Source organism: Streptomyces sp. NPDC001663 (assembly GCF_042893105.1).
In the GTDB taxonomy this organism is placed as follows: domain Bacteria; phylum Actinomycetota; class Actinomycetes; order Streptomycetales; family Streptomycetaceae; genus Streptomyces.
In genome coordinates, this window is the sequence record NZ_JBIAUR010000002.1 from 1 (window position 1) to 226,822 (window position 226,822).

211 protein-coding genes, 1 rRNA gene and 1 riboswitch (1 of these 213 cut by a window edge) are annotated in these 226,822 nt (G+C 69.4%); of the genes, 126 read left to right on the forward strand and 86 right to left on the reverse strand.

Annotated elements, in window-relative coordinates:
* From rrf to ACFY1L_RS06270, 5 genes are all read left to right on the forward strand, one after another.
* Nucleotides 1-95 (forward strand): 5S ribosomal RNA (gene rrf / locus ACFY1L_RS06250); the annotation flags it as partial.
* A 59-nt stretch (nt 96-154) separates the two neighbouring features.
* Complete coding sequence (locus ACFY1L_RS06255; protein WP_388819035.1) at nt 155-805, forward strand: HAD family hydrolase; 651 nt, start codon at nt 155-157, stop codon at nt 803-805.
* Nucleotides 806-874: 69 nt separating this feature from the next.
* Nucleotides 875-1,597: a VC0807 family protein gene (locus tag ACFY1L_RS06260; protein ID WP_388819038.1), complete on the forward strand. Its 723-nt coding sequence runs from the start codon at nt 875-877 to the stop codon at nt 1,595-1,597.
* 84 nt (nt 1,598-1,681) lie between these two features.
* A complete protein-coding gene (locus ACFY1L_RS06265) occupies nt 1,682-2,902 on the forward strand; it encodes an MFS transporter (protein WP_388819041.1) in 1,221 nt (406 codons plus the stop codon).
* Complete coding sequence (locus ACFY1L_RS06270; protein WP_388819044.1) at nt 2,853-4,025, forward strand: acetoin utilization protein AcuC; 1,173 nt, start codon at nt 2,853-2,855, stop codon at nt 4,023-4,025. The genes ACFY1L_RS06265 and ACFY1L_RS06270 overlap by 50 nt, the downstream gene beginning before the upstream one ends.
* Nucleotides 4,026-4,059: 34 nt before the next feature.
* Here ACFY1L_RS06270 and ACFY1L_RS06275 read toward each other — a convergent pair whose 3' ends face one another.
* Nucleotides 4,060-4,500 (reverse strand): hypothetical protein, encoded by a 441-nt coding sequence (locus ACFY1L_RS06275; RefSeq protein WP_388819047.1) that lies wholly within the window; start codon nt 4,498-4,500, stop codon nt 4,060-4,062.
* 207 nt (nt 4,501-4,707) lie between these two features.
* Here ACFY1L_RS06275 and ACFY1L_RS06280 point away from each other — a divergent pair, with 207 nt between their 5' ends.
* The 5 genes from ACFY1L_RS06280 (at nt 4,708) to ACFY1L_RS06300 (ending at nt 8,524) form a co-directional block, all read left to right on the forward strand.
* Complete coding sequence (locus ACFY1L_RS06280) at nt 4,708-5,523, forward strand: phosphatase (RefSeq protein ID WP_388819050.1); 816 nt, start codon at nt 4,708-4,710, stop codon at nt 5,521-5,523.
* A 129-nt stretch (nt 5,524-5,652) separates the two neighbouring features.
* The gene (locus ACFY1L_RS06285; RefSeq protein WP_016437488.1) at nt 5,653-5,862 is read left to right on the forward strand and encodes a helix-turn-helix domain-containing protein; all 210 of its coding nucleotides are present in this window, start codon (nt 5,653-5,655) and stop codon (nt 5,860-5,862) included.
* Between the two features lie 153 nt (nt 5,863-6,015).
* Nucleotides 6,016-6,114 carry a 30S ribosomal protein bS22 gene (locus ACFY1L_RS06290; RefSeq protein ID WP_003948845.1) on the forward strand — a complete coding sequence of 33 codons (99 nt, stop codon included), beginning with the start codon at nt 6,016-6,018 and terminating at the stop codon, nt 6,112-6,114.
* A gap of 281 nt (nt 6,115-6,395) precedes the next feature.
* Nucleotides 6,396-7,457, forward strand: coding sequence for an NAD-dependent epimerase/dehydratase family protein (locus ACFY1L_RS06295; RefSeq protein ID WP_388819053.1), 1,062 nt, complete (start codon nt 6,396-6,398; stop codon nt 7,455-7,457).
* Between the two features lie 14 nt (nt 7,458-7,471).
* Nucleotides 7,472-8,524, forward strand: coding sequence for a lysophospholipid acyltransferase family protein (locus ACFY1L_RS06300; protein WP_388819056.1), 1,053 nt, complete (start codon nt 7,472-7,474; stop codon nt 8,522-8,524).
* Between the two features lie 73 nt (nt 8,525-8,597).
* Here ACFY1L_RS06300 and ACFY1L_RS06305 read toward each other — a convergent pair whose 3' ends face one another.
* The 3 genes from ACFY1L_RS06305 to ACFY1L_RS06315 form a co-directional block, all read right to left on the reverse strand.
* The gene (locus ACFY1L_RS06305; RefSeq protein ID WP_388819059.1) at nt 8,598-9,821 is read right to left on the reverse strand and encodes a DUF5667 domain-containing protein; all 1,224 of its coding nucleotides are present in this window, start codon (nt 9,819-9,821) and stop codon (nt 8,598-8,600) included.
* A 273-nt stretch (nt 9,822-10,094) separates the two neighbouring features.
* Complete coding sequence (locus ACFY1L_RS06310; protein ID WP_388819061.1) at nt 10,095-10,868, reverse strand: ECF subfamily RNA polymerase sigma factor, BldN family; 774 nt, start codon at nt 10,866-10,868, stop codon at nt 10,095-10,097.
* A 381-nt stretch (nt 10,869-11,249) separates the two neighbouring features.
* Nucleotides 11,250-12,188, reverse strand: a complete 939-nt coding sequence (locus tag ACFY1L_RS06315) for an HAD-IB family hydrolase (protein ID WP_361278267.1) — start codon at nt 12,186-12,188, stop codon at nt 11,250-11,252.
* Between the two features lie 95 nt (nt 12,189-12,283).
* On the opposite strand from ACFY1L_RS06315, the gene ACFY1L_RS06320 reads away from it, so the two are divergent.
* The 5 genes from ACFY1L_RS06320 to ACFY1L_RS06340 all read left to right on the forward strand — a co-directional run bounded on the left by ACFY1L_RS06320 (nt 12,284) and on the right by ACFY1L_RS06340 (nt 17,954).
* Entirely contained in the window at nt 12,284-12,565 is a 282-nt protein-coding gene (locus ACFY1L_RS06320; RefSeq protein ID WP_388819064.1) for a glutaredoxin family protein, read from the forward strand.
* A gap of 247 nt (nt 12,566-12,812) precedes the next feature.
* Nucleotides 12,813-13,577 (forward strand): redox-sensing transcriptional repressor Rex, encoded by a 765-nt coding sequence (locus ACFY1L_RS06325; protein ID WP_361278271.1) that lies wholly within the window; start codon nt 12,813-12,815, stop codon nt 13,575-13,577.
* The gene (locus tag ACFY1L_RS06330) at nt 13,574-15,298 is read left to right on the forward strand and encodes a glutamyl-tRNA reductase (protein WP_388819067.1); all 1,725 of its coding nucleotides are present in this window, start codon (nt 13,574-13,576) and stop codon (nt 15,296-15,298) included. The genes ACFY1L_RS06325 and ACFY1L_RS06330 overlap by 4 nt, the downstream gene beginning before the upstream one ends.
* Complete coding sequence (gene hemC, locus ACFY1L_RS06335) at nt 15,295-16,254, forward strand: hydroxymethylbilane synthase (RefSeq protein WP_388819069.1); 960 nt, start codon at nt 15,295-15,297, stop codon at nt 16,252-16,254. Before ACFY1L_RS06330 ends, hemC begins: the two co-directional genes overlap by 4 nt.
* The gene (locus ACFY1L_RS06340) at nt 16,251-17,954 is read left to right on the forward strand and encodes a uroporphyrinogen-III synthase (protein WP_388819072.1); all 1,704 of its coding nucleotides are present in this window, start codon (nt 16,251-16,253) and stop codon (nt 17,952-17,954) included. Before hemC ends, ACFY1L_RS06340 begins: the two co-directional genes overlap by 4 nt.
* 32 nt (nt 17,955-17,986) lie before the next feature.
* Here ACFY1L_RS06340 and ACFY1L_RS06345 read toward each other — a convergent pair whose 3' ends face one another.
* A complete protein-coding gene (locus ACFY1L_RS06345; protein ID WP_388819075.1) occupies nt 17,987-19,378 on the reverse strand; it encodes an FAD-binding oxidoreductase in 1,392 nt (463 codons plus the stop codon).
* A 207-nt stretch (nt 19,379-19,585) separates the two neighbouring features.
* Here ACFY1L_RS06345 and hemB point away from each other — a divergent pair, with 207 nt between their 5' ends.
* Together hemB and ACFY1L_RS06355 are read left to right on the forward strand one after the other, a co-directional pair.
* On the forward strand, nt 19,586-20,578 hold the full coding sequence (gene hemB / locus ACFY1L_RS06350) for a porphobilinogen synthase (protein WP_388819078.1): 993 nt from the start codon (nt 19,586-19,588) through the stop codon (nt 20,576-20,578).
* Between the two features lie 744 nt (nt 20,579-21,322).
* Nucleotides 21,323-22,225 (forward strand): SAM-dependent methyltransferase, encoded by a 903-nt coding sequence (locus ACFY1L_RS06355; RefSeq protein ID WP_388819081.1) that lies wholly within the window; start codon nt 21,323-21,325, stop codon nt 22,223-22,225.
* Nucleotides 22,226-22,416: 191 nt separating this feature from the next.
* On the opposite strand, the gene ACFY1L_RS06360 is transcribed toward ACFY1L_RS06355, so the two are convergent.
* Nucleotides 22,417-23,187 carry a DUF4253 domain-containing protein gene (locus ACFY1L_RS06360; RefSeq protein ID WP_388819083.1) on the reverse strand — a complete coding sequence of 257 codons (771 nt, stop codon included), beginning with the start codon at nt 23,185-23,187 and terminating at the stop codon, nt 22,417-22,419.
* A gap of 207 nt (nt 23,188-23,394) precedes the next feature.
* Here ACFY1L_RS06360 and ACFY1L_RS06365 point away from each other — a divergent pair, with 207 nt between their 5' ends.
* Nucleotides 23,395-24,369 carry an ArsR/SmtB family transcription factor gene (locus ACFY1L_RS06365; protein WP_388819086.1) on the forward strand — a complete coding sequence of 325 codons (975 nt, stop codon included), beginning with the start codon at nt 23,395-23,397 and terminating at the stop codon, nt 24,367-24,369.
* A gap of 161 nt (nt 24,370-24,530) precedes the next feature.
* Nucleotides 24,531-25,085, forward strand: coding sequence for a hypothetical protein (locus ACFY1L_RS06370; protein ID WP_388819088.1), 555 nt, complete (start codon nt 24,531-24,533; stop codon nt 25,083-25,085).
* Between the two features lie 46 nt (nt 25,086-25,131).
* Here the strand turns inward: ACFY1L_RS06370 and ACFY1L_RS06375 are convergent, their stop codons facing one another.
* On the reverse strand, nt 25,132-25,734 hold the full coding sequence (locus tag ACFY1L_RS06375; RefSeq protein WP_388819091.1) for a TetR/AcrR family transcriptional regulator: 603 nt from the start codon (nt 25,732-25,734) through the stop codon (nt 25,132-25,134).
* 75 nt (nt 25,735-25,809) lie between these two features.
* On the opposite strand from ACFY1L_RS06375, the gene ACFY1L_RS06380 reads away from it, so the two are divergent.
* Nucleotides 25,810-26,637 carry a class I SAM-dependent methyltransferase gene (locus ACFY1L_RS06380; RefSeq protein WP_388819094.1) on the forward strand — a complete coding sequence of 276 codons (828 nt, stop codon included), beginning with the start codon at nt 25,810-25,812 and terminating at the stop codon, nt 26,635-26,637.
* 215 nt (nt 26,638-26,852) lie between these two features.
* Here ACFY1L_RS06380 and argS read toward each other — a convergent pair whose 3' ends face one another.
* Nucleotides 26,853-28,619, reverse strand: a complete 1,767-nt coding sequence (gene argS, locus ACFY1L_RS06385) for an arginine--tRNA ligase (RefSeq protein WP_388819097.1) — start codon at nt 28,617-28,619, stop codon at nt 26,853-26,855.
* A gap of 146 nt (nt 28,620-28,765) precedes the next feature.
* Here argS and lysS point away from each other — a divergent pair, with 146 nt between their 5' ends.
* Complete coding sequence (gene lysS, locus ACFY1L_RS06390) at nt 28,766-30,511, forward strand: lysine--tRNA ligase (RefSeq protein WP_388819100.1); 1,746 nt, start codon at nt 28,766-28,768, stop codon at nt 30,509-30,511.
* A gap of 44 nt (nt 30,512-30,555) precedes the next feature.
* Here lysS and ACFY1L_RS06395 read toward each other — a convergent pair whose 3' ends face one another.
* The 3 genes from ACFY1L_RS06395 to ACFY1L_RS06405 all read right to left on the reverse strand — a co-directional run bounded on the left by ACFY1L_RS06395 (nt 30,556) and on the right by ACFY1L_RS06405 (nt 33,885).
* Nucleotides 30,556-31,827 carry a DUF2637 domain-containing protein gene (locus ACFY1L_RS06395; protein ID WP_388819103.1) on the reverse strand — a complete coding sequence of 424 codons (1,272 nt, stop codon included), beginning with the start codon at nt 31,825-31,827 and terminating at the stop codon, nt 30,556-30,558.
* 156 nt (nt 31,828-31,983) lie between these two features.
* Nucleotides 31,984-32,895: a DUF3558 family protein gene (locus ACFY1L_RS06400; protein WP_388819106.1), complete on the reverse strand. Its 912-nt coding sequence runs from the start codon at nt 32,893-32,895 to the stop codon at nt 31,984-31,986.
* Nucleotides 32,896-33,030: 135 nt separating this feature from the next.
* The gene (locus tag ACFY1L_RS06405; RefSeq protein ID WP_388819108.1) at nt 33,031-33,885 is read right to left on the reverse strand and encodes a DUF3558 domain-containing protein; all 855 of its coding nucleotides are present in this window, start codon (nt 33,883-33,885) and stop codon (nt 33,031-33,033) included.
* A 207-nt stretch (nt 33,886-34,092) separates the two neighbouring features.
* Here ACFY1L_RS06405 and ACFY1L_RS06410 point away from each other — a divergent pair, with 207 nt between their 5' ends.
* Complete coding sequence (locus ACFY1L_RS06410) at nt 34,093-35,286, forward strand: RtcB family protein (RefSeq protein ID WP_388821098.1); 1,194 nt, start codon at nt 34,093-34,095, stop codon at nt 35,284-35,286.
* A 47-nt stretch (nt 35,287-35,333) separates the two neighbouring features.
* Here the strand turns inward: ACFY1L_RS06410 and ACFY1L_RS06415 are convergent, their stop codons facing one another.
* From ACFY1L_RS06415 to ACFY1L_RS06425, 3 genes are read right to left on the reverse strand one after another with little or no spacing between them, the layout of a single operon-like run.
* Nucleotides 35,334-36,596: a tyrosine-protein phosphatase gene (locus ACFY1L_RS06415; protein WP_388819111.1), complete on the reverse strand. Its 1,263-nt coding sequence runs from the start codon at nt 36,594-36,596 to the stop codon at nt 35,334-35,336.
* 37 nt (nt 36,597-36,633) lie between these two features.
* Entirely contained in the window at nt 36,634-36,792 is a 159-nt protein-coding gene (locus ACFY1L_RS06420; RefSeq protein WP_388819113.1) for a hypothetical protein, read from the reverse strand.
* Nucleotides 36,792-37,565, reverse strand: coding sequence for an SDR family NAD(P)-dependent oxidoreductase (locus tag ACFY1L_RS06425; protein WP_388819116.1), 774 nt, complete (start codon nt 37,563-37,565; stop codon nt 36,792-36,794). Before ACFY1L_RS06425 ends, ACFY1L_RS06420 begins: the two co-directional genes overlap by 1 nt.
* Nucleotides 37,566-37,744: 179 nt before the next feature.
* On the opposite strand from ACFY1L_RS06425, the gene ACFY1L_RS06430 reads away from it, so the two are divergent.
* Nucleotides 37,745-38,182 (forward strand): ester cyclase, encoded by a 438-nt coding sequence (locus ACFY1L_RS06430; RefSeq protein WP_388819118.1) that lies wholly within the window; start codon nt 37,745-37,747, stop codon nt 38,180-38,182.
* 7 nt (nt 38,183-38,189) lie between these two features.
* Here the strand turns inward: ACFY1L_RS06430 and ACFY1L_RS06435 are convergent, their stop codons facing one another.
* Complete coding sequence (locus ACFY1L_RS06435) at nt 38,190-38,525, reverse strand: YnfA family protein (RefSeq protein WP_388819121.1); 336 nt, start codon at nt 38,523-38,525, stop codon at nt 38,190-38,192.
* Between the two features lie 151 nt (nt 38,526-38,676).
* On the opposite strand from ACFY1L_RS06435, the gene ACFY1L_RS06440 reads away from it, so the two are divergent.
* Both ACFY1L_RS06440 and ACFY1L_RS06445 read left to right on the forward strand, forming a co-directional pair.
* The gene (locus ACFY1L_RS06440; RefSeq protein ID WP_388819124.1) at nt 38,677-39,147 is read left to right on the forward strand and encodes a hypothetical protein; all 471 of its coding nucleotides are present in this window, start codon (nt 38,677-38,679) and stop codon (nt 39,145-39,147) included.
* Between the two features lie 99 nt (nt 39,148-39,246).
* The gene (locus tag ACFY1L_RS06445) at nt 39,247-39,720 is read left to right on the forward strand and encodes a MarR family winged helix-turn-helix transcriptional regulator (protein WP_388819126.1); all 474 of its coding nucleotides are present in this window, start codon (nt 39,247-39,249) and stop codon (nt 39,718-39,720) included.
* A gap of 4 nt (nt 39,721-39,724) precedes the next feature.
* Here the strand turns inward: ACFY1L_RS06445 and ACFY1L_RS06450 are convergent, their stop codons facing one another.
* Nucleotides 39,725-40,126, reverse strand: coding sequence for a winged helix-turn-helix transcriptional regulator (locus tag ACFY1L_RS06450; protein ID WP_388819129.1), 402 nt, complete (start codon nt 40,124-40,126; stop codon nt 39,725-39,727).
* A gap of 121 nt (nt 40,127-40,247) precedes the next feature.
* On the opposite strand from ACFY1L_RS06450, the gene ACFY1L_RS06455 reads away from it, so the two are divergent.
* Nucleotides 40,248-41,138, forward strand: coding sequence for an NADP-dependent oxidoreductase (locus ACFY1L_RS06455; protein ID WP_388819132.1), 891 nt, complete (start codon nt 40,248-40,250; stop codon nt 41,136-41,138).
* Here the strand turns inward: ACFY1L_RS06455 and ACFY1L_RS06460 are convergent.
* Both ACFY1L_RS06460 and ACFY1L_RS06465 read right to left on the reverse strand, forming a co-directional pair.
* Nucleotides 41,135-42,544 carry an MFS transporter gene (locus ACFY1L_RS06460; protein ID WP_388819135.1) on the reverse strand — a complete coding sequence of 470 codons (1,410 nt, stop codon included), beginning with the start codon at nt 42,542-42,544 and terminating at the stop codon, nt 41,135-41,137. The genes ACFY1L_RS06455 and ACFY1L_RS06460 overlap by 4 nt on opposite strands.
* Nucleotides 42,545-42,626: 82 nt before the next feature.
* On the reverse strand, nt 42,627-43,454 hold the full coding sequence (locus ACFY1L_RS06465; protein WP_388819138.1) for a DUF6597 domain-containing transcriptional factor: 828 nt from the start codon (nt 43,452-43,454) through the stop codon (nt 42,627-42,629).
* Nucleotides 43,455-43,558: 104 nt separating this feature from the next.
* Between ACFY1L_RS06465 and ACFY1L_RS06470 the strand changes: the two genes are divergently transcribed.
* From ACFY1L_RS06470 to ACFY1L_RS06485, 4 genes are all read left to right on the forward strand, one after another.
* Complete coding sequence (locus ACFY1L_RS06470; protein WP_388819141.1) at nt 43,559-44,647, forward strand: LLM class flavin-dependent oxidoreductase; 1,089 nt, start codon at nt 43,559-43,561, stop codon at nt 44,645-44,647.
* On the forward strand, nt 44,644-45,225 hold the full coding sequence (locus ACFY1L_RS06475; RefSeq protein WP_388819144.1) for an FMN reductase: 582 nt from the start codon (nt 44,644-44,646) through the stop codon (nt 45,223-45,225). The genes ACFY1L_RS06470 and ACFY1L_RS06475 overlap by 4 nt, the downstream gene beginning before the upstream one ends.
* Nucleotides 45,226-45,353: 128 nt before the next feature.
* Nucleotides 45,354-46,061: a response regulator transcription factor gene (locus ACFY1L_RS06480; RefSeq protein WP_361265672.1), complete on the forward strand. Its 708-nt coding sequence runs from the start codon at nt 45,354-45,356 to the stop codon at nt 46,059-46,061.
* Nucleotides 46,062-47,495 (forward strand): ATP-binding protein, encoded by a 1,434-nt coding sequence (locus ACFY1L_RS06485; protein ID WP_388819147.1) that lies wholly within the window; start codon nt 46,062-46,064, stop codon nt 47,493-47,495.
* Nucleotides 47,496-47,585: 90 nt separating this feature from the next.
* Here ACFY1L_RS06485 and ACFY1L_RS06490 read toward each other — a convergent pair whose 3' ends face one another.
* The 5 genes from ACFY1L_RS06490 to ACFY1L_RS06510 form a co-directional block, all read right to left on the reverse strand.
* The gene (locus tag ACFY1L_RS06490; protein WP_388819150.1) at nt 47,586-48,248 is read right to left on the reverse strand and encodes a hypothetical protein; all 663 of its coding nucleotides are present in this window, start codon (nt 48,246-48,248) and stop codon (nt 47,586-47,588) included.
* Nucleotides 48,248-48,568 carry a hypothetical protein gene (locus ACFY1L_RS06495; protein ID WP_388819152.1) on the reverse strand — a complete coding sequence of 107 codons (321 nt, stop codon included), beginning with the start codon at nt 48,566-48,568 and terminating at the stop codon, nt 48,248-48,250. The genes ACFY1L_RS06490 and ACFY1L_RS06495 overlap by 1 nt, the downstream gene beginning before the upstream one ends.
* The gene (locus ACFY1L_RS06500) at nt 48,555-53,684 is read right to left on the reverse strand and encodes a caspase family protein (RefSeq protein WP_388819155.1); all 5,130 of its coding nucleotides are present in this window, start codon (nt 53,682-53,684) and stop codon (nt 48,555-48,557) included. Before ACFY1L_RS06500 ends, ACFY1L_RS06495 begins: the two co-directional genes overlap by 14 nt.
* Nucleotides 53,685-53,833: 149 nt before the next feature.
* Nucleotides 53,834-54,694, reverse strand: coding sequence for a PaaX family transcriptional regulator C-terminal domain-containing protein (locus ACFY1L_RS06505; RefSeq protein ID WP_388819158.1), 861 nt, complete (start codon nt 54,692-54,694; stop codon nt 53,834-53,836).
* A gap of 65 nt (nt 54,695-54,759) precedes the next feature.
* A complete protein-coding gene (locus tag ACFY1L_RS06510) occupies nt 54,760-55,578 on the reverse strand; it encodes an SAM-dependent methyltransferase (protein WP_388819161.1) in 819 nt (272 codons plus the stop codon).
* A gap of 218 nt (nt 55,579-55,796) precedes the next feature.
* Here ACFY1L_RS06510 and ACFY1L_RS06515 point away from each other — a divergent pair, with 218 nt between their 5' ends.
* From ACFY1L_RS06515 to ACFY1L_RS06530, 4 genes are all read left to right on the forward strand, one after another.
* Complete coding sequence (locus ACFY1L_RS06515) at nt 55,797-59,882, forward strand: helix-turn-helix domain-containing protein (RefSeq protein ID WP_388819163.1); 4,086 nt, start codon at nt 55,797-55,799, stop codon at nt 59,880-59,882.
* A gap of 184 nt (nt 59,883-60,066) precedes the next feature.
* Nucleotides 60,067-60,711, forward strand: coding sequence for a hypothetical protein (locus tag ACFY1L_RS06520; RefSeq protein WP_388819165.1), 645 nt, complete (start codon nt 60,067-60,069; stop codon nt 60,709-60,711).
* 26 nt (nt 60,712-60,737) lie between these two features.
* Nucleotides 60,738-61,583, forward strand: a complete 846-nt coding sequence (locus tag ACFY1L_RS06525) for a glycine betaine ABC transporter substrate-binding protein (protein WP_388819168.1) — start codon at nt 60,738-60,740, stop codon at nt 61,581-61,583.
* 33 nt (nt 61,584-61,616) lie between these two features.
* Nucleotides 61,617-61,976: a hypothetical protein gene (locus ACFY1L_RS06530; protein ID WP_388819171.1), complete on the forward strand. Its 360-nt coding sequence runs from the start codon at nt 61,617-61,619 to the stop codon at nt 61,974-61,976.
* Nucleotides 61,977-62,063: 87 nt separating this feature from the next.
* Here ACFY1L_RS06530 and ACFY1L_RS06535 read toward each other — a convergent pair whose 3' ends face one another.
* Nucleotides 62,064-62,669: a DUF1349 domain-containing protein gene (locus tag ACFY1L_RS06535; protein ID WP_388819174.1), complete on the reverse strand. Its 606-nt coding sequence runs from the start codon at nt 62,667-62,669 to the stop codon at nt 62,064-62,066.
* A 189-nt stretch (nt 62,670-62,858) separates the two neighbouring features.
* On the opposite strand from ACFY1L_RS06535, the gene ACFY1L_RS06540 reads away from it, so the two are divergent.
* The 3 genes from ACFY1L_RS06540 (at nt 62,859) to ACFY1L_RS06550 (ending at nt 65,111) form a co-directional block, all read left to right on the forward strand.
* Entirely contained in the window at nt 62,859-63,212 is a 354-nt protein-coding gene (locus ACFY1L_RS06540) for an SCO4225 family membrane protein (protein WP_388819177.1), read from the forward strand.
* Nucleotides 63,213-63,247: 35 nt separating this feature from the next.
* Nucleotides 63,248-63,613: an SCO4225 family membrane protein gene (locus ACFY1L_RS06545; protein ID WP_388819180.1), complete on the forward strand. Its 366-nt coding sequence runs from the start codon at nt 63,248-63,250 to the stop codon at nt 63,611-63,613.
* 79 nt (nt 63,614-63,692) lie between these two features.
* The gene (locus tag ACFY1L_RS06550) at nt 63,693-65,111 is read left to right on the forward strand and encodes an ATP-binding protein (protein ID WP_388819183.1); all 1,419 of its coding nucleotides are present in this window, start codon (nt 63,693-63,695) and stop codon (nt 65,109-65,111) included.
* Between the two features lie 66 nt (nt 65,112-65,177).
* Here the strand turns inward: ACFY1L_RS06550 and ACFY1L_RS06555 are convergent, their stop codons facing one another.
* A complete protein-coding gene (locus ACFY1L_RS06555) occupies nt 65,178-65,615 on the reverse strand; it encodes a hypothetical protein (RefSeq protein WP_003974483.1) in 438 nt (145 codons plus the stop codon).
* Between the two features lie 542 nt (nt 65,616-66,157).
* Between ACFY1L_RS06555 and hemL the strand changes: the two genes are divergently transcribed.
* The 8 genes from hemL to ACFY1L_RS06595 all read left to right on the forward strand — a co-directional run bounded on the left by hemL (nt 66,158) and on the right by ACFY1L_RS06595 (nt 74,356).
* On the forward strand, nt 66,158-67,474 hold the full coding sequence (gene hemL, locus ACFY1L_RS06560) for a glutamate-1-semialdehyde 2,1-aminomutase (RefSeq protein ID WP_388819186.1): 1,317 nt from the start codon (nt 66,158-66,160) through the stop codon (nt 67,472-67,474).
* Between the two features lie 47 nt (nt 67,475-67,521).
* Nucleotides 67,522-68,169: a histidine phosphatase family protein gene (locus tag ACFY1L_RS06565; protein ID WP_388821102.1), complete on the forward strand. Its 648-nt coding sequence runs from the start codon at nt 67,522-67,524 to the stop codon at nt 68,167-68,169.
* Nucleotides 68,170-68,348: 179 nt separating this feature from the next.
* The gene (locus ACFY1L_RS06570) at nt 68,349-69,638 is read left to right on the forward strand and encodes a hypothetical protein (protein ID WP_388819189.1); all 1,290 of its coding nucleotides are present in this window, start codon (nt 68,349-68,351) and stop codon (nt 69,636-69,638) included.
* A gap of 77 nt (nt 69,639-69,715) precedes the next feature.
* Nucleotides 69,716-70,339, forward strand: coding sequence for a TlpA family protein disulfide reductase (locus ACFY1L_RS06575; RefSeq protein ID WP_388819192.1), 624 nt, complete (start codon nt 69,716-69,718; stop codon nt 70,337-70,339).
* Between the two features lies 1 nt (nt 70,340).
* Complete coding sequence (locus ACFY1L_RS06580; RefSeq protein ID WP_388819195.1) at nt 70,341-71,111, forward strand: cytochrome c biogenesis CcdA family protein; 771 nt, start codon at nt 70,341-70,343, stop codon at nt 71,109-71,111.
* A 3-nt stretch (nt 71,112-71,114) separates the two neighbouring features.
* Nucleotides 71,115-72,827 carry a cytochrome c biogenesis protein ResB gene (locus tag ACFY1L_RS06585; RefSeq protein ID WP_388819198.1) on the forward strand — a complete coding sequence of 571 codons (1,713 nt, stop codon included), beginning with the start codon at nt 71,115-71,117 and terminating at the stop codon, nt 72,825-72,827.
* A complete protein-coding gene (ccsB, locus tag ACFY1L_RS06590) occupies nt 72,824-73,921 on the forward strand; it encodes a c-type cytochrome biogenesis protein CcsB (RefSeq protein WP_388819201.1) in 1,098 nt (365 codons plus the stop codon). Before ACFY1L_RS06585 ends, ccsB begins: the two co-directional genes overlap by 4 nt.
* Before the next feature lie 42 nt (nt 73,922-73,963).
* Nucleotides 73,964-74,356, forward strand: a complete 393-nt coding sequence (locus ACFY1L_RS06595; RefSeq protein ID WP_388819203.1) for an SRPBCC family protein — start codon at nt 73,964-73,966, stop codon at nt 74,354-74,356.
* Here the strand turns inward: ACFY1L_RS06595 and ACFY1L_RS06600 are convergent.
* Entirely contained in the window at nt 74,343-75,317 is a 975-nt protein-coding gene (locus ACFY1L_RS06600; RefSeq protein WP_388819206.1) for an isopenicillin N synthase family dioxygenase, read from the reverse strand. The genes ACFY1L_RS06595 and ACFY1L_RS06600 overlap by 14 nt on opposite strands.
* On the reverse strand, nt 75,310-75,768 hold the full coding sequence (locus tag ACFY1L_RS06605; protein WP_388819209.1) for a nucleoside deaminase: 459 nt from the start codon (nt 75,766-75,768) through the stop codon (nt 75,310-75,312). The genes ACFY1L_RS06600 and ACFY1L_RS06605 overlap by 8 nt, the downstream gene beginning before the upstream one ends.
* Before the next feature lie 99 nt (nt 75,769-75,867).
* On the opposite strand from ACFY1L_RS06605, the gene ACFY1L_RS06610 reads away from it, so the two are divergent.
* Complete coding sequence (locus ACFY1L_RS06610; RefSeq protein ID WP_388819212.1) at nt 75,868-77,133, forward strand: PucR family transcriptional regulator; 1,266 nt, start codon at nt 75,868-75,870, stop codon at nt 77,131-77,133.
* On the opposite strand, the gene ACFY1L_RS06615 is transcribed toward ACFY1L_RS06610, so the two are convergent.
* The 3 genes from ACFY1L_RS06615 to ACFY1L_RS06625 all read right to left on the reverse strand — a co-directional run bounded on the left by ACFY1L_RS06615 (nt 77,103) and on the right by ACFY1L_RS06625 (nt 79,227).
* Nucleotides 77,103-78,035 carry a transglutaminase-like domain-containing protein gene (locus ACFY1L_RS06615; RefSeq protein WP_388819215.1) on the reverse strand — a complete coding sequence of 311 codons (933 nt, stop codon included), beginning with the start codon at nt 78,033-78,035 and terminating at the stop codon, nt 77,103-77,105. The two genes, ACFY1L_RS06610 and ACFY1L_RS06615, sit on opposite strands and share 31 nt — an antisense overlap.
* A gap of 107 nt (nt 78,036-78,142) precedes the next feature.
* Nucleotides 78,143-78,493 (reverse strand): DUF6234 family protein, encoded by a 351-nt coding sequence (locus ACFY1L_RS06620; protein ID WP_388819218.1) that lies wholly within the window; start codon nt 78,491-78,493, stop codon nt 78,143-78,145.
* A gap of 62 nt (nt 78,494-78,555) precedes the next feature.
* Nucleotides 78,556-79,227 carry a hypothetical protein gene (locus ACFY1L_RS06625; protein ID WP_388819221.1) on the reverse strand — a complete coding sequence of 224 codons (672 nt, stop codon included), beginning with the start codon at nt 79,225-79,227 and terminating at the stop codon, nt 78,556-78,558.
* Between the two features lie 139 nt (nt 79,228-79,366).
* On the opposite strand from ACFY1L_RS06625, the gene ACFY1L_RS06630 reads away from it, so the two are divergent.
* From ACFY1L_RS06630 to ACFY1L_RS06640, 3 genes are read left to right on the forward strand one after another with little or no spacing between them, the layout of a single operon-like run.
* On the forward strand, nt 79,367-81,190 hold the full coding sequence (locus ACFY1L_RS06630) for a protein kinase (protein ID WP_388819224.1): 1,824 nt from the start codon (nt 79,367-79,369) through the stop codon (nt 81,188-81,190).
* Nucleotides 81,191-81,238: 48 nt separating this feature from the next.
* A complete protein-coding gene (locus ACFY1L_RS06635; RefSeq protein WP_388819226.1) occupies nt 81,239-81,742 on the forward strand; it encodes a sigma factor-like helix-turn-helix DNA-binding protein in 504 nt (167 codons plus the stop codon).
* The gene (locus ACFY1L_RS06640) at nt 81,739-82,404 is read left to right on the forward strand and encodes a hypothetical protein (RefSeq protein WP_388819229.1); all 666 of its coding nucleotides are present in this window, start codon (nt 81,739-81,741) and stop codon (nt 82,402-82,404) included. Before ACFY1L_RS06635 ends, ACFY1L_RS06640 begins: the two co-directional genes overlap by 4 nt.
* Before the next feature lie 45 nt (nt 82,405-82,449).
* Here ACFY1L_RS06640 and ACFY1L_RS06645 read toward each other — a convergent pair whose 3' ends face one another.
* Nucleotides 82,450-83,424 carry a zinc-binding alcohol dehydrogenase family protein gene (locus tag ACFY1L_RS06645; RefSeq protein WP_388819232.1) on the reverse strand — a complete coding sequence of 325 codons (975 nt, stop codon included), beginning with the start codon at nt 83,422-83,424 and terminating at the stop codon, nt 82,450-82,452.
* A 108-nt stretch (nt 83,425-83,532) separates the two neighbouring features.
* Here ACFY1L_RS06645 and ACFY1L_RS06650 point away from each other — a divergent pair, with 108 nt between their 5' ends.
* Together ACFY1L_RS06650 and ACFY1L_RS06655 are read left to right on the forward strand one after the other, a co-directional pair.
* Nucleotides 83,533-83,874 carry an ArsR/SmtB family transcription factor gene (locus ACFY1L_RS06650; protein ID WP_388819235.1) on the forward strand — a complete coding sequence of 114 codons (342 nt, stop codon included), beginning with the start codon at nt 83,533-83,535 and terminating at the stop codon, nt 83,872-83,874.
* Nucleotides 83,875-83,928: 54 nt separating this feature from the next.
* Nucleotides 83,929-84,555, forward strand: a complete 627-nt coding sequence (locus tag ACFY1L_RS06655; protein ID WP_388819238.1) for a hypothetical protein — start codon at nt 83,929-83,931, stop codon at nt 84,553-84,555.
* A 182-nt stretch (nt 84,556-84,737) separates the two neighbouring features.
* On the opposite strand, the gene ACFY1L_RS06660 is transcribed toward ACFY1L_RS06655, so the two are convergent.
* Nucleotides 84,738-86,126: a purine-cytosine permease family protein gene (locus ACFY1L_RS06660; protein ID WP_388819241.1), complete on the reverse strand. Its 1,389-nt coding sequence runs from the start codon at nt 86,124-86,126 to the stop codon at nt 84,738-84,740.
* Between the two features lie 179 nt (nt 86,127-86,305).
* Between ACFY1L_RS06660 and ACFY1L_RS06665 the strand changes: the two genes are divergently transcribed.
* The gene (locus ACFY1L_RS06665; protein ID WP_388819244.1) at nt 86,306-87,247 is read left to right on the forward strand and encodes a DMT family transporter; all 942 of its coding nucleotides are present in this window, start codon (nt 86,306-86,308) and stop codon (nt 87,245-87,247) included.
* Here the strand turns inward: ACFY1L_RS06665 and ACFY1L_RS06670 are convergent.
* Nucleotides 87,195-88,100, reverse strand: a complete 906-nt coding sequence (locus tag ACFY1L_RS06670) for a LysR family transcriptional regulator (RefSeq protein ID WP_388819247.1) — start codon at nt 88,098-88,100, stop codon at nt 87,195-87,197. The genes ACFY1L_RS06665 and ACFY1L_RS06670 overlap by 53 nt on opposite strands.
* Nucleotides 88,100-88,492, reverse strand: coding sequence for a PLD nuclease N-terminal domain-containing protein (locus ACFY1L_RS06675; RefSeq protein WP_388819250.1), 393 nt, complete (start codon nt 88,490-88,492; stop codon nt 88,100-88,102). Before ACFY1L_RS06675 ends, ACFY1L_RS06670 begins: the two co-directional genes overlap by 1 nt.
* Nucleotides 88,493-88,579: 87 nt before the next feature.
* Between ACFY1L_RS06675 and ACFY1L_RS06680 the strand changes: the two genes are divergently transcribed.
* A complete protein-coding gene (locus tag ACFY1L_RS06680) occupies nt 88,580-90,037 on the forward strand; it encodes a menaquinone biosynthesis decarboxylase (RefSeq protein WP_388819253.1) in 1,458 nt (485 codons plus the stop codon).
* The gene (gene mqnP, locus ACFY1L_RS06685; protein ID WP_388819256.1) at nt 90,034-90,936 is read left to right on the forward strand and encodes a menaquinone biosynthesis prenyltransferase MqnP; all 903 of its coding nucleotides are present in this window, start codon (nt 90,034-90,036) and stop codon (nt 90,934-90,936) included. The genes ACFY1L_RS06680 and mqnP overlap by 4 nt, the downstream gene beginning before the upstream one ends.
* Here mqnP and ACFY1L_RS06690 read toward each other — a convergent pair.
* A complete protein-coding gene (locus ACFY1L_RS06690; RefSeq protein ID WP_388819259.1) occupies nt 90,926-91,531 on the reverse strand; it encodes a rhomboid family intramembrane serine protease in 606 nt (201 codons plus the stop codon). The two genes, mqnP and ACFY1L_RS06690, sit on opposite strands and share 11 nt — an antisense overlap.
* Before the next feature lie 93 nt (nt 91,532-91,624).
* Here ACFY1L_RS06690 and ACFY1L_RS06695 point away from each other — a divergent pair, with 93 nt between their 5' ends.
* The 6 genes from ACFY1L_RS06695 to ACFY1L_RS06720 all read left to right on the forward strand — a co-directional run bounded on the left by ACFY1L_RS06695 (nt 91,625) and on the right by ACFY1L_RS06720 (nt 95,783).
* Nucleotides 91,625-92,308: a UbiX family flavin prenyltransferase gene (locus tag ACFY1L_RS06695; RefSeq protein WP_388819261.1), complete on the forward strand. Its 684-nt coding sequence runs from the start codon at nt 91,625-91,627 to the stop codon at nt 92,306-92,308.
* Between the two features lie 64 nt (nt 92,309-92,372).
* Nucleotides 92,373-92,828 (forward strand): Lrp/AsnC family transcriptional regulator, encoded by a 456-nt coding sequence (locus ACFY1L_RS06700; RefSeq protein WP_361265538.1) that lies wholly within the window; start codon nt 92,373-92,375, stop codon nt 92,826-92,828.
* 49 nt (nt 92,829-92,877) lie between these two features.
* A complete protein-coding gene (gene mqnE, locus ACFY1L_RS06705) occupies nt 92,878-94,041 on the forward strand; it encodes an aminofutalosine synthase MqnE (protein WP_388819265.1) in 1,164 nt (387 codons plus the stop codon).
* 87 nt (nt 94,042-94,128) lie between these two features.
* Nucleotides 94,129-94,653: a GNAT family N-acetyltransferase gene (locus ACFY1L_RS06710; protein ID WP_388819268.1), complete on the forward strand. Its 525-nt coding sequence runs from the start codon at nt 94,129-94,131 to the stop codon at nt 94,651-94,653.
* A gap of 100 nt (nt 94,654-94,753) precedes the next feature.
* Complete coding sequence (locus ACFY1L_RS06715) at nt 94,754-95,065, forward strand: DUF4229 domain-containing protein (protein ID WP_388819271.1); 312 nt, start codon at nt 94,754-94,756, stop codon at nt 95,063-95,065.
* A 49-nt stretch (nt 95,066-95,114) separates the two neighbouring features.
* Nucleotides 95,115-95,783: a TetR/AcrR family transcriptional regulator gene (locus tag ACFY1L_RS06720; RefSeq protein WP_388819274.1), complete on the forward strand. Its 669-nt coding sequence runs from the start codon at nt 95,115-95,117 to the stop codon at nt 95,781-95,783.
* 760 nt (nt 95,784-96,543) lie between these two features.
* Here ACFY1L_RS06720 and ACFY1L_RS06725 read toward each other — a convergent pair.
* The gene (locus ACFY1L_RS06725) at nt 96,544-97,836 is read right to left on the reverse strand and encodes a DUF6716 putative glycosyltransferase (RefSeq protein WP_388819277.1); all 1,293 of its coding nucleotides are present in this window, start codon (nt 97,834-97,836) and stop codon (nt 96,544-96,546) included.
* Between the two features lie 319 nt (nt 97,837-98,155).
* On the opposite strand from ACFY1L_RS06725, the gene ACFY1L_RS06730 reads away from it, so the two are divergent.
* The gene (locus ACFY1L_RS06730) at nt 98,156-98,509 is read left to right on the forward strand and encodes a hypothetical protein (protein ID WP_388819280.1); all 354 of its coding nucleotides are present in this window, start codon (nt 98,156-98,158) and stop codon (nt 98,507-98,509) included.
* Here the strand turns inward: ACFY1L_RS06730 and ACFY1L_RS06735 are convergent.
* Nucleotides 98,496-99,341: a MaoC family dehydratase gene (locus ACFY1L_RS06735; protein WP_388819282.1), complete on the reverse strand. Its 846-nt coding sequence runs from the start codon at nt 99,339-99,341 to the stop codon at nt 98,496-98,498. The genes ACFY1L_RS06730 and ACFY1L_RS06735 overlap by 14 nt on opposite strands.
* A complete protein-coding gene (locus ACFY1L_RS06740; protein WP_388819285.1) occupies nt 99,341-100,642 on the reverse strand; it encodes a 3-oxoacyl-ACP reductase in 1,302 nt (433 codons plus the stop codon). The genes ACFY1L_RS06735 and ACFY1L_RS06740 overlap by 1 nt, the downstream gene beginning before the upstream one ends.
* A gap of 268 nt (nt 100,643-100,910) precedes the next feature.
* Between ACFY1L_RS06740 and ACFY1L_RS06745 the strand changes: the two genes are divergently transcribed.
* Both ACFY1L_RS06745 and ACFY1L_RS06750 read left to right on the forward strand, forming a co-directional pair.
* Nucleotides 100,911-102,866, forward strand: coding sequence for an AMP-dependent synthetase/ligase (locus ACFY1L_RS06745; protein ID WP_388819288.1), 1,956 nt, complete (start codon nt 100,911-100,913; stop codon nt 102,864-102,866).
* Nucleotides 102,867-103,075: 209 nt separating this feature from the next.
* Nucleotides 103,076-104,992, forward strand: a complete 1,917-nt coding sequence (locus tag ACFY1L_RS06750; protein ID WP_388819291.1) for an AMP-dependent synthetase/ligase — start codon at nt 103,076-103,078, stop codon at nt 104,990-104,992.
* Between the two features lie 35 nt (nt 104,993-105,027).
* Here ACFY1L_RS06750 and ACFY1L_RS06755 read toward each other — a convergent pair whose 3' ends face one another.
* From ACFY1L_RS06755 to ACFY1L_RS06775, 5 genes are all read right to left on the reverse strand, one after another.
* Nucleotides 105,028-105,498, reverse strand: a complete 471-nt coding sequence (locus tag ACFY1L_RS06755) for a diadenosine tetraphosphate hydrolase (protein ID WP_388819294.1) — start codon at nt 105,496-105,498, stop codon at nt 105,028-105,030.
* Complete coding sequence (locus ACFY1L_RS06760) at nt 105,495-106,256, reverse strand: PIG-L deacetylase family protein (RefSeq protein ID WP_388819297.1); 762 nt, start codon at nt 106,254-106,256, stop codon at nt 105,495-105,497. Before ACFY1L_RS06760 ends, ACFY1L_RS06755 begins: the two co-directional genes overlap by 4 nt.
* 2 nt (nt 106,257-106,258) lie before the next feature.
* A complete protein-coding gene (locus tag ACFY1L_RS06765; protein WP_388819300.1) occupies nt 106,259-106,906 on the reverse strand; it encodes a class I SAM-dependent DNA methyltransferase in 648 nt (215 codons plus the stop codon).
* A gap of 874 nt (nt 106,907-107,780) precedes the next feature.
* Nucleotides 107,781-108,077 (reverse strand): AzlD domain-containing protein, encoded by a 297-nt coding sequence (locus tag ACFY1L_RS06770; protein WP_388821105.1) that lies wholly within the window; start codon nt 108,075-108,077, stop codon nt 107,781-107,783.
* A 14-nt stretch (nt 108,078-108,091) separates the two neighbouring features.
* The gene (locus tag ACFY1L_RS06775; RefSeq protein ID WP_388819303.1) at nt 108,092-108,811 is read right to left on the reverse strand and encodes an AzlC family ABC transporter permease; all 720 of its coding nucleotides are present in this window, start codon (nt 108,809-108,811) and stop codon (nt 108,092-108,094) included.
* A gap of 68 nt (nt 108,812-108,879) precedes the next feature.
* Here ACFY1L_RS06775 and ACFY1L_RS06780 point away from each other — a divergent pair, with 68 nt between their 5' ends.
* Complete coding sequence (locus ACFY1L_RS06780) at nt 108,880-109,452, forward strand: helix-turn-helix domain-containing protein (protein ID WP_388819305.1); 573 nt, start codon at nt 108,880-108,882, stop codon at nt 109,450-109,452.
* Nucleotides 109,453-109,551: 99 nt separating this feature from the next.
* Here the strand turns inward: ACFY1L_RS06780 and ACFY1L_RS06785 are convergent, their stop codons facing one another.
* Nucleotides 109,552-109,755 (reverse strand): cold-shock protein, encoded by a 204-nt coding sequence (locus ACFY1L_RS06785; protein ID WP_003992177.1) that lies wholly within the window; start codon nt 109,753-109,755, stop codon nt 109,552-109,554.
* A gap of 284 nt (nt 109,756-110,039) precedes the next feature.
* Here ACFY1L_RS06785 and ACFY1L_RS06790 point away from each other — a divergent pair, with 284 nt between their 5' ends.
* A complete protein-coding gene (locus ACFY1L_RS06790; protein ID WP_388819308.1) occupies nt 110,040-110,888 on the forward strand; it encodes a menaquinone biosynthetic enzyme MqnA/MqnD family protein in 849 nt (282 codons plus the stop codon).
* A 66-nt stretch (nt 110,889-110,954) separates the two neighbouring features.
* The gene (locus ACFY1L_RS06795) at nt 110,955-112,715 is read left to right on the forward strand and encodes a serine/threonine-protein kinase (protein ID WP_388819311.1); all 1,761 of its coding nucleotides are present in this window, start codon (nt 110,955-110,957) and stop codon (nt 112,713-112,715) included.
* On the opposite strand, the gene ACFY1L_RS06800 is transcribed toward ACFY1L_RS06795, so the two are convergent.
* Nucleotides 112,687-113,289 (reverse strand): hypothetical protein, encoded by a 603-nt coding sequence (locus tag ACFY1L_RS06800; RefSeq protein ID WP_388819314.1) that lies wholly within the window; start codon nt 113,287-113,289, stop codon nt 112,687-112,689. The genes ACFY1L_RS06795 and ACFY1L_RS06800 overlap by 29 nt on opposite strands.
* Nucleotides 113,290-113,381: 92 nt before the next feature.
* On the opposite strand from ACFY1L_RS06800, the gene ACFY1L_RS06805 reads away from it, so the two are divergent.
* Complete coding sequence (locus ACFY1L_RS06805; protein WP_388819317.1) at nt 113,382-115,712, forward strand: serine/threonine-protein kinase; 2,331 nt, start codon at nt 113,382-113,384, stop codon at nt 115,710-115,712.
* A 56-nt stretch (nt 115,713-115,768) separates the two neighbouring features.
* Here ACFY1L_RS06805 and ACFY1L_RS06810 read toward each other — a convergent pair whose 3' ends face one another.
* Nucleotides 115,769-120,367, reverse strand: coding sequence for an FtsK/SpoIIIE domain-containing protein (locus ACFY1L_RS06810; RefSeq protein WP_388819320.1), 4,599 nt, complete (start codon nt 120,365-120,367; stop codon nt 115,769-115,771).
* Between the two features lie 292 nt (nt 120,368-120,659).
* Between ACFY1L_RS06810 and ACFY1L_RS06815 the strand changes: the two genes are divergently transcribed.
* Nucleotides 120,660-120,959, forward strand: a complete 300-nt coding sequence (locus tag ACFY1L_RS06815) for a WXG100 family type VII secretion target (protein ID WP_361265477.1) — start codon at nt 120,660-120,662, stop codon at nt 120,957-120,959.
* A 536-nt stretch (nt 120,960-121,495) separates the two neighbouring features.
* Here the strand turns inward: ACFY1L_RS06815 and ACFY1L_RS06820 are convergent.
* From ACFY1L_RS06820 to ACFY1L_RS06875, 12 genes are all read right to left on the reverse strand, one after another.
* Nucleotides 121,496-122,791: a hypothetical protein gene (locus ACFY1L_RS06820; RefSeq protein ID WP_388819323.1), complete on the reverse strand. Its 1,296-nt coding sequence runs from the start codon at nt 122,789-122,791 to the stop codon at nt 121,496-121,498.
* Nucleotides 122,792-122,816: 25 nt separating this feature from the next.
* Nucleotides 122,817-123,467, reverse strand: a complete 651-nt coding sequence (locus ACFY1L_RS06825) for a hypothetical protein (protein ID WP_388819325.1) — start codon at nt 123,465-123,467, stop codon at nt 122,817-122,819.
* Nucleotides 123,464-124,627 carry a hypothetical protein gene (locus ACFY1L_RS06830; RefSeq protein WP_388819328.1) on the reverse strand — a complete coding sequence of 388 codons (1,164 nt, stop codon included), beginning with the start codon at nt 124,625-124,627 and terminating at the stop codon, nt 123,464-123,466. The genes ACFY1L_RS06825 and ACFY1L_RS06830 overlap by 4 nt, the downstream gene beginning before the upstream one ends.
* Complete coding sequence (locus tag ACFY1L_RS06835; protein WP_388819331.1) at nt 124,624-124,923, reverse strand: hypothetical protein; 300 nt, start codon at nt 124,921-124,923, stop codon at nt 124,624-124,626. The genes ACFY1L_RS06830 and ACFY1L_RS06835 overlap by 4 nt, the downstream gene beginning before the upstream one ends.
* Before the next feature lie 464 nt (nt 124,924-125,387).
* Nucleotides 125,388-126,284, reverse strand: a complete 897-nt coding sequence (locus ACFY1L_RS06840) for a hypothetical protein (protein ID WP_388819334.1) — start codon at nt 126,282-126,284, stop codon at nt 125,388-125,390.
* A gap of 36 nt (nt 126,285-126,320) precedes the next feature.
* Complete coding sequence (locus tag ACFY1L_RS06845; RefSeq protein ID WP_388819336.1) at nt 126,321-126,989, reverse strand: hypothetical protein; 669 nt, start codon at nt 126,987-126,989, stop codon at nt 126,321-126,323.
* A gap of 9 nt (nt 126,990-126,998) precedes the next feature.
* On the reverse strand, nt 126,999-128,147 hold the full coding sequence (locus ACFY1L_RS06850; RefSeq protein WP_388819339.1) for a WXG100 family type VII secretion target: 1,149 nt from the start codon (nt 128,145-128,147) through the stop codon (nt 126,999-127,001).
* Nucleotides 128,148-128,205: 58 nt separating this feature from the next.
* Nucleotides 128,206-128,508 carry a hypothetical protein gene (locus ACFY1L_RS06855; protein ID WP_388819342.1) on the reverse strand — a complete coding sequence of 101 codons (303 nt, stop codon included), beginning with the start codon at nt 128,506-128,508 and terminating at the stop codon, nt 128,206-128,208.
* Between the two features lie 632 nt (nt 128,509-129,140).
* Complete coding sequence (locus tag ACFY1L_RS06860; RefSeq protein WP_388819345.1) at nt 129,141-130,199, reverse strand: hypothetical protein; 1,059 nt, start codon at nt 130,197-130,199, stop codon at nt 129,141-129,143.
* Nucleotides 130,187-130,840, reverse strand: coding sequence for a hypothetical protein (locus ACFY1L_RS06865; protein ID WP_388819348.1), 654 nt, complete (start codon nt 130,838-130,840; stop codon nt 130,187-130,189). Before ACFY1L_RS06865 ends, ACFY1L_RS06860 begins: the two co-directional genes overlap by 13 nt.
* Before the next feature lie 225 nt (nt 130,841-131,065).
* On the reverse strand, nt 131,066-131,407 hold the full coding sequence (locus ACFY1L_RS06870; RefSeq protein ID WP_388819351.1) for a hypothetical protein: 342 nt from the start codon (nt 131,405-131,407) through the stop codon (nt 131,066-131,068).
* Nucleotides 131,404-131,706 (reverse strand): hypothetical protein, encoded by a 303-nt coding sequence (locus ACFY1L_RS06875; protein ID WP_388819354.1) that lies wholly within the window; start codon nt 131,704-131,706, stop codon nt 131,404-131,406. The genes ACFY1L_RS06870 and ACFY1L_RS06875 overlap by 4 nt, the downstream gene beginning before the upstream one ends.
* Nucleotides 131,707-131,869: 163 nt before the next feature.
* Here ACFY1L_RS06875 and ACFY1L_RS06880 point away from each other — a divergent pair, with 163 nt between their 5' ends.
* Nucleotides 131,870-132,157, forward strand: coding sequence for a winged helix-turn-helix domain-containing protein (locus ACFY1L_RS06880; protein ID WP_388819357.1), 288 nt, complete (start codon nt 131,870-131,872; stop codon nt 132,155-132,157).
* Between the two features lie 201 nt (nt 132,158-132,358).
* Here ACFY1L_RS06880 and ACFY1L_RS06885 read toward each other — a convergent pair whose 3' ends face one another.
* Both ACFY1L_RS06885 and ACFY1L_RS06890 read right to left on the reverse strand, forming a co-directional pair.
* Nucleotides 132,359-132,667 (reverse strand): helix-turn-helix domain-containing protein, encoded by a 309-nt coding sequence (locus ACFY1L_RS06885; protein ID WP_388819359.1) that lies wholly within the window; start codon nt 132,665-132,667, stop codon nt 132,359-132,361.
* Nucleotides 132,664-133,041: a type II toxin-antitoxin system RelE/ParE family toxin gene (locus tag ACFY1L_RS06890; protein ID WP_388819362.1), complete on the reverse strand. Its 378-nt coding sequence runs from the start codon at nt 133,039-133,041 to the stop codon at nt 132,664-132,666. Before ACFY1L_RS06890 ends, ACFY1L_RS06885 begins: the two co-directional genes overlap by 4 nt.
* Before the next feature lie 424 nt (nt 133,042-133,465).
* Between ACFY1L_RS06890 and ACFY1L_RS06895 the strand changes: the two genes are divergently transcribed.
* From ACFY1L_RS06895 to ACFY1L_RS06940, 10 genes are all read left to right on the forward strand, one after another.
* Entirely contained in the window at nt 133,466-133,777 is a 312-nt protein-coding gene (locus tag ACFY1L_RS06895) for a hypothetical protein (protein ID WP_388819365.1), read from the forward strand.
* 11 nt (nt 133,778-133,788) lie between these two features.
* Nucleotides 133,789-138,216, forward strand: a complete 4,428-nt coding sequence (locus ACFY1L_RS06900) for an RHS repeat-associated core domain-containing protein (RefSeq protein WP_388819368.1) — start codon at nt 133,789-133,791, stop codon at nt 138,214-138,216.
* Between the two features lie 13 nt (nt 138,217-138,229).
* Nucleotides 138,230-138,781, forward strand: a complete 552-nt coding sequence (locus tag ACFY1L_RS06905; protein ID WP_388819371.1) for a hypothetical protein — start codon at nt 138,230-138,232, stop codon at nt 138,779-138,781.
* A gap of 144 nt (nt 138,782-138,925) precedes the next feature.
* On the forward strand, nt 138,926-139,156 hold the full coding sequence (locus ACFY1L_RS06910; RefSeq protein ID WP_388819373.1) for a hypothetical protein: 231 nt from the start codon (nt 138,926-138,928) through the stop codon (nt 139,154-139,156).
* Nucleotides 139,157-139,473: 317 nt separating this feature from the next.
* Nucleotides 139,474-139,788, forward strand: coding sequence for a hypothetical protein (locus ACFY1L_RS06915; RefSeq protein ID WP_388819376.1), 315 nt, complete (start codon nt 139,474-139,476; stop codon nt 139,786-139,788).
* Entirely contained in the window at nt 139,785-141,185 is a 1,401-nt protein-coding gene (locus ACFY1L_RS06920) for a hypothetical protein (RefSeq protein ID WP_388819379.1), read from the forward strand. The genes ACFY1L_RS06915 and ACFY1L_RS06920 overlap by 4 nt, the downstream gene beginning before the upstream one ends.
* Before the next feature lie 47 nt (nt 141,186-141,232).
* Nucleotides 141,233-142,024, forward strand: coding sequence for a hypothetical protein (locus ACFY1L_RS06925; RefSeq protein WP_388819382.1), 792 nt, complete (start codon nt 141,233-141,235; stop codon nt 142,022-142,024).
* Complete coding sequence (locus ACFY1L_RS06930; RefSeq protein ID WP_388819385.1) at nt 142,021-142,824, forward strand: hypothetical protein; 804 nt, start codon at nt 142,021-142,023, stop codon at nt 142,822-142,824. The genes ACFY1L_RS06925 and ACFY1L_RS06930 overlap by 4 nt, the downstream gene beginning before the upstream one ends.
* Nucleotides 142,821-143,495 (forward strand): hypothetical protein, encoded by a 675-nt coding sequence (locus ACFY1L_RS06935; protein WP_388819388.1) that lies wholly within the window; start codon nt 142,821-142,823, stop codon nt 143,493-143,495. Before ACFY1L_RS06930 ends, ACFY1L_RS06935 begins: the two co-directional genes overlap by 4 nt.
* Nucleotides 143,495-144,085, forward strand: coding sequence for a hypothetical protein (locus ACFY1L_RS06940; protein ID WP_388819391.1), 591 nt, complete (start codon nt 143,495-143,497; stop codon nt 144,083-144,085). Before ACFY1L_RS06935 ends, ACFY1L_RS06940 begins: the two co-directional genes overlap by 1 nt.
* Before the next feature lie 21 nt (nt 144,086-144,106).
* Here the strand turns inward: ACFY1L_RS06940 and ACFY1L_RS06945 are convergent, their stop codons facing one another.
* Nucleotides 144,107-144,595: a hypothetical protein gene (locus tag ACFY1L_RS06945; RefSeq protein ID WP_388819394.1), complete on the reverse strand. Its 489-nt coding sequence runs from the start codon at nt 144,593-144,595 to the stop codon at nt 144,107-144,109.
* Between the two features lie 513 nt (nt 144,596-145,108).
* On the opposite strand from ACFY1L_RS06945, the gene ACFY1L_RS06950 reads away from it, so the two are divergent.
* The 9 genes from ACFY1L_RS06950 (at nt 145,109) to ACFY1L_RS06990 (ending at nt 151,684) form a co-directional block, all read left to right on the forward strand.
* Complete coding sequence (locus ACFY1L_RS06950) at nt 145,109-145,834, forward strand: hypothetical protein (protein WP_388819397.1); 726 nt, start codon at nt 145,109-145,111, stop codon at nt 145,832-145,834.
* 19 nt (nt 145,835-145,853) lie between these two features.
* Nucleotides 145,854-146,711 (forward strand): hypothetical protein, encoded by an 858-nt coding sequence (locus ACFY1L_RS06955; RefSeq protein ID WP_388819399.1) that lies wholly within the window; start codon nt 145,854-145,856, stop codon nt 146,709-146,711.
* A complete protein-coding gene (locus ACFY1L_RS06960) occupies nt 146,708-148,015 on the forward strand; it encodes a CpaF family protein (RefSeq protein ID WP_388819402.1) in 1,308 nt (435 codons plus the stop codon). The genes ACFY1L_RS06955 and ACFY1L_RS06960 overlap by 4 nt, the downstream gene beginning before the upstream one ends.
* A gap of 34 nt (nt 148,016-148,049) precedes the next feature.
* Complete coding sequence (locus ACFY1L_RS06965; protein ID WP_388821108.1) at nt 148,050-148,988, forward strand: type II secretion system F family protein; 939 nt, start codon at nt 148,050-148,052, stop codon at nt 148,986-148,988.
* Nucleotides 148,985-149,908, forward strand: coding sequence for a type II secretion system F family protein (locus tag ACFY1L_RS06970; protein WP_388819405.1), 924 nt, complete (start codon nt 148,985-148,987; stop codon nt 149,906-149,908). The genes ACFY1L_RS06965 and ACFY1L_RS06970 overlap by 4 nt, the downstream gene beginning before the upstream one ends.
* An 82-nt stretch (nt 149,909-149,990) precedes the next feature.
* A complete protein-coding gene (locus tag ACFY1L_RS06975; protein ID WP_388819408.1) occupies nt 149,991-150,242 on the forward strand; it encodes a hypothetical protein in 252 nt (83 codons plus the stop codon).
* Nucleotides 150,243-150,275: 33 nt separating this feature from the next.
* Nucleotides 150,276-150,737, forward strand: a complete 462-nt coding sequence (locus ACFY1L_RS06980) for a TadE/TadG family type IV pilus assembly protein (RefSeq protein WP_388819411.1) — start codon at nt 150,276-150,278, stop codon at nt 150,735-150,737.
* Nucleotides 150,738-150,791: 54 nt separating this feature from the next.
* Nucleotides 150,792-151,226: a TadE/TadG family type IV pilus assembly protein gene (locus ACFY1L_RS06985; protein WP_388819414.1), complete on the forward strand. Its 435-nt coding sequence runs from the start codon at nt 150,792-150,794 to the stop codon at nt 151,224-151,226.
* The gene (locus tag ACFY1L_RS06990; protein ID WP_388819417.1) at nt 151,226-151,684 is read left to right on the forward strand and encodes a TadE/TadG family type IV pilus assembly protein; all 459 of its coding nucleotides are present in this window, start codon (nt 151,226-151,228) and stop codon (nt 151,682-151,684) included. The genes ACFY1L_RS06985 and ACFY1L_RS06990 overlap by 1 nt, the downstream gene beginning before the upstream one ends.
* A gap of 101 nt (nt 151,685-151,785) precedes the next feature.
* On the opposite strand, the gene ACFY1L_RS06995 is transcribed toward ACFY1L_RS06990, so the two are convergent.
* Both ACFY1L_RS06995 and ACFY1L_RS07000 read right to left on the reverse strand, forming a co-directional pair.
* Complete coding sequence (locus tag ACFY1L_RS06995; protein WP_388819420.1) at nt 151,786-152,946, reverse strand: hypothetical protein; 1,161 nt, start codon at nt 152,944-152,946, stop codon at nt 151,786-151,788.
* The gene (locus ACFY1L_RS07000) at nt 152,904-153,605 is read right to left on the reverse strand and encodes an RNA polymerase sigma factor (RefSeq protein ID WP_388819423.1); all 702 of its coding nucleotides are present in this window, start codon (nt 153,603-153,605) and stop codon (nt 152,904-152,906) included. Before ACFY1L_RS07000 ends, ACFY1L_RS06995 begins: the two co-directional genes overlap by 43 nt.
* Nucleotides 153,606-153,814: 209 nt before the next feature.
* On the opposite strand from ACFY1L_RS07000, the gene ACFY1L_RS07005 reads away from it, so the two are divergent.
* Nucleotides 153,815-154,228: an SsgA family sporulation/cell division regulator gene (locus ACFY1L_RS07005; protein ID WP_388819426.1), complete on the forward strand. Its 414-nt coding sequence runs from the start codon at nt 153,815-153,817 to the stop codon at nt 154,226-154,228.
* An 18-nt stretch (nt 154,229-154,246) separates the two neighbouring features.
* Here ACFY1L_RS07005 and ACFY1L_RS07010 read toward each other — a convergent pair whose 3' ends face one another.
* On the reverse strand, nt 154,247-154,597 hold the full coding sequence (locus tag ACFY1L_RS07010; protein ID WP_388819429.1) for a hypothetical protein: 351 nt from the start codon (nt 154,595-154,597) through the stop codon (nt 154,247-154,249).
* A gap of 138 nt (nt 154,598-154,735) precedes the next feature.
* Between ACFY1L_RS07010 and ACFY1L_RS07015 the strand changes: the two genes are divergently transcribed.
* The 5 genes from ACFY1L_RS07015 (at nt 154,736) to ACFY1L_RS07035 (ending at nt 163,221) form a co-directional block, all read left to right on the forward strand.
* A complete protein-coding gene (locus tag ACFY1L_RS07015; protein WP_388819432.1) occupies nt 154,736-155,383 on the forward strand; it encodes a hypothetical protein in 648 nt (215 codons plus the stop codon).
* 312 nt (nt 155,384-155,695) lie between these two features.
* Nucleotides 155,696-160,387, forward strand: coding sequence for a DUF6531 domain-containing protein (locus tag ACFY1L_RS07020; RefSeq protein ID WP_388819435.1), 4,692 nt, complete (start codon nt 155,696-155,698; stop codon nt 160,385-160,387).
* Nucleotides 160,388-160,545: 158 nt separating this feature from the next.
* Nucleotides 160,546-161,367: a hypothetical protein gene (locus tag ACFY1L_RS07025; protein WP_388819438.1), complete on the forward strand. Its 822-nt coding sequence runs from the start codon at nt 160,546-160,548 to the stop codon at nt 161,365-161,367.
* 128 nt (nt 161,368-161,495) lie between these two features.
* Entirely contained in the window at nt 161,496-161,987 is a 492-nt protein-coding gene (locus ACFY1L_RS07030; RefSeq protein ID WP_388819441.1) for an Imm26 family immunity protein, read from the forward strand.
* Nucleotides 161,988-162,579: 592 nt separating this feature from the next.
* Nucleotides 162,580-163,221, forward strand: coding sequence for a hypothetical protein (locus tag ACFY1L_RS07035; RefSeq protein ID WP_388819444.1), 642 nt, complete (start codon nt 162,580-162,582; stop codon nt 163,219-163,221).
* A gap of 28 nt (nt 163,222-163,249) precedes the next feature.
* Here ACFY1L_RS07035 and ACFY1L_RS07040 read toward each other — a convergent pair whose 3' ends face one another.
* Complete coding sequence (locus ACFY1L_RS07040) at nt 163,250-163,459, reverse strand: DUF397 domain-containing protein (protein WP_388819447.1); 210 nt, start codon at nt 163,457-163,459, stop codon at nt 163,250-163,252.
* Nucleotides 163,460-163,467: 8 nt separating this feature from the next.
* On the reverse strand, nt 163,468-164,319 hold the full coding sequence (locus ACFY1L_RS07045; protein WP_388819449.1) for a helix-turn-helix domain-containing protein: 852 nt from the start codon (nt 164,317-164,319) through the stop codon (nt 163,468-163,470).
* A 239-nt stretch (nt 164,320-164,558) separates the two neighbouring features.
* Here ACFY1L_RS07045 and ACFY1L_RS07050 point away from each other — a divergent pair, with 239 nt between their 5' ends.
* Nucleotides 164,559-164,969, forward strand: a complete 411-nt coding sequence (locus tag ACFY1L_RS07050; RefSeq protein WP_388819451.1) for an ATP-binding protein — start codon at nt 164,559-164,561, stop codon at nt 164,967-164,969.
* Between the two features lie 276 nt (nt 164,970-165,245).
* Here ACFY1L_RS07050 and ACFY1L_RS07055 read toward each other — a convergent pair whose 3' ends face one another.
* The 3 genes from ACFY1L_RS07055 to ACFY1L_RS07065 all read right to left on the reverse strand — a co-directional run bounded on the left by ACFY1L_RS07055 (nt 165,246) and on the right by ACFY1L_RS07065 (nt 168,068).
* Nucleotides 165,246-166,274: a hypothetical protein gene (locus ACFY1L_RS07055; RefSeq protein ID WP_388819454.1), complete on the reverse strand. Its 1,029-nt coding sequence runs from the start codon at nt 166,272-166,274 to the stop codon at nt 165,246-165,248.
* A 79-nt stretch (nt 166,275-166,353) separates the two neighbouring features.
* Nucleotides 166,354-167,421 (reverse strand): hypothetical protein, encoded by a 1,068-nt coding sequence (locus tag ACFY1L_RS07060; RefSeq protein WP_388819457.1) that lies wholly within the window; start codon nt 167,419-167,421, stop codon nt 166,354-166,356.
* Nucleotides 167,418-168,068 carry a hypothetical protein gene (locus ACFY1L_RS07065; RefSeq protein ID WP_388819460.1) on the reverse strand — a complete coding sequence of 217 codons (651 nt, stop codon included), beginning with the start codon at nt 168,066-168,068 and terminating at the stop codon, nt 167,418-167,420. The genes ACFY1L_RS07060 and ACFY1L_RS07065 overlap by 4 nt, the downstream gene beginning before the upstream one ends.
* Before the next feature lie 385 nt (nt 168,069-168,453).
* Between ACFY1L_RS07065 and ACFY1L_RS07070 the strand changes: the two genes are divergently transcribed.
* The 4 genes from ACFY1L_RS07070 (at nt 168,454) to ACFY1L_RS07085 (ending at nt 173,951) form a co-directional block, all read left to right on the forward strand.
* Nucleotides 168,454-171,444 carry a BTAD domain-containing putative transcriptional regulator gene (locus ACFY1L_RS07070; RefSeq protein ID WP_388819463.1) on the forward strand — a complete coding sequence of 997 codons (2,991 nt, stop codon included), beginning with the start codon at nt 168,454-168,456 and terminating at the stop codon, nt 171,442-171,444.
* A 10-nt stretch (nt 171,445-171,454) separates the two neighbouring features.
* The gene (locus ACFY1L_RS07075) at nt 171,455-172,222 is read left to right on the forward strand and encodes a prepilin peptidase (protein ID WP_388819466.1); all 768 of its coding nucleotides are present in this window, start codon (nt 171,455-171,457) and stop codon (nt 172,220-172,222) included.
* Nucleotides 172,223-172,294: 72 nt separating this feature from the next.
* The gene (mqnC, locus tag ACFY1L_RS07080; protein WP_388819468.1) at nt 172,295-173,494 is read left to right on the forward strand and encodes a cyclic dehypoxanthinyl futalosine synthase; all 1,200 of its coding nucleotides are present in this window, start codon (nt 172,295-172,297) and stop codon (nt 173,492-173,494) included.
* 7 nt (nt 173,495-173,501) lie between these two features.
* Nucleotides 173,502-173,951 carry a hypothetical protein gene (locus tag ACFY1L_RS07085; RefSeq protein WP_388819471.1) on the forward strand — a complete coding sequence of 150 codons (450 nt, stop codon included), beginning with the start codon at nt 173,502-173,504 and terminating at the stop codon, nt 173,949-173,951.
* A 3-nt stretch (nt 173,952-173,954) separates the two neighbouring features.
* Here the strand turns inward: ACFY1L_RS07085 and ACFY1L_RS07090 are convergent, their stop codons facing one another.
* Nucleotides 173,955-174,983 carry a chitinase gene (locus ACFY1L_RS07090; RefSeq protein ID WP_388819474.1) on the reverse strand — a complete coding sequence of 343 codons (1,029 nt, stop codon included), beginning with the start codon at nt 174,981-174,983 and terminating at the stop codon, nt 173,955-173,957.
* A 316-nt stretch (nt 174,984-175,299) separates the two neighbouring features.
* Here ACFY1L_RS07090 and ACFY1L_RS07095 point away from each other — a divergent pair, with 316 nt between their 5' ends.
* From ACFY1L_RS07095 to ACFY1L_RS07110, 4 genes are read left to right on the forward strand one after another with little or no spacing between them, the layout of a single operon-like run.
* Entirely contained in the window at nt 175,300-175,695 is a 396-nt protein-coding gene (locus ACFY1L_RS07095) for a hypothetical protein (RefSeq protein WP_388819477.1), read from the forward strand.
* Between the two features lie 17 nt (nt 175,696-175,712).
* On the forward strand, nt 175,713-178,070 hold the full coding sequence (locus tag ACFY1L_RS07100; RefSeq protein WP_388819480.1) for a bifunctional polysaccharide deacetylase/glycosyltransferase family 2 protein: 2,358 nt from the start codon (nt 175,713-175,715) through the stop codon (nt 178,068-178,070).
* Between the two features lies 1 nt (nt 178,071).
* Nucleotides 178,072-179,202, forward strand: a complete 1,131-nt coding sequence (locus ACFY1L_RS07105) for an acyltransferase (RefSeq protein ID WP_351330849.1) — start codon at nt 178,072-178,074, stop codon at nt 179,200-179,202.
* Nucleotides 179,203-179,237: 35 nt separating this feature from the next.
* Nucleotides 179,238-179,933, forward strand: a complete 696-nt coding sequence (locus ACFY1L_RS07110) for a demethylmenaquinone methyltransferase (protein ID WP_388819483.1) — start codon at nt 179,238-179,240, stop codon at nt 179,931-179,933.
* Nucleotides 179,934-179,965: 32 nt separating this feature from the next.
* Here the strand turns inward: ACFY1L_RS07110 and ACFY1L_RS07115 are convergent, their stop codons facing one another.
* The gene (locus ACFY1L_RS07115) at nt 179,966-180,280 is read right to left on the reverse strand and encodes a PASTA domain-containing protein (RefSeq protein WP_388819486.1); all 315 of its coding nucleotides are present in this window, start codon (nt 180,278-180,280) and stop codon (nt 179,966-179,968) included.
* A 110-nt stretch (nt 180,281-180,390) separates the two neighbouring features.
* Nucleotides 180,391-180,915, reverse strand: a complete 525-nt coding sequence (locus ACFY1L_RS07120) for a GNAT family N-acetyltransferase (RefSeq protein ID WP_388819489.1) — start codon at nt 180,913-180,915, stop codon at nt 180,391-180,393.
* Nucleotides 180,916-181,012: 97 nt separating this feature from the next.
* Here ACFY1L_RS07120 and ACFY1L_RS07125 point away from each other — a divergent pair, with 97 nt between their 5' ends.
* Nucleotides 181,013-182,332: a geranylgeranyl reductase family protein gene (locus tag ACFY1L_RS07125; RefSeq protein ID WP_388819492.1), complete on the forward strand. Its 1,320-nt coding sequence runs from the start codon at nt 181,013-181,015 to the stop codon at nt 182,330-182,332.
* Nucleotides 182,333-182,636: 304 nt separating this feature from the next.
* On the opposite strand, the gene def is transcribed toward ACFY1L_RS07125, so the two are convergent.
* Nucleotides 182,637-183,263: a peptide deformylase gene (def, locus tag ACFY1L_RS07130; protein WP_388819495.1), complete on the reverse strand. Its 627-nt coding sequence runs from the start codon at nt 183,261-183,263 to the stop codon at nt 182,637-182,639.
* Nucleotides 183,264-183,351: 88 nt separating this feature from the next.
* Here def and ACFY1L_RS07135 point away from each other — a divergent pair, with 88 nt between their 5' ends.
* The gene (locus tag ACFY1L_RS07135) at nt 183,352-185,163 is read left to right on the forward strand and encodes an FAD-dependent oxidoreductase (protein WP_388819498.1); all 1,812 of its coding nucleotides are present in this window, start codon (nt 183,352-183,354) and stop codon (nt 185,161-185,163) included.
* Between the two features lie 75 nt (nt 185,164-185,238).
* Here ACFY1L_RS07135 and ACFY1L_RS07140 read toward each other — a convergent pair whose 3' ends face one another.
* Nucleotides 185,239-186,042, reverse strand: coding sequence for a C40 family peptidase (locus ACFY1L_RS07140; protein ID WP_388819501.1), 804 nt, complete (start codon nt 186,040-186,042; stop codon nt 185,239-185,241).
* Between the two features lie 767 nt (nt 186,043-186,809).
* Here ACFY1L_RS07140 and ACFY1L_RS07145 point away from each other — a divergent pair.
* The 15 genes from ACFY1L_RS07145 (at nt 186,810) to recQ (ending at nt 204,951) form a co-directional block, all read left to right on the forward strand.
* Nucleotides 186,810-187,169 (forward strand): NADH-quinone oxidoreductase subunit A, encoded by a 360-nt coding sequence (locus ACFY1L_RS07145; protein ID WP_003992243.1) that lies wholly within the window; start codon nt 186,810-186,812, stop codon nt 187,167-187,169.
* 13 nt (nt 187,170-187,182) lie between these two features.
* Entirely contained in the window at nt 187,183-187,737 is a 555-nt protein-coding gene (locus tag ACFY1L_RS07150; RefSeq protein ID WP_010041554.1) for an NADH-quinone oxidoreductase subunit B family protein, read from the forward strand.
* Nucleotides 187,734-188,489, forward strand: a complete 756-nt coding sequence (locus ACFY1L_RS07155; RefSeq protein ID WP_388819504.1) for an NADH-quinone oxidoreductase subunit C — start codon at nt 187,734-187,736, stop codon at nt 188,487-188,489. The genes ACFY1L_RS07150 and ACFY1L_RS07155 overlap by 4 nt, the downstream gene beginning before the upstream one ends.
* Nucleotides 188,486-189,826, forward strand: coding sequence for an NADH-quinone oxidoreductase subunit D (locus tag ACFY1L_RS07160; protein WP_388819507.1), 1,341 nt, complete (start codon nt 188,486-188,488; stop codon nt 189,824-189,826). The genes ACFY1L_RS07155 and ACFY1L_RS07160 overlap by 4 nt, the downstream gene beginning before the upstream one ends.
* Entirely contained in the window at nt 189,823-190,698 is an 876-nt protein-coding gene (nuoE, locus tag ACFY1L_RS07165) for an NADH-quinone oxidoreductase subunit NuoE (RefSeq protein WP_388819510.1), read from the forward strand. The genes ACFY1L_RS07160 and nuoE overlap by 4 nt, the downstream gene beginning before the upstream one ends.
* On the forward strand, nt 190,698-192,044 hold the full coding sequence (gene nuoF / locus ACFY1L_RS07170) for an NADH-quinone oxidoreductase subunit NuoF (RefSeq protein WP_361265301.1): 1,347 nt from the start codon (nt 190,698-190,700) through the stop codon (nt 192,042-192,044). Before nuoE ends, nuoF begins: the two co-directional genes overlap by 1 nt.
* Entirely contained in the window at nt 192,041-194,545 is a 2,505-nt protein-coding gene (locus tag ACFY1L_RS07175) for an NADH-quinone oxidoreductase subunit G (RefSeq protein WP_388819513.1), read from the forward strand. The genes nuoF and ACFY1L_RS07175 overlap by 4 nt, the downstream gene beginning before the upstream one ends.
* Complete coding sequence (gene nuoH / locus ACFY1L_RS07180; RefSeq protein WP_388819516.1) at nt 194,542-195,906, forward strand: NADH-quinone oxidoreductase subunit NuoH; 1,365 nt, start codon at nt 194,542-194,544, stop codon at nt 195,904-195,906. The genes ACFY1L_RS07175 and nuoH overlap by 4 nt, the downstream gene beginning before the upstream one ends.
* Nucleotides 195,899-196,501: an NADH-quinone oxidoreductase subunit NuoI gene (gene nuoI / locus ACFY1L_RS07185; protein WP_388819519.1), complete on the forward strand. Its 603-nt coding sequence runs from the start codon at nt 195,899-195,901 to the stop codon at nt 196,499-196,501. The genes nuoH and nuoI overlap by 8 nt, the downstream gene beginning before the upstream one ends.
* Nucleotides 196,498-197,334, forward strand: coding sequence for an NADH-quinone oxidoreductase subunit J (locus ACFY1L_RS07190; RefSeq protein WP_388819522.1), 837 nt, complete (start codon nt 196,498-196,500; stop codon nt 197,332-197,334). Before nuoI ends, ACFY1L_RS07190 begins: the two co-directional genes overlap by 4 nt.
* Nucleotides 197,331-197,630, forward strand: a complete 300-nt coding sequence (gene nuoK, locus ACFY1L_RS07195) for an NADH-quinone oxidoreductase subunit NuoK (RefSeq protein WP_242779136.1) — start codon at nt 197,331-197,333, stop codon at nt 197,628-197,630. Before ACFY1L_RS07190 ends, nuoK begins: the two co-directional genes overlap by 4 nt.
* A gap of 14 nt (nt 197,631-197,644) precedes the next feature.
* The gene (gene nuoL / locus ACFY1L_RS07200) at nt 197,645-199,540 is read left to right on the forward strand and encodes an NADH-quinone oxidoreductase subunit L (protein ID WP_388819525.1); all 1,896 of its coding nucleotides are present in this window, start codon (nt 197,645-197,647) and stop codon (nt 199,538-199,540) included.
* A gap of 5 nt (nt 199,541-199,545) precedes the next feature.
* Nucleotides 199,546-201,117, forward strand: coding sequence for an NADH-quinone oxidoreductase subunit M (locus ACFY1L_RS07205; protein ID WP_388819528.1), 1,572 nt, complete (start codon nt 199,546-199,548; stop codon nt 201,115-201,117).
* Nucleotides 201,114-202,772: an NADH-quinone oxidoreductase subunit NuoN gene (gene nuoN, locus ACFY1L_RS07210; protein WP_388819531.1), complete on the forward strand. Its 1,659-nt coding sequence runs from the start codon at nt 201,114-201,116 to the stop codon at nt 202,770-202,772. Before ACFY1L_RS07205 ends, nuoN begins: the two co-directional genes overlap by 4 nt.
* A 169-nt stretch (nt 202,773-202,941) precedes the next feature.
* Nucleotides 202,942-204,951, forward strand: coding sequence for a DNA helicase RecQ (gene recQ / locus ACFY1L_RS07215; protein WP_388819533.1), 2,010 nt, complete (start codon nt 202,942-202,944; stop codon nt 204,949-204,951).
* 146 nt (nt 204,952-205,097) lie between these two features.
* Here recQ and ACFY1L_RS07220 read toward each other — a convergent pair whose 3' ends face one another.
* From ACFY1L_RS07220 to fahA, 8 genes are all read right to left on the reverse strand, one after another.
* Entirely contained in the window at nt 205,098-207,983 is a 2,886-nt protein-coding gene (locus ACFY1L_RS07220; RefSeq protein WP_388819536.1) for a fumarate reductase/succinate dehydrogenase flavoprotein subunit, read from the reverse strand.
* Nucleotides 207,984-207,994: 11 nt separating this feature from the next.
* Nucleotides 207,995-208,795 carry an ABC transporter ATP-binding protein gene (locus ACFY1L_RS07225; RefSeq protein ID WP_388819539.1) on the reverse strand — a complete coding sequence of 267 codons (801 nt, stop codon included), beginning with the start codon at nt 208,793-208,795 and terminating at the stop codon, nt 207,995-207,997.
* Nucleotides 208,779-209,702: an ABC transporter permease gene (locus ACFY1L_RS07230; protein WP_388819542.1), complete on the reverse strand. Its 924-nt coding sequence runs from the start codon at nt 209,700-209,702 to the stop codon at nt 208,779-208,781. The genes ACFY1L_RS07225 and ACFY1L_RS07230 overlap by 17 nt, the downstream gene beginning before the upstream one ends.
* Nucleotides 209,699-211,042: an ABC transporter substrate-binding protein gene (locus tag ACFY1L_RS07235; RefSeq protein ID WP_388819545.1), complete on the reverse strand. Its 1,344-nt coding sequence runs from the start codon at nt 211,040-211,042 to the stop codon at nt 209,699-209,701. The genes ACFY1L_RS07230 and ACFY1L_RS07235 overlap by 4 nt, the downstream gene beginning before the upstream one ends.
* Before the next feature lie 16 nt (nt 211,043-211,058).
* Nucleotides 211,059-211,286 carry a ferredoxin family protein gene (locus ACFY1L_RS07240; RefSeq protein ID WP_030347217.1) on the reverse strand — a complete coding sequence of 76 codons (228 nt, stop codon included), beginning with the start codon at nt 211,284-211,286 and terminating at the stop codon, nt 211,059-211,061.
* A gap of 43 nt (nt 211,287-211,329) precedes the next feature.
* A complete protein-coding gene (locus tag ACFY1L_RS07245; RefSeq protein WP_388819548.1) occupies nt 211,330-212,118 on the reverse strand; it encodes a GntR family transcriptional regulator in 789 nt (262 codons plus the stop codon).
* A gap of 132 nt (nt 212,119-212,250) precedes the next feature.
* Nucleotides 212,251-213,192, reverse strand: a complete 942-nt coding sequence (locus tag ACFY1L_RS07250) for a M56 family metallopeptidase (protein WP_388819551.1) — start codon at nt 213,190-213,192, stop codon at nt 212,251-212,253.
* A gap of 263 nt (nt 213,193-213,455) precedes the next feature.
* Nucleotides 213,456-214,682 (reverse strand): fumarylacetoacetase, encoded by a 1,227-nt coding sequence (gene fahA / locus ACFY1L_RS07255; RefSeq protein ID WP_388819554.1) that lies wholly within the window; start codon nt 214,680-214,682, stop codon nt 213,456-213,458.
* Between the two features lie 231 nt (nt 214,683-214,913).
* Here fahA and ACFY1L_RS07260 point away from each other — a divergent pair, with 231 nt between their 5' ends.
* Entirely contained in the window at nt 214,914-216,176 is a 1,263-nt protein-coding gene (locus tag ACFY1L_RS07260; RefSeq protein ID WP_388819557.1) for an ATP-grasp domain-containing protein, read from the forward strand.
* 65 nt (nt 216,177-216,241) lie between these two features.
* Nucleotides 216,242-217,444, forward strand: a complete 1,203-nt coding sequence (locus ACFY1L_RS07265) for an NAD(P)-binding domain-containing protein (RefSeq protein ID WP_388819560.1) — start codon at nt 216,242-216,244, stop codon at nt 217,442-217,444.
* A gap of 3 nt (nt 217,445-217,447) precedes the next feature.
* Here the strand turns inward: ACFY1L_RS07265 and ACFY1L_RS07270 are convergent, their stop codons facing one another.
* A complete protein-coding gene (locus ACFY1L_RS07270; protein WP_388819563.1) occupies nt 217,448-217,768 on the reverse strand; it encodes a hypothetical protein in 321 nt (106 codons plus the stop codon).
* A 406-nt stretch (nt 217,769-218,174) separates the two neighbouring features.
* Here ACFY1L_RS07270 and ACFY1L_RS07275 point away from each other — a divergent pair, with 406 nt between their 5' ends.
* The gene (locus ACFY1L_RS07275) at nt 218,175-218,981 is read left to right on the forward strand and encodes an HAD family hydrolase (RefSeq protein ID WP_388819566.1); all 807 of its coding nucleotides are present in this window, start codon (nt 218,175-218,177) and stop codon (nt 218,979-218,981) included.
* A 10-nt stretch (nt 218,982-218,991) separates the two neighbouring features.
* Here ACFY1L_RS07275 and ACFY1L_RS07280 read toward each other — a convergent pair whose 3' ends face one another.
* The 3 genes from ACFY1L_RS07280 to ACFY1L_RS07290 all read right to left on the reverse strand — a co-directional run bounded on the left by ACFY1L_RS07280 (nt 218,992) and on the right by ACFY1L_RS07290 (nt 223,733).
* Complete coding sequence (locus ACFY1L_RS07280; RefSeq protein ID WP_388819569.1) at nt 218,992-219,720, reverse strand: transglycosylase SLT domain-containing protein; 729 nt, start codon at nt 219,718-219,720, stop codon at nt 218,992-218,994.
* 5 nt (nt 219,721-219,725) lie between these two features.
* A riboswitch (cyclic di-AMP (ydaO/yuaA leader) is annotated at nt 219,726-219,905 on the reverse strand.
* Nucleotides 219,906-220,189: 284 nt separating this feature from the next.
* Entirely contained in the window at nt 220,190-222,211 is a 2,022-nt protein-coding gene (locus ACFY1L_RS07285; RefSeq protein WP_388819572.1) for a CocE/NonD family hydrolase, read from the reverse strand.
* Nucleotides 222,212-222,230: 19 nt separating this feature from the next.
* Nucleotides 222,231-223,733, reverse strand: a complete 1,503-nt coding sequence (locus tag ACFY1L_RS07290; RefSeq protein WP_388819575.1) for a peptide MFS transporter — start codon at nt 223,731-223,733, stop codon at nt 222,231-222,233.
* Nucleotides 223,734-223,964: 231 nt separating this feature from the next.
* On the opposite strand from ACFY1L_RS07290, the gene ACFY1L_RS07295 reads away from it, so the two are divergent.
* The 3 genes from ACFY1L_RS07295 to ACFY1L_RS07305 all read left to right on the forward strand — a co-directional run.
* Nucleotides 223,965-224,975, forward strand: a complete 1,011-nt coding sequence (locus tag ACFY1L_RS07295; protein WP_388819578.1) for a polyprenyl synthetase family protein — start codon at nt 223,965-223,967, stop codon at nt 224,973-224,975.
* A 258-nt stretch (nt 224,976-225,233) separates the two neighbouring features.
* Nucleotides 225,234-226,244, forward strand: coding sequence for a CHRD domain-containing protein (locus tag ACFY1L_RS07300; protein ID WP_388819581.1), 1,011 nt, complete (start codon nt 225,234-225,236; stop codon nt 226,242-226,244).
* Nucleotides 226,245-226,508: 264 nt separating this feature from the next.
* A protein-coding gene (locus tag ACFY1L_RS07305; RefSeq protein WP_388819584.1) for an outer membrane lipoprotein carrier protein LolA crosses the window boundary here: on the forward strand, nt 226,509-226,822 show its beginning. It continues 913 nt past the right edge of the window; 314 of the gene's 1,227 nt are visible here — the first part of the coding sequence; the start codon lies at nt 226,509-226,511; its stop codon lies off the right edge, out of view.

The window sequence follows — 226,822 nt, forward strand, 5'->3', positions numbered from 1 at the left end:
AAACGCCCGGTTACATTCCGAACCCGGAAGCTAAGCCTTACAGCGCCGATGGTACTGCAGGGGGGACCCTGTGGGAGAGTAGGACGCCGCCGAACAAATTGTGAGAAAACCCCGCACCATTCGGTGCGGGGTTTTCTGCGTTTAGGGTGGTGTCATGCCAACGCGCTACGACCTTGTCATCTTCGACAACGACGGCGTCCTCGTCGACAGTGAGCCCATCTCCAACCGGCTCCTGGCCGCCTATCTCACCGAGCTGGGGCATCCGACGTCGTACGAGGACTCCCTGCGGGACTACATGGGTTCCGCCATGCACCGCATACATGATCTGGTCGAGGAGCGGAGCGGGCAGCGGTTGCCGGCGGACTTCGACGACGTATTCCACTCGCGCGTGTTCGCCGCGTTCGAGCGGGAGTTGAAGCCGGTGGCCGGCGCCGCGGACGTGCTCGAGGAGCTGGCGGCCGACGGGGTTCCGTACTGTGTGGCGTCCTCCGGGAGTCATGAGCGGATCCGGGTGGGGCATCGGACGACCGGGCTGGATCGGTGGTTCGACGACTCGCGCATCTTCAGTGCCGAGGACGTGGGGCGGGGGAAGCCCGCGCCGGATCTCTTTCTGTACGCGGCCGAGCGGATGGGGGTCGCGCCGGAGCGGTGTTTGGTGGTGGAGGACTCGCCGTTGGGGGTGCAGGCGGCTGTTGCGGCCGGGATGGACGTGTACGGGTTCACGGCCATGACGCCTGCCGAGCGGCTCACCGGAGCCACTCAACTCTTCTCCGGCATGGGGGAGTTGTCAGGGCTGCTGCACTGACATTTGTCACGCCGAGCTCCGGACGATCGTTTCTACTGGCGCTCAGGTGCCGGACGCCAAGCTATGAGCATGACGACGAACGCGGTTCCTCAGGGTCAGTCCAGCAGCCAGAGCCTCCTCACCAACCTCAAGCCGCTGCTCGTGGATGTGGCGGTGCCCCTCGGGTCGTACTACCTGCTCAAGGACGGCTTCGGGATGAGCACCTTCGCGGCGCTCGCCTGGAGCAGTGTGGTGCCGGCGCTGCGGACCGTGTGGAGCGCGGTCAAGGAGCGGCAGACCAACGGGCTCGCCGCCCTCATCCTCGTCGTGAACGTCGTCGGGCTGGTGCTGAGCTTCGTCTCCGGCGACCCGCGGCTGATGCTCGCCAAGGACGGCGCGGTCAGCAGCACCGTCGGCATCGGGATCCTGGTCTCCGTGGCGCTGGGCAAGCCGATGATGACCGCGGGGCTCAAGCCCTTCCTGGTGAAGGGGAACGTCGCCAAGGAGGCCGCCTGGGAGCGGCTGGCGGCCGGGACCGCGGCCGGGTCGGTGGCCTTCCGGCGGCACGAGCGGGCGTACTCCGTGGTCTGGGGTGTGGCGCTGCTCGCGGAGTGCGTCGCGCGGGTCGTGGGGGCGTACACGATCCCGGTGGACACGATGGTCTGGCTCGGCACCGTCTTCCTGATCAGCGCGATCGTCATCGGCATGGTCGTGGGTGGTGGTCTTGCCGCCGAGCCGATGGAGAGGCTGCTCTCCGAGGAGGCGAAGGGTGCCGCCGAGGGCGCCGAGCCTGCGGTCGCTCTCGCCAAGTGATCCGAGTGACAAAGGTAAAGCTGAAGGAAATTCATCTTTGGCCGGATCTACCCACAGGTAGTCAGGGGCCCTACGCTCGCCGCCATGACAGATGTGCTGCGGCGCGGTAGGGCCTCTTTGGCGTTCAGCTTCTTCGCTCAGGGCGCCACCTTCGCCCTGCTGGTGACCCGCATTCCGGCCATCCAGGACCGGTACGGGGTCTCCGACGCGTTGCTGCCCGTGTTCCTGGCCGCCGTACCCATACTCGCCGGCGTCGGCAGTGTGACGACCGAGCAGCTGGTGAAGCGGATATCTCCGAGTCTGTTGCTGCGTTGTCTGCAGCCGGTGGTGATGCTGGCGCTGGTCGGGGTCGGGTCGGGGGACCAGCTGGTCGAGCTGGGGATCGCGCTGGCCGCCTTCGGGCTTGCCGTGGGCGGGCTCGACGCGTCGATGAACATGCTCGGGGTGAGCCTGCAGCGGGCATACGGGCGCAGCATCATGCTCAGTTTCCACGCGGCGTTCAGCCTGGGCGGGATCGTGGGGGCCTCGCTGGCCTGGGCGGGGGCGCACTGGCATCTCGCGCTGTGGGTGTCGTATCTGCCGGTCGTGGCTGTGTTGTTGCCGGCCGCGCTGGTGGCGAGCTTCTGGTACGTCGACGGGAAGGCCTCCGCGGCCGTACAGGACGAGCCGGTGAAGGGGGAGGGGCAGGCCGTCGTCTTCAAGCTGCTGCTGCCGCTGTGTCTGGTGATGACCTTCGCGTACATCGGGGACTCGACCGTCTCCAACTGGAGCGCCAAGTACCTGAAGGACGTGCTCGGGAGCTCCGAGCAGCTGTCGACGGTGCCGTACAACGTCTACATGGTGACCACGCTGCTGGGGCGGTCGCTGGGGGACTCCGGTGTACGGCGGTTCGGGGCCGTGGCGGTCGTGCGGATCGGGGCGGTGGTGGCGGCGCTGGGGTTCGCGGTGGTGGCCGTGGCGCCGGGGGCGTGGGTCGGGATGCTCGGGTTCACGCTGCTGGGGCTGGGACTGTGCGTGCTGGTGCCGCAGACCTTCGCGGCGGCCGGGCGGCTGTTCCCGAATGCCTCCGATGCGGCCGTCGCGCGGCTCAACGTGTTCAACTACGTCGGCTTTCTGATCGGCTCGCCCTTGGTGGGTGCGCTGGGGGACGCGTGGAGCTATCGCTGGGCCATGCTCGTGCCGATGGTGTTGGTGCTGGTGACCCTGGTCTACGCCCGGTCGTTCGCTCCTCAACCGGACCGATACGGTGGCGGGCATGAGCGGCCGCGCACAGCTGATGTGGGACGAGGCAGTAACGGGCTATGACTTCGGTCCGGACCATCCGATGGATCCGGTCCGGCTCGCCCTGACCAGGCGTCTTGTAGATGCCTTCGGGCTGGACAAGGACGTCGACGTGGTGGCGGCGAAGCCCGCCGGGGAGTCGACGCTGCGGCTCGTCCACCGGGAGGATTACATCGAGGCGGTGAAGGCGGCCTCGGTCGATCCGGAGGCGGCCGATCAGGCCTACGGGCTCGGGACGATGGACGATCCCGCATTCGCCGGGATGCACGAGGTCTCCGCGATGATCGCCGGGCAGTCGGTGGGGGCCGCGGAGGCGGTGTGGCGCGGGGAGGCGCTGCATGCCGTGAACTTCGCGGGCGGGCTGCACCATGCGATGCCCGGGGGTGCCTCGGGGTTCTGCATCTACAACGACGCCTCGCTTGCGATCGCGCGGCTGCTGGAGCTGGGGGCCGAGCGCGTCGCGTACATCGATGTGGACGTGCACCACGGGGACGGGGTGCAGGCGGCGTTCTGGGAGGATCCGCGGGTTCTGACGATCTCGCTGCACGAGCACCCGCGGACGCTGTTTCCGCAGACCGGGTGGCCCGAGGAGACGGGGGCGGACTCGGCGGAGGGGGCGGCGGTGAACGCCGCGCTGCCTGCCGGGACCGGGGATGCGGGGTGGCTGCGGGCCTTCCATGCCGTCGTACCGGAACTGATCGCCGATTTCCGGCCGCAGGTGCTGGTGACGCAGCACGGGGCCGACACGCACTTCGAGGACCCGCTCGCGCACCTGGCGGTGTCGCTGGACGCGCAGCGGGCCGTGCAGGTCGCCTGCCATGAGCTGGCGCACGAGTACGCCGACGGGAAGTGGGTCGCGCTCGGCGGGGGCGGATACGCGGTGGTCGAGGTCGTGCCGCGGTCGTGGACGCATCTCGTGGCGATCGCGGCGGGGCGGGAGATCGCGCCGGAGGCGATGATCCCGGAGGACTGGCGGCAGGAAGTGTTCGCGCGGACGCGGCAGTTGGCGCCGGCGCGGATGACGGACGGGCGGTGGCCCGTGTCGTACGCCGAGTGGGAGGCGGGGTACGACCCGGCGGACCGGCTGGACCAGGCGGTGCTGGCCACTCGGCGGGCGGTGTTTCCGTTGCGGGGGCTGTTGGCGTGACGCCGGGGCCACGCCGACAGGCCGTCGCGTCGGATCAGGTGCAGAGGCCGTTGTCCGAGTTGTAGTAGATGTCGATCGAGCCGCTCCAGGTCAGGCACTGACCGTCGTCGGGGGCGTCCTTGTACACCGGGCCCGCGTAGCTGGTGTAGGAGCCGGAGTCCCTGGCCTCCCCGCTGCTGTACGGCCAGGTGTCCAGCGTGACCTCCATGAAGACGCGGGTGCCCGGGGTGGTGCGCACCGTGACCGCGCAGACCTTGCCGGCGTCCTTGTTGAAGGTCACGAACGTGGTGGCGGGGATGGTGGACTGGGAGCTGTGGATCGGCGTGGCCCGGATGACGTCGTAGCCCTTGCCGCAGGCGCCGTTGTAGGCGGTGGGCGTGGCGGCCGAGGCCGGCGTGGTCGCGGCGAGCGTGCCGCCCAGGGCGAGGACGGCGAGGGCGCCGGCGGTGGCTGCCTTGCGACGGATCGGCTTCATGGTGTTCCCCCTGTTGATGTCTTGGTCAATGCGCTGTGAACGGTTGGTCGTTGCCGTCCACGCAGGGTGAGACCCGGGTGGCCCCCTGACAGTTGTGGGGCTTTGTGTCGCCGTTCTGTCACCGGTGTCACGAGGGCCGTTACGCCAACTGTGCGGTGTTTGCCCGTTCGCATGGCTGCGCTCAGTCCCCTCGGCCACCATCGAGACGTGTTGAGCACCGGAGCCCTGCGCGCCCATCTGCTGGCTGCCCGTCTCGCCGGGCCGGTGGCCACGTCGCGGGAGGAGAGCCTCCGTAGCTACCGGCTCTTCGCCGCTCGGGATCCTCGCGTTCTGATCGGTCTTGATCCCGAATGGACATGGCGCCAGCGGGATTTGATCGAGTTGATGGCGGACAAGTGCGGGGTTTCGGCCGATCCGCAGCATGTCTCCGGCCATGATGTGATCGATCCGGAGCGAACTTTGAGCGCTCTGGATGCCTTCGCCGAGCGTCTCGCCGCTGCGGCCCAGCGCAGCGCCCCCGTGCTCCTCGGCACCGGCCATCCGCACCGCCTGCTCGGCTTCTACGCCGCCTTGGCGGACGCGTTGTCGGCGGCTGGATGTACCGTCCTCACACCGGCGCATGGTCACTGTGTCGACATAACGACCCGGTTCGGTCTACGCACGTACAACCTTGACTACGTACAAGGAGTCGCGCTGGTGCGGGAACCCGGCGCCTCTCGCCCCGGTTGTGCGACCGGCGCACACACGCACTCGCCGCTCCCGGTTCGTACCGCGCTGGCCGCGGCGGCCGAGGCCGGCGGGCCGCTTCCCGAGCTGGTGGTCGGGGACCACGGCTGGGTCTGCGGGGCAGGTCAGCTGGGGTTCGAGGCCATTGGTCTTGCCGATACGGACGACCCCGCGCTCTTCGTGGGGGAGGCGGAGGGGTCCGTGTCCGTCGTAGTTCCACTTGATGACGCTGTGCGGTCTGATTACTACCGGCCGCTTACCCGCTACGTACTCAATCGAGCGTGTCTGTCACAGTAGGCCGCCGATGGGTGCACCTCTTCCCCACTCGCATCACCCGCCCCTACATTGGGGAGTGAGCACGCAGCGACGAAGAGTCACCGGAAGGGGAAGCCGGTGGCCGTCGAGTGCGGAAGGTTCAGGTGTGTCATGGCTGCAGAGCAGAGGCCTCTGAGCGAGGTTCAGTTCCTTACCGTGGCGGAGGTCGCCTCGGTGATGCGAGTGTCGAAGATGACCGTGTACCGGTTGGTGCACAGCGGTCATCTGCCCGCGATCAGGGTGGGGCGGTCCTTCCGCGTCCCCGAGAACGCGGTTCACGAGTACCTTCGCGAGAGCTATGTGGGGGTGGAAACCGCCTGACGGCGTCCCGGGGGGATCCTCAGGGCACTTCGGGATCTCCCCCGGCTCTGCCTCGATTACGAGCTCAGCGCTCGGACGGGTAGGCTGGCCCCTCGTAGGTCGTATGGGCCCCGGCGCCCAGCACCGAGTGATGAGAAGTGAGCGAGGGTAGTCGTGGGCTCTGTTATCAAGAAGCGGCGCAAGCGGATGGCGAAGAAGAAGCACCGCAAGCTGCTCAAGCGCACGCGCGTTCAGCGTCGCAACAAGAAGTAAGCGGCGCCGTAAGAGCGTGTTCTGTGGCCCCCCACCGCAATTGGTGGGGGGCCACACGCGTCTGCGGTTCACAGAAGCTCCCAGAAGCGCACGGGACCTCGCACAAGCCCTGAGCCTACGCACGTCTTTCACATGGCTTGGTCTGTTCGTAGGCCTGTGGATGTCGTCACTTCGTGCATTGGGTGGTCATCACAGCGCAACATCGACCCGCTAAGTTGGCCACACACGGGGAACGCGGCACGCTACGAATACCGGAATGGGCTGGAAGGAAGGCGCAGATCTTGGGCAAGGTCGTGCTCGTGACCGGAGTGGCCCGCAGGTTGGGGGGCCGGTTCGTACGACGGATCCAGCGTGACCCGCAGGTGGACCGGGTTGTCGCCGTGGACGCGGTCCCACCCGAGCATCATCTCGGTGGTGCCGACTTCATCCAGGCGGACATCCGGCAGCCCACCATTGCGCGTGTGCTCGCCGAGACGGGTGCGGACACCGTCGTACACATGGATGTGAGCGCGACCGGGCTGGGCAGTGGCAGCCGGACCGCGATCAAGGAGACCAATGTCATCGGCACCATGCAGCTGCTCGGTGCCTGCCAGAAGTCGCCGGCCGTGAAGCGGCTTGTGATCAAGTCCAGTACGAACGTGTACGGGTCGGCGCCCCGTGATCCCGCGGTGTTCACGGAGACGACCCCGCCCAAGTCCCTGCCCAGCGGCGGCTTCGCCAAGGACACGGTCGAGGTCGAGGGGTACGTGCGCGGCTTCGCGCGGCGGCGGCCGGATGTCGCCGTGTGCGTGCTGCGGTTCGCCAACATCCTGGGGCCCACGGCGGACACGCCGCTCGCCTCCTACTTCTCGCTGCCGGTCCTGCCGACCGTTTTCGGCTACGACCCGCGGCTGCAGTTCGTCCACGAGGACGACGTGATCGAGGTGCTGCGCATCGCCTCGCACGAACCGCAGCGGGGCACGCTCAACAGCGGCACCTTCAACATCGCCGGCGACGGCGTCCTGCTGCTGTCGCAGTGTTCGCGGCGGCTCGGCAAGCCCACCGTGCCCCTGCTGCTGCCGGCCGTCACCTGGGCAGGCTCGCTGGTCCGTACGCTGGGAGTGACCGATTTCTCGCCCGAGCAGATCCGGCTGCTGACGCACGGCCGGGTCGTGGCGACGGACCAGATGCGGGAGACGCTCGGATTCCGGCCGAAGTACACGACGGCGGAGACCTTCGCGGAGTTCGCGCGCAGCCGTGGACCCGGGCTCCTTCCGCCGGAGGCCCTTGCGGGGGCCGTCGACCGGATCGCCGCGCTGCCCCTACCGGGCAGCGGCCACCCCCCGACGCAGAGCGCCAACTGAGGAGCGCATCAACGATGGCGGATGCCAAGGTCATTCCGTTCGACGACGACCGGTCCCGCGGGAGCGCCGTACAGCGGCCGTCGCGGCGCCGGGGCGTGGGGAGCCGACGCAAGGCCACGGAACCCGCGCTGGTCGGCGACGTCCAGCCCCTGCCCAGCCGGGCGCCCGCGCAGGATGATGTTCCCGTGACGCATGAGGAACAGCCGCCCCAGCGGCCGCAGGACGGCGGCGGCCTGGAGCGGCGTGTGGCGAGCGGCCTGAACTTCCTGCGCCGCCGCCTCACCGGTGACTACGAGGTCGACGACTTCGGCTACGACGAGGAGCTGACCGACCAGGTCCTGATGTCCTTGCTGCGGCCGGTGTACGAGAAGTACTTCCGGGTCGAGGTGAAGGGCGTCGAGAACATCCCGTCCGAGGGCGGCGCGCTGATCGTCGCCAACCACTCCGGCACGCTGCCGCTGGACGGCCTGATGATGCAGGTCGCCGTCCACGACAACCATCCGGCCGGCCGGCATCTGCGGCTGCTCGCCGCCGACCTGGTCTTCATGCTGCCGGTGGTCAACGAGCTCGCCCGCAAGCTCGGGCACACCCTGGCCTGCGCGGAGGACGCCGAACGGCTGCTGGCGCAGGGCGAGGTGGTCGGGGTCATGCCGGAGGGCTTCAAGGGCATCGGCAAGCCCTTCAGCGAGCGCTACAAGCTGCAGCGCTTCGGCCGCGGCGGCTTCGTCTCCACCGCCCTGCGCAAGGGCACGCCGATCATCCCGTGCTCGATCGTCGGGGCCGAGGAGATCTTCCCGATGATCGGCAACGCGAAGACATTGGCCCGCGTCCTGGGCTTCCCGTACTTCCCGCTGACGCCGACGTTTCCGTGGCTGGGTCCGCTCGGTGCGATCCCTCTCCCGACCAAGTGGACGATCCAGTTCGGCGAGCCGATCCTGACGGACGGCTATCCGCCGGAGGCGGCCGAGGACCCGATGCTGATGTTCAACCTGACGGACCAGGTCAGGGAGCAGATCCAGCACACGTTGTACAAGTTGTTGGTGCAGCGGAGGTCGGTGTTCTTCTGACCGTTCTTACAGGCTTTTCTGTACGACGACGGGGGCGTCCCTCCTGAGAAGGGCGCCCCCGTCGTCGTACGGACTACTGGCCTGTGTCCTCGCCGTTGATGCCGAGGCCCGGCAGCAGGCCCGGGAGGAGTGGCGGGATCGTCACCTGCGGTTCGGTGGACGGTGTCTTGCTCGCCGACGGGGAGGCGCTGTCGGTGTCCTTGGGCGGGTCGAGCAGGCCGCCGGTGCTGCCGCCGATGAGGCCGCCGCCGGTGGACTCGGCCGACTTGCTCGGGCTGCTGGAATGGTTGCCGACGGAGGAGCCGTCGCCGGTGCTGGGGGCCGCCGAGCCCCGGCCGGAGCCGGACGTGTTCGTGGACGCCGTACCCGAGCCGTGTCGCTTGCTGTCCCCGCCGCCCTTGGCCGGGGGCTGCGGGAGCAGGGACTGCAGCGGGGCGACCTCTTCGTCTATGGCGGCGAACACCGACGTCACCTGCTGGCTGACGTCCACGAGTTGGACGGGGAGCCGGTCGCGCAGGGCGCCCCAGGCATCGCGGTGGGCGAGCGAGAAGGTGGACAGGGCCTGGATGGGGCCGAGGGACTTGGGGTCGCGCTCGTACGCCTCGTGCAGCAGGCGGTGGCCCTCGGAGGCGTCGTGGGTCATGCCGGACAGGGTGCGGCGGATCTCACCGAGGGACTCGTGGTCGAGGTGGCCGCTGCGGCCGCGCTCCATGAGGCGGCGGGCCTCGCTCAGGCGGGTGGAGGCCTGGTCGAGGTAGGCGACGCCACGCTCGTCGTCCCCGTCGGACATGTAGTTGAGCTTGAAGTCCTCGATGCCGCGCTTGAGGCCGTAGAGCGAGTCGCCCGGCAGCGCGTCCGAGCTGGCTGCTGCGACTCCGCCGAAGGCCCCCGCGGCGACACCGACGCTGAGACCGCCCGCGGCAAGGCCCTTGGTGAGCCGGGAACGGGGTCGCAGCTTGCCCAGCGGGCTCGCCCGGTGCGCGCCCCGGGAGCGCTGCCCCGGTACCGACGGGTCCGCCGCCTCGCCGCCGGCGCCCTCCTGCAGCATGGCCTCGAACGCGGCCACCAGCTGGGCGCGCTGAACGACCTTGACCTCGGGGTCCAGCTCCGGTCTGGGCAGTTCGTCGAGACGGTCCGCGAGGGCCAACAGGCGGCCCTGCTCGGTCTGTTCCGCAGCAGCCGGGGCCGCCGGGGCCGGTCCTTCGGACTGCTCGGCCGCCGTGTCCCGGTCGGACTGCTCCTCCAGGGCCTGGGCGAAGGCGTTCGCCCGCCGGTGTGCCGATACGTTCGCGATCACTGGCGGCACCTCCTCTCGTGATGACGGTCGGCTCCCCAGGGGGTCCTGAGGGTTGCACACCCTGACCACAACCACACGATCGAGTGATCGGAGTCGGCCAGGGAGTGACCACAGGGAGCCTGCATCCCGCACAACGAGCGGCGCGGCACTTGGGTTACGGACGACGGATGGTCGGATCGGGAAGTCAACGGACTTTCACAGACAGCGAGTTGGACGTCACTGAGTGTGTCGGTCGGCCAATCGCCGGGTCCGCTGCCGGGTCCGTGTGTTCCGTCAGCGCGCGTCGTCCGGGAGGAGGCGGGCGAGGGTGCGTACGGCTCGGTACTGGAGAGTCTTGATGGCGCCCTCGTTCTTGCCCATCACGCGGGCGGTCTCGGCGACCGAGAGGCCTTGGAGGAAGCGGAGTGTCACGCACTCCTGCTGCTGGGGGTTGAGGCGTCGCACGGCGTCGAGCAGCGCGGCGTTGGAGAGGGACTCCAGGACGGAGTCCTCGGGGGAGCGCTCGACCTCGTTGGCGTCGAGCATCTCGCCGGTGGTCACCTCGAGGCGGAAGCGGCTCGACTTGAAGTGGTCGGCCACGAGGTTGCGGGCGATGGTGACGAGCCAGGCGCCGAAGTCGCGGCCCTGCCAGGTGAAGGTGCCGATGCGGCGCAGCGCGCGCAGGAACGTCTCACTGGTGAGGTCCTCGGCGGTGGCCTTTCCGCCCACCCGGTAATAGATGTAGCGGTACACGGTGTCGCTGTACTGGTCGTAGAGCCGGCCGAAGGCGTCCGCCTCGCCGGCCTGGGCGCGTTCGACGAGGTCCATCATCCGGGCGCTGTCGCTGTCCGCGGCCGGGCGGCGGGTGGTGGTGGCACCGCCCGCACGGCCGCGTCTCCCGGCGACGGCGCTGCCGTCGGCGAGCGCGTAGCACGGGCCGACGGGGGTGGTGGCTGCGGCGAAGGCAGGGACGGCGTACGCGGTGGGGACGAAGCCGCGCAACAGGTTGTGGACCGTTGCGCGCAGCGTAGCCAGGCCCGAGGCGTCAACCCCGACGTGTGGGTACACGGGACTCCCAGAGGCAGAGCTTCCATCACGTGCAGTGCGGGACCGTTCACCCGTCGTAGCGACGGAGGGGTACCGGTTTGCGTCTGAGGAGAATAACGCTTCGTGCAGGCGCTGCTACACCCAGTTGCTCAAATCATCGATTACGTCGCTTCTGTAACCGATTGACGCACGATCAAGTGCCGTAGCGTGACCGGTTGTTGATCGATTGAGTTCGGGTTACGGCTGAGAACGGGGCGTGTTGTGGCCGTGTGCAGCCAATGCGACTGGACAGGGCGGGTGTGCGGTCCGCTCGTACGGATTGGCGTGTTTGCGGCGGAGGGGTCCGAGAACGAAAGAGGGGCGTCGCGGTGCGACGCCCCTGTTCGAGTGGGTTGTGAGGTCCTAACGGCGCCTGCGGTGCAGGGCGATGGCCGCAGCCGTGCCGCCGGCCACCGCGCCGACGCCGGCCGCCGCCGGGATGCCGACCTTGGCGGCCTTGCGGCCCGTGCGGTAGTCGCGCAGGCGCCAGTCCAGGGTGCGGGCGTGTTTGCGGAGCTTGGTGTCCGGGTTGATGGCGTAGGGGTGGCCGACGAGCGAGAGCATCGGGATGTCGTTGTGGGAGTCGCTGTAGGCGGCGCAGCGGGAGAGGTCCAGGCCCTCCGCGGCGGCCAACGCCCGTACCGCTTCGGCCTTTGCCGGGCCGTGGAGCGGTTCGCCCACCAACTTGCCCGTGTAGACGCCGTCGACGGACTCGGCGACCGTGCCGAGGGCGCCGGTGAGGCCGAGGCGCCGGGCGATCACCGTGGCGATCTCGACCGGTGCCGCTGTGACCAACCAGACCTTCTGGCCTGCGTCCAGGTGCGCCTGGGCGAGGGCGCGGGTGCCCGGCCAGATGCGCTCGGCCATGTACTCGTCGTAGATCTCCTCGCCGATCGACTGGAGTTCGGCGACGCGGTGGCCCTTCACGATGGACAGGGCCGAGTCGCGGGCCTCCTGCATGTGTTCCGGGTCCTCGACGCCGGCGAGGCGGAACCATGCCTGCTGCCAGGCGAACTTGGCGAGGTCGCGGGTCTCGAAGAACTTCCGCTTGTACAGACCCCGCCCGAAGTGGAAGAGGGCAGCACCTTGCATCACGGTGTTGTCGAGGTCGAAGAAGGCAGCAGCCTTGTCGTCGCCGAGTACCGGGAACTCCGGTTCCTCTTCTGTGCCGTCCTGGGCGTCGTGGACGTCCTGGACTTCCTGCGAGGACTTGCGCGCAGCCTCCGCCGAGGCCTCGCCTGCCAACACGCTCCGCGCCGTGGCGGAGCGCCTACGGGGAGTGAGCCATCCGAGAGCGGCCATGCCCGTGAGCATAGCCAGTTTGTTCGGTGCCTCCAGACGCGAGAGGTTTGAACGCTGTGAACTCTCCGCGACTGTGTCGTTAAACAAGCGCGACAATGGCCGACATGGCTCCCATCTTCCGGCGTAAACCCGCCCCCAGCGAGCGGTTGGTCACTCTCATCGGCAAGCCCGACTGTCATCTGTGCGAGGACGCGCAGCTGGTCGTCGAGAAGGTCTGCGGGGAACTCGGCGTGCCCTGGGAGAAGAAGGACATCACCCAGGACCGGGAACTCCACGACGAGTACTGGGAGCAGATCCCCGTGGTACTCGTCGACGGCAGGCAGCACACCTTCTGGCGGGTGGACGAGGGCCGCCTCCGCAAAGAACTGACCGAGTAGTACAAGGCCGTACCGAACGTCGCTTAGGATCGGTGACGGTCTGGTCTGGGGGGCGGGATTCACGAGGAGTGTGTCGGTTTTGCCCCCTGGGATGCGCCTGGGACGCGTGTGCGTGACCCCGGTCACGTTGGCCGGGCAAATCGGACACCATCTTTGTGCACGCGTTCACAAAGACATAGCCTGCTGTCGACGGGGCGGTCTGGGTACGTGTGACCGCCTGCAGCCCCGCTCTACCCGCAGGAGCACCGTGGCAACTGGCCGAACTCACCGACCGGCGACCCGAAGCCGAGGGATTCCCGAGGCCACCGTCGCCAGGCTTCCGCTGTACCTCCGAGCCCTGACCGCACTGTCGGAGCGCTCGGTACCCACGGTCTCCTCGGAGGAGCTCGCGGCCGCGGCGGGGGTCAACTCCGCCAAGCTGCGCAAGGACTTCTCGTACCTGGGTTCGTACGGCACGCGCGGTGTCGGCTACGACGTCGAGTATCTCGTCTACCAGATCTCCCGTGAGCTGGGCCTGACCCAGGACTGGCCGGTTGTCATCGTCGGTATCGGAAACCTCGGTGCCGCCCTGGCCAACTACGGCGGGTTCGCCTCGCGTGGTTTCCGGGTCGCGGCCCTCATCGACGCCGATCCCGCAATGGCCGGAAAGCCCGTGGCCGGGATCCCCGTGCAGCACTCCGACGATCTGGAAAAGATCATCGAGGACAACGGGGTGTCCATCGGCGTCATCGCCACCCCCGCCGGTGCCGCCCAGCCGGTCTGCGACCGGCTCGTGGCCGCCGGGGTCACCTCCATCCTGAACTTCGCGCCGACCGTGCTGTCCGTCCCGGACGGCGTCGACGTACGCAAGGTGGATCTCTCCATCGAGCTGCAGATCCTCGCCTTCCACGAGCAGCGCAAGGCCGGTGAGGAGGCCGCGTCGACCGACGGCACCGCCCCGGTCGCCGCCACCCGCAAGGAGTCCGCCGAGCAGGGACCAGACGGGGACGTACCCGCCGTGATGCCGGCATGAGTCTCCTCGTCGTCGGGCTGAGCCACCGCAGCGCCCCGGTCAGCGTCCTGGAGCGGGCCGCGCTGAACGCGGACGCCCAGATCAAGCTGCTGCAGGACACGGTCGCCGCTGAGCCCGCCACCGAGGCCGCGGTGCTCGCGACCTGCAACCGCATCGAGCTGTACGCCGACGTCGACAAGTTCCACGCCGGTGTCGCCGAGCTGTCCACGCTGCTCGCCCAGCACAGCGGGGTGGGCCTCGAGGAGCTCACGCCCTATCTGTACGTCCACTACGAGGACCGGGCGGTTCACCACCTGTTCTCGGTGGCCTGCGGGCTCGACTCCATGGTCGTCGGCGAGGGGCAGATCCTCGGCCAGATCAAGGACTCCCTCGCCAAGGCGCAGGACCTGCACACGGCCGGGCGGCTGCTGAACGACCTGTTCCAGCAGGCGCTGCGGGTCGGCAAGCGCGCCCACTCCGAGACCGGCATCGACCGCGCCGGGCAGTCCCTGGTCACCTTCGGCCTGGAGCAGCTGTCCGCCGGGGCCGACGTCCTGGACTGGGCCCGCGGCAAGAAGGCGCTGGTCATCGGCGCCGGTTCGATGTCCTCGCTGGCCGCGGCGACGCTCGCGCGGGCCGGGGTCCGCGAGATAGTGATCGCCAACCGCACCGCCGACCGCGCCGAACGCCTCGCACAGATCCTCACCGAGGGCGACGACACGGACGTGCTGGCCCGCGCGGTACCGATGGATTCGGTGCCGGCCGAGCTGACACGTGCCGACGTCGCGGTGTCCTGTACCGGGGCGACGGGCCTGGTCCTGACGGCGGAGACGATCGCGGGCGCGGTCGAGGGCCGCACCGGCGCGGTCGTCGCGGAACTCGACGGCAGTGGTCGTACGGCGGACAAGGCGGAGGTACGCCCCGGAGCGCTGCCGCCCACCAGCGTCGGCAACGACGAGAACTGTCCGCTCGACCTGTCCGCCGTGCAGCAGGGCTTCTCCGTGATGGGCGAGGCCGCCGTCGCCGGGATGGATGCGGCGACGCTGGAGCAGCACGCCGCCTGGGTGGACAACGGCACCGTCGACCGCCGTGAGGCCGCCCGCCGGGCGCCCGAGGCCGATGCCGAGCTGATCACCGCGCTCGCCGCGACCGTGGCCGCCGGCGGCCGGATCCCCGAGCGCCGCAAGCCCGAACCGGTCGCCGAGCCGCCGCGTCCGGCGCCCGTGCTCTTCCTTCTCGACCTCGCGATGCCCCGTGACATCGACGCGGCCGTGCACCGGCTGGCCGGAGTCAGGCTCGTCGACATCGAGTCGCTCGCCGAGGCCTCCGCCGGCGCGCCGATGGCGGCCGACGTCGACCAGGTCCGCCGTATCGTCTCCGACGAGGTCGCGGCCTTCGGGGCGGCGCTTCGGGCCGCGCACATCACGCCGACCGTCGTGGCCCTGCGCACCATGGCCGCCGACGTGGTCGCCACCGAGATCGCGCGGCTCGAGGGGCGGCTGCCCGGGCTCGACGACAAGCACCGCGGCGAGATCACACAGACCGTCAAGCGCGTGGTCGACAAGCTGCTGCACGCGCCGACCGTACGGGTCAAGCAGCTCGCCGCCGAGCCCGGCGGCGCCGGGTACGCGGACGCGCTGCGCACCCTGTTCGACCTCGACCAGGAGGCGGTCGCCGCCGTCTCCCGGGCCGATCGCGCCGACGACGAACCTGAGAACAGCAAGAACCGAGGGCCCGCATGAGTAGCAAGGCATTGAGACTGGGGACGAGGCGAAGCAGACTCGCCACGGCCCAGTCCGGGCAGGTGGCGGACGCCGTGAGCCGGGTGACCGGACGGCCGGTCGAGCTCGTCGAGATCACCACGTACGGCGACACGTCGCGTGAGCACCTCGCGCAGATCGGCGGCACGGGAGTGTTCGTCACGGCGCTGCGCGACGCGCTGCTGAGGGGCGAGGTCGACTTCGCGGTTCATTCGCTCAAGGACCTGCCCACCGCGCAGCCCGAGGAGCTGGCGCTCGCCGCCGTCCCGCTGCGCGAGGACCCGCGCGACGTGATCGTCGCCCGGGACGCGCTGAAGTTCACCGACCTGCCCCGCGGGGCGAGGATCGGCACCGGCTCGCCGCGCCGCATGGCGCAGCTGAACGCATACGCGCGCAGCCACGGGCTGGACATCGAGACCGTGCCGATCCGGGGCAACGTAGACACCCGGATCGGGTACGTGCACGACGGCGAGCTGGACGCCGTCGTCCTGGCCGCCGCCGGCCTCAGCCGGATCGGCCGCATCGACGAGGTCACCGACTTCCTGTCGATAGACACGGTTCTGCCCGCCCCCGGCCAGGGGGCACTGGCGATCGAGTGTGCCGCGGACAACGCGGAACTGATCGCAGCGCTCGGTGAGCTCGACGACCCGTTCACGCGGGTCGCCGTGACCGCCGAGCGGTCACTGCTCGCCGCCCTGGAGGCCGGCTGCAGCGCCCCTGTGGGCGCGCTGGCCGACCTGCTGGCCGACGGGCAGATTGTCAAGGAAATGCGCCTGCGCGGCGTCGTCGGCACGACCGACGGCGCGCGCATGGTGCAGCTGTCCACCACCGGTCCCGTGCCCGAGACAAACGACCAGGCGATGGCGCTCGGTCGCGAACTCGCTGCCGAGATGCTTGCCCAGGGCGCGGCCGGTCTGATGGGGGAGCGAGCACATTGAGCCCCACCACCCTACCCACCGGCCTCGATCACGGGCACGTCACCTTCCTGGGTGCCGGACCCGGGGATCCGGGACTGCTGACTCTGCGCGCCGTCGAGGCGCTGGCGAACGCGGACGTCCTCGTCGCCGAGCACGACGTGCTCGACGTGGTGCGTCAGCACGCCAGGCAAGGCGTGGCCGAAGTGCACACGGACACGGGTCCTTCGTCGGACCCGCTTCCGGGCACGGGCACGCCTCAGCTGGCGGTTGTTGACGGTTCGTCAACAACCGCTGGGGTCCCCGCGGTACGGGATGCCGCACATCTTGTCATGGAGGCCGCGCGGGGCGGCAGGCGGGTCGTGCGTGCGGTGTCCGGAGACCCCGGGCTCGACGCGTACGCCGCCGAGGAGATGCTTGCCTGCGCCGCCGCGGGCGTGCCCTTCGAGGTGGTGCCGGGCGTCGCCGCGGCCGTCGGCGTGCCCGCGTACGCCGGTGTTCCGCTACGGGACGCGCAGGGCGCGGACGTGCGGTTCGTGGACGCCCGTACCGCCTCCGACCGGTGCTGGACCGAGGTCGGCGCCTCCGACGGGACGGTGGTCGTGTCGACGACGCTCGACTCCGTCGGCGCCGCCGCCGGTGAGCTGGTGTCGGCCGGACGCAAGCCCGATACGCCGATGACCGTCACGGTGGCTGGTACGACCACTCGTCAGCGGACCTGGACGGCCACGCTGGGGACGATCGCCCAGACGCTGAAGCAGGCCAAGGTGCTGCCCTCGCCGGAGGGCGGGCGGCCGGTGATAGCCGTGGTCGGTGAGCGTTCCGCCGCCGCCCAGCGCGACCAGCTGTCGTGGTTCGAGTCCAAGCCGCTGTTCGGCTGGAAGGTCCTCGTGCCGCGTACGAAGGAGCAGGCGGCTTCGCTCTCCGACCAGCTGCGGTCCTACGGGGCCGTGCCGCACGAGGTGCCGACCATCGCCGTCGAGCCGCCGCGGACGCCCCAGCAGATGGAGCGGGCCGTGAAGGGGCTGGTGACCGGGCGGTACGAGTGGATCGCGTTCACGTCGGTCAACGCCGTGAAGGCGGTTCGGGAGAAGTTCGAGGAGTACGGGCTCGATGCGCGGGCCTTCGCGGGGATCAAGGTCGCCGCGGTGGGGGAGCAGACCGCCAAGGCGCTGGTTGCGTTTGGTGTGAAGCCGGATCTGGTGCCGTCGGGGGAGCAGTCGGCTGCCGGGCTGCTTGAGGACTGGCCGCCGTACGACCCCGTCTTTGATCCCATTGACCGGGTGTTCCTGCCGCGTGCGGACATCGCCACGGAGACTCTTGTCGCCGGGCTCATCGAGTTGGGCTGGGAGGTCGACGACGTCACGGCCTACCGGACCGTGCGGGCCTCGCCGCCGCCGGCGGAGACCCGGGAGGCGATCAAGGGGGGTGGCTTCGATGCCGTTCTCTTCACCTCGTCGTCGACTGTGCGGAACCTGGTCGGGATTGCCGGGAAGCCGCACAACGTGACGGTGATCGCTTGTATTGGGCCGGCCACCGCGAAGACCGCCGAGGAGCATGGGCTGCGGGTGGATGTGATGGCTCCGGAGCCGTCGGTTCACAAGCTGGCGGAGGCTCTTGCCGACTTCGGGCTGCGGCGCCGGGCTGCCGCGCTCGAGGCGGGCGACGCGGTGACTCGGCCGAGTGAGCGGCGGCCGGGGGCTCGGCGGCGTCGTACGACCTGAGGTGGGTGGGGGTGCGCGTCCCTGGGGCGCGCTCACGCCGGCTGTGGGGTCACCGTGTGCCCGTAGCGCAGCAGGTTGCTCGGGTCGTACGTCTCCTTCGTGTGCGTGAGGCGGTCGTAGACCTCTTCGGTCCACGCGCGGGCGCGGTCCTTCTCGTCGCCCGGTGTGCCGTGGAGGTTGACCATCGTGTGGCCCGTGCCGTACGGGGCCATGGCGGTGTGCAGGGCTGTCGTGGCCGTTTCCACGGCCGCCGCGACCTCCGGGCCGGGCAGGACGCCGACCGTTTCCAGGATGTAGCTGGCGTCGCGGCCGCAGATGGCGTCCTCGATGTCGGCGGGGCGGGAGAGTTCGCCGCCCATGTGGCGGATTTCGATCAGCAGCAGCGGGAGGTCCGGGACCGCCGGGCCCGCCTGGGCCAGGAACGTCGTCAGGGCGTCCGGGGGCAGGGCCCTCAGCAGGCTGCAGGCTTCGCGGGCGGGTAGCGGGTCCTGTGGGTCCATGTAGATGCGGTCCATGGCCGCGTACGGCATCTCCTCCACCGTGTCGATCGTGATCGGTGCGGCCTCGCGAATGGGCGTCAGCAGGTTCTCGCCCTCCTGTACGTCGCCGGTCCAGGCGAGGGCGATGCGGGCCCAGAAGCCGCCGCGCAGGGGCTCGGGGATCTCCGGGATCGGGGGGAGGCGCAGCAGCGTGTAGGCGCTGCACATCTGGGTGGGGAGGGTGGTCGTCCAGTCGACCCAGGTGCGCAGGACCGCCTCCGCGTGTTCGCCGGCGTAGTAGATGCCGCCGCCCAGGACGGTGGGGAGTTCCAGCAGGTCGAAGGTCAGCTCGGTGACCACTCCCACGTTGCCCTTTCCGCCGCGCAGGGCCCAGAACAGGTCGGGTTCGGAGTCGGGGTCCGCGGTGCGCAGGGTGCCGTCGCAGGTGACGACCTGGAGGGAGCGGACGCGGTCGGCCGCGTAGCCGTATGCCCGGCCCAGTACGGGGAGTCCGCCACCGAGGGTGTAGCCGACGACGCCGGCGTCCGTGGACGAGCCGTTGAGTGTGGCCAGGCCGTGCGGGGCGGCCACGTCCAGGACATGGCGCCACTTCGCGCCGGCCGCGACGGTCGCGGTGCGTTCGGTGGGGTCGATGCGTACGTCCGTCATGCGGGTGGTGCTGATCAGGAGGCCGCCGTCGATGGGGAAGTTGGCGCCGTGGCCGGTGGCCTGGACGGCGACGGGGGTGCCGGTGGCCGCGGCCCAGCGCATCGCGGTCACGATGTCGTCGGTGCCGGTTGCGCCGACGACGATGTCGGGGTTGTGGCGGGCGGACAGGTTGAAGCCGGTTACCTCGGCGACGTAGGCGTCGTCGCCGGGGCGCAGGACGGGGCCGTGGATCTCGGACAGGGCGAACAGGTCGGGGGTGTGGTGGATGGCTGTCATCGCGTCCTCCGCGGTGCGTGACGGAGGGACGGCGGCGGGGCGGGAGCGGCCGTCGGGGTCCTTGTTCTGTGCGGTTGTGTTCTGTGCGGTGTTTGCAGGGCGGTTCTTTCAGGATGGACCTGGGGTGTGGGGGGCGCATGTGGGGGCCTTTTCGCGCCGACGTCCCGTCGGCAAAGGTGCCACCGGGGCGGGCGTAGCGTAGGTGGCATGACGAAGTACGGATCCTTTCCCGGCACCCGGCCGCGGCGGCTGCGGACCACCCCCGTCATGCGGCGCATGGTCGCCGAGACCCGGCTGCACCCGGCGGACTTCATCCTTCCGGCGTTCGTGCGCGAGGGTGTCAGCGAGCCTGTGCCGATCGGGGCGATGCCCGGCGTCGTGCAGCACACGCGTGACAGCCTGAAGAAGGCGGCCGCGGAGGCGGTGGCGGCCGGGGTCTCCGGGATCATGCTGTTCGGTGTGCCGGAGGAGTCGAAGAAGGACGCGCTGGGGACGCCGGGGACCGATCCGGACGGGATTCTGCAGGTCGCTCTCCGTGATGTGCGGGCCGAGGTGGGGGACGAGTTGCTCGTCATGTCCGACCTGTGCCTCGACGAGACCACGGATCATGGGCACTGTGGGGTGCTGGACTCGCAGGGGCGTGTCGACAACGACGCCACGCTTGAGCGGTATGCGGAGATGGCGCAGGTTCAGGCCGATGCCGGGGCCCATGTGGTGGGGCCCAGCGGGATGATGGACGGGCAGATCGGGGTCGTTCGCGATGCGCTCGATCAGATCGGGCGGGAGGATGTTGCGATCCTTGCCTACACCGCGAAGTACGCGTCCGCGTTCTATGGGCCGTTTCGGGAGGCTGTCGGGTCGTCCTTGCAGGGGGACCGGAAGACGTATCAGCAGGATCCGGCGAATGTTCGGGAGTCGCTGCGGGAGTTGGCGCTGGATCTTGAAGAGGGCGCCGATCTGGTGATGGTGAAGCCTGCGGGGCCGTATCTGGACATTCTGGCTCGGGTTGCGGATGCGGTGGATGTGCCGGTCGCTGCGTATCAGATCTCCGGGGAGTACTCGATGATCGAGGCTGCGGCGGAGAAGGGGTGGATCGATCGGGAGCGGGCGATCCTGGAGACGTTGACCGGGATCAAGCGGGCGGGGGCGCAGAACATCCTGACGTACTGGGCTGTGGAGGCTGCGCAGATGTTGGGCTGAGGGGTGCCTGCGGCGCATCTGCGGGTTCGGTGGGGGTGCGTGTAGCGCCTGCCCGTGCGTCTGGGGTCGGGGCCGCGCCGGGGGGTGTCCGTCCTCGGTCGGGCGGTTGCTGTCTTGTGTGGCTGTGGCCGGCGGTGGACGCCCGCCGCTGCGGGCGGACACCCCCCGGCACGTCCCCTTTCCGCCGTGGGCGGGTGCCGGTGTCCGTTCACCTTTCCGCCGTGGGTGAGTGCGGGTGCTCGTCCGCCTTTCCGCCGCGGGTGAGTGTGCGGAGTCGGCAACCGGGCTCCGTCTCAACGGGCGTTCGGTGATGGTGCCGGTGCTGAGTGTGTGGTGGGGGTGGTCATCGAGGACGGGCCCTCGTCCCGGAGGCCCTCGCCGTCCCTGCATGCCGTGAGGATCAGTGCGGCGATTGCGGCCGTTGCGGCGAGGAGGAGCCGGGAACGGGGGCGGGTGGGGGGCTTGGACGCGGACATGGGGTGGCCCTCTCGATGGTGAACTGGGGGTCGGGGCACAGCCTGGTCGGTGAGTCGGTTGGGTCGCCATACTTCGCGCGCCATTCGGGACGCCGGGGTGGTGGGATGGGCTCTGGCCTGCGGGGATGTTGTGTCCCGGGGGTTGGATTCGGGACGTCCGGTGGGGTGTGGAGCCGCTTGGGCACCATCAAGTTCCGTCGGGAGTTAGGTTGTTGGCGACTGGTTCGTTGTCTTTTGAATGACGCCTCGACTCTCCAGGGAGACGCCCATGCCCGGTGACGCCCTCAGCCAGGATCCCGCCGAGCTGAGAAGGAGGATCGACACCACCAAGGCGCACCCTGCGCGCGTCTACGACGTCTTCCTCGGCGGCAAGGACAACTACCCCGTCGACCGTGCCGCGGCCGCCGCCGCGCTCGCCGCCAATCCGCGCGGCTATCTCGACGTGCGGCACAACCGGGACTTCCTGCGCCGGGCGGTCGGGACGCTGGCCCGGGAGGACGGCATTCGGCAGTTCCTCGACATCGGTACGGGGCTGCCCACCGCGGAGAACGTCCATCAGATCGCCCAGCGGATCATTCCCGACTCGCGGGTGGTGTACGTCGACAACGATCCCGTGGTGCTGGCGCATGCGCGGGCTCTGCTCACCAGTGGGCCCGAAGGTCGTACCGACTACATCGACGCCGACTTCAAGAATCCGGCCCACATTCTCGAACAGGCCGCCAAGACGCTGGACTTCGACCAGCCCGTCGCGCTCTGCCTCGTCGCGATCCTGCACTTCGTCGAGGACGAGGAGGCGTATCCGATCGTGCGTGAGCTCGTCGATTCGCTGCCGGCCGGCAGTCGGCTGGTGCTCAGTCATCTGACCGAGGATCTCAATCCCGAGAACATTCGCGCAGTTCAACGGACTTATACCGAGCGGGGGTTCACCTTCGTGCTGCGGTCCCGGGCGGAGGTCGAGCGCTTCTTCGCCGAGAGTGCGCTGGAGTTGGCGGAGCCCGGTGTGGTGCCCGCGCATCACTGGCGTGCCGACAATGCCGCTCCTGTTCCGGAGCAGCCGGAGGCCTCCTATCTGGCGGCGCTCGACGACATCGAGAAGGTGCGGTACGCCGACATCAACGACGTGACCGACGCCGACATCAATGTCTATGCGGGCGTGGGCAACAAGGCCTGAGGGGACCGGACCCGTAACGCGGGCGGGCAGGGGGCGTTATCGAGGGCGGTAGAAACGTCACATTTCGTTCCTGGAGGTCTCAAATGCTCGGCATCCTCGTCAGCGGCCTGCTCTTTTCTGTCGGTGCCCTGCTGCACGGGCTTCTCGGCGTTCTCTGACGACGGTCCGGGCCGCACGTCAGCTCCCGCTGGTCAGTCCCACCAGAAGTGCCACGCCGGTTGGTTGAGGAGTTGGTTCTCGGCGTACGTGGTGAGTGTCGTGTCGCTGCCCTGGAGGATGTTGTCCGGGCAGAACGCGAAGTGCTCGGCGGCCACGGCCTCCGCCTCGGCGAGGGTCTTGGGCGGGGCGGCGACGGAAACCAGCAGGTCGGCGTAGCCGAGGGCGATCACTCGTATGCCGAAGCGGTCCTCCCAGGAGCGGAGTACCGCCGACAGGCGGGCGGTGTCGTTCTCATGGTTCGCCGGGCCGAACCAGCCGATCGCCGTGGGGATGTCGGCGCTACGGCGGGCCGGGACGAGGGCGAGGTGCGGGTCCCTGAGCGGGCGGCCACCGGCGAGGAGGGACTCCACCACGTCGGCGGCGGTGGCGTCCGGGTCGGCGGTGTCGGGCAGGGCGTCGGCCAGGCCGGGCCATTCGTCGTCCTCCGCCGCGTACGACTCCCAGAACTCGGCCAGCACTTCCTCTGCGTCGTGGTCCCCGGGGTACGACATCTCCCCGGGCATCAACTCCCACTTCTCGGGCTCGCCGAGGCCGCCGCCCACGTCCACGACGAGCGGGAGCAGGCCGACCGTCCGCGCGGCGGTCTGCAGCGCCGACCAGGCGCCGGGAGCGGGCTGCTCGTCCGCCAGCCACAGCAGCGGTTCGTGCCAGGGGCCGTCGTCGGTCTCGTCGATCAGCCGGCCGGGCGGGAGGTCGAGCCCGAGGGACGCCAGCCTCGGCAGCGGGTTGGGAAGAGTCGCCATGTCAGTGACTGTAGGGGCAGCCACTGACAACGGACGTATCCCGGCGGGCCGGTACCGCGCCGACTCTTGCACCGGCCTGCCGGGATCCCGCCTCCCCCCGGGCGACCGGACCGGTTCCCCCCTTATGGCAGCCCGGACGCCTCCCCCATAATCCGTGGGTCGAGCGGGGACCGCGATGGTTTCGGTTCTGGCCGAAACGTGGGGGATGTGGGTGAGCGGATGCTGCGGCTGAGCTTCACGGCGGAGGACCTGCTCGCAGTGACCTTCGCTCCGGAACCCGCGCCCCTGATGGAGCTGGGCCTGGCCGTCGCCGTCCTCCAACGGCAGCCCCCGAGCCCGGCGTTGAGCCGCTGGCGGCACACGGCCCGCAGGGCGTTTCCGGCCGAGGCCCGTCCCCTGCTCCAGCTGATCCCGCCCACGGCCAGGGGCCCCTTGTTCCTCGACCCGCTCAGCCGTGGCCTCGAGGCCGGCCTCGACACCGTCCTGTCGACCCCGCCCGCCCGGGTCCGCGCCGAGCTGGACGGCCGTATCCCCGAGGTGCTGCGGCCCACACCCTGGCTGCGGCGGATCGCCGGCAAGGAACGGGAGGCGTGGGAGGAGCTGGAACGAGCCCTGCGTGCCGCGTACGGCGGTCTGCTGTCGGCCTGCTGGCCCGACATCCAGTCCGCCTTCGACGCCGAACGGGCCTGGCGCACCCGCTTGTTGGCGCAGCACGGCATCCGCACCGCCCTGGCCGGCCTCGGCCCCGGCGGACGCTGGGAGGGGACGACGCTCGTCTTCGACGATCCGGCCGACCGGGAGGTGTCGCTGACGGGACACGGAGTGATCCTCCTGCCGTCCACCCTCTGGACCGGGCGCCCGCTGGTGGCCCATCACGACGACGCGCCGAGCATCCTGATCTACGAGGGTGCGGCGTCGCTGCCGCTGCTCGGCGAGCGCACGTCCGGTCGCCCGAGTCCGCTGGCGGCCCTGCTCGGCCGTACCCGGGCCGCCGCGCTGGAACTCCTCACCCGGGAGCACACCACCAGCGAGGTGGCGCGCGAGCTCGACATCAGCAGGTCCTCGGCGTCCGAACACACCAAGGCGCTGCGCGACGCCCGGCTGATCACGACGAGCCGGGACGGCAAGGCGGTCTGGCACATCTGCACCCCCCTCGGCCTCGAACTGCTCGCGGCGACCTGAGCCGCCGTATCCCCATCGACGCAACAGCGGTTCATCCAGGGCGGGTTGCGGCGAAAGGAGGTCGCCGTGAGGTATCCCGACGGCCGGCCGGGGCGACGGGATCACCTCGCCGCGGTGCAGGCGGTCCGGCGTTTGCGTTGCCGCTACGGTGTTGAACAGTCGTGTTCGTCGGCGACGACGACCTGTCGGTGCAGCCGCACGAGACGGAGTTCCACGTCCACCCCTGCTTCCGGGCGGCGCTCGGTGCGACGAGCGCGATCGACCTGCGGCGCTACGAGCCCTACGACGCCTTCCAGGTGGGCTCCCGCGTTCCGCAGGGCATCACATACAGCTCCGCCCAGCTGGGGAACACCTTCTTCAACCGGGACGACCGGCTGGTGACGGAACTCCGGCGCTCCTGCCACTCCGTCCTCGCGCAGACCGGCCGCGCGGTGAGCCTTGCCCAGGACGCCCGGGACGAGATCAACCAGCGCATCAACCGCGTCCTCGACGACGTCAACGGCATGGGCACCGCGGCCGTCTTCGACGCGGACGACCAACTCCTCAACGCGGCTCACTACTTCGACGGCCTGTCCGCCCAACTCCTCGCCAGCGGGCTGGACTCGGGGACGGGCGGAGCCGGGGGCGTCGCGCGCCGCCTGGAGGACGAGGCCCGGCGACTGCGCCGGGTGGCGGGCGGGTCGTACGGCAGCGACGGCAGCTCGGCGGGCCGCTGAAGCGCGGTCGTGAGCCCGGGACGCCCGGGCGTCCCGTGGGCAGGTCCTAGCCGATCTCCTCTCCCCGCAGTGCCCCAGCCACCACCGCCGTCACGACCCGCCGTACCGCCTCCGCATCCGGCGACCGCGCCTCCCGGTCCGCGTACAGCAGATGTGCCGCGCCCAGGAGGGTGGGGGCGAGGACGCCCACGTCTGTGTCGGGCTTCAGGCGGCCCAGGTCGCGCTCCGCCGTGAGGTAGGACGCCAGCATCGCCGCCGCCTCCCCCATGAGCGGGATGCCCGTCGAGCCCGCCGCGCGCAGGCGGGCTCGAAGCTCGTCCCGGGAGATGACCAGGCTTACGACTGCGGTCGCGACCGGGTCGAACAGGTCCGTCAGCGCGGCCGTGAGGTTGCCGGTGAGCGTGCCGGTTCCGGCCGATGCGCGCAGTGCGGCGGAGCGGTCCTCGAGCCGGTGGATACGGGCCAGCACCAGCTCCGCCAGGAACGCGTCGAAGTCCGCGAAGTGCCGGTGCAGGACGCCCTTCGCGCAGCCCGCCTCCGTCGTCACCGCCCTGCTGGTCAGTGCGTTCGGGCCGTCCCGGAGCAGGATGCGCTCGGCGGCGTCGAAGAGTTGTCGGCGCGGGTCGCGCATGGCCACACCTGTTGGCATGCCGGGTGTCTCTCCTCGCAGTGAGTGGGCGCTTGCCCATTGACCGGTGGGCGGGTGCCCACCCATAGTGGGCGCATGCCCACTTTACCGTCTCAGCCGCAGTCACCGGATGTCGGGAACGAACCCCACCGGCGCCGGGACATCGCCGAGTCCTTCGGCGCGGATCCCGAGCGCTACGACCGGGCCCGCCCCCGGTACCCCGCCGCCCTGATGCAGCGCATCGTCGCCGACATTCCGGGCACGGACGTCCTCGACGTCGGCTGCGGCACGGGGATCGTCGCCCGGCAGCTCCGGGCGGCCGGGTGCCGGGTGCTCGGGGTCGAGCCCGACGCACGTATGGCCGAAGTGGCCCGGAAGCTCGACGTGGACGTGGAAGTGGCGACGATCGAGCAATGGGAGCCCGGCGGGCGGGAGTTCGACGCCGTCGTCGCAGGGACCGCCTGGCACTGGGTCGACCCCGTCGTGGGCGCGGCGAAGGCGGCGCGTGTGCTTCGGCCCGGCGGCTTGCTGGTCCCCTTCTGGAACGTGGCCCAGCTGCCGTCCGAGCTCGGGGAAGCCTTCGCCGACGTCATCGAGCGCGAAGTCACCGGCCTGCCCTTCGACTTCCGCGGGGCCCTGACGCGGCCCGCCCTGCAGACGTACCGGTCGGGGTTCGACAAGGCCGCCGACGGCATGCGGGCCGCCCGTGCCTTCGGCGAACCCGAACAGTGGCGCTACGACTGGGAGTTCACGTACACCCGCGACGCCTGGCTGGACGTCATGCCCACCCAGGGCGCCTTCACCAGGCTCCCCGCCGACCGGCTCGCGCGGTTGCTGGAGGGGGTCGGGGCCGCCATCGACGCACACGGCGGCCGCTTCACCATGCCGTACGCGACCGTGGCGGTCAGTGCGCGACGAAGCTGAAGCACTCCTCCTCGCCGGCCGACTCGGCCTCGGTCGGCCGGAAGCAAGTTCATCGGGGAGACGATGAGCGTGCACCGCTGGCGGTGAAGGTCGCCACGCCGACGCCTGAGGAGGATCTCTGGATGGACGAGGCCCTACGCATGGTCAATCGCTTCCAAAACCGCTTCACCGCGGAACTGGAGGAGGACCACATCGCGTAGGGCCTCACGGGCCGGTCAGAGCCGCTGCGGCGTCCTGATGCCCAGCAGGGCCATGCCCTTGTGCAGGGTGCGGGCCGTCAGGTCGACCAGGAACAGACGGTTCTCCATCTGCTCCTGCGTATCGGCCTTGAGGACCGGGCACTGGTCGTAGAACGCCGTCAGGTGCGACGCCAGCTGGTACAGATACGCGGCCAGCTTGTGCGGTGCGTACTCCGCAGCCGCCTCGTACACCGTGTCGCCGAACGCGTCCATGTGCAGCCCCAGCGCCCGCTCCGCCGGGGCGAGTTCGAGCTCCGGGTGCGCCAGCGGAGACGACCCCTCGGCCTTGCGCAGGATCGACCTGATACGGGCGTACGCGTACTGGAGGTAGACCGACGTGTCGCCGTTCAGCGACACCATCTGGTCCAGGTCGAACTTGTAGTCGCGGTTCGGCGACGTCGACAGGTCCGCGTACTTCACGGCGCCGATCCCGACGTACCGGCCGTTCTCGACGATCTCCTCCTCGGTCAGGCCCACCTTCTCGGCCTTCTCACGCACGACCGCCGTCGCCCGCTCGACCGCCTCGTCCAGCAGGTCCTCCAGCCGTACGGTCTCGCCCTCACGCGTCTTGAACGGCTTGCCGTCCGCGCCCAGCACCGTCCCGTAGCCCATGTTGTGCGCGGTGACGCCGTCGCTCAGCCAGCCCGCCCGCCGGGCCGTCTCGAAGACCATCTTGAAGTGCAGCGACTGGCGGACGTCCACGACGTACAGCAGCGTCGTCGCGTTCAGGTCGAGGACGCGGTTGCGGATCGCGGTCAGGTCGGAGGCCGCGTAGCCGAAGCCGCCGTCGGCCTTCTGCACGATCAGCGGGACCGGCTGGTCGTCCTTGCCGCGGATCTCGTCGAAGAACACCACGAGCGCACCCTCGGAGCGCACCGCGACGCCCATCTCCTCCAGGAGGCGGGCGGTCTCGGGCATGCCCTCGTTGTACGCGGACTCGCCGACGATCTCCTCGTCGCGGATCTCCATGTCCAGCTTCTCGAAGACCGAGTAGAAGTAGACCTTCGACTCGTCCACGAACTGCTGCCAGAGTTCCAGGGTCTCCTTGTCGCCGGACTGCAGGGCGACGACCCGCTTCCGGGCGCGCTCCTTGAACTCCTCGTCCGCGTCGAAGACCGCGCGCGAGGCCTTGTACACCCGGTTCAGGTTAGACATGGCCTGCTCGCCGTCGACGTCCGTCGCCGGAGCCAGCTCGCCGGGGTGCTCGAACAGGTACTGGATGAGCATGCCGAACTGGGTGCCCCAGTCGCCGATGTGGTGTCGGCCGATCGTCTTCTCGCCGGTGAAGTCGAGCATGCCGCGCAGTGCGTCGCCGATCACCGCCGAGCGCAGGTGGCCGACGTGCATCTCCTTGGCCACGTTCGGCTGGGCGTAGTCGACGACCGTGATGCCGGGAGCCGGGTTGAGGGGCACACCGAGACGACCCGTGTCGTCCGCGTACCGCGCCGCCAGGTTCTCGGTGATCGCCTTGTCGGAGATCGTGACGTTCAGGAAGCCCGGACCGGAGACCTCGACGTCCTTGATCACGTCACCGGTGACGACCTGCGAGACCACCTGCGTCGCGAGCTCCCGCGGGTTGGCCTTGGCCTTCTTGGCGAGCGCCAGGATGCCGTTCGCCTGAAAGTCCGCCCGGTCGCTACGTCGCAGCAGCGGGTCCGCGCCGGCCGCCTCCGGCAGGGTGGCCGAGAGGGCGGACGCGAGGTGCTGCTGGACGGAGTCGCTGAGGGACGTGACCGAGGCCATAGGAAGGGGTGCCGTTCTCCTCGTGGGGATCGATAGACCCAACCAGTATCCCATGGGGGGTAAAGCCGTTTTCCCGGGCGCGTGGCGGTCTGGGAGAATGAGCTGTCAGCCGTTGACCGTACAGGCTGCCCCGGAGAAAGAAGGACGTGCCGATCGTGGCTCAGAGCACCGAGACCGCCGACTGGGTCTCCCGTTTCGCGGATGACGTCATCGAGGAGTCGGAGCGTCGGGCCCCCGGCAAACCTGTCGTCGTCGCGTCCGGCCTCTCCCCCTCCGGCCCGATCCACCTCGGCAACCTCCGCGAGGTCATGACCCCGCACCTCGTCGCCGACGAGATCCGCCGCCGCGGCCACCAGGTCCGGCACCTGATCTCCTGGGACGACTACGACCGCTACCGCAAGGTGCCGGCCGGCATCGCCGGGGTCGACGAGACCTGGGCCGAGCACATCGGCAAGCCGCTGACCTCCGTGCCCGCCCCCAAGGGGTCCACGCACCCCAACTGGTCCGAGCACTTCAAGGCCGCCATGACCGAGTCGCTCGCCGAGCTCGGCGTCGAGTTCGACGGCATCAGCCAGACCGCCCAGTACACCTCCGGCGTGTACCGCGAGCAGATCCTGCACGCCATCGCCCACCGCGCCGACATCGACGCGATCCTCGACCAGTACCGCACCAAGAAGGCCCCGGCGAAGCAGAAGCAGGGCCAGAAGCCGGTCGACGAGGCCGAGCTGGAGGCCGCCGAGGGCTCGGGCGCGGCCGGCGAGGACGACGGCAGCAGCGGCTCCGCCGGGTACTTCCCGTACAAGCCCTACTGCGGCAACTGCGAGAAGGACCTCACGACGGTCACCTCCTACGACGACGAGACCACCGAGCTGACGTACGCCTGCACGTCGTGCGGCTTCTCCGAGACCGTCCGGCTCAACGAGTTCAACCGCGGCAAGCTCGTCTGGAAGGTCGACTGGCCGATGCGGTGGGCCTACGAGGGCGTGATCTTCGAGCCGAGCGGTGTCGACCACTCGTCCCCGGGCTCTTCCTTCCAGGTCGGCGGACAGATCGTCGGGATCTTCGGCGGCAAGCAGCCCATCGGCCCCATGTACGCCTTCGTCGGCATCAGCGGCATGGCCAAGATGTCGTCCTCCCGGGGCGGCGTCCCCACCCCCGCGGACGCCCTGAAGATCATGGAGCCGCAGCTCCTGCGCTGGCTCTACGCCCGCCGCCGCCCCAACCAGTCCTTCAAGATCGCCTTCGACCAGGAGATCCAGCGCCTCTACGACGAGTGGGACAAGCTCGACGCCAAGGTCACGGACGGCTCCGCCCTCCCGGCCGACGTCGCCGCGCACTCGCGCGCCGTACGCACCGCCGGCGGCGAACTGCCCAAGACGCCCCGCCCGCTGCCGTACCGGACACTCGCCTCGGTCGCGGACATCACGGCCGGGCACGCGGACCAGGCACTGCGGATCCTCAGCGAACTCGACCCCGCGGACCCGCTCGGCTCCCTCGACGAGGCACGGCCGCGCTACGACAAGGCCGAAGCCTGGATCAACACGCACGTCCCCGCCGACCAGCGGACCATCGTGCGCGACGAACCCGACACAGACCTGCTGAAGTCCCTCGACGAGGCCTCCCAGCGGTCACTGCGGCTGCTGCTCGACGGCCTCGAGTCGCACTGGTCGCTCGACGGGCTCACACACCTCGTGTACGGCGTGCCCAAGGTCCAGGCCGGGTTCCCGGCCGACGCCACGCCCAAGGAGCTGCCGGCCGAGATCAAGACCGCCCAGCGGACCTTCTTCGCGCTGCTCTACCACCTGCTGGTCGGCCGCGACACCGGTCCGCGACTGCCCACGCTGCTGCTGGCAGTGGGGCAGGAGCGAGTACGAGCCCTGCTCGGGGAGTGACGTCATGAGAAAGCGCCCGGTGCCGCACGGCACCGGGCGCTTTCTCATGCGATGTGCTCTTCTTCCAGCTCCTTGTAGTGGCGGTTGCTGAAGCGATCGACCATGCGCTTGGCTTCCGCACCCTCGAGACGGTGACCGAACTCCGCCTCGATGTTGTCGATGAGCTGGTTCGGCGTCGGGTAGCTGCCGTTTATCGACTGCTTGAAGACCTGGTAGTAGGACTCGTCGTCCGGCTCCGGAGCACCGCCGCCCTCACCGAGCTCACGCGTGCGGCCCGGGCTGACCGGGATCTGGAAGCTGCCCGTCTCCTCCGAAGACGACTCCTCCTGGAACTGCTGCTCCCGGAACGGCTCCTCCGGGAACTGCTCCTGCTGGTACTGCTCCTGGTACTGCTCGGCCTGCTGCTGCTCCGCGAACCACTGCGCGTACTGCTCCGGGTCGTACGCGGGGTCGTAGTCGCCCTGGTACTGGACCTGCTGCGGGACGTTGAACCAAGGGCTCTGATCCGGTCCCTGCTGGTACTGCTCCTCCACAGGCGCCGGCTGCTGCTGCGGAACGTGCGCCGCCTCGACAGCCCGCGGAGGCGCAGACGCCTCGACCCGAGGCGCCGGCGGAAGCAGCGCCGGCTCGATGCCCGCCGCCGCCAGACCCGACGGAGCCGTCTCCGCCAGCGGCACCCCGTACCGCGCCAGCCGCAGCGGCATCAACGACTCCACCGGAGCCTTACGACGCCACGCACGCCCGAACCGCGAACGCAGCCGCGCCTGGTACACCAGACGCTCCTGCTCCAGCTTGATGACCTGCTCGTAGGAGCGCAGCTCCCAAAGCTTCATCCGGCGCCAGAGAAGGAACGTCGGCACCGGGGAGAGCAGCCAGCGCGTGAGGCGCACGCCCTCCATGTGCTTGTCCGCCGTGATGTCGGCGATACGGCCGATCGCATGCCGGGCCGCCTCGACGGACACCACGAACAGCACCGGAATCACCGCGTGCATACCCACACCCAGCGGATCCGGCCAGGCCGCCGCACCGTTGAACGCGATCGTCGCCGCCGTCAGCAGCCAGGCCGTCTGCCGCAGCAGCGGGAACGGTATGCGGATCCAGGTGAGGAGAAGGTCCAGCGCGAGCAGCACACATATGCCCGCGTCGATGCCGATCGGGAACACATAGGAGAAGTTCCCGAAGCCCTTCTTGATGGCCAACTCGCGGACCGCCGCATACGAACCGGCGAAGCCGATGCCGGCGATGATCACGGCGCCGGTCACGACCACGCCGATGAGAATCCGGTGCATCCGAGTCAGCTGCAGTGGCGCGGCCACCCGTACTCCCCTCCCATTGCGTGCTGTTGCGCGCAACAGAGTGGCACATGTGTGCGCCCCACTAGGTAACGGAACGGGTGGAGCCCGGTCCCCGCAGGGGGCCGGGCTCCGTCAAAAAGCGGTGCTGAGCTGCGAGTTGGCGTCCAGATGTGACAGTCAGCTCTTCTTCGACGCTGAGGAGGACGGAGACGCCGAAGACGACTTCGAGGCCTTCGACGGAGACGCCGACGGAGACTTCGACGCCGACTTCGAAGGCGAGGGCTTCGCCGTGCCCGAATCCGAGCCCGAACCCGTGCTCCCGCTGCCGTCACCGTTCGCCGCCGCCACCGAGGCGACCGCCTCCTTCGCCGCGTTCTCCGCGACCTTCGCCAGCGTGTCCGCGCTCGGCGTCTTCTCACCGGCCAGGCCCGCGCCGTTGTAGTCCAGCGTGATGACGACGTTCTCGACGCGCGTCACGACCGTCTGCTGCTTGAAGGAACCCTCCTTCTTCTTCAGGTCGTAACGCACCAGCGTCGCCTCGTCGCCCGTCCCGGCAACCGGCTCCGACTTCGTGTTCTTCGCGCCCTGAACCGCCTGGGCGTCCTTGACCTGCTTCTCGTAGTACGCGTGCGCCAACTGGTCGCCCTCGCCGCGCGTCGCGTCCGACTCGAAACGCAGCAGAGAGACATTCAGCCAGCGGAACTGCGAGCCCTTCACACCGTTGTTGTCCAGGCTGCTCCACGAGCAACTCGCCCGCGTCGCCGCGTCGCCCGACTTGCCCTCCTTGCCGGACTTCGCACCCTTGGGCACGAGCGAGGCCAGCGTCTTCTTCGACAACACCCCACACGAATCCGGCAACTTCTTGTACGCCGCCGCCTGCACCGTCGGCGACGCGCTCGCACCGGACGCGGACGACGAAGAGTCGCTGCCCGAACCCTTGCTGCCTCCGTCACCGGAGTCGGAGTCCGAGGAGCAACCGGCGGCCAGCACCATCACGGGCACTGCGACCGCGCAGACAAGGAAGCGCCCTGAGCGCTTCACTCGCCGGTCTCGCTGGGTCCGCTGGTCTCGCTCTGCTGCTCGCTGCATGGTTCCTTCACTCATGACGCTGTGGTTCCTGCGGTCGGCGGGTCGGGTCCGAGGGGCCACGGTACGCGGTGAGGAAACTGTGTGCTTCTGCTTCGCGAGCTTTGCGGACGGACGCGAGGGGGGACCGAACGGCCGCTAACCGGCCAGCGTGTCCGCCAGCGAGGCGGCCAGTTTCCGGGCCCTGTCCTGCATTTCCTTGCTGTCCGGCACGGCCCCGACCGTGGCCGGCTGCTCCTCGTACTCGATGGTCACGATGACGTTGGACGTGCGGAACGCCACAGTCACCGTCCGCTGCTGAACCGTCGAACCGGACCCGCTCAGCGCGTCGTCCAGGAAGGCCTCGTCGCCGAGATCGGAGAGGGTGCGGGGCAGCAGGCTGGACGGAGTGGCGGACGGAGAAGCGGAATCCGAGGCGGACTCGGAGGAGTCGGCGGCCGGGGAGGCAGAGGAAGAAGCCGAGGCCGAAGAACTGGGATCGGTGCTGCTGGAACCGGAATCGGAACTGGAATCACCGTCGGAACTGGAACCGGAAGTGGCCGGCTCGGGCAGGTCGGCCGCCGCTTCCTTCGTCCCGAACACCTCCTCCGCCTCGCTGTCGTCGCTCACGGAGTTGTGGTACGACACGACACGTTCGAAGTCGACGTAAAGACGATCCGTGGCATCCGTCGAGTCGACCTTCCAGCGGCAGCCGACCTTGCGGTCCGTGTCGAACGTCAGCGTCGCCTCGCCCTCGTACGCCTTGTCCCGCTGCTCCTCGTCGGTGATCTGCGCGATGCCGGGCAGAAGCGAGTCGAGGGTGTCCTGGTCGACCGCGCTGCACGGCTCCGGAAGCGTGCGGTACTTGCCCGGCTGGGCGGCCGGGCTGGCCGTTCCGGCGTCACCGGGGTTGGAGTTGTCCGTGCTGCTGTCGTCGCTCGAGCCGCCGGTGCAGCCGGCCAGCAGCACGGCGAGGAGCGCCGCGACACCGGATACGTACGCCTTCCGCTGCACGGTCGGGCTCCTCTCGACGGTGGGGTCTGGCGATCGGTCCACCAGTGTCCCCGCTGGTTATTCGCTTGCCGCACGGGGGCGCCCCCGGCAGACAATGTGTATCGCACGCACTGCCGTGGACGCCGGTCCGTTGTCCCTTTCCTTCGACCTTGGCGCCGGTTTTGCGTTTCCATACTTCTGTTGTTGTTTCGGGGGAAAGAGGACGATATGTCGTACGTAGAGATGCCGGGGGCGAAGGTACCGATCCGGATGTGGACCGACCCGACGACGGTCGAGGACGTCGCCCTGCAGCAGCTCCGCAACGTCGCGACCCTGCCCTGGATCAAGGGCCTCGCGGTCATGCCGGACGTGCACTACGGGAAGGGTGCGACGGTCGGGTCCGTCATCGCGATGCAGGGGGCCGTGTGCCCTGCGGCGGTGGGGGTGGACATCGGCTGCGGGATGTCGGCGGTGAAGACGTCGCTCACGGCGAACGATCTGCCGGGGGATCTGTCGCGGCTTCGGTCGAAGATCGAGCAGGCGATTCCGGTGGGGCGGGGGATGCATGACAGTCCCGTTGAGCCGGGGCGGTTCCATGGGCTTGCCACCGGGGGGTGGGATGACTTCTGGGGGCGGTTCGACGGGGTTGCGGATGCGGTGAAGTTCCGGCGGGAGCGGGCGGCTTTGCAGATGGGGACCCTCGGCTCGGGGAATCATTTCACGGAGCTCTGCATAGATACGCATGGCGCGGTGTGGCTCATGCTCCACTCCGGTTCTCGGAACATTGGTAAGGAACTGGCTGAGCATCACATCGGCGTGGCCCAGAAGCTTCCGCACAACCAGGGGCTCGTGGACCGTGACCTTGCGGTGTTCGTGGCGGACACTCCTCAGATGGGGGCTTACCGCAACGACCTGTACTGGGCGCAGGAGTACGCGAAGTACAACCGCACCATCATGATGGCGCTCTTCAAGGACGTGATCCGCAAGGAGTTCAAGAAGGCGAAGCCGACCTTCGAGCCGGAGATCTCGTGCCACCACAACTACGTGAGCGAGGAACGCTACGAGGGCATGGACCTGCTTGTGACCCGCAAGGGCGCGATCCGGGCCGGCTCCGGTGAGTACGGGATCATCCCGGGCTCCATGGGCACGGGTTCGTACATCGTGAAGGGTCTCGGGAACGAGAAGTCCTTCAACTCGGCCTCGCACGGCGCCGGTCGGCGCATGAGCCGAAACGCTGCGAAGCGGCGCTTCTCGACGAAGGACCTGGAAGAGCAGACGCGGGGCGTGGAGTGCCGTAAGGACTCCGGCGTCGTGGACGAGATTCCGGGCGCGTACAAGCCGATCGAGCAGGTCATCGATCAGCAGCGGGACCTCGTGGAGGTCGTGGCGAAGCTGAAGCAGGTCGTCTGTGTGAAGGGCTAGAGACGGTGATGGGCGCGAGGATTGCCGCGCCCATCACTAGTTGTGGGTTACGCGAGCCGCTTTTCCAGCAGTGTCACCGCGTACGGGCTGCCCGTGCCGTCCTGCTTGGCCGACTGTTCGCCGACCACCTTGTAGCCCGCCGCCTCGTAGTACGCGCGGAGTTGGGGGTTGGAGGACAGGCAGTCCAGGCGGGCGTACGGGCGGCCCGTCGCGGTGATTCGGGACTCCGCCTCCGCCAGCATCTTGCGGCCTGTGCCCGGCGGTGCCGTGTGCGGTGTTGTCATCAGGCGGTGGATGTAGCCCGCGTCCGCGGGGCGGGGGCCCCAGGCCGCCTCGTCCTCCCACCAGATTTCCCAGGCGCCCGTCAGGTGGGGGCCCGTGTGGGCCAGCCAGACCTCGCCCTGCTGCATGCGGGTGCGGAAGTGGGTCTCGTCCTTCTCGCCCGGCTTCCATTGGTCGATTCCGCGGGCCAGTTGCCAGAGGGCTGCCGAGTCGCGGAGGCGGACCAGGGTTGCGGCGTCCGACGGTGTTGCCCTGCGGTAGGTCAGGGGCGGGAAGGTGGTGGGGTTGGGTTCCAGGAGGGCCGTGCGGAGGGTTGTCGCCAGCGCTTCCGCGTCCAGGGACAGTTCCTGCGTCACGTAGTTCTCGATCGACCCGTAGCGCTTCTTCATGGACGCGAGGAACGTGCGCATCACCGACGCCGGCGCCCGTCCGAAGCCCAGCCATGTCGGCTCGCGGCCCTCGCGCGCCGTCCAGGCCGCCACCATCGCCTCTGTCGCCAGTTCCGTGAGGCTGTAGTCCTCGATGACGGTGGGCTCCGGGATGCCCAGCAACTCCAGGATCAGCGCCGCCAGTTGGCCCGTACGGTCCTTGCCCGACGCGCAGTGGAAGACCAGGGGCTGCCCCGACTCCGCCGCGTCCGCCACCAGTTCCAGTGCGCGGCGGATTTCCTTCGTGCCGTCCTCCGCCACCTCCATGTAGCGCTCCGCGAGGTACGGGCCCGGGTCGACCTCGGGAGGCAACGCCGGCTGGTTGTACGGGCGGTGCTCGATGCTGAGGTGGTGGTAGCCGAAGGACGTGTCGTCCGGGATGCGGCCCCGCTTCTCGATCTCCCAGGGGTGGCGGAGGTCGATCACCGTGCGGATGCCCAGGGACAGGAAGCGGTCCCAGTCCGGAGTGCCTTCGCGCAGCTTGCCCAGCGAGTCCGCGCGGTACAGGCGTCCGGGGCGGATCCGCCGGCCGTCCGGGGTCGTGTAGCCGCCCAGGTCACGGAAGTTGTGCAGCGCGTCGAAAGGTATGTGTCTGTCCACAGGCTGTGACCTTACGTCTACTCGGCGTGCGGCACGGCTACTTGGCGTGGAGCACGGCGTAGATCATCACGAACGCGACGATGTGGATGCCGAAGAGGAAGTACGCGAGGTAGTACCAGACGTAGCGTTCGCGTTTCTTCTCCAGCGACAGGCGTCGCTGCTCGGCTTCGGCCTGTCGCTCGGCGTCGTCCGTCATCACAGTTCCCGGTGGACCTTCGTGTTGGACGCCTGGGCACGCGGGCGCAGGACCAGGAGGTCGACGTTGACGTGGTGGGGGCGGGTGACCGCCCAGGTGATGGTGTCCGCGACGTCGTCGGCCGTGAGGGGTTCGGCGACGCCCTCGTAGACCTTGGTCGCCCTCTCCTCGTCGCCGCCGAAGCGGGTGAGCGCGAACTCGTCGGTCTTGACCATGCCGGGCGCGATCTCGATGACGCGGACCGGCTGGCCGACGATCTCCAGGCGGAGGGTTTCGGCGAGGACGTGGGAGCCGTGCTTGGCGGCTACGTAGCCCGCGCCGCCCTCGTAGGTGCCGTGGCCGGCGGTGGAGGAGACGACCACGACTGTTCCGTCGCCGCTCGCGACGAGCTTCGGGAGCAGGGCCTGGGTGACGTTCAGGGTGCCGAGGACGTTCGTCTCGTACATCGTGCGCCAGTCGGCGGGGTCGCCGGTCGCGACCGGGTCGGCGCCGAGCGCGCCGCCCGCGTTGTTGACGAGGACGCCGATCGTCTTGAAGGCGGTGGCGAACTCGTCGACCGCCGTGCGGTCCGTCACGTCCAGCTGGTAGGCCGTCGCCGAGTGGCCGGCCGAGTTGATCTCCTCCGCGAGCGCCTCGATGCGGTCCTTGCGGCGGGCGGTGAGGACGACCCGGTAGCCGGCCGCTGCGAGCTGCCGGGCCGTGGCGGCGCCGATTCCGCTGCTCGCACCGGTGACGACGGCGATGCGGGAGGCGGCGGACGGTGCGGTGGCCATGTGGGGCTCCTCGAGGCGGTCGGTACGGCGGCTGGCTGCTGCCCAGGGTAGGTGACGTCGGTCGGCGGGCGGTGCGCCCTTTCAATGCGCGGACACCATGCGCGAACACTCGATGCGCGGACGACTTCGCCGGGTGGGACGATGAGAAGGGTGATCCTCCGGTCCTGTGGAGGTGGATCATGGGGCAGGCACGAGAGGTCATGGACCGGCTCACCGAGGCGGTCACGACGCACGCGGATCCGAAGACGATCGGCGAGCTCTACGCACCGGATGCGGTCGCGTTCACCCCTGACGAAGGGGAGATCCGAGGGCGCGACAACATCGCCGAGTACTGGCGGCAGATGACGGACGCGATTCCGGACGGGTCGTTCGAGACGGTGCACTCGTACGAGATCGGGAACACGGCCATAGACGAGGGGTTCTTCAGCGGCCGGAACACCGGGCCGCTCCAGCTGCCCTCCGGGGACACGCTGCCTGCGACACAGAAGGAGGTCAGGATCCGCGGGGTGGATCTCGCCACCGTCGGGGAGGACGGGCGGATCGTCGACTACCGGCTCTACTTCGACGAGATGGAGTTCCTGACGCAGCTGGGGCTGCTGCCCGACGAGCCGTCCTGAGAACGGTTCAGCCGCCGCGCGGCGCCCACATGATCACCGCCATGCCGACCAGGCAGATCAGCGCGCCGGTCACGTCCCAGCGGTCCGGGCGGTAGCCGTCCGCGACCACGCCCCACAGGATCGACCCGGCGACGAAGATCCCGCCGTACGCGGCGAGGATGCGGCCGAAGTGGGCGTCCGGCTGGAAGGTGGCGACGAAGCCGTAGGCGCCGAGGGCGAGGACGCCGCCGGCGATCCACAGCCAGCCGCGGTGTTCGCGCACTCCCTGCCAGACCAGCCAGGCGCCGCCGATCTCGAAGAGGGCGGCGACGACGAAGAGGGCGGCGGAGCGTGCGACGAGCATGCCCGCAGCTTGGCATGCCCGCTGTCAGCTGCGTGCTTGCTGTCACCTGATGGACGGCGCCTGCCGCGTGCTGCGCGTGGGATACATCCGTACGACCATGCGGCGACACCGTGCGACCACATGGCGGCCATGCGGAGCGAGGAGCGGCGGTATGCGGAGGATGCGGGTTCTTGCGGCGGGGGGCGCCGCTCTGGCGGCGGTGGCGGCAGCGGCTCTGCCTGCCGGTGCCGTCGACGGCGCCGAGGCGGATCTGGCCTATCACGGTGCCGTGTCCATGGCCGGCGGCCAGGTCTTCGTGCGGTTCACGCCGCGCAACCACGGGCCGTCGGACGTGCCGGACGTGACGGTGCGGCTGCGCTGGTCGGTGCCGCTCGCGGACGGGCAGGTGCTGCCGCCGGGGTGCGCGCGGTCGGGGCCGCGGGTGCTGCTGTGCCGGGTGGGGCCGCTGGCCGCGGGCGAGGTGGGTGCGCAGGTCGCGGTGCGGGTGCGGCTGCAGGGGAGGCCCTCCGAGCTGCGGCTCGAGGTGGACACGGTGTGGGCCGGGGGTGCCGTCGACCGGAACCGGCAGAACGACGAGCAGCGGGTACTCGTGCTGGGTACCGGGGACGAGTACTACTTCTGACGGGGCCCGCTTCGGGTTGGCGGGGGTGCGGCTGCTGCGTCGTACGATCTCTGCACCGCGCAGACGGAGCAGGCGAAGAGGAGCGGAGGAGCAAAGGGCATGGCCGGGAACGCGCGTGAGCGTCTGATGGACGAGCTGTCCGCCGTCTCGCGCCGCTACATGGCCTCGTACGCCCTCTTCAACCAGGCCGTCGCCGATCACCTGGGCCTGCACCCCACCGATCTGCAGTGTCTGAACCTGCTGACGCTGGAGGGCGGTCCGGTGACGACCGGCCGGATCGCCGCGTTGACGGGGCTGACCACCGGCTCGGCGACGCGGCTGGTGGACCGGCTGGAGAAGGCGGGCTATGTCGTACGGGAGCGGGACGCGGCCGACCGGCGGAAGGTGCTGGTGGCGACGGTGCCGGACCGGATCGCCGAGTTCGGGCGGATGTGGGAGCGGCTGGGCGGCGGCTGGTCCGCCCTGTTCGAGGAGCTGGACGACGCCGAACTCGCCGTGGTGATCGGGCACATGAGGCGCACGGTGGAGTTCAGCGGGCAACAGGTCGCACGGCTGCGGGCCGGCGAGGTCTGAGCGGTCAGGCGCTCTCCGCGTCGTAGCGCTCGCGGGCCTCGTGCACCTCGTCGAAGTGGGTCTCGGCCCACCTCTTCACCGCGGTCATCAACTGGGCGAGGCTGCTGCCGAGTTCGGTGAGTTCGTAGTCGACGCGGACCGGTACGGACGGGGTGACCGTGCGGGTGAGGATGCCGTCGCGTTCCAGTGAACGCAGTGTCTGCGTCAGCATCTTGGGGCTCACGCCCGCGATCTTGCGGCTGAGGTCGCTGTAGCGCAGGGGGCCGGAGGCGAGGGCCGCGAGGACGAGGCTGACCCACTTGTCGCTGAGCCGGTCGAGGAGCTGGTTGGTGGGGCACGCGCGGAGAAACGCGTCGTACTCCACGCGGGCCTGCTCGCGCTTCTGGGCCGCTGTCATGGTCGCCATGGCTCTCCCCTCGGTGAGGTAGGCACCTCGAGGTAACTACTTCCTCCTGGATAGTAACTCTTCCTAGGGTTGTTGCAGCAGAGCGAACCGTTCGAAGAGTCTCATTACGGGAGAAATGACCATGCGTGCTGCAGTGGTGAGGACGTTCGGCGGCCCCGAGGCCGTGGAGGTCGTGGACGTGGACGTGCCCGAGCCGGCCGCGCGGCAGGTGCGGATCAAGGTCGCGGCGGCCGCGCTGAACCCGGTGGACGCGGGAGTGCGGCAGGGCGTCTTCGGTGGCGGCGGCAAACAGATCGGGCTCGGCTGGGACGTCGCCGGGACCGTGGACGCGACGGGCGTGGCCACCGCCTGGAGCGTCGGCGACGAGGTGGTGGCGCTGGACTACGGCATGGTGAAGCCGCTGGGCACGCACGCCGAGTACGTCGTCGTCGACACGGACGCGGTGGCGAAGGCGCCGGCCACGGTCGACGCCGTGCAGGCGGCGACGCTGCCGCTGAACGCCCTGGCCGCCGTACAGGCCCTGGATCTGCTGGAGTTGGGGGAGGGGCAGTCGCTGCTGATCACCGGTGCGGCGGGCGCGGTCGGTGGATTCGCCGTCCAACTCGCCGCGCGCCGGGGGATTTCGGTGACCGCGCTGGCGAGGAAGGGCGACGAGGAGTTTCTGCGGTCGCTGGGGGCCGCGCACTTCGCGTCCGGTGCCGTCGGGGCGGGCGGCGTCGACGCCGTGCTGGACGCGGCGGTGCTGGGGGAGGCGGCCCTGGAGTGGGTGCGGGACGGCGGTGTCTACGTCGGTGTCATCCCGCAGGCGGCTCCGGCCCCGGTGCGCGGGGTGCGGACCGGCGCGGTCGAAGTGAGCGCGGACGGGGCGCAGTTGGCCGAGCTGGCGGCGCTGGTCGACGAGGGGGTGCTGACGCTGCGGGTGGCGGAGACGTACGCCCTCGAGGAGGCACCGAAGGCGCACGCCCGCCTGGCGGAGGGCGGGGTGCGCGGCCGGTTGGTGCTGGTGCCCTAGTGGTGCTGCTCCGCCGGTGCCTTGCGCGGCAGCAGTCGTACGAGGGGCAGGCACAGGGCGACGGCCGCGGCGACCACGGCGAGGCTCGCGAGCAGGGCGTGGGTCTCGCCGCCGTCGACCGCCTTGAAGTACACGGTGGTTACGGCCGCCGCTCCGATCGCGTTGGCGAGTTGCTGCACCGCGTTGAGCGAGCCGCTGGCGCTGCCGGCCTCCTCGGGGGCGATGTCGCCGATGGTGACGTCGTAGACGGTGCCGAAGCAGGTGCCCATGCCGAGGCCGACGAGGAGGAGGGGCGGGACGAGCGCCCACCCGGACGAGTCGGAGAGCAGTGCCAGGCAGCCGCAGCCGGTGAGGATCAACAGCAGTCCGGCGACGACCAGTCGGCGGCCGTAGGTGTGGATCAGCCGGTAGCAGGCGATGGACGCGACGACGATCCCCGCGGACAGCGGGATCAGGCCGAGTGCGGTGCCGGCGGGGGAGTGGCCGAGGCCGCGCTGGAGGTGGAGGGAGACGACGTAGAGGAGGCCGGCGACCGCGGCGAAGGCGAGGACGCCGAGGATCAGGCCCGAGGTGAAGCCTCGGTTGTGCAGGAGGCTCGGGCGGATCAGGGGCTCGGGGGCGGTGCGCTGGCGGTGGCAGAAGGCGGCGAACAGGGCAAGGCCGAGGAGGAGTTGGGCGAGCGGGCGGGTACCCCAGCCGCCGTCCGAGCCGTCGATCAGGCCGCCGAGGAGGCCGAGCAGCGCGCCCGCGAGGAGCGCTGATCCCGGGCCGTCGACCGAGAGGGACGGGTCGCCCGTGTCCCGCGGGAGCAGTCGAGCGGCGGCCAGGAGTGCGGCGCCGCCCAGGAGCAGGTTGATCAGGAACATGGGGCGCCAGCCGAGGCCGGCGAGGTCGGCGTCGACGAGGAATCCGGCGAGGATCGGACCGCCGACGGCGGACAGGCCCATGACGGGCCCGAACAGGCTGAACGCCTTACCGATCTCCTCGCGCGGCCAGGTCGCCCCGAGGATGCCGAAGCCCTGCGGGATGACGAGCGCACCGAAGGCGCCCTGCACGAGCCGGGCGACGACCAGCACCGCCGGGTCCGGGGCGAGCCCGCAGGCCAGGGAGGCGGCGACGAAACCGGCGAGGCCGAGCAGGAACAGCCGCCGGCGCCCGTACTTGTCGCCGAGCCGGCCGCCGGGCACCAGAAGCACGCCGAGCGCGAGGGCGTAGGAGGCGCCGAGCCACTGCACGAGGCTCGGGCCGCCGCCGAGGTCCTTCGTGATGGTCGGCGCGGCGATGTTGGTGATCGTCGCGTCGAGCAGGTCGAGAACGTCGGCGGCCAGGACGACGGCGAGCACGGCCCAGCGGGCGCGGGCGGTCAGGACGGGTTTTTCTCTTGCGTTACGAAGAATCTGCGTCACGCAGATAAATATCGGGAGTGCCGTCCCGGCCGTCAAGGGGATATCGCCGAGGGCCGCTTCTAACTGCGCGAGCGGATGGACATCACGGCCTTCCGCTCCGTGAAGCCGGACTGGCGGCGGCCGCGTACGCCGTCGGCGGCACCCCCACCGTCGCCGTGAAGTCCCGCACCAGATGGGCCTGGTCGGCATAGCCGAGGTCGGCCGCGAGGGCCGCCCAGTCGACGTCCCGGTCGGTCTCCGCGCGCTCCAGGGCCTCGTGGATGCGGTAGCGCAGGATGACCCACTTGGGGCCGACGCCGACATACCCGGCGAACAGGCGCTGCAGCACTCGTACGGACATCCCCTCGGTGCGGGCGAAGTCGCCGGCGCGGCGGATCGTGCGGTCGGTGCGGATGCGGTCGACCAGGGCCGTCGCGAGGTCGGCCTGGGGGTCGGGGTGGGGGTCGAGGGAGAGCAGGAAGCCGTCCAGGGCGGAGATCCGGTCGGCCTCGTCGTCCGGGGTGAGGACGGCCGCGAGGTCCGCCGTCGGGAAGTCCTCTGGGGAGGGGACCCGCCGGCCCGTCCACTCGCTCACCGCCCGCCCGGGTGCGAAGGGGCGGAAGGCGCCGGGCCGGAACTTGATGCCGCACACCCGTCCCCGCCCCTCCAGTTTCTGGGTGAACAGGCCCTGCTGGACGCCCGCGACCTCGACGAACGGTTCCTGGCCCTCGAAGTGCTGGAAGACGATGTGGACCGCGGGATGCGGGACCACGTGCGAGACGTACGGCTCGGCGAGGTCCCAGTCGATCAGCCAGTAGTGCTCCACGTACCGGCGCAGCTGCTCGGCGGGCTCGGGGCGGCGGAAGTCCACGCGCGCGAGGAAGTCCGCGGCGCCGACGATGCCTCGGGTGTCACGGCGTGGGGCGGCCATGAGGGGAGCGTACGGTCCGGCACCGACAGTCGGCGGAATACGTGGGTCGCGGAGGTCGTTCACCGCTATAGTTGAACGGTCAACAACTTGGAGGTTGAGCGACCATGCAGTTCGGGATCTTCAGCGTCGGCGACGTCACGCCGGACCCGACGACGGGCCGTACGCCGACGGAGCGCGAGCGCATCAAGGCCATGGTCGCCATCGCGCTGAAGGCCGAGGAGGTCGGCCTCGACGTCTTCGCGACCGGCGAGCACCACAACCCGCCCTTCGTGCCATCGTCCCCGACCACGATGCTCGGCTATGTCGCCGCGCAGACGGAGAAGCTGGTCCTGTCCACCTCCACGACGCTCATCACCACCAATGACCCGGTGAAGATCGCCGAGGACTTCGCGATGCTCCAGCACCTGGCCGACGGCCGGGTGGACCTGATGATGGGCCGCGGCAACACCGGCCCGGTGTATCCGTGGTTCGGCCAGGACATCCGCCAGGGCATCAACCTGGCGATCGAGAACTACGCGCTGCTGCGTCGCCTGTGGCGCGAGGACGTCGTGGACTGGGAGGGGAAGTTCCGGTCGCCGCTGCAGGGCTTCACGTCCACGCCGCGGCCGCTGGACGGGGTCCCGCCGTTCGTCTGGCACGGCTCGATCCGCTCGCCGGAGATCGCCGAGCAGGCGGCGTACTACGGCGACGGCTTCTTCCACAACAACATCTTCTGGCCGGCCGACCACACCAAGCGGATGGTCGAGCTCTACCGGACGCGGTACGCGCACTACGGGCACGGGACGCCGGAGCAGGCGATCGTCGGGCTCGGCGGCCAGATCTTCATGCGGAAGAACTCCCAGGACGCCGTGCGGGAGTTCCGCCCGTACTTCGACGTCGCGCCGGTGTACGGCCACGGGCCCTCCCTCGAGGACTTCACGGACCAGACGCCGCTCACCGTCGGCTCCCCGCAGCAGGTGATCGAGAAGACCCTGTCCTTCCGGGAGTACGCCGGTGACTACCAGCGTCAGCTCTTCCTGGTGGACCATGCCGGGCTGCCGCTGAAGACCGTGCTGGAGCAGATCGACATGCTGGGCGAGGAGGTCGTGCCGGTGCTGCGCGAGGAGTTCGCCAAGGGCCGTCCGGCGGACGTGCCGGAGGCGCCGACGCACGCGTCGCTGCTGGCCGCGGTGGAGAAGGAGGTCGTGGCATGAGGCTCGTCGTCGTGTCGGCGGGGCTGAGCGTGCCGTCGTCCACGCGGTTGCTGGGGGACCGGCTGGCCGCGGCCGTGGGCCGGCAGACCCCGGTGGAGGTGCAGGTCGTGGAGCTGCGCGAGCTCGCGGTCGAGATAGCGCACAACTTCACGAACGGGTTCCCGGGGCGGAATCTGTCGGCCGCGCTCGAGGCGGTGACGGAGGCGGACGGGCTGGTGGTCGTCACGCCGGTGTTCTCCGCCTCGTACAGCGGGCTGTTCAAGTCCTTCTTCGACGTGGTCGAGCCGGACGCCCTGGCGGGCAAGCCGGTGCTGATCGCGGCGACCGGCGGCACGGCCCGGCACTCGCTCGTCCTGGAGCACGCGCTGCGTCCGCTGTTCGCGTACCTGAAGGCCGTGGTCGTCCCGACGGGGGTCTACGCCGCCTCGGAGGACTGGGGCGCGGAGGGTTTGGACGGACGGATCGAACGGGCAGGTGGGGAGCTCGCGGGGCTGATGGCGGGGCTCACCACGAAGAGGGCGGAGCCCGGGTTGGTGCCTTTCGAGCAGCAGCTCGCCGCTCTTCGACCCACAGGGTGAGAGGACGGTAGGGGCGCCGCCTTGGTTGCGCCCCAGGGGTGAGAGGCCAGTAAGAAGGGCGCCCGGTGAGCTGCTCATCACGTCGTACGACACCTGGACCTTGGCAGACTGGAGCCGTGTCCCAAACTGTGCTGCTCGCCGAAGACGACCGCGCCATCCGTCACGCCCTGGAGCGCGCCCTGACCCTGGAGGGCTACCAGGTCACCGCGGTCGCCGACGGCGTCGAGGCGCTGGCGCAGGCCCACCGGACCCCACCGGACGTGCTCCTGCTGGACGTGATGATGCCCGGCATCGACGGCCTCCAGGTCTGCCGGGTGCTGCGTGCCGAGGGCGACCGGACCCCGATCCTCATGCTCACCGCCCTCGTCGAGACCGCGGACCGTATCGCCGGCCTGGACGCCGGCGCCGACGACTACGTGGTCAAGCCGTTCGACGTCGAGGAGGTCTTCGCACGGCTGCGTGCGCTGCTGCGCCGTACCAGCGCGGACGGCGCGCCCGTGGCCGACGTACCGAAGGAGCCCCCGGCCTCCGCCGACCGGCAGATCCAGGCCGCCGGACTGCGCATGGACGTGCAGGCCCGGCGGGCCTGGCGCGGGGAGCGCGAGCTGGAGCTGACGCGGACCGAGTTCGAGCTGCTGGAACTGCTCGTGCGCAACGCCGGGATCGTCCTCGACCACTCCACCATCTACGACCGCATCTGGGGCTACGACTTCGGGCCCGGCTCCAAGAACCTCGCCGTGTACGTCGGCTATCTGCGCCGCAAGCTCGACGAGCCGGGCGCACCGGCGCTGATCCACACGGTGCGCGGTGTGGGTTACGTGCTGCGGGAGGACTGAATGGGCCGGCTCAGGCGGCTGCTGGCGAGACGGCGGCCCGGGCTGGTCTCCCTGCGCACCACGTTCGCCGTGTCCTTCGCGGCCGTCACCGCCGCCGTCACCGTCCTGGTCGGCGTCCTGTCGTACAGCGCCGCCGCGCGGCTGGTGCGGGTCGACCAGGAATCCGTGTTCGACCAGGTCGTGCAGGACCTGCGCGACGAGGTGCGTCAGCACCGGATGACGACGGACGACTTCTCGTCCTCGGCGCCGGGCCACGACATCGTGCGGCCCGCCCGGACCGATGTGCAGGTGCTGGGGGCGGACGGCAAGGTCGTCGACACCGGCAGCCCGGGACTGCCCGTCACCGCCGCCGACCGGTCGATCGCGGCCGCCCGGACCGCCGGGAAGATGGTCGAGCACAAGGACGTCGACGTCGCCGCGGACGTGTACCGCATCGCCACCGTCTCCCTCGGTGACCGGCGGGGCGCGGTGCAGGTCGCGCAGGAGTTCAGCGACACCGAGGACCTGCTGCGGGCGCTGCAGCAGCGGACGCTGATCCTGATGGGCGCGGTGGTGACCGCCGCGGGCCTGTTCGGCTGGTGGCTGGCGCGGCGCATCACCCGTCGGCTGATCATCCTGACCTCGGCCGCGGAGGACGTCGCGCGCACCCGGCGGCTCGGCATCGAGGTGCCCGTCACCGGTTACGACGAGGTGGGCCGCCTCGGACGCGCCTTCGACCGCATGCTGGGCCGTCTCGCCCAGTCCGAGGAGGACCAGCGCCGTCTGGTCCAGGACGCCGGGCACGAGCTCCGCACGCCGCTCACCTCCCTCCGTACGAACATCTCGCTCCTTCGCCGCATCGACGAACTGCCCCCTTCGACCCGGGACGAGCTGGTCGCGGACCTCACCCAGGAGGCGCGCGAACTCACCGATCTGGTCAACGAGTTGGTGGACCTTGCGGCCGGGCAGTCCGACACCGAGCCGCCGCAGCGGGTCGACCTCGCGGACATCGCCGAGGACGTGGCCGGGCTCGCCCGGCGCCGCTCCGGACGTCACATCACCGTCCGCGCGAGCGGCGACACGACGACCGACGGGCGCCCCGGAATGCTTCAGCGCGCGATCTCCAACCTTGTCGAGAACGCGGCCAAGTTCGACCGCGACGGCACGGGCCCCATCGAGATCTCCGTCTCCGGGCCCGCCCGGTCCGGCACGGTCCGCGTCGAGGTCCTCGACCGCGGCCCGGGTATCGCCGACTGCGACCTGATCCGCATCTTCGACCGCTTCTACCGCGCGGCGGACGCCCGTTCCCTGCCGGGCTCCGGCCTCGGCCTGTCGATCGTCCGCGAGGTGGCCATGGCCCACGGCGGCGCCCCGTTCGCACTCCAGCGGGACGGGGGCGGCTCGGTGATCGGCTTCACGGTGGGCGGGGTGCCGGGGGGCGGGACCGAGGGGTGAGGGATTCGGTGCCGAGCCGCGCGGTGCGGCTGATCGAGCAGACCTCGACATGTTTCGGTGACGAGGACGTCCGCGCGCCGGGTTCCTGGATCAGCAGGCGTCCTTGGGGCTGACGCTCACGGCCTGGGGGCCCCAACTGAGCCTCCGCAGCGTGTCCTTCGAGGCGTCCCCGGAAGCCGCGGCGCCGGTGGATTTCACCTTCACCGTGATGCCGGTGCTGTCCACCTCGACCAGTTCGCCGCAGACCTTCCCGTCGCGGGTGTGTACGGTGACGGGCGCGGCCGGCTGTTCGTCCGCCGGAGCCAGCCAGGTCGCCATCACACCCGTGGCAGTGGCCAGCACGCCTGCCACCGCGAGCCAGCGGGCGAGGTTGACCATCCTTCCGATGCGCTTGCACTCCGCCGCTTCCCACTGCAGCAGCTGGGCCCCGTCGACGTCCAGCAACTTGTTTCTACGGCCGGGCCGCCCGTGCGCGGCCGATGCTGCGGCGAAGGCGGAGACCAGCAGGGCCACCAGCCCCAGCGACATCATCACCACGACGAAGTTCCGGTACCCCGAAGTCAGATCGGCCACGTTCTCGCGACCCTTGAGGACGAGTACCGCTGCCAGCAGCGCGGTGGCCGTGGCCAGGAAGTTGCGCCAGCCCTCGGCCTGGTGGCGGGCGATCTCCAGCTGGGACTGGAGCATGTCGTGCAGCCGCTGCCGCGCCTGGAGCCGCAGCGCGCGGCCCGTCGGGCGCGGAGAGGCAGCCATCAGGACGCCTTACGGACGGGAACGGTCACCGGCCACCATGCACCGCAGCCGGGCAGTTCGTCGGCATTCTGAGGGTGGGTGATCGGACACTCGCAGTCCATCCTGCGCTCCCGCGCCGTTGCGTCCTCCTTCTTTCCCCACGGCCAGGCTTTCGGGATGGTGCCGGGGGCGATGTCGATGAGCGGCAGCTCGGTCCAGCCCTGGCAGACGGGACAGGTGCCGGTGAACACGAGGAAGCCGGCGTCGTCCCGGTGCCAGTCGAGGTCGTTCGGCGGATCGACCTTGTGCTCCTTGTACGGCACGTCGTCATGACCCGGCATGTGTGTCCCCCTCCTGCGGCAGCTGGAACCCGAACAGCGGCGCATAGTAGGCGAGTCGCCCGCGCACGTCGTCGGGTGTCAGCTCGGTTTCCTCCGCGGCCAGCTGGATGTGATCGTCCGTCACCGTGCCGGACAGCGCGGGCTCCCGGCCTGTGAGCCGTTGCGTGAGGATGATGACGTCGCGCCAGTCGGGCTCGTGGTCGTCGGCGGGTTCGGGGCACTCGAAGGTGACGCCGCATGCGGCGTAGGGGGCGAGAGCGCGGAAGGTTGCGCGCAGGCCGCGGTCCAGGCGGGCGGCGGTGATGGTGAGGGCCAGGGGGGTTACGGTGCCCTGTCTCAGGGGTTCGAACAGAAACAGCTTCCGAATGGCCCGGTGGACCTCCTCGGTCTCCTGCCGCTGCTGATCGCCGGCCTCGCTCGCAGGCACCGCTATGGCGTCCGGGACCTTGGGGGCACCAAGGGGCTCATAGGCGCGTAGCTGGGACATGGCCTCGACGAGGTCGACCCCGCATTCGTCCGCGTACGTGATGATCTCTCTGTGGGTGATCGCGGCCTTCCAGGTGACGTTGTCAGAGGTGCACAGCGCCTTGCACTCCGCCCTCTCCGGTTGCAGGTCGCGTGTCTCAGGGGGAACGTCGGCGACACTGATGCCGTACGGTGCGGCTTCCTCTTGCACCTCCTCGGCCATGACACCGATCTTGTTGAAGTTTTCTGCGCTCATCACTACGAGCAACGCGGTACTCACGTGGTCGGTCTCGGTGTCGATGGTGTAGCGCCAGGCTTCACCTCCGGACCGTTCGGAGGAGACGTATCCGAAAGGCACGGACAGGTGGAGGAGACGCCGCTCGCTCTCCCGCGCGGTCCGAACAGCGTCGGCTGCGCTCGCATGGACGACTCCGGCTTCGGCCAGGGCTCGGACGGCCTCATCCTCCGCTTCCAGGGACTCGGACTCGGCTGTGAGGTTCAGAGCCTGGAGAACCGTCCAGTTGCCGACAGGCTGCGCTGGTCTTGTGTCGTACGTACTCAGGGAGGCCCACCACGAGGGCGCCTTGACGGACAGGAGCGCCTCGGGAGCAGACCACCCCAACTCCAGACGCTGGGCGAGATCCCCCAGGTCCTGGACGGTTGTTCCTACGTCCGGGTCCCCACGTTCGGCCGAGAGGCGGACCAACCCGAGGACGCCGAAGTACTTGTTGAACCTCTCGGGCGCGCTCCATGAATCCGTGAGGCCCAGAGCACGCGCTTCCTCGATGGAGATGTGGGCTGACTCGAGGGCGCCCGCGACGCGGTATCCGAATCGTGCGTAACGGCGTGCAGTCGATGCGGTATCAGCCGGCTCCGTATTCGAGTGCACCGCCATGTAGGCGGCGACCATCGGTGTGACCACGGCCGGCAGTCCGTCGAGCCCCGGCGTGCGACTTCCGCTCAGCACCACCCCCTCGGCCTGATCAGGGATGTGCTCATCGAGGTCGCCCGGATCCGGGGGATCCGGTATCCGCGCGTCGAGGCGTCTGAGCTGCCGGACGAGCCGTGTAGCTTCCCCGATTGTCTTGCGCTCGCGGCCGGCTTCCAGGAGCAAGGGGGCGTGAACCGGAGGTTCGGTGCCTTGTGCACGTGTCTGCAGGGTGAGTGCACGGTCGTATCCCGCGTACAGACGGGTCTGCATCGCAGGGCAGTCCACGTCGTCCAGCCCTCGGATGTCGTCCGTCTCGGGAACGTGAATACCTGCGACGGCGTATCTCCGCAGCGTACGCACTGTCGACCGCAGACTGTGCATGCTGCCCTCGGCTGCTTGCAGGGCCGCTGCCAGCGGATTCCAGATCCAGAAGTCCGGCAGATCGCGGAACAACAATGTGTCGACAGCCGTTGGTTCAGGGAACCCTTTCGGCCAGCCGATGACGGGGCTGCTTTCCCGGTCGAAGATAGCGCCCACGTCCACCAGCTGTGAACGCCACAGGTAGAAGAGCCCGAGTCCGGTGCCTGCCGTGTCGTGGTCGCTCTTCATGATGTCGTGGCGACTCAGTGTGTCGAAAGGAAGGCAACCGAGTCGGGCGAGTGAGGAGGAGTACCGCGCGAAGCGCCAGTCGTTCCCACCGACGTCGAAATAGTGGCCGTCGCCATACCACTTGTTCACGGAGACTCTGATATCGGTGGCCAGTAGGCGTCCGACAACCAGTTCCGCCAGGATGACGTCATCCTTTGCCAGTTCCCACAGCCATTCGATTGGAATCGGCTTCCACTGTGTCAACTTCTCGGCGGCCGCAACCAATTCATCGAGGACCTGGTCGACCGCGTAGTCCTGCAGGCGATTGCGGTCGGCGCTGAGGACGGGCCGGTGCCGGTGGCGCAGGTTGATGACATAGCCGTGCGGGCGGGGCTCTGCGCCCACGAAGATCCCGTCCACGAGGCGAGCACCTCGCCCCTGCACCCACCAAATGTCCTGTCCGGTCTCCTCCTCCTGCACCGCAAGTGTGGCATCAGGCCGCAACACACCCGGACTCCACTGGTCCTTCATGTCCTTGCCGTTGATCTTCTCCTCGGCGCGGAGCGTCACCGGGCTCAGCCAGACCTGCTCCCGCAACGCCTCGATCAACGACGGAATCTCCCCTAGGCAGAACTCGGGCCGCAGATAGAGCCGTACACAAGTCCCGACCCTCTCCGTCCCGTCGCCGCGGATGTGCATGAGTCCCGAATCCGCCACTACGTCGACTCGGTGCCCGGGACCGCCGTCCCCCTGCCCGTTCGGACCGGCCGGCCGAGTCGTCACCCTGATCTTCTCGGCGAGCATGAAATAGCTGAACGCGCCGATGCCGAAACGGCTGTTGAGTTCCGGGATCACGCCCACCCGGCGCCAGCGACGGATCTCGCGGACGCTCCTGGGCGACTGCTCGTAGCGGCGACCGGCCCGGGAAAAGAGGTCACGGAGTTCCTCCACCGTCATGCCGATTCCATCGTCCACGCACTCGATGTAGAGGCCCTCGGCGTCCTGACCGAGGGTGAAGGAAACGGCGTAGTCCGCCAGGTCCTTCACGTCCGACTCGTCGATCTCGCCCGTGAGCGCGGCGTACCTCTGGCGGGCATGGCGTCGGCGGCACGCGTCGAGGGCGTTCTGGTAGAGCTCACGCACGGCCAGCATGCGGTCGCCGTACAACTGCGTGCCCATGATGAGGGGCTTGATCCCGTCTTCCGCGAGTTGGAAGCGCGGTGGCGGTGCCTCGTACCGGGCCGTGCCGGCGGGCTCCAGGGCGTCCGTGTTGATGTGCTTCGGGAGCGCCGCGAACAGGTCTGCGTCGGACAGGTCGTTGGAGAGCCCGCGCGCGGCGTCGGCGGCGGCGTCGGTCTGGCGTTCCAGGGCGACGTGCAGGGCGGCGTTGCCGCAGTCGGCCTGCAGGGTCCAGTCGGACGGGGCTGCACGGTTCTCGCGGACGGGGCGGAAGTCGCTGTCGCGGATCTGCTGGATCAGGTCACCCGGCTTCACCTGGTGGTGATCCGCACCGAGGTGGTCCACGACGATGCCGTCCAGCGTGCGAGGGTCGATCGCGAGGAGCTCCGCGATGTGCAGCAGCCCCGCCAGCTCCCTCGGCCGCCACCACATCCTGCGGCTCATGCTGAGGATCTTCGGCAGCTTGGTGTTCCAGACCTCGCCGTTCGGGGCGGTCTCCGCGGGGCGCGTGCGCATCTGCATGACCACCTGCATGAGAGCCGAGCGCAGTCGCTCGCGGCTGGTCGGCGTGGTCTGTTCGTCCGGCTGGACGGCGTACTCGGCAACGTCCGTCAGCAGTTCGACCACGGACTTCAGGCTGTCCAGCGCGCCGGTGGACCGGCCCGACCCGGTGGCCGAGTACCAGAGCTGGTCCCAGTCGGCCAGCAGGCGATGACGCAACCACTGTTCGGCCGCCGCCACGACGTCGGGAGCGGCTCCCTCGTCCCGGAGCCTTCGCCGCTTGGTCTCGATGTGTCGATAGGCGTTGCGGACGTCCGCCATGTCCTCGGCGAGATGGTGTCTGATCTCGTCGCCCGGTTCGCGAGAGGGGAGCTCCTCCCCGGCGTCCGGCCCTTGCGGCGGGTGCAGTTCGGCAAGCGCACGCAGCCCGCATGCTACCGCCGCCTCCCGGACGAAGGGCGTCCCCAGCAGGGTGACGGCTTCCAGCGGGCTCAGCCGACCGTCGGGGGCGGCCGGGACCAGGCGGTCGAGCTGTTTGAGGACCCGCTCGGGGAACTGCGGGTCCTCCCAGGAATCCGGGGTGTTCCTGCGTTCGGCGGCCCGGCGGATGGCGAGCACTTTGTCGATCACATGGCTGAGGAGATCCCTCAGCCTCCCGGTGTCCGCCTCACCGTCGGGGACCATCTTCCACAGGCGGGACGCGTGCATGGCCCGGGTCCATTCCTGTACTCCGGGCCCGGTCCGGCAGATCTCCCGCCCGGCGTGCTCGGCGGGCGCCTGGCCGATGGAGCCGCTGAGCCAGCGGATGTCCACCCGGTGGCGGGTGATGCAGCCGTTGTCGCCGGCAATCTGCTCGGTGCGGCGGCGCGCGTGGTCGAGGACCTCGCCGACCGTGCGCGGGGGCGAGTCGTTCGCGAGCGCCTCGGCGAGCGCACGGCCCAGGAAGCTGCCCTCGTTCGTGCCCATGGCCTGCTCGCCGGCGGCGCACGACTGCAGGAGGACGACGTTCTCGCGGAGGCGGGACGACGACGGAGCCGCCGGCGGGGGCAGGAACTCCTCACCCGCGTCGTCACGGCACGCGTCGACGCACACCATCACGGTGGCCCGCGTCGTCAGCTTCTCCAGCAACTCGTCTGGTACGACGGCGATGAGGCTCTGCCGGCCCGCGGTGCGGGCGGCGTCGCTCGGCACCATGTAGTCGATGCCGTCGATGTTCACGCCGTGACCGGAGAAGTAGACCAGGGCGAAGTCGTCGTCCTCGCACCGGCCGAAGAAGGTGTTGAGCTGCGTGTAGAAGCTGGTGCGTCCGGTCTTGTCCACGGTGTCCAGCACGGTGACGTCGGGCTCGTCGTAGCCCGAGCCGAGCAGCGCCTCCTTGATCCGTGCCGTGTCCTTGCGGACGAAGTCCAGCTCTTTCGGCGACGCGATCAGAAGCGCTCGTAACGTGCCCATCGTGGAAGAGTCCCCCAGTCTCCCATCCTGGCAAGTGAGTTGATCACTGGTCAGTGTGCGGTGTTCCGTCGGTAGAGCGGCATTATGACAGAGGGGCACTCTGGGGTGACCTGGTGATACGTCGGTTTGTCCGCAGCCGTGACACGCGCTCAGGTGTTCAGGCGCGTCGTCTCCAGCAGCTCCCTGGCCATCCGCTCGGCCGGCGCCTCCGTCTGTTCGGCGACCCGGCGGAAGGTCTCCTGGGCCGGGCGGGCCGGCCAGGCGGGCGGCAGGTGGCGGGCGGGGAGGCGGGGGTCCGTGCGGATGGTCCAGAGCCATTCGCTGACCAGGCGCAGACGGGTGCCGATGGGGTCCTCGCCGGAACCGGTGCCGAGGTGGGCGGTCCAGCGCTTGTCGAAGGTGACGTAGCGGGCGGCGATGGACTCCAGGTCCCAGGTGTCGCTGACCATCCGCTCGATGTCGGTCACCTCGGCCGCCCGGGCGTGGAAGATCTTCACGTGGGCCGAAAGACCGAGCTCCGAGACCGGGCCCGAGACGTCCACGTCCCCCGGCGCGATCCACAGCCCGCTGTACAGCGCGCCGAAGCCGGACCAGGTGAGGCGTGAACGCAGGTCGTGGCGCTGCCGCTTCCACGAGTCGGGCAGGGAGAACCCCAGCAGGGTCCAGGAGCCGTCCCAGTCGTCGTTGACCGCGCCCTGCTTCCAGATGCGGGTACGGCCGTCCTGGAGGACACGGGTGGCCTGCTGGGTGAGACTGAAGTACATCCTGCGGCCCTCGCGCTGGCGCCGCAGCAGGCCGCGGTTGACCATGCGGGTGAGCGTGGAGCGTACGGCCTGTTCACCGACCTCGACGCGACCGAGCACGTCGATGATGCTGCCCGAGTAGACGCACAGATCCCCCTCCTCCAGCACGTGGTTGCCGAAGAAGGCGAGCATGAGCGACTGGGGGCGCGGCGCCGGGCCGTCCGCAAGGTCGCCGTCCGCGGTGTCCAGGATGTCTTCGTCCTCCACGGGGGCAAGAGTACGTGTCTTCGCTGAGCGCCCTTCGGGCTCCGCGGACCGCCCGCCCCGGCCGCTCACCCGTCCTTGCGAGCCACCCCGCCGTAGATCCCGATGGGCGGTGCGTCCCGCTTCGGGGGCTCTTCCGGGCGCCAGTCCGGGACCTGGACCAGGCCCGGGTCCAGGACGGTGAAGTCGCCGAAGAAGTCCGCGACTTGGGCGTGGGAGCGGAGGTTCATGGTGGCGGTGGCCGCCTTGTAGACGGCCGCAGCGTCCTCGCGGCGGTCCTCGTGGATGTCGCCCGTGGCGTGCGACAGGACGAGGTAGGAGCCGGCGGGCAGTGCCTCGCGAAGGGTGGCGACGATGCCGGCCGGGTCCTGCGCGTCGGGGACGAAGTGCACGACCGCCACCAGCAGCAGCGCCAGCGGCCGGTCGAAGTCGATGACCCGGCGGATGTCGGGGTGGTCGAGGACGGCCAGAGGGTCGCGCAGGTCGGCCAGGACGACCGAGGTGTCGCCGTCGTCCACCAGGGCCCTGGAGTGGGCGCTGACGATCGGGTCGTTGTCGACGTACGCGACACGGGTGCCGGGGGCGACGGCCCGCGCGACCTGGTGGACGTTGGGCTCGGTGGGCAGGCCGGTGCCGATGTCGAGGATCTGGCGGATGCCGCCCTCCGCGACGACGTGCCGGACGGCGCGGTGCATGAAGCGCCGGTTGGCGCGGACGCCCTCCCGCACCTCCGGAGCCGCCTTGATGAACTGCTCGGCCGCCGCCCGGTCGACCTCGTAGTTGTCCTTGCCGCCGAGGAAGTAGTCGTACATCCGGGCCGGGTGCGGCCTGGTGGTGTCGATCGTCAGGGGCCGGGAGTCGGCGTCTTCGCCGCGGGGAGAGGTCATGCGGACATCATCCGGCCTGCGACGACGCCGCAAACCCGGCTTCGCGTACGTGACTTCGCCCACGGCGCTTCCTGCATGGCCGGTTTGCATCTGCTTCACATTCCGGCCCTTTGAACTCTCAAGATGTCCTGACATACTCGCCGCTCGGCATGTGATCGTCCCGGCCTTTTGTGAGAGCGAATGCCTGTGAACGTGAGAAGCCATTTGCGGGAGCATCCGTGACCAGCCGGCAGCGGGGACGCCCCGAGCGGCCGCTCGATCCCGACGCGGGACCCGTGCAGCGCTTCGCCCACGAGCTGCGGTCACTGCGTGCGCAGGCCGGCTCCCCGTCGTACCGGACGATGTCCGAACGGGCCCGTGTCTCGGTGGCCGCCCTGTCCCGCGCGGCCTCCGGCGAGCGGCTGCCGTCGGTCACCGTCGTGCGGGCGTACGCGCAGGCCTGCGGGGCCGATCCGGACGCATGGGAGAGCCGGCTGACGGCGGCGGCCGACGAGGTCGCCTCCTGCGACACGGCCGAGGGGGAGTCGCCGTACCAGGGCCTGGCGCGGTTCGAACCGGGCGACCAGGAGCTGTTCTTCGGCCGGGACCAACTGGCCGAGGACGCGGTGCAGTTGATGAAGGAGCACCTGTTCGCGGTGCTCGTCGGCGCGTCCGGCAGCGGCAAGTCCTCGCTCCTGCGGGCCGGCGTGCTGCCCCGTCTGGAGAAGGTCGTGGAGGAGGCGGGCTGCGCGGCGGAGCTCCGGCTGATCACTCCCGGCGCGCGGCCCGTCGCCACGCACGGCCGGCTGCTGGCACCGGGGCCGGACGAGCCGCACCGGATCGTCGTGGTCGACCAGTTCGAGGAGATCTTCACGCTCTGCCGGGACCGGGCCGAACGCTGGCTGTTCGTCGACCAGTTGCTCGCTGCCAAGGACTCCGGCGGGCGGCTGCGCGTGGTCGTCGCGGTGGGTGCCGGCTTCCACGGCCGGTGCGCCGAACACCCGGGCCTGGCCGAGGCGTTGCGGCACACGAGCCTGACGGTCGGTCCGATGACCCGCGAGGAACTGCGCGACGCCGTCGTCAAACCGGCCACGGCGGCGGGCCTGAGGGTCGAGCGGGAGCTCACCGCCCGCATCGTCGAGGAGGTCCACGACCAGCCCGGCGCGCTGCCGATGCTCTCGCACGCCCTGCGCGAGACCTGGCGCCGCAGGCGCAGCGGAGTGCTGACGCTGGCCGCGTACGAGGAGGCGGGCGGCGTCCACGGAGCGATCGCCGCGGCGGCCGAGGAGGTCTACGGCGGACTCTCCCCCGACCAGACCGGCACCGCCCGGGGGCTTCTGCTGGCCCTCATCGCCCCCGGCGACGGCACCGCCGACTCCCGCCGTCCGGTCCGACGGGCCGATCTGCGCGAGTGGCCGGACCCCGAGGTACCCGTCGTCCTCGAACGGCTCGCCCGCGCCCGGCTCATCACCGTGGACGAGGAGAACGTCGAGCTCGCCCACGAGGCGCTGATCACCGGCTGGCCCCGGCTGCAGTGCTGGATCGAGGAGAACCGCGAGCGGCTGCGCATGCACCGCCACCTCACCGAGGCCGCCCGCAACTGGCAGGAGCACGGCCGCGACCCCGGCACCCTCTATCGGGGCATCCATCTCGCCCTGGCCGACGTCCTGTTCACCCGCGAGCGGCACGACGACGACCTCACCGCACGGGAGCGGGCCTTCCTCTGCGCCTCCCGGGTGGCCCACCGCATGGAGCGCTGGACGGCCGCCCGTATGCAGCGCCGCATACGAAGACTCGTCCTCGCCCTCACCTGTGTCATGGCCGGCGCCCTGGTCGCCGGCCAGATCGCCTGGCACGAGAGCGACGTGGCCGAGGGGGAGCGCAGCCTGGCCGGGGCCCGGCAGGCCGCCGACTTCGCCGACCGGGAGCGGGTGACCGACCCCCGCACCAGGACCCTGCTCAGCATCGCCGCCTGGCGGCTCGCCCAACTGCCCGAGAGCCGCGCGGCCCTCTTCGACGCCCTCGCCGAACCCGAGCGCGACGCCTTCACCGACCCGGACCAGAACGACAGCACCCGCGACTTCCTCACCGACTCCGGGCGCACCCTGCTCAGCGTGGGCGGCGGCAGCTGGTCGGCCTGGGACGTGGCCACCCACGGCCGCACCGGCTCCGGACGGCTGCCGGACCTTCCGGTGACCGCGGTCAGCCTCGACGGACGGACCCTCGCGCTGGCCGGCACCGCCGCCGACTCCCACGCCGGGCGACGGTTGTGGCGGCTGCCGGCAGTGACGGAGGGCCCCGCGGAGACGCAGGACCCTTCAGGCCTGGAGGATCCCGTCGGGTATCGACAGGACCCCGTCGGCCACCGAACGGCGGCCGAGTCGAACCTCGGTGTCGACGCCTACGTCGTCAACGGCCCCGACACGACGGCGCAGTTGCGCGCGTTCACGGACGACCCCGTGGTGCTGGAACGATCCGCCGCCGATGCCGTCATCCCGAGCGCGGACGCGCAGCTGGCGGCCGTCTGCGCGCAGGACCGGCCGCTCACGCTGCGGGACCTGGTCCACCACCGCACCGTGCCGGGCGCCTGGCAGGACTCGCCGGCGGTGGACTGCTCGTCCGCCTCCCTCGTCTTCGACCGGGCCGGGACACGGCTCGCGGCGGTCTCCGACACCGGGATACGCGTCTGGGACACGGCCTCGGGCCGGCAGCTCGCGCACCTCGCCCAACCGGGCGCCTCCCACCTGGCGTTCACCCCGGACGGGCGGTTCCTGGCGGCCGCCGGGCAGGACGGGACGACGGTCTGGCGCATATCGGCGGCCACGGCACCGGTGTTCCGCCACGCCCTGACCGACGGGCCCGTCACCGCCCTCGCCTGGGACCCCGCCGCCCCGACCCTGCGCTGTCTGACCGGCGGCACGGTCCACTCCCTCGACCTCACGGTGCCCCTCACCTCCCCGTGGCTCGACCGGCCGCTGGACCACGAGACCCTCGGCCCGGACGGCCGTCTGCTGGCCACCGCCGAACGACACGGCGACCGCTACCGCTTCCACCTGCGCGACACCCGGACCGGCCGTGTCGTCGCCGAACTGCCCGCCCTCGAGGCACCCGGACGCCCCCGTACCGCGCCCCTCATGACGTTCAGCCCCGACGGCCGGGCCTTCGCCTACGGCATCGGCGACCCGGACACGCCCGGCGCCCGGTTCGTCGTATGGAATGCCATAACTCACCGCATACAGGCGGCGGTTCACCCGAGCGGCTCGTCCGCCGTCCGCTCGATAGCGCTCGCCCCGCGCGGCCGGGAACTGCTGCTCTCCCGGGCGACCGCCACCGGCTCGCCCACCGGCGAGGTGTGGAACACCGCCCGCGGCACGCGGACCGACCGCCCCGAGGCCCTGGCCGCCACCCTGAAGTCCGCCCTGGCCTCCGGTTTCGCGGGCCCGGCCACCGCCCTGCCCTACGGCCTGGACACCGACGTACCCCTCGGTCCGGACGGCGACGAGAACGTCCTCGCCCTCAGCCCCGACGGCGTCCACCTGGCCACCGGCGGCGACTTCGGCAGCGTCACGGTGTGGCACGGCCGTGGGGAACGCCACCGGGAGGCGGTCATCCCGGCCGCCGCCGGAGTCTCCGCCGCCCGGGTCACCGCGCTCGCCTTCAGCCCCGACGGCCGCACCCTCGCGGTGGGTTACGGCTCCGGTGCGCTCCGCCTGTGGGACACCGACACCCGGCAGCCGCTCGGCGGCAGCCTCGACACGCCGGGCGACGCGATCCGTTCACTCGCCTTCGGCGCACACGGCGACTCCGTCTACGCCAGCAGCGCGCACGTCCCCGTCCAGCGGTACGCCGTCGGTCCCGCCCAGGTCGTCACCCGGCTCTGCGCGCGTGCCGGACGGAACCTGACCGCCAACGAATGGCGGACCTACCTGCCCGATGTGCCCTACCGGCGGTTGTGCGACGTCTCCGGCACGGCCGATCCGGTCGCGGAAGCCGGTCCCGCACCGGCCGCGACTCAGCACCCGACCGCGGCTCCGGCGCCGGAGGGCGCCGCCTCGTCCGCGCACGCCGACCGGAAGCCCGCGTCCCGTAAGCACGCGTCTCAGAGGTCCGGCACGCATGTGCACGGCACCGGGAAGCACACCCCCGTGAAGTCCCCCGAAGCGCGCCGCAGCCACGTCCCCCTCGGCCGCCAAGGCGCAGCCGCACGCCACATCGCGGAAAGCCGCCCGTGCCGAGTCGGACGGACCGCGGCCCCCGATCAATGGGACGTGAACGGGCGGTCACAGTCCGATTTCCGCCCACTGTTGGGTTGTTTACGCCTCTGACCTGCATTGATAGACAAATCCGGAACGCCAAGAGTGGGGGTCAACCGGTCCGCTGCACTCCCCGGTCAGTGAACCCGGCGGGCAGTCGACGGCAACCCCGTCGGCTGCCCGGAAACCAGCTGTACCCCCCACACCGACGTTCGCTGCCGTCGGTATCCGTCCTCTCCCCTCACTGGAGTGATCGATGGCATTCGCGCGCCGCAAGCCCGCCTCTCCCAAGCGCACCCTCCGCACCGCCGGGGCCGTCGCGGCCCTGACCCTGGGCGCCTCGCTGATGGCGGCCCCGCAGGCCTCCGCCGCGGACAGCCCGACCACCAAGGAGCTTCTGGACGCCTGCAGTTGGGCGGACCTGTGCGAGTTCCACGCGACGAACTACTGGACGTACACCGGCCCGAACCACCAGGTCGGCACCACCGCGTACAACTGCGCGAGCCAGACCAACCAGCACCGCATCGACTGGTCGGACACGACCGGCTCGACCAACACCTTCGGCATCTCGATCAGCGCCAGCTACGAGTTCTTCAAGGTGTTCACGGTCGGCGTCGAGACCAGTTACAGCCACAGCTGGGAGGCCTCGCACACGGACACCGAGAGCAACACGGTGAACGTCCCGGCCGGCTACAAGGGCTGGATCGAGCGCGGTACGGCCAAGCAGCAGGCGACGGGCTGGTACGAGATCCACTTCGGCAAGCGCTATTACGGCCACTACATCTGGTACGTCAACAACTACCAGTCGTCCGGCTTCAACTCCGACAGCCCCAACAAGGGCTACGTCAACTTCAAGGACGCGAAGATGACCTCCGGCGAGCGTTCCGCGCACTGCAACTGAGACCGGACGACAGCATGTGGTGCTCCGTGACTCCGGGAATCCGCCCCCGGCTCCGCCTCGCCGCGGCCGCCGTCTGCTCCCTGGTCCTGCTGACCGGGTGCGCGGCGGGCGCGCAGAACAAGCCCAACACCTCCTACGCGGACGGCGAGGGACCGACGGTGATCGGCACCGACACCTCCGCGGAGAGCCGGGTGGTGGCGGCCCTGTACGGCGAACTCCTCACCGGGGCCGGGCAGAAGGTGGAGACGGCGAAGACCCGCTACTCGTCCCCCGCCGCCACCGCCAAGGCCGTGGTGGCGGGAAAGCTCGGGCTGGCTCCCGCCTACGAGAGCACCCTGCTGCGCACGTTCCCGGACGGCGACACCCTGCCCGGGAACATGTCGGCGACGCTGAGCATGGCACTGCCGATGGGCATCACCGCCCTGCCCCCGGCCGCCGCCCAGCGTGGCGTCGTCCTCGCGGTCACCCCGGCCACGGCCCGGCGCCACGACCTGCACAGCCTCTCCGACCTCCGCAGGACCGGCAGCCGCCTCACCCTCGGCGGCTCCGCGTCCTCGGCCCCCGACGCCCCCACCCCCTCCTCACTGAAGAAGGCGTACGGCGTCACTCTCACCACCGCCGGCACCTCGGCCACCGCCGACGTACTGGCCCTGCGCAGCACGGACCCGTCCATCACCAAGGACCAGCTGGTCGTGCTGACCGACCCCGAGGGCGTCATCCCGCCCGAGCACGTCTTCCCGCTCATCCAGGCCCCCTACGCCGGCCGGGCCGCGAGAGAAGCCCTGGCCCGAGTCAACTCGGCGCTCACCACGGACCAGTTGGCCGCCGAGGCGGCGCGGACCTGGCTGAAGTCCAAGGGGCTGCTCAGCTGATCCCCCTCACTTGAACAGGACGGTGGTAGTGAAATGCGTGACCTCAGAAGGAAGTTCGCCGTAGCGGCGCTCACCGCGGGTGCAGTCTTCGGCGGTCTGGTCTTCCCCGCGACGGCCAGCGCGGATCCGGTCTCCGCCGTACAGATCACGGTCTGCAACGACTCGGACGGGGCCCTGCAGTTCTGGGTCAAGGGCTACAACCAGCACAACGACTGGGACGACTCCCCGGTCTGGAGGGCCAACCCCCACACCTGCGCCACGGGCTGGAACTACTGGTGGAAGCAGAACTCCTCGGTCGAGCTCCACTACAAGATCGGCAACGGGGGGTGGACCTGGAAGCAGCAGTACGTCCCCAGGACCAACGACCAGACGACGACGTTCCACGTGTCGTAGGACCTCGGCCGGACACAGCCCCGGGGCGGGACTCGAATGGGTCCCGCCCCGGGCGTGCTCACGCCACGGGCCTCACCGGCGCCATGCTCAGGTGAGTTCCTTCGGCTCGTGCAATGCCGTGTCGGCGGGGCCCTGGGCAAAGCGGGTGAAGCGGACCCGCAGTCCCTCCCGCTCGGGCGAACAGCAGAAGGGGCCGGCCGTTGCCGGGGCCTCCGGCGGCAGTGGCGCCAGCCGGACCATGCGCCAGGGGCCGTCCTCGCAGCGGGCGCGGATGGTCACCGCGTCTGCGGCGCGGCTGGCCCGCACCGTCACCGGACGCCCGTGCCACTCGGGCACCGGCGCCACCGACCAGTCCGAAACCCCGCGGGTGACGACCGCGCCCAGCTGCGGGAGACCGTCCGACATCTCGATGCCCGCCTTGATCCATGTCCCGGCGTCGACGCGGACCATCAGGCCGGCCTGGTCGTACAACGTGTCGAAGTCCGCGAGGAAGGTCACTTCGATCGCGCCGTCCTGAGGGAAGTCGTGGAGCAGCGCGTGCCCGTCGTCGCGGACGAAGCCGTAACTGGTGGTTCGCCAGAAGTCACTGCAACCACGCGCGGTGACCAGGAGATCGGTCCCGTCGGTCTCGGTGTGCAGGGGCTGGTTGAGCCAGGCGGCCTCGTGCCAGGGGACCACGCGTTGCTGGTGCATGTGCCGTCCTTGTCTGCGGGTTCGGAGGATGCTCAGCAACATACGCCGGGCCAATTGCCCTTGATCCCGCGGGAGATGGGGTTCCCGGGTTGAAATCCCCGCGGAGATGAGCACCCGTACTCATGCCTGACCCCGCGCCCCGGTCCACCGTGGAGAACACCCCCACGGACCCGACCGAAGGGACCCGCGATGCCGATGCCGAAAGCCTCCCGCCCGCGCCGCCTCCCGCGGCTGCGGCGGCTGCTCGCGCTCGCCACGGACAACTGGCCCGCCCGGGGTTATCTGGCGGCCTTCGCCGCCTCCGTCCCGGTCGCGTTCGTCCTCCCGGACAGCGTCTGGGCCATGACTCCCATGCTGTTCACGGAGCCTCTCTCCTTCCTGGGGGTGGCCCTCCCCGTCGGCCCCGGCAGCGTGGACGGCAGCGGCCCGGCCGCGGTGCTCGCCTCCACCGCCACGGGCGGCTGGCTGCTCCTGTGCGTCCTCGTGAACGCCGCAGCGATCGGCGCCCTGGCGCACCACGTCCGCGACGTCCGGCACGCGTGAAGCCCTCGTACTGCTCCCAAGAGAAAGGAACGGACATGGCGCGTTCCGCCCGCCCCCGACTGCACAGGATCCGGGCCCTGCTGGCGCCCGCGGTGGACAACTGGCCCGCGCGCAGCTACCTCGCGGTGGTCGCCGCATCGCTGGGGTTCTTCCTGTACGCCGTGTATCTGTCGCCGGACCCGGGCTTCGCCGGCATCTGGCCGATCATGGCCACGGCACCGCTCAGCATGTTCGTGACCGTGCCCTTGATGCTGGTGTCACCGGACGGGGACTCCCCGCTGGCCTGGCTGAGCCCGCTGATCTTCACCGCCGGGGCGGCCCTGTCCGGCCTGGTCAACGCAGCACTGATCGGCCTCCTCGCCCGCAGGCTCACGGATCGGGAGCCGCGTCCGGCGACCTGAGGGCGCCACTGAAAGTTACTAACCTTGATGTTTGTAACATTGAGGTTAGTCTCTTCATGGCGAACGGAAGGGCGATGGCGTGGGCGACTTCGTAGGCAGGACCCGAGAGCTTGAGACGTTGGATCGCGAGCTCGGGAAGGTGGCGTCAGGCGTCGGCGGGGAGCGGCCCGGCCGGTGTGTGATGTTGCGGGGACGCAGGCGAGTGGGGAAGTCGCGCCTGGTCGAGCAGTTCGCCGAGCGGTCCGGCGCACCCTTCCTCTTCTACGCCGCCGCGGGAGCGTCTCCCCGGGCCGATCTCGAGCGACTCGGACAGGACGCGCAGGTGTCGAACCTTCTGTCGGCCGGCCTGCTGGCATCGGCCCGCCCCGCGAGCTGGGACGCGGCCTTCGACGTGCTGGCGGCAGCCCTTCCCCACGACCGGGCGAGCGTGGTGGTCATGGACGAGGTGCCCTACTTGATGGACGCGGAGGGTGCCTTCGAGGGCACGTTGCAGCGGGCGTGGGACAGGGTGCTGGAGACCAAGCCGGTCCTGCTGATCCTCATCGGCTCCGACCTGTCGATGATGGAGGCGCTGAACGGCTACGGCCGCCCCTTCCATCAGCGCGGACGCGAGATGGTCCTCGGCCCCCTCAACCCCGCCGAGGTCGGTGGAATGCTGGGTCTGGACGCGGCCGAGGCGTTCGACGCGGCGCTCATCACCGGCGGGCTGCCTCTGATCTGTGCGGAATGGCCGCACGGTGCCGGGATGTGGGACTTCCTGTCCGCGGCGCTGACCGACCCGCTGTCTGCCCTGCTGGTCTCGGCGGAGCGGTCGCTCGCCGCCGAATTCCCACAGCAGGTGCAGGCGCGCATGGTGCTCTCGGCGATCGGAAGCGGAGAGCGGACCTTCACCAATATCGCCCGTGCCGCCGGCGGAATCGGGGCCACCCCGCTCCAGCGCTCGCTGGCGACCCTCGTGGACAAGAGAGTGGTCGCGGCCGAACTCCCCGTCTCCACGCGCCCGTCCAAAGACCGCCGCTACCGCGTCTCGGACCCCTACCTCCGCTTCTGGCTCAGATTCCTCGGCCCGGCGATGCAGGAGATCGAGCGAGGCCGGGGTGACCTGACGCTGCACCGGGTCCACGAGAACTGGACCAGCTGGCGCGGCAGGGCCGTCGAACCCCTCGTCCGCGAAGCACTGGCCCGCCTCCTGCCCGATGACCAGCTCGCTGCCGCGCCTGCCATCGGCGCCTACTGGACCCGCACCAACGACGTGGAGATCGACATCGTGGGAGCCGACCGCGCGCCCATCGCCAAGGAACTGCTGTTCGTCGGCTCGGTGAAGTGGCTGGAGAACGCCCCCTTCGACCGCCACGACCTTGCGGCCCTCCTGCGGCACCGCGCCGTGCTCACGCCCGACCCCGTCCCGTTGGTCGCGATCTCCCGCAGCGGCACGAACTGCACGGGGCTGGACGCCGAGTACGACCCGGCGGACCTCCTCGACGCATGGCCTCTCTGAGCCCGACCGGACCTACGACAAAGGGCGGGGCCCCAAGACCCCGCCCGCTGTTCGACAGACCCCGCCTCAGGGCCAGACAAGGCAATACGGCTGATGCCCCGCCTCATGAAGGCGGTGGCTGAAGTCCTGCCACTCGTGCAGCAGCTGGTACACGTTGAACGCATCCCGCGGTCCACCCCGGTCCGGCACCGTCGACCAGATGAACGCCGCCGCGCCGACCGCCTCCTCGCCTATGCCGCGCAGGGGGTCGACCACCGTCATCGGGAGCTTGACCACCGCGTAGTCGGGGTGCAGGACGACCAGTTCCAGGGGCGGGACCTTGTGGAGGGGGACGCCCTCTATGCCCGTCAGGACCATCGCCGCCATCGTCTCCGGCTTGATCTTGGTGAACATGCCGTTCATGCCGAGCTCGTCGCCGCCGAGTTCCTCGGGGCGCATCGAGATCGGGACGCGGGCCGCGGTCGCGCCGTCCGGCGCGCCGAAGTACTTGTACGTCACCCCCACCCGACCACCATTCCTGCTCCCCGCCCGGAGCTGCTCGACCCGGCGGTCGATCCGCCGGTCGATCTGCTCGGGCTCACCCGGTACACCCTGTGTCTGACGTGCCTCGGCAGCTTCCTCCGCCTCGCGTCGGTGCCTTCCCCGCCGGGCACGCCGAGGACCGAGGTCATCAGTCCCCTCGCCCAGTCCGCCACCGCGATGCATATCTCCACCCGACTGCTTTTCTAGGACGCGCAGGCCCCGCTGCGCAACCCGATCATCGTGTCAGTGACCTCCCCCACGGCCGCCCGCCGAAACGTGCGTTGAAACACCTGTCCGCAGGATCTTCGCAGTCCCTGAACAAGGCCCCGCAGACCTTGTCGTACATCTATACGTACGCCGAAGTCGTTTGAGCTGTGTGTATCAGGTCCCAGTTTCGCAGATCGAACCGGGCCGCGACTGTCCCCGCGGTCAGCAGCGGTGCCCGCTGCCGTGCGGTTCTGCTGGCCTACCCTGAGGAGGTCACAGCCAACCGGAGTCCGAGAAGGTCGGAGAAGTCGCTGGTCATGAGCGAACTGCCATATCCATACGAAGCACCCGTGTCGCAGGCGCTGTTCGACCGTGCGGCCGCCGTCACGCCCGGTGGCGTGAACTCACCGGTGCGCGCCTTCCGCGCCGTGGGCGGTACGCCCCGGTTCATGGTGTCCGGTCGTGGTCCGTACCTGACGGATGCCGATGGGCGGGAGTACGTCGATCTCGTCTGTTCGTGGGGTCCGATGATCCTCGGTCACTCGCACCCCGACGTCATCGCCGCCGTCCAGGACGCCGTCTCGCGAGGTACCTCCTTCGGTACGCCCGGTGAGGGCGAGGTCGCGCTCGCGGAGGAGATCGTCGGGCGGGTCGAGCCCGTGCAGCAGGTGCGGCTGGTCAGCAGCGGGACCGAGGCCACGATGAGCGCCATCCGGCTGGCCCGTGGGTTCACCCGGCGCTCCAAGGTGATCAAGTTCGCCGGGTGTTATCACGGTCACGTCGACTCGCTGCTGGCCGCGGCGGGCAGCGGCGTGGCCACGTTCGCCCTTCCCGACACCCCGGGTGTCACGGGTGCCCAGGCCGGCGACACCATCGTCCTGCCTTACAACGACCTCGAAGCCGTCAACGAGGCCTTCCACCGGCATCCCGGCGAGATCGCCTGTGTGATCACCGAGGCCTCGCCCGGCAACATGGGCGTCGTCCCGCCCCGGCCCGGCTTCAACCAGGGGCTGAAGGACGCCTGCTCCAAGAACGGCGCCCTGTTCATCTCCGACGAGGTCATGACCGGCTTCCGCACCAGCCGCGCCGGGTGGTACGGCATCGACGGCGTGCGGCCCGACCTCATGACCTTCGGCAAGGTCATGGGCGGTGGCTTCCCCGCCGCCGCCTTCGGCGGGCGCGCCGACGTCATGGCCCACCTCGCTCCCGCCGGGCCCGTCTACCAGGCCGGCACCCTCTCCGGGAACCCGATCGCCACCGCGGCCGGCCTCGCCCAGCTGCGCCTCCTCGACGACGCCGCCTACGACAAGGTCAACGCCGTGTCGGAGAGCATCCAGGGGCTCGTGACCGAGGCCCTGAGCAAGGAAGGCGTCGCGCACCGGCTGCAGAACGCCTCCAACATGTTCTCCGTCTTCTTCACGGACCGTGAGGTCCGCGACTACGAGGACGCCAAGAAGCAGGAGTCCTTCCGCTTCACGGCCTTCTTCCACTCGATGCTGGCGCAGGGCGTCTACCTCCCGCCCTCGTCCTTCGAGTCCTGGTTCGTGTCCACGGCCCACGACGAGCAGGCCGTACAGCGCATCGCCGACGCCCTCCCGGCGGCGGCCCGAGCAGCGGCGGAGGCAACCGCGTGAGCGAGAGCACCAACACGGCAGGCAGCGACGTCACCGTCATCCACCTCATGCGGCACGGAGAGGTCGCCAACCCGGACGGGATCCTCTACGGCCGCCTCGCCGGCTACCACCTGTCCGAGCTCGGCCGGCAGATGGCCGACCGGGTCGCCGAGCACCTCGCCCCGCGCGACATCACGTACGTCTGCTCCTCCCCGCTGGAGCGGGCGCAGGAGACGGCGACCCCCATCGCCAAGGCGCACGGGCTCGACCTCGCGAGCGACGAGCGGCTCATCGAGGCCGACAACATCTTCCAGGGGAAGACCTTCGGGGTGGGTGACGGAGCGCTGCGCAAGCCGGCGAACTGGAAGCACCTCATCAACCCGTTCAAGCCGTCCTGGGGCGAGCCGTACGTGGACATCGTCGTACGGATGATGCAGGCGCTGGACGCGGCGAAGGAGCAGGCGCGGGGGCACGAGGCCGTGCTCGTCAGCCACCAACTGCCCATCTGGATCGTGCGGTCGTACGCAGAGAAGCGGCGGCTGTGGCACGACCCGCGCAAGCGGCAGTGCACGCTCGCCTCGCTGACGACCTTCACGTACCAGGGCGACAAGCTCGTGTCCGTCGGCTACAGCGAGCCGGCCCGCGACCTCGTCCCGGCCCATCTGCTCGCGGGCGCCAAGCCGGTGAAGGGGAAGGACAAGGCCTTCGGCGCCTGAGGAATCCTCCAAGGGGGGCGCGAGACGCCCCTTTTGAGAGGCAAGAAATCCCCTTTGGGTTCCCATGACTCGCTTGTGACATTTGTTGCGAGATCCATGTGATCGAGAGGAACCTCCTGCTTCGTCATGTCCTCTGACTGGGTGACCGCCAGAGCACATGACGAATCGGGGTTGTTGGAATGCGCACTCGCAGCGCTCTCACTCGCAGGGGAATGCTCGGTCTCGGCGCGGGTGCCGCGGCCGCCGTCGGAATCTCGGGCTGCGGCACCCTCAAGCCGTCAGACGGGTCGACCCATGACTCGGGTTCCAAGGGGGGCGGATCCGGCAGCAAGAAGCACTCCGCGCGACCTCTCGGTGACGGCTCGACCTCCTACACCGGCAAGCAGCCCCACCAGCCCGCCAAGCCCGAGCCGTTGGAGCCGGGGCAGACCCCGCCGCAGTTCGTGATCTTCTCCTGGGACGGCGCCGGCGAGGTCGGCAACGGCCTCTTCCCGCGCTTCCTCGACCTCGCCAAGCAGCACGGCGCGTCCATGACCTTCTTCCTCTCCGGGCTCTACCTGCTGCCCGAGTCGAAGAAGCGGCTCTACAACCCGCCGAACAACCCGCGCGGCGCCTCCGACATCGGCTACCTCACCGACGAGCACGTCAAGGCCACGCTCACCAACGTCCACCGCGCCTGGCTCGAAGGGCACGAGATAGGCACCCACTTCAACGGCCACTTCTGCTCCGGCTACGGCACCGTCGGCAACTGGACGCCCGCGCAGTGGCGCAGCGAGATCCAGCAGGCCAAGGCCTTCGTGAAGGAGTGGCGGACCAACACCGGCTGGACCGACATGCCGTCCCTGCCCTTCGACTACGACAAGGAACTCGTCGGCGGCCGCACCCCCTGTCTGCTCGGCCAGAACAACCTGCTGCCCACCGCCAAGAGCCTCGGCTGGCGCTACGACGCCTCCTCGCCCGGCGGCCGCCAGGTCTGGCCCGACAAGAAGCAGGGCATCTGGGACCTGCCGCTGCAGCAGATACCGTTCCCCGGGCGCAGCTTCGAGGTCCTGTCGATGGACTACAACATGCTCGCCAACCAGTCGATCAACTCGACCCAGGCCCCCGCCTACAACTACCCGGGCTGGCGCACCCAGTCCGCACAGGCCTACATATCCGGCTTCAAGCGGGCATACGAGTCGAACCGGGCGCCCTTCTTCATAGGCAACCACTTCGAGCACTGGAACGGCGGCATCTACATGGACGCCGTGGAGCAGGCGTTCAAGCACATCGCGCAGGAGAAGGAGAAGGGCGCGGACGTACGGCTCGTCTCCTTCCGGCAGTTCGTCGACTGGATGGACGTACAGAAGCCGGAGGTGGTCGCCAAGCTGCGCACGCTCGAGGTCGGACAACAGCCGGTCGGTGGCTGGAAGGAGTTCCTGAAGGAGACTCCGTCGAGCTCTTCCTCGCCCACCGGGCAGGCCGCCTGAAATGCGGGTTTCGGGTGGCAAGGCTCCCGTAAGGGGGGTGCGCAAGATCCCCAGAACGGGCATGCGAAACTTTTCACATGAGTGCCGCCAGCCGCGCCCCCCTGCGCTCGAACCGCGCACGTCGACGTGCCGCCCTGACCACCGCCGGTGCCGCGGTCGCCGCGCTGCTGATGTCCGCCTGCTCGTCCGGAGGGACCTCCGGCGGAGGCGGTGACACCAACTTCGTCATGGGCAAGGACGGCATCTCCACCGCCAAGAAGGGGGAGCGGGCCCAGGCGCCCGACCTTTCCGGCAGGACCGTCGACGGCAAGCAGCTCGACGTCGCCGACTACAAGGGCAAGGTCGTCGTCCTGAACGTTTGGGGTTCCTGGTGCGCGCCCTGCCGCGCCGAGGCGCCCAACCTGGAGAAGGTCTACTCGGACCTCAAGTCCAAGGGCGTGCAGTTCGTCGGCATCAACACCCGCGACACCAGCACCCAGAACGCGGTCGCCTTCGAGAAGTCGTACGGCGTCACCTTCCCCAGCCTGTACGACCCCACGGGCAAGCTGATGCTCCGCTTCAAGAAGGGCACGCTCAACCCGCAGGCGGTTCCCTCCACGCTCGTCCTCGACCAGGAGGGCAGGATCGCCGCCCGCTCGCTGGCCGCGCTCAGCGAGGACAAGCTGCGCAAGATGATCTCTCCGGTCCTCGCGGAGAAGTGACGTGACCTCAGTCACCACGCTCGCCGCGACGGGCTACAACGACACGGTGCTCAACGGCGCCCTGCTGCTCGCCCTGCCCATCGCGCTGCTCGGCGGACTCGTCTCCTTCTTCTCGCCCTGCGTCCTGCCGCTCGTCCCCGGCTATCTGTCCTACGTCACCGGGGTCGCCGGCACCGACCTCGCCGAGGCCAAGCGCGGGCGGATGGTCGCGGGCGCCTCCCTCTTCGTGCTCGGCTTCACCGCCGTGTTCGTCTCCAGCGGGGCCCTGTTCGGCTTCTTCGGCGACACGCTCCAGGACAACAAGAGCATCCTGTCCAAGGCGCTGGGCGTGCTCATGATCCTCATGGGCGTCTTCTTCATGGGTCTGATGCCCTGGATGACCCAGCGCGAGTTCCGCTTCCACCGGAAGCCCGCCACCGGACTGGTCGGCGCCCCGTTTCTCGGCGCGCTGTTCGGCATCGGCTGGACCCCGTGCATCGGCCCGACCCTCGGCTCCGTACTGACCCTGTCCGCCCAGCAGTCGAGCGCGGGCCGCGGGGCCATACTGACCGTCGCCTACTGCCTCGGCCTCGGCGTACCCTTCGTGCTCGCCGCGGTCGCCTTCCGCAAGGCGCTCGGCGCCTTCGGCTGGGTCAAGCGCCACTACGTCTGGGTGATGCGGATCGGCGGCACGATGATGATCGTGACCGGTCTGCTGCTGCTGACCGGTGCGTGGGACCGCATCGTGCAGGACATGCAGTCCTGGTCCGCCGGCTTCACTGTGGGGATCTGATCGATGAGCAAGACCACCAGCACCGACACGCCCCCCGAGCGGGCCGACGAGGACCTCGGAGCCGCCGGCTCCCAGCTCTCCACGGCGCCCAAGGAGGACCTGCCGAACCTGCCCTCGCTGGGCGTCATCGGCTGGGCCCGCTGGTTCTGGCGGCAGCTCACCTCCATGCGGGTCGCGCTGCTGCTGCTCCTGCTGCTTTCGCTCGGTGCGATCCCCGGCTCGCTGATCCCGCAGTCCGGCATCGACGAGACGAAGGTCGCCGACTTCCGCAAGGCCCACACCTTCCTCGCGCCGGTCTACGACAAGCTGGGCCTCTTCCACGTCTACAGCTCGGTGTGGTTCTCCGCGATCTACATCCTGCTGTTCGTCTCCCTCATCGGCTGCATCATCCCGCGCACCTGGCAGTTCATCGGTCAGCTGCGCGGCCGCCCGCCGGGCGCCCCCAAGCGGCTGAACCGGCTGCCCGCCTACACGACCTGGCGCACCGAGACCGAGCCCGAGCAGGTCCGCGAGGCCGCGCTCGCCCTCCTCAAGAAGCGCCGCTTCCGCGCCCACCTCGCCGGTGACGCCGTCGCCGCCGAGAAGGGCTATCTGCGTGAGGTCGGCAACCTCGCCTTCCACATCGCCCTGATCGTGATGCTGATCGCCTTCGCCTGGGGCCAGCTCTTCAAGTCCGAGGGCAACAAGCTGATCGTCGAGGGGGACGGCTTCTCCAACACCCTCAGCCAGTACGACGACTTCAAGTCCGGCAACCTCTTCAGCAGCGACGACCTGGTGCCGTTCAGCTTCCACCTGAACAAGTTCACCGGCACCTACGAGATGAGCGGCCCCAACAAGGGCACCCCGCGCACCTACCAGGCGGGCCTCACCTACAGCCAGGGCGCCTACGGCAAGGGCCGCAAGACCCTCGTCAAGGTCAACGAGCCGCTGGAGATCGGCGACTCGAAGGTCTACCTCACCGCCCACGGCTACGCCCCCGTCATCACCGTCCGAGACGGCAGGGGCAATGTCGTCTACCGCGATGCCGTACCCCTCCTCCCGCTCGACTCCAACGTCACCTCCACCGGCGTGGTCAAGGTCCTCGACGGCTACAAGAACGCCAAGGGTGTCGGCGAGCAGATCGGCATCTCGGCGTTCCTCCTGCCGACCTACACCAAGGGCAGCGAGACGGCCTCCACCTTCCCGGCGCTGCTCAACCCGGTGCTGAACCTGACGCCGTACCACGGCGACCTCGGTGTCAACTCCGGTATCCCGCAGAGCGTGTACCAGCTGGACAAGTCGCACATGAAGGAGTTCAAGGACTCCAAGGGCGCCCAGCTCAGGGACAACCTCAAGCCCGGCCAGACCATGAAGCTCCCGAACGGCGCGGGCACCATCACCTACGAGACCACCAAGCAGTGGGCGAACTTCCAGGTCGTCCAGCAGCCCGGCACCGACTGGGCGCTCGCCGGCTCTCTCACCGCCATCTTCGGCCTCGCCGGCTCCCTGTTCATCCAGCGCCGCCGCGTCTGGGCGCGCGCGGTGGCCGGCCCCGACGGCGTCACCGTCGTCGAGATGGCCGGACTCGGCCGCAGCGAGTCCGCCAAGGTGCCCGAGGAACTCGGCGACCTCGCCGGAATCCTCTACGACCGGGCGCCGGGCGCGCCCGACCCCGACGAAGACGACAACACCACCCCCGACCCCCAAGTCGTACCTGCCGAAGGGGCTGAGAAGTGACTCTCGCCGCCGGAACCGAGTTGGCCACCGCGACCAACGAACACCTCGCGAACATCAGCAACACGCTGATCTACTCCGCGATGGCCGTCTACACCCTGGCCTTCTTCGCGTACATCGCCGAATGGATCTTCGGCAGTCGCAGCAGGATCGGCCGCACCGCCGCCGCGCTCACCGGCACCGGGGAGGGCAAGAAGGCCCCCGCCGTCACCGTGAAAAAGGCCGGCGCCACCGCCGTGCTCGAGCGGCCGAAGGTCGTGGTGCGGGCCGCGGCCGGTGCGCGTGACGTGCCCGACGGGCCCGGGGCGCACGGCGGGGACGAGAAGGGCGATCTCTACGGCCGTATCGCCGTGTCCCTCACCGTCGTCGCCTTTCTCGTCGAGCTCGGCGGGGTGCTCGCCCGCGCGGCCTCGGTGGAGCGGGCGCCGTGGGGCAACATGTACGAGTTCAACATCACCTTCTCCACCGTCGCCGTCGGTGTGTACCTCACGCTGCTCGCGCTGAAGAAGAACGTCCGCTGGCTCGGCCTGTTCCTGATCACGACGGTCCTCCTCGATCTCGGCATCGCCGTCACTGTCTTGTACACCGCCAGTGACCAGTTGGTTCCCGCCCTCCACTCGTACTGGCTGTACATCCACGTCTCGACCGCCATCCTGTGCGGTGCGGTCTTCTACGTGGGCGCCGTCGGCACGATCCTGTACCTGTTCAAGGACTCGTACGAGAGCAAGCTGGCGAGCGGCGGCAAGCCGGGCCAGTTCGCCACCTCGTTCCTGGAGCGGCTGCCCTCCTCGTCGACCCTCGACAAGTTCTCCTACCGGGTCAACGCGGCCGTCTTCCCGCTGTGGACGTTCACGATCATCGCGGGCGCGATCTGGGCCGAGTCGGCCTGGGGCCGCTACTGGGGCTGGGACCCGAAGGAGACCTGGGCGTTCATCACGTGGGTCGCGTACGCCTGCTACCTGCACGCCCGCGCCACGGCCGGCTGGAAGGGCCGCAAGGCCGCCTACCTGGCCCTCCTCGCCTTCGGCTGCTGGCTGTTCAACTACTACGGCGTCAACATCTTCGTCAGCGGCAAGCACTCGTACGCGGGCGTGTAGCCGCCACGTGCACAACCGCCTCCCGCGGGTCAGGCTGGTGTCATGACCGGTTCGATAGAACAGGGCGCCGGCCGGACCCACGGGAGCACGCACATCCTGCACTTCCTGGTGCGGATCCCCCGACCCATGGAGCAGGTCTGGGAGGCGGTCGCCACGCCGGAGGGGCTCGCGGAGTGGCTCACCGCCGCCGATGTCCTCGAACCCCGGCTCGGCGGCGCGGTCACCCTGCGTGACCTGGGCAGCGGCCGGGTCACCGCCTGGGACGTGGACCGGGTCGCCGAGTACACGCTGGACGACGGCGGCCGCGTCAGGTTCCACCTCGAGCGGGACGGGGAGGGCGGTACGACGCTCCGCTTCACCCGTGAGTTCCGGGGCGAGGAGGAGTCCGAGCCGCACTGGCGGTCCCGCTTCGAGCGGCTGATCAGTCGACGGTGATCGAGTCCAGCTTCGCCCGCAGGTACACGTGCGAATCGACGGGCTCGTACGCCACCCGCCCCACCGGCGCCGGCACGGACTCCACCAGCGTGCCCGGGGTGCACTCGCCGAAGTAGACGAGCGACATCAGCTCCTCGGCGGGCGCGTCGGCCGGGGGCGGGAGCACCCGGTGGCGGCCCGAGCGCCAGCGGTCGCCGGTCCAACGGGCCATCAGATCACCGATGTTGATCGTGAACGCGTCCGGGTCGAAGGGCGCGTCCTCCCAGCCGCCCTCGTCCGTGTAGACCTGCAGTCCGCCCTTGCCCGCCTGCCGGTCGAGGATCGTCACCGTCCCGAAGTCGGTGTGCGGGCCGATGCGGAACTGGCCCGGCTGCGGCTCCCCGATGACCTCGGTGCCCGGGTACCAGTTGATGTTGAAGCCGTACGTCGGGTGGTCCATGTGCCGGGAGAAGAAGTCCGGTTCGAGCCCGAGGGCATCGCCGAGCAGGGAGAGCAGCTGCTTCTCCAGCTCGCCCATTCGCTCCAGGTACTCCTCGCACAGCGTCTCCAGCTCCGGCACCTCGGCCGGCCACACGTTGGGGGCGTACCACTCCGCGTTGATCACCGGGTCCTCGAAGGGGTCGTGCGTCGCGAAGGTCAGCGACTCCTTCAGGTCCGGCGGGGTCTCGGTCCCCTCCGAGTAGCCGTTGGCCTCCGCGCCCGGCCCGAGCCAGCCGCGGCCGCCGACCTTCGCCTCGTACGGCTGCTTGACGTCGACGGGAAGCCGGAAGAAGGTCCGCGCGGCCTCACGGATCGCGGAACGCAGCCCCGGATCCACACCGTGGCCGGTGACCAGCAGGAATCCGGCGGTCTGCAGGGCCTCGTCGACGGTACGGGCGATGGCGGCGCGGGCCTGCTCGTCGCCCTCCGCCCAGGGCCGCAGATCGATGGTCGGGATACGGGGGTTACGCGGGTCACTCACCGATGTCCTCATTCCACAGGGCCGGATTGTTCTTGATGAAGTCGCGCATCAGCCCGATGCACTCGGGGTCGTCCAGCAGCACGATCTGCACGCCGTGCTCGGCCAGCCAGTCGTGGCCGCCGTGGAAGGTCGCCGCCTCGCCGACCACGACCCGGGAGATGCCGAACTGGCGGACCAGGCCGGAGCAGTACCAGCAGGGCGAGAGGGTGGTGACCATGGTCGTGCCGCGATACGAGCGCTGCCGTCCCGCCGCGCGGAACGCGGCCGTCTCCGCGTGCATCGAGGGGTCGTCGTCCTGGACGCGCCGGTTGTGGCCGCGGCCGAGGAGGGTGCCGTCGGCGCCGTAGAGCGCGGCGCCGATCGGGATGCCGCCCTCCGCGAGCCCGGCGCGGGCCTCCTCGACGGCGGTGGCGAGCCAGGTGTGTGCCGTCGCCTGATCCATGGGGTCCATGTCTTCACTCTCCTGTGGCCGAAACACGAGGGCAACGTGCGGAAAGTACTCTCCGGGCATCCCGCCGCCGGACGAACTGTCCACGCCCTGGAGGTGCCCGTGGCCGCACTCACCCTCCGCGAGGTCCTGGACCTCGATCCCGTACGGGCCTCCGAGCCCGTGCTGCTCGCCGGCGAGGGCGCCCTGGACCGTCCGGTGCGCTGGGTGCACTCCAGCGAGGTGTACGAGGGCGCCAACTTCCTGGACGGCGGGGAACTGCTGCTCACCAACGGGTTCGGCCTGACCGACGCCGACGAGGAGACCCGGCGCCGGTACGTGCGCGAACTGGCCGCGCGGGGTGCCGCCGGCCTGGCGGTCGAGGTGGGGCGGTCCCTGCCGCACATGCCCGCCGAGGTCGTCGACGAGGCCCGCCGGCTGGGGCTGCCGCTGCTGGCCATGCACCGGGTCGTGCCCTTCGTACGGATCACCGAGGCGGCCAACCGCGCGATCGTGGCGCGGGGGCTGTCCGGGCGGTCGGTCGTACGGCCGTGGGGCGACGACCACACGGCCGCGCTGCTGGCGGACCTGGCCGACCGGGCGGCGCTGAACCAGCCCGAGGTCGAGGCGCGCTCGGCCCTCGCCGGGTTCCATCCCGGGCCGGGGGCGCGGCTGATCGGGGTGTCGGTGCACGGGACGCGCGAGACGGGTGCCGTCGACCGGGCCGTACGGCTGCTGGGCGGGGCGGGGGTGCTGCGGGCCGCGTTCCCGGGGGATGTGCTGGCACTGATCACCCTGCCCGGCAGGGGTTCCGGCGCGGGTGACCCGATACGCGCCGTCCAGGAAGCCTTCCGTGCCGCCGCCGACCCCGGGCTCACCGTCGCCGTCGGGCATGCCGTGGACGCCGGGAGCGGGTGGCTGCGGTGGAGCGACACGTTGCGGGCGGCCCGTACGACGCTGGAGCTGGCGCTGACCGTGCCGGCGGCCGAACCGTCCGTCCCCGACGGCCCGTTGGTGACCTCCGCCCGCGCGCTCGCCCTGGAACGGGAGCTGACCCGCGGCGGCGTCGACACCAACCGCGACCGCCTCGCCCGGCTGGTGCAGCACACCCTGGGCCCGCTGCTGGCCTGGGAGGCGGCCCACCCCAGCGATCTCGTCCGCACCCTCGAGGTCCATCTGCGCCACGGCTGCTCCCCGACCCGCACCGCGGCCCTGCTGCACATCGGCCGGCAGTCGCTCTACCAGCGGCTGGAGCGCATCGAGTCGCTGCTCGGCCTGGAGATCGACGACCCCGACCTGCTGGGGGAGCTGCTGGCGGCGGCCTGTGCGCACCGGGTGGTGCGGGGGATGGGCACGGCTCAGGTACGGGGGCTGCGGACCGTCGCCTGAGCCGGGCGGAGGGTGACCCGGCTGGGGCCGTTGAAGGGGGCGTAGCACGTCACCGTCTGCGGAGTGCGCAGGACGTCGTCCTCGGCGAACAGCTTCCGCGCGGCTTCGACGGACACCTCACCGCAGGTCACGGGGGCGACGCGGTCGTAGAAGGCACGCGACGGCTCCGGCAGCGGCTCCCCGGGCTTGCCCTCGTCCTCGCCCCATACGTCCCACAGCAGCGTCTCCACCTTGTTCAGCGCCGCGAGGTCGAGCCGGATGTTGCCGGCCACGAACCGCTCGCCCCAGAACGGCCCTTCCTGAGGCGGGTGCAGCCCGAACGTCGTGGGGTCCGCCCCGCCGTCCCGGATGTCCCGCCAGGCCCGGCCCGCGACGAGGAAACGGTCGCGGGGTACGTCCATCGGGTCGAAGTCCGCGTTCCAATTGGCGGTGATGCGCGGGTCGGCGAGCTGGGCGTCCGCGAACAGCCAGCCGCGCTCCTCGTCCCAGTACTCGGTGACGACGTGGTCGTGGTGGAAGCCGTTCGAGGCGAAGTAGTCGGCGAAGCCGGAGCGGATGCGGGCCGGGATGCCGAAGTGGCGCAGGAACGAGCAGTGCAGGAGCGCGAAGTCCCGGCAGGTGCCGACGAAGCGGTCGCCGACTTCGCGCCGTCGGGAGAGCGGGGCGTCGTTCCGCTCGACGAGGATCCGCAGGATGTCGTCGATGTAGCGGGTCTCGGCGTCGTGGTGGAGGCGGTCGGTGGGGTGGGTGTGCCCGAAGAGCTCGCCCTCCACTCGGTGGATCAGCAAGTCGCGGACGATACGGGCGAGTCGGGCCGGATCGCGCGGTAAGTCGGTGTAGAGAAAGGCGAGTTCGCCGGGGTCGGAGAACACGCTCTGCGAGGCGTGGAAGTCGAGGGACACGGCGGGCCTCCCGGGCAGGCTTCATCGACCGCACGTTCGAATACGGGTCGGCGGCCCCAACCGTGTCAAAATTCGCCGGGATTTGTCCAGGTGCCGAGCAGTGCCGCTCAGTGGGCGTGCTGTGAGTCGGCGAGCAGGACGGCCAGGATCGCCGCGGCGAGGAGCTGCAGAGTCGCCGTCCACCGGGCGCGGGACAGCAACGCGAGCCCGGCGAGCGCAAGTACGGCGAGGAGGAAGTGCTGCGTCATGGCGAGCTCCGCACGCTGCGCCGCATCGATCCGCGTCTGCTCGCCCTGCGCGGCCCACACCTCCATGCCGTAGCCGAACGCCAACCACAGGAACAGCACGGTCTCGCCGATGAACAGCCCGATGCCGGCGGCGATGTCCGAGCCGCGGGACGTCCGGCTCGACCAGGGCCGGCTGCGCGGGGAGGCGGGTGCGGAGGGCGCGTGGGACATGGGCCCACCCTGCCCGGCAGGTCGCCGGGTGCGCATGAGTACACCTACTCAGCCGGACACGGTTACGCGCGCTGCCACACCGTCACCGCGAGGTCGATGTGGTCGGCGTCCGGGACGCCGGTCACCTCGACGTAGGCGACCCGCATGTTCTCCGTGCCGACGCAGGCCCGGTCGCCCTTCTGCACGTCCAGTGTCTGCTGCCCGAGGGCGGTGTTGAGCAGTGCGGCGCACTGCGCTCGGGTGGGCGGGCCGGAGTTGTCCCAGCGGGCGAGGGCGTAGGCGCCGTAGAGCTCGGCGGGGCCCTTGACGGCCAGGTCGCCCACGGGCGCGCGGCCGGGCGGGACGTCGTCCAGGAACCAGCCCCGCACCCCGGCGGTGCCGTCCAGCACCAGGGTCCCCTGCCAGCGTGTTCGGCTCTCCACGGAGACGGAAGGGGTGGGGGTCCGGGACGGGGTGGGGGTGGGCGTCGGCGGGGGAGTGGGCGACGGCTCGGGCGGGTCCGTGTGCGGCGTGGTCGTCGTGGGGGCGGGGACCGCGGTGTCCGGGGTGGACGGCGTGTCGGAGTACGCCGGGGACGGGCCCGCGGCGGTGCTTCCGCCCGGCGGGCGGTTCAGCGCGACTACCAACGTCACCGTCGCCGTGATCAGGGCCGCCGTCAGCGTGCCGACGAGCCCGATCAGTGCCGCCCTCACCCCGGTGTCCTGGCTTCGGAACCAGCGGAGAAACCTCAGCATGACGTCCCTCTCGTCCCCGATGGACCGTCAACTGTACGGTCATGCCGGGTGGTTGACGATCAGGGCGCACGTGGACGAGGGCCTGGTGCTTGGATAGAGGTGCTATCCAAAAATTCCTTCCGCCGCTAACCTTTCGGGAGTGACGATCAACGGGGGCACCGGGGGCAACCGGGACGGGCTGGACCTGCGGGGCAGCGGCGCCGAGCCGCTGGAGGACGGGGATCCGCGGTCGATCGGTGGGATTCCGCTGGTCGGACGGCTCGGGGCCGGCGGTATGGGGCGCGTCTACCTCGGGGTGCACGAGCGGCGGTACGTCGCCGTCAAGCAACTGCTGCCCTCCGTGGTCGGCGAGGACAAGGACTTCCTGCGCCGCTTCGGGCACGAGCTGGACAACCTCTCCCGGCTGCCCGCAGGGGCCACCGCACCGCTGCTCGCCAGTGACCGCACGGCACGGCCGCCGTGGCTGGCCACCGCCTACGTTCCCGGGCTCACCCTGCGCGAGGCCGTCGAGCTGAACGAGGGCCCCCTGCCGGTCGACGCGCTGTGGCTGCTGCTCCGGGAGGCGGCCTCCGGGCTTGCGGACGTGCATGCGCTGGACATGGTCCACCGGGACCTCAAGCCGTCCAACGTCATGCTGACCCTCGACGGCTTCACCCTCATCGACTTCGGTGTCGCCCGCGCCGCCGACCAGAGCCAGCTCACCCGGACCGGCATGGTCGTGGGTACGCCCGCCTACATGTCTCCCGAACAGGCCTCGGGGACTGGGCAGTTGAGCGGTGCCGTGGACGTGTTCGCGCTCGGGTCGGTGCTGGCGTACGCGGCGTCCGGCCGGCCGCCCTTCGGCGACGAGTCCGGGCACGGCGTGCTGTACCGCATCGTCCACGAAGAGCCCGACCTGCAGCCCGTACGAGACCTCGATCCGCGGCTCGCTCAGGTCGTCGCCGCCTGTCTCGACAAGGACCCCGAGGGCCGGCCGACCGCCGCGGAACTCCTCGAACAGGCCGCGGAGCACGGGCCGTTCGCCGACCGGCCGTGGCCGGAGGCGGTCACCGAACTGCTTGCCGAGCGGGCCGCGTTCGCCGCTGACGAGGCCCGGATCGACGAGGTGCCCGAGCCCGCACCCACCCTTCCCGCGGCCGGGGCGGAACCGGCTCCCGGGCCCGAACCGCAGCCTGAACGCAAGCCCGAGGCCCGACCGGAGCCGCGCGGACGGCGTCGCACCCGCATTCTGTTCGGCGTCGTCCCCGTGGTGGTCGTGGTGACGGGTGCGACCCTCGCCATCCAGTACCTGCCGTACACGTCCTCACCCGACAACGAGGCACGGGCCACGCCGTCCGTCTCCGTCACGGCGTCCACCGACGGCACGCCGTCCGCGTCGGGCAGCCCGTCGAAGTCGGCGTCCCCGCACAAGTCCCCGACGGCCAAGGAGAGCAAGGGCAAGGGGGCGGGGGGATCCGAGGCCGGTGGCACGGGCAGCACGGGAACGGGCGAGCGGGGCGACTCGGGCGGCAGCGACAGCAGCGACTCCAACTCCGGCTCCGGATCCGGCGGTTCGGGCGGTTCCCGCGGCACGTCCGGCGGCTCCTCGACCACAGCCCCCGCATCCACCGGCTACTACGGGATCAAGAACGCCTCCGACGGCCAGTGCCTGGTCATGGCCGACTACGGTGGTCCGCTCCTCGGGGCGTGTTCGGACGGCCCGGCGTCCTCATGGGCCTACAAGAGCGCGTCGGGCAGCACGTTCCATGTGGTCAACGAGCACACCGGCCAGTGTCTGAGCGTGAGCGCCTACAACGTCGTGGCGGCCGACTGCGACCAGAGCACCCAGCAGACCTGGCGCACGGGCTCCGGCAGCACCCTGCAGAACATGTACAACAGCCGGTGCCTCGACGAGTCCTCCGGCTGGCCGGTCACCTCGACCTGTGTGTCCGGGACGACGTCGCAGCGCTGGACGAGGGTGTAGAGCGGGCGGACAGGTAAGCGGATCCCCGCCCCTCGGCGTATAGGGGGTGTGAAGGAGCTGGAGTTCGCGGAGTTCTACCGCAGCAGCCGGGACATGTGCCTGAGGGCCGTGCTCGCCGGCGTCGGCGAGCGGCAGCTGGCCGAGGATCTGGTCGCCGAGGCGTTCACCCGGGCGTGGGTCGCCTGGCCGAAGGTCGCCCGGCATCCCGCGCCCCGGGCCTGGGTCGTGCGTACGGCGCTCAACACCCGCATCTCGTGGTGGCGCCGGCGCCGACGCGAGGTCGCCCTGGCCGACGGGCACGACGTCGTCGTACCGCCGGTCACCGACCCCGGCCTGGACCCGGCGCTGCTCGCACTGCTGCGTCAACTGCCGCGCCGCCAGCGGGAGGTGATCGCCTTCCGGGTCTTCCTCGACCTCGACACCGAGGCCACGGCGAAGGCCCTGGGCATCGCACCGGGCACGGTCACCGCCCACCTCGCACGGGCCGTCGCGACCCTGCGCGGCCATCTCGTCATCGCCGAAGCCAAGGACACCCCGGAGGCCGGAACATGACCGCCGAACACGACACCGCCGTACTGGATCTGCTGCGGGCATCGCTCGCCGACGTCACCCTCGACACGCCCCTCGAACAGATCGTCGCCGACGGACGTGCCCGGCGGCGCAGGCGGCGCATCGCCCTCACCGCCGGTGCCACCGCCGTCGCGGCCGGACTCGCCCTGGGCGTGCCGACGTACGGCCACCCTTCGACGGCGCCGCCGGCCTCCGACGAGCTCGCGACCGGCACGGGTACCGTCCACGTCCGTACCGCCGCCTACACGATCGACAGTCTCAAGAGCGGGGCGCTGCGGGTGAGTTGGGACAAGCGGGCCTACTTCGACGACCACGCGGGGCTGGCGAAGGCCCTGCGGGAGGCCGGGTTCCCCGTGCTGATGAAGGTCGGCGAGTTCTGCAAGGGGCCCAGCGACGACCAGAAGCTGGACGAGCACGGGCAAGGCGCCGGTGTGGACCAGGTCATGAAGGGGCACCGCGTCGCGGACGACAAGGTCACCTTCGACTTCCTCCCGGACGCGATGCCGGCCGACACGGAGCTGTTCATCGGCTATCTGACGCAGAACCAGCTGTCGGTCACCGGCGGCCGTCCCGGCTCCGTGGAGCGGCTGGTTCCCACGGACCAACAGCTCATCTGCAGCACCGAGTTGCCCGACTTCGGCTGACGAGCCGAGGAGGAGGGGGAGGGGGCGCGGACGGGCCCCGGCCGGCTAGCTGTTCACCCGCAGCAGCAGCTTGCCCGTGCTCGTCCGCGTCCCCATCAGCCGGTGCGCCTCCGCCGCCTCCTCCAGTCCGAACTCGGCGGTGACCGGCAGGGACACGGTGCCGTCCACGGCCTTCGCGAAGGCGCGTTCGGCGAGGGAGCGCAGTTCGCCCGGCGCCGTCTTCGCCAGGGTCAGGATCGAGAAGCCGCCGACCGACACCCCCGACGGGTACAGCTCCGGCTGCCCCACGGTCCACGCCGGCGCCGAGCTCGCGTTGCCGAAGGAGACCAGGCGGCCGAAGACCGCGAGCGCGGCCAGGCTGCCGCGGAACGTCTCGCCGCCGACGGGATCGAGCGCGAGGTCCACGCCGCGGCCGCCGGTCGCCTCGAGCACCGCCTCGGTGAACTCGCCGACGAACACTCCGTCGTAGCCGTACTCCCGTGCGTACTCCGCCTTCGCCGCACTCGACACCACGCCGTACACCGCACCGGCGCCTGCCGCCTTCGCCAGCTGGCCGACCACGGTGCCCACGCCGCCCGCCGCGCCCTGCACCAGCACCGTCTCCCCGGGCTGCAGCCGCCCCACCGCGTGCACCAGGGCGTACGCCGTCGGCAGCACGGTCGGCAGGGTCGCCGCCGTACGCAGACCGACGCCGGCCGGGACCGGGAACACGGTCGCGGCGTTCGCGAGCACGACGTCCGCGTAGGCGCCGCCCTCCGTCAGCGCCGTCACCTCCTGGCCGACGGACAGGCCGGTGACGCCCTCGCCGACCGCGCGGATCCGCCCGGACGCCTCCAGCCCGGGCACGAACGGCAGCTTCGGCACCCGGTAGCCCTCGCCGCGCGCCTTGAGGTCCGCGAAGTTCACCCCTGTGTACGCCACGTCGAGGCTGACCTGACCGGGGCCCGGTTCGGGCACGTCGGCCTCCACGACCTTCAGTACCTCGGGACCGCCGTACTCCTGGAACTCGACCGCGCGCATGACACGACACCCCTCTTGAGTGTTCGATGGGAAGCGAACAGTCGCGAGTGTATGGTTTTCATCGAACAGTCGGCAAGCCAACACTCTGCAGGCGTCGAAGGAGTCCGCGTGGCGCAGCGCACCACCACCTCTCATCGGGCCGCCCCCGAGCACACCCACCCCGACGAGGTCTCCGTCCAGACGGCGCTGGCCGCGCTCGCCGATCCCGTACGGATCAGTCTGGTCAGGGAGCTGGCGGGGTCCGCCGAGTGGTCGCGCAGCTGCGGCAGCTTCGACGTGCCGGTCGGCAAGGCGGCCCTCAGCCATCACTTCGCCGTGCTGCGGGGCGCGGGACTGGTGGAGCAGCGGGACGAGGGACCCAAACGGGTCAACCGGCTGCGGAGGGCGGAGTTCGAGGCCCGCTTCCCGGGACTGCTGGACCTGGTCCTGCGCGACGACCCGGCCGCCTGAACGCCCGAGCCCCCTCCTGCGTCACAGTGCTGACGCCAACGGACGGAGGGGGACATGCGCAATCGCACCTGGGTCGCGTCGGCCGGAGCGACCGTCGCCCTGGTGGTGGCCACGGGCCTGTATGTGCAGGCGCTGGAGACCGGGCACACCGACGGCGGTCTGAGGGCGGATCCCGGCCGGGTCAGGTCGGCGCCCACGGACCGTACCTGCGTCGGCACCCGCCCCGTCGACAGCCTCCCCGACCGGGACGACGGCACCCCGCTGATGCGTGTCGTCGTACACATCGACGAGCTGGCTCAGAAGAAGTACTCCGACGTCTACACGGGCCTCTCGGTCGCCGAGGACGACTCGGCCGCCGACGTCTGGCGGATGCCCTCCGCCGCCCTCGACGACGAGGTCTGCGGATCCGCCGTCAAGGGCGTGACCGTGCGGCTGCACGACACCGACGTGAACGGAAAGACGCTCGCCGCGCTGTCCGACCGCATCGGCGACGACATGAAGCGCTGGGACGGCACCTTCCAGATGCGGGAAGTCGGCGTGGACGAGCACGGGTTCGTCCACGTCGGGGTCGACGACCCCGGCAAGGCCGAACCGATCCTCAAGAAGGCCTACGGGGAGCACAACGGCAGGTACATCAGGGTCGAGTACGCCGATCAGGCCGAACTGCTCGACGCCGGCTGATCCTTCCGCCGACGCCGCAGCCGCTCCAGATCCTCCGCCGCCTCCGGCACCCGGGCAGCCGAAGTCCCCATACGGTGCACGGCCGCGAGCCCGCACAGGTCACCGGACCGGCGGGCTCGCGACATTCACAAGTTCAACTCTTTTTAATTATGCGCCAGTTGGCGAAAACCGGACGGCTCCCGCTACTTCTGGCGCCTGCGCAGCACCGTGTACAGCCCCGCGCTCACCACGAACCCGATCAGCGGCGTGATGTCGCCGAACGACGGCCAGTGCTTCGGTACGTAGCCGACGTAGTCCTCCTGGTTGGAGAAGAGCGGGACGGACACCGCGACACCGATCAACAGGGCCGCCAGGCCGGGCCAGTTGGCGAAGGTGCGGTCGCCCAGGCGGGCCGACAGCTCCTCGTCCGTGGCCGTACGACCCTGGAGCCACCGCTCCACCAGGACCACGCCGAGCCAAGGGGCCACCCAGTACGCGATCACCAGCAGGAACGCCTCGTACGCCGACCCCGCGTCGTCGAGCGAGGCCCACGCCGCCGCCGTACCGGCGATCCCGGACACCACGACCAGCACGCTGCGGCTCAGATAGGTGGGGAGCTTCAGGCCGAAGGATGCGATGGAGATCGCGCCCGAGTAGATGTTGAGGGCGTTGGCGGAGATGGCGCCGAGGATGATGGCGAGGAGCACCAAGTCGCCCAGCCAACCGGGGAGATGACCGGTGAAGGCCGCCGTCGGGGTGGCGTTCTTCGGGGCCACGATGGTCGCCGAGGCCGCGCCGATGACCGCCACGATCGCGACGGACACGAACAGGCCGACGGCCGGGTAGACGACGGTCTTGAGCTTGTTCGCGGTGCGCGGCAGGTAGCGGGAGTAGTCCGTCGCGTACGGGTTCCAGCCGGCCGCGTAACCCCAGGCCGCGCTGAACGCGAGCAGGAACCCGCCGATGCCGCCGCCCGTGCCGCCTCCGCCGAGGTTCGCGTCCTTGAAGGTCCACACGCCCGCCAGCAGGAAGATCACCGCGAGGGCCGGGAAGGCGTACTTCTCGAAGGTGTGCACGAAGTTGTGGCCGATGAAGCCGATCACGATCTCGGCGACCACGACGAGCAACAGAGAGGGCAGCGGCCGTAGACCCGTCAGCGTGTTCAGGGCGAAGGCCGCGCTCACGCTGTTCACCGCGAACCAACCCACGCCCGCGATCAGGCCGTTGGCCGCGGACGGCAGGATGTTGCCGAAGTAGCCGAAGGAGAACCGGCCGATCACCATCTGCGGGACGCCGAAGCGCGGGCCGTCCAGGGAGAGGAAGCCCTGGGTGATCGCGCCGACCGCGGTGCCGAGCACGATGGCGGCGGTCGCCTCCCAGAAGCTCAGCCCGAAGAACAGGACCGAGATCACGCCGATGAAGACGGTCGCGAACTCGATGTTCGGAGAGGCCCAGGTCCACAGCAGCTGGAGCGGGGAGCCATGGCGTTCGGCGTCGGGGATGGGCTCGGAGCCCGCCGTCTCGACGGCGATGACCTTGTCACCGTATGCGGGGGCGAGGGTGCCGGAGGAGTCGGCGGGTGCAGTCGTCATGCGAGGTAAGTGTCCGGTTCCGGCCGGTCCGGGCACAGGGGCGCATTGTCCGCATCGGGAGCCTCGTCGGCGTACAACCTGTAGGCACCTGGGGTCATCGCCGGGACCGATGGGGGCATCGGCAGGACGCCCCACTGGCGCGTGGACCCGCACCACCGCCCGCTCGTAGCGTCCAGGACATGACCTCGCAGAGCAAGACCGCAGAGAGCAGGGGCGTCGCCCAGCTGACCATCGCCATGGTGCTGTCCGGCACCCTGGGGGTTTTCGTGGTCGAGTCGGGCGCCTCGCCGTTCAACGTCGTTTTCTTCCGGGTCGTCTTCGGCGCCCTGGCGCTGGGCGGCTATGTCATCGCCCGCGGCTGGCTCCGCGACCACGGCTTCACCCCGCGCACCCTCTCACTCGCCGTCCTCGGCGGCGTGTTCATCGTCTTCAACTGGGTCCTCCTCTTCCAGTCGTACGAGAACACGTCGATCTCGGTCGCCACCGTCGTCTACCACACCCAGCCGTTCTACGTGGTCCTGCTCGGCGCCCTCCTCTTCCGCGAGCGCCTCACGGCCGCCAAGGTCGGCTGGATCGCCCTGGCCTTCGCGGGCCTGATCCTGGTCTCGGGCGTGACCCCGGCCGACTTCACCAGCGGCGGCACCTACCTGACGGGCGTCGGCCAGGCCCTCCTCGCAGCTCTCCTCTACGGCCTGTCCACCCTGGTCACCAAGCGCATCACCGGCGTCCGCCCGCACCTCATCGCCCTGGTCCAGGTCCTGGTCGGCATCCCGCTCCTGCTCCCCTTCGCCGACTTCGGCGCGATGGCCGGCACCGGCTCGGACTGGGGCTGGCTGGTCGGCCTCGGCTTCATCCACACCGGCGTGATGTACGTCCTCATGTACGCCGCCTACGCCAAGCTCCCGACGTCGAAGATCGCCGTCCTGGCCTTCGTCTACCCGGCGGTCGCGATGGTCATGGACTGGGCGGTGTACGGCCACCACATCGGCCTCGTCCAGGCGCTGGGCGTGCCGCTGATCGTGCTGGCGAGCCTGAAGGTGACCCTGGCCGGGCAGTCGCCCCGGACGGTCATGACCCGGAAGCCGTCTGCTCCTGCACCAGCCGCACCGCAGCCTCGATGAACAGCGTCAGATGGCGTGGCAGCCGCTTCCCGGCCCGCCACGCCACCTGTGTGTACAGCTGGAACGGCGGCTGCCAGGCCAGCTCCGCGAGCGCGCCGGACGCCAGCTCGGCGCCCACCGCCATCCGCGGCAGCAGCGCGACACCGAGGCCGCCCGCCACGCCCCGCTTGGTCGCCTCGATCGTGCCGAACTCCATGAAGGGCGGCGCCTGTCCGGTGAGGTGGGCGAGCTCGGACTCGAAGAGGTCACGGTAGGGGCAGCCCGGTTCCGTGCCGACCAGCTGGACCTCCACCAGGTCCTCGGTCTTCATCCCGGGCGCACGGCCGGCCAGCGGGTGCCCGGGCGCGGCCACCAGAACCAGCGGTTCGGGGGTGAGCACCTTGCTCTCCAGCCCCGCGTGCTCGGTCTCGGGCTCCATCAGGAAGCCCACGTCGAAGGTCCCCTGGCGCAGCGCTTCCCGGGTCCCGTCACCGATGGTCGTGCGCAGTGAGAGTCGCACCTTCGGGTAGCGGTGGTGGAAGAGTTCGAGCAGCGGCGGCAGGCGGTACGAGGTCAGCGACTCCATCGTCCCGACCACCAGCGAACCGGCCGGCTCCTCGGCACCGACGACCGCGGCCCGCGCCTCCTCGGAGAGCTCGATGATCTGCCGGGCGTAGGGGAGCAGCCGCTCACCCGCCTCCGTGAGCCGGATACGGCTGCCGAGCCGGTCGAACAGCTCGACACCCAGCGACGACTCCAGCGCCCGTACCTGACTGGTCACACTGGACTGCGCGTACTTCAGCTCGGCCGCGGCCTGCGTGAAGCTGAGCACGGTCGCGACCTTCTCGAAGGTGACGAGCAGCCGCAGTTCCATCAGCTGTCGGTCTCTTCCCCGCGCTCCCGCCGCCGCAGCTCCTCCTCGCGGCGCCGCAGATCGGCCTCCCAGTCCTTGAGCAGCGCCTCGTCCTTCTTGTTCTCCTCTTTCAAGGACTTCAGGAACTCGGGATTGTCGTCGGGCGCGACGAACTCCGTACGGTGGTTGCGGTGCCACTCCGAGGGTGTGGAGCCGCCGGCCGGGGCGGTGCGCTGCTTGCCCGCGACCAGCCAGGCGACCGGGCCGACCAGCACCTCGCCGAACAGCAGGATGATGATGACCCAGACCACCTTGGGCAGCCCGCGCACCTGCTCCTCGGGGGTGTTCAGGCAGTCGATGAAGGCGTAGATCCACAGCGCCAGGACCAGCAGGAACGGCAGATACCTGAGCATGGTCGTGCGATCCCCCAGAATGCGGTGAGGGGCGCTGGACGGCCCCGGTGACGGGGTCAGGGTAGCGGGTGGCCGATACTTGGACGCATGGCTTACGACGATCTTCGCTCCCTGCTCAGGGCACTGGAACGCGAGGGTGACCTCAAGCGCATCAAGGCCGAGGTCGACCCGTATCTGGAGGTCGGGGAGATCGTCGACCGGGTGCAGAAGTCCGGCGGTCCGGCGCTGCTCTTCGAGAACGTGAAGGGCTCCGCCATGCCCCTTGCGATGAACGTCTTCGGGACCGACCGGCGGCTGCTCAAGGCGCTCGGCCTCAAGTCGTACGGCGAGATCTCCGACAAGATCGGCGGCCTGCTGCGGCCCGAGCTGCCGCACGGCTTCGTCGGCGTGCGCGAGGCCTTCGGGAAGCTCGGCGCGATGACGCACGTACCGCCGAAGAAGGTGAAGTCCGCGGGCGCGCCGGTGCAGGAAGTCGTGCTCACCGGCGACGACGTCGACCTCGACGCCCTGCCCGCGCTGTTCACCTGGCCTCAGGACGGCGGGTCCTTCTTCAACCTCGGGCTGACGCACACCAAGGACCCGGAGACCGGGATCCGCAACCTCGGCCTCTACCGCCTTCAGCGCCACGACAAGCGCACCATCGGCATGCACTGGCAGATCCACAAGGACAGCCGGAACCACTACCAGGTCGCGGCCCGGCGTGGGGAGCGGCTGCCGGTCGCGATCGCCTTCGGTTGCCCGCCGGCGGTGACGTACGCCTCCACCGCCCCCCTCCCCGGCGACATCGACGAGTACCTCTTCGCCGGGTTCATCGCGGGCAAGCGGATCGAGATGGTCGACTGCAGGACGGTCCCGCTGCAGGTCCCGGCCCAGGCGGAAGTGGTGATCGAGGGCTGGCTGGAGCCCGGCGAGATGCTCCCCGAGGGACCCTTCGGCGACCACACCGGGTTCTACACCCCGCAGGAGCCCTTCCCCGCCCTGAAGATCGACTGCGTGACGATGCGGAAGCGGCCACTGCTTCAGTCGATCGTCGTAGGCCGGCCTCCGACGGAGGACGGACCCCTGGGCCGTGCGACGGAGCGCTTCTTCCTCCCCCTCCTGAAGATCATCGTCCCGGACATCGTGGACTACCACCTGCCGGAGGCGGGCGGCTTCCACAACTGCGCGATCGTCTCGATCGACAAGAAGTACCCCAAGCACGCCCAGAAGGTGATGCACGCGATCTGGGGGGCACACATGATGTCCCTGACGAAGCTGATCGTGGTCGTCGACTCCGACTGTGACGTCCACGATCTGCACGAGGTCGCATGGCGAGCCCTCGGCAACACGGACTACGCCCGCGACCTCAGCGTCGTCGAGGGCCCGGTCGACCATCTCGACCACGCCTCCTACCAGCAGTTCTGGGGCGGCAAGGCGGGGATCGACGCGACGAAGAAGTGGCCCGAGGAGGGCTATACCAGGGACGGCGGCTGGCCCGACATGGTCCTGTCCGACCCCGAGACGGCGGCGAAGGTCGACCGCCGCTGGAAGGAGTACGGCCTGTGAGCAGTGCCTCCGCCGCGATCCCGCAGCCAGGACGCACCAAGGCGTTCCTCCGGCTGGTGATGATCGAGCACTCGGTCTTCGCCCTGCCCTTCGCCTACATCGCCGCGCTCGCCGCGATGTTCCAGTGGGACCGGAACATCCACTGGGGGCGGCTGCTCCTGGTGACCATCTGCATGGTGGGGCTGCGCACCTTCGCGATGGCGGTGAACCGGATCATCGACCGCGAGATCGACGCCAGGAATCCGCGGACGGCGCACCGCGAGCTGGTCACCGGTGCGATGTCGGTGAAGCACGCCTGGACCGGCGCCCTCGTCGCGGTCGTGGTCTTCCTGGGCTCGGCGGCGCTGCTCAACCCGCTGTGTCTGGCGCTGGCCCCCATCGCCGTGATCCCGATGGTGGTCTATCCGTACGGCAAGCGGTTCACGAACTTCCCGCAGGCCATCCTCGGCCTCGCCCAGGCCATGGGTCCGATCGGCGGCTGGCTCGCGATCACCGGCGAGTGGTCCTGGGACGCGGTGATCCTCGGCCTGGCCGTCGGCATCTGGATCGGCGGCTTCGACCTGATCTACGCCTGCCAGGACGTCGAGACCGACCGCGAGATCGGCGTCATGTCGGTCCCGGCCCGCTTCGGCATCCCGGCGGCGATCTGGGGCGCGAGGGTGTGCCACACGCTGACGATGGCACTGCTGGTCTGGTACGCGGTGGCGACCGAGGCGGGCGGGTTCTTCTGGGTGGGCCTGATGATCGTCGCGGGTGCGTTCGTGTACGAGCACTCGATTGTCCGGCCGCATGACCTGTCCCGCCTGAACAGGGCGTTCTTCAGCGTCAACGGGTTCATCGGGATCGCCCTGTTCGTGTGCGCACTGCTCGATCTGCTGGTGCGCGGGCTCACCGTATAAGCGCTGGGGCGGTGGGCGTCCGGCGGCGGAACCAGAACGCCGCCGCCACGCCTGATATCAGGCCGAACAGGTGCGCCTGCCAGCTGACCCCGGACTGCGTGGGCGCGAGGCCGAGCAGGATCGAGCCGCCCCACACCGCGCCGACCAGCAGGCCGACCAGGACGCCCAGCGGACGGCGCTCCACGAAGCCGCTGACCAGCAGGAAGCCGAAGAGGCCGAAGATCAGGCCGGAGGCGCCCGCGGTGTTGGTGTGCGCCGGGGCCACGAGCCACACACCCAGTCCGTCCGCCACGATGATCGCCAGGCACAGCGCGGCGAACCGGCGTATCCCGCCCAGCGCCGCGAGGAAGCCCATGACCAGCAGCGGCACGCTGTTGGCGGCCACATGTGCGAAGCCGAAGTGGATGAACGCGGCGGGCACGACATCGACGAGCTCGGAGGGCTCGCGCGGCGTGATGCCCAGCCCGTCCAGCGCGTGGCCGCTGACCACGTCGACCACTTCCAGCAGCCACAGCAGCGCGACCCAGCCCACCATCAGCTTGGCCGCGGCCTTCGCCCGGTCACCCGGCGACCACTCGAGCCCAGTACCTGACATGGCAACCCCCCGGACTGTTCACTCGTCCCTCAAGGAAACGGCCCGACCCCCTCGACCGGTTCCCACCCTGCGACGCCAGCTAGGCTCGGTGTCGTGAACCCAGTCAAGCCAGGAGAGACGCCGCGTACACCTTGGATCGTAGGGGTGTCCGGCGCTTCCGGCACGCCTTATGCCGCGTCGGTGCTGCGCGCACTCCTCGATGCGGGCGAGAGCGTCGACCTGGTCGTCAGCCGGGCCTCGCGGCTCACGCTGCTGGACGAGACGGGGATCTCGTTCCGGGACGCGCACTGGCAGGCGGACCTGCGGGAATGGCTGGGGCGGGGTGCCGACGGCAAGCCCGGGACCTTCGAGGCGGACATCAGCGGGGTGCGGTACTGGCCCGCCGGGGACCTGGCCGCGGGGCCGTCCTCGGGGTCGTACCCGAGCAGGGGCATGCTGATCGTGCCCGCCTCCACCGCCTGCGTCGCCGGTGTCGCCCTCGGGCTGTCCAAGGACCTGCTCCAGCGCGCGGCGAGCGTCACGCTCAAGGAACGCCGGCCCCTGGTCGTGACCGTACGGGAGACCCCCTTGAACGGTCAGACCCTGCGGCACCTCGTCGCGCTCGACGACGCGGGCGCGACCGTGGTGCCCGCCTCGCCCGCCTTCTACGCGGGCGCCACCCACATCCAGGACCTGGTGGACTTCGTCGCCGGGCGGGTGCTGGACGCGGCGGGCGTCGAGCACGGCCTGTACCGGCGCTGGAAGGGCGAACTGGGCGGCGAAAGCGCCGGCCGGTAGGGCAAGTGGCAAGTCGCAGTACCTCTCATCAACTCGGAATCTTCAGCGGAAGGCATCGAATCGCATGGACGCGGTGGACAGGCAGCTCATCCAGGCCCTGAGAGAGAACGGCCGGGCCTCCTACGCGGAGCTGGGACGCCTCGTCGGTCTGTCGGGACCCAGCGTCACCGACCGCATCAACCGGCTCGAGGCGGCCGGCGTCATCACCGGCTACCGCGCCACCGTCGACGCCGCCTCGCTCGGCCTCGGCGTCACCGCGCTGATCGGCATCTCGCTCTCGGACGCCGCCGACCACGAGGACGTGGCGGCGCGGATGAAGGACCTCGGCGAGATCGAGGACTGCTGGTTCATCGCGGGTGACGACTCGTACATGCTCAAGGTGCGGGCGAACGACGTGGACGGTCTGGAGAGGATCATCCGGCGGCTCAGCGGCACCAAGGGCGTCTCCCGCACCCGTACCACGATCGTGCTCTCCACGAAGTGGGAGAACCGGGTCGGGGAGCTGCCCGAAGAGGCGTAGACGTACGGTTGTCGAAGGTCGTGGCTGGTCGTCGAAGAAAGGTGTGGGCATGGACGTCGGGCTCAAGCGCGAGCTGGAGGAGAAGGTCAGGGCCGGTGAACGGCTGACCCGTGAGGACGGCATCGCGCTGTACGAGTCGGACGACCTGGCCTGGCTGGGCGGCCTGGCGCACGAGGTGCGGACGCGCAAGAACGGCGACGTGGTGCACTTCAACGTCAACCGGCACCTCAACATGACCAACGTGTGCACCGCCTCCTGCGCCTACTGCTCGTTCCAGCGCAAGCCGGGCGAGAAGGACGCGTACACGATGCGCATCGAGGAGGCGGTGAAGCTCGCCAAGGCGATGGAGAGCGACAACCTCACCGAGCTGCACATCGTCAACGGCCTGCACCCGAACCTGCCGTGGCGCTACTACCCGCGCTCGCTGCGGGAGCTGAAGGCCGCCCTGCCGAACGTCTCGCTGAAGGCCTTCACGGCCACGGAGATCCACCACTTCGAGACGATCAGCGGGCTGTCGGCCTCCGAGATCCTCGACGAGCTCATCGACGCGGGTCTGGAGTCGCTCACCGGTGGCGGCGCGGAGATCTTCGACTGGGAGGTCCGCCGGCACATCGTGGACCACCGCACCCACTGGGAGGACTGGTCCCGGATCCACCGCCTCGCGCACGAGAAGGGTCTCAAGACCCCGTGCACGATGCTCTACGGCCACATCGAGGAGCCCCGGCACCGCGTCGACCACGTGCTGCGGCTCCGTGAGCTGCAGGACGAGACCAGCGGCTTCCAGGTCTTCATCCCCCTGCGCTACCAGCACGACTTCGTGGACATGAAGGACGGCAAGATCCGCAACCGCCTTCAGGCGCGGACGCAGATGGCGACGGGCGCGGAGGCGTTGAAGACCTTCGCGGTGTCCCGTCTGCTCTTCGACAACGTCCCGCACGTCAAGGTCTTCTGGGTCATGCACGGCGTCCAGACCGCGCAGCTCGCGCTGCAGCACGGTGCCGACGACATGGACGGCTCGGTCGTCGAGTACAAGATCACCCACGACGCCGACAACTACGGCACCCCGAACAAGCTGACCCGCGAGGACCTGCTGGACCTCATCCGGGACGCCGGCTTCCGGCCGGTGGAGCGGAACACGCGCTACGAGATCATTCGCGAGTACGGTGGCCCGGACCCGGCCCGCCGGGAGTCGCCGCAGCCGATGCGGGTGTGACTTCGCAGCCGCCGGGGAGCGCGCCGCGGCTCGTCTCGGATCCCGAGGCGGCCGTGCGCGTGCTGTCGTAATAACTACAATGGCCGCGTGTCCCTTACCTTCACTCTCGACCCCGCCGTCACTCCCGCCCTGCGTGACGGCGTCCTCGACCTGTGGACGGACGTGTCCAACGCGGGCGGATCCGTCGGGTTCGTGCCGCCGGTGACTCGGGAGGCGATCCGCCCCGAGCTGGTGAAACACATGGCGGCCATGGCGGAGGGCCGCACCCGGCTGCTGGTCGGGCACGACGAGGACGGGCAGGTCGCGGCGACGGCCTTCCTCGCGTTCAACACGCACCGGCTGATGACGCACTGGCTGTGGCTGTACACGGTGATGGTGCATCCGCGGCACCAGGGCAAGGGCTACGGCCGTGACCTGCTGGCCGCCGCCGAGGAAGCCGCCCGCTCCATCGACGGCATGGAGGCGATACGGCTGACCTGCCGCGGCGGGAACGGCCTGGAGCGTTTCTACGGCTCCTGCGGCTACAAGGAGGTCGGCCGGGTGCCCGGCGCGATCCGCGTGGCCGCCGGCGACGACCGCGACGACGTGTTCATGCTCCTGCCGCTCGGGTAGCCGCGGCCGCGCACCCCCCTGCAAGATCGGGTGCCGGGCGTGCTTCACTGGACGGTGCCCTTTGGGAATGTTCGTACCGTTGACGGAAGAGTGGATTGAGATGCTCCGCTACACGCTGATGCGCCTCGGGATCTTCGTGGGCTGCTTCGCGGCTGTCTGGGGCCTGGTCTACTTCGGCATCGTCCCGCGCGGCTTCGGCGCCTCCAACGGCATGTGGATGGTTCTGCTCGCCCTGGTGGTCTCCGCGCCGATCAGCTTCGTGGTCCTGCGGGGGGAGCGGGACCGCGCCTCCGCCCAGGTCGTCAAGCGGGTCGACCGCATGAAGGCCAACCTCGAGGCGAACGCCGCCCAGGAGGACGTCGCGGACGACGCCGCGCGGTCGCAGGGCCAGGCGCAGGGCCAGGCGTCGTAGACCTTGCAAGCGAGGGCCTGTTGAACATCCGCCCAACTACCCTTGCCCCATGGGTGCCGTGAAGACCAAGCGGATGCCGCGGGCGGTCCGTGAGCAGCAGATGATGGACGCCGCCGTGCGGACCTTCGGGCAGCGGGGGTACATGGCCGCGTCGATGGACGAGATCGCCGAACTGGCGGGCGTGTCCAAGCCGTTGGTCTATCTGTACCTGAACTCGAAGGAAGACCTGTTCACGGCCTGCATCCGCCGGGAGGCGAGGGCGCTCATCGAGGCGGTCCGGGCCGGTGTCCGGGACGAGCTGCCCGCCGACCGCCAACTCTGGGAAGGGCTGCGGGCGTTCTTCACGCACACCGCGCAGAACCCGGACGGCTGGGCGGTGCTGCATCTCCAGGCCCGTACGCGCGAGCCGTTCGCCGCCGAGGTGACCGCGATGCGCGAGGAGATCGTCGCGTTCGTGACGCAGCTGATCGTGGTCGCGGCCAGGGAGGCGCACCGCAACCCCAATCTGCCCGAGCGCGAGGTCGCCGGGCTCGCCGAGGCCCTCGTCGGCGCCGCCGAGTCCCTCGCCGCCTGGGCCAACGCCACCCCGGGCACCACGGCCCGGCAGGCGGCGGCCACGCTGATGAACTTCGCGTGGGCGGGGCTCGGCAACCTCATGGAGGGGCGGCCGTGGTCCCCGCCGGTCACGACGGAACCGGAGATCCCGGCGAGCCGGTAGCCGTCACCTCTTCCAGGAACGACACCGCCCGCTCACAGGCCTGCGGCCGCAGCCACCCGGTGACCACGGCGCAGGCCGCGATCTCGACACCCGTACCGGCCGGCACCAGCGGCAGCGTGTGCAGCACCGTCGAGGCGGCCCGACCCGGGCCCAGGGACCCCGGCCGCCTCGATCCCCGGGGCTTCGCCTGGCCCGAGCCGTTGGGCGCTGCCCGGTCCGATTCCCGGGGCTTCGCCTGGCCCGAGCCGTTGGGTGCTGCCCGGTCCGATTCCCGGGGCGCCGCCTGGCCCGAGCCGTTGGGCGCTGCCGGGCCCGAGCCCCGAGGTTCCGCCCAGCCCTATCCCCGCGGCGCTGCCCGGCCCGAGCCGTTGGGCGCTGCCCGGCCTGATCCCCGCGGCGCCGCCTGGCCCGAGCCGTTGGGCGCTGCCCGACCCGACTCCGGAGGCTTCGCCCGGCCCAAGCCGTTGGGCGCTGCCCGGCCTGATCCCCGCGGCGCCGCCTGGCCCGAGCCGTTGGGCGCTGCCCGGGCTGATTCCCGAGGCCGAGGCTTCGCCCAGCCCGAGCCGTTGGGCGCTGCCTGGCCCGACTCCCGAGGTTCCGCCAGGCCCGGGCCCCGAGGTTCCGCCAGGCCCGAGCCCCGAGGTTCCGCCGGGCCCGACTCCCGAGGTTCCGCCGGGCCCGAGCCCCGAGGCGCTGCCCGGCCCGACCCCCGAGGCTCCGCCCGGCCCGAGCCCCGAGGTTCCGCCAACCGCGACCCCGCTCACCCCGCCCCCCACCGACGCAGCGCCGGCGCCACCCGCTGGTGACCCATTCGGTACAGCTTCATCGCGCCGCGGCCCGCGACCCTTCGTACGGCCTTGCCGGCTCGGCCTGCGCCGCTCGTGCCCAGTGGGGTGGGCAGTGGGCGGCCCTTCTCGTCGAAGCCGTTGCTGCGGAGGATGCCGGTGAGGTAGATGTCCGCGGTCTGCGGGGAGTAGTACGGCTGCAGCGTCGGCAGCGGGCCCGCGGCGCGCAGTGCGGTGATGCGGGCGCGGGCAGCCGCGTACGGGTCCGTCTTGCCGATGCCCTGTGCCGCCGCCCACGCGGGGTCCGGCTGCGGCAGCGCGCCCGCGTCGATGTCGTCCCAGGACGCGAGGCAGCCGGAGCGCACGAAGTAGTGGTTGCCGTGCGCCTCGCGGACGCCGACGTCGGTAAGGATCGCCGTGGGGATGCGCCGGTGCATCGACTCCAGGGCGGCCGTGGAGCTGACGGTGACGAGCAGGTCGGTGCGGTCGAGGACCTCGCCCATGTTGCCGTAGACCAGCCGGAGGTTGGCGGGGGCGGGCTCGGCCAGCTCGTCGACCAGGAGCTGGTACGGGTCGGCCTCGACGTGGGTGGTCTGTTCGCCGGGCATGCTGCGCAGCTTGATCAGCACCTGCCGGTCGGGGCAGCGGCGTGCGTGCGCCGCCGCCCGCTCCAACAGCCGTAGCCGCCCCTGCCGTTCCTTGGGCACCGACGGCTGGACGGCGAAGGTGACCGTGAACGGCCGGTCGGAGGACGGACGGTACGGCTCGCCGCCCAGGAACGGCAGCGCGCACTCCACCACCGAGTCCGGGTCGACGCCGACGTTCTCGAACACGGAGCGGAAACGCCCGGCGTCGTAGGCGGAGTTGGCGAGCACGAGGTCCGTGCCGGCGCGGGTCATGAGCCCGTCGACCATCTTCTCGTAGACGACCCCGACGTACCCGCTGACCGTGACCGGCCTGTGCTCGCGCCCCTCCCACGCCAGCCCCAGGCTGTGCGTGAGCGCCAGGACCGTACCGCCGAGGACGGCCAGGACGACGATGTCGGCGCTCGCGAGCTCCTCGTCGTCGACCAGCTCGGCGGCCGACAGCACGCGCTGAGTGTCGGGCACGATCCCGACCTCGGCGAGCTGCCGCTCGGTCGGGGTGGACCGGCCCCGCAGGAAGCAGGCGTCGAGCGCGTGCCCGGGAGCGATCTGCCGCGCCACCGAGGCGCCCCACTTCCAACGGGTGTCCGAATCCGCGAGTACGGCGATACGTCTGGGAGGCATGGCTCGGCGCCCTTCGTGCAGTGGATCAGGAGGGGTGAGGGTGCGCCGAGGCTAGGAGCCGTGTCTGGGTGCCGGATGAGCGATCCCTTGAAGGAACCTTGGGCAAGCTTGGGGGTGACTGTGAGAGATTCCTCAATTGCCCGGTTTTTCCAGCGAGTTCCCGACCGGCAGGCAGGCGCAGGTCGCCCACTGTTCGCCTGATGTTCACGGGTGTTCTCGGAACCCGGGGGTGCAAGCGTTCCTCACATGACAGCTGTCATGCACAAAGGCGGACGCCGGGCACTGGGGGAGCGGAGCCTGCGCCCGTACGTTCTCTCCCATGACGAAGAGCGACGGGGCGGACCCGCAGAAGACCGACATCAGGGTGAGCGTCATCGGCGGTCACCGCCTCAAGGGCGAGACCCTCCACGAGCGCACTCTCACGGTGTCCCTCATCGGCGGCGCCGACGTGGACCTCACGGACATCGACATCCCCGACGGCGCCGAACTGCGCATCACCAAGCTCAGCCTGATCGGCGGCGTCAGCCTCAAGGTCCGCCCCGACGTGCGCGTCGAGGTCCACGGCATCCGCCTGGGCGGCGTGAAGGACGACGGCCCGACCGAACCCGGCGGGCCGACCGTCCGCATCGACGCCTGGGGACTGATCGGCGGCGTCGCCGTCAGCCGCGGCTGAGGCCCTCCACCGCGCCGGTCACATGCACGCGCTCCCCGCCGCGCAGTTCGAAGCGGCCTCCGTCCGCCGCATACGTCACCGTCCCCGGCAGCAACACCGGGGCCCTGAACTCGGCTTCCAGGCGGGCGTGTTCGGGCGCCCCGTGTGCGGCGAGGCAGCGGGCGACCGTCCACATGCCGTGAACGATGGCGCGCGGGAAGCCGAACAGGCGGGCGGTGAGGGGGTGCAGATGGATGGGGTTGCGGTCGCCGGAGGCGGCGCCGTAGCGCCGTCCGACATCGGCGCCGAGCCGCCACTCGGCAATGGCGGGCAGCGGCTCCCGGTCGGTCCTGGGCGCCTCACTCGCCTGCTTGGTCCGGTGCCGTGCCAGATACGTGCTCCGCGACTCCCATACGACGTCCCCGCCGTCCCGCACCTCGGTGATCACCGAGGCCTCGGTCCCGCGCCGATGCGGCTCCAACCCGCCCACGTACACGGCGAGTTCGTACTCCCCGGTCGCGGTCAGCGTCCGCCGCCGGGTGATCTCGATCGACGTGTGGACGAGCCCGAGCAGCGGCAGCGGAAAGCCCCGGTCGCTCATCAGCCGCATGGCCAGCGGAAAGCCCAGCACATGCGGATACGTCAGCGGCAGCGCGTCGTCGCCGGTCGCGAAGCCGCACACCCGCTCGTACGCAGCCAGCCGCGCCAGGTCGATGCGCAGGGCGGGCAGGACGAGCCGGTCGCGGGGGAAGTCCGCGTCCGGGCGCGGCCGTTTGAAGGGGGACAGCAGGGCGCCGCGCGCGAGCAGCGGCGTGAGCGCGGGAGTCTGGGGCAGGACCACGGACGTCGACATCACGCCCCCAGCAGGCTCTGGCCGCAGACCCGTACGACCTGCCCGTTGACCGCACCCGACGCCGGGTGCGCGAGCCAGGTCGTGGTCTCGGCGACGTCGGCCGGAAGACCGCCCTGCGCAAGGGAGTTCATCCGGCGGCCCGCCTCACGGATGAACAGCGGGATCGCGGCAGTCATCTTCGTCTCGATGAACCCGGGCGCGACCGCGTTCACGGTCACCCCGTGCTCGGCGAGCGCCCGCGGCGCGAGGGCGCGCACCAGGCCGACGACGCCCGCCTTGCTCGCGCCGTAGTTCGTCTGACCCGCGTTCCCCGCGAGTCCGGCGATGGAGGCCGTGCCGACGATGCGCCCGCCCGGCCTGAGCGCCCCGGCCGCGAGCAGCGCGTCCGTCGTCCGCAGCACGCTCGCCAGATTGACGTCGAGCACCGAACTCCAGCGCTCCGCGGGCATGTTGACCAGCCGCCGGTCGCGAGTGATCCCCGCGTTGTGGACGAGGACGTCGAGGCCCTCCGGCAGCGCGTCCGCGATCCGCGCACCCGCGTCGGCCGCCGTGATGTCGAGCGCGAGGGCGCTGCCGCCGAGCCGTTCGGCGACCCGCCGGGCGTCCTCCTCGGCCTGCGGAACGTCCAGTACGACGACCCTGGCGCCGTCCCGCGCCAGCGTCTCGGCGACCGCCTCACCGATTCCGCGGGCGGCACCGGTGACCAGGGCGGTGCGCCCGGCGAGCGGACGCTCCCAGTCGACGGTGACCTCCTGCGCCGTACCGACCCCGATCACCTGGCCGCTGACGTACGCGGACCTGGGGGAGAGCAGGAAGCGGAGGGTCGACTCGGCGGCGGCCGCGTCGGTCACCCGCAGGAGGTTCACGGTCCGCCCCCGCCCGATCTCCTTGCCGAGCGAGCGCACGAACCCCTCCAACGCCTGCTGTACGGCGGCCTGATGGTGGTCGTCGGCGTCGAGTGGCGCGCCCAGCACGACGATCCGGCCGCTGCTCGCGACCGACCGCACGACAGGGTGGAGCGCCGCGTGCACCTCGGCGAGCGCGTCGACGTCCCGCACCCCCGTGGCGTCGAGGACGAGGGCGGCCGGGCGCTCGGTCCCGGTCTGCAGTCCCGTACGGGAAAGGACGGGATCGAGGTCGAGGTCCGACTTGCCGGCGGTGAGATGGAGCAGGCCGCCGCCGGTCAGGGACGGGTGCTGCGGGGACCAGCGCTGGAGCGGGGCGGGTTGGGGGAGCCCGAGTCTGCGGGTCAGGAAGCGGCCGGGTGCGGTGCCGGTGAAGCTCAGGTAGCGGTCGGCCATGTCCGTACTCCCCACGCGAATGCCTGCTTACTCCAGAGTCAGGTTACCCGAGGTAAGTGGGGGTCGGGAGGTGAAAAATGTTCAACATACCGCCCGGTAGGGTGTCTTCGGCCAGAAAAGCCACGAGGCTGCACATCCCCGATGCATCCCCGCCGCCGGACAATCGTCGAACCCTCACCGGGTCATCACGCGAGCGCCGTACGATCTGCTCTCCTGACCTGCGGCAACTCCCCCGCAGGGCAACTCCGTTGAACCTCTGGAGTCGCCCGTGTCCACCCCCCACCCGCCGGCTGTTCCCATGGCGGTCCACTCCACGACGTACGACGGCACACCGGTCCTCGTGGAGCCCGCGATACGGCGGCTGGACGGCGCGGTGCGCGAGGTCTCCGTGCCGCCCTTCGCCCCGCCACTGACGCACGGCTCGCTGGCCGAGCTGCCGTTCGACAACGCGCGCATCGCCCCCGAGGACAAGGTCCTCAGCCGCCGTACCGAGTCGGGCAAGTGGACGCATGTGACGGCGGCCCGGTTCGCCGACGAGGTCCTGGCGACGGCGAAGGGGCTGATCGCCGAAGGGCTGGCACCGGGGGACCGGATCGCCGTCATGGCGCGGACCGTCTATGAGTGGACGCTCCTCGACTTCGCCGCCTGGGCCTGCGGCCTGGTCACCGTTCCGATCTACCCCACCTCCTCCGTCTTCCAGACCCGGTGGATCCTGCAGGACTCCGGCGCCGTCGCCCTCGTCACGGAGACCGCCGCCCAGGCGGCGGCCCTGGGCCCGGAGCTGAACCGCATCCCGGACCTGCGCCATCTGTGGGTCATGGACAAGGGCCACGTGGAGCGCCTCGCGGAGCACGGGGCGGACGTACGGGACCAGGAAGTGGCCGTACGGCGCGGGATGCTGGGCCCCGACACCGTGGCCACCGTCGTCTACACCTCGGGCACGACCGGCCGCCCCAAGGGCTGCGTGATCAGTCACGGCAACTTCTTCGCCGAGGTCGACAACGCGATCGAGCTCCTCTACCCCGTCTTCCGGGCGCGCACGAGCGAGGAAGCGGCGATCCTGCACTTCCTTCCCATGTCGCACATCTTCGGGCGCATGGTGGCGGTCGCCTGCATCCGCGCGCGGGTGCGCCTGGGTCACGCCCCGAGCCTGAAGTCGGAGGAACTGCTGCCGGACCTGGCGAGCTTCAGGCCGACCTGTCTCGTCGCCATCCCGTACATGCTGGAGAAGGTCTTCAACGTGGCCCGCGCGCGGGCCGAGACCGGCGGCCGGGTCACCGCCTTCGACCGTGCGGTGGGCGTGGCCTGCCGTTACGGCGACGCGCGGGAGGCCCGCGCGGCCGGCACCGGCCCGGGACCGAGCGCCGCGCTGAAGGCGGCCCGCACCTTCTACGACCCCCTCGTCTACCGCCGTATCCGCAACGCCATGGGCGGCAGGGTCCGCTACATGATCTGCGGCGGCTCCCCGCTGGGCAGGCGTCTGGCGGCGTTCTACGCGGGCGCGGGCATAGAGATCTACGAGGGCTACGGCCTGACGGAGACGACCGGCGCCGCGACAGTGACCCCGCCGCTCAAGCCCCGGCTGGGCACGGTCGGCTGGCCCCTGCCCGGCACGAAGGTCCGGATAGCCGCAGACGGCGAGATACTGCTCTCCGGCGGCCACGTCCTGCGGGGCTACTGGGACCCGAACGCGGGCGGAGTCGTCCCCGCGACCGCCGACGGCTGGCTCCCCACCGGCGACATCGGCCGCCTGGACGAGGAGGGCTACCTCTACATCACCGGCCGCAAGAAGGAGATGCTGATCACGGCGGGCGGCAAGAGCGTCGCCCCGGCCCCGCTGGAGAACTGGCTGCGCGCGCATCCCCTGATCTCCCAGGTGATGGTGGTGGGCGACCGCCGCCCCTACGTCGGAGCCCTGGTCACCCTCGACATGGAGGGCATCGCCCACTGGCGCCGCATGCACGGCAAGCACCCCGCCGTCACGGCGGAACTCATCCTGGACGACGAGGAGTTGAGGGCGGTTCTGCAGCGGGCGGTCGACGAGGCCAACAAGCTGGTCTCCCGCCCGGAGTCCATCCGCCGCTTCACCGTCCTCCCCGTCGACTTCACGGAGGAGGCGGGGCATCTGACACCGTCGATGAAGCTGCGGCGGCAGGCGATCGCCGAGGACTTCGCGGCACAGATCGAGCAGCTCTACGACCCCTACGGCACGGCCCGCAGATAGCCGCCGTCGGCCCGGCCTGCCGTGGAGGCTGCACAGGCCCGTCTCCGGACCAACCCCGAACCCGCACCAACTCCCCATCGAAGCGCCGTACGATCGCCGTCGTAACCCGCGGTAACTCCCCAGCCGCACACCGCCGGTGAATGAATCGGTACGCACTGCACGTATCACAACAGCAGAGCGGAACCGAGCTGCACGCCCCAGGAGCTGCCATGTCCGTGCCCGTGCCCTACCCGTCCGCGTCCGACTACGACGGCGTGCCCCAGCTGGTGCAGCCCGAGATCCGGCGACTGGACGGCGAGGTGCGCGAGACGTCGGTTCCGCCACTCGTCCCGCCGCCCACCCACGGCTCGCTCGCCGACCTGCCGTTCGACAACGCGGACGCGGCGCCGGACGCGCGGGTCCTCAGCCGCCGTACGCAGGACGGCGGTTGGACGGACGTGACGGCGGCGGAGTTCGCCGAGCAGGTCCTGTCCCTGGCCAAGGGTCTGATCTCGGAGGGGCTGGTCCCCGGCGACCGGATCGCCGTCATGGCGCGGACGATCTACGAGTGGACGCTCCTCGACTTCGCCGCGTGGGCCGCCGGCCTGGTGACCGTCCCGATCTACCCCACCTCCTCCGTCTACCAGACCCGGTGGATCCTCCAGGACTCCGGTGCGGTGGCCCTGGTGACGGAGACGGCGTCCCAGGCGGCGGCGCTGGGCCCGGAGTTGAGCCGGCTGCCGGACCTGCGGCACATGTGGATCGTGGAGAAGGGCCACCTGGAGCGGGTGGCGGAACTGGGCCGGCCGGTCCCCGACCAGGAAGTCGCCGTACGGCGCGGGATGTTGGTCCCCGACACCCTCGCGACGGTCATCTACACCTCGGGCACGACGGGCCGCCCGAAAGGCTGTGTCCTCACGCACGGCAACTTCCTGGCCGAGGTCGACAACGCGATCGAACTCCTCTACCCCATCTTCAAATCGAAGGCGGACGACCCCGCCACCCTCCTCTTCCTCCCCATCTCGCACGTCTTCGGCCGGATGGTGGCGATCGCGTGCGTCCGCGCCCGGGTCCGCCTGGGCCACGCCCCGAGCCTCCAGTCCGAGGACCTCCTCGCGGACCTGGGGACCTTCCGCCCGACCTTCCTGCTCTGCATCCCGTACATGCTGGAGAAGGTCTTCAACAACGCACGCGCCAAGGCGGAGGCGGGCGGCCGGGCAAGCGCCTTCGACCGGGCGGCGGGCGTGGCGGTCCGCTACGGCGAGGCGCTGGAGGCGCGAGCGGCAGGCACGGGCTCGGGGCCAGGTGCCTCACTGAAGACGGCCCGAGCCTTCTACGACCCTCTCGTCTACCGCCGTATCCGCAACGCCATGGGCGGCCGCATCCGCCACCTGATCTCGGGCGGCTCCCCACTGGGCCGCCGTCTGGCGGCGTTCTACGCGGGCGCGGGAATGGAGATCTACGAGGGCTACGGCCTGACGGAGACGACAGGCGCCGCCACCGTCACCCCGCCCCTCAAACCCCGCCTGGGCACGGTGGGTTGGCCTATGCCCGGCACGAAGGTCCGCATCGCGGCCGACGGCGAGATCCTCCTGGCCGGGGGCCAGGTCTTCCGCGGCTACTGGGACCCGCACGGTGGCGGGGTCATCCCCGCCTCGGCGGACGGCTGGTTCCCGACGGGCGACATCGGGCGCCTGGACGACGAGGGCTATCTGACGATCACGGGCCGCAAGAAGGAAATCCTGATCACGGCGGGCGGCAAGAACACGGCGCCGGCCCCGCTGGAGAACTGGCTGCGCGCGCACCCCCTGATCTCCCAGGTCATGGTGGTCGGCGACGCCCGCCCCTACATCGCCGCCCTCATCACCCTCGACCTGGAGGGCGTCACCCACTGGCGCCGCATGAACGGCAAGCACCCCGTCCCGGCAGAACTCCTGGTCGACGACGAGGAGTTGCGGGCAATCCTCCAAAGGGCGGTCGACGAGGCCAACAAACTTGTCTCCCGACCGGAGTCCATCCGCCGCTTCACGATCCTCCCGAAGGACTTCACGGAGGAGGCGGGCCACCTGACCCCGTCGATGAAGCTGCGCCGCCAGAACGTGATGCGGGACTTCGCGACGGAGGTGGAGGGCCTGTACGTGCGGTGAGAAGCGGGCCACCGACCACGGAGCCCCGGGCCACGTCAGGAGGTGAGCCGGTCGAGTTCCTCACCGATCGCATCCCGTAGCGGGTCGTGTTGCGGCCCGAGCACATGGCGCTCGTCCTGCCACCGCTCACGCGGATACAGCCACACGGGCCTGCCCACGAGCTCGTCCGGCTCCCAGCCGAACCGCGGCCAGACGTGCGCGTGCAGGAACGGGTCGGTGTTCCCGAGGATCTCGAGATTGACCCGCCGGAACGCGGGATCCAGCCGGCCGCACGCGCGCTCGACGGCCTCGCCCAGCCGGTCCATGTCGCACAGGAACGCCAGCCGCTTCTTCTTCGGCAGCTCCGACAGCCGTTGCACCGCAGGGTCGTCCACCAGGAGAACGGAGTACCCCGGGAGGAACTGCACGTCCCCGATCACCGCGAACCCCGCCTGCAGCCGCCTGAGTACCGTCGGGTTCTCGCCCCGGAGCGCGGTGCCGATCCGGTCCCGCCGCCAGTCGCTCAAGGCACCAGTTCCGTCAACGGCGGCGTAGGCGGCGGTGTGCCGTAGCGGATGTACCACTCGGTGGACATCGTCCTCGCCCGGTCCTCCGGTGGCAGTGCTGCGAGGCGGCCCGGGAGGGCGCCTCGTTCCACCTCGCTGTGGTGGGAGAGTACGGCGGCGAGTTTCTGGTCGAGCCAGGGGGTGACGTCCACCGCTGCGGTGATCCACTCGTCCGGGACGCTGTGCGGCGTCCTGCCCGGGCGGAGCAGGACGTGGGTCAGTGCGCGGGCGGTGGAGTCGGGGTGGGTGGCCAGGTAGAGGGCGCTCGGCTGCCAAGGGGCGCCGGTGTCCGGGTAGAGGCGGGGCCAGGCGGCCGCCTGGAACGCCAGTACCGTCAAGCGGTGGGTGTGGACGTGGTCCGGGTGGCCGCTCAGTCCGCCGTACGCGTCGTGCGTGACCACGATGTCCGGTCGGAACTCCCTGATGTGCGCGACCAGTTGGCCCACCGCCTCGTCCAGCGGCGCATCGCACAACCGCACACCGCCCGGCGCCGACTCCGGCACCCGCGCATCGGCGTACCCGAGCATCCGCGGCTTCCCGGCCCCGAGATGACGCAACGCCTCCGCCAACTCCTGTGCACGCCAAGTGCTTTCCGCCCACGTCGCCGTGACGACCGCGGTCCGCGCCCCCGACGCCGCATGCCGCGCGAGCACGCCGCCCGCCGACAGGGACTCGTCGTCCGGGTGCGCGAAGACCGCGAGAAGGCTGGGGAGGGGCACGGCTACGCCGCCTTGCGTGCGATCAGGAAGGCCTGCTGGACCGACTCCTCGAGCGCCTCGTCCGGTTCGCGCACGGCCTGGGAGTGGAGGGCGAAACCCGCCGTCGTCAGCAGCTCCACGAGCTGCTCCGGACGCCGCCGTTGGAACTCCAGGGAGACGGGGTGCCCCCACGGCCTGTCGTGGCGGCGCGGCACGTCCCCCGCCTGGAAACCGAGCAGCAGATGGCCGCCGGGGCGCAGCACCCGGTGGAACTCGCCGAAGAGGGACGGGAGTCGGTCCACAGGGGTGTGGATGGAGGAGTACCAGGACACGACACCGGCGAGGCTGCCGTCCGTGTGCCCGAGCTCCAGCATCGAGCCCTTCTCGAACCGCAACTCCGGATTCTCCCGGCGCGCGATCGCCAGCATCGACTCCGACAGATCGAGCCCGTGCACATCCAGCCCCAACGAGGCGAGGAACCCGGTGGCCCGCCCCGGCCCGCACCCCAGATCGGCCACCTCCCCCTCACTGCCCACGAGTTCGGCGTAGAGCGCGAGCACGGCCCGCTCCAACGGCCTGCCGGCGAGCTCGTCCCGGAAACGGTCCGCGTAGTCCTCGGCGATGGCGTCGTAGAAGGTGCGCGTGGCGGTGAGGAAGTCGCTGTCGGTCATGGCTCGGGACCGTACAGGCGCCCACTGACAATCCCCCCGCACGCCACACGAGCCGCCGCCCTTTCAAGCCAGCCCCGCCATCGGCCCCTCAAGCCCTCCGGTACCGGCTCTTCGGGCCCTCCAGTACCGGCTCCTCAAGCTCCCGCGACCGGCTCTTCAAGCTCCCGACTACCGGCCCCTCAAGCCTCCACCACCGACTCCCCAAGCCCCCAACGCCGGTCTCCTACGCCATCCCCGCTACCGGCCCTTCAAGCCCACGGCCAGCTCTTCAGGCTCCCCGCGGCCGGCTCTTCAGGTTCCCCGCGACCGGCTCCTGAAGCTCCCCGCGGCCGGCTCCTCAAGCCTTCACCGCCGGTCTCCACGCCATCCCCGCGACCGGCTCTTCAGGTTCCCCGCGACCGGCTCCTGAAGCTCTCCGCGACCGGCTCCTCAAGCCTTCACCCCTGTCTCCTACGCCATCCCCGCCACCGGCTCTTCAAGCTCCCCACCACCGACTCCCCAAGCTCCCCACCACCGACTCCCCAAGCTCCCCACCGCCGGTGTCCCACGCCATCCCCGCCACCGGCTCTTCAAGCTCCCCACCACCGACTCCCCAAGCCCCCCACCGCCGGTGTCCCACACCATCCCCGCCACCGGCTCTTCAAGCTCCCCACCGCCGGTGTCCCACGCCATCCCCGCGACCGGCTCTTCAGGTTCCCCGCGACCGGCTCCTGAAGCTCCCCGCGGCCGGCTCCTCAAGCCTTCACCCCCGGTCTTCCACACCATCCCCGCCACCGGCTCTTCAAGCTCCCCACCACCGACTCCCCAAGCCCCCCACCGCCGGTCTCCCACACCACCCCCGCCACCGGCCCCTCAAGCCCCCACCACCGACCTCTCACCCCGCCCCCACCGCCCGCAACACCCCCGCCGCCCCTGCAGCCCCCAGCACCACCACCACGAACGGCGCCCTCCGCCACGCCAGCACACCCCCGACCAGCACCCCGGCCGGCCGTGCCCACCCGGCGAAACCCCCGGCCTCCGTCAACGCCCCCGTCGCCAGCAGCGCGACCAGCAGGACGATCGCCCCCGCCGACAGCAACTCCTGTACCCGGTCCGGGAGCTCGACTCGCCCGTGCAGTACGGGCCCCACCAGCCGGAAGGCATACGTCCCGACCGCCAGCGCCAGCACCATGATCACGGCGGTGCTCACGCCGCCCCCACCTCGTTCACATTCGCGCCCTTCCCGCCGAGCCGCCCGTACAGAACCAGTCCCGCCGTCGCCAGCAGCACCGGCACCCCCGCCGGCACGGCCGGAGTCACCGTCAGCGCGATCACCGCGCCGAGCAGCGCGCACCGCCGCACCCGGGCGTCCCCGCGCAGGGTCGGCAGCACCAGCGCCACCAGCACCGCGGGAAAGGCCGCGTCCAGTCCGTACGCCGCGGTGTCGCCCAGCGCACCTCCGGCCAGCGCTCCGGCCAGGACGCCCACGTTCCATACGACGAACAGGCCGATCCCCGAGACCCAGAACGCCGCCCGTCGCCGTACCGGATCCGGCTGGGCGAGTGCGAAGGCCACCGACTCGTCGGTCACCAGATGGGCGCCGACCAGACGGGCGAGCCGCCCCCGGCCGAGCGTGTCGGCGATCGCGAGGCCGAAGGCGGCCGTACGGGTGTTGAGGAGCAGCCCGGTCGCCGCCGCGGCCAGCGGACCGCCCCCGGCGAGCAGTACGCCGACCGCGCTGAACTGCGCCGAGCCCGCGTACACGACGAGCGACATCACCACTGGCACCCACACCGGCAGACCCCCGGCGACCGAGATCGCACCGAAGGAGACACCGACGACACCGCCGGCCAGCCAGACGAGCGAGCTGTCACGGACGAGGTCACTGCTGAGATGTCTGCTGAGTGTTCGTTGCAGCGAACGCATGTTTTCTACGATGGACAGCAGTCGCCCCGTTCGTCAAGGCGAACAATCGTACCGATGGAGCGAACGTCATGCCCGATGCACCGCCCCCGCCGTCCCGTCTGCCGCTCGACTGGATCGCCGCCTCCCTGCGCCGCGAACGGACCCGCGCAGGCCTGTCGCTGTCCGAGCTGGCCAAGCGGGCGGGAATCGCGAAGTCGACGTTGTCGCAGTTGGAGGCGGCCGGCGGGAACCCGAGCATGGAGACGATCTGGGCGCTGGCGGTGGCGCTCGGCGTGCCGTTCAGCGCACTGGTCGAGCCGCCCGCACCGGCCGTCCAGGTGATCCGCGCGGGCGAGGGCCCCACCGTCCACTCCGAGCAGTCCAGTTACACGGCCACGCTGCTGTCGGCCGGCCCGCCGGGCGCGCGGCGGGACATCTACCACGTCTGGCTGGAGCCCGGCACCGTACGCGACTCGCAGCCGCACATTCCGGGGACGGTGGAGCACATCGTGGTGAGCGGGGGGAGGGTGAAGGCGGGGCCGGAAGGGGAGCAGGTGGAGCTCGGGCCCGGAGATTTCCTGGCCTATCGGGGGGACGTGCCGCACTCGTACGAGGCGCTGGCGCCCGGGACGACGTTCGTGCTGGTCATGCAGCACATCTGAGTGCACGCGGCAAAGGCAGGAGCCCCGTTGCCTTGCGGCACGGGGCTCCTTGGGTACTGCTATCAGTTCCGGATCAAAGCACCAGGCTCCGAGACCGAATCAGACGGGGGTGACGTTCTCCGCCTGCGGGCCCTTCGGGCCCTGGGTCACGTCGAAGGAGACCTGCTGGTTCTCCTCCAGCGAGCGGAAGCCGCTCGCGTTGATGGCGGAGTAGTGGACGAAGACGTCCGGGCCGCCACCTTCCTGGGCGATGAAGCCAAAGCCCTTTTCGGCGTTGAACCACTTCACGGTTCCGGTAGCCATAAGCCCTCCTTGGGCCCAAAGGGTTGCCCTGCTCCAGAACCTGCAAGTGTGAAAACAGTGCTGCACAACTGCATACTTCTGAAAACGACGAGAGCCCGCGGTTACATGCTCCGCAGGCTCTGTACTGCAAGGGAAACCAAACTGCAACTTGCGGCGAGCCTAGCACGTGGGCAGCCGAAAGCAATAGAGGTCAAGATCACGTCACTCGGACGTTTGAAGATCAAGTGGAGATTGACTCCGGGGGTGAAGTCTGGAGCGTACCCCACAGGGTCTAGCCTCGCGATGTGGACAATTCTCGCACCCGGCCGCGCGTCGGCCACATCCAGTTCCTGAACTGCCTGCCCCTGTACTGGGGGCTTGCGAGGACGGGCACGCTCCTCGACTTCGAGCTGACGAAGGACACCCCGGAGAAGCTCAGCGAGCAGTTGGTGCAGGGAGACCTCGACATCGGGCCCATCACCCTGGTCGAGTTCCTCAGGAACGCGGACGACCTGGTCGCCTTCCCGGACATTGCGGTGGGATGCGACGGCCCGGTGATGTCCTGCGTGATCGTCTCGCAGGTCCCGCTGGACGAGCTGGACGGCGCCCGGGTCGCGCTCGGTTCGACCTCGCGCACGTCGGTCCGCCTGGCCCAGCTCCTCCTGGCCGAGCGCTACGGCGTCCAGCCCGACTACTACACCTGCCCGCCCGACCTCAGCCTGATGATGCAGGAGGCCGAGGCGGCCGTACTCATCGGAGACGCGGCACTGCGGGCGAACCTGCTCGACGGACCGCGCTTCGGCCTCGAGGTGCACGACCTCGGCTCGCTCTGGAAGGAGTGGACCGGACTGCCGTTCGTGTTCGCGGTCTGGGCGGCGCGCCGGGACTACCTGGAGCGTGAGCCCGTCATCACCCGCCGCGTCCACGAGGCCTTCCTCGCCTCCCGCAACCTCTCCCTGGAGGAGGTCGGCAAGGTCGCCGAGCAGGCGGCCCGCTGGGAGGAGTTCGACGAGAAGGTCCTGGAGCGGTACTTCACCACGCTCGACTTCCGGTTCGGCGGGCCGCAGCTGGCGGCGGTCGCGGAGTTCGCCCGGCGCGTCGGTCCGACGACGGGCTTCCCGGCGGACGTGAAGGTGGATCTGCTGGAGCCGTAGCCGCGGGGGAACGGCCCACTACCCTTTTCTCGTCATACGGGGGATACGGGGGGAGGGGTGGACGCCATGCAGCCGCTCGGAGTCGACGAGCCCACGGTCGTGGGGCCCTACCGGCTGCTCGGCCGGCTGGGCTCCGGCGGGATGGGCCGCGTCTACCTGGGCCGCAGCGCGGGCGGCCGTACGGTCGCGGTCAAGATCGTGCACCCGCACTTCGCCCTCGACGAGGAGTTCCGCGCCCGCTTCCGCCGCGAGGTCGAGGCGGCCCGCAGGGTCGGCGGCGCATGGACGGCCCCGGTGCTCGACGCCGACCCGGAGGCGGCCGTTCCGTGGGTCGCCACGGCCTATGCGGCGGGCCCGTCGCTGGCGGGCGCGGTGGCGGACGGGGGTCCGCTGCCTGCTCATTCGGTACGAGTTCTGGGTGCGGGCCTGGCCGAGGCGCTGACGGCGGTGCACGAACTGGGCCTGGTGCACCGGGACGTGAAGCCGTCGAACGTCCTGCTGACCCTCGACGGCCCCCTGCTGATCGACTTCGGCATCGCACGGGCCACGGACGGCACGGCCTCCCTCACCTCCACCGGCGTCTCGATCGGCTCACCCGGCTACATGTCCCCCGAGCAGATCCTCGGCAAGGGCGCCACGGGCGCGGCCGACGTCTTCTCGCTGGGCGCGGTACTGGCGTACGCGGCGACCGGGGAGCCGCCGTTCCCGGGCGACTCGTCCGCGGCCCTCCTCTACAAGGTCGTGCACGAGGAGCCCGAACTCGGCTCGCTGGAGGGCGAGTTGCGGGAGGTGGTGGAGGCGTGCCTGGCCAAGGACCCGGGCGCGCGGCCCTCTCCCGGGGAGGTGGCCCGGCGGTTGGCTCCCGAGGGAGCGGCTCGGCTGGTGGCGGGCGGATGGCTGCCCGGGACGCTGGTGGAGCGGGTGAGCCGTAGTGCCGTACAGCTGCTGAACCTGGAAGTGGCCCAAGACGAGGCGGCGTCGGGGCCGGTGGGGTTCAGCAGTCCCTCGGTCGGGGACGCGGTGACGGCCGGCGGGGAAGGGGCCGGGCAGTCGACGGTGGGGGAGTTCGGCCCGGCGCCGGTGATGGTCCCGCCCGCGCCGACGGTGGCGCCCTCGGTGCCGGAGCCGCGGGACGCACCGCCTGCCGAGCAGCGGCCGGGCAGGCTGTCGGTCTCCGTGGCGGCGACCTCCGAGCAGGGCACCGGCGGCCGCGGACGCCGCCTGAGCTGCACGGTGGCACTGGCGGTCGCGGGCGCCCTGGCGGCGGTGACGGTGGGCTCGGTCTTCGTGTTCGACCTGCTGCCGGGCGGGGGCGGCGACAGCTCGGCGAGCGGCGATCAGGGGGCGTATTCGCCTGCGCCCAGCGCGACTTCGAGACCTTCGGGTACGACAGGCCCTTCGACGGGTACGACGCCGAGCGCTTCGTCCGGTACGACACCGGGCGACACGGCCAGCCAGCTGCCCGGCCCTTCGCCCGCCGTCCCCGCCGCCTACCTCGGCACCTGGGAGGGCCAGGCCCTCGCCCTGGACGGCACCCTCCCGGTGGGCACCTTCCGGCTGACCGTCCACCAGGCGGGCGTGGGCGAGGAGTTGGGCAGCCTCCGGCAGACGGACCAGCTCGGGGGCGTCTGCGACGACGTACTGACCGTGAAGACGGTGACGAAGAAGCAGATCGTCGCGACGTCGGTGGGCGCGAAGTCCAACCACGCGGGGTGCAACCCGGCGGCGCACACGGTGCGGTTGTCGCGGGTGGGGGACGACCTGAAGTACGTGTCGGACAGCGAGGCGGAGGGGAATCCTACGGCTCGGATGTCGAAGGTGAACTAGGGGATTCGGACGCGTACTTGATGAGCAGGGCGATCAGGAGGGCGGCGACCGCGAGGGTGGCGAGCAGGCCGACGGCCCACAGGTACGGGTACTCCTCGTGCACCCAGCAGGGGCCGCCCCGGCTGAGGCACTCGCCGTGCCAGTTCCGGCGCTGCTTGGGCCGCCAGGTCGCACCGATCACGCCCGCGATCAGATAGCCGGCGGCCAGTCCGGGAAGGGCCCCGGAGGCCCAGGCCAGCGAACGGGCCTTGCTCTTCTTCCAGTTCATGCGGGTCAGAGGCGCCACGAAGGCCGCGAAGACCACCGGCACGAGGGCACCCACGGTGGCGGCGAAGGCGTAGGCGCCGCCCGGCCAGGCAGGGGCGAACCGGCCCCAGATGTCATGGCCCCAGAACTGGTCGATGAAGATCAACGGAGCGAGGAGGACGAGGAAGACGGGGATCACCAGACACCCGAAGACCCAGCCCCCGCGCTCCTTCGGCTTCTCCGACCGAGGCCGACCGGGCCGATGCCGGTACTGCAGCGCCGCACCCGCCGCCTTCTTCCGCCTCGGCTTTGCCGATCCCCCGCCCATGCCCCGCCACCCTCACTCGTACCGTCGATCACTACTGTGTCTGCGTTAGCGAACACCATCACGCCAAGTGAATACGACGGGGGAGCCCCACCATGGACGCGCTGCAGCCGGACGATCCGCGGGAGTTGGGCAGCTACCGCATGCTCAGACGGCTCGGCGCCGGCGGTATGGGGCGCGTCTACCTCGCCCGTTCGCCCGGCGGCCGCACCGTCGCCGTGAAAGTCGTCCGCCCCGATCTCGCGGCGGACGCCGACTTCCGCGACCGATTCCGGCACGAGGTCGAGATCGCGAAGGCGGTCTCCGGCCGCTACACCGCACCCGTCGTCGACGCCGCCCCGGACGCCTCACTGCCGTGGCTCGCGACCTCGTACGTGCTCGGCCCGGACCTCACCGACGTGGTCGAAGCCCATGGCGCGCTGCCGGAACGGACCGTGCGCGCACTGGCCGCCGGGCTCGCCGCCGCACTGCAGGAGATACACGCGGCAGGCTTGATCCACCGCGACCTCAAGCCGTCGAACGTCCTGCTGGCAGCCGACGGTCCGCGCGTCATCGACTTCGGCATCGCGCGGGCGGTGGACGGAAACCGTATGACGCAGACGGGAGTTGTGGTCGGCTCGCCCGGATACATGCCGCCGGAGCAGGCGTTGGGGCGGGATGTCGGCGCTGCGGGCGACGTCTTCTCGCTGGGCGCCGTGCTCGCCTTCGCGGCGACGGGACGCGGCGCCTTCGGCGACGGCGCCGTCTCGCACGCGACGCTCCTCTACCAGGTCGTACACGGAGAGCCCGACCTCACCGGCGTACCGCAGTCCCTGATGGGACTCGTCCGCGCATGCCTGCAGAAGGACCCGACGAACCGGCCCACCCCCGCGGAGATCGTGTCCGGCCTCGCCCCGCAGGGCGTCGACGGGCTGCTCAGTGACTGGCTTCCATCGGCGGTGTCCTCGACGATCGCCACGCATGCGGCGGGGATCCTGGACCTGGAGGGGGAGGCACCGCAGGCGCCGACCGCCCCGGCTCCGGCTGCGGCTTCGTTCGGGCCGGTGCAGGCGGGTGCGCCGGGTACTCCCGTGCCGGGATACGGGTATCCGCCCGTGCCGGGATACGGCGGTGCGCCGACCCCGGGCTACGGGGCTCCGGCGGCAGTGGGCAACCCTTACGGCACCCCCGATCACGGCACCATGCATCTGGGCTCCGCCCCGGCGCCTGCCGCCTCCTCCCGCCGCCGCGTCCTCGGCCTCGCGCTCGGCGGAGCGGCCGCCGTTGCCGCGGTCGGCGGTGGTGCGGCCTGGTGGCTCGGGAAGGACAGCGGGACGTCCGGCTCGTCAACGGCCGCGGGCGGCAAGGGGGGTTCGGCGCAGCCGGTCGCGGAGGAGTTCACGACGCCGCCGGCGGGGGTGGCGCCGCAGCCGTTGTGGCACGAGACGGCGGCCGAGGAGAGCACCAACTCGGACGTACCGCTTCTCATCCACCAGGGACTGCTGCTGGTCAGTGGGGATCCACTGGTGGCGTACGACGTGAAGACGGGAAAGAAGCGCTGGTCCAAGCCGGACATCACCCGCAGCGGAGCCGAGCTGCTCTTCCACGACGGCAAGGTGTTCCTGGTCGACGGCGACTACGACGGCGTCCTGGTCGCCTATGACGTCGAAACCGGTGACGAGGCCTGGCGCAGCCGGCTCGGCAAGCAGCTGGTCATCGAGCGCACGATCGCGATCGACGACAAGAACGTGTACGTCACGTTGAGCGACTTCAGCGAGTCGAAGAGCGCCACCGACTACCGCACGGCCGTCGCCGCGATCAGCCACACCACGGGCAGGAAGGTGTGGTTGCAGAAGCGCGACTGGGGCACCGACGAGTACGACGTCCAGGGAGCCGTCTCCGGCAAGCACCTCGTCTACACCGACTCCAAGCACAACCTCACCGTGCGCGACACCGCCACGGGAGAGCAGCTGTGGACCAAGAAGATCGGTGACGACTGGAGTTGGCGGCCCACGGTCGCGAACGGACTGGTCTTCCTGCCGGGCGGGAAACTCGACGCCGTGGACGTGGACACGGGCGACATCCGCTGGACACTGTCTCCCAACGGCCGCCGTGGCTTCTACAACCCGACGGTCATCGCCGGCGTGCTCTACGCCGGCGACTACGACCGCGGCGTCTGGGCGGTCGACGTCAGGACCGGCAAACGGATCTGGCTCTGCGACCAGAGCAACAGGGGAGCGGTCACGTTCCTGCGGGCCGGGACGACGTTGTACGGGGCGGGCAGCGCCCTGGCCGGCGGTGTCGCCGCCATCGATGCCAGAACCGGCAAGGTCCGCTGGACCTGGACCGACGACAAGGGCAGAAGCGACGACTGGCAGATCGCCCTCTCCGGGAGCCGGTTGACGGTGACCAACGGGCCGGACATCTACGCGATGCCGGCGGTGTGAGACGAACAGGCCGCGGATCGGTGCGATCCGCGGCCTGCGTGCTGTGCCCGCCCGGGTCACATCGGCGTCGTGACCGTCACATGCTCCCCGGTGCCCAGGTGCAGCATGCCCTTGCCCGGCGTGACCTGCCCGCCGACCATGCTCCGGTTCGTGCGGATGCCGATGAGTTCGCCCGCGGAGCTGTCCTGCGGCGACAGCAGGATGCCGCGCCGGGCCTTCTTCATCTCGACCTGCCAGCCGGAGAAGCCGTCGCAGATCTCCTCCTCGTCACCTGCGATGACGACGGCCAGGCCCTCCTCGGCGCCGCGCTCGACGATGCGCTTGAAGACATCCTCGGCGTCGCAGTCGTCGTGCACCTCCGCGTCGTCGACCAGGACGACGATCGGCTGCGCGGGACTGGCCGAACCGACGATCTCCTCCAGCTCGTCCTCATCGATGTCACGGCCCGTGAAGACCTTCAACACGCCTTCCTGGCCCTCGAGTTCGCGCAACGGGGACGGGCGCGGTGCCGCGAGGACCAGCCGTACGCCCTGCGTGAGGTAGGAGCGCGCCATGTTCAGCAGCACCGTGCTGCGCCCGGACTTGGCCGGTCCGCCGATCACGAACGCCGGGATGCCCTGGGCGAGGTCCGGGCCGAAGGCAGTGAGCTCGTCGCCGCCGACGCCCACCAGGGCCCACAGCGGGGAGGAGCTCACCGCCGGGTCGCGCATCGCCCAGGCGTCGGCGAAGGAGATCCGGCTCGGCAGGACGTCCACACGGAAGGGGCGGTTGGAGCGCGGCACACCGGCGTCCCGCGCGGCCGCGGCGTCACCGATCGCGACGAGCGCGGCGGCCTGGCCCTGACCGGTGGTGTCCTCGGTCAGCAGCGCGAACTGGGTCTCGGTGGCCGTCTCGCTGGCGTACCCGCGCCCGGGCGGGATCTCCTCGGGGATCTTGCGGGCGTTGATGTCCAGCATCGAGAAGTCGCCGCGGTCCGCGAGGCGGAGGCCGTACTTGTCCTCGGTGAGGGAGGAGATCCGGCCCGTCAGCAGCTGACGGTCACCCGTGATCACCATGTGGATGCCGACGCTCGCACCCTCACGCATCATCGCCATCAACTGGTCGGTGAGATCACCGTGGTTGTACTCGCCGAGCGTGGGCAGCCAGCCCTCCCACCGGTCGAGCAGCACCACGATGTGCGGCAGCCGCTCGTCCTCGGCGGCGGAGGCCCGCTGCTCCCCGATGTCGGCGTACCCCTTCTCGGCCAACAGCTCCTGGCGGCGGGTGAGTTCGCCCGTCAACCGGTTGAAGAGCCGGACGACCCGCTCCAGTTGGTTACGTCCGACGACCGCGCCGGTGTGCGGCAGCCGGGTCAGCGCGTTCAGGGCGCCGTTGCCGCAGTCGATGCCGTACAGATGGACGTCGGCGCACGACAGCGTACGGGCCAGCGAGCCTGCGACGGTCCGCAGGATCTGGGAGCGGCCACTGCGCGGCGCGCCGGCGACGAGCAGATGCCCGAAGTTTGCGAAGTCGACGACCACGGGGCGGCGGGCCTGGTCGGCCGGCAGGTCCTCGATGCCGTACGGGGCCGCCGGCAGCGCCCCCGCACTGTGCACCGCCGGGATGTCGTCCAGCAGCAGCATCTCGTCCAGGGCAGGCAGCCAAGGGGAGTGCTGGGCCGGGATGCCCAGCGCCTGGTTGGCCTCCCGTACGGCGTCCACCAGCACCTTGAGGTCGGTGATCTCGTCGTCCTCGCGCGCCTCGGTCTTCGGCTTGGTGAGCGCGGCCCGTCCCAGGTCCTGCCAGGACAGCGGCCCGGCCCACGGTGCGAGTGTCGCCGGATCGGCGGCGCCCGGACGGCGGCCACCGACACGGCCGGACTGGAAGGGGACGAGGGAGGCGTGGCCGAGACGGACGTACGCCCGACCCGGAGTGCTCTTCGCGATGTGCCCGGCGTCGGGCGCGTCGATGACGTCCGTCGACTCGCCGGCGTCCGTCACACGGAGCGCGATGCGGAGGTTGGTGTTGGCGCGGATCTCGGGAGAGACGACGCCGGACGGCCGCTGGGTGGCGAGCAGGAGGTGGATGCCGAGGGACCGACCACGCTGGGCGATGTTCACAAGACCCGTGACGAAGTCGGGCAGGTCGCGGACCATGGACGCGAACTCGTCGATGACGATGAGGAGTCGGGGAACCGGCGCATGGCTCGGGTCCCTCTTCACCAGGTCCTGGTAGTCCTCGATGTCCTTGGCGTCGGCGGCGGCGAGGATGTGCTCGCGCCGCTTCAACTCGGCACCCAGCGACTCCAGGGCGCGTTCGACGAGGTGCGCGTCGAGGTCGGTGACCATACCGACGGTGTGCGGGAGCTTGACGCAGTCCTTGAACGCCGAGCCGCCCTTGTAGTCGACGAGGACGAACGTCATGTTCTCGGGTGTGTTGGCGACCGCGAGGGCCGCGACGATGGTCTGCAGCAGCTCCGACTTACCCGAACCGGTCGTACCGGCGATGAGACCGTGCGGACCGTCGCGCCGGATGTCGATGCCGAACGGTCCGTCGTACGACTCACCGATGACCGCCATCGTCGACTGCCCGCCCATCCGCCAGCGCGCGGCGATCGCGTCGCGTGACGGCGGCTCCAGCTGGAGCACGTCGAGGAGACGGCTGGCGGAGGGCAGCGCGGAGTCCTCGGTCTCACCGCTGATGTCACGCAGCGGCGACAGCGACCGGGCCAGCCGTGCGCACCAGGCGCTGGAGACGAAGTCGGGCCGTACACCGGTCCTGCGCCGGGCACCGGTCTGCTCGACCCGCAGCCGCAGTTCGAGGACCTGCTCGGCGTGCTGTCCGTCCTGCCGGCCGCTTTGGTGCCAGGCCTGGAAGGAGGGGAAGCCACCGGCGGAAACCTGAGGCGCGCTCATGGGCGAGGCAGCGACGGTGTCGTCGCGGCGCAGTGGTTCGGCGACGACGAAGGCCTGGCACTCACCGGGCAGGAACCGCTCCTCCTCGTCCAGGCAGATCGCGTAGATGGCGACGGCCGGACCCTCCCGGAGCAGCCGTACGACACCCGGCATCGACCGCAGCCGTCGCGACCCGTCCCATACGACGACGATGTCGGGATCGGAGAAGGCGGGACCGTCAACGCTGCGTCCGCCCTCCTTGAGAGCCTTCTGCCGCGCGTCGAGCAGCTGAGTCAGCTCACCGACCCGCGCACCCACGGTCTCGGAGTCCGTCCCGATCAGGACATTGACGTCCTGACCACTCGCCGGGCGGGCGTGCGGCAGCCAGCGCACCCAGTCCCAGCGCGGATGCGCCTCGTTCTCGGTGAGCACATAGAACTGCACGTCCATCGGGCTGTGCAGCACCGCGGTCTGGGCGACGGCCCACCGCCCGAGCGCCTGCACCGAGTCACCCGGCCCGGCGAAACCGACGACCCCGAGATCCCTCAGCGGCAGCGTGACGGGCGAGTCCTCGATCTTCCACGTGACCTGCCGCTTGTGGTCGTCCTGTTCGGGGTCGTCGAGGACGACCTCGGACGGCACCCGGCCCGTGCCCACCCGCAGCAGCAGATGGTCGGCGTCGGTGCGCCGCCGTTCCCACAGCCGGGTACGGGGTCCGGTGCCGAAGGCCAGGACGGAGCCGGGGTCGGGAACCGTGGTGCGCCGTTCGAGACGCTCCAGACGCAGGGCGTCCTGGGCGTCCTTGTCGATCCGCTCCTTGTGCTCCTTGTACTCCTTGACCTGCTTCGCGTGTGACTTGCGCCCGGTCTTCTTGTCCATCATGTAGTTGCCGAACATCATGAGCGGGCTCATGAGCGCCATGATCAGGTAGTACCACCTGCCGAAGATCATGACCGAGACCACGGCACCCACCAGCGGCATCAGCGCCATCAGCCAGGGCAACGGGCGTGCTTCGTACTCCTTGGGCGGCGAGGGCAGCCGGAAGTGCGTCGTGCGGTCGGCCGGGCGCAGCCGCGGGGGCCGGTTGTAGTCGAGCCCGGCGCCGTCGTCCGACCACTTCAGGGCCGCGTTCGGCGGGGTGTACCCGTCGATCTCCAACAGGGTGTTGCCGAGGGCGAGTTGGGAGCCGAGGGGCCAGGAGCCGCCGTCGAAGTCCTCACCGTCGAGCCGGGGAAAGTCGCCGTCGTTGCTGCCCTCCCTCTTCTCGTCCTTCTTCTCCCCGTCCTTCTTCTCCACGCCGTGGAGGGTGACGGCACAGGCGCCGTCGATGGCGATGGACAACGTGGCGGCGCGCTGGGCGAGTTCGGGGTCGTCGATGCGGATGTGTGCGGCCGGGCCGCTGCCGATGTCGTACCGCCCGACACCCAGCCGGTGCACGGCACCTGCCGCAGGGCCGCCGGCCACCCGGAACTCGACGACACCGGTCGGCTCGCCGAGCAGGCAGCCGGCCGGATCGTGCAGGCTGACGACGACGCCGTCGCGCAGGGCCGAGCCCACGATGTTCGCGCCGGGGTCGAGCGGGTAGCCGTCGACGAAGGCCTGCGGCACCCCGCCGGGGTTGTGGTGCCCGCCGATGGGGATGATCTGCGCACCACCGTCGAGACCGACATGTCGCGCCAACTCCCGAGTGATGTCGCCGACCGACGACTCGGGATCGGCGTCGAGCACCACGTCGGCGCTGGCACCGACCATGGGGTCGACGACGGTCAGACTCAGGCGCACGTTCGTCCTCCTCGCTGGGCTGAGGCCGCCCCCGGAACGCTGAACACAGTGGAAGTGACCTTAGCCGCCGCATCTTTCCCCTGCGCAACGGGATGCAACGGGATGCACACTGCTTTCACAGTCCGGTATGTGCACTGGTTCACGGTTCCGTTGCCGGGCGTCCCTGTCATCCCACCAGCCCCACCCGTAAGATCTTTGCTCATGCGGACGGCCGGCAGGTGACCGCGCAGCCCGCAACAGGCAAGCCACGGGGGAAGGCCCTGCGGCGACCGCAACGGGAGGGAGAGCCGTCATGGCCAAAGACACAGACCTTACTTATTCCGAGATGGAGAAGAAGGCGCAGGAGCTCATCAAGGACATGGGCGACATGGAAGACATGCTGAAGAGCGTCGAAAAGCGTGTCGAAGAGCTGGTCCAGAACGGGTTCGTCACCCAGAAGGCCTCCGGCGCCTACGACGACTCCATCAAGGACTTCACCAAGGGCGCGGCCAAGACGGTCAAGGGCCTGGAGGGCCTGTCCAAGTTCCTGACCAACGCGGTGAAGGCGTACCAGGACCTGGACGACCAGCTGGCGAAGAGCGCCAAGGGCTAGTCAGTCGGTCGGCGGTCCGCCCCCGGGGCTCGGCCTCGGGGGCGGACGCCTGTGGAAGCGGGTCCATTGACCGCCTTCGCTTCATCGGTGCGGACGCCCGGATTGTCCTCGGCTTACTCGTAGGAAGTTCTTCCCGGATGCTCCGGAGTTGGCCGTGACAACTGACCGAGAGCGGGGCGGTGCTCGCTTCCGCGTACGGCACGGCCTGGGCATAGCCGGCTTCGTCCTGGCCCTGCCAGCCGCGGGGAGCGCCGGCTGCTGGACAGCGGCCTTCGGCCCGCTGCTCTACCTGATGTACGCGCTCCCCGGTAAGAACTGCCGTTCGTGCGACTCGAGTTGCAGGTACATCCCCGGCGCGGGCAGCGCGCTGCTGGTGTACGTGATCAGCACGGCCTTGCTGGGCTGGACCTGTACCGCTGGAGTGACGTGGCAGGCGAGGCCCAGGCGGCGCGGGAACGAGCCCGCGTCCGCAAGCTGCGCAAGAAGGGCAAGGGCAAGAGCAGGGCGGCGCGACAGCGATAGGCCGCAGACCGCTGCTACACCGCGACCACCCGCACGCCGGCACCGGAGAGCGCGTCCACGACAGCCCCGGCCTGGTGCGACCGGACCTCGATCGCCTCTCCCGAGCGCAGCAGGAGATCGACCGACGGGGCGAGCCATGCCACGCCACTCGGCAGCAGGACTGCACCCTGCACCTCGGCGAGCGGCACGTCGAGTACGGCTCCGTCTGTCCCGCGAAGCCGCAGAGCCCCGGCGTCGACTGCCAGCGCTCCGGTGCTTGCGGGGCCGAGATCCCAGGCAACGGCGGTCGACGCGGTGGCTTGGCCGTCGGGAGCGCCGAGGCCGTAGCGAACCGGGTGCAGGACCGCTCCGGCGGCGAAGCCCTGGGCGAGGGCGCCCGCAGCGGAGTCGAGCTCGGTCTGCTCACGACGGTTCATACGTACGACCTTGGGCAGCCCCAACACCAGTACCGCCAGGGCCAACAGACCTGCCAGGGCAAGCCCGAGGGCACCCTTGGGGCGCGCGACCACGTAGACCAGGGTGACGATGACGGTGGGGGAGAGCAGGGCGGCGTAGAGCAGGGCGGGGTGGATGCGGACGCCGGAGAGATGGGCCGAGGGGGCACGTGCGGTGGCGTGCTCCCCCTGCGCGAGCTGCGCTCGGTGCAGCTCCCGCCTGCGCGCCCGGGCACGAATCACCCGCTCACGCTCGGACCAGCTGTACCGCCTCCCGTACTTCCTGACTGTGCTCCAGGCGAAGAGCGCCGCGACGATCAGGCAGGGAAGCAGGGCCAGGACGGTGGGGTCGGAGAGGCCGACGAGGACGGCCGCGGTGAGGATGACAGCCATGGCCAGTACTACGGCCGCGTAGAAGAAACGGCCGTGCGGATACCCCTGGGCCCCGTAGCTCGTGGGGAACTCCGCGTCGTGCCCACGGTCCACAGCGGCCCACTGCTGCAACAGCGCGAAGCGCTTGGCCGACCGCTTCCTGAACGCCCGCAGGACGAGCAGCGCCGGGACGGCGAGGAGGGCGAGCAACACAAGGCCCAGTACGGCCGCCACGGCCACGTCGGTGGCCTCGCTGGTGTCGGAGGTGGCGGCGTCGACCAGCATGGCGGGGACTATGCCCGCGACGAGGGTCACAACGCCCGCACAGAGGAGGAAGCCGAGAGCGCGGCCACGAGAAAGATCCTCGCGAAGCAGCGTGTCGAGGGCCTTCGCCTGGTCGCTCAGCCGGGACGCACGATCCGGCCAGGCGTCGGGCGTACCTGGAGGCTCTGGGAGAGAGGCGCGGGCCGAGGTGGAGGTGTGTCCATTGGTGGTGTTTGTCATGTCCGTTCCTGTGTCGTCCTCTCGATCACTCGGCGTCCGGGGACACGAAGACCGAGTGGCCGGCAATGACTGCGACCAGCCCAGCCAGCTCTCGAACCTGGTCCGGATCCAGGCAGGTGCCGATGATCAGGAGTCCTTTCCCGCCTTCTGGTGGGCAGGAGAGGACCCCGGCCAGACCGGTTCGCATCTGCGTGCCGGAATCGTCGTCCCAGTCTCTCGGGAGCTGCACCGGTGGTTGTGAAATGAAGCCGAAGCCCTCGCCTATTGCTGTAGTGAACCTCTCGACATATGCCATGGTTTGGGCAAGGCGTTCGTCGAACACCCTCTCCAGCAGGACGCCGAGATCCAGTTCGGCGGGGCGTTCGGGCACGGCGACAACTCCGCCGTACACCTGCCAGGCGGCCTGAGACCCACTGCTGGGCATCGGTGCGGTAACCACTCCGTACATGATTACGCCGTCGGCGAGATATTTGTCGTAGCAGTAGAGCAGGCCCTCTGTGAAGTCTTCCCTGCGCTCGTCCGGAGTGTTCGGGTACGTAAGGCGGACGAGCTCGGCACACCGGGCCCGCGTTGCCTCCCTGTTCCGCCCGTCTGCCATCAAGTCGAACCAGTCCGGTGGTACGAAGAGCTTGACCTCTCCGATCCCCGTTCCGCTGGATTCCGTACTTGCGCTCAATTGGTTACCTTCGGCTTTTCGGTCAGAGGACCGAAGTCCCAGGAGAAGATCTTTCCGAGCGTCTCGATGCTGCCGTCGCTGCCCTCGGCCGTCATCACGTTTCCTGTCCACGTGGAGAAATACTGTCCGGTTCGCCAGAGGAATTCGGTTTGGCCCATGGCGTACGAACTGGTGGCCAACTGATAGAAGCCCATGGGGAGTTCCTGCGCCGGGCCGATGAGCTGGGGCACCATGCGTGTAGGGGCTCCGGAGGCCCTGGCTGCAATCAACACCCCTTCACCGATCTTTGCGGCAACTTTGCCCAGCCCGAAACCAGCCGCGTCCATGATGACGTCTTTGGTCAGCAGCGCTTTGCCGAAGCTTCCGGTGGTACCGACTGCGGAAAGATAGTGGGCTCCCAGCGCAACACCGGCGAGGATCAGGGATGCGGCGCCGAGGAACTGCAGACCGGGGATGAGCGCGAGAAGCCCTGTGACCGCACTCAGCAATCCAGCAACGTCCCCGATCACCTTGAGTAGCGGCGCAAGCTTCCCCAGGATCTCGATCGCCTGGTCGTGAAGCCAGGCCGCCGCATCGCCAATCGCATCCAGCGCATTGCCTATGGCATCACCGAGCTTGTCCCAGAAGCCTGGTTCGTTCGGTGCGATGTCAATGGCTTTCTGCAACTGCTTGGCGGAGCTGCGACCTTCCTCCTCGTACTCGGAGTGGAGGGTGCGAGCACGTTTGCGGACGTCTTCGAGAGGGTCAGTGTCGTCGCTGCTCCCGCTTGAGGGCTTCTTGTCGGACCCCGATCCGCTCTTGTCCTTCGACTTGTCGGCCGCCGCCTTCGCGTCGGCTGCTTCCCGCTCGAGGCCTCGTGCCTTCTTCTGCTGTTCCTCCATGTAGCCGGACCAACCCTGAATGACTTTCTTGGCCTTGTCGAAGGAGTCGTGCGCATCCTCGATCTTCGGGCGAAAGTCATCGTCGAGCAGCTCTCGAAAGGCGATGGCTGTCTTTCCGCGCCAGTCACCCTTGGCAGCGCCTTGAAGCACTTGTTTGATCTCGCCGAGAGCATCCGCTGTAGCACGGATGGAATCGGCGACATTGTCAACAGCGACGTGATCTCCGGGGCAGGGGACGAACCCGAGCGCCGGAAAATCATCGATGGTAGGCGCACTCACTTTTGCTTGGCCGCCTTGGAGAGCTCCTTGGCAAGGTCCAAGTCGAGCTCGGCGAACGCCTTCTCGATGCCGTCGAGGGTCTTGGCTGCCCCCTTCGAGAATTTCCGCAGCTGCTTGATGCCGTATTCCCATTCGTCGCCGAAGTCTTCCATGCGGCGTTCGAGTTGGGACGCACCCATGGCTTTTGCGTCGATGTTCGCCATCGCATGAATGGGCTTGGAAAAGAGCTCATCCATGTGTCTCAGGTCGTGACGCACCCGCTTCAGCATTGCGCCATCGATGTACAAGTCGCTCATGGAGCCCCCGCGTCAATGAGATTCGCACTGCGGCAGGCGGCGGGCGCGAGGCCGAGGAACCGGCAGGGCGCGCGTGTGGTTGTCGTCAGGCCGCAGTGGGTTTCCGTATGGGTTGCCGTCCTCCGCACAGGGCTCGCACAACAGTAGGCCCGTGGCCGCGTGGCGCGCCGTGACGACTGGAGAGGACGGGGCCTCACCGTTTGACTCCTAATGGGTTGAAGGGTCAGGTGAAGGTAAAGACCGTATCCTCGAAGGGTCATGTTTCGCCACTGCGAACTTCCTTGCAAGCCGGGCCAGATGGGAGAAAACGGGCAAGGGGAAGGCGATTTATGACCTCTGCAGCCCAGGTCGCTCATGCCGCAATCGATCTCTTCGACGACGTTGCCGAAGGTGGCGTCGCGGTTGACGCGGTATCTGCGGCCGGGCGTGGGAGGTTCAGTGTCCGGGGCCGGTGTCGGAACCCTTCACTGTTGCAGATCGCCCGGCTGCGGCTTGGCTGCCTCTCCGGCGGGACCCATCAGGATCGAATGGGTTTCGTGTACATCCTTGGCTGCTTTCGACGGCACGCGGACCTCGACCATGACGATTCCGCTCGGCAGCCGGGTGAGGAGCGGGGGTTGGGCGTTGGCCGGGAGTTCGGCGAGGAAGCGAGTCAGTCGGTCGCGCTGGCCGCTGGACAGTTCGCTGTCGGGGACAGTGCTGATGGTGCCGGCGAGGAGCTGGCACAGGCGCTCGGCGCTGTCGGGGTTGCCGGCGAAGAGGCGGATCCAGGACTGGTCGGTGAAAGTCAGCCGTACGTCCGCTTCGACTTCGCTGTACGTCAATCGCCTCGCCCCGGCAATGGAGTCGCGAGGGAACTCTGCGAGTACGTCGGCCTTGTCCAGCGTGCCGGTCCGGGTGCCGAGGAAGAGCAGGCGTCGGCTCGTGAGGACGAGGTCGGTGGCGTAGCCCTTGGGGCGGCGGCCCGGATCGAGTTGCCAGGGGACGGTGCGCGCCAGGGCGCCAGGTGCGGCCCACATGACAGGGAAGTCCTGGACTTCGTTGTCCGGGTCCTCCGGTTTTCCTCGTACCGGTACGTCACCGAAGGGTGAGCCGGCGGCTCCGCCGATGTTCGCGATGATGTTCGCGATCACGGGAATCCCGACAAGGAAAGCGCGGCCGGTGCGGTGAGCGACGCGGTCCCCGGTGCTGTGCAGGGAGTAGACCGGGCCTTCGGGCCAGCCTGACAGTTCACCCTGAATGTCGTTCCGGTCGAGGTCCCGGAACCATCGAGATCCTGCGACGGCGGGGGCGATGCCGGTGGCGAACTTGGCCGCGGTGCGGACCAGGAGATCTTCGTCGGCGCTCGGGTACCAGTCCATCTGTACGTCACTTCTCCATGGAGGAACTCGATTCGATCAGGCAGGCTGACCCTCGGCGCCGGTCGGTGAGGGGAATTCCACCGAGCCGACGATTCCCGCGACGGCGTGCGAGAACTCGTCCCACTGTTCCACGGACGCAGTGTCGAGGGTGAACACAGCGGTGTACGGGCCCGTCGAGAACGGGATGTGCACCTGGATCTGCCCCATGACGAGTTCCTCGTCCTGGCCCGTCTTCGTGTATGCACTGTCCACGAGGAGTTTCTGGAATGTGACGCCGCAGACCGCTGGACCGCAGGGAAGGTCCAGCCAGGTCACTTCACGCAGCGGGTCGTTGAGCAACAGTGCCTGGATTCCTTGGGCGACGACGTCCTGGTCCGTCTCGTCCGATTCGAAAACCGCGACGGTGAGCGAACAGTGCGCCACTCCGCCGCCGTCCTCGATGTCGTACAGGCCGATACCGAAGAAGCCGACTCCGTTCGCGAGCATCTCGTCGGCCATGGCGCTGTACAGCGACCCCATGGACTTCCACAGAGGCTCCTCGCCCTGTGGATAGATGTCCCGGACCAGTTGGCTAGCTGCCTCTGCCCGCTCGTCGGCGGCCAGCGAGACCTCGATCGCGTGCATGCCGTGCGGCAGTCGGAAAGCCATCGGAGGCAGGTTGACGCCCTCGATGGTCAGGCCCTGGAATGTCGCGGTGCTGTCCATGATGTCTGCTCAGTTTCCGAAGCCGAAGTCGTTCTTCGCGATGCTGTACCCCTTGAACACATCAAGACCACCCTTGATGGCGGCGTCGATGGTGCGGCCTGCCTTGCCCATGGGGGCAACGATTTCGGCACTCTTGATGAAGGGCAGCTTGGACGCGAGGTTGAGGCCCTGGGTGCCGACCCATTGGCCCTTGCGGAAATTCTGCAGCCCACTCTCGACCGCCAACGTCAATCGGCTACCGCCTTCGCCCAGCTTCACCACGGGAGCTGCCTTGAGCGGACCGAACAGCAGGAAGGTCTTTCCCACGCTCGTCACCCCGCGGTAACCCTCGCCGAGTTCGGCGGCACGGGCCACGGCGCTGGCACCCTTCGCAAGCTCAGCACTGCCCGTCAGGCCCTTGACGCCAGGCAGGACTCCGAGTGCGTCGAATCCGATTTCGGTCCAACTGACATCCGCCCCCGCCGCCTTGGCGACCAGGTGCGTCAGCAGCGCCGCTCCACTTGCGATCATTGCCCCGGCGGCGAAGATGGCACCCAGCGGCTCGAAGGGCGCGGTGATGATGGCCAGGAGGCCCAAGACGCCGCTTGCCAGGCTGAGGAGGTCACCGATCGCCTTGAAGACATCGGCGTGGTCTTTGATCCAGTCGCCGGTGGCATCCCAGGCATCTGCGATCCCGTTCCCCAGCTTGTCCCAGAATCCGGGCTCATCGGGAGCGATGTCGCCGGCCTTGTCCAGCTCCTTGCTGATCTTCTGGGCGGCTTGCCGGTACTCCTCCTCCAGCTCGTGGACCTTCTGGATGACGCCGTCCACCGCGCTGGAGGCCTTGGCCAGGTCCTCGCTCCCCTTGCCGTCGGCCTTTCCTTCGGCCTTCGCCTTGTCGTCGAGTTTGTCGCCGGCGGACTTCTCCAGCCTGTCTGCCCGGTCCTGGAAGTCCTGAAGTTCGTTTGCCCAGCGGTGCAATGCACGCGACGCCTTGTCGAAGGAGTCGTGGCTCTTGCGGATGAGGGGCGTGACGTCCTTGCCGATGTACTCGGTGAAGGCGATCGCGGTCTTGCCCTTCCAGGCACCCGCCTCGATCTGGTCGAGTTCCCTGACCGCTGTGCCGAGTTCACCCGCCAATTTGCCGATCTGCTTGGCGAGTTCCCGGGTGTCCTCCACACTTCCCGGGGTCGGGTCCCAGCCTATGTGCGGGAACGCGGGCCGGTGCCCTGCCACGTCACTTGTCCTTCTTTGTTGGGGCTTTGAGGGATTGGGCCAGGTCCAGGTCGAGCTTGCCGAAGCTGTCGCCGATCTTGTTGATCATCTTCACGGCGCCGTGCGTGTGCTTGCCGAGTTGTTTGATGCCGTAGGCCCAGTCATCGGCGAAGTCCTGCACGTCCTCCACGAGCGTGCCCTCGCCGACCGCGGAGGCGTCCGTGCCTTTGAGGGTGCGGCGGGTGGTCTCCATCCGGTCGCTGATGGACGAGAAGGTCTTCTTCAGGTCCTGGAAGACCGTGTCTTCGAGCCGTAGGTCACTCACGATGATCACTCACGATGCGCTTTGGGTGGCCCGGTGGTTGCGTTCGAGCTGATCTCTGAACTCCGGTCGTACTGCGTCGGCTTCGCGAGGGTGAAGGCGTCGGCAGGTATCCGAGGGGTGAAGTCAGCCTCAGTGATCTTATGTGCATAGCAAAGGCGGCCGAACTGAGCTACGGAAAGTTGGCGATCGCTTGAGGTGAGGGTGGGAGATCCTTTGCTGGGAATTGACGGCGGGCTGACCGGTGCTGGCCCAGCGGTGCACTCCAGAGAAGCGTGCCGACGAGTGACTTGACTGGGCGGTGCTGGTAGCCACGGCGACGGAGCTTGACGTGTTTGCCCCAACGAACCGCCGGACGACCGTCGCGCCCGTGAAGCCCAGTAGCCGTCAGCGGACTCGTTACGTGGCCCGCTCACTCTGGGTTATCGGGGAAAACTTGGCCAAGGGTGATCTCGTCGAGTTGTGTCGAGATGACGTCCTACCGGGCCGAGGGCCGGCTGCGGAACCCCCTCCACAGTGAGTACAGCAGCTTCTGCCGTTGTTCCTCGGTCGAGGGCGGGGCGGTGATGTCGCTCCTGGCCTTGCTTTTCATGGGCGGGTGGGCGGCCCGAACGGCACAGGCCGCCCACGCTTGATCAGCGGTTGACGGCCTGGATTTCCTGGACGGTGACGGCCTGGGTAGCGCCGAATGTGCCGTCCGGCAGATCGCCGCCCGCGCCGCCGGTACCCGTCCAGTGGATCTTCCACGTGATGGTGGCTTTGAGCGGGTAGGTGCCGTCCCCGGAGGAGCGCAGGTACTTCACGCCGCACGGCGGGGTCTGGCTCGCCTTGCCCTTGGCGTATGGCTCGCCGATCTGGCCGTTCTTGATCTCGCACACGCCGGAGGCGGGGTAGGTCTGTGCATCTGCGGTGCCCGGGTCGATTTTCAGGGAGACCGGCTCAGCGGTCGTCGTCGCGGTGATCCCCAGAACCGGCACGGAGGCGGTGACGGACACAGGCTTGAACGCGGCGCCGTCCAGCCACGCCCAAGTCGGCAGGTTGACCTTGCTCGTACCGGCGGGGGCCAGTGTCACCTTGGTGCCAGGCACGCGGATCTCGTTGTACGCGAGCTCGGCAAGGATCTTCGGGGTCACGGCGTTCTCGATGTTGGCCGGTGGAGGATCGCCCTTGTCCACCCAGAAGATGGGCTCGGTGCACTTGTCCCAGCCGGGCGGGAAGCTCTCGTTGACGTACGAGTCCCACCAGTAGCCCTTGCCGGTCTTGTCCTTGTTGAAGTCCTTGTACGTGCCGGCGGTCTCGCCACCGTTCTCGTACTTGTTGCGCTGCTCCAGGTCCCACTCGGACCCCGTCGAGCCGGCCTCCCAGATGGGCTCCAAGTACGCCTTGAGCCCTGCGGGCGTGTACTTCGGGGCGTACCAGCAGGCCGGTGGTGTCCAAGAGGTGGTGGAGGTGACCGGTCCGGCGGAGGTGCCGGTGCCGTTGTTGGATCGGTCGAAGACGACACCTGAGGCACTGGCCGAGATCGTGCCGTCGGGGTTGCTGTCACCCTTGGCGCCCGGCTCATTCGAATTCTGAGTCTTGTCGTTCAGAGTGTCGTCGGCGTGCGCCAGACCAGACATGGACAGGAGTGATAGGCACACCCCCGCGGCGAACGCCAGCGGAAGGGGCTTCAATCTGCGCATCAGGGCTGGCACTCGGCACTCCCACTCTGAGAAATGATCTTCTGGATCACCCAAACGCCCTTGCTGTTCTTCTTGAGTGACGTGTGGTAGATGACGTAGCTCTTGGCAGTGACCTCGGTCTTCTTGATCTTTTTGGTTGCGAGGTACTTGACGTACGCCTTGCCTTGGTCCTCGCAGTAACTGAGGGAAGCCGTTCCATCCTTGGCTACGGCTACCTGGGGGTCGTAGAAGCGGTAGGCGCCAGTGATGCTGGCCTTGTGATCCACGTAGTTCTGAATGAACTTCTGGGTGCCGGCTGCCGCTTCACCCTCGTAGTAGTAGAGGTACGGCTTGTCGAGGGCGTCCTGGTGGACGATCGCAAGGTCCACGGCCTTGATTGACTGCTCGCTGTCGGACAGGACCGCGTCCTTGGCCGCGTTGCCTGTTGTAGGCCAGTCGAAGGTGTACGACAGATCCGACGGCAACTCAATCTTCGGACGGCCAGCCGCGCTGCTGGCCGAAGCACTCGGCGACGCTGCTGTCGAGCTCCCCGTGCCCGCTCCCGCGATCTTGTCGTTGGCCTTGGAGCTGTCGTCCCCGCCCCCGCAGGCCGTCAGTAGCAGGGCTGCGGCTGCCGCGAGCGCGGCGGCAGTGGGCAAAGTGCGGCGCTTCACTGTGGTGGACTCCCCGTGAGACTGAAGTTCGTCAAGAGCACAGACGGTATCGGTGGGGTTCCTGGTTTCGCCAGAGCGAACTTCCCTGCGAACGTGAGCAATTGCGGACGTAAGGGGTTCTCGGGGGTGTGGGATGTGTCCCGATCGTGCTCAAACTGACGGCGGCCCCAGGCGCGTTCGTGTGACGCGTGCGGGGCTGCCGTAGTCGAGGGGGATTTCGGTTCGCTATCGCGGTGTCCGGCACCTTGGGCACGCGCACGGCGGGTACGCCGACGTTCGCGGTACCGGTTCGGCGCGACCGCCGGCCACGATCTCGAGCTTGCCGCTGTCGGCGGTCACGATGCCTGCCCTGTCGATTGTGTAGACGCGCAGGGTGAGGCGGGAACGGCGGTGAACGGGTTCCAGGAGTTCGAGTACGTCCGGCTGGGGCGGGTAGTGGGCGGCGCAGTCCGGGCAGGCGTAGACGTTGAAGCCGGGGCCCGTGGCGGCGTGGACCTCGTGGACCAAGACCGGTTCGTCCGTGGTGCGTTGGCAGCGGGCGCACATGCGTACTGCCGGGCGGGTCATCGGGCGGCTCCCGCCGGCACGCGGATGCCGTGGATGTGTTTCGGGCCTACGTCGATGCCGAGCGTCGCCAGGCAGGCGGCTCGGCGGCGTTCGCGTTGGCGGTGGTGTTCGGTGGGGGTGAGGACGTAGGGGCGTACGAGGCGGGATGCGTTGCCGTCGAGCCGTTCGGTGAAGCGTGGCGGTGGTGAGACGGGGGTGATCCTCAGAGGTGGCAGTGCGCCGAGGCGATGGCGGCCTCGGGGGCTTGGTGTGCACAAGCTCAGCATCCATGCGAGGGCGCGGACTGTAATGTCCAGCATGTCGACGCTCCTTAGCAGCGTTGGCCGTGCCCCGGGACGGCTTCCCTCCGTCGCCGGGGTTTTTGATCTAGCAAGCACGCTACAGGGTGCAGCTGGGAGGTGTATAGCAGTTAGGCACACTCCACTGAGACATGGTGCTGGGCACTGTCGTACGTTGTTCGATATGACGCCGGAATCAGGGCAGTCGCCGATTGACCCGACCAAGATCGCGTACGTCTACATGCAGATGGCCGACCACATTGCCGACCGAATCTCCAAAGGGGAGCTTCGGCCTGGCGCTCGGCTGCCGGGAGAACGCGATCTCGCTGCCGAGTACGGAGTGGCGCATCTGACCGCGCGCCGCGCGACCCGCGAACTCCGCGAGCGCGGTCTCGTGGTCACGCTTCCTGCGAAGGGGACCTTTGTCGCGTACCCCGAAACCGGCGAGGCCGCAGGCGAGGGCGAGGAGTAAAACCGTCGTCTGCGGCGTGCGCGAGGCGAGGTCCTTCTGGGGCCTCGGTGGGCCTCGGTGCGCGACCCTCGGCATAGACGCGAATGAGTGCAGCATCGACGCTGCGCCGTTCTACTTCGGTCAACTCACGTGCAACGGCACCTGGTCAGGCCGGCGTGAGGGCGTCGATTTCGGAGAGCGGTTCCTTTGCCGGTGCCTCGCTCACGCCGCGTTGCCTTCGAAGCGGAACTCCGGACTCGTGCGCGGATCGATACGGGCACCGGCTTCCAGCGCGGTGGCAAGCCGTTCGATCAGTTCGAGCGTCGGGTCCACAGCGCTCTCCTCGATCGATTCGATGTCCTCTTCGGAGAGGCCGGCGCGTCGGGCCAGTTCGGCGATGGTCCAACCGAGAGCGGACCGTCGGTCGTAGACCGCCTGGGCGAAGTCCATGCGGCGGCCCGCGGCGCGGTATGCCGGGTCCTCACGGTGCTCGGGTGGGACTTTCCAGCTGGTGTGGTATCCGCTGCTCATCGGGCCTCCTCGCCCCTACTGTAAATGTCGTGCTTGTCGGCTGGAGGGTGCTCGGCCTCGCATTGCTTCCGGGCCCGCTGCGCTCTCAGGACTTCGTCCGCCTCTCGCGTCCTCGTCTTGCGGAACACGGTGAGCAGTACGGCGCGTCGTCCTGGGGCCAACCAATAAGTGACGCGGAACGCGCCGACGCGCAGCTCTCGCAGACCGTCGCCGAGGTGGCTGGCCAGTGGGAAGGGCAGGATGGGGCCATCGGTGGCCAGCCGGTCGGCGAAGCGTTCGACCGCCCTGTAGTCGGGAAGCGGGAGTGTCTCCAGCCAGTCCCGTACTTCGGGCTCGATTTCGATCGTGTACAGGGAGGAGGGTGGTTCCGGCACGGGCTTTCCGTTCGTGAGGCGTACGGTGCTCCACCCAAACGGTCCATGCGCCGCTTCTCACGCCCACTATTCCGAAGATCACTCGATCGAGGCCGATCCCGAGTGGCGAGTGAAGCTCGGTCATCGATGTCGGGAGCTACGACGTCCGAGTCGATGTCGCAGGTGAGCGGCCCCAGAAAACGGCGGACAGTCGCTGCAGCACATCTGACCGCCCGCCGAGTCATCCGTGACCTCCGCGAGCGTGGTTTCGTGGTCACGCTTTCTGCAAGGGCACCTTCGTGCCGTATCCCGACGGCGCTGAACCTCTGGCGGCGGGCTTTGCTCGCTCTTGAGGCATGCCATACCTCGTTGATAACCGCCCTACGTACTGTCTGGGGTTGGCATGTGCACAGAGTGAAGCGATGACGTACGGGGGTCGGGTCGCGTGTCGGACCTGAAGAAGGAAGCCAAGTCCATGCACAAGGCGGCCTCGGGGCTGCGCGGGGTGGGGCATCACACGGCGAAGCCGTTGCAGGAGTTCAAGGCGCAGTCCCATGACCTGGGCGCGCTGGGCGCTCTCGGCTCGCTGATGAGTGCGACCGAGGAGATACGCGAGGGCATGACCACCCTGGCCAAGCTGGCCCGGCAGCTGGACGAGGAGTGGGAGGCGGAGGCCAAGCTGATCGGCGAGGTCTCCGACGCCTTCGACCTGCTGGACGTGCTGATCGCGGCCGCGGCCCAGGAAAAGAAGGGCTGAGCGGCAGCGTCATGGTCGACCTCAACCCGCTGCACTGGGTCAACAAGTACAACCACATGTTCGGCGACACCCTCGCCAGTGGCCTGGAGTTTCTGGGCCTGACCGACCCGGCGGTTGACCCGGACGGGATACGCGAGATCGCCAAGAAGTGGCGGCACCTGGCCACCGGCCTGGACGACGCCGCGGAGGCCGCGCGGAAGTCGCTGGCGGATGTGGAGTGGGAGGGCAAGGCCGCCAAGGCGTTCAACAAGCGCTCCAAGGCCGCCCGCAAGCAGGCCACGGAGATGGCCCATTCGCTGCGCGAGGGCGCCAAGGCGCTGGACGAGTTCGCCGACAAGGCGCACGAACTGCTCTCCGAACTCGGCGTGATGGTCGCGGAGATGGCCGAGATGGAGCTGGCCGGGCTGGCGCTGGACGTGCTGACCGCCGGGGCCTCCTCGGTGGTGGCCACCCTGATGGCCACCGAGCGGGCGGCGAAGGTGGTCGCGCTGCTCGCCCGGATCGAGAAGGAGGGCACCGCGCTGGCCTCCGTCATCCGTGGGGTCATGGAGGTCATCCGGGGGATCGAGCGGGCGCTGGAGGCGCTGAAGGAGATCCGGGGCGTCTCCGCGGTCGCGAAGATGGCCAAGGAGGGCGTGAAGTTCTCCGCGTTCACCACGCTGTTGGAGGACCCGGGGGCGTTCAAGGATCCGGAGAAGCTGGCCGGGATTCTGGCCGAGGGCGCGGTGATGGGCGTCGGCTTCGGCGTACTGGGCAAGGCGCTCGGCAAGGGCCTGAAGGCGCTGGGGCCGGCGGCTCTGGCCAAGCTCAGCAAGTCGATGGGGCTGGACTGCGCGGCCTTTGAGCGGCTGAAGCTGAATCCGGGCTTCAACAAGCTGCCCGCCTCGATCCGCAACATGGTCAAGAAGTTCGTGCGGGACCCGATCGATGTGGCCACCGGCGACATGGCCCTGCCCCGCGTCGACGTCGAGCTGCCGGGCGTGCTCCCGCTGGTCCTGGAGCGCACGCACATCTCCTCCTACCGGTGGGGCGGTTGGTTCGGCCCGTCCTGGGCCTCGACGCTCGACCAGCGCGTCCAAGCGGACGACGAGGGCTTCGTGTATGCGGCGGCGGACGGCGCCCGGCTGTGCTTCCCGCCGCTGGACCCGGAGAACAGCGAACCGGTCCGTCCCCTGACGCCGGGCTCCCGCCTGACGCTGTCCTGGGACGCGGAGGTGGACGGCGCCATCCGCGTCACCGACCCGGACCGCGGCCTGGTGCACGTCTTCCACTCCCCGGTCCCGGCGGCCGGCGACGAAGCGGTGGATCTGCCGCTGCAGCACATCCAGGATCGCAACGGCAACCGCATCACCATCGTCTACGCCGAAGGCGACATCCCGTCCGCGGTCGTCCACTCCGGCGGCTACCACATCGCCCTCGACCACGACCCGTCCCGCTCCCGCGTCACCGGCCTGCGCCTGCTCGACCCCGACCGCCCGGACCGCCTGGATACGACCCTGCTCACCTTCAGCTACGACGAGCACGGCCACCTGATGGAGGAGACCAACTCCTCGGGCCTGCCCATGCGTTACGCCTATGATGCCGAGGGCCGGATCACCTCCTGGACCGACCGCAACGGCACCACGTACTGGTACGCCTACGACGAGCACGGCCGTGTCGTAGCCACCGGCGGCACAGGAAACGCCCTGGCCTCCACGCTCACCTACGACGACGCAACGCGCAGCACCTGGGTGACGGACTCCCTCGGCCACACCCGCGTCTACGAACACAACGAGGCCCTCCGTCTGATTCGTGAGACCGACCCTCTTGGAAACGTCACCGCGCAGGAGTGGGATGAGGACCTGCAACTCGTTGCGATCACCGACCCCCTCGGGCGCGCCACCAGGTATCGCTACAGCGACAGTCGGTATGTCGTCTCCGTCGTGCGCCCGGACGGTGGGGAACTGACGTCCGAGTACACCGCGCTCGGCTTGCCCGCGACCATCACGGGACCCGACGGGTCCGTCTGGCACCAGGAATACAATGAAAAGGGCGATCGCACCGCCGTCACGGATCCGGCGGGAGCCACCACTCGCTTCACCTACGACGCCTCGGGACACCTGACGTCCGTCACCGACGCACTTGGCAACACCACACGCGTCCGCTGCAATCGAGCTGGACTCTTCACGGAGATCACCGATCCTCTCGGAGCGCGCACGTCCTACGAGCGCGATGCCTTCGGCCGTCCCGTCACGATCACCGATCCGCTCGGCAATGTGACTCGCAAGGAATGGACCGTGGAAGGAAAACTCGCTCGCCGCATCGCTGCCGATGGGACAAGTGAGTCGTGGAAGTACGATGGGGAGGGCAACTGCGTTGCGCAAACCGACCCGATGAACGCAGTCACCCGTTTCGAATACGGTCTCTTCGATCGTCTTCTAGCCCGTACTGGTCCCGACGGTGCACGGTACGTCTACTCACACGACTCCGAACTCCGTCTCACCGGCGTAACCAACCCCCAGGGGAAAAGGTGGAGTTACGCCTACGACTCGGCTGGACGTCTGGCCATGGAGACAGACTTCGACGGCCGCACCGTCACCTACAGCCATGACGAGGTCGGTCGTCTCAGTGCTACCACTGATGCACTCGGCCAGACGACTGCTTTCGAACGAGACCAGTTGGGCAGCGTCACTCGGAAAACTGCCCTCGATCAGGTCACCGAGTTCACCTACGACGTCAGCGGGCGGCTTGTAACGGCTGTCAGTGGGGACTCGACACTCATCCTCGAACGCGATGCCGCCGGACGGCTGCTCCGCGAGACCGTCAACGGGCGTGCAACGAGGTACACGTACGACGTGCTGGGCCGCCGTACCAGTCGCGTCACTCCCACTGGAGCCGTCAGTCGGCGGAGCTACGACGCAGCGGGTCGTTGCGCCGAGTTGGAAGCCAGCGGTCACCGGGTGAGCTTCACCTACGACGCTGCCGACCGTTTGCTAACCCGTCTGGTCGGGGAGACGGTCACGCTGTCCAGAGCGTTCGACGGACTGGGGCGTCTCACGACGCAGTCCGTGCTCAATGCCCAAGGCGAGAGCGTCCAGCGGAGGGACTACAGCTACCGTTCTGACGGCTACCTCATCCGCGTAGACGATCGGCGTTACGGAGCACGTCACTTCGACCTCGACACCGCAGGCCGGGTCACGGCCGTTCGTGCGACCGACTGGACGGAACGCTATGCGTACGACGAGGCCGGCAACCAGGCCGATGCCTCGTGGCCCGCCGCGCATCCCGGACACGAAGCGACAGGAACACGTGTCTATGCGGGTACCCGCCTCACCCGCGCGGGGAATGTCCGCTACGAGCACGACGCAGCAGGTCGCATCACCTTGCGTCAGAAGGCGCGCCTGTCCCGCAAACCCGAGACCTGGCGCTACACATGGAGTTCCGAAGACCGCCTCGTCGCCGTCATCACGCCTGACGGAACCGAGTGGCGCTATCTCTATGACCCATTCGGGCGCCGCACGGCCAAACAGCGTCTCGGGGCGGACGGCACCACGGTTGTCGAAGAGACAGTGTTCACCTGGGATGGCGCCATCCTCTGTGAACAGACCACGGTGGCAGCCGAGTTGCCGCGTCCGGTCACCCTGACGTGGGATCACCAGGATGATCACCCGATCGTCCAGACCGAGCGGGTCGGTGTTGACGATGCGACGCAGGACGAGGTCGACTCCCGCTTCTTCGCCATCGTCACGGATCTCGTCGGCACTCCTACCGAACTGGTCGACGAGAACGGCAGCGTCGCCTGGCGCGCACGCAGCACGCTGTGGGGGACGACGTCCTGGGCATCCAGTAGCGCTACGTACACTCCGCTGCGATTCCCGGGCCAATACTTCGATCCCGAGACAGGGCTCCACTACAACTACCACCGGCACTACGATCCGGAGACCGCCCGATATCTCAGCCCCGACCCACTCGGTCTTGCTCCCGCCCCCAATCCGTCGGTGTACGTCCATAATCCCCACCTGTGGACGGACCCTCTCGGTCTCGCCCCACGCTGTGAAGAGACCATCCTCGGGTACCGCAAGCAGACGGATCATCCCTTGAGCCGGCGGATCCACATCGGTGAGGACGGCAAGGTGACCATCACCGGTAAGGGGGCCCTCTACGTCAATCTGAGCGGAGACATGAGCCATACGGTCCAGTTCCGCGGTGAGGGTGGACAGATTGTGGAGTTCCAGGTCTCGTCAGAGTACCTGGACAAGATCAGAAGGACCGCGATTCCTCAGAAGCAACCGGATGGGCTCGGGTTCAGCGATGACGAGTGGAGGCAGCTCAAGAAGATCTGTCCCGAAATCTCGGACCCGACCAAGGGAGATGATCTGTACGGGATTCCCAGCGGCATGCTAAAGGAGTTTAGGGAAGAAGTGGCAAAGTATCCGGGCAGGGTAGTCCAGGAAGGCTGACGGAGAAGCGCTGATGTTTCACGAGATCGAGGACATCGAACAGGAGAGGGACCGGCTGTCGCACCGACCGTCGTCGGAACAGGTACCGCCCGTCCTGTCTGCGTTCGATGTACGGACATACTGTTCTGTCCCGGAGTTCGACGCGATGCTGCGATCCGTTCTCGCCCCTGCTCTGCAACTCGCCGTCTCACATCCTTTCGACGAAGGGTCACTCCCCGTCGGAACCCTCCCCGATTGGTTCGTAGCCGCATCCGGAACCCCGGCATCGGCCCCCGAGCATGTGAGGCGAGGTGCGGAGCGCTATTCCGCCGCGATCGGTGGTGGGTTGTGGAAGCCGCAGGAATGGCTGTACCAGTTCGACCCGGAATCCGAGTTCCGAGGATGGGCTTGGTGGGATCTGACGCAGGTGGGCGAGAACCTGGCGCGTGTCTGGGTGGATTCATGGGGCGAGTCCTTCTTCGCCTGCGATGAACTCCGCTGGGCCGCCTACGTGTCCGGTGCCGAAGAGGTGACCGGTCCGATTCTGGTGAAGTCCGCCGAGTGGATCGCCGCCACCGCTCGTTGACTCTCTGACTTTACTCAGCTCTGCTCAGGCCACCCCAGCCGGAACCAGCGGCGCGAAGAGGCGGGCCAAGCGACTTGCTCCAAGCGGCTTTCTGAAGTCCTGTCGGTAACTGGTCGGGAACCGGGGGCCGGCCCAGGTGCGGCGATGGTCAGGAGCTGGCCGCGAGAGCGGCTGTGGAAGAAGACGTGGGCCTGTCGTCTGCAGCCGGGCCAGGAGACGGCGGTGTTGGCGATGTACATCTGGCCGTTGTCGCAGATCAGCTCGTTCGATGAGGGGGGAGCCCGTCAGTTGCTGCAGCAGGTCGGCGAAGTCGGCGGTACGACGTCGGTCGAGCCGGTAGACGAAGGTGGACTCCTGGTGCCGCCCCGCCGTTAGGCCCGATCCTCGAAGCCGAGCAGCTGTCCCTTCGGAGCCGTAGCGGTTGACCAGGTCCTTTGTAGTCGTCCGGCAGTTCGCGGTGCGGCGCAGTGCAGTCGCCACCAGACCCAGTCGCCGACGGGCGGTTGCGCGGGCGGTCGTACGAGCTGATTGGGCTTCTGGATATGGCGAAGGGCCTGATGCCCTCTAGACCCTCCCTTTGCACCCCGTTGGTTGCAGCCGCGAAAACCCCCGACGGACAGTAACCATGGCCGCCCTGTGCCCCACGGGACTGAAGTGGCGGTCGGACGAGCAGCGCGTACACGGGGGTCGGAGTGGCGGATCACGTCAAGGTGTCCACGTCGGAGCTGAAGGAGATCAGCCGGTCGGTGGGCAAGCTCAAGTCGCACTTCGAGCATGCCAAGGACCTCGTCGACTCCTACGACGCCGAGATCGGCTCCGGCGATGTCGCCTCCGCACTGGACGACTTCGCGGACGACTGGAAGAAGAAGCGCAAGGAGCTCTGTGACGGGCTGGAGTTCCTCGGGAAGACCGCAGGCGCCGCGGCGAAGGCGTATGACGGGCTCGACCAGCATCTTGCCGGCGCGCTGCTGAAGGCCCAGTCGGGGGACGGTGGCAAGGGCAAGTGAGCGACGACTTCTCCGGTGTCGACTGGCAGACGGCGCGGTACGACGACAAGGCGTTCACCCCGGGCGATCCGTACGAGGTGGCCCGGCTCGGCAAGCGCATCGCCGACACCGCCAAGCTGATCGAGGAGCAGGCGGGCAAGCTGCAGAACCTGGTCGACGGGAACGGGTGGGACTCCGACGCGGGACGGGCCTTCCAGGACAAGACCCATGACACCGTCGGGCTGCTCACCAAGACGCACCAGCGGTACGCGGCCGCCGCCACGGCCCTCGGCTCCTCCGTCCCGTACGGACCCGTGTCCGATCAGGCGCGGGAGAACTGGGCCACCGCCCTCAACCACGCGCAGAGTCTGGTGCGTACGGCGCTGACGAAGGCCAAGGACGCGGACGGGGACGGCAGTCGGGCTCAGAAGCAGATCGATCAGCATCCCGGGCCCGACGAACACCCCGACAAGCAGAAGCTGAAGCGGCAGAAGGACGCCGCGGACGGGGAGTTGGAGGCCGCGAAGAGGGATCTGCGGCGTGCGCTGGACTACCGGGACACGCAGGCCGGATACGCCGCCAAGGCCATTCGGGACGCCATCGACCATGACGGGCTGAAGGATCCCAAGCATCACTGGTGGGACAACTGGAAGGACTGGGTCGCGGAGGTCGGGCACTGGGCGGGGGTGGCCGCGGCTGCTCTCGGTGTGCTGGCCCTCATCTTCAGTTGGGTGCCGATCCTCGGCGAGGTGCTCGGCGCGCTGGCGCTCATCGCCTCGGTCGTCGCTCTGGTCTGCGACACCATCTCGGCGCTGGACGGCAAGGGAACCTGGCTGGACGTCGCCATCGACGTGATCGGCGTGCTGTCCTTCGGCGCCGGGCGGATCCTGGGGACGACGGCCAAGGAGGCGGCCACGGCGGCCCGCGCCTCCTCCGCCGTAAAGGACTTCCAGTTGGCCCGGGAGATCGGGCTGAATCCGACGGCTGCCCGCGACCTCGCCGAGACGCTCAACGGGGTCAGGCCCGGGGAGATCGGCAAGGCGCTGTCCGAAGGGCCCGCCGAACTCCTGCCGCGGATGCGCTCGGTGGTCAAGGAGACGTTCAACGTCAAGGGATACGTCAACGACATTCGCGACGCCCGGGAAGTGCACGCGGCGGCCAGGGCCTTCGCGAAGGAGGCCCCGAAGATGTCGGAGATCGCGGACTCCTCGTTCAAGACCATGGCAGGTCGGGCGAAGGCCCTCTACTACGGCAGTCAGGCAGTGCCTCTCCTGGCCGGTTGGGCGAACCTGGCCCATACGCACCCCGACGAGCCGTCCATCACCGGGCCGAACTGGTTCGAGGGAGCGAAGACGCTTCCGGTGATCGGCGCCGGTGGAACGCCGTTCTACAACTGGCACTGGAGCACCAGTGGCTGACACCGGTCGGCCGCCCAGGATCCCAAGGCCGAGGAAGCAGGGATCACGTGGCTGGCAAGGATGAGCGGTCCGTCGACGAGCTGTTCGCGGAACTGCCGGAGAAATGGCAGCGGGCGCTGGAAGAGGTCGGCATGGGGCTGCCGGAACTGCGGCGTATCGGTGCCGGGCCGGACGGCATGCAGCGGGTGCGGCGCATCCTCTCCGAGTTCTCCACCAGTCCTCGGCCCGCGCGGATGAGTGACGGCAGGGGATCGGCGGCGTGGCCGTGGGGCCGACTGGTCCTGCTGGCCGCCGCCTCGGTCGTCGTCTGCCTGCTCCTCGGCCTGTTCATCGGCAAATCGGCGGGGTTCGTCGGCCTGGGGCTCGGGATACTGGTGATCTGGCTGGCCTTCAAGACCCCGGACACCCGTGGAGTCCCTGCCGCACGGTTCCTTACGGTGGCGGCCTACTTCGTCATGGTCCTGATCGGGACGTCCTTCGCCAACGCCTGGTATCTGCAGCTGCGCGGCGAGGAACAGACTGTCACCATCGCCTCCCCGGCCCACCAATGGACCCACGGCACCCGCGAGACGTACTGCAGGGTCCGGCTGACGGACGGTTCAGTCCACGAGGTCATCGACAACAAGGACAACTGCGCCGATCGAGTCGGGCAGACGACCGTGGCCGTCGTCGACCCGTCGGGCCACTACGACCCCTCCCTCGGTACGAAGTCCGACATCGGCGGCATCGTCGAGGGGTACGTCTGCCTGGGTGCCGCGGTGGTTCTCGTGCTGACGCCGGTGACCGCCGTCGTCATCGGACGACGAGACCGGAACCGCGTGCTCGGGACGGTGGCGTGACCGAGGCGAATACAGCGGACGAGCTGTTCGCACAGCTGCCGGGCAGCACTCGACGCACACTTGAGCACAGCGGACTGGGCCTGCCGGAGCTGCGCCGGATCGCCGCCGAGGACGGCGGTGAGCGGCGTGTGCGACACATCATCTCCGAGTTCTCCCCCTCCACCGACAGGTGGGACCCGGAGGGCGACGGCCCCGTATGGCGGTGGATGCGGCTGCTTCTCGTCGCCGTGGCGGGCGGGGCCGTCTGCCTGTCGGCCACGTATTTGATCGGCCCGTACGCGCTGCTCGTGGGCGTGGCATGCGCACCGGTCGTGGGGTGGGCCGGGTACCGGGCGTGTTCGTCGCCTGCGGGGATCGTCGCGTACTGCTTCGTCGGAGTCTCCTACGTCGTCCTGATCTGGGTCGGTTCCGGGCAGGCCGACCAGTGGTATCTGCACCTGCGCGGGCAGGAGGCCATGGTCACGTACGCGAAGCCCGAGCGTTCGGAGTCGCACGGGGTTTCCAGTCTGTACTGCCGCGTCAGGCTGCCCGACGGCTCGGTCCGTCAGGTGATCGGCAACGACAAGTGGTGCACGGACGGGACCATGGTGGGCACGAGGACCCGGGCGGTGATCGATCCGGCGGGCCACTACCGGCCGTTCCTCGGAGGCAGGTCGGAACTCGGGTTCGGCTTCTGGGACCACCTCTGCCTGGGCGCCGCCGCGGTCCTCGTCCTCGTCCCGGTGACCGCTGCGGTCATGAACCGGGTGAGCGAGTCGCGGAGCAGTAGACGCGGCCGAGCGATCGGTACTGCGGCATGACCGACGAGCCGGACAAGACGAGCGAGATGAACACGACTATGGCTACGGCGACCGACGCCATCAACCCCGATCCCTCACCCTCACCGGCACCCCCCTCCGACTACCGCCTGGCCGTCCCCGAAGGCTGGGAGCGGATCGTCCTCGACCCCGACCGCTGGCCCCACCGCATCGACAAGCTGGTCAACCGCGGCCTGCGCCGTACGAAGGCGACCCCGCAGCTCAAGGCGGCGCTCGCGGAGCGGATGCGGGAGCAGGCGCAGGCCGCGCATGCGAACGGTGGCGTGGAGATGTACGTCGTCAATCAACTCGTCGGCCAGGTACCGGTGTCCGCCGGTCTCGTCGTCACTCTTCTCCAACCCCCGACCGGCACCGCCCCCGGCGATCTCGCCGACATCGCGATGTCCCTCGCCGCCCGCGCCACCCCCGACGCCGAGGTCACCACGACCGACCTCCCGGCCGGCCCCGCCGTACGCCATCTCTACCGTCGCCGCCCCGCGCCCGACGACCCCGACGGCAACAAGCTCACCGTCACGCACCTCGACGTGTATCTCGCCGTCCCGAACGCCGAGCAGCGCCTGCTGCTGTCCTTCTCCACGCCCATGGAGCCGTTGGCCGACGCCCTCGTCGGCCTGTTCGACTCCATCTCCCGCACCCTGCAATGGATGGCCTGATGCCCGCCTTCTCCTCGTCGACCGTGCGTATGAAGGCACCCGAGGACGCCGTCGCCCTGCCGGTGCGCGAACCGGTCGACCTCGCCTTCTGGGCCTTGGACGCGGCTCGGCGGCGCGTGGGCGAAGGCGGGGACGAGCGGTTGATCGAGGCCTTGGCCGAGGAGCTCCGCGAGGCCGCCGCCGACGCGCGCACCCGGGGCCCCGTCACCGCCTTCTCGTACGTCCCCGAGCCCCGTCTCGGCGAACTGGCCCGTGTCGAGCTGTCCGCCCTGGTCGCGGACGACACGTACCCGACGATGACCGTCGATCTCCTCCGCCGGTACCTGACCACCCCCACGCCGATCTCCTTCCGCCCACCCGAGGCCGAGCCCCGCGAGCTCCCCGTCGGCCCGGCGGTCCGCGTCCGGCACGCGTACGTCCAGGACGCCGACCGGGACGGGACCGGAACGATCCTGGAGACCTGTGCGTACGGGATCGTGCCGGACGCCAAGTGGGGGCTGGTGCTGCTGACTTCTTGGCGGGAGCAGGCCCACACCGACAGGCTGTGCACGCTGACGGACGGCCTTGCGGAGGCGGTTGCCGTCAGTTGAGGTGTCCCCCCGCCGAAGCCTTCACGTGTCGCCCTTTGGTGTGAAGGGGCGAGGCCTCCGGTAACCGCTGACCGTGCCCCACACGACCGTCACGACTGCGGCTGTGGACCCGATGGCCAGGAGAGACGCGTTGACAATCGCCCAGGTGGTGTTGACCAGATACGGGGTTGTAAGGGAGATGTAGCCCTTTCCCAGCAGGTAGCAGCAGCCGAAGGTTCCGATCAGGTTGCTCCACGCCGTCGCGACCAGAAAGAGATCCCTCGCGCGCAGCCACCCGGCCAGCAGCACGACCATGATCAGTGCCAGGGCCACCGGTGGGCCGCCGCCGAGCCGGGGTTCGTACGCTGCGAGCTTCGTGGCGAGCCAGGCGCCGGCCGGTATGCCGGCGAGGTTGAACGCGAGGGCCACGGCTCCCCGCCAGGCGGCGCCCAAAGGAGTCCGCTCGGGCCATGTGGGTTCTTCGGGAGCGTCGGGAACGTCAGGAGTGGTGTGGAGGTCCGGCTTGGTCATCTGTTCGGGCTCAACCTTGGAGTTGGCGAAATGTGACGGCAGATACTGGAAGAACTGCGCCGCAGCCCGCCGCAGCGAGCAAAGATCATGGCACGGCCGCCCAAAGGCTTCGTGAGTGAATCGTGCAGGCCTCATGGCCGCCCCGTGAGGAACGCCCCGGTTCGGGCAACATGTCGGTGCGGCAACGGATTCGCGCCCGCACAGGTACCGACACAGGTGGCGGCCTTCCCGTGCCAGGCCACAACTGGGAAACCTGCACTTCAAGTTGCAGATGAATAACAGTGGGTGGGCTGCGGTCCATGGGTCAGGACGCGCCTTGAGGGGCTTATGTGCGGCTGATACGGTGCCATGGCTTGACACTCGCCCCTGCCGTGGCTAATCGCCCAGGTCGGGCGGTACGTCCGGCGCGTCCCGGACGTCGGTGTCCGGGCAGGCTCGGGGTGAAGTGTCCGGATTTGCAGGGTATTTGACAGACGTGTCAGACACATTCTTGGCTGTACGGGGAGCGGTTGCGTGAAGATCCAAGAGCGTACGGGGGCGGGCGCAGGACGTTCTGCCGCTCCGGCTCAGCCGTCGGTCGGTGACCGCCTTCCCACTCCGCCTCGCGAGCGCAAACCCGCGCTGGCCGCGCTGGCGGTGCTGCTGATCCTGGTCGGTGCGCTCGGCGCGACGATGCTCGTACTGCGGGCCGGGGACCGGATCGAGGTCGTCAAGGTGACGCAGGAGATCCCCGCGGGCGGCGCCGTCACCGACAGCAACGTGACCTCCGTCATGGTCGCCAAGGACAGCGGCATCCACTACGTCGAGTGGTCCCAACTGGCCAGCCTGAAGAAGCTGAAGGCCGTCAACACCATCCCGGCCGGAGCCGTCGCCGTCGGCGAGATGTTCGGCGACCAGAGCGGTGTCGGCGAGGGCAAGGCCCTCGTCGGTCTCTCCCTCAAGGCGGGTCAGTACCCGAGCGGGATCGAGGCCGGGGACGTCGTCGCCGCCTACCGCGTCCTGAACGACACCGGCTCCAACTCCAACAGCAGTTCCTCCTCGTCCTCCTCGTCCGCCGGCAGCAACTCGCTGATCGTCGAGCGGGCCACCGTCGCTTCCGTCCCGAAGGAGGGCGGCGACGACCTGGTCAGCAGCACCAACAAGGCGATCACAGTGACCGTCGACAGCGACAAGGCCGCCGCCCTCGCCCAGGCCGCCTCCAACGGCCAGGTCGCTCTCGTGCTCGTCTCCAGCAAGTAGAAGGCGACGGAAGCAGACCATGGCCCTCATCGCCCTCGCCGCCGACAAGGGTTCCCCCGGCGTCACCACCGCGGCCGTCGCCCTCGCGGCGGTCTGGCCGCGTCGCGTCCTGCTCGCCGAGACCGACCCGGCCGGCGGCGACCTGGTCTACCGGAGTGCCGCCGCGCACGGCGGTCCGCTCAACCCCAACACCGGCATGCTGTCCATCGCGGCCACCGCCCGCCGCGGCCTGGTCCCCGACCAACTCTGGGACCACGTCCAGCCGTTGAGCGGCGGCCTCGAAGTCCTCGTCGGTCTCGGCAACGCCGAGCAGGCCGCCGGTCTCGCCGGCCTCTGGCCGACCCTGGGCCACGCCTTCTCCTCGCTCGCCGACTCCCCGAACGCGCCCGCCGACGTCATCGCCGACTGCGGCCGCATCGCCGGGGACACGCCCGCCGTCGACCTCTTCCCGCACGCCGCCCTCGTGCTGCTGATCAGCCGCACCGAGCCGGAGGCCATCGCCCGCGTCCGTGACCGCGCCGCCGCCCTCTCCAACCGGCTGCACGGCGGCCCGCGCGGCGCCGCGAGCCTCGCCACCCCGCTGGTCGGCGTGATCCTCGTCGCCGACACGAACAACGCGGGCAAGATCTCGGGCCAGGTCAACGACATGCTCGTACACGCGCAGACCGGCGCCCGGGTCGTCGGCACCATCGCCGACGACCCCGCCGGAGCCGACCAGTTGGCCGGCCGCAAGCGCGGTCGCCTCGACAAGTCCCTGCTCATCCGCTCGGCCCGCAAGGTCGCCGCGGACATCTACCAGCAGTACGGCGCCGCCTGGTCCGTCTCGGCGCAGGCCCACCACGGCCATGTCAGCGGCCATGCGGGGGCCGGGGCATGACCGCTGTCGACCACCAGTTGGTCAAGCGGTTCCGCCAGGACGCCGGCGACCGCATCGCCGAGCAGCGCCGCCTCGACCAGGCGAACAACGTCACGCCGATGTCCACCGAGGACGAGCGGCAGTACGCCCGCGCGGTCATAGCCCAGATCCTGGAGGACTACGCCCGCACCGAGATCAACGCGGGCCGTACGCCTCTCGACGCCGAGACCGAGGAGCAGTACGCGGCCGCCGTGCACGCCGCCCTCTTCGGCGTCGGCCGGCTGCAGCCGCTGCTGGACAACCCCGAGGTCGAGAACATCGACATCAACGGCTCCGACCAGGTGTTCGTCGGGTACGCCGACGGCCGGGAAGTGACAGGCGATCCCGTCGCCGAGACCGACGAGGAGCTCATCGAGCTCATCCAGGTGCTCGGTGCGTACTCGGGTCTCTCCTCCCGTCCCTTCGACTCCGCCAACCCGCAGCTCGACCTGCGGCTGCCCGACGGTTCGCGTCTGTCGGCCGTCATGGATGTGACGCGGCGCCCCGCGCTCTCCATCCGTCGCGCGCGCATGGGCAAGGTCTTCATCTCCGACCTCGTCGGCAACGGGACCATCGCCCCCGAGGTCGCGCACTTTCTCGCCTGCGCCGTACGCGCCCGTAAGAACATCATGATCGCGGGCGCCACGAACGCCGGTAAGACGACGCTGCTGAGGGCCCTCGCCAACGAGATCCCGCCGCACGAGCGTCTGATCACCGTCGAGCGGGCGCTCGAGCTCGGGCTCGACACCTTCCCCGAACTCCACCCGAACGTCGTGGCGTTCGAGGAGCGGCTGCCCAACTCCGAGGGCCAGGGCGCCATTTCCATGGCCGAGCTGGTCCGCCGGTCCCTGCGTATGAACCCCTCCCGGGTCATCGTCGGTGAGGTCCTCGGCGACGAGATCGTGACCATGCTGAACGCGATGTCGCAGGGCAACGACGGCTCGCTGTCCACGATCCACGCGAACAGCTCCAGCGAGGTGTTCAACCGTATTTCCACCTACGCCCTGCAGGCCTCCGAGCGGCTGCCCATCGAGGCCAGCCAGATGCTGATCGCGGGTGCGGTGAACTTCGTCGTCTTCATCCAGCGGCGCAACAACTACCAGTCGGGCGGCCGCCTCCAGCGCATGGTCACCTCGGTCCGCGAGGTCAACGGCGTCGACGGCCGCGTGCTGTCCAGCGAGGTGTTCGCCGAGGCGCCGGACGGGCGGGTCGTACCGCATGCGCCCATCGCGTGCGTGGAGGAACTGATCGCGTACGGCTACCGGCCCACCGGCACGTGGGGGTGACATGACTTACGAGGCTCTCGGCTCGCTCGGTTCCATGGGCGGCCTGTTCTCCACGACCGTCCTGTACTCGATCGGCTGCGGTGTCGCCGTCGGCGGCGGGCTCGCCCTGTTCATGGTCGCCGTACGCGGTCTGCCCGTGAAGCCCGACCACGAGAAGCAGAAGGCCGCCGAGCGGGCGAGCGAGCTGATCCGGTTCGCCGGACAGCGCGGCTCGCTCGCGGCCATCGTCGGTCTGGTCGTACTGCTGCTGACGCGCTGGGCGGTGGCCGGCATCGCGGCCGGCGTCCTCGTCTTCTTCTGGGACCGTCTCTTCGGCGGCGCCTCGGAGGAGAAGGCCGGCATGCGCCGCGTCGAGGCCCTCGCCTCCTGGACGGAGTCGCTGCGCGACACCATCGCCGGCGCGGTCGGCCTGGAGCAGGCCATCCCGGCGTCGGCACGCGCGGCGGCCCCGGTCCTGCGCCCCCACCTGGACGCGCTCGTCGACCGGCTCCGGGCCCGGACCCCGCTCCCGGAGGCGCTGCAGCAGCTCGCCGACGAGATCAACGACGCGTCGGCCGACATCATCGTCGCCGCCCTCATCCTCAACGCCCGGCTGCGCGGCCCGGGTCTGCGCCAAGTACTCGGCGCCCTGGCCAAGTCGGCGCGCGAGGAAGTCGACATGCGCCAGCGGGTGATGGCCCAGCGTGCGTCGACCCGCCGTTCGGTCCAGATCGTGGTCGCCGTCTCCATCGCCTTCGTCCTCGGCCTGTCCATCTTCAACCGCGACTTCGTGGCGCCGTACGGAACGGCCGTCGGCCAGCTCGTACTCGCCTGCGTCTGCGGCCTGTTCGCGCTCGGCTTCTGGTGGCTGCGCAAGCTGTCGACCATCGAGACGCCGGAGCGGTTCCTCGTGCGCGACGAATCGTCGGTCCAGTTCGTACGGCCCCGTACGCCGGGCCAGCACGCGCAGCAGGAAGAGGGGGTACGTCGGTGAACCTGACGATGCCGATCGTCGTCGGCGCGGTCCTGGGCCTGGGCATCTACGCCCTCGTACGTGCTCTCATGCCGTCGAAGCGCAGCGCGGTCTCGCAGGTCGCGCGGATCGACGCGATGCGGGCGCGGGGAGCGGCGTACGAGTCCGCGCGGACCACGGCCGACAAGGGCCGCCTCGGCTCGCTCAGGGCCGAAGTCGGCGACCGCGTGGCCGAGTTCTACGTGCAGCAGGGCTGGGAGCAGCGCTCGCTGCGGGCCGACCTGGCGGTGCTGGACCGCAGCTGGGAGAAGTTCCTGGCGACCAAGGTGCTGCTGGGGGTGGCGGGCCTGTTCTTCGGCCCGTTCCTGTTCGCGGTGGTGTGGACGCTCGGCGTCGGCACGAGCCCGATCATCCCGGTCTGGCTGGCCCTCGCCTTCGCCCTGGTCTTCTTCTTCCTGCCCGACCTGGAGGTACGGCGGGACGCCGCCGAGAAGCGGCGCGACCTGCGGCGCGTGATCGGCGCGTACCTGGACCTGGTGTCGATGAGCCTGGCGGGCGGGCGAGGCCTGCCGGAGGCGCTGATGGCCGCGGCCGAGGTCTCCGACGGCTGGGCGACACAGCGCATCCGCAACGTGCTGGCCGACGCCCGCATCACCGGCATCAGCCAGTGGCAGGCGCTGGGGCAGCTCGGCGAGGAGATCGGCGTGGAGGAGCTCAAGGACCTCTCCGCCTCCCTCGCCCTGGTCGCGGACGACGGCGCCAAGGTCCGCGAGTCCCTCGCCTCCCGCGCCGAGACCATGCGGCACCGCGAACTCGCCGAGATCGAGGGCAGCGCGGGCGAGAAGTCGCAGTCGATGCTCGTGGCCCAGCTGCTGCTGTGCGCGGGCTTCCTGGTGTTCCTGATCTTTCCGGCGGCGATGCGGGTGTTCCAGGTGCAATGACACACGGCGCAATGACACACGCCCGTACGGCCCAAGACGACGAACGACTACCGGCGAACTGCTTCTGAGAGGACAACTCACCATGATGGGACGGAACTTCAACACCGGCATCCCGGCGATGGACTTCCTGGTCACCTTCCTGCAGGGCCGTGTGCAGCGCGCCCGCTCCGGCGAACTGGACCGCGGCGCCTCGGCGGTCGAGTGGGTCATCATCTCCGCGGTCGTCGTGGCGATCGTCGGCGTGGTGGCCGCGATCATCAACGCCGCGCTGAGCGACGGTGCACAGAAGGTCTCGAATTGCATCAGCGGTGCCAAGGCGAGCGGAACCTGCTGACAACGGGCCGTACGCACAACGGGGTTGAGGGGAATGCCGGCCAACGTGGGCAGATGGATGCGCCGCAGGGTGAGGACCGCACGCGAGGCGGCGGCCACCCGCGGTGACTCCGGCATGACCGCGATCGAGTTCGTGCTGCTCACGCCGGTCCTGTTCTTCATGATCTTCGCCACCGTGCAGTTCGCGCTGTACTTCTTCGCCGACCACGTGGCCCAGGCGGCCGCCCAGGCCGGCGCACGCAAGGCCCGCGCGACGGCGCACGACCAGCCGGGCGCGTGGCGGGGGGAGGCCCGGGACGTGGTCGACAGCTACATCAGCCAACTGGGCCCGCAGCTGGTGCTGTCGCCGAACGTGGAGATGCTCCAGCCCGAGCAGAACACGGTCGGCGTGGAGATCACGGCGAAGGTTCCGGCGGTGTTCCCGGGGCTGAACCTCACGGTCCATGCCCAGTCGGAGGGGCCGGTGGAGCGGTTCGTACGGGAGAACGGGAACTAGCCGATGCCCCTTTCCCGTATTTCTCGTCTCAGCCGTATTTCTCGCATCAGCCGTATGTCTCGTATCCGGCAGTGCCTGGCGAGTCGGCGCCGTGCCGCGGACGACCGTGGACTGTCCGCCATCGAGGTCGTCATCCTCGCGCCCGTCATGATCCTCTTCATCCTCGTCCTGGTGGCCTTCGGCCAGATGGTCGACGGGCGCGGGGCGATCGACGGGGCGGCCCGGGACGCGGCGCGCTCCGGTTCCCTCCAGTGGGACGAGGGCAATGCCATGGCCGAGGCCCGCAAGGCCGCCGAGGCCGACCTGACCGACGTCTGCAGCGGCCCGGTGACCGTGACCAAGACCAGTGCCGGCTTTCAGGACGCCGACCTCTTCACGGTCGAGGTGAGCTGCGAGGTGCGGGGGCTGGCGACGCTGGGCCTGAACATCAAGACGCACATGTCGGGTTCGTTCACCGCGCCCCTGGACCCGTACAAGAGGAAGGCGTGATGGGGGAGTTGCGCACCTGGTGGGAGTCGCGCAGGGCACACCTCGACGACCGTGGCTCGGGCGCCGGCGCGGTCATCATCTTCGCGCTCGTGTTCCTGTCACTGTCGGCCTTCGTGATCGACGGCGGCCTGTCCATCTCGAAACGGGAACGCGCCGCCGACATAGCGGAACAGGCGGCCCGTTACGCCGCCCAGGACATCAACCTCGACGACCTGTACGAGAACGAGGGCGGCAGCGCGCCGATCAACTTCCAGAACTGCGACGCCCGGGTGAAGACCTTCGCCCGCCAGATGGACATGTCCGGCGCGGACATCGCGGCCACCCACTGCGTGGCCGCGGACGCCCAACAGGTCCAGGTCGAGGTGCAGTTGACGTACGACCCGGTCTTCACGGGGATGTTCTACGGCGGGGCCGTGGTCGTGCACGGGGAAGGCGTGGCGGAGAACGAGGTGGGCTGAGGCGCCACGCGACGCCGTACATGTGGAGGCGTCAGGACCTATATGCCGCAGGCGAGTTGGCGTGACCGCCGACTCGCCTGCGCGCTTGCGGTGTTGCGGGGCTAGTCGTGGTGCCGGGCACCGCCGTCGGAGTGTCCGCCGCCGCAGTCGTCGCCAGGGTTCGCGGGGGTCGGTGACGGGTTCTGGGCGGGCGGCGCGGACGGGGACGGGTCGGTCTCGTCAACGGGCGCGGGATCCACGGGAGTCGGCGTCGGCGCCGGCGCCGGGGTTTCGGGCTCGGGGGTGTCGTCGGCCGGGGGCGTAGGCGCCTCCGGGGTGTCGTCGGTCGGGGGCGTAGGCGTCGTCGGGGTGTTGTCGTCGGGAGCCGACGGGGCTTGCGGATACTGCTCGGAGGGAGCCTGCGGGTCCGAGGGCTGCTCCGGCTTCTTCGGCTCGTCGGGCTTTCCGGGCTTCTTCGGCTCGTCGGGTTTCCCAGGCTTCCCAGGCTTCTCCGGCTCGTCCGGCTTCCCGGGCTTCTCCGGTCCCTCTTCCGACCCTCCCGTATCCGAGCCTCCCGTCGTGGGCGGAGTGGGGTCGGACCCCTCGGGCGCGGGCTTGGTCGGCCCCTCGGGCGCGGTGTCGCCCGGCTGTTCCGGTGAGGTCTCACCCGGCTGCTCGGGCGAGTTCTCGTCGGGCGCCGGGCTGTCCCCCGACTGCCCGCCGTCGCTCTGTCCTCCCTTGGCCGACGTGTCGTCGCCGTCCCGCGGCTCCGATACGGCCGTACCGGCGCCGTCGGCGGCCGCGACATCCGCCCGCCCCCGTCCACCGACGGCCGCACCCTCCGAAGTACGTTCCCCCTCGGCCGACTTGACCCGCACGCTCTTCGACGGCGGCCCCACCGGCCCCTCGGCCACCGGCACCTGAGGCGCGGGCGCGTCGGCCACCGGCACCCGCTGCGGCGGCACCGTACCCGAGCCGCCCGACCCGAGCACCAGGACGAGCGCGGTGGCGCCCGCCACGACCGCGCCGGCCGCGACCGCCACCGGCGCCTTCGAACCGCCGATCGCGGCATGCCGCACCCCGTGCAGCAGCCCGCTGCCGTGCCCGGCAGCCCCGCCCACCGCACTCGCCGCACCGGCGGACCCGGCGGCGAAGGTGAGCAGGTACTTGCCCAGACCACCCACCGCGAACACAAGCAGCGCAGGACCGACGAACGCAGGCAGCCGGTCATTGGCGCTCATCAGCGCCGCGAGCCGCGCCCGGCAGTCGTCGCACGCGTCCACATGCCCGAGCAGCCGCTCCGACTGCCGTGCGCGCTCGCCGCACCCCGTACATACGCAGGCATACGCGCCCAGTGCACCTGGCAGGCGGGATCGTCCGGTGCGCCCGTCTGGACCCGTAGAAACGCCTGTCGCATTCCCTCCCGGGCACGGTGCAGCAGCACCGCCGTCGCGCCCTCCTTGGTGCCGAGCTGGGGCCCGATCGCCGCGAGCGGCTGACCCTCCGCCTCCGACAGCCACAGCGCCTTGACCCACCGCTCGGGCAGGTCCTTCAGCACCCGCACCACAAGGTCGACGGAGGACACATGGTCCGCCGGATCGTCCCCGTGCCCGCTCTGCATCGGAACGCGCTCGTCGGCGTGCGGATCCTGCGGAGTCTCGCGTACGGAGGTCCCGGCGGCGGTGGCGAGATGCCGCACCGTCGTCATCAGATACGCCGGCACGTTGTCGATCTCGTGGCCCGCGGCCAGCCGCCGCCACACCCTGAAGTGCGCCTCGGCGACGAGGTCTTCGGCGTTCCAGGCGTTCCGGGTCAGGGAGCGGGCGTACGCGACGAGACGCGGCTGCTGCTCCTCGTAGATCCGGGCGTACGCGGCCGTGGCGGCGGACGAGGCAGGGCCCGGGACGGCCGGTAGGGACACGGCAGAGGAACCGTCGGACATGGCGGAACGCTCCAGTTGCCTGCAGTGGGGCGGGAAAGGTTTTGTCAGCCTAGATGGCAAAACTTTCAATCAAAGTTGCAGCCCCGACCGAAAGTGGCACACGTCACACCGGCAACTTCCGGAACCGGCGTAATGCAGACCCCCACCACGCACTCGAAGAGGTACGTCGGCCAACGGCCCACCGCCCCACCCCACATACGGAGCCCCACGTGCCCATAACCCTGGAACAGCCCACCGGTGCCCACCTGCTCACGCCCGACCACGAGGAACTGTCGGTCCCGGTCACCCTCCGCTACAGCTCGGCCGACCCCCTGGCCGTGCACTTCGTCTTCCCGGCCTGGATCTCGCTGGACGGCGAGGAGGTGACGTGGACCTTCGCCCGCGCCCTTCTGGAGGAGGGCCTGGACACCCCCGCCGGCCTCGGCACCGTCCACATCCGCCCGGCCGACGCGACCCACACGCTGGTGGAGTTCCGCACCCCGGAGGGCGTGGCGGCGGTCGTGTTCGGCTCCCTCGCCCTCCACCGCTTCCTCTACCGCTCGTACACCGTGACGCAGCCGGGCGCGGAGTCCGTGGAACCGGCACTCGAGAAGGGGCTGGCGTCCATGCTGGACGGCGTGTGAGGCGGGGGTGGGCGGGGATCAGTTGCCGTCGGCGCCGCCGCCCTTGCCGTCGCCGGCCTTGTCCTCCGGCTTGACCGCGTCCTGGGCCTTCTTCGCAAGGTCGTCGTCGAGCTTCTTGAATTCCCGTACGACGGCGTCGGACATGTCGGCCAGGGCGTCGAACGACTGGCTGATGTCCTCGCGCCCGTCCTCCCAGTTGGACTCGAAGTCGGAGAGCGCGTCGTTGACGCTGCCGTCACCGATGTCGTCCTTGTAGTCCTCGAAGAGCTTCTTGGTGTGGTTCAGCCGGCTCTTGAGGGACCGCAACCGGCCGCCGTACTCCTCGAGCTCGCCGATCGGCAGTGCGAGGTCGCTCTTGCCCTTGCCCATGCGTCCGTCCCCCGATCTCGTCGTCCGCGATCTCGTAGTCCGCGATCTCGTAGTCTGGCCCGACCGTACAACGCGACGACGTTGGCACGGGTGATCGAGTGATCGAGTGATTGAGGAACGGGGAGAGTCGGACACGCCATGGCCCGCTACATGGAGGCGCTCACGATCGAGCGCGGAGGTTTCCGGATCAAGGTTCCTGAGTCGTGGTGGGAGTTCGACGTACGCCCGGAGTCCCGGGACGACTCGATCCGCCGGATGGTGACCGAACGGGTCCAGCAGCACCCGGAGTTGGCCAAGTACCGCGACACGTACGTCTCCTTCCTCCAGAAGGCGGCCGCGGACGCGTGGAAGTCGGGCGCGCTGTACTGCGGTTGCATGGCGGAGAGCTTCGGCGGAGACACGCCGATCACGGGCTCGGTGACGGTGTCGTTGGTCGGGGGCCGCACGCGAGACGGCGCCCCCTTGTCGACCGACCCCTCCACAATCGCATCGGGCCTGGCGCCCAAGGAGGCGAAGAAGGAGGGCGACTCCTGGCGCAAGGTAACGACGGTCGACATCCCCGGCGTGGGCACCGTCGCCCGCACCTACGGCATCGAGGACATCGCGGTACCGGACGACAGTCTGAACCGCACCATCCGGGCGGTCCTCATGCAGACGTTCATCCCCGTGCCCGGCCAGGAGGGCAAGGTGGCACTGGTGGCGGGCAGCAGCCAGGTCCTGGACCTGGCGGACTCGTTCTTCGACATCTTCGACGCGATCACTTCTACGTTCCGGTTCACGGGCTGACCGCCTGAGCTTCCGCGGCATGGTGCAAGAGGCGGTGTCGAGGTTCGGCATCCTCCGCGCCTATGAGAAGGGCCGTTTGCCGACCGGGGCTCCGGAAGCGGACGCGGGTATCGACATCACTCGGCGGCAGATTCGTCCCGTTCCTCTCGGCGACTCTGCGACTCGGCTGCGTGGACGCTCGACGCATCAGCCTGAACGCCCTGTCGCCGCAGAGCGGTTGACGACAACCGATCTTCACTTCGAACGTAAGTACCGGGTAAGTTCGCGTGTGCACAGGGTTGTTGATGGTGTACGCGTGACGGGGGTTGCAGCATGGCGGGGCATCGGCCGCGGGACTGGCATGTCCTGGACCTGGACAAGGACCCCACCCCGGGCGACCCGGTCCGTGTGCGGACGCTGGCCAAGACGTTGCACGACTTCGCGGACGACGTCTCCGACGCCCTGAAGATCGTCAAGGGAATGGCCGAGGAGGACGCGGCCCTGAAGTGGGCCGGCAAGTCCGCGGAGGTGTTCAAGGACGAGTTCTCCGCCGTCCCGAAGAACCTCAAGAAGCTGAAGAAGTCGTACGAGATGTGCGGCGACGCCCTGGCCGCGTACTGGCCGAAGCTGGAGCGCGCACAGGCACTCGCGGACAAGGCGCTGGCCAAGGGCCGCGAGGCGCAGAACGACCTCTCCTCGGCCAAGTCCCGTCTGTCGTCTGCCGATTCATGGGTGACCCGGGCGACAAAGGAAGCCGACAAGTACAAGGACGACCCCACCGGCAGCAAGTCCGGCGGAGACAAGCCGGACGAGTCCAAGGTCCGCGCCGCCACCCGGGATGCCCAGCACGCCAAGTCCGCCCACACCAAGGCCCAGTCGGACGTCACCGACGCCCAGGACGCCCTGTCCGCGGCGAAGAAGATGGCCGAGGACGCCCGCAAGATGCGCGAGGACGCGGCGCGGGAGGCGAAGCAGAAGATCGACGAGGCGTCCGACGCGGGTATTCAGAACCGGTCGTGGTGGGAGGACGTCGGCGACTGGTTCGAGGACAACTGGGACACGATCGTCACGGTGTGCAAGGTGGTCGTGGCGGTGGTCGGGATCGTCGCGATGATCATTGGAGGGCCGATCCTGGGCACGATCGTCCTTATCGCGGCTCTCGTTGTGCTCGCCGACACGCTTTACAAATACTCCAAAGGCCAAGCGTCCCTATGGGACGTGGCGTTCGCAGCGTTGGACTGCATACCTGGCATGAAAGGGTTGACCACCCTGGGGGGCCTCGCCAAGGGCCTCAAGGGCGGTTTGGCGGCGATGAAGGGGCTTAAGGGCGGCCTCAAGGGCATGGGGCTGGCCGTGCGCGGCCTTGGCAAGAGCGCGCGCAGCATGCTCGGCAAGTCGAAGGACGTTTTTGCCCGCGCCAAGACGAAGATCCGCCAAGGCTTGAGCGACCCGATCGACATGGCCACCGGCACCATGTTCCTTCCGCAGACGGACGTGGAACTGCCTGGCGCTCTCCCCCTCGTCTTCCAAAGGCGCGTTCAGTCCGACTACCGCGCCGGATGGTGGTTCGGCCCGTCGTGGACCTCCACTGTCGACCAGCGGCTCGAGATTGATGAGGCGGGCGTCATCTTCGTCACTGACGGGGGCCAGCTCCTGTCGTACCCGCATCCAACCGGTCCAGAGGCACCCGTGCTGCCCGATGCGGGGCCACGCTGGCCGCTCACCCGGCTTGACGACGGCGGCTACCGAGTGGTCGATCCGCTCGCCGGCCTGGCCTTCCTGTTCGCGAAGCCGGGCATTGACAGCTGCGCATCGCTTCGCAGGGTGTCCGACCGCAACGGGCGATCAATCGACTTCGACTACGACGAGGCGGGTCTGCCGGTAGGTATCCGGTCGTCTGGTGGCTACCACCTGAGGCTGACAACGAACGACGGCCGGGTCACGAGCCTTCATCTGGTTGGCGGCGCCGAGAACGGGGACGACGCGCTGATACGACGTTACGTGTACACGGAGGGGAACCTCACGGAGGTTCACGGACCCTCCGGCCTGCAGCTCCGTCTTGATTACGACGAACGCCTTCGTGTAGCCGCATGGACCGACTCCAACGGAAGTCGTTACACCTACACCTACGACGAACACGATCGATGTGTCTCCGAAGGCGGTGAGGCCGGCCATTACACGCTGTTTCTGGAGTACGAGGGAACGCATCCGGACTTCCCGGGGATGCGGATAACGACCGCCACCACGGCCGAAGGGCACGCGTCCCAACACGTAGTCAACGATGCGTATCTGGTGGTCGCGGAAATCGATCCGAACGGCGCGGTCATCCGGACCGAGTACGACCGCTACCACCATGTGACGGGCCGTACCGACCCGCTGGGCAACCACACCCGCATCCTGAACGACGAGTACGGCCTCCCCGTCAGAGTCGTCCGTCCTGACGGGGCGGAAACCTCCGTCGAATACAACGACCTCCATCTTCCTGTGCTGATCCACCAGGAGGACGGAACGAGCATCCGCCACACATACGACGAGCGTGGCAACCGCACATCGGTGACGGACGAGTCGGGCGCCACGATGACCTTCGTGTACGACGACGCGGGGCATCTCACGACGGCGACGGATGCGTTGGGCAACAGCCTCTCCGCCCGGAGCAGCCCGGCAGGCCTGCCGGTGGAGGTGACCGACCCGTCGGGTGCCACCACCTTGTACCGGTACGACGCGTTCGGGCGGTTGATCGCGGGGGCGGATCCCACAGGTGCCGAGACACGGCTGTGGTGGTCGGTGGAAGGGCAGCTCCTGCGCAGAGTGGGGCCGCAAGCGGGGGAGGAAAGCTGGACTTATGACGGCGAAGGCAACTGCCTGAGCCACACCGATCGGGAAGGCCGTACCACCCGCTACGAGTACTCACACTTCGACGTACTCGCGGCCGAGACCCGCCCGGACGGCACGCGATACGAGTTCGAGCACAATGCAACTCTCCAGCTGACGAAGGTCATCGCCCCCCGGGGACTGGAGTGGCGCTACGAGTACGACCCGGCAGGTCAGTTGATTTCCGAGGTCGATTTCGACAGCCGCCGGGTCGACTACGAACACGATGCAGCGGGACGGCTCACCGGACGTGTCAATGCGCTGGGGCAGCGGGTCGAGTACGCGTACGACGCACTCGACTGGACGATGGCCAAGACGGTCGAGGGGATCACCACCCGGTACGAACGCGACGTGATGGGACACGTGCTGCGACTGGTGAACCCGTCCTGCGAAGTGTCGTACGAGCGGGACGCCATCGGCCGTGCGGTCTCGGAGACGGTCAACGGCAAGGTGCTGCGCCGGGACTACGACCTGCTCGGCCGTCCCGTCCAGCGGGTCACCCCCGCTGGAGCGGCAACGTCATATGCGTACGACGCCGCGGGTCAGGTGTCACGGCTCGACTGCGCCGGTCGCACGTTGGAGTTCTCCTACGACGCGGGAGGGCGAGAGGTCTCCAGGTCCCTTTCCTCTCCCTCCGGCACGGGGCTGCGGGTGTCGCGTCTGTGGGATGGTGCGGGTCGCGTGGCCGAACAGGCGGTCTCGGGAGCCGCGGGCGCGCTGTTGCGACGTGTGTACAGCTACCGCTCGGACGGTCACCTGGTAGCCGTCGACGACGCGTCGACCGGGCCGCGCCGGTTCGAACTCGACCCCGCGGGCAGAGTGACGGCCGTCCAGGCACGTGGTTGGCGTGAGATGTACGCCTACGACGCAAACGGAAACCAGACCCAGGCACAGTGGCCGGACCGGCACCCCGGTGCGGATGCTCGGGGCGACCGTGAGTACCAGGGGAACCGACTCGTTCGAGCCGGTTCCGTCCACTACGTCTACGATGCGGCCGGCCGTGTCGTCGTACGTCGTAGGACCCGAATATCCCGGAAGCCTGACGTCTGGCAGTACACGTGGGACGCGGAGGACCGCCTCACGTCAGTGACAACTCCGGACGGCACGGTATGGCGTTACCTCTACGATCCACTCGGCCGCCGGAGGGCCAAGCAGCGTCTCGGTGTGGACGGAACCACGGTCGTCGAGGAAGTCCGGTTCACCTGGGACGGCGCATACCTGGTTGAGCAGGATTCCACGAGCCCAGACCTGCCCCACCCCGTCGTGACAACCTGGGAGTACGACGGTCTGCACCCCGCTGCGCAGACCGACCGGCGCATCGACTCTCTCAGCCGCCAGGAGATCGACTCCCGTTTCTTCGCCATCGTCACAGACCTCATCGGAACGCCGACAGAGCTCATTGGTGAGGAAGGCGAGGTCGCCTGGCGTGCGCGTTCCTCGCTGTGGGGAACCACGGCCTGGAACCGCGATGCCAGCGCTTACACGCCCCTTCGGTTCCCTGGCCAGTACTTCGATCCCGAAACGGGCCTCCACTACAACTTCCAGCGCTACTACGACCCGGAGACGGCTCGCTATTTCAGCCCCGACCCGCTGGGGCTCGAACCCGCGCCCAACCCCGTCGTGTACGTCGCCAACCCCTTGCAGGGCTGTGACCCACTCGGCTTGGCGCCCCGGTACGCCAACCGGCCCGATCGCTATGCGTGGGGCGGCAGCGTCAGATACAAGGGGACCGACCACCTCGGCCGCCCAACGGGAATATCCGCCTGCATCAGAAAGGAAATGGTGATCACTCAGGGCACTGAGGCCGGAAAGATGTGGACCAAGGGCTGGCGGGGGCACGGAACCCTCTTCAACGAGGCGCGTGGTCACCTTCTCGCCAACTCCCTGGGTGGCGCAGGGAAGGGGCCCAACGCACCGCACAACCTGGTGACTCTGACCCAGAATCCAACAAATCATCCTCACATGTACGAAATGTTCGAGGAGCCGATCGCCAACGCGGCCCGGAATGATGAGATCGTCCAGTACGACGTGACGCCGATCTACGAGGGAACCAATCCGATTCCGACCCGGCTGGAATTCCAGGCCTTTGGCAACAAGGGATTCTCGCTGAGCGGTTGGTTGGACAACCCCGCGGCCGGCGTTCGGACAGCCTGAGGAGGACCATGACTCGTACTACCCCTGAGCGCCCCCTGGACATCGAGGAAGTCATTCCCGGGCTGGCCGCATACCGAGGAGTCGGCACCCGGCTGCACCCACGCCCCGGCACTCCCGATCCGAAGCAGAGCTCCGTCGGAGGACAGTTCCTGTGGCCCGTGGACGAGCCGTGGCCCGTGTGCACCGAGCCGCACAAGCGCCGGTTCGGTGAGCGCCTCAGTGATGTCCGCTTGAGCCGCAGGATCCGTGGAAAACCCGAGGGGCCGACTGAGGAGGAGTACGAGATCCTGCGCTCCCTCAAGCGGGGACGATATGCGCCGTGGCTCAACGACACGGACCCGATTCCGCTCATGCCGGTGGCCCAGTTGTACGTGCGCGACGTGCCGGGGCTGAGCCTGCCCGGTGACTCGGACCTGCTGCAGGTCTTCTGGTGTCCGTTCAATGCGCATGGCGAAGAGCGGAATGTCGCCGTGCACCTGTACTGGCGTAAGGCCTCGGAAGTCTCCCAAGTACTGGCAGAACAGCCGGAACTGGAAGTCGTAGGACGAGCCTCATACGTCCCGGACCCCTGTGTGCTTCACCCCGAGAGGGTTACGGAACATCAGTGGGGCGACCTGTTGCCCTATGAGATCCGAGCCCAGCTGGACGAATGGGAGGACTGGGAGGACGAGGACGCGGTGAGCTATCAGTTCGACCTCTCCATCCCGCCAGGCTGGAAGGTCGGCGGATTCGCGCCCTGGCCCGTCACTGGCCCGCAAGAAGTCGTCTGCTTGTGCGGTCAGCCGATGGAACTCCTGCTGACGATCGATAGCAGGGAGTGGGACAGGGGAACCCGCAGCTGGGTTCCGGTCGAGGACCGTGCCGTGGCGGACACGGAGGCGAACACTCCCACGCAGGTGGTCGTGGGACGTGGAGGCCGCCTCATGGTCTTCGTATGTCCTTCCGACTGGTCGCATCCGCATCGGACCGTCCTGCAGTGAGGCAGAGCGGAGAACGCTTTGTGCCGTGTGCCGGGCGAAGGCCAGGCATGACGTCCGAATCCGACCGGGAAAGTACTGGAGCCTGTGCACAGTGGACTTCGGAGTGACCGGGAGGAGCGGTATCGCTGATGACGCTGATCAGGATGAAGGGTCAACGGCGACATCATCGGCCGGGCGACGTCTTCACGTTGCAACTGGCGAACGCCGAGTACCGCTTCGGTCGGATAGTGAAGACGGGGCGGAGTGGTCCTGAGGGCAGGTTCCCCGGTGGAATTCTCGCTTACGTCTACGATGTGCCGTCGGCCGGCGAAGTGCCGGAGTTGTCGGCTCTGGCCGCTGACCGGCTACTGCTGCCGCCCTTCTTCACCTTGAACTGGGTTTGGCACCAGGGGTACTTCCGCACTGTGGCACACGAGGAGCTGGAAGCCGCGCATCTGCTGGACCAGCACTGCTTCTACGATGCCAGTACGGAAAGCTACGTCGACGAGAATGACAACATCATTCCCGACCGTGCAGAACCCTGCGGCTGGTTTGCTCTGTCTACCTTCCAGCAATTCCAGCACGAGCTGGATGAGGCCCTTGCCGGTCGCCCGGTGGACGTTCCGTATGCTCGGAAGTGACTGCGGTTGCCGATCGGCATGATGCCCTCCGTGAAGAGCAACGCGGACCTACCCCCCTCCCGGATACCGGGTTACAACGGTGGCCCCCTTGAGCGACCGCTGAAAGTCACCGGCTGCGTCATAGTCCGCGCCGAACAGCAGTTCTTGGGTCCGCTCGCTTCGGGCACAGGAGGATAGGTGTCCCAACCAGAACAGGGGCTCGTCCAGAAACTCTTTCGCGGACGACCCGGGCACCGACTACCTCATCCACCATCCCGACTGGGATCGGGCGGAGTTCCTCGCCCGGGACGAAGGGCGCACTCGACGACTGCAGCCGCCGGTTTCCAGATCAACGACGGCGAGTACTCCTTCCGCAACCCTGCCAACCGCTTCGCGCCGCCGGCCGTCGCCTGGGTCGCGTGGCTGCGGCGCTGGCGTCAGGACCGACGAGGTGATTGCGGATGAGGGACGAGCGTTGGTCCGCAGGGACGTATCGCGTGAGGATGGATGGTCGGCAGAGCCAGCAGTTCACCATGAACTGGAGGTGACCCAAAGGGTGCTTCTGCATCTTGGCCCATGAAGAAGGTCAGACCGCGCACCGGTTGGAGCAGTAGTGAGACAGGTCTTTCCCGTTGCCGAGAGCGTGCTCGCGCGCGAGATCCTCGCTCCGCTCGGCGGGCTCGTGGAAATCGGGGCCGTGGTGGCTACGGGTACCTGGAACGTCGGTGCCGCATCTTTGGGTGGACTGGTGAGGCACCGGCGAGCCGAGTTGGATCGGCTGCTCGAACTCATCCGTGAGACGGGAGATTTCTCTCCCGTGGCGATGGGGATCGCCGATGAACTGGGCTATCTGCGCGAGCACGAGGTGACGGCGCCGTCCCTGTTCCTCTGGTCGGGTGGCTTGGAGGCAGTTCCGTCTCGGATTGAAGAGCTGGAGCGGCCGCAGATCGTTCGCCGTATGTGCCTCATGGGTGCCGACCTGCAACTGACCCACTTCTTGCAGGCTTTGGTCACAGCCGCCATCGTGGCCGGGACGGAGGTCCGGCAGGGGGCGGCGATGATTTCCGAAATGCTGGGAATCGCAGTCGACTTGGTGGGCGCGGCGGGCAGGAGCGCCCCGGCCGAGGTCTTCAGGATGTGGCGAGTCGTTCATCTGCCCGCCATCCTCCGCCCCGACTCGGACGCGCCGGAGAGTGGCAAGGCGGGCTTTCGGGCGTACGACCGGGCCCTGGAGGAATTGCTCGTGGTCGGCTGAAGAGCTTCCCTCGAGGCCGCTCGAGTGGTCAGGGGCGGGTGGTCGGACCGGTGGCGTCCGCCTGGATGGCCTTGATCAGCGCAGTGAAGGCTCCGGTTGGGAAGGAAAGGGTGCCCTGGGCCAGGGCCTTCGAGTCGCGTATCGCCACTCGGGCGTGGAGGTTCGCTATCTCTACGCAGTTGTTGCCGTCGCCGCTGCCGGAGTAGGACGACTTCTGCCAGTTGTCGGGGGAGATCACGGCGCTCCTCACAGCTCCTTCGCCAGCCTGTGGATGAAGTCACGCGACCGCTCGGGTTCGAGCGATACAGCCTCCACTTTACGGAAGAGCGTTCGAAAGGCGCCGAGTTGGGCATCGGAGTCGATGAAACCGGCGCCCTGAGGCGCGTCGCGTACGGCTGTATCCAGCTTCGGCACTGCACCGCCCACGTACATCATCGAGTTTGTGGCCCCGGCGAAGCCGTCCAGATCGAAAGGGATGACGCGCACCGAGATGTGGTCCACCTCGGACAGTTCGAGGAGGCGGGCGAGTTGAGCGCGCGTTGCCGCGCGGTCGCCGACCCTGATGCGAAGTGCCGCTTCGTGGATCACCACTTCGTACGGGACTGGATCGGGATCTTCGATGATCACCTTGCGTGCCATCCGGTGGCGGACCCGTCGTTCGAGGTCGTCATCCGGCAGTTCGGGAACTCGGTACGAGAAGACGGAACGGGCGTAATCCTCGGTCTGGAAAAGGCCGGGGACATGCAAGAACTCCACATCCAGTCGATAGGTGCAGTGGTGTTCCAACTCGGCGAGATCCAGGAACGGGGTGGGTAGGAGGCTGCGGTACTCCTCCCACCATCCGAGTGTCCGGTCGCTCGCCATCGCCACCAGGGCCTCGATCAACTCGGTGTCTGTACAGGCGTAGTGAGCGGCAAGTCTGCGTACGCGTTCCCCGCTCACTCCTGCCGTGCCGAACTCGATCTGACTCATCTGGGCCGAGTCCGTCCCCAGCAGCGCCGCGGCTTCGCGCCCCTTGAGTCCTGCGGCTTCGCGCAGTTTCCGCAGTTCAGCGCCGAGACGCTCCTGGCGGGCGGTGGGCTGTTTCCTGCGCGCCATGGCTTCCTCCTCGCCCTCCAACTGCCCTGGGGGTGTGCCTCGTTCGAGGGGCAGATTACGGCAACGACTTGCCCGGTCCCAAATTGTGGCTCTACGGTCGGTGATGCGACGCACACGCTGCGGAACGACCGGGACCCCGGAAGCGCACCACTCCGTCATGCCACGACGGCAGCGGCACTGCCACCGCCCGCGACCCCAATCAGACCCACCAACTTCCTCTTCTCGGCAGGAGTTCAGTCATGCCCGAAAGCGATCCCTGGGAGTACTCCCTCTACATCCCCAACGACCCCCGCGCCGTCACCGTCAGCCGCCGCACCCTCCGCCTCATCCTGACCATGCACGGCCTTATCCGCCTGGTCGACACCGCCGAGCTGTTGGCGACGGAGCTGGTCTCCAATGCTGTACGCCATACCAAGGGGCCCGCTGCCCTGCGCGTGCGCTGGTCGGCCGGCGTGCTGCGGATCGGGGCGTGGGATGCGAGTCCTGAACCGCCGGAGCCGCCGGGGCAGTTGGAGCGGCTTGCCGATGTTGCGGAGGCCGGGCGCGGTCTCGCCCTGGTCCGCGAATGCGCCGACCTGTGGGGCTGGCAGCCGCTGACCAGACACGGCAACCGGGGCAAGTACGTGTGGTGTGACCTCGTTGCGGCGTAGTGCGTGGATCACGTCGTATCGAGAGGAGAGCTGATGGTCACCTCATCGCGCGACGACCGCGGCGCAACCGAACAGCCAAGGTCCATCCGGCTGGGATTCGCTCACCGTACGGCCGCTCGTGATCGGTCCGGAGAATGTGCCGTTCGTCGTTGACGAGGGGGACGCCGCACGGGGCAACGCCAGTCAACTGCTTTCTTCGGGATGAGGTCACCGAGAAGGTCCGCGAACAGGGTGGGCGTGGACCCGGCGTGGGTTTCTCCGGGTCCACACGCTGTCCTACTTCGAGTCCGTCATGCGGTACTCGTACGCGATCACCGAGGGCTTGCCGGACTTCGGCAGGGTGGCAAGGGCCATGCCCTGGAAGACGTCGGTGATGACGACCCGCTTGGCGGGGTTGTAGACGGCCTCCTCGTCGTCCGGGGTGATCTGGAAGCTGCTCATGTACTGCGGCTTGAGCATCTGTTCCGCGGTGTGCGCGGTCGGGATGACCGCGAGTACGCCGCCATCGGCCAGTCGCAGCGCGTACGTCCTCCCGTACGCCGGGTCCTTGGCGAAGAACTTCTTGGTCGCCCACTTGGCCAATTTGCCCGTGGTGCGGTCCTTGTAGATCTTCAGGGCGTCCTTGGCCGGATCCGTGGTGTGGGAGATCGCGGCGCCGGCCTTCTTTCCGCCGGTCTCGTACAGGTCCTCGAAGGCCGGGCTGACGTCGTCCGCGGCCAGCGTGCCGACGCGGGCCGAGGGGGCTACGGCGGTGGCGAGACCGTGGTTGCTGGTGTCGATGGTCGGAATAGGCGCGTCGGAGTAGACCGCCGACATCAGCTTCCAGCTGCTGCCCTCCTTGTCGAAGACCAACACAGCCGGAGTCTTAGAGCCGCTGGCGGTGGCCTTGACCGCGAACCAGTCCTCGTCGGCCGGGATGTAGTACTCCCGATCCTGGTAGGAGAACGGCTTCTCGTAGTCGCTCTGGTCCGCCTTCGTCCACGTCGCGAAAGTCGCGTAGTCACCCTTGCTCTGCTCGTGAACCTGTCCGCTCTCGACCGTGCCGAGCAACTTGGCGTTCCGCGTCGCGTTCGCCTTGTTGTTGACGGCCACGTAGGTGTCGACGATCTTCGCCGCCTGCGCGCGCGTCACCGCGCCCTTGGGGGTCGGGCTCGCCGAGGCACCCGGGTCGGCCGCGTCCCCCGCGCCGCCGCCGCATCCGGTGAGGGTGGCCGCTGAAGTCACGCCGAGGGCGACGAGGGTGATGACGCTCCTGCGGGCGGCGCGGACGCGGGCGCGAGTGGGGGTGAGGGCGGGGCGGGGCATGGCGGAGGTTCGCTCCTTGAGAGAGGCGTGAAGTGGGGGGCCCTGTTTCAGGCAGTCGGTCGTACCCGGTCTCGTCGCCTCAGCGGTTGACGGACTGGATCTCCTGGACGTTCATGTCCTGGGTGGTCTCGAAGGTGCCGTCGGGGAGGTCGCCGTTCGCGCCGCCCGTGCCTTCCCATGAGATCTGCCAGGTGATGCTGGCCTTGAGGTGGTACGGCGTGCCGTTCGTGGAGCGGAGGTACCTGATGCCGCACGGCGGGGTCTTGCCGGCGTCGCCCTTCTCGTACGGCGTGCCGATCGAACCGTCGTCGTTGATGGTGCAGTCGCCCGAGGAAGGGAAGGTTGTCGCGTCCTCCGTGCCCGGGTCCAGGTGGAGGGCGACCGGCTTGGCGGTCGTCACGGCGTAGAGGTTGGTGCGGGGGAGTTCGGCACGGACCTTGATCTCGCGGAAGGTGCCCTTGTCCAGCCAGACCCAAGTGGGCACGTTCACCGTGGACTTGGTGGCGGGCTTGAGCTCGATCTCGGTGTCGGGGACCTGCACCTTGTTGTAGGCGTACTCGGCGAGCATCTTCGGCGTGGGGGCGTGGGCCACCTTCGGCACGACGTTGGCGTTCTGCCAGAACATGATCTTGCCGCAGTTCCAGGACTCCGGATCGCTGTCGTCAGGGGCGACGCTGCGCCAGAAGTAGCCGTTCTTGCCGATGTTGTAGTTCTTGTAGCCCTCGGCGGTACTCGACTCGTCGTCGAAGTTGGTGTCCGGCTTGCCGTCCTGGTAGTGGTCCGTCCACAGTCCCTTGCCGTACCAGGACTCGTGGATACCCACGTCTCCGTTGCCGTCGGTCCGGTCCACGAAGTCCTTCAGCTCCTGGCCGGTGAAGACGGGCTCGTACCAGCAGGCCGGTGGCTTCCAGTTGACGTCCACGGAGGAGAGGTTGCCGCGCTTGCCCCCGGTGGGGCCGCTCACCTGGCGGACCTTGATCTGGGAGTAAGTGGCGGAGGCGTAGATGTCCTTGCCTTTTTTGCCGCCGGAGGCAGGTGGTGTGCCGACACCCGGGGTGTCATTCGCGTAGGCGATACCGCTGCTGATCAACACCAGGGCGCCCGCGGCAGCCGAAGCCAGGCGGCGGGCGTGCGCAGACGTCCTCACTTCTGGCACTCCTTCGCCCTCTCCTTGACCTCCACAACCGAGGCCTTCCAGGCCTTGGAGGAGCCGGCCGGCGGATACATGAGCAGCTGGTATTTCACGTAACTGTCGGCGTTCTCCTCGGTGTAGAGGATCTTGCCGCTCTTGATCTCCTTGCTGAAGGACTTGCCCTGGTTCCGGCAGAAGGTGACGAGTTCGCGCTTGCCGCTGCTCAGCGTGGTGACGTTCGCGTCGTAGTACTTGTCCGTCCCCGTTACGGTCCAGTGACCCTTCACCCAGGCTTGGATCTGCGACTTCGCGTACTGCGCAGCCTGGCCGTTCGAGTAGTACTGGTATGCAGGGTCGTTCGGATCCTGCTTGGAGATGCCGTGTTTCAGGGCCCGGATGTAGTTCTCCGCGTCGGAAAGCGCCGACGCCTGCTTGGCATCGGACGGCACGTCGAAGTCGAAGACGAGGTGGAAGTCGCTGGGGACGCTGACGTCGGGAGCGTCGGCGGCAGCCGCCGAAGCCGAGGCCGACGGACTCCCGGACCCGGTGTCCGCCCCCTTGATGTCATCCGAAGACGACTTGTCACCCCCACACCCGGTGAGCAATAGCGCCGCCGCGACAGTGAACGCGGCAGCAGTGGTCGTCAGAGCGCGGCGGGCCACGTTGGATCTCCCCCGGAGGTCGGCTGTGTGCAACGGGGAACGAAGCTATCAGGGGTGAGTAAGAGGCCCTGGAGTGGCCGTGGGGGATTGTGTGGGGGATGTGAGGAGTGCGGCGCGGTGCGCGGGGAGGGCGTGGAATCTGGGCGGTGGGCCGTCATGGCGGCGGTGGTGCAACTCGGGCCTAGCGGGCGGAAGGTGAGATATCCGGTGAACCGCGAGGTCTCAGTCCCGTATCCGTCCTGCCACGGCCTTCGACGCCTTTCGACGTCGCAAATCAGAGTTCATAAGATCTCTGTAGGCTCAGTACATCTCTCGCTACGTCTCTCGCCCCTCGCCCCCACCACTCACTCACCCGCCCCACCACACACAACCCAGGACACCCGCCATGCCGCGACGCCGCACCTCAAGCTCGTCAAGCTCGACGGGCAGGCCAACAGGCAGCTCGACGGGCAACTCGGCGGGCGGCTCGGCCGCCCCGAGGAACCGGACGCCCCAACCCGTCCGCATCCGGCGGCGCAGTTTCGGGGACTTCGTCAAGGCGTTCTTCGCCTTTGTCGCCCTTCTTGTCCTGGTCGTCGGGGTGCCCGGTGCGCTCGCCGTCACCATCGGGTGGCCACTGCCCAGTGGGGCGCCCAGTCTTGACTGGTTGCAGCGAGAGATCACCGTCACGACGTTCCTGCACATCCTGACCGTCGTCGTCTGGCTGGCCTGGGCGCAGTTCACCGCCTGTGTGCTGGTGGAGGTGAAGGCCGCGCTGTCCGGGGTCGGTGTTCCCGGGCGAGTGCCCGGCGCCGGGCCCAGTCAGATTCTTGCCCGGCAGCTCGTCGCCGCGCTGCTGCTCGTCGGTGCCACCGCCGCCAGCCTCACCCCGGGGCTGTCGAACCTCGGGCACAGCCTGGAGGGGAACCAGAAGCCGACCGTCGCCGCGGCCCAGGCGACCCCGGGGCTCTTCGCTCAGCAGCAGGAACAGGCCGCCAGCACCGCCGCCGCCCTCGCCGAGCAGGCCTCCCACGCGGCCGCGCACGCCGATGTCGGCAGCAACGCCAAGCAGCACGGCGACACGAAGTACTACCGGATCCAGCCGCCCGAGGGGCGTCATCACGACTCTCTCTGGGAGATCGCCCAGCGGCATCTCGGTGACGGGCGCCGGTACAAGGAGATCTACGAGCTCAACAAGGACCGGGTCCAGCCGGACGGTTCCAGGCTGTCCGAGGCCAGTCTGATCCGGCCCGGCTGGATCATGGAGATGCCCGGCGACGCGCACGGCGGCGACCTCGTCGAGGCGCCCGACGCCTCCGCCCACGCCTCCTCGCAGGCCCAGCAGCAGGTCCACGACTACGCCAAGTCCGGCGATCACGCCCAGGGCAGCCACGCCCAGGGCGGCGGTCACCACGCCCAGCAGGTCTCCCTGCCCGAACAGCGGCCCGCCTCCGACGGCGGTCAGCAGCACACCACCCCCGCTGCCTCCGCCACCTCCGAGTCCGGCAGCGCCTTCGGCCTGCCGCAGGCCCTCGTCGGCGCCCCCCTTCTCGCCGCCGGCCTCCTCGGCGCCCTCGGCCGGCGCCGCCGGCAGGCGCTGTGGCAGTCGGCGCTCGGTGCCGTCGGCGGGCGCCGCGGCATGGAACCGCCCACGCCGACCGGGGACGCCGCCGACGCGCAGGACGCCCTTCTCGTCGGCGCCGACCCCGAAGGCGTACGACTGCTGGACCGCTCGCTGAGGGGACTTGCCGCTCAGCTCGCCGGCGAGTCGCGCGCCCTGCCCACCGTCTACGCGGCCTGGCTCACCAACGGCGATCTGCACCTCCAGCTCGCCCAGCCCGCCGGAAAGCCCCCGGCGCCCTGGCAGCTCGGGCAGGACCAGACCTTCTGGATGCTCGCCCGCACGGACGCCGAGCGGTACGACGACGTCGACACCGCCGCTCCCTACCCGGGTCTCGTCAGCCTCGGCACGATGGACGACTCGCGGCTGCTGCTCAACCTGGAGTCGGTGCCCGGCATCGTCTCGCTGAGCGGCCGTGAGGCGGACCGGGCCGCCGTGTTCGCGTCCGTCGCCGCCGAACTCGCCACCAACGGCTGGTCGGACCGCATGACCATCACGCTCGTCGGGTTCGGCGAGGACCTCACCCCGCTCGCACCCAACCGGCTCCGCCACCTCGACGGCATCGACGACCTCATCGAGACCATGGAGGCCGAGACGCGGCAGCGCAGGGGGGCTCTCGGAGCCGCCGGGCACGATTCCGTCCTCACCGGTCGTACGGGGCCTGCCCAGCACACCCGTTGGGCCCCGCACCTCGTCCTCCTCGCCGCCCAGCCCTCCGCCGAGGACGCCGTGAAGCTCGCCGAACTCGCCGCCGACGCAAGCCGGTTGGGAATCGGCTACCTCGTCGGCACCGAGACGGGCGATCTGCCCGGCGCGGCCTGGGAGATGGAGGTCACCAGCCAGGGCAAGCTGCTCGCCCCGCTCCTCGGCCTCGAACTCGACGCCCAGCTCCTGCCGTTGGCCACCCAGCGCGCCGTCGTCGAGCTGTTCGTCGAGGCCGACCCGGACCGCGAGCCCGACGGGCCCACGCCCGCCCCGCCGTTCCTCGTCGACGTCAGCGAGCAGGGGCGGCCCGCGGTGTACGCGCGCCTCGTCGGGCCGTACGAGATCATCGGGCTCGAGACGCCGGACGGGGAGCGCAGCGCGCTGCTGCACGAGGCGCTCGCGCTGCTGCTTCTGCACCGCGAGGGTGTCCACCCGCGCGTGCTCGCATCCGCCCTGTGGCCGCGGGGAGTCACCGACGACGTGCGGGACGCGCTGCTGGAGCGGCTGCGGGTCTGGCTCGGTGCCGACCCGGACGGCAGCCCCCGGCTCACCGCCGACTCCACCGGACGGCTCGTGCTCGCCAAGTCCGTCGTGTCCGACCTGGACGTGCTGCGGTCGCTGTACCACGAGGCCACGCAGGGCAGGGGTGTCGACAGCCGTGCCGTGCGCGGGCGGTTGCTGACGGACGCGCTGGTGCTGGTGCGCGGCCCGCTGCTCGCCGACCGGCCCGAGGGGCGCTACCGCTGGCTCACCCACGAGATCATCGACGCCCAACTCCCGCTGCTCGTCGCGGACATCGGGCTCGCGCTGTCCGCGTTCCACCTGGAGAAGAACCGCGCGGAGAAGGCCATCGAGGCCCTGAGCGCCGCCCTCAACTCCGCGCCCGGCGACGAGCGGCTGTGGCACGAGCTGCTGCGCGCCACCCACGCCACCGGTGACACCGGCCGCCTCCAGACCCTCGCCGCCGACCTGGTGGGCCGCAGCGGTGCGCGCGGGCTGCCGCCGCGCACCGAGGCGCTCCTCGACGAGCTGCTGCCCTCGTGGCGCAGCGGCGCCGTCGCGGCCGGATGAGCACCGGGGGATGAGTACCGGGTTGCTGATCGCCGTCGCCGCCCTGTGGGGTGCGGCGACGGGGATGCTGCTGCCGAGGGCCGCCTACCGGTTCTCGGCGCCGTCGGGGGAGGCATGGCGGGAGCTGTGCCCGGGGGAGCATTCCATCAGCGGATGGATCGGGCGGGCCCGGTGCCCGCAGTGCGCGGGCGCCGTCTCGGCGGATGGCGCCGACACCGCCGTACCGAAGAGTCCGTACGGCCCGGCCACCCTCCCTCTCGCGACCAGCACCGCCCTCGTCTGTGCCGCGCTCGCCGCCGCCACCGGCACCCGGCCCGAACTCCTCGTCTGGTTGTTGCTCGCGCCCGTCGGGGTACTGCTGGCCGTCGTCGACTTCCGGGTGCAGCGGCTGCCCGATGTGCTGACGCTGCCGCTCGCGGGGGCCGCGCTCGTGCTGCTCGGGCTCACCGCGCTCGTGCCGGAGCACGCGGGTGACTGGCCGACCGCGCTGTACGGCGCCCTCGTGCTCGGTGCCGCCTTCTTCGTGCTGTTCCTGATCAACCCCGGCGGCATGGGCTTCGGCGACGTCAAGCTGGCGCTGGGTCTTGGCGCCGTCCTCGGGTGGTACGGCTGGCCGACGGTCATGCTGGGCACCTTCGCCGCGTTCCTGCTCGGGGCGCTGTACGGCGGCGCGCTCGTCGTCGTGCGGCGGGCCGGGCGCAAGACGGCCATCGCGTTCGGGCCGTTCCTGATCAGCGGAGCCTTCGTCGGGCTGCTGATCGGCGCCTACGCGGCCTGACGTCGGCCGGGCGGAACGCCTGGCGTAGGCTGGCTGAGTCCGTCCACAACCCTTGACGAAAGGGACGCCCCGGTGACCGAGAACGCCGACCTCCAGTCCGTCCTCGACCGTGCCGCCGCCGGTGGGCGGATCACCCCCGAAGAAGCGCTCGTCCTCTACCGCGACGCCCCGCTGCACGCGCTGGGCGCAGCTGCCGACGCCGTACGCCGTCGTAAGTACGCCGGCACCGAGCACATCGCGACGTACATCATCGAGCGCAACATCAACTACACGAACGTGTGCGTCACGGCGTGCAAGTTCTGCGCCTTCTACGCCGCCCCCAAGGACACCGCCAAGGGCTGGACGCGGGACTTGGACGACATCCTGCGGCGGTGCGCCGAGACCGTCGAGCTCGGCGGTACGCAGATCATGTTCCAGGGCGGGCACCACCCGGACTACGGCGTCGAGTACTACGAGAAGCACTTCGCCGCCATCAAGCAGGCCTTCCCGCAGCTCGTCATCCACAGCCTGGGGGCGAGCGAGGTCGAGCACATGGCGCGGATCTCGAAGGTCTCCGTCGAGGAGGCGATCCAGCGCATCCACGCCGCCGGGCTCGACTCCTTCGCGGGCGCGGGTGCGGAACTGCTGCCCGAACGCCCCCGCAAGGCCATCGCGCCCCTCAAGGAGAGCGGTGAGCGCTGGCTGGAGATCATGGAGACCGCGCACCGGCTGGGCGTCGAGTCCACCTCCACCATGCTCATGGGTACGGGCGAGACCAACGCCGAGCGCATCGAGCACCTGCGGATGATCCGTGACGTACAGGACCGGACGGGCGGCTTCCGGGCCTTCATCCCGTACACCTACCAGCCCGAGAACAACCACCTGAAGGGCCGCACGCAGGCCACGCTCTTCGAGTACCTGCGGATGATCGCCATCGCCCGGCTGTTCATGGACAACGTCCAGCACATCCAGGGCTCCTGGCTGACCACCGGCAAGGAGGTCGGCCAGCTGTCGCTGCACTACGGCGCCGACGACCTCGGCTCGATCATGCTCGAGGAGAACGTCGTCTCCTCCGCCGGCGCCAAGCACCGCTCCAACCGGCTCGAGATCATCGACCTGATCCGCAAGGCGGGGCGCGTCCCGGCCCAGCGGACGACGACGTACGAGCACATCGTCGTCCACGACGACCCGGCGAACGACCCCGTCGACGAGCGGGTCATGTCGCACATCTCGTCCACGGCGATCGCGGGCGGCACGGCACATCCCGAGCTGAAGCTGCTCGCCTCCAACTGACCGCGCCGTGCTGACGATTCACGCGGCCGACGAGGTCCGGTGCACCTGGGACGACCCGGCGCCGATCAAGGACGGTGCCGTTGCTGTCGAGGGGACGCGTGTTGCCGCGGTGGGCCCGCTCGCGGAGGTGCGGGAGCGGTTTCCCGGTGCACGGGTGCGCAGTTGGCCCGGTGTGCTGGGACCCGCCCGGCTTCACGACGGCCCGCTCCCGGAGGCTCCGTCCCCGCGCGAACGCATCCACGCCGTGCTGAAGTCGGGCGCGGTGGCGGTCCTGGAGCAGTACGTCGACACGCCTGAACTCCGCGCCGCAGCAGAGCGGAACGACGTGGTGGTCCTCCCGAGCTTCCTGCCGACGGCGATCAGGGAGACGGGCCGCGCCGACCTCGCCGTATTCGATGAGACGAGCGCCTGCATCGCGACGGTGTGCGCCGGGCGCCTGGTACACAGACGGCGGTAAAGGTCAGCCCGCGAACGCCTCCCCGAACGCCCCCGAACTCTGCGAAACACCACTGCAGTTGGTCGCCGCATCGTCAGACGCAGAGTCGTCGTCCTCGCACTGCTGATCCCGGAACGTCGACCACATCGACACCCAGGCGATCTCCTTCTCCTCGGAGAACTTCCGCACCTGCGCCGCATCCGACAGCGTGAACGTCTCGTTGTCGACGTCATTCACGCCGATCATCGAGGTCAGGGCCATGCCCTGCCACGCGCCCGCGTCGGACAGGCCGAAGACCTTCTTCAACTGGGTGTGGGCGGCCCTGGCCGAGGTGAGGGCGTAGTCGCCCATGTCGTCGTCGTACGACTCGCCGTAGTTCATGGTCATGAGGTCGACCGTGGAGACCTGCACGTCGTACTTGTTGGCCGACTCCAGCAGCGCCAGGCTGTCGGAGTCGAGGCCGGAGGGCATGACGGGCAGCGTGAAGGTCACCTCGAGGTCGCTGCGCTCCTTCTGCAGCAGAGCGATCGCCTCGGAGCGCAGGGCCACCGAGTCGGAGTCGGTCAGCTCGTCGCCCTCGATGTCGAAGTCGGCCTGGGCGGAACCGGCCGCGTCCAGCGCCTTCCCGTACGCCGCCGCCAGCTCGGTCGCGCTGTCGCAGGTCGCCGCCAGCTCCTTGCCGGAGGCCCCGCCGAACGAGACGCGGACCGTGGCGCCGTCCTCCTTGAGCTGCGAAATCCGGGACTTCACCGCCGAGTCGGAGAGCGCCTTCTCGTCGTTCCAGGTCGGCGTGCAGTCGCTGCCGTCGGCGATCACGAAGGCCAGGTTGTACGTCGTCGGGGAGCCGGCGGAGTCGTTGTCGGAGGCCTCGGTCGCGCTGACGTAGGGGGCGTACGAGGTGGTCGACCCGGCCTCCTCGGAGGGGGAGGAGCTCGACCGTTTCGGCGGCTTCGGCGCCGCGTCCGTGGTGCTGTCGGAGCTTGTGGAGCACCCCGCCGTGGCCAGGGCAAACAGACAGGTGAACCCGGCCGCCGGCTTCAGGAAACCCCGCATGGAACATGCACCCGCTCTCGTGTTTCTTTCGTGATTTCTGTCTCAGGCTTGAAACAAAGTCCCATTCAAAAGGAAAACGTCTCACACGAAGCCGCTGTTCATGAAAACGACCAACACACAGGAAACCCATGGGAGACATGGTGAGAACCGGGTTTATCGGACCGCTCAAACGGGACGTTCGACTCTTTCCTCCCTGCCTGGAGCTGCGCAGGTGTTCAGGGAATTTCATAGGTAAGAGACAGGTTAAGACGTTTCTCATATGCGCCTCACAAGAAGGCTGCTTTCGATCACATAAAGACTGCCTAATGTCCGGGGAATGCATTCCGAGCCTGCCATCGAAAACCGGGCGACCGACCGCGGTCGCCGCCGCAAACGCGGCAACGGCTCCGTCGAGGGGCCCGTGTTCGTCGACAACTCCGGCCGCCGCTCCAAGCTGCTGCGCCGCATCGGCCTCCTCGTCGGCGTCCTCTGCCTCGGCTACGCCGTCATCCTCGGCCTGGCCTTCATGGGCATCGGCACATCGGTCACCCCGTCCTCGCTGCTGCCCTTCGGCGGCGGCCGGTCGGGCCCCGGCAACGGCAACGCCCCCGGCGGCGAGAGGCCGCAGGGCGGCATCGGCAACCAGGTCGGCCGGCCCAGCGGCGCCCCCTCCGCGCTGCCCTCGGGCACCCCCACCCCGTCCTCGTCCGCGTCCGCCGCGGCCGCCAACTGACCGGAACGCAGACCGACATGACCACGACGACGTCCCAACGGGGCCGACGGCGGGCCCCCTCCCGTATCGAGCGGGCGGCGGGCAAGGCCGCGGCGTTGCAGAAACCGCGCGTCATCCTCGCCCTGCTGCTCCTGCTCGCGCTGACCAGCATCATGCTGCTGGACGGCTATCTGCGCGCGGAGGTCGGCGGCGACCAGAGGGTGCGCGACGGGGCCAGCTCCAGCAAGGTGCCCGACAAGATCCTCAACGGTGGTCCGATCCTGACCTTCCGGGGCGGGCAGGCCCAGACCATCTCGGTGCCGAACAAGACCATCGCCCTCACCTTCGACGACGGCCCGAACCCCACCTGGACCCCGCAGGTCCTCAAGATCCTGCAGAAGTACGACGTGCCCGGCACGTTCTTCCTGGTCGGCTCGATGGTCTCGCGCTACCCGAGCATCGTGAAGAACATGGTCGAGCAGGGCAACGAGGTGGGCATCCACACCTTCACGCACGTCGACCTGTCGTACCAGAGCGATGCCCGGATCACGCGCGAGATGACACAGACCCAGCTCGCGCTCGCGGGCGCGGCCGGCATCACGACCACGCTGTTCCGGGCCCCGTACTCCTCGGAGACGGACGCGATCGACAACTACAGCTGGCCCGTCTACAAGACGCTCGGCAAGGACGGCTACACCAGCGTCTTCGTCGACACCGACAGCGACGACTGGAAGAAGCCGGGCGTCTCGAAGATCGTCAGCTGGGCCACGCCGAAGAAGAACAAGGGCGCGTCGGTCCTCTTCCACGACGCGGGCGGCGAGCGCTCGCAGACGATCAAGGCGCTGCCCAAGTACATCGAGAAGATGCGGGCGAAGGGCTATACCTTCACCACCATCAGCGGCGTCATCGAGAAGGAGAACGCGAGCAGCCGGCAGTCGTCGGGTCAGCAGACCGGTGCCCCTGCGGGAACCGGAGCCGCGGGTGCCACGGGAGAGCAGCCGGGCGGCGTCCCCAACGGGCAGAGCACGCCGGGTGGTTCGGCGAGCGGCAGCGGTTCTGCGAACGGCAACGGTTCGGCGCGCGGCAACCTCCAGGCCGCCCACCGCACGGCGACCGGCACGACCCTGTACGAGGGCAAGGCGCTCGTCGCGGCCGTCGCCGTCGCCGAATGGGCCGTACCCGTGCTGTCGGTGGGCCTGATCGTCGTGGGCGTCGCCGTCATGGGGCGGTTCGGGATGATGCTGATCCTCGCCCGAAGGCACTACAGACAGCGCAACAAACGCCGGTTCAGCTGGGGACCACCGGTCACCACCCCGGTGAGCGTGATCGTCCCGGCGTACAACGAGAAGGAATGCATCGCCAACACCCTCAAGTCGCTGGCGCAGAGCACCCATCCGATCGAGATCATCGTGGTCGACGACGGCTCGACGGACAACACGTCCGAGATCGCGCGCAGCGCCGCCTACGAACTCGGCATGAACAACGTCCGCGTCATCCGCCAGGAGAACGCGGGCAAGCCGGCCGCCCTCAACAACGGTGTGCGCAGCGCCAGTTACGACATCGTCGTGATGATGGACGGCGACACCGTCTTCGAGGCGGACACCGTACGGCAGCTGGTGCAGCCCTTCGCCGGCCCCGAGGTCGGCGCGGTCGCCGGCAACGCCAAGGTCGGCAACCGGAACACGATGATCGGCGCCTGGCAGCACATCGAGTACGTGATGGGCTTCAACCTCGACCGCCGGATGTACGACCTGCTGCGCTGCATGCCCACCATCCCGGGCGCGATCGGCGCGTTCCGCCGCGACGCCGTGCTCCAGGTCGGCGGCATGAGCGAGGACACCCTCGCCGAGGACACCGACATCACCATCGCCATGCACCGCGCGGGCTGGCGGGTCGTCTACCAGGAGCACGCCAAGGCCTGGACGGAGGCGCCGGGTTCGCTCAAGCAGCTGTGGTCCCAGCGCTACCGGTGGTCGTACGGCACCATGCAGGCCCTCTGGAAGCACCGCAAGTCCCTTACGGACAAGGGTCCTTCGGGCCGCTTCGGCCGCGTGGGCATGCCGCTGGTCGTCATCTTCCAGATCGTCACGCCGGTCTTCGCGCCGCTCATCGACGTGTTCACCGCGTACTCGATGATCTTCGTCGACTTCACGGCGGCGCTGCTGGCGTGGCTTGCGGTGCTGGGAGTGCAGCTGCTGTGCGCGGCGTACTCCTTCCGCCTGGACCGGGAGAAGTACCGGTATCTGCTGATGATGCCGCTGCAGCAACTGGCCTACCGCCAGATGATGTACCTCGTCCTCATCCACTCCTGCATCACGGCCCTCACGGGCGGTCGCCTGCGCTGGCAGAAGCTGAAGCGGACCGGTGAGGTCGGGACGCCGGCGGGGGTGAGCTGAGATGGGTTCGCATCGCAAGGGTTCCGGTCGAGCGGCTGAACTGCTGGTGGACACAGCCCAGTTGCCGCAGGTGGACTCCCCGCCCCGGCTCAGGGTTGCTGCCGGTCGCGACCGCTACTTCGACACCCTCCGAGCCGTCGCCCTCGTCCGCGTCGTCACGTACCACACCTTCGGCTGGGCCTGGGCCGGCATGGTCTTCCCCTCCATGGGCGTCATGTTCGGCCTCGCCGGCACGCTCATGGCGAAGTCCCTGGAGCGCCCCGCACCCAAGGTGCTGAAGAGCCGCCTGCGCCGCCTCCTGCCCCCGTTCTGGTTCTGGGGCGTCTTCGTGGTCCTCGCGATGCTGATCCACGACTGGATGCCGGGCTGGCAGATCGTCTACTGGGTCGTGCCGCTCGGCGACCCACCGGGCAACGCATGGGGCGAGCAGGCCTGGGAGATCCTCTGGTACCTGCGCACCTACCTGTGGTTCGTCCTGCTGTCCCCGCTCCTGCTACGGGTGTTCCGGCTTGCCCCGATCCCCGTACTGGTCCTGTCCCTGGCACCGATCCTCGTCCTGAACTCCGTGTGGTCGGGCCCGGACAACCGCTTCGGCAGCGCCCTGTGGGACCTGTCGACGTACCTCTTCTGCTGGATCCTCGGCTTCGCGCACCGCGACGGTGTGCTCCAGCGGATGAAGCCGGCCCTGGTCGTCGTCCTCTCGTTCGCCGCGACGGGGTACGGCGGCTGGTACGCCTTCTCGCACCAGGCCGACTTCGGGACGTACGACCTCGACGAGAACCCGCTCGCCCAGGCCTTCTGGTCGGCCGGTTTCGTGATGCTGCTGATGTGGGCGAAGGCGTACTTCCGGATCGACCTCGCCTGGCTCACCCGCTTCCGGCGCACCGACCGGCTGGTCACGATCTTCAACGCGCGTGCCGTGACGATCTACCTCTGGCACGAGATCGCGCTGATCCTGGCCGTCCCGCTGATCGACCGTTTCTGGGACGTGCCCGCGTTCGAGAAGTACCTGCCGCTGGACAGCCAGTGGTTCATGTTCGGCATCGGCTGGGTCCTGATCGCGGTGTTCGTCCTGTTGTGCGGCTGGGTGGAGGACGTCGCGGCGAAGAAGAAGCCGAAGCTCCTCCCCTGAGCGGTCGGCAGCGGCCGTACTGCAAGAATGGCCGGGTGACCCGCGCTTCCCTGAACAAGCAGCCGCACGAAGTCGCCTCGATGTTCGACGACGTGGCGGAACGGTACGACCTGACGAACGACGTGCTGTCGCTCGGCCAGGACCGGGTGTGGCGCAAGGAGGTGGCCCGGGCGGTCGACGCCCGGCCCGCGCAGAAGATCCTGGACCTGGCCGCCGGCACGGCGACCTCGTCGCTGCCGTTCGCGCGCTCGGGCGCGTACGTCGTCCCCTGCGACTTCTCGCTCGGCATGCTCCAGGTCGGCAAGAAGAAGCACCCCTGGCTGCCGCTGACCGCCGGGGACGCGACGAAGCTGCCGTTCAAGGACGACACCTTCGACGCCGTCACGATCTCCTTCGGGCTGCGCAACGTGCAGGACTTCGACACGGCCCTGCGCGAGATGCACCGGGTGACCAGGCCCGGCGGCCGGGTGGTGATCTGCGAGTTCTCGCACCCGACCTGGGCGCCCTTCCGCACGGTCTACACCGAGTACCTGATGCGCGCCCTGCCGCCCGTCGCCCGCGCGGTCTCCTCCAACCCGGAGGCCTATGTCTATCTCGCCGAGTCCATCCGCGCCTGGCCCGACCAGCCCGCGCTGGCCGAGCACCTGCAGAAGGCCGGCTGGTCGAAGGTCGCGTGGCGCAACCTCACGGGCGGGGTCGTGACCCTGCACCGCGGGTTCAAGAAGGCCTGAGCCTCGGGTTCAAGAGGGCCTGAGCCGCTGCGTCACATCGCGCACCGGGTCACCTCGAACTCGTCTCCAGGCTCGTCGATCTCGCGCTGCAGCCCGCCTCCCGACGGCCTGGGGAGGCGCGGCTCCCGAACGCCTCCGCCGCCCTCTCCCTCGCCGAAGTCGAACCACACGTAGATCACGGAGTCCCGCGGCACCTCGGCATTGGGCTGCGGGTACTGCCGTACGACGTACTCGACCACGGTCTGGTGGAAGTCGGGCCGGTCCGGAGCGTTGACGAACAGGCCACTCGCCTCGGCCGTCTTGCGCGCGTCCATGGCCATCAGGCCGACCAGCCGTGGCACACGCACTTCGGGTGTTTTGGGTGTTATGCGCACAGATGTCACCCCCAGCGGTACTGGAAGGGTAACCGCCCGGGGCCGCCGTCCGGAAGCGTCAAGTGTCTTTCTGTAGCAGTCGTTTACTCTGCGTGACCGCCGTGCAGATCGAGCCGGAAACAGAGCGCGTCCTCTTCGAACCGCGGGTGCGGGAAGGTCTGCGCCAGCTCCATGCCGAGGCGCCGGGTGACCGCGACGGACCGCTCGTTCCCGGGCCTGACCATCGCCACGACGCCGCGGACGCCCGCCGCCCGGAGCCGTTCCAGCGTCATCTGCGCGGCGGCGATGGCGTACCCCTTGCCCCAGAACTCCCGCCCGAGCCGCCAGCCGATCTCGATCTCGCCGGTGGGGCCCCACTCCTGCGGCCATGGCTGGGCGCCCGTGAAGCCGATGACCCGCCCGGTCTCGTCGACCATGGTCCACAGGCAGAAGCCGAGCTCCGCGTCGTGCCGGCGCTGGCGGGCGGTGAGCTCCTCGTAGACGGAGAGCTCGGCGGACTTGCCGCCGTGGAACTCCATGACGTCCGGGTCGTCGAAGATCCGGTGCCAGGCGACGGCGTCCTCGTCGGTGGGGACGCGCAGCCGTACTACGGGGAGACCTCGGTTCACTGGGCAGCCCTTCAGCCGGGTGATCAATTCTGCTGAATAGACTGCCTGTGTCCAGTGCCGGTCGGCACGCAGTTTTCGAACTTGGGGAGATCCCGCCGTGACCGTCGAGACCGAGCCCCACTCCGAGCGCGCCTCCGATCCCTTCTCCGAGAACACCGCCGATGTGATCGTCGTGGGCGCAGGCCCGGCCGGCTCCACGACGGCGTATCACCTCGCCAAGGCAGGCCTCGACGTCCTCCTGCTGGAGAAGACCGAATTCCCGCGCGAGAAGGTCTGCGGCGACGGCCTGACGCCGCGCGCGGTCAAGCAGCTCGTGGCGATGGGCATCGACGTCTCCGAGGAGGCGGGCTGGCTGCGCAACAAGGGCCTGCGTATCATCGGCGGCGGCGTCCGCCTCCAGCTGGACTGGCCGGATCTCGCCTCCTTCCCGGACTACGGCCTCGTCCGCAAGCGCGACGACTTCGACGATCAGCTCGCCCGCAACGCCCAGAAGGCGGGCGCCCGGCTCTTCGAGCGCTGCAACGTCGGCGCCCCGATCATCGACGACCGCACCGGCCGCATCACCGGCGTCCACGCCAAGCTCGGCGAGGAGAAGCGCGAGGTCACCTTCCACGCGCCGCTGGTGGTGGCGGCCGACGGCAACTCCACCCGCCTCTCGCTGGCCATGGGCCTGCACCGCCGCGAGGACCGCCCGATGGGCGTCGCGGTCCGCACGTACTTCGAGTCGCCCCGCCACGAGGACGACTACCTGGAGTCCTGGCTGGAACTCTGGGACCGCCGCGGCCCCGGCGAGGACCGCCTCCTGCCCGGCTACGGGTGGATCTTCGGCATGGGCGACGGCACCTCGAACGTCGGCCTGGGCGTCCTGAACACCTCGGACTCCTTCAAGGAACTGGACTGGCGCGAGGTCCTGAAGGCCTGGTGCGCCTCCATGCCGGAGGACTGGGGCTACACCCCGGAGAACATGACCGGGCCCATCCGCGGCGCCGCCCTCCCCATGGCCTTCAACCGCCAGCCCCACTACACCAAGGGGCTGCTCCTGGTCGGCGACGCCGGCGGCCTGGTGAACCCCTTCAACGGCGAGGGCATCGCCTACGCCATGGAGTCCGGCCAGATCGCCGCCGACGTCATCGTCCAGGCCCACGCCCGCCCGACGCCCGCAAGCCGCGAACTGGCCCTGCAGCGCTACCCCCGCGTCCTCAAGGACACCTACGGCGGCTACTACACGCTGGGCCGCGCCTTCGTGAAGCTCATCGGCAACCCGAGGGTCATGAAGATCGCGACCCAGCGCGGCCTGACGCACCCCCTGCTCATGAAGTTCACCCTGAAGATGCTGGCCAACCTCACCGACCCGACGGGCGGCGACGCGATGGACCGCATCATCAACGGCCTGAGCAAGGTGGCACCGAAGGCCTGACGAACACCTCGCGGTCGCGAGGCATTTCAGGCACGACGATCTCTCCCGGGTGCCACAGTCACCCACTGCTGCTTGGCCGTCAGGCGCCCGATCACCCGGACCTCTCGCCCGGGCCCGGAGCGCCACGACGGCCCAAGCTCACCGTGGCCTCCGAACCGGCGGCGATCGCCGGGCTCCTCGTCGCCTTCATCGCCCTCCTCAAGAGCTGACGCCGGCGGGACGAGCCCGGCAGCGGCGACCGACGACAACGCCGCAGATGTGCGTGCCAGGGCCCGCGACGCCGAGCTGATCCGAAAGACACGCCCTAGCTGCCGAGCGCCTCGACGTTGGCGGCCCGGCGGGCGAACACCTCGTCGCGTCGGTCCGCCACCTGGCGGAGAGCGTCCTTGCGCTCGCGCTTGGAGAGCCGGTCCAGGTAGACGTGGCCGTTCACGTGGTCGGTCTCGTGCTCCAGGCACCGGGCGAAGTAACCCGTGCCCTCGATGACGACCGCCTCGCCGTCCTTGTCGAACCCGCGCACCACCGCCCGGTCCGGACGCGGTACGTCCATCACCGCGCCCGGCACGGACAGGCACCCCTCGCCCTCGTCCAGCAGCCGGCGCCCGGCGGGCTCGAGGGCGTCGAGGACCGGGTTGACGATGTGCCCGACGTGCCGGACCCCGTCGTCGTCCGGGCAGTCGTACACGAACAGCCGCAGATCGACGCCCACTTGGTTCGCCGCGAGCCCCGCTCCCTCGGCGATGTACATCGTCAGGAACATGTCGTCGATCAGGGCGGCGAGATCCGGCCCGAACTCGGTCACGTCCCGGCACGGCTTGTGCAGAACCTCTTCACCGACCTCGGTCACGCGCCGCACCTTCCCGCGCCGGGCCTCGGGCGCGAGCGGCGGATACGAGTCGACGGGCCTGCCTTGCACGAACACGCTCGGCATGACTGTTTCTCCTGTCTTGTGAGGATGCTGTGGCCGGGCGGGAAACCGGCTTCCGACCTCGGGAGCCCCTCCCTACCCTCCGTTACTCATGACAACAGAACACACGCATCAGCCCCAGCAGCAGACCGGCCACACCCGCAGACGGTTCCTGGCGGGAGCCGGGGGAGCGGCCGGCGCCCTCGCCTTATGGCCCGGCAGCGCAACCGCCGCCACGGGCAAGCGCGTCGCCGTCCTCGGCGGCGGCGTCTCCGGCCTCAGCGCCGCCCAGGAACTCGCCGAACGCGGCTACGCCGTCACCGTCTACGAGTACTACGACATCCTCGGCGGCAAGGCCCGCTCGATGGACGTCCCCGGCACGGCGAGCGGCGGCCGAAAGCCCCTTCCCGGCGAGCACGGCTTCCGGTTCTTCCCCGGTTTCTACCGGAACCTCCCGGACACGATGCGCCGCATCCCCTTCCCCGGCAACCCGGGCGGCGTCCGCGACAACCTCCGGGGCGCCACCGAGGAGTTGTTCGCCCGCAGCTCCGGCCGCCCGGATCTGCACTTCCCCCTCCGCCGGGCCACCACCCCGCCGGCCCCCGGCGACATCACCCCGTCCTGGATACGCGACCAGATCCTCTCCGTACTGGACCTCGCCACCCACCTCCCCGCCCACGAGGCCGCCTACTTCGCCGACCGCCTCCTGGTCCACCTCACGAGCTGCGACGCCCGCCGCGAGGACCAGTGGGAGAAGACCTCCTGGTGGGACTTCATCCGCGCCGAGGAGATGAGCGAGGAGTACCAGACCCTCCTCGGCATCGGCCAGACCCGCAACCTCGTCGCCACGCGCGCGGAAGTCGCCTCCACGCGCACCGTCGGCCGCATCATCATCGAGGCCCTGATCCTGTGGGGCCTGCTCGGCCGCGGTCTGGACGGCCCCGACGCCGACATCGACCGCGTCCTCAACGCTCCCACCAGCGAGGCGTGGATCGACCCCTGGGAGACCCACCTGCGCTCCCTCGGCGTCGAGTTCGTCCTCGGCACCCAGGTCAAGGAGGTCCTCTACGACGCCGGACGCATCTCCGGCGTACACGTCTCCGCCCGCGACGGCGGCCAGGACCGCACGGTCACCGCCGACCACTACGTTTCGGCACTCCCCGTCGAGCACGCACGCGTGACATGGGGCCCGGCCCTGCGCGCGGCCGACCCGCAGCTCGGCCGCTGCGACAAGCTGCAGACGGACTGGATGACCGGCGTGATGTTCTACCTGCGCACGCCCACCCCCGTCGTGCACGGCCACATCAACTGCCTCGACTCGCCCTGGTCGGTGACGGGCATCGGACAGGCCCAGTTCTGGGACGTAAGGGACTTCTCGCGCGACTACGGCGACGGACAGGCCCGCGACTGCCTGTCCGCGATCATCTCCGAATGGGACAAGCCCGGCATCCTGTACGGGAAGACGGCCAAGGAGTGCACCAAGGACGAGATCGTCGCCGAACTCTGGGCCCAGCTGAAGGACGGCCTCAACGACGCCGGCAAGACGACTCTCAGGGACGAGGACCGCCTCGGCTGGTTCATGGACCCGGCGGTGACGGGTCTCGGCGGCCCGAACCCGCAGAACCGCGAACAGCTCCTCATCCACCCCACGGGCACGCTCTACAACCGCCCTGCGGCGCGCACGGCGGTCCCGAACTTCTTCCTCGCCGGCGACTACGTCCGTACGGATGTGGACCTGGCGACGATGGAAGGCGCCAACGAGGCGGCACGACGTGCCGTCAACGCCCTCCTGGAGGCGGACAATTCGGGCGCCGAGCGGTGTGAGATCCGAGAGCTGTACCGGCCGCCCGAGATGGAGCCCCTCAAGCGCGTCGACGAGGTGCGCTACAAGCTGGGCCTGCCCAACACCTTCGACCTGGGGTAGCCCTCAGGGTGTGACGGAGGGCCGCTGCCCCCGAGCGGCTGCGGCCCTTCCGTGCGTCTGTGGTGCCGGGTTGTGTCAGAGCACCCGCACCGCGCCGGTCGGCGGGTCGTAGGACAGCGGCTTCTCGACGACACCGGTCGACGGGTTCTGCGCGCCGACGAACATGCCGTCACCCACGTACAGCGCCACGTGGTACGCGCTGCCCGCGCTGCCCCAGTAGAGGATGTCGCCCGGCTGCAGGTTGCTCAGCGAGACCTGGGTGCCGGCCGTCGACTGGTCCTGTGAGACGCGCGGCAGGCTGATGCCGACCTGCTTGAAGGCGGTCTGTATCAGGCCAGAGCAGTCCCACGAGTTGGGGCCGGTGCCGCCGGAGACGTAGGCGTCACCGACCTGGGCCTTCACGAAGGCGATGACCGCGGCGGCCGAACCGGTGGCCGTCGAGGAACTCGACGAGGCGGTCGACGTCGTGGAGGCGGCGAGGGTGGTCCGCTCGGAGCTGCGGGAAGCAGCCTGCTCGGCGGCGGCCTTGCGGGCGGCTTCGGCCTTCTTCTTGGCCTCGGCCTTCTTCTTCGCCTCTGCGAGGTCCGCCTTGGCCTGCTTCGCGGCCTTTGCGGCAGCTGCGTCACGCTCGGCCTGCAGCTGGTAGTTCGCGGCAGCCTGCTGTGTGGCGTCCGCGGACTGGGCGACCTGAGCGGCCAGATCGGCCGTCAGGGTGGGCAGTTGCAGGGTCTGCGTCGTCTCGGCAGCGCTCGCCGAGGCCGATGCGCCCGCCGCCGCCATGCTGAGGACGCCACCGGCAACTCCGGCGCGCACGGCGATGGAAGTCGTCGCGCTACGGCGGGGTTTCCGGTGGCTGCGTATGTGAGCGGTGTGGGACATGAGAACAACCGGTATCAGGGGCTCCTCCATACCTTCAAGAAACGTGTGCTGCGCCACAGTTGTTCAGTCGAGGCCCCAAATCCCCGGCATGGAGTTCCTTATTGACGCCGTAACGGACATTGCGGACGCAGCCCTTCAGGCCCTTGATCACGGTCTTTCGTCGGTACGCCCGAATTGCCCTCCGCCTACCATCGGTTGGGACAGTTGGCCAAGCCCCGTTCTCAGGCGCCCCTCATGGATGTGGCGGAGGTCACGCAACGGTCACAGGAGAAGCTGCGTCTCGCGTAAAGATCACGACCGGATTGCGACCGGGTCACGGCCCGGCCCCGCTCGTGAATGCGTGCACGCGTCCACACCGCGCTGCGCCCCTCCCTCTGATGTGTGAACGCGGTGCACTATCAGGACATCTCGTCCAACACCAATTTGCATGCAAGGGAAGTCTCTTGATATTGAGACGCCCCTCTCGAGCTGCGCCGACGAGCGAAAATGTCACCTCTGGTGATCACCTGGACGCTTCGGGTGCGAAGATCGCCGCTCATCCGACTTCATGATCGTTCGTCAGGTGGTGGAGATCACAAAGCTTGTGTAATACCCCGTGTCGCAGATCACAGAGCGGCGGGCATAGGATGCGAGGCAGTTGGGCTTGTGACCTGCTTCACATGTTCTCGATCTTCGCCGGGACGGGCGGGGTTGGAGAAACGTATGAGGTCGGTGTGAGTCCAACGCCATCGCCAGCAGTCAGTGCCGACTGAGAGGAGCGAGGAGCGGTGAACGCGTATGCGCCCATCCTCGTACTGGGAGCCCTCGGGGCAGGCTTTGCGATCTTCTCCGTGGTCATGGCCACGCTGATCGGTCCGAAGCGATACAACCGGGCCAAGCTCGAGGCCTACGAGTGCGGGATCGAGCCGACCCCCACGCCGGCCGGCGGCGGGCGCTTCCCCATCAAGTACTACCTGACGGCGATGCTCTTCATCGTCTTCGACATCGAGATCGTCTTCCTCTACCCCTGGGCCGTCACCTTCGACGCCCTGGGGATTTTCGGGCTCGTGGAGATGCTGCTCTTCGTGCTCACCGTCTTCGTCGCGTACGCGTACGTATGGCGGCGCGGCGGCCTGGAATGGGACTGAGGGGCCTTAACACATGGGACTCGAAGAAAAGCTGCCGAGCGGATTCCTGCTGACCACCGTCGAGCAGGCCGCGGGCTGGGTGCGCAAGTCGTCCGTCTTCCCGGCCACATTCGGACTCGCCTGCTGCGCCATCGAGATGATGACCACCGGCGCCGGCCGCTACGACCTGGCGCGCTTCGGCATGGAGGTCTTCCGCGGTTCGCCCCGCCAGGCGGACCTGATGATCGTGGCCGGCCGGGTGAGCCAGAAGATGGCGCCGGTGTTGCGCCAGGTCTACGACCAGATGCCGAACCCCAAGTGGGTGATCTCCATGGGGGTCTGCGCCTCCTCGGGCGGCATGTTCAACAACTACGCGATCGTCCAGGGCGTCGACCACATCGTCCCGGTCGACATCTATCTGCCCGGCTGCCCGCCACGGCCCGAGATGCTGATGGACGCCATCCTCAAGCTGCACCAGAAGATCCAGACCTCCAAGCTCGGCGTGAACGCCGAGGAGGCGGCCCGCGAGGCGGAGGAAGCGGCGCTCAAGGCCCTGCCCACGATCGAGATGAAGGGGCTGCTGCGGTGAGCGACGCGAACGGCACCAATGGAGCGTCGAACGGGGTCAACCCCGAGAAGGACCTCGGCGCCTCCAACCTCCCCGGCCAGCGCGGCGAGGGCGGCGAGGAGATCCGCGTCCAGCGCGGCATGTTCGGCGCCAACAACGGCGGCGACACCTCCGGCTACGGCGGCCTGGTCCGCTCGGTCCGCCTCCCGGGACCCGCGGCCCGCCCCTACGGCGGCTGGTTCGACGAGGTCGCCGACGAGCTGGAGGGCGCCCTGGAGGAGCAGGGACTGCTCCCCGACAACGCCATCGAGAAGACGGTCGTCGACCGCGGCGAGCTCACCTTCCACATCGAGCGCGAACACCTGCTGCGCGTCGCCCGCACCCTGCGTGACGACCCCGCCCTGCGCTTCGAACTCTGTACCGGCGTCAGCGCGGTCCACTACCTGCACGACAAGGGCCGCGAGCTGCACGCCGTCTACCACCTGCGCTCGATCACCCACAACCGGCTGATCCGCCTCGAAGTCAGCGCCCCGGACGCCGACCCGAAGATCCCGTCCCTGGTCTCGGTCTATCCCACCAACGACTGGCACGAGCGCGAGACCTACGACTTCTTCGGGATCGTCTTCGACGGTCACCCGGCCCTGACGCGGATCATGATGCCGGACGACTGGCAGGGCCATCCGCAGCGCAAGGACTACCCCCTCGGCGGCATCCCCGTCGAGTACAAGGGCGCCCAGATCCCGGCTCCGGACCAGCGGAGGTCGTACTCGTGAGCACGCAGTCAGCATCCGCGGCCTCTGCCGCTTCGGCGCGCGAGACCACCGAGGGCACCGTATACACGGTCACCGGTGGCGACTGGGACGAGGTCGTCCAGTCCGCGGCCCGCGCAGACGACGAGCGCATCGTCGTCAACATGGGTCCCCAGCACCCCTCCACCCATGGAGTGCTCCGCCTGATCCTGGAGATCGACGGCGAGACGGTCACCGAGGCCCGCTGCGGCATCGGCTACCTGCACACCGGCATCGAGAAGAACCTCGAGTTCCGCACGTGGACGCAGGGCACCACGTTCGTGACGCGCATGGACTACCTGACGTCCTTCTTCAACGAGACCGCCTACTGCCTCGCCGTCGAGAAGCTCCTCGGCATCGAGGACCAGATCACCGAGCGGGCCGAGATCATCCGGGTGCTCCTGATGGAGCTGAACCGGATGTCCTCGCACCTGGTGTGCATCGCCACCGGCGGCATGGAACTCGGCGCCACCACGATCATGATCTACGGATTCCGTGATCGTGAAATGATTCTCGACATCTACGAGCTCATCACGGGCCTCAGGATGAACCACGCGTACATCCGCCCCGGCGGACTCGCGCAGGACCTGCCGCCCGGTGCGGTGGACCACATCCGCGAGTTCGTGAAGAAGATGAAGAAGAACCTCCCGGAGTACGACAAGCTCGCCACCGGGAACCCCATCTTCAAGGCCCGTATGCAGGACGTCGGCTATCTCGACCTGGCCGGCTGCATGGCCCTCGGCGCCACCGGCCCGATCCTGCGCTCCACCGGCCTGCCGCACGACCTGCGCAAGACGCAGCCGTACTGCGGCTACGAGACGTACGACTTCGACGTCCCGACCGCCGACTCCTGCGACTCCTACGGCCGCTTCCTGATCCGCCTGGAGGAGATGCGCCAGTCGCTCAGGATCGTCGAGCAGTGCCTGGACCGGCTGCAGCCCGGCCCGGTCATGGTCGCCGACAAGAAGATCGCCTGGCCTGCCCAGCTCGCCCTGGGACCGGACGGGCTCGGCAACTCCCTCGACCACATCAAGAAGATCATGGGCACCTCCATGGAGGCCCTGATCCACCACTTCAAGCTGGTCACCGAGGGCTTCCGCGTCCCGCCGGGACAGGCGTACGCGGCCGTCGAGTCGCCCAAGGGCGAGCTCGGGGTGCATGCCGTGTCCGACGGCGGCACCCGCCCCTACCGGGTCCACTTCCGTGACCCGTCCTTCACCAACCTGCAGGCCATGGCGGCGATGTGCGAGGGCGGCCAGGTCGCCGACGTCATCGTCGCTGTCGCGTCCATCGACCCCGTGATGGGAGGCGTCGACCGGTGACCACCAGTTCTTCGGAGCGGGGCGTCAGCCTGGGCATGCCCGAACTGCCCGCGCCCGCCTACCCGGACGACGTCCGAGCCCGGCTCGAGGCGGACGCGCGCGAGCTGATCGCCCGCTACCCCGACTCCCGCTCGGCGCTCCTGCCGTTGCTGCATCTCGTGCAGGCGGAGGAGGGCCATGTCACGCGCACCGGGATGCAGTTCTGCGCGGACGTGCTGGGCCTGACCACGGCCGAGGTGACCGCGGTCGCCACCTTCTACACCATGTACCGGCGCAAGCCGTCCGGTGACTACCAGGTGGGCGTCTGCACCAACACCCTGTGCGCGGTGATGGGCGGTGACGCGATCTTCGAGGAGCTCCAGGAGCACCTGGGCGTCGGCAACGGTGAGACCACCGACGACGGCAAGGTCACCCTGGAGCACATCGAGTGCAACGCGGCCTGCGACTTCGCGCCGGTCGTGATGGTCAACTGGGAGTTCTTCGACAACCAGTCCCCCGCCAGCGCCAAGCGCCTCGTCGACGACCTGCGCGCGGGACGGCCGGTCGAGCCCACGCGCGGTGCGCGCCTGTGCACCTTCAAGGAGACCGCGCGGATTCTGGCCGGCTTCCCCGACGAGCGGCCAGGGGCCGTCGAGGAGAGCGGCAGTGCGGGACCGGCGTCGCTGGTGGGCCTTCGCCTGGCAAGGGGAGAGGCCGCACCCGCGCGCGTGGTCCATCCGCGGGACGGCGGCCCGCATCAGGACGAGCCGCAGGACAGGGCAGTGCACGAGCCGTCACCGACCGAGCACCTGAGCTCACACGATGCGCCGCAGGACACGTCGGCCTCCGACCCAGCCCACCCGGCAGGGCCTACCGCCGAGGAGGGGGAGTGATGACCTTGGCACCCGAGCTGAAAGACACCAGCCCCGAGAAGCTGCTCGCACCGGTGCTGTCGGCCTTCTGGGACGAGGACAGGTCCTGGACGCTGGACGTCTACCGAAGGCACGAGGGATACGAGGGGCTCCGCAAGGCGCTCGCGATGTCCCCGGACGACCTGATCGCGTACGTCAAGGACTCCGGGTTGCGTGGCCGGGGCGGCGCGGGATTCCCCACGGGAATGAAATGGCAGTTCATTCCCCAAGGGGATGGAAAGCCGCACTATCTAGTTGTCAACGCCGACGAGTCGGAGCCCGGAACCTGCAAGGACATCCCGCTCCTCTTCGCGAACCCACATAGCCTCATCGAGGGCATTGTCATCGCGTGTTATGCCATCAGGTCGTCGCATGCCTTCATCTATCTGCGTGGTGAAGTCGTCCCTGTTCTGCGGCGGTTGCACGAGGCCGTGCGCGAGGCCTACGAGGCCGGCTACCTCGGCGAGAACATCCTGGGCAGCGGCCTGAATCTCCAGCTCACCGTGCACGCCGGCGCCGGCGCGTACATCTGCGGTGAGGAGACCGCACTGCTCGACTCGCTCGAAGGCCGCCGGGGTCAACCGCGGCTCCGTCCCCCCTTCCCTGCGGTGGCGGGCCTCTATGCGTGCCCGACTGTTGTGAACAACGTCGAGTCGATCGCGTCGGTTCCCGCGATTCTGCATCGGGGCAAGGAATGGTTCCGGTCGATGGGCAGCGAGAAGTCCCCGGGCTTCACGCTCTACTCGCTCAGCGGTCATGTCGCGAGCCCCGGCCAGTACGAGGCCCCGCTCGGCATCACGCTGCGCCAGCTCCTCGAGATGAGCGGTGGCATGCGGCCGGGCCACCGCCTCAAGTTCTGGACGCCGGGCGGTTCTTCGACGCCGATGTTCACCGACGAGCACCTCGACGTACCCCTTGACTACGAGGGTGTGGGCGCCGCCGGTTCCATGCTGGGCACCAAGGCCCTGCAGTGCTTCGACGAGACGACCTGCGTCGTCCGCGCCGTCACCCGCTGGACCGAGTTCTACGCCCACGAGTCCTGCGGCAAGTGCACGCCGTGCCGTGAAGGGACGTACTGGCTCGTGCAGTTGCTGCGCGACATCGAGGCCGGCAAGGGCGTGATGTCCGACCTCGACAAGCTGAACGACATCGCCGACAACATCAACGGCAAGTCGTTCTGCGCCCTCGGCGACGGCGCCGCCTCGCCGATCTTCTCCTCGCTCAAGTACTTCCGTGAGGAGTACGAGCAGCACATCACGGGCCGCGGGTGCCCCTTCGACCCGGCCAAGTCGACGGCCTGGGCCGACCGCACGGAGGTGAACGCATGACGGTGACCACGAGCGCTCCCTCGGGTGGGGGAGAGGCGGCGGTCCCGCCGGAAGATCTCGTCTCGCTGACGATCGACGGCGCCGAGATCAGCGTGCCCAAGGGCACCCTGGTCATCCGGGCCGCCGAGCAACTCGGCATCGAGATCCCCCGGTTCTGCGACCATCCCCTGCTCGACCCGGCCGGTGCCTGCCGCCAGTGCATCGTCGAGGTCGAGGGCCAGCGCAAGCCGATGGCGTCCTGCACCATCACGTGCACGGACGGCATGGTGGTGAAGACCCACCTCACCTCGCCGGTCGCCGAGAAGGCCCAGCACGGTGTGATGGAGCTTCTCCTTATCAATCACCCCCTGGACTGCCCGGTCTGCGACAAGGGCGGCGAGTGCCCCCTGCAGAACCAGGCCATGTCCCACGGCCAGGCCGAGTCCCGCTTCGAGGGCAGGAAGCGGACGTACGAGAAGCCCGTCCCGATCTCCACGCAGGTGCTGCTCGACCGTGAGCGGTGCGTGCTCTGCGCCCGGTGCACCCGGTTCTCCAACCAGATCGCGGGCGACCCGATGATCGAGCTGCTGGAGCGGGGCGCGCTTCAGCAGGTCGGTACCGGTGAGGGCGACCCCTTCGAGTCGTACTTCTCCGGCAACACCATCCAGATCTGCCCGGTCGGCGCGCTCACCTCGGCGGCGTACCGATTCCGCTCCCGGCCCTTCGACCTGGTGTCCTCGCCGAGCGTGTGCGAGCACTGCTCCGGCGGCTGCGCCACCCGCACCGACCACCGGCGCGGCAAGGTCATGCGGCGCCTCGCGGCCAACGACCCCGAGGTCAACGAGGAGTGGATCTGCGACAAGGGACGGTTCGCCTTCCGGTACGCGCAGCAGCGCGACCGGCTCGAGACGCCGCTGGTGCGCAACGCCGAGGGTGAACTGGAGCCCGCCTCCTGGCCGGAGGCGTTGCAGATCGCCGCTCAGGGCCTGCTCGCCTCGCGCGGCCGCACCGGCGTCCTGACCGGCGGTCGCCTGACCGTCGAGGACGCCTACGCGTACAGCAAGTTCGCGCGCGTGGCGCTCGACACGAACGACATCGACTTCCGCGCGCGCGTGCACGGCGGCGAGGAGGCCGACTTCCTTGCCGCGCGGGTCGCCGGACGCGGACGTGACCTCGACGGTACGGGCGTCACATACGCCTCCCTGGAGAAGGCACCCGCCGTCCTGCTGGTCGGGTTCGAGGCCGAGGAGGAGGCGCCCGGCGTCTTCCTGAGGCTGCGCAAGGCCTGGCGGGGGCACGGGCAGAAGGTGTTCTCGCTGGCCACGCACTCCACGCGCGGTCTGGAGAAGGCCGGCGGCATGCTGCTGCCGGCGGCGCCCGGCACCGAGACCGAGTGGCTGGACGCGCTCGCGAGCGGGGTCGGACTGGAGGAGCCCGGCGGGCAGGCCGCTCAGGCGCTGCGTGCCGAGGGCGCGGTGATCGTCGTCGGCGAGCGGCTGGCCGCGGTGGCGGGCGGGCTGACCGCCGCCGTACGGGCCGCGTCCGCGACCGGCGCCCAGCTGGTCTGGATCCCGCGGCGGGCCGGTGAGCGCGGCGCCGTCGAGGCGGGCGCGCTGCCGTCGCTGCTGCCGGGCGGACGCCCGGCCACCGACCCACGCGCGCGTGACGAGGTCGCCGCCGTCTGGGGCCTCGCCGAACTCCCGCACCGCTACGGCCGCGACACGAGCCAGATCGTCGAGGCCGCCGCCTCCGGTGAGCTGCAGGCGCTGCTGGTCGCGGGCGTCGAGGTCGCCGATCTGCCCGACCCGGCACGCGCGCGTGAAGCACTTCACGAGGCGGGCTTCGTGGTGTCGCTGGAACTGCGCCCCAGTGAGGTCAGCGAGCACGCCGACGTGGTGCTTCCCGTCGCCGCGGTCGCCGAGAAGGCAGGCACCTTCCTCAACTGGGAGGGCCGGGTGCGCTTCTTCGAGGCCGCGCTCAAGCCCGACCAGATGACCCGTCACCTCGCGCCGACCGACGCGCGCGTGCTGCAGATGCTGGCCGACGCCATGGACGTACACCTGGGTCTGCCGGATCTGCGCACCGTACGCGCGGAGATCGACCGGCTCGGTCCCTGGGACGGACCGCGCGCCACCGAACCCCTGGAGACTGCCGGCCACTTGCCGCGGCCCGCCGCCGGAGAGGCCGTACTGGCCGGGCACCGGCTGCTGCTCGATCAGGGCGTCCTCCAGCAGGGCGACGAGGCGCTCGCCGGAACCCGGCATGCCGCCCACGCGCGCGTGTCGGCCGCGACGGCCGCCGAAGCCGGCGTCAAGGACGGCGACCTCATCGCCGTGACCGGTCCCTCGGGGGCGGCCGCACTCCCGCTGCAGATCACCGAGATGCCCGACCGCGTGGTCTGGCTCCCGCTGAACTCCGTCGGCAGGGGCGTCGCCTCCGACACGGGGGCGCTGCCCGGCGCCCTCGTCCGCATCGGCCCGGCGACGCCCGTCGGCGCGGCCCCCGAGGAGGTGGAGGCATGAGCCCGTACCTCGCCGCTGAAGACCTCTCGATGTTCGGCCGTGACCCGTGGTGGCTGGTGGTCGTCAAGGCGGTGTTCTGCTTCGCCTTCCTGATGGTGACCGTGCTGTTCTCCATCGTCTGGGAGCGCAAGGTCGTCGCCTGGATGCAGCTGCGCATCGGCCCCAACCGGCACGGCCCCTGGGGCATGCTCCAGTCGCTCGCCGACGGCATCAAGCTGATGCTCAAGGAAGACATCATCGTCAAACGCGCGGACAAGGTGGTCTACGTCCTCGCACCGATCGTCGCGGCCATCCCGGCCTTCATGGCGATCGCGGTGATCCCCTTCGGCCCGGCCGACAACGAGATCTCCATCTTCGGCACCCGCACCACGATGCAGCTCACCGACCTGCCGATCGCAATGCTCTTCATCCTCGCGGTCGCCTCGGTCGGCATCTACGGCATCGTCCTTGCGGGTTGGAGTTCCGGATCCACCTACCCGCTGCTGGGCGGCCTCCGCTCCTGCGCGCAGATGATCTCGTACGAGATCGCGATGGGCGCGGCCTTCGCCTCCGTGTTCCTCTACTCGGGGTCGATGTCTACGTCGACGATCGTCGAGCAGCAGCACGACCGCTGGTACATCCTGCTGCTGCCGGTCTCCTTCATCCTCTACATCGTGACGATGGTGGGCGAGACCAACCGCGCCCCCTTCGACATGCCGGAGTCCGAGGGCGACCTGGTCGGCGGCTTCAACACCGAGTACTCGTCGATCAAGTTCGCGATGTTCATGCTCGCCGAGTACGTCAACATGGTGACGGTCTCGGCCGTGTCGGCCACGCTCTTCCTCGGCGGCTGGCGGGCCCCCTGGCCGATCAGCACCTTCTGGGAGGGCGCCAACCACGGCTGGTGGCCGCTGCTCTGGTTCGTGATCAAGGTACAGCTGCTGCTGTTCTTCTTCATCTGGCTGCGCGGCACGCTCCCGCGCGTCCGCTACGACCAGCTGATGAAGCTCGGCTGGAAGGTCCTCATCCCGGTCTCCGTGGTCTGGCTGATGCTGGTCGCGACCGTCCGGGCACTGAGGAACGAGAACTACGACTTCGCCGACATCGCCCTCTACATCGGCGGCGGCGTCCTCGCCCTGCTTCTCCTGTCCTTCGTCGCCGACATGTTCCGCGAGAAGGCGAAGGAGACCGAGCAGGCCGTCGAGGAACCCGCCGGATTCGACCCGATGGCGGGTGGATTCCCCGTACCTCCGCTACCGGGGCAGGAGTTGCCGGCGGTGCCGAGGCGCCGTCCGCGACGCGAGCGGGAGCTCATTGTCAGTGGTGGGTCGGATACTGCCAGTGACGGATCTTCGGATGGAAAGGAGGCGTCCGATGGCTGAGGAGCCCAAGGAGACCAAGCCCGGTTTCATGAATCCCGTGGCCGGCTTCGGCGTGACCTTCAAGGCCATGTTCAAGAAGCGGCTGACCGAGCAGTACCCGGAGCAGCAGAAGACCACTGCCCCCCGGTTCCACGGACGGCACCAGCTCAACCGCCATCCGGACGGCCTGGAGAAGTGCGTCGGCTGCGAGCTGTGCGCCTGGGCCTGCCCCGCCGACGCCATCTACGTGGAGGGCGCGGACAACACCGACGAGGAGCGCTACTCGCCGGGCGAGCGGTACGGCCGCGTCTACCAGATCAACTACGCCCGCTGCATCCTGTGCGGCCTGTGCATCGAGGCGTGCCCCACCCGCGCGCTGACGATGACCAACGAGTTCGAACTGGCCGACAGCAGCCGCGCCAACCTCATCTACACCAAGGAGCAGCTGCTCGCCGGCCTCGAGGAGGGCATGGTCGACAGCCCGCACGCCATCTACCCGGGGATGGACGAGCAGGACTACTACCGGGGACTGGTGACGGAGGCCGCGCCCGGCACCGAGCCCCAAGTCGCCGTCTCCAAGGGCGAGAAGCCTGACGAAGAGGAGGTGCAGGCATGAGCAACCTCGCCGCCTACTCCACCTCCACCGGAGAGGCCTTCCAGTTCTGGGTCCTCGGCACCGTGGCCGTGATCGGCGCCCTGGCCACCGTATTCATGAAGAGGGCCGTGCACAGCGCACTGTCGCTGGCCGGCACCATGATCATCCTGGCGATCTTCTACCTCGCCAACGGCGCCTACTTCCTGGGCATCGTGCAGATCGTCGTCTACACCGGCGCGATCATGATGCTGTTCCTGTTCGTGGTGATGCTCGTCGGCGTGACGGCCGCGGACTCGCTGAAGGAGACCATCAAGGGCCAGCGCTGGCTGGCCCTGCTCTGCGGCCTCGGCTTCGGCATCCTGCTGTTCGCCGGGATCGGCAACGCCTCCCTCAGCGAGTTCAACGGCCTGAGCGAGGCGAACGCCCACGGCAATGTGGAGGGTCTCGCGACCCTCATCTTCACCAAGTACGTCTTCGCCTTCGAAATCACCGGCGCCCTGCTGATCACGGCCGCCGTCGGTGCCATGGTGCTCACGCACCGCGAGCGCACCGAGCGCGCCAAGACGCAGCGCGAGCTGTCCGAACAGCGCGTCCGCGAGGGCAAGCACGTGCCGCCGCTGCCGGCGCCCGGCGTGTACGCCCGGCACAACGCGGTGGACATCGCGGGCCTGCTGCCCGACGGCACCCCGTCCGAGCTCACCGTCAGCAAGACGCTGCGCGAGCGCGGCCAGATCCGTGACGTGTCCGCCGAGGCACTCAACGACCTGCGGGCGCTGGAGCAGCGCGCGGAGGAGCGACTGGAGCGGACCGAGATCGAGCCCGCCACCTTCAAGCGTGAGGAGGCGTCGAAGTGAACCCGGTCAACTATCTCTATCTGTCCGCCCTGTTGTTCACGATCGGCGCGACGGGCGTGCTGATCAGGCGCAACGCGATCGTCGTGTTCATGTGCATCGAGCTGATGCTGAACGCCTGCAACCTCGCGTTCGTCACCTTCTCCCGGATGCACGGCAATCTCGACGGCCAGATCATCGCCTTCTTCACGATGGTCGTCGCCGCCGCGGAGGTCGTGGTCGGGCTCGCGATCATCGTGTCCCTGTTCCGTTCCCGCCACTCGGCCTCGGTCGACGACGCCAGCCTGATGAAGCTCTGAGGGGTCGCTGAATCGTGGAGAACCTGATTGCGCTGCTGGTGGCGGCGCCACTGCTCGGAGCGGCCGTACTGCTGTGCGGCGGCCGGCGGCTGGATGCCGTCGGCCACTGGATCGGCACGGTCCTCGCCGGCGCCTCCTTCGTCATCGGCGTCGTCCTCTTCGCCGACCTGCTCGGCAAGAACGCCGAACACCGGACCCTGATCCAGCACCTGTGGACCTGGATTCCGGTCGAGAGCTTCCAGGCGGACGTCACCTTCCGCCTCGACCAGCTGTCGATGACGTTCGTCCTGCTGATCACCGGCGTCGGCTCGCTGATCCACCTGTACTCGGTCGGGTACATGGAGCACGACGAGCGCCGCCGCCGCTTCTTCGGCTACCTGAACCTGTTCCTCGCGGCGATGCTCCTGCTCGTCCTCGCCGACAACTACCTGCTGCTGTACGTCGGTTGGGAAGGCGTCGGCCTGGCGTCCTACCTGCTGATCGGATTCTGGCAGCACAAGCCCAGCGCGGCCACGGCGGCCAAGAAGGCCTTCCTGGTCAACCGCGTCGGCGACATGGGCCTGTCCATCGCCATCATGCTGATGTTCGCGACGTTCGGGACCTTCGCCTTCGGGCCGGTGTTCGACAGCGTCGGCGACACCAGCGAGGGCAAGCTCACCGCCATCGGCCTGATGCTCCTGCTCGCCGCCTGCGGCAAGTCCGCCCAGGTGCCGCTGCAGTCCTGGCTCGGGGACGCGATGGAGGGCCCGACCCCGGTCTCGGCCCTCATCCACGCCGCGACGATGGTGACCGCGGGCGTCTACCTGATCGTCCGCTCCGCCGCCGTCTTCAACGCCGCGCCCGACGCGCAGCTGGCGGTCACCGTGGTCGGCGCCGTCACGCTCCTGTTCGGTGCGATCGTCGGTTGCGCGAAGGACGACATCAAGAAGGCGCTGGCCGGCTCGACCATGTCGCAGATCGGCTACATGGTCCTTGCCGCGGGCCTCGGCCCCATCGGCTACGTCTTCGCGATCATGCACCTGGTGACGCACGGCTTCTTCAAGGCCGGGCTCTTCCTCGGCGCCGGTTCGGTCATGCACGGCATGAACGACGAGGTCGACATGAGGAAGTACGGCGGCCTCAGGAAGTACATGCCGGTCACGTTCATCACGTTCGGCCTCGGCTACCTCGCCATCATCGGCTTCCCGGGCCTGTCCGGCTTCTTCTCCAAGGACAAGATCATCGAGGCGGCCTTCGCGAAGGGCGGCACCGAGGGCTGGATCCTCGGCGGCGCGGCCCTGCTGGGCGCGGCCATCACGGCGTTCTACATGACGCGCGTGATGCTGATGACGTTCTTCGGCGAGAAGCGCTGGCAGCCCGACGAGCACGGGCACGAGCCGCACCCGCACGAGTCCCCGAAGGTCATGACGATTCCCATGATCGTGCTGGCCGTCGGCTCGGTCTTCGGCGGCGCGTTCTTCAGCATCGGCGACCGCTTCATGCACTGGCTGGAGCCTGTCACCGGCCACAGCGAGGGCGACTCCCCGCTCAATGCGGCGACGGTCACCGGCGCGACCATGGTGTGCCTGCTCATCGGCGTCGGCATCGCCTACGCCCAGTACGGCCGCCGCCCCGTCCCGGTCGTCGCCCCGCGCGGCTCGCTGCTCACCCGGGCCGCCCGCCGCGACCTGCTGCAGGACGACTTCAACCACGTCGTCCTGGTCCGCGGCGGCGAACACCTCACGCGCTCCCTGGTGTACGTCGACCACACCCTGGTCGACGGCGTCGTCAACGGCACGGCGGCATCGGTCGGGGGCCTATCCGGACGGATGCGCAAGCTGCAGAACGGCTTCGCGCGGTCGTACGCGGTCTCGATGTTCGGCGGTGCGGCGGTCCTCATCGCCGCGACCCTGCTGATGAGGGCGGTCTGATACCGATGTCCTTTCCTCTGCTGACAGCGACGGCGGTGCTCCCGGCGATCGGGGCGATCGCCACGGCCGCCGTGCCGGCCGCGCAGCGCACCGCCGCCAAATGGCTCGCGCTGATCGTCTCGCTCGCCACCCTCGTCCTCGCGATCACCGTCCTGGTCCGCTTCGACCCGGACGGCGGGCGCTACCAACTCACCGAATCCCACGCCTGGATCGCGGACTTCGGGGTCCGGTACGAACTGGGCGTGGACGGCATCGCGGTGGCGCTGATCGCGCTGACCGCCCTGCTGATCCCGTTCATCATCCTCGCGGGCTGGCACGACGCCGACCCACTGGAGACCGGAAGCAAGCGGTGGCGGCCGACGCAGGGCTTCTTCGCCCTGATCCTCGGCGTCGAGGCGATGGTGATCATCTCCTTCGAGGCCACCGACGTCTTCCTCTTCTACATCTTCTTCGAAGCCATGCTGATCCCGATGTACTTCCTCATCGGCGGCTTCGGAGACCGTGCCCACGAGCACGGCGAGGAGGCGGCGTCGACCCAACGGTCGTACGCGGCCGTGAAGTTCCTCCTCTACAACCTGGTCGGCGGCCTCATCATGCTGGCCGCGGTGATCGGCCTGTACGTGGTCGCCGGGAACTTCAGCCTCCAGGCGATCGCCGAGGCCCGCGCCAACGGCTCACTGCACATGGCGACGAACACCGAACGCTGGCTGTTCCTCGGCTTCTTCTTCGCCTTCGCGGTGAAGGCGCCGCTGTGGCCGCTGCACACCTGGCTGCCCAACGCCATGCAGGAGTCCACCGCCCCGGTCGCCGTCCTCATCACGGCGGTCGTCGACAAGGTGGGCACCTTCGCGATGCTCCGCTTCTGCCTCCAGCTCTTCCCGGAGGCGTCGAAGTGGGCGACGCCCGTGATCCTTGTACTCGCCCTGATCAGCATCGTCTACGGGGCGCTGCTGGCCGTCGGCCAACGGGACATCAAGCGGCTGGTGGCGTACGCGTCGATCTCGCACTTCGGCTTCATCATCATGGGCATCTTCGCGATGACCAGCCAGGGCCAGTCCGGCGCGACGCTCTACATGGTCAACCACGGTATTTCCACCGCCGCGTTGATGCTGGTGGCGGGCTTCCTGATCTCCCGGCGCGGCTCGCGGCTCATCGCCGACTACGGCGGTGTGCAGAAGGTCGCCCCGGTGCTCGCCGGCACGTTCCTGATCGGCAGCCTGGCAACCCTGTCGCTCCCCGGTCTCGCGCCGTTCGTGAGTGAGTTCCTGGTCCTGGTCGGCACGTTCACGCGCTATCCGGCGATCGGGATCATCGCGACGTTCGGCATCGTGCTCGCCGCGCTCTACACCCTCGTCCTCTACCAGCGGACGATGACGGGCCCGGTGAAGCAGGAGGTTTCCGCGATGCCGGACCTCAGGGCCCGTGAACTCGTGGTTGTCGCCCCGCTGATCGTGCTGCTGATCTTCCTGGGCGTCTACCCGAAGCCGGTCACCGACATCGTCAACCCGGCGGTGAAGTCGACCCTGTCCGACGTACACAAGAAGGACCCCAAGCCCTCGGTGGAGGCGGCCAAGTGAGCGCAACAGCCGTCCACAGCCTGTGGACAACGGCGGCAACCGCGGCCGATCCGATCTCCAAGATCGACGCGCCGAAGATCGAATACGGGCAACTGTCGCCTACCTTGATCGTCGTGGGCGCGGCGATCATCGGGGTGCTGGTCGAGGCGTTCGTGCCGCGAAAGTTCCGTTACTACGCCCAGGTGTTCCTCTCCGCCGTCGCGCTCTGCGCCGCCTTCGCGGCGGTCGTCGCGCTCGCGGCCGACGGATACGGCACCACTAAGGCGCACATCGCGGCGATGGGCGCGATCGCGGTCGACGGACCGTCCCTGTTCCTGCAGGGCACGATCCTGCTGGCCGGACTGGTCGGCCTGTTCACCTTCGCCGAACGGCGGCTGGACCCGGTGGTGCACGGCAACCGGGTCGACTCGTTCGCCGCGCAGGCCGCGTCCGTGCCGGGCAGCGACAGCGAAAAGGCCGCGGTGAAGGCCGGGTTCACCACCACAGAGGTGTTCCCGCTGCTGCTGTTCGCGATCTCCGGCATGCTGGTCTTCCCGTCGGCCAACGACCTGCTGACGCTCTTCGTGGCCCTCGAGGTCTTCTCGCTGCCCCTCTACCTCCTGTGCGCGCTCGCCCGCCGCAAGCGGCTCATGTCGCAGGAGGCCGCGGTCAAGTACTTCCTGCTCGGCGCGTTCGCCTCCGCGTTCACGCTGTTCGGCATCGCTCTGCTGTACGGCTACGCGGGCTCCGTGTCGTACGGGACGATCGCGCGGGTCGTCGACGGCACGATCACCAACGTCGACCCAGCGCTCGCCGACACCATGGGCAACGACGCGCTGCTGCTCATCGGCACCGCGATGATCGTCATGGGGCTGCTGTTCAAGGTCGGCGCCGTCCCCTTCCACATGTGGACGCCGGACGTCTACCAGGGCGCGCCGACCCCGGTGACCGGGTTCATGGCGGCGGCGACGAAGGTGGCGGCGTTCGGCGCGCTGCTCCGCCTGCTGTACGTGGTCCTGCCCGGCCTGCGCTGGGACTGGCGGCCAGTCATGTGGGCCGTCGCGGTCGTCACCATGCTCGGCGGTGCGATCGTCGCGATCACGCAGACCGACATCAAGCGGCTCCTGGCGTACTCGTCAATTGCGCACGCGGGATTCATCCTTGCGGGTGTCATCGCGACGTCGAAGGACGGCGTGTCCTCCGTCCTCTTCTACCTGGGCGCGTACTCCTTCGTGACCATCGGCGCCTTCGCCGTGGTGACGCTGGTGCGCGACGCGGGCGGCGAGGCGACGCACCTGTCCAAGTGGGCCGGGCTCGGCCGCCGTTCGCCGCTGGTGGCGGCCGTGTTCGCGGTGTTCCTGCTGGCCTTCGCGGGCATCCCGCTGACCTCCGGCTTCGCCGGGAAGTTCGCCGTGTTCAAAGCGGCGGCGGAGGGCGGGGCGGCCCCGCTGGTCGTGGTCGGTGTGATCTCGTCCGCGATCGCGGCGTTCTTCTACATCCGCGTGATCGTGCTGATGTTCTTCAGCGAGCCGCGGCCCGAGGGCCCGACGGTCGCCGTGCCGTCGCCGCTGACGATGACCGCGATCGGGCTCGGTGTCGTGGTCACGCTGGTGCTCGGTGTAGCACCGCAGTACTTCCTGAACCTGGCCAGCCAGGCGGGAGTGTTCGTGCGCTGACCTGCACGAACCTGCGTTGCGTGGGCGTGGGCCCCGGTTCTCGAACGGGAACCGGGGCCCTTTCCCATGTGGAATCGGGGGTACGGGGCTGTGGATAACTCCAGGGCTGTCAGTGCGGGCCCCTATCGTGGAGGCAGTGGTCGAGGGACGACGTACGGGGGACAGGACTATGGGTGGGATGGGCGGGATCAGCGAGATGCCAGGGGTGACCGAGAGTGACGCTCTCGCCACGCTGCACCGGGTCTTCGGATACGAGGCCTTCCGCGGTGAGCAGGAAGCGGTCATCGAGCATGTGGTGGCCGGCGGTGACGCCGTCGTCCTGATGCCGACCGGTGGCGGCAAGTCGCTGTGCTACCAGATCCCGGCCCTGGTCAGACCCGGTACGGGAGTCGTGGTCTCCCCGCTCATCGCGCTGATGCAGGACCAGGTGGACGCGCTGCGGGCACTGGGCGTGCGCGCCGGGTTCATGAACTCCACGCAGGACTTCGACGAGCGCAGGGTGGTCGAGGCCGAGTTCCTCGCCGGTGAGCTGGACCTGCTGTACCTGGCCCCGGAGCGGCTGCGGCTCGACTCCACGCTGGACCTGCTCTCCCGCGGCAAGATCTCGGTCTTCGCGATCGACGAGGCGCACTGCGTGTCCCAGTGGGGTCACGACTTCCGCCCCGACTACCTCTCCCTCTCCCTGCTCGGCGAGCGCTGGCCCGACGTCCCGCGGATCGCGCTCACGGCCACGGCCACGCACGCGACGCACCAGGAGATCACCCAGCGGCTGCACATGCCGACGGCCCGGCACTTCGTGGCGAGCTTCGACCGGCCCAACATCCAATACCGGATCGTGCCCAAGGCCGACCCCAAGAAGCAGCTGCTGAGCTTCCTGCGCGAGGAGCACGCGGGCGACGCGGGCATCGTGTACTGCCTGTCCCGCAAGTCCGTGGAGTCGACGGCGGAGTTCCTGTCGCGCAACGGCATCGAGGCGGTGCCGTACCACGCGGGCCTGGACTCGGGCACACGCGCGGCGCACCAGTCCCGCTTCCTGCGCGAGGAGGGCCTGATCGTGGTCGCGACCATCGCCTTCGGTATGGGCATCGACAAGCCGGACGTCCGCTTCGTCGCCCACCTGGACCTGCCCAAGTCGGTCGAGGGCTACTACCAGGAGACGGGACGCGCGGGCCGCGACGGGCAGCGGTCGACGGCCTGGATGGCATACGGCCTCAACGACGTCATACAGCAGCGCAAGCTGATCCAGTCGGGCGAGGGCGACGAGGCCTTCCGGCGCCGGGCCGCCGCCCACCTGGACTCGATGCTGGCGCTGTGCGAGACCGCCCAGTGCCGCAGAGGCCAGTTGCTCGCCTACTTCGGCCAGGACCCCGACCCCGCGGGCTGCGGCAACTGCGACACCTGCCTGACCCCGCCCGAGACCATGGACGGCACGGTCGCGGCCCAGAAGGTGCTGTCGACGGTGGTGCGGCTGCAGCGGGAGCGGGGACAGAAGTTCGGCGCGGTGCAGATCGTCGACATCCTGCTGGGGAAGCGCACGGGCAAGGTCATCCAGTTCGACCACGACCAGCTGTCCGTGTTCGGCATCGGCGAGGAGCTCACCGAGGGCGAATGGCGCGGTGTCGTACGGCAGTTGCTGGCACAGGGGCTGCTCGCGGTCGAGGGCGAGTACGGCACGTTGGTGCTGACCGAGGCCAGCGGGTCGGTGCTGCGACGCGAGCGGGAAGTGCAGCTTCGCAAGGAGCCGAAGAAGCCGGTGACTTCGCGGTCGGCTTCGTCCTCGGGCAAGGGCGAGCGCAAGGCGAAGGCCGCGGCGGCCGAGCTGCCCGAGGAACTGCAGCCGGCGTTCGAGGCGCTGCGGGCCTGGCGCGCGGAGCAGGCCAGGGAACAGGGCGTCCCGGCGTACGTCATCTTCCATGACGCCACGCTTCGGGAGATCGTGACGGTGTGGCCCACGTCGGTGGCGCAGCTCGGGACGGTCGGCGGGGTGGGCGAGAAGAAGCTGGTGACATACGGGGAGGGCGTGTTGGCAGTGCTGGCCTCGCTGGGCGAGGGGCCTGGCTCGGCCCCGGCAGCCGGCTCGGTTTCGGCATCTGTCTCGGCTCCGGCGGTGGACGACGACCCCGGCGCCGACGACTGGCCCGAGATGGACGCGGAGCCGGAGCCGGAGGACTGGATATAGGGGAGCCGGCCGCCCGGGTCGGGCATCGGTGACCCGGGCGGCGGCCGGTCGGACGAGGGCGGACGGACGGTGAGGCGGGCGCGTCACCACGGCACGACCGCCGCAATCGGCCAGTGCGGGCTGGATGTCGGTCGGCGAGGCAGCCGCTACAGCGCGCGTGCCGCGTACGCCCTGACGTCCGCGTCCGAGTCCGTCGTAGCCGTGGCAAGGGCTGCGCGGGCGTCCTCGGTGTGGCTGTGCCGGGTCAGGGCGAGCACGGCGGCCTTGCGAACGTCGGCGTTCTGGTCGGCCAGGGCCTTGGCGAGGGCGGGGACTGCCACGTCCGGCTCGGCGGCGGACAGGGCGGTCGCGGCACCCGACCTGACCTGCCAGGCCGGTGCGGTCAGGGCGGCGACGGCGCGGGCGGCCTGCGGTGTCGGGCAGCCGGTGGTGCCGAGCGCACTGTAGGCGGCGCCCTGGACCAGGGCGTCGGGGTCGCCGGTGAGGTCGGCCAGGGCAGCGAGGACGACGTCGAGATCGCCGCCGGGAGCCGTCGAGCCTTCGGTAATCCCGGCACCTTTGGCAGCCCCGGCTCCTTCCGCAGCTCCCAACCGCTCCGCCTGCCCCGCCCACACCGTCGCCAGGGCCTTGGCGATGGTGACGCGGACCTCGCGGGAGGGGTCGGTGGTTGCTGCGTGGGCGAGTTCGGTGGCGGCGTCGACCGAGACGAGGGCGCGTACGGCTTCGATACGGACGGGGATGACGGAGTCGGCCAGAGAGCTCGCGAACAGCGTCGCGTCACCGAGGCGCAGGGCGCGCAGGACGTCGAGGGCGGCGGCTCGGACGACCGGGTCCGGCTCGGCCAGGGCGGCGGAGAGGCCGTCGCGAAGGGCGGGTTCCGGAGGCAGCGTCTCGACGAGCTCGCGCAGGGACGCGGCCGCGGTGGCCCGTACCTCGGCGGCGGTGTCGCGCAGGGCGTTGGCCAGGGCGGGACCGGTGCCCGGCGGCACCGTCTCGGTCAGGACGGCGACGGCCTCGCGCCGGACGGCCGCGGCCGGGTCGGTCAAGTAGGGCTGCAGGGCGTGGAGTTCGGGCTCCTCCTCGGAGAGGGCGACGAGCTCCAGGAGCCGGTGGGAGATCTGCTCGGGGCGGGACTCCGGCGAGTCGGAGTCGTCAACCCGCCCCCGTCCGGCGGTTGGCTCGGCTGCGGCTGCCTCCGGCGTGACGTCCCGCGTTCCGGACGCGACCGGTGCCACGTCGCGCGAACCGGCCGTCGCCACGTCCTCGGCGTGCACCTCGCCCAGATGCCGGGACGGCCCGCCCACCGGCGTGAACTCGTCGACGGGGACCAGATACGGAGCCACGGGTCGGGCCGTGAACTCCATCGAACCGGAGGGGGACTTGTGCAGGTCGAGGTGGTGGAACCAGGAGGCGTCGTCGCGCTGGGGGTGGTCGAGCCGGTCGTGGTAGAGACCCCAGCGGGACTCCGTGCGGGCGAGCGAGGCGCGCGCGGCCATCTCCGCGCAGTCGCGGATGAAGGTGACCTCGGCGCACCGCATCAGCTCGTGCGGGGTCCGGGCGCCCATCTCCGCGATGTCGTCGTGCATCCGCTGGAAGGCCTCCAGGGCCAGGGACAGGCGAGCGCCGGACTTCGGCGGGGCCACGTAGTCGTTCACGAAGCGGCGCAGTTTGTACTCGACCTGGGTCTGCGGCGGGCCGTCCGGGTTGCGCAGCGGGCGGTAGATCAGCTCGTGGGCCTCCCGGAGCTGATCGGCCGACAACGCCCCTTCGTACGCCGAGAACTGGGCCGCATCCGCACCCGCAAGGTCCCCGAAGACGAACGCGCCGATCATGTAGTTGTGCGGTACGCAGGCCAGGTCGCCGGCGGCGTACAGACGGGGGACGGTCGTACGCGCATGGTCGTCGACCCGTACGCCCGAGGCCGAATGGCCGCCGCACAGGCCGATTTCGGAGATGTGCATCTCGATGTCGTGGGTGCGGTAGTCGTGGCCGCGGCCGGAGTGGAAGGTCCCGCGCGTGGGCCGCTCCGTCGAGTGCAGGATCGACTCCAGGGCGGAGATCGACTCCTCCGGGAGGTGGCTGAGCTTCAGGTACACCGGTCCCCGGTCGCTCGCGACCTCCGCCGCGAACTCGGCCATCATCTGGCCCGACCAGTAGTCGGAGTCGACGAAGCGTTCGCCGTGCCGGTTGACCTGGTAGCCGCCGAAGGGGTTGGCGACGTAGGCGCAGGCGGGGCCGTTGTAGTCCTTGATCAGCGGGTTGATCTGGAAGCACTCGATGCCGGTGAGCTCGGCTCCCGCGTGGTAGGCCATGGCGTATCCGTCACCGGCGTTGGTCGGGTTCTCGTACGTGCCGTACAAGTAGCCGGATGCCGGGAGTCCCAGGCGGCCGCAGGCGCCGGTCGCCAGGATCACCGCGCCCGCGCGCACCACCACGAACGCGCCCGTGCGCGTGTTGAAGCCGACCGCCCCCACAGCCCTCCCGTCGACCGGAGACGTCAGCACGCGTACCGGCATGACCCGGTTCTCGATGCGGATCCTCTCCCGCATCTCGCGTCGCCGCAGCTGCCGGTACAGGACCTTCTTGACGTCCTTGCCCTCCGGCATCGGCAGCACGTAGGAGCCGGAGCGGTGGACCTGGCGGACCGCGTAGTCGCCGTGCTCGTCCTTCTCGAACTTCACGCCGTACGACTCGAGGCGCTGCACCATGCCGAAACCGCGGGTGGCGGTCTGGCGGACGGTGGACTGGTCGACGATGCCGTCGTTGGCGCGGGTGATCTCGGCGACGTAGTCGTCGGGTTCGGCGCGGCCGGGGATGACCGCGTTGTTGACGCCGTCCATGCCCATGGCGAGCGCGCCGGAGTGGCGGACGTGGGCCTTCTCCAGGAGGAGGACGTTGGCGCCGTGCTCGGCGGCGGTCAGGGCGGCCATGGTGCCGGCGGTACCACCGCCGACGACCAGGACGTCGCAGCTGATCTCCTCCGCGTCGGTGAGCGCGGGGATGGCCAGGGGCGTGTTCACGGGGGTGGTCACCGGGAGGCCTTTCAGGAACCGAGCGAGGTGAGGACGTCGCGGCGCAGCGCCACGCGCGCGGGAGCGTCGTGCGCCGTACGGTCGCGCGGGCGCGGCACATCGCGTACGGCGGTCAGTCGGCCGTTGCCGAGGAGGGCGACGCGGTCGCCGAGGAAGAGGGCCTCGTCGACGTCGTGTGTGACGAAGACGACGGTCGCGCCCGTGCCCTGCAACACCTCGACCAGCAGGTCCTGCATGCCGGCGCGGGTCTGGGCGTCGAGGGCGCCGAAGGGTTCGTCCATGAGGACGGCGCGGGGTGCTCCTGCCAATGCGCGGGCCAGCTGGGCCCGCCCGCGCTGCCCGCCGGAGACACGGTGCGGCAACTGCCGTGCGTGGTCGGCGAGTCCGACCCGTGCGAGCCACGACTCGGCCTGCTGCCTGCGCTCGGCACGCGGAAACCCCTTGATGGCGAGGGGCAGTTCGACGTTCGCGCGCAGGGTGCGCCAGGGCAGGAGGGCGTCCTCCTGGAAGACCAGGGCACGGTCGGCGGCGGGGCCCGTCAGCGGGCTCTTGTCCTGGGTGATCTCCCCGGCCAGCGGGGACAGCAGCCCGGCCAGCGTCCGCAGCAGTGTCGACTTGCCGCAGCCGGACGGGCCGACCACGGTGAGGATCTCGCCGGGCGCCACATCCAGGTCGACGTCCGCCAGGACCGGGGCGTCCGGGCGGCCGAGGTCGGCGCCGCGGAGGGTGAGCCGTGTACCTCGTACGACTGTCGGCGTCTTCGGTTCGGCGAGCGGCGTGGTGGTCACTTCGGTGTCAGACGAGGTGCTCATCGCGTGCCTCCTCGGTCGACGGGGCGGTCTCGGTCTTCGTGGGTACGGAGGTGACGGCCACCCGGGCCGGCCGGGGGCGCCCGCCGGGGACGTACGACGTACGCGGCAGCCAGCGTGTGAGGCGGCGGCCCAGGAGCTCCACGGCCGTGGAGGTGATCCAGCCGAGCAGGCCGATCGTGACCATGCCGACGAAGACGCCCGCGTAGTTGACGACGGTGTAGTCCTGCCAGGTGCGGTAGCCGACGCCGTACTGGCCGGAGATCATCTCGGCGGAGATCACGCAGATCCACGAGACGCCGATGCCGACCGAGAGGCCGCCGAAGATGCCGGGCAGTGCGCCCGGCAGGACGACGGAGCCGAGGATCCGCCACCGGCCGCCGCCCATCGTCAGCACCGCCTCCTCCCAGACGGGGGTCAGCGCGCGGACCGCGTGCCGGGTGGAGACCAGGACGGGGAAGAAGGCGGCCGTGCAGGTGATGAAGACGATGCCCTGCTCGTTGGAGGGGAAGAGGAGGATCGCGACGGGGACGAGGGCGATCGCCGGGATGGGGCGGATCACCTCGAGGACCGGGCCGAGCAGGTCCTCGGCGAGGCGGGAGCGCGCCACGAGCACGCCCGTCGCCACGCCGAGTACGGCGGCGAGGAGGAAGCCGGTGAGGATGCGGGTGAGGCTGTCGGTGAGGTCCGTCCAGTAGTCGGGGCCGGACAGCCGGTCGGCGAAGGCGCGGGCCACGTCGGTGACCGTCGGGAACTGCGAGAAGCGCAGCCAGAGGTCGACCTTCAGCCCGGCCAGCAGCTGCCAGGCGCCGAGGGCCGCCGCCAGCGAGGCGATCCGCAGGGCGAGCCGGCCCGCGCCCCGCGGGTAGCGGAGCGCGAACCCGGCCTGCCGGCGCGGTTGCCGGGTCACGACGCCCGTCCCAGCGCGTCGGCGTACGTGATGACACGGGCGCCCCCGTGCCGGGCGACGTACGCCTTCGCGGTCGCCGGTGCGACGAAGGGGAGGAGCCTTTCGCCGTCGGCCACCCAGACCGCCTTGTCGGCGAACCACAGGGTGCCGGTGGTGGCGTCGGGGACGTAGGCCGCGCGGATGCCGTCCCTGTGCTCGGCCACGTAACTCAGCAGCTCGGCGGGCGACTTGAAGGAGGTCGTCTTCGCGGCGCCCTTGGGCCACACCTCGCTCGCGGCCGCCGGGGGCGTCGCCGAGAGGCGCTCGGTGTAGCTCGTGCCGAGGGCCTTCTTGACGTACTGGTCGTCGACGAAGGAGTCCACGTCGATGTCGCCGGTCAGCTTGGCCGACTTCAGGACCGAGACGTCCTTCTTCAGCGCGGAGACGAGCTGTGGCTTGACCGCCGGGTCGAAGGTGGAGATGCCGTGGGCGCCGTTGTAGAGGTAGACGACCTCGGCGGGCAGCCCGGTGGCCTCGGCGACCTTCTCGGCGGCGGCCACGGGGCGGTCGTTGAGGTAGTCGGTGGCCTCCGCCTGGGCCTTGAGGAAGGCCTCCAAGACGGCCGGGCGCTGCTTGGCGAAGTCCTCGCGGGCCGTGACGCCGTGGAAGGTGGGGAGGTTCAGCTGGGCACCGTCGTACAGGGCCTTCGCCTTGCCCTGGAAGGTGAGCAGGCCGGGCCAGGCGACGAACTGCGACAGGGCGTCCGCGCTGCCCGCCGACAGGGCCGAAGCACCCACCGCGGGCTGCTGGTTGAGCTTCTCGATGCCCTTGTCGGGGTCGATGCCGGCGCGCTGCAGGGCTCGTACGAGAGTGCCGTCGGCGGCGGAGCCGACGCTCGTGGAGACCTTCTTGCCCTTCAGGTCCGTGAGGGAGGCCAGTTTCGAGTCCGGGGAGGTGACGATCGTGTTGAGACCGCCGCGGAGGTTGTAGCCGGTGACCGAGACCAGGTGGGTCGGTTTGCCGAGCTGCTTGCCCCGGGCCGCGTTGATGAGCAGCGGGAAGTCGCCCATCGAACCGATGTCGATCTTCCCGGCGGTCATCTGGGCGGTGATGGGGGCGCCGGTGGCGTAGTCCTGCCAGTCGACCTTGTAGTGCTTGCCGTCGCCGAGTGAGTTCAGCTCCTTCTCGAAGTAGCCGAGGGAGCGCAGGAGGGTGCCGGCGGTGACCGTGTTGATGGTCTTGGACTGGTAGCCGACGGTGATGGTGACGGTGGAGCCGTCGCCCGCCTCGGCGCTGCCGCCGCAGGCGGTCAGGGGGAACAGGAGAAGGGCGGCGGATGCGGCAAGTGCCGTGCGTTTCATGGGAGTTCGGGACCTTTCACCGGAGCAGGTAGGGCATGTTGACCGTGACGGCTCCGGTGGGACAGCGGGCCGCGCACGGGCCGCAGTACCAGCACTCGTCGACGTGCATGTACGCCTTGCCGCTGCTCTCGTCGATGGCGAGGGAGTCCAGCGGGCACATGTCCACGCAGAGCGTGCAGCCGTCGATGCACTTCGACTCGTCGATGGTCACGGGCACGTCGGCCCGCTGGGGCGCCAAGGGCATGGCTGTCTCCAGGAAGGTCCAGCTCGGAAGGCAGGGGTTCGGGTCAGAGGGAGCGGTGCAGCAGGCCGCTCATCGTGATGCGGTCGCCGCGGAAGCGGATGAACTCCAGGTCGATGGGGCGGCCGTCGGCGAGGTGCGTGAGCCGTTCCAGCATGAGGACGGCCGCGCCGCGCGGGGCTTCGAGTACGGCGGCGGAGTGGGTGTCCGCGTTCACCGCCTCCAGGGTGATCTCGGCGTGCCCGAGACGCTGCCCGGTGATCGTCTCCAGGAGGCGGAAGACGTCGGTGTTCTCCAGGTCGGCGCCGAGCAGGGCGGTGCCGATGTCGAGCGGGATGTAGGTGAGGTCGAGGGAGAGCGGGAGGCCGTTGAGGCGGCGCAGACGTTCGATGTAGAGGACGTCGGTGCCCGGCTGGACGCGGAGGCGTTCGGCCACCGGGGCGGGTGCGGGGGCGGGGACCGTCGTGCGGACCTCGTTGGTGACCGTGCCGTGTTCGTGGAGGGTTTCCGCGAGCCCCATCAGACGGTCGAGCCCGTGCGGGTACTTCTGGGCGACCACCACGGTGCCGACACCGGGCAGCCGGTCCACCAGCCCCTCGGCCCTCAGCAGATCCAGGGCCTGGCGGACGGTGTTTCGGGTGGCGCGGTAGTCCGTGGCGAGGACCGTCTCGTGGGGGAGGGCGCCGTCCGGGAAGCCGCCGGCCAGGAGCTGGTGGCGGAGCAGGTCGGCGAGCTGCCTGGCCTGGTCGGCGCGCAGCCGACGCCGCGCACGGTGGGCGGCGACGGTGGTCGCGCCCTGGCCGGCGTGGTCTCGGATGCGGTCGCTGGGTGGCATGTTTTGAACCATAGCGATCCGGTGGGGAAAGTCGTGTTGCCGGATTGTTGCGCCACCTGCCGAGGCGTCAGACAGGGACTTGACCTGGGAAAACAGCTGTCACTGAGGAAGATCTGCCACAAGCGGCGGTGGTCACGCCAACGCCGTCAGCCCGGGGCCGAAAGCGATCAGCAGCGGCAGCAGCGGCACCAGAGCCGCCACCGTCGTCGTCAGCGCCCGGTGCCGTCGCCCGAGCCGCGGCGGCGGCTGCAGCAACCGGTCGACCCGCTCACCGAGCAGCCGGTGGCTGGAGGCACAGGACAGCACTCCCCGGTGCTGGTTCAGCTCGATCAGCGCCAGCGCGGTCGTGAGATGCCCGCACCGTCGCGACGCCGTGTCGTCGGCGGCCAGCTCCACCAGCCGGTGCGTCTGCTCGCAGAAGTGGGCGAACAGCGGCACCCGGGGAAAACCCGTGGCCAGCGCCGTCGACAGGTGCAGCAGCCAGTCGTGGTGGGCCCGGGCGTGGTCCCGCTCGTGCGTGAGTACGGCGTCCAGCTGCGGGTCGGTGAGCCGGTGCAGCGCACCCGTCGTGACGACCAACTGCGCTGGGTGGCCCGGCATCCACCACGCGTCGGGATACTCGTCCTCCAGCACCAGCAGCGGCCCGCGCGCAGCCGCCTCGAGGCCGGCGGGCAGCTCGGGCGCCCGCTCGCGCAGATGCGCCCGGGTCACCCCGCGGCGCCGCCGCGCCTCGACCAGCTCGCGGGCGAGCATCGCGGTCGTCCAGGCGGCACCGCAGGCCAGCAGCAGCGTGAGGGCGGCCGCCCAGGCCGGGGCGGCGGACAGGTCGTACGCCGCGGTCACGGCCGGGGGCGCCGGCGCGAAGACATGGTCGCGGACGGTGTGGAAGACGGCGGCCGCGCCCAGCACGAGCGCCGTCAGACAGCACAGCAGGACGGTGGCGACCAGGCACTGCCACACCCACAGCGCGACCACGGGCTCCCGCTCGGGCCACGCCGAGCGCACCAGCGCACGCGGAACCGGCACGGCAGCCGTCAGCGCGACGACGCTCAGCAGGAGCAGACAGAAGGTCATGCCACGGTCTCCGGATCCTGTTCGGAGTAAGGGCGGGGCGTGTGGGCGATGCGGCGGCTCGGCGCGCGGGGCGCCCGCCGCCAGTATGACGGCGAAGAGCCCGGGAGTCAGGCGGCGAAGACCACCCACTACACCCTGTACGCCCGTTCACTACGCCCCGTACGGCCGCCCGTCGCATCCGGTATGTGCGTCGACCACATCTCGTACGACACCCCGTACGGCACCTCGCACGCCCGCCACACCACCCGTCCCCCAACTCCCGCTCACTCCACGGCGCTTGGCACGATCCGCCCGCTCACCTCGCCCAGCCCCACCCGGACCCCGTCCGGCCCGGGCGCCCACGCCGACAGCGTCACCACGTCCCCGTCCTCCAAGAACGTCCGCTTGCCCTCCGGAAGTTCCAGCGGATCCCGCCCGTTCCAGGTCAGCTCCAGCAGCGACCCGCGCTGAGCCGCCTCGGGCCCGCTCACCGTGCCCGACCCGAACAGGTCGCCGGTGCGCAGCGAGGCACCGTTCACCGTCATGTGCGCGAGCTGCTGTGCGGCCGTCCAGTACATGGTGGAGAAGGGCGGCTCGGAGACGACATGACCGTTGATCGCGACGGAGATCCGCAGGTCGTAGCCGCCGGGCTCCACCCCGGGAGCCGAGTCGTCCAGATACGGCAGCAACGCGTGCGTGCGCTCCGGCGGCGCCACGCGCGCGTCCTGAAGCGCCTCCAGCGGCGTGATCCACGCCGACACCGACGTGGCGAAGGACTTCCCCAGGAACGGTCCGAGGGGGACGTACTCCCAGGCCTGGACGTCGCGCGCCGACCAGTCGTTGAGCAGGCACAGCCCGAAGACGTGCTCCCCGAAGTCACCCAGCGCCACCGGCTCGCCCATCGCCGTCGGCACGCCCACCACGAAGCCGACCTCGGCCTCGATGTCCAGACGGACCGACGGCCCGAAGACGGGCGCCGGGTCCGTGGGGGCCTTGCGCTGCCCGGACGGCCGTACGACATCCGTCCCCGAGACCACCACCGTGCCCGAGCGGCCGTGGTAGCCGATCGGGAGGTGCTTCCAGTTCGGCGTCAGCGAGTCCGCCGCGTCCGGGCGGAAGATCTGGCCGACGTTCCGCGCGTGGTTCTCGGAGGCGTAGAAGTCGACGTAGTCCGCGACCTCGAACGGCAGATGGAGCGTGACGGACGACAGCGGGTGGAGGAACGCGGCGATCGCCTCCTGGTGCGCCGGCACCGTCACCCAGGCCGTCAGTGCCCGCCGCACGTCCGACCAGGCGGTCCGGCCCGCGGCCAGCAGCGGGTTCAGGGAGGGCTGCGCGAGCAGGGCGGCGTACGGCGAACCGAGCGCGAGGGACGCCGCGCCCGCGTCCAGGACGTGGTCGCCGAGCCGGACACCTACGGTCCGTTGCGCCGGATCAGCGAGCGAAAAGACGCCGTACGGAAGGTTGTGCGGGCCGAAGGGATCGCCCTCGGGGACATCGAAGGGGGGCATGGGGTGCTGCCTCACTCTCACCATGTGTCGCGAACCATGTGTGTGTGCCGCATGAGGACATGTGGCCGCGCCACACGTTACGGGTGAGTTGCCTGCCTGGGCAGTGTCTAAAGAGTTTGCAATGTCCGAATTGGCCTTGTCGGAGGCCCCAATTCCGGCTTAGCGTCCTTTGGGGGACACGGACGGGGTGGGTCCGGTCCGTAGGGGGGACGCGTGGGGGGACCCGTGGCCATGAGCACGAGCAGTGTGCCTTTCGAGGCCGACCGTGACGTGCCGGGCCTGATCGTCAAGTTCGGCGATTACCCGCTGCATCACGGCGGTGTCGGCGCGATCCGCAGTCTGGGCCGTCTCGGCGTGCCCATGTATGCGATCACGGAGGACCGTTACACGCCCGCCGCCTCTTCCCGCTATCTCAAGAAGGCCTTCGTCTGGCCGACCACCGGCACGGAGGACCCCGACCACCTGGTGGAGGGCCTGCTGCGCATCGGGCGGCGCATCGGCCGCCCCACCGTCCTCGTCCCCACCGACGAGGAGGCCGCCGTCCTGATCGCCGAGCACCAGGACGAACTCGCCGGCCGCTTCCTCTTCCCGCGCGTCGACCCCGCCCTGCCACGCCGTCTCGCGAGCAAACAGGGCCTGCACGAACTGTGCGTGGAACACGGCATCCCGAGCCCGACGGCCGCCTTCCCGCAGTCGTACGACGACATCGTCGCCTTCGCCGAGAAGGCCCGCTTCCCGGTGGTGGCCAAGAACCGCGAGGCGTTCGTACGGCGGAAACGACCCGCGGTGAACGGCACGACGCGGATCGGCACGCGCGAGGGCCTGCTCCGGCTCGCCCGCGACTGGGGCGAGCACCCCGGGGTGATCCTCCAGGAGTACCTGCCGCGGGAGGACGCCGAGGACTGGATCGTGCACGCCTACTTCGACCAGGACTCGACCCCGCTCGCCATGTTCACCGGTGTGAAGGTGCGCTCCTGGCCGCCGCACGCCGGAATGACGGCGAACGCGTACGTCGTCGACAACCCGGAACTCGCGGACATCGCCGCGCGTTTCATCAAACAGATCGGCTTCACCGGCATCATCGACCTCGACCTGCGCTTCGACCGGCGCGACGGACAGTACAAACTCCTCGACTTCAACCCGCGCATGGGCGCCCAGTTCCGGCTCTTCGAGAACGAGTCGGGGGTGGACGTCGTCCGCGCCATGCATCTGGATCTGACCGGACGCCCCGTTCCGGAGGGGGAACAGCGGGCCGGCCACCGGTACATCGTGGAGAACATCGACCTGCCCGCCCTGCTCGCCTACCGCCGCAGCGGCTATACGACGCCGCACGCACCGGCGCGCGCGAGCGGGACGGAACTGGCCTGGCTCGCGGGTGACGACCCGCTGCCGTTCCTCACGATGCTCGCGCGCTTCGTGCGGCCGGGCGCGAAGCACCTGTATCAGCTGTGGCGGACCAACCGCCGCGGCAGCACCACCAGTTCGAGCAGCTAGCCAGCCAGCTCAGCTGTGAGAGCCGGACACGAAGTGACGAAGTGAATGTCCTGGGGAGGGACTTCGTGATTCAACCGGTTGCAATCATCGGCGCCGGGCCCTTCGGCCTGTCGACCGCCGCACATCTGCGAGCACGCGGCATCCCGGTCCGCGTCTTCGGCGACCCCATGGTCAGCTGGCGCGACCACATGCCCGTCGGCATGCTCCTGAAGTCGACCCCGGTCGCCTCCAACTTCGACGCCCCGCAGAAGGGCCACAACCTCGTCGACTACTGCGACGCCGCCGGCATCAAGCGGCTGGTGACGGACGAGGACATCATCCCGATCGAGACCTTCATCGCCTACGGCGAGTGGTTCCAGCAGAAACTGGTGCCCGAGCTGGAGCAGGTGCGGGTGGTGTCGGTGGACCGGCGGGGAGGCGGCGGCTTCGAACTCAAGCTGGACTCGGGCGAGTTGTTCACCGCCCGGGCGGTCGTCGTGGCGACCGGCCTGTCCGGCCTCGCCCATCTGCCGGCCGAGCTGGCCTCGGCCGCGGCGGACGGACCCACCCCCACGGGCCCGGTCTCCCACAGCTCCCAGCAGCACGACCTGACGCGCTACTCCGGCAAGGACCTGATCGTCGTCGGCGCCGGCCAGTCCGCGCTGGAGACCGCGGCGCTGGCGGCTGAGGCCGGCGCACAGGTGAGGGTGGTGTCCCGCGGTCGCGGCAGGGTCGCCTTCGGCGCACCGCCGTGGAAGCAGCCGAAGCTGCGCCCCGAGTCGCCGTTCGGCCGCGCCTGGTCCCTGTGGGCCCTCAGCTACTACCCTCACCCCTACCGCTACCTTCCGGCCGAGGCCCGCCACTACCTGGTGCGCCGCGTCCTGGGCCCGCTCGGCGCGTGGTGGCTGCGCGACCGCTTCGAAGGCAAGGTGCAGGTCAGCGAGGTCGACCGGATCGTACGGACGGACGCGGCCGACGGCAGCCCGACGCTGACGGTCCGCACGCAGGCGGGCCGCACGGAGCAACTGTCCGCCGACCACGTCATCGCGGCAACCGGCTACCGGGTCGACATCGCGGCCATGGACTTCCTCGGCCACGAGCTGCGCACGCAACTGGCAGTCAGCCGGGGCACGCCCAAGCTGGGTGCGGGATACGTCTCCTCGGTCCCGGGCCTGTACTTCACCGGTCTGCCGGCCGCGGCGTCGTACGGCCCGGTGATGCGGTTCGTGTGCGGCACGGAGTTCGCCTCCCCGAGGCTGGCGAAACACCTGGCGGCGGCACACGGCTGAGGCCTACGCGCCCTGTGCCCGCTGCCGGTTGAGGAACCCCTCGATCAGCCCGGGCGGGTTGGCCGCCTCGGTGGCCTCGAAGTCCCAGCCCGGGCAGTCCATGTCGAACACCACGACGGGCAGCGGGCGGCCCAGTATCTCCTCGATAGGGCCGCTCGCATGCAGATGCCGGGCGAGGTCGACACAGGCGTCGGCGAAGTGCAGATGGAGCAGCTCGCGCTTGGCGTCGATCTCGTCGTCCTCGCCGACCCCCACCTCTTCGTTCTCGCCGTCGTACCAGAGCCCGAGCCCCCTGACCTCGTCCTCGTACCGCGGGCCGCCCACCGGATCCTCGGGTACGTGTTGTAGCCGATGGCCACGTACGGCCGCCGGGTGTCGTAGTCGATCTGCCAGATGCGGAACGAGAGCGCGTACATCTCGGGCCGCAGCTCCAGAGGGAACCGCTCCAGGATGCCGACGGCGGCCTCCCGCAGATGCGCCTGGAACTTCCCCGCCCGATCCGTCACAACAACAGCCCCCGCTCCGGCAGTCAGTGAAAGCGACACCGCAAGCGTCGCACCCGCCACTGACAACGGACTTCGGAGGCAGCACCGGAAGCGGCCGAAAAAGGCCCATGCCGGTACCGGAAAGGCCCGTACCGATACGGGAGTTGACGAAGTGGCCGGGGTGAACGGGGCGGTCGTCCGGTTGGTGATGAGTCGGCGCGGCGTCCGGTCCGTATTCTCTGATCATGGCCGCACCCACCGCATATGCACTCATCGCCACCGACCTGGACGGCACGCTGCTCCGAGGCGACGACACGCTCTCCGACCGGTCCCTCGCCGCGCTCGCGCGGGCGGCCGGCGCTGGCGCCCGGCACCTCGTCGTCACGGGCCGGCCGGCCCCGAGAGTGCGCCCGCTCCTCGACGAACTGGGCGGCAGGGGGCTCGCGGTGTGCGGACAGGGCGCGCAGGTGTACGACGCCGGCGCGGACCGTCTGCTCTGGTCCGTCACGCTGGACAGGGAGCTGGCCGAGACCGCCCTGGGCAAGATCGAGGCCGAGGTGGGCGAGGTGTACGCGGCCGTGGACCAGGACGGCGTGGACGGCCTCACACTCATCGAACCGGGCTACCTGATGCCGCATCCGGCGCTGCCCGCGGTGCGGGTCGAGCGGCGCGGCGACCTGTGGTGCGAACCCATCAGCAAGGTGCTGCTGCGCCATCCCGACCTGACGGACGACGAGTTGGCGGCGACGGCGCGCTCGGTGGTCGGTTCGCTGGCCACCGTCACCATGTCGGGGCCGGGGACCGTCGAACTCCAGCCATGCGGCATCACGAAGGCGACCGGCCTCGCGCTGGCCGCCGAATACCTGGGACTTGGCCCGGAGGGGACGATCGCCTTCGGCGACATGCCGAACGACATCCCCATGTTCGACTGGGCCGCCCACGGCGTCGCGATGGCCAACGCCCATCCCGAACTCAAGGCGGTGGCCGACGAGATCACCCGGTCGAACGAGGACGACGGCATCGCCGTCGTCCTCGAACGACTCTTTCCGTGACGGCAGAGATCTAGTACGCCCCGAAGACGTTGTCGATCGAGCCGTACCGCGCGGCCGCGTACTTGCAGGCGGCGGTGATGTTCGCGACCGGGTCGAAGGGGTCGAGCGACGTTCCGGGCACGTGGTAGGCCAGGAACGTCGGGTCGATGACCTGCAGCAGACCCTTGGACGGGGTGCCCGCGGCGGCGTTGGAGTCCCAGTTGTTGATGGCGGCCGGGTTGCCCGACGACTCCCGAATGATGTTGCGGTAAATGCCGTCGTACGTCCCGGGAATTCCGTTCTGCGCCATGATGTCCAGCGACTGGCGGATCCATCCGTCCAGGTTGTTCGCGTACGTCTTGGCGGAGGCCTGGGTGGCGTGCGCGACGGACGAGGACTTCTTGGTGGCCGTCGCGCTCGCCGTCTTCGTCGTCTTGACCGTCAGCTTCAGGCCGGAGTGGATCAGCCTCGGGTTGTCGCCGATGGCCTTGCGGTTGTCCTTGTAGATCTGCTGCCAGCCACCCGGAGTGTCGTATTTGTCCGCGATGCCGTAGAGCGTGTCGCCCTTGACCGTGGTGTACGTGACGGACTTGACCTGCGATGCGGCCGACACGGCAGCGGGGGCCTGGGCCGGCGTCGCGGCACTCGCGGCGGTCGCGCTCAGGAGCGGGATCGCGAGGGCGGCGGTGCCGGTTCCGGCGGCGACGACACCTCGGGTGAGGGGGCTGGTTCTGGGGCGGCGGTGCTTGCCTCGGGGCATGGCGCTGTTCCTCTCCGGCGCCTACGAGGTGAGCTGTCGGGTTCGGGCGGGGAGTTGCCCGGCCGTGCCCTGGCGGGCACGGCTTCACCCCGAGCCGTTCCGGAACGCATCGAGACGTCCGGACCGGCGACTTACCTGGGTCCCCCGCTCCTGCCGTGTACGAGTGGGTGCGGTGATGGATGGCTCGGGCGGCGGCAGGATTAGGCGTCCACCCGGCTGGGCCGGAAACGTATGCGAGAGCACATGCCCGAAACAAGTGCCGGACTCATGGATCGCACCCATTGACCTCGGCATGAGCCTTATGGGGCGCTTGATCCTTTGCGGCTGCCAAGGCTCAACTCGCTCATGGCGCAAGGGGAGACGCGAACCGTGGGTGGTGGCGACGCCCGCGGTCGTGCGTGACTCAAGTCACTGACATCTCGCCCGATTCGCGAAGCGTGCAAAAACGGGCAATGTCCTCAACTCATAGTCAACCGGCCGTCCGTGGGATTCGCTGCTCCCATGTCCGGTGGAAGACGACCTCCCCGCCGTCCGTGCAAATCACCTCATTCGAGGCGATGAAGTCCTTTCCGGTACAGCTGATCTCCGAGCGCGTACGGACCGTGGCGTCCCACGCGAGCTCCGGCCGGTGCAGGCGGACGAACCAGTCCGAGCGGGTGCGGGCCGACAGGGGGTCGGCCTCGTGGATCGTGTACGTCTCCAGGGCGTCCTCGGTGAACTCCAGACCGTCCGGGTACACGCGCGTGCCGCCGTAGCGCGGGTCGACCTCCAGACGCCACTCGCCCTTGGCGACGTCCCGCACCACGAGTCGCTCGGGGCGCGGTTCGTCCAGCGTGATCGGGGAGTTCACGCCCAGCGGCTCCGCCTGCTCCGGCTCCTCGAAGGTGATCGCCGTCTCGGCCAACGCACGCGCGCGTACCGGAAGTTCCAGCGAACTGCCTTCCGGATGCAGCGTGAAGCCGGCCGCCGAATCGGGCTGCGGCCAGATCCACGGCCAGTACGTGGAGGACACGGCGAGGCGGATGCGGTGACCGGGCGGGAAGACGTGACCGATGCCGCTCAGCTCGAACTCGACGTACTCGGTGGCACCCGGCGTCCATGGCACGGCCCGGTCGCGTCCCTGCCGCGCGGACAGGTTCAGTACGCCGCGCGTGACGAGGGTCGATGAACCATCCGGTGCCATGTCACACAGCCGTACGGCAATCTGACCGCTCGGCACCTCGGACGTCACCCGCAGCCGCACCCTCGGCCGCCCCAGCACCCACGTCTCCTCGCCCACCACGAAGTCGAAGCACACCGACCGCCCGTCGTCGTCGCGCTGGTCCGGCGGCAGATCGGCGTCGTTGCCGAAGGGGAAGAAACGGCCGGCGTCCACGCCAGTGTGCTGGGGTGAGCGGACCGGCACAGCGGCGGTGGAATGTGACACAGCACTGTCCCGAAAGCCGTACGAGACCGCCGTGACGTTGGGCGACGGCCACGCCGGCTCCCCGACCCACCGCCCCGGCAGCGTCCCGTACACCGTGGCCGGAGGATGCGAGTCGCTGACGTAGGCACGCAGCAGGGGCTCGCGCATCGCCCCGGAGTCGATGCCCTTCAGCCAGTGGTCCCACCAGCGCAGGGTCTCCTGGAGGAAGCCGATCGCGGGGCCCGGCGGCAGACCGCGGTCCGGGTACTGGTGCGACCAGGGGCCGATCAGGCCTCGTACACGGTCGGCGGGCAGGTGCTCGACGAGGCGGAGCACGGTGTCGCGGTAGGGGTCGTGCCAGCCGCCCACCGCGAGGACGGCGGCGTCGATCGCGCCGTAGTCCTCGCAGACGCTGCCGTGGCGCCAGTACTCGTCCCGCGTCTGGTGGGCCAGCCAGGTGTGCAGGAAGGGCTCGACGGCGGCCTCCAGACGCTTGATCCACATCTCCCGCCAGACCGGGCCGACGTACAGCGGATCAGGCGGTCGCGACACGAAGGCGAGCATCGTCGCCGCCCACGCGTGCATGTCCACCGCCAGAACGGAACCGCCCATGTAGTGCACGTCGTTGTCATAGCGGTCGTCCGTGGAGCAGACCGTGACGATCGCCTTGAGCGGCTCGGGCGCGAGGGCCGCGATCTGGAGGGAGTTGAAGCCGCCCCAGGAGATGCCGAACATGCCCACCTTGCCGTCGCACCAGGGCTGCGCCGCAAGCCAGTTGACCACCTCGACGCCGTCGGCGAGCTCCGTCGCCGAGTACTCGTCCGTCGGCATGCCCTCGCTGTTGCCGTGCCCGCGGATGTCGACCCGGACGGAGGCGTAGCCGTGGCCCGCGTACCAGGGGTGGCGCTGGTGGTCCCGGGGCGCGGTCCAGTCGGAGAGGCGGTACGGCAGGTATTCGAGGAGCGCCGGTACGGGCTCGTCCGTCAGGGGGCGCCACACGCGCGCGTACAGCAACGTCCCGTCGGGGAGCGGGATCCAGAGGTCGTCGTGAGTCGTGTCGTAGGGGAAGGACGTACGAATGTGCATCAGCAGGACCCCGTTGGCTTCAGTGGACCGGGTGCATCGTGCGGCGCAGCCAGGGCGCGGCCGCCATCACGGCCAGGCCGGCGGCCACCGCGATCGCGCCGTTGACGCCGAAGTAGGCGGGCTTGGAGACGTCGTCGTAGAGCTTCACCGTCTGCGCCTGGATGCCGTTGGCGAGGGCGAGGGACAGGAACCAGAGGGACATGGTCTGGCTGGAGAAGGCGGCCGGGGCGAGTTTCGTCGTGGCCGACATGCCGGAGGTCTCCAGGAGGACGTCGCCGAGGCCGAGCAGGAGATACGAGCCCACGATCCACCAGGCGGACATCAGGTAGTCGTCGGAGGAGTGCCCGGAGGTCGGCAGGACCATCAGCAGGAACGACAGGCCGCCCAGGACGACCCCGATGGCGATCTTGTTGGAGGCGTGCGGCTGGCGGTGCCCCATGCGCACCCAGAGCGCGGCGACCACGGGCGCGAGGCCGACCTCGAATGCGCCCAGCGCGGAGGCGTACCAACTGGCGGGGAAGTCGAAGCCCAGGATGGCCGTCTCGGCGTTCTTCGAGGCCAGCAGCATCATCGTCGAGTACGCCTGGAAGAGGATGAAGTTGAAGACCGTCGAGGCGAGGAAGAGGACGACGTAGGGGCGCAGCCGGCCGCGTTCCTCGCGCGTCACGCGCGGGCTCGCGAACATCACCGCGAAGTAGACCACCGGGGCGATCACGGAGATCAGCGTCAGCAGGTCGACGAAGCGGCCCATGGTCAGCCAACCGGCGGCGGCAAGGGCCATGGCGACCACCACCACGGCCACCAGACCCGCGAGAATCAGCCGGATCGCCCGGCGCATCGCGTCCGGCGCGAGGGCGAATTCCGCCGTGTGCCTGCGTCCGGCCAGGTGACGCCGGCCCGCGACGTACTGGATCAGCCCGAACGTCATGCCGATCGCGGCCGCCGAGAAGCCCCAGTGCCAGCCCCTGTGGTCGCCGAGCCAGCCGGTGATCAGCGGGCCCGCGAAGGCGCCGATGTTGATCGCCATGTAGTAGAGCGCGAAACCGGCGTCCCGGCGGTCGTCGTCGGTCCGGTACAGCTTGCCGACCATGGTGGCCACGTTGGGCTTGAGCAGCCCGGTGCCGGCGCTGATCAGGCCCAGGCCCACCCAGGTCATGCTCGGCGTGGGCACCGCCATGGCGTAGTGGCCGCAGGCGATCAGGATGCCGCCCCACAGCACCGCGCGGTACGAGCCCAGGATGCGGTCGGCGAGCCAGCCGCCGGCGACGGAGACCAGGTAGACGAGGGTGCCGTAGGCCGCGGAGACCGAAGCCGCGGTTCCGGCCGCCATGCCCATGCCGCCGTGGGCCAGTGTGTCGGCGAAGTAGAGCACCAGGATGGCCTGCATGCCGAGGAACGAGAAGCGCTCCCAGACCTCCAGGCCGGAGAGGGTCAGCAGGCCCTTGGGCTGGCCGAAGAAGGCGTGATCGTCCTCCGGGGGCGGCCCGCTGCCGGGCTCCACGTCGACTTCGGTTCGGGACACGGGCCGCTGCTTCCCTCCGAGTCGACGGACGAGCCGGTAGATAAGTCGATTGATATCCGTTCTTATGGGGCGATCAAAAACATACCGGTCGTGATCCGATACCGCCCGTACTGGACGGGTGGGCGGCATCGGTGATCCAAAGGTGACCGGATACGCTGACTTGAGTGATGGCAGCGACCTATCGACAAACCGCGTAACCGCCAGTAGACACCAGCAGACAGGAGACCCCTCGTGACCGTCGTCGGGCCGTTCGGGCTGAGCGTGCGGGACCAGGCTCTGGAAGCCGATGTCCAGGCCGGATTGGCGGCCGTCGAGGAAGGTTTGCTCGAAGCCACCAAGAGCGAGGTGCCCTTCATCACGGAGGCCGCGCAGCACCTCGTGCGCGCGGGCGGCAAGCGGTTCCGTCCGCTGCTCGTGATGCTCGCCGCGCAGTTCGGGGACCCGTACGCGCCCGGGGTCGTACCGTCCGCGGTGGTGGTCGAGCTGACCCATCTGGCGACGCTGTACCACGACGACGTGATGGACGAGGCCGAGGTGCGGCGCGGGGTGGACAGCGCCAACACCCGCTGGGGCAACTCGGTCGCCGTCCTGACGGGTGACTTCCTGTTCGCCCGCGCCTCCCACATCCTGGCCGATCTGGGGCCGGAGGCGGTCCGGGTCCAGGCCGAGGCGTTCGAGCGGCTGGTCACCGGCCAGATCCTGGAGACGGCGGGACCGCAGGACGGGCGGGACCCGGTCGACCACTACCTCGATGTGCTGGGCGGCAAGACGGGCTCGCTGGTGGCGGTGTCGTGCCGCTTCGGCGCGATGATGTCGGGCGCCGACGAGACGGTGGTGGACGTGCTCACCCAGTACGGCGAGCGGCTGGGCGTCGCCTTCCAGCTGGCGGACGACGTGCTGGACATCGCCTCCGACTCGCACGAGTCGGGCAAGACGCCGGGCACGGACCTCCGCGAGGGCATCCCCACCCTTCCGGTGCTGCGGCTGCGGGAGCGGGCGGCGCGTCTCGGGCTGGCCGAGGACATCGCGCTGTGCGAACTGCTGGACTCCGACCTGAGCGACGACGCGCGGCACGCCGAGGCGCTCGCGGGGCTGCGGGCACATCCCGCGCTGGAGCAGGCGCGCCGGGACACCGTGCGCTATGCGGAGGACGCGCGGGCGGCGTTGGCGCCGCTGAGGGACTGCGATGCGAAGGCCGCGCTCATGGAGATGTGCGACGCCGTGGTGCACCGGGCCGGCTGATCGCGGGTCCGCAGGGGCACTGCCCCTGCACCCCCATCGGCCCGAAAGGGTCTTGTTCTGCACACGCCGGACGGGCTGGGATTGCCCGGGCCGGCGTCAGGTACTGCCCTGTATCGGGTCCTGACCTGCGCCGAGTCTGCTGTGATACACGTCACAAGGCTGGACTGAGTCCAACCTGAGATCCCTTCCGTACATATACCCAGAAGGCCGACGCAGGGGGTGTCGGCCGGTCTACGGGGAGAAAACAGAATCATGGGCATGAACGCGACGTTCTCGAAGCGCCGTAAGAGCCTGATCGTCACCGCGGTCGCGGTGGCCGCCACCGGTGGTGTCGCCGCCGCGGTGATTCCCGCCTTCGCCGCCGGAGGCAACCGCGCCGACCACGCGGGCCACTCCGGCATGAGTGAGCAGAGCATCGTGACACAGAGCGGAACCGTCTCCGGCGGCAGTGGGGGGACCCTCCTCGCCGCCAGCCTCCGGGGCGCCAACGAGGTGCCCGTGGCAGGCGGTCCGGCCGTCGGCGACAAGGACGGCGCCGCTCTGGAGTTCATCAAGGTCAAGGGTGACAAGGTGTCCGTGGCCGTGACCTGGCGCGGCACCGGCAAGCCGACCATGCTCCACATCCACCAGGGCGCCAAGGGCACCAACGGCGGCGTCAAGGTCGACTTCACCAAGCTGCTCGAGAAGAGCAGGCGGCACAGCGTCACCGGCACCGTCAAGGTCGAGGACAAGACACTGCTCGACGCGCTGAAGTCCGATCCCGGTTCCTTCTACGCCAACCTGCACACCGCCGAGTTCCCGGGCGGCGCCGTCCGCGGCCAGCTCCACAAGGTCACCGTCGCCGCCTTCGACTTCCGCAACGCTTTCGACAACTTCCAGGCGTCCGTCGTCAAGGGCAAGCAGATCTACGAGTGCAAGCCGGCCGACGGCGGCGGGTACGCCTTCGCCCAGCGCGACGTCAGTGCCGAGCTCGGCGGCGGCATCCAGCACTCCTTCGTCAAGCCCAACTCCGGTACGCCGCAGTGGGTCGCGCGCGACGGCAGCTCCGTCACCGGGGCCGTCCTCACCAAGACCCCGAACGGCGACGGCAACATTCCCGAACTCGACCTCAAGGCCACCCAGTCCGGCAAGCACCACGGCCTGCTCGCCGACACCGCGGAGATCCTGCGGCTGAACACCGTCGGCGGAGTCGCCCCGGCCGGTTCCTGCGAGCCCGGCACGATCGTCGGCGTCCCCTACCAGGCGGACTACGTGTTCCTGCAGAGCTGATCCGGTAGTTGACACAACCTCATCAGGGCGGCGCCCTCCCCTGTGACCCCTACGGGTCGGGGGAGGCGCCGCCCTCTCGTGTCATACCCCAGGTGTACATGGAGTTGGCTCCGGGGTCTGACGCTTCTCCCTGGCCGATTTGGTGAGATGGAAACCACGGAAATCACCACTCCTCACCGATTCGGGTGAGAATGGCGGCACGGGATGGACAACGAAACCACGCGAGTTGGACAAGCCGCCGCCGACGACGGAGGTAGCGCACACATGGCACCGTACGAATCCGACGACAGTACGACCGCCGGGGACGCCGACGACCTGCGCACGGGCCGGCACAAGGCCGCGCGGTACGTAGTCCCGGTCGCGGTGGTGGGGGTGGCGGCTGCGACCATCGGGCTCGTCCCGGCACTCGCCGACTCCGGCGACCCCGACCTGCCGAAGATCAGCGCGCAGCAACTCATCGACAAGATCGCCAAGTCGGACGTGCAGCAGATGTCCGGCACGTTCAAGATCACCACGGATCTGGGGCTCCCGGACCTCGGCGGTCTCGAGAACAGTCTCACCTCCGGCGCCGGCAGGTC

What these genes read in the sequence shown, in the direction of transcription:
- ACFY1L_RS06255 (WP_388819035.1), top strand. Translation starts at nt 155, where the DNA reads ATGCCAACGCGCTACGACCTTGTCATCTTCGACAACGACGGCGTCCTC.
- ACFY1L_RS06260 (WP_388819038.1), top strand. Translation starts at nt 875, where the DNA reads ATGACGACGAACGCGGTTCCTCAGGGTCAGTCCAGCAGCCAGAGCCTC.
- ACFY1L_RS06265 (WP_388819041.1), top strand. Translation starts at nt 1,682, where the DNA reads ATGACAGATGTGCTGCGGCGCGGTAGGGCCTCTTTGGCGTTCAGCTTC.
- ACFY1L_RS06270 (WP_388819044.1), top strand. Translation starts at nt 2,853, where the DNA reads ATGAGCGGCCGCGCACAGCTGATGTGGGACGAGGCAGTAACGGGCTAT.
- ACFY1L_RS06275 (WP_388819047.1), bottom strand. Translation starts at nt 4,500, where the DNA reads ATGAAGCCGATCCGTCGCAAGGCAGCCACCGCCGGCGCCCTCGCCGTC.
- ACFY1L_RS06285 (WP_016437488.1), top strand. Translation starts at nt 5,653, where the DNA reads ATGGCTGCAGAGCAGAGGCCTCTGAGCGAGGTTCAGTTCCTTACCGTG.
- ACFY1L_RS06300 (WP_388819056.1), top strand. Translation starts at nt 7,472, where the DNA reads ATGGCGGATGCCAAGGTCATTCCGTTCGACGACGACCGGTCCCGCGGG.
- ACFY1L_RS06315 (WP_361278267.1), bottom strand. Translation starts at nt 12,188, where the DNA reads ATGGCCGCTCTCGGATGGCTCACTCCCCGTAGGCGCTCCGCCACGGCG.
- ACFY1L_RS06320 (WP_388819064.1), top strand. Translation starts at nt 12,284, where the DNA reads ATGGCCGACATGGCTCCCATCTTCCGGCGTAAACCCGCCCCCAGCGAG.
- ACFY1L_RS06330 (WP_388819067.1), top strand. Translation starts at nt 13,574, where the DNA reads ATGAGTCTCCTCGTCGTCGGGCTGAGCCACCGCAGCGCCCCGGTCAGC.
- hemC (WP_388819069.1), top strand. Translation starts at nt 15,295, where the DNA reads ATGAGTAGCAAGGCATTGAGACTGGGGACGAGGCGAAGCAGACTCGCC.
- ACFY1L_RS06345 (WP_388819075.1), bottom strand. Translation starts at nt 19,378, where the DNA reads ATGACAGCCATCCACCACACCCCCGACCTGTTCGCCCTGTCCGAGATC.
- hemB (WP_388819078.1), top strand. Translation starts at nt 19,586, where the DNA reads ATGACGAAGTACGGATCCTTTCCCGGCACCCGGCCGCGGCGGCTGCGG.
- ACFY1L_RS06355 (WP_388819081.1), top strand. Translation starts at nt 21,323, where the DNA reads ATGCCCGGTGACGCCCTCAGCCAGGATCCCGCCGAGCTGAGAAGGAGG.
- ACFY1L_RS06360 (WP_388819083.1), bottom strand. Translation starts at nt 23,187, where the DNA reads ATGGCGACTCTTCCCAACCCGCTGCCGAGGCTGGCGTCCCTCGGGCTC.
- ACFY1L_RS06375 (WP_388819091.1), bottom strand. Translation starts at nt 25,734, where the DNA reads ATGCCAACAGGTGTGGCCATGCGCGACCCGCGCCGACAACTCTTCGAC.
- ACFY1L_RS06380 (WP_388819094.1), top strand. Translation starts at nt 25,810, where the DNA reads ATGCCCACTTTACCGTCTCAGCCGCAGTCACCGGATGTCGGGAACGAA.
- argS (WP_388819097.1), bottom strand. Translation starts at nt 28,619, where the DNA reads ATGGCCTCGGTCACGTCCCTCAGCGACTCCGTCCAGCAGCACCTCGCG.
- ACFY1L_RS06400 (WP_388819106.1), bottom strand. Translation starts at nt 32,895, where the DNA reads ATGCAGCGAGCAGCAGAGCGAGACCAGCGGACCCAGCGAGACCGGCGA.
- ACFY1L_RS06410 (WP_388821098.1), top strand. Translation starts at nt 34,093, where the DNA reads ATGTCGTACGTAGAGATGCCGGGGGCGAAGGTACCGATCCGGATGTGG.
- ACFY1L_RS06420 (WP_388819113.1), bottom strand. Translation starts at nt 36,792, where the DNA reads ATGACGGACGACGCCGAGCGACAGGCCGAAGCCGAGCAGCGACGCCTG.
- ACFY1L_RS06425 (WP_388819116.1), bottom strand. Translation starts at nt 37,565, where the DNA reads ATGGCCACCGCACCGTCCGCCGCCTCCCGCATCGCCGTCGTCACCGGT.
- ACFY1L_RS06430 (WP_388819118.1), top strand. Translation starts at nt 37,745, where the DNA reads ATGGGGCAGGCACGAGAGGTCATGGACCGGCTCACCGAGGCGGTCACG.
- ACFY1L_RS06435 (WP_388819121.1), bottom strand. Translation starts at nt 38,525, where the DNA reads ATGCTCGTCGCACGCTCCGCCGCCCTCTTCGTCGTCGCCGCCCTCTTC.
- ACFY1L_RS06440 (WP_388819124.1), top strand. Translation starts at nt 38,677, where the DNA reads ATGCGGAGGATGCGGGTTCTTGCGGCGGGGGGCGCCGCTCTGGCGGCG.
- ACFY1L_RS06445 (WP_388819126.1), top strand. Translation starts at nt 39,247, where the DNA reads ATGGCCGGGAACGCGCGTGAGCGTCTGATGGACGAGCTGTCCGCCGTC.
- ACFY1L_RS06450 (WP_388819129.1), bottom strand. Translation starts at nt 40,126, where the DNA reads ATGGCGACCATGACAGCGGCCCAGAAGCGCGAGCAGGCCCGCGTGGAG.
- ACFY1L_RS06455 (WP_388819132.1), top strand. Translation starts at nt 40,248, where the DNA reads ATGCGTGCTGCAGTGGTGAGGACGTTCGGCGGCCCCGAGGCCGTGGAG.
- ACFY1L_RS06465 (WP_388819138.1), bottom strand. Translation starts at nt 43,454, where the DNA reads ATGGCCGCCCCACGCCGTGACACCCGAGGCATCGTCGGCGCCGCGGAC.
- ACFY1L_RS06470 (WP_388819141.1), top strand. Translation starts at nt 43,559, where the DNA reads ATGCAGTTCGGGATCTTCAGCGTCGGCGACGTCACGCCGGACCCGACG.
- ACFY1L_RS06475 (WP_388819144.1), top strand. Translation starts at nt 44,644, where the DNA reads ATGAGGCTCGTCGTCGTGTCGGCGGGGCTGAGCGTGCCGTCGTCCACG.
- ACFY1L_RS06485 (WP_388819147.1), top strand. Translation starts at nt 46,062, where the DNA reads ATGGGCCGGCTCAGGCGGCTGCTGGCGAGACGGCGGCCCGGGCTGGTC.
- ACFY1L_RS06490 (WP_388819150.1), bottom strand. Translation starts at nt 48,248, where the DNA reads ATGGCTGCCTCTCCGCGCCCGACGGGCCGCGCGCTGCGGCTCCAGGCG.
- ACFY1L_RS06495 (WP_388819152.1), bottom strand. Translation starts at nt 48,568, where the DNA reads ATGCCGGGTCATGACGACGTGCCGTACAAGGAGCACAAGGTCGATCCG.
- ACFY1L_RS06500 (WP_388819155.1), bottom strand. Translation starts at nt 53,684, where the DNA reads ATGGGCACGTTACGAGCGCTTCTGATCGCGTCGCCGAAAGAGCTGGAC.
- ACFY1L_RS06510 (WP_388819161.1), bottom strand. Translation starts at nt 55,578, where the DNA reads ATGACCTCTCCCCGCGGCGAAGACGCCGACTCCCGGCCCCTGACGATC.
- ACFY1L_RS06520 (WP_388819165.1), top strand. Translation starts at nt 60,067, where the DNA reads ATGGCATTCGCGCGCCGCAAGCCCGCCTCTCCCAAGCGCACCCTCCGC.
- ACFY1L_RS06530 (WP_388819171.1), top strand. Translation starts at nt 61,617, where the DNA reads ATGCGTGACCTCAGAAGGAAGTTCGCCGTAGCGGCGCTCACCGCGGGT.
- ACFY1L_RS06535 (WP_388819174.1), bottom strand. Translation starts at nt 62,669, where the DNA reads ATGCACCAGCAACGCGTGGTCCCCTGGCACGAGGCCGCCTGGCTCAAC.
- ACFY1L_RS06540 (WP_388819177.1), top strand. Translation starts at nt 62,859, where the DNA reads ATGCCGATGCCGAAAGCCTCCCGCCCGCGCCGCCTCCCGCGGCTGCGG.
- ACFY1L_RS06545 (WP_388819180.1), top strand. Translation starts at nt 63,248, where the DNA reads ATGGCGCGTTCCGCCCGCCCCCGACTGCACAGGATCCGGGCCCTGCTG.
- hemL (WP_388819186.1), top strand. Translation starts at nt 66,158, where the DNA reads ATGAGCGAACTGCCATATCCATACGAAGCACCCGTGTCGCAGGCGCTG.
- ACFY1L_RS06565 (WP_388821102.1), top strand. Translation starts at nt 67,522, where the DNA reads ATGCGGCACGGAGAGGTCGCCAACCCGGACGGGATCCTCTACGGCCGC.
- ACFY1L_RS06570 (WP_388819189.1), top strand. Translation starts at nt 68,349, where the DNA reads ATGCGCACTCGCAGCGCTCTCACTCGCAGGGGAATGCTCGGTCTCGGC.
- ACFY1L_RS06575 (WP_388819192.1), top strand. Translation starts at nt 69,716, where the DNA reads ATGAGTGCCGCCAGCCGCGCCCCCCTGCGCTCGAACCGCGCACGTCGA.
- ACFY1L_RS06585 (WP_388819198.1), top strand. Translation starts at nt 71,115, where the DNA reads ATGAGCAAGACCACCAGCACCGACACGCCCCCCGAGCGGGCCGACGAG.
- ACFY1L_RS06595 (WP_388819203.1), top strand. Translation starts at nt 73,964, where the DNA reads ATGACCGGTTCGATAGAACAGGGCGCCGGCCGGACCCACGGGAGCACG.
- ACFY1L_RS06605 (WP_388819209.1), bottom strand. Translation starts at nt 75,768, where the DNA reads ATGGACCCCATGGATCAGGCGACGGCACACACCTGGCTCGCCACCGCC.
- ACFY1L_RS06620 (WP_388819218.1), bottom strand. Translation starts at nt 78,493, where the DNA reads ATGTCCCACGCGCCCTCCGCACCCGCCTCCCCGCGCAGCCGGCCCTGG.
- ACFY1L_RS06625 (WP_388819221.1), bottom strand. Translation starts at nt 79,227, where the DNA reads ATGCTGAGGTTTCTCCGCTGGTTCCGAAGCCAGGACACCGGGGTGAGG.
- ACFY1L_RS06640 (WP_388819229.1), top strand. Translation starts at nt 81,739, where the DNA reads ATGACCGCCGAACACGACACCGCCGTACTGGATCTGCTGCGGGCATCG.
- ACFY1L_RS06645 (WP_388819232.1), bottom strand. Translation starts at nt 83,424, where the DNA reads ATGCGCGCGGTCGAGTTCCAGGAGTACGGCGGTCCCGAGGTACTGAAG.
- ACFY1L_RS06655 (WP_388819238.1), top strand. Translation starts at nt 83,929, where the DNA reads ATGCGCAATCGCACCTGGGTCGCGTCGGCCGGAGCGACCGTCGCCCTG.
- ACFY1L_RS06660 (WP_388819241.1), bottom strand. Translation starts at nt 86,126, where the DNA reads ATGACGACTGCACCCGCCGACTCCTCCGGCACCCTCGCCCCCGCATAC.
- ACFY1L_RS06665 (WP_388819244.1), top strand. Translation starts at nt 86,306, where the DNA reads ATGACCTCGCAGAGCAAGACCGCAGAGAGCAGGGGCGTCGCCCAGCTG.
- ACFY1L_RS06670 (WP_388819247.1), bottom strand. Translation starts at nt 88,100, where the DNA reads ATGGAACTGCGGCTGCTCGTCACCTTCGAGAAGGTCGCGACCGTGCTC.
- ACFY1L_RS06675 (WP_388819250.1), bottom strand. Translation starts at nt 88,492, where the DNA reads ATGCTCAGGTATCTGCCGTTCCTGCTGGTCCTGGCGCTGTGGATCTAC.
- ACFY1L_RS06680 (WP_388819253.1), top strand. Translation starts at nt 88,580, where the DNA reads ATGGCTTACGACGATCTTCGCTCCCTGCTCAGGGCACTGGAACGCGAG.
- ACFY1L_RS06690 (WP_388819259.1), bottom strand. Translation starts at nt 91,531, where the DNA reads ATGTCAGGTACTGGGCTCGAGTGGTCGCCGGGTGACCGGGCGAAGGCC.
- ACFY1L_RS06700 (WP_361265538.1), top strand. Translation starts at nt 92,373, where the DNA reads ATGGACGCGGTGGACAGGCAGCTCATCCAGGCCCTGAGAGAGAACGGC.
- mqnE (WP_388819265.1), top strand. Translation starts at nt 92,878, where the DNA reads ATGGACGTCGGGCTCAAGCGCGAGCTGGAGGAGAAGGTCAGGGCCGGT.
- ACFY1L_RS06715 (WP_388819271.1), top strand. Translation starts at nt 94,754, where the DNA reads ATGCTCCGCTACACGCTGATGCGCCTCGGGATCTTCGTGGGCTGCTTC.
- ACFY1L_RS06720 (WP_388819274.1), top strand. Translation starts at nt 95,115, where the DNA reads ATGGGTGCCGTGAAGACCAAGCGGATGCCGCGGGCGGTCCGTGAGCAG.
- ACFY1L_RS06725 (WP_388819277.1), bottom strand. Translation starts at nt 97,836, where the DNA reads ATGCCTCCCAGACGTATCGCCGTACTCGCGGATTCGGACACCCGTTGG.
- ACFY1L_RS06730 (WP_388819280.1), top strand. Translation starts at nt 98,156, where the DNA reads ATGACGAAGAGCGACGGGGCGGACCCGCAGAAGACCGACATCAGGGTG.
- ACFY1L_RS06735 (WP_388819282.1), bottom strand. Translation starts at nt 99,341, where the DNA reads ATGTCGACGTCCGTGGTCCTGCCCCAGACTCCCGCGCTCACGCCGCTG.
- ACFY1L_RS06740 (WP_388819285.1), bottom strand. Translation starts at nt 100,642, where the DNA reads ATGGCCGACCGCTACCTGAGCTTCACCGGCACCGCACCCGGCCGCTTC.
- ACFY1L_RS06750 (WP_388819291.1), top strand. Translation starts at nt 103,076, where the DNA reads ATGTCCGTGCCCGTGCCCTACCCGTCCGCGTCCGACTACGACGGCGTG.
- ACFY1L_RS06765 (WP_388819300.1), bottom strand. Translation starts at nt 106,906, where the DNA reads ATGACCGACAGCGACTTCCTCACCGCCACGCGCACCTTCTACGACGCC.
- ACFY1L_RS06770 (WP_388821105.1), bottom strand. Translation starts at nt 108,077, where the DNA reads ATGGTGCTGGCGCTGGCGGTCGGGACGTATGCCTTCCGGCTGGTGGGG.
- ACFY1L_RS06775 (WP_388819303.1), bottom strand. Translation starts at nt 108,811, where the DNA reads ATGCGTTCGCTGCAACGAACACTCAGCAGACATCTCAGCAGTGACCTC.
- ACFY1L_RS06780 (WP_388819305.1), top strand. Translation starts at nt 108,880, where the DNA reads ATGCCCGATGCACCGCCCCCGCCGTCCCGTCTGCCGCTCGACTGGATC.
- ACFY1L_RS06785 (WP_003992177.1), bottom strand. Translation starts at nt 109,755, where the DNA reads ATGGCTACCGGAACCGTGAAGTGGTTCAACGCCGAAAAGGGCTTTGGC.
- ACFY1L_RS06795 (WP_388819311.1), top strand. Translation starts at nt 110,955, where the DNA reads ATGCAGCCGCTCGGAGTCGACGAGCCCACGGTCGTGGGGCCCTACCGG.
- ACFY1L_RS06800 (WP_388819314.1), bottom strand. Translation starts at nt 113,289, where the DNA reads ATGGGCGGGGGATCGGCAAAGCCGAGGCGGAAGAAGGCGGCGGGTGCG.
- ACFY1L_RS06805 (WP_388819317.1), top strand. Translation starts at nt 113,382, where the DNA reads ATGGACGCGCTGCAGCCGGACGATCCGCGGGAGTTGGGCAGCTACCGC.
- ACFY1L_RS06815 (WP_361265477.1), top strand. Translation starts at nt 120,660, where the DNA reads ATGGCCAAAGACACAGACCTTACTTATTCCGAGATGGAGAAGAAGGCG.
- ACFY1L_RS06820 (WP_388819323.1), bottom strand. Translation starts at nt 122,791, where the DNA reads ATGACAAACACCACCAATGGACACACCTCCACCTCGGCCCGCGCCTCT.
- ACFY1L_RS06835 (WP_388819331.1), bottom strand. Translation starts at nt 124,923, where the DNA reads ATGAGCGACTTGTACATCGATGGCGCAATGCTGAAGCGGGTGCGTCAC.
- ACFY1L_RS06840 (WP_388819334.1), bottom strand. Translation starts at nt 126,284, where the DNA reads ATGGACTGGTACCCGAGCGCCGACGAAGATCTCCTGGTCCGCACCGCG.
- ACFY1L_RS06845 (WP_388819336.1), bottom strand. Translation starts at nt 126,989, where the DNA reads ATGGACAGCACCGCGACATTCCAGGGCCTGACCATCGAGGGCGTCAAC.
- ACFY1L_RS06870 (WP_388819351.1), bottom strand. Translation starts at nt 131,407, where the DNA reads ATGACCCGCCCGGCAGTACGCATGTGCGCCCGCTGCCAACGCACCACG.
- ACFY1L_RS06875 (WP_388819354.1), bottom strand. Translation starts at nt 131,706, where the DNA reads ATGCTGGACATTACAGTCCGCGCCCTCGCATGGATGCTGAGCTTGTGC.
- ACFY1L_RS06880 (WP_388819357.1), top strand. Translation starts at nt 131,870, where the DNA reads ATGACGCCGGAATCAGGGCAGTCGCCGATTGACCCGACCAAGATCGCG.
- ACFY1L_RS06885 (WP_388819359.1), bottom strand. Translation starts at nt 132,667, where the DNA reads ATGAGCAGCGGATACCACACCAGCTGGAAAGTCCCACCCGAGCACCGT.
- ACFY1L_RS06900 (WP_388819368.1), top strand. Translation starts at nt 133,789, where the DNA reads ATGGTCGACCTCAACCCGCTGCACTGGGTCAACAAGTACAACCACATG.
- ACFY1L_RS06905 (WP_388819371.1), top strand. Translation starts at nt 138,230, where the DNA reads ATGTTTCACGAGATCGAGGACATCGAACAGGAGAGGGACCGGCTGTCG.
- ACFY1L_RS06910 (WP_388819373.1), top strand. Translation starts at nt 138,926, where the DNA reads ATGGTCAGGAGCTGGCCGCGAGAGCGGCTGTGGAAGAAGACGTGGGCC.
- ACFY1L_RS06935 (WP_388819388.1), top strand. Translation starts at nt 142,821, where the DNA reads ATGACCGACGAGCCGGACAAGACGAGCGAGATGAACACGACTATGGCT.
- ACFY1L_RS06940 (WP_388819391.1), top strand. Translation starts at nt 143,495, where the DNA reads ATGCCCGCCTTCTCCTCGTCGACCGTGCGTATGAAGGCACCCGAGGAC.
- ACFY1L_RS06945 (WP_388819394.1), bottom strand. Translation starts at nt 144,595, where the DNA reads ATGACCAAGCCGGACCTCCACACCACTCCTGACGTTCCCGACGCTCCC.
- ACFY1L_RS06955 (WP_388819399.1), top strand. Translation starts at nt 145,854, where the DNA reads ATGGCCCTCATCGCCCTCGCCGCCGACAAGGGTTCCCCCGGCGTCACC.
- ACFY1L_RS06960 (WP_388819402.1), top strand. Translation starts at nt 146,708, where the DNA reads ATGACCGCTGTCGACCACCAGTTGGTCAAGCGGTTCCGCCAGGACGCC.
- ACFY1L_RS06965 (WP_388821108.1), top strand. Translation starts at nt 148,050, where the DNA reads ATGGGCGGCCTGTTCTCCACGACCGTCCTGTACTCGATCGGCTGCGGT.
- ACFY1L_RS06975 (WP_388819408.1), top strand. Translation starts at nt 149,991, where the DNA reads ATGATGGGACGGAACTTCAACACCGGCATCCCGGCGATGGACTTCCTG.
- ACFY1L_RS06980 (WP_388819411.1), top strand. Translation starts at nt 150,276, where the DNA reads ATGCCGGCCAACGTGGGCAGATGGATGCGCCGCAGGGTGAGGACCGCA.
- ACFY1L_RS06985 (WP_388819414.1), top strand. Translation starts at nt 150,792, where the DNA reads ATGTCTCGTATCCGGCAGTGCCTGGCGAGTCGGCGCCGTGCCGCGGAC.
- ACFY1L_RS06990 (WP_388819417.1), top strand. Translation starts at nt 151,226, where the DNA reads ATGGGGGAGTTGCGCACCTGGTGGGAGTCGCGCAGGGCACACCTCGAC.
- ACFY1L_RS07000 (WP_388819423.1), bottom strand. Translation starts at nt 153,605, where the DNA reads ATGTCCGACGGTTCCTCTGCCGTGTCCCTACCGGCCGTCCCGGGCCCT.
- ACFY1L_RS07010 (WP_388819429.1), bottom strand. Translation starts at nt 154,597, where the DNA reads ATGGGCAAGGGCAAGAGCGACCTCGCACTGCCGATCGGCGAGCTCGAG.
- ACFY1L_RS07015 (WP_388819432.1), top strand. Translation starts at nt 154,736, where the DNA reads ATGGCCCGCTACATGGAGGCGCTCACGATCGAGCGCGGAGGTTTCCGG.
- ACFY1L_RS07020 (WP_388819435.1), top strand. Translation starts at nt 155,696, where the DNA reads ATGGCGGGGCATCGGCCGCGGGACTGGCATGTCCTGGACCTGGACAAG.
- ACFY1L_RS07030 (WP_388819441.1), top strand. Translation starts at nt 161,496, where the DNA reads ATGACGCTGATCAGGATGAAGGGTCAACGGCGACATCATCGGCCGGGC.
- ACFY1L_RS07045 (WP_388819449.1), bottom strand. Translation starts at nt 164,319, where the DNA reads ATGGCGCGCAGGAAACAGCCCACCGCCCGCCAGGAGCGTCTCGGCGCT.
- ACFY1L_RS07050 (WP_388819451.1), top strand. Translation starts at nt 164,559, where the DNA reads ATGCCCGAAAGCGATCCCTGGGAGTACTCCCTCTACATCCCCAACGAC.
- ACFY1L_RS07055 (WP_388819454.1), bottom strand. Translation starts at nt 166,274, where the DNA reads ATGCCCCGCCCCGCCCTCACCCCCACTCGCGCCCGCGTCCGCGCCGCC.
- ACFY1L_RS07070 (WP_388819463.1), top strand. Translation starts at nt 168,454, where the DNA reads ATGCCGCGACGCCGCACCTCAAGCTCGTCAAGCTCGACGGGCAGGCCA.
- ACFY1L_RS07075 (WP_388819466.1), top strand. Translation starts at nt 171,455, where the DNA reads ATGAGTACCGGGTTGCTGATCGCCGTCGCCGCCCTGTGGGGTGCGGCG.
- ACFY1L_RS07090 (WP_388819474.1), bottom strand. Translation starts at nt 174,983, where the DNA reads ATGCGGGGTTTCCTGAAGCCGGCGGCCGGGTTCACCTGTCTGTTTGCC.
- ACFY1L_RS07095 (WP_388819477.1), top strand. Translation starts at nt 175,300, where the DNA reads ATGCATTCCGAGCCTGCCATCGAAAACCGGGCGACCGACCGCGGTCGC.
- ACFY1L_RS07100 (WP_388819480.1), top strand. Translation starts at nt 175,713, where the DNA reads ATGACCACGACGACGTCCCAACGGGGCCGACGGCGGGCCCCCTCCCGT.
- ACFY1L_RS07105 (WP_351330849.1), top strand. Translation starts at nt 178,072, where the DNA reads ATGGGTTCGCATCGCAAGGGTTCCGGTCGAGCGGCTGAACTGCTGGTG.
- def (WP_388819495.1), bottom strand. Translation starts at nt 183,263, where the DNA reads ATGCCGAGCGTGTTCGTGCAAGGCAGGCCCGTCGACTCGTATCCGCCG.
- ACFY1L_RS07135 (WP_388819498.1), top strand. Translation starts at nt 183,352, where the DNA reads ATGACAACAGAACACACGCATCAGCCCCAGCAGCAGACCGGCCACACC.
- ACFY1L_RS07140 (WP_388819501.1), bottom strand. Translation starts at nt 186,042, where the DNA reads ATGTCCCACACCGCTCACATACGCAGCCACCGGAAACCCCGCCGTAGC.
- ACFY1L_RS07150 (WP_010041554.1), top strand. Translation starts at nt 187,183, where the DNA reads ATGGGACTCGAAGAAAAGCTGCCGAGCGGATTCCTGCTGACCACCGTC.
- nuoF (WP_361265301.1), top strand. Translation starts at nt 190,698, where the DNA reads ATGACCTTGGCACCCGAGCTGAAAGACACCAGCCCCGAGAAGCTGCTC.
- ACFY1L_RS07175 (WP_388819513.1), top strand. Translation starts at nt 192,041, where the DNA reads ATGACGGTGACCACGAGCGCTCCCTCGGGTGGGGGAGAGGCGGCGGTC.
- nuoH (WP_388819516.1), top strand. Translation starts at nt 194,542, where the DNA reads ATGAGCCCGTACCTCGCCGCTGAAGACCTCTCGATGTTCGGCCGTGAC.
- nuoI (WP_388819519.1), top strand. Translation starts at nt 195,899, where the DNA reads ATGGCTGAGGAGCCCAAGGAGACCAAGCCCGGTTTCATGAATCCCGTG.
- ACFY1L_RS07190 (WP_388819522.1), top strand. Translation starts at nt 196,498, where the DNA reads ATGAGCAACCTCGCCGCCTACTCCACCTCCACCGGAGAGGCCTTCCAG.
- ACFY1L_RS07205 (WP_388819528.1), top strand. Translation starts at nt 199,546, where the DNA reads ATGTCCTTTCCTCTGCTGACAGCGACGGCGGTGCTCCCGGCGATCGGG.
- recQ (WP_388819533.1), top strand. Translation starts at nt 202,942, where the DNA reads ATGGGTGGGATGGGCGGGATCAGCGAGATGCCAGGGGTGACCGAGAGT.
- ACFY1L_RS07225 (WP_388819539.1), bottom strand. Translation starts at nt 208,795, where the DNA reads ATGAGCACCTCGTCTGACACCGAAGTGACCACCACGCCGCTCGCCGAA.
- ACFY1L_RS07235 (WP_388819545.1), bottom strand. Translation starts at nt 211,042, where the DNA reads ATGAAACGCACGGCACTTGCCGCATCCGCCGCCCTTCTCCTGTTCCCC.
- ACFY1L_RS07240 (WP_030347217.1), bottom strand. Translation starts at nt 211,286, where the DNA reads ATGCCCTTGGCGCCCCAGCGGGCCGACGTGCCCGTGACCATCGACGAG.
- ACFY1L_RS07245 (WP_388819548.1), bottom strand. Translation starts at nt 212,118, where the DNA reads ATGCCACCCAGCGACCGCATCCGAGACCACGCCGGCCAGGGCGCGACC.
- ACFY1L_RS07250 (WP_388819551.1), bottom strand. Translation starts at nt 213,192, where the DNA reads ATGACCTTCTGTCTGCTCCTGCTGAGCGTCGTCGCGCTGACGGCTGCC.
- fahA (WP_388819554.1), bottom strand. Translation starts at nt 214,682, where the DNA reads ATGCCCCCCTTCGATGTCCCCGAGGGCGATCCCTTCGGCCCGCACAAC.
- ACFY1L_RS07260 (WP_388819557.1), top strand. Translation starts at nt 214,914, where the DNA reads ATGAGCACGAGCAGTGTGCCTTTCGAGGCCGACCGTGACGTGCCGGGC.
- ACFY1L_RS07275 (WP_388819566.1), top strand. Translation starts at nt 218,175, where the DNA reads ATGGCCGCACCCACCGCATATGCACTCATCGCCACCGACCTGGACGGC.
- ACFY1L_RS07280 (WP_388819569.1), bottom strand. Translation starts at nt 219,720, where the DNA reads ATGCCCCGAGGCAAGCACCGCCGCCCCAGAACCAGCCCCCTCACCCGA.
- ACFY1L_RS07285 (WP_388819572.1), bottom strand. Translation starts at nt 222,211, where the DNA reads ATGCACATTCGTACGTCCTTCCCCTACGACACGACTCACGACGACCTC.
- ACFY1L_RS07300 (WP_388819581.1), top strand. Translation starts at nt 225,234, where the DNA reads ATGAACGCGACGTTCTCGAAGCGCCGTAAGAGCCTGATCGTCACCGCG.